This window comes from Streptococcus troglodytae (assembly GCF_002355215.1).
Classification (GTDB): Bacteria; Bacillota; Bacilli; order Lactobacillales; family Streptococcaceae; genus Streptococcus; species Streptococcus troglodytae.
Genome location: NZ_AP014612.1, coordinates 1,614,797 through 1,845,482, shown reverse-complemented (window position 1 = coordinate 1,845,482; position 230,686 = coordinate 1,614,797). Strand labels below are relative to the sequence as shown.

Here is a 230,686-nt window from a genome sequence, read left to right as displayed (position 1 = left end):
TATGTCGTCTATGGCAGCCAGAATGATCAGCTGATTATTGGAGATCCTGATCCTTCAGTTAAGGTGACTAAGATGAGTAAGGAACGCTTTCAATCAGAGTGGACAGGTCTTGCGATTTTTCTAGCTCCTCAGCCTAGTTATAAGCCTCATAAAGGTGAAAAAAATGGTTTGTCCGATTTCTTCCCGCTGATCTTTAAGCAGAAAGCTTTGATGACTTATATTATCATAGCTAGCTTGATTGTGACGCTCATTGATATTGTCGGATCATACTATCTCCAAGGAATATTGGACGAGTACATTCCTGATCAGCTGATTTCAACTTTAGGAATGATTACGATTGGTCTGATAATAACCTATATTATCCAGCAGATTATGGCTTTTGCAAAAGAATACCTCTTGGCCGTGCTCAGTTTGCGTTTAGTCATTGATGTTATCCTGTCTTATATTAAACATATTTTTACGCTTCCTATGTCTTTCTTTGCGACAAGGCGAACAGGGGAAATCACGTCTCGTTTTACAGATGCCAATCAGATTATTGATGCTGTAGCGTCAACCATCTTTTCAATCTTTTTAGATATGACTATGGTGATTTTGGTTGGCGGGGTTTTATTGGCGCAAAACAATAATCTTTTCTTTCTGACCTTGCTCTCCATTCCGATTTATGCCATCATTATTTTTGCTTTCTTGAAACCCTTTGAGAAAATGAATCACGAAGTGATGGAAAGCAATGCTGTGGTAAGTTCTTCTATCATTGAAGACATCAATGGGATGGAAACCATTAAATCACTTACAAGTGAGTCAGCTCGTTATCAAAACATTGATAGTGAATTTGTTGATTATTTGGAGAAAAACTTTAAGCTGCACAAGTATAGTGCTATTCAAACCGCATTAAAAAGCGGTGCTAAGCTTATTCTCAATGTCGTCATTCTCTGGTATGGCTCTCGCCTAGTGATGGATAATAAGATCTCAGTTGGTCAGCTTATCACTTTTAATGCTTTGCTGTCTTATTTCTCAAATCCGATTGAAAATATTATCAATCTGCAATCCAAACTGCAGTCAGCTCGCGTTGCCAATACACGTCTTAATGAGGTCTATCTAGTTGAATCTGAATTTGAAAAAGACGGCGATTTATCAGAAAATAGCTTTTTAGATGGTGATATTTCGTTTGAGAATCTTTCTTACAAATATGGATTTGGGCGAGATACCTTATCAGATATTAATTTATCAATCAAAAAAGGCTCCAAGGTCAGCCTAGTTGGAGCCAGTGGTTCTGGTAAGACGACTTTGGCTAAACTGATTGTCAATTTTTACGAGCCTAACAAAGGGATTGTTCGGATTAATGGCAATGATTTGAAAGTTATTGATAAGACAGCTTTGCGACGGCATATTAGCTATTTGCCGCAACAGGCCTATGTTTTTAGTGGTTCTATTATGGATAATCTCGTTTTAGGAGCTAAAGAAGGAACGAGTCAGGAAGACATTATTCGTGCCTGTGAAATTGCTGAAATCCGCTCGGACATTGAACAAATGCCTCAAGGTTATCAGACAGAGTTATCAGATGGTGCCGGCATTTCTGGCGGTCAAAAACAGCGGATTGCTTTAGCTAGAGCCTTATTAACACAGGCACCAGTTTTGATTCTGGATGAAGCCACCAGTAGTCTTGATATTCTGACAGAAAAGAAAATTATCAGCAATCTCTTACAGATGACGGAGAAAACGATAATTTTTGTTGCCCACCGCTTAAGCATTTCACAGCGTACTGACGAAGTCATTGTCATGGATCAAGGAAAAATTGTTGAACAAGGCACTCATAAGGAACTTTTAGCTAAGCAAGGTTTCTATTATAACCTGTTTAATTGAGAAAGGGGATAACATGGATCCTAAATTTTTACAAAGTGCAGAATTTTATAGGAGACGCTATCATAATTTTGCGACACTATTAATTGTTCCTTTAGTCTGCTTGATTATCTTCTTGATCATATTCCTTTGTTTTGCTAAAAAAGAAATTACAGTGATTTCTACTGGTGAAGTTGCACCAACAAAGGTTGTAGATGTTATCCAATCTTACAGTGACAGTTCAATCATTAAAAATAATTTAGATAATAATGCAACTGTTGAGAAGGGGGACGTTTTAGTTGAATATTCAGAAAATGCCAGTCCAAACCGTCAGACTGAACAAAAGAATATTATAAAAGAAAGACAAAAACGAGAAGAGAAGGAAAAGAAAAAACACCGAAAGAGCAAAAAAAGAAGAAGTCTAAGAGCAAAAAAGCTTCCAAAGATAAGAAAAAGAAATCGAAAAACAAGAAAGACAAGGAAAGCAGCTCTGGCGATGAAAATGAAACAAAGAAGGTTTCGATTTTTGCTTCAGAAGATGGTATCATTCATACCAATCCCAAATATGATGGTGCCAATGTTATTCCGAAGCAAACCGAGATTGCTCAAATTTATCCTGATATTCAAAAAACAAGAAAAGTGTTAATCACCTACTATGCTTCTTCTGATGATGTTGTTTCTATGAAAAAAGGACAGACCGCTCGTCTTTCCTTGGAAAAAAAGGGAAATGACAAGGTTGTTATTGAAGGAAAAATTAACAATGTTGCTTCATCAGCAACGACTACTAAAAAAGGAAATCTCTTTAAAGTTACTGCCAAAGTGAAGGTTTCTAAGAAAAATAGCAAACTCATCAAGTATGGTATGACAGGCAAGACAGTCACTGTTATTGATAAAAAGACTTATTTTGATTATTTCAAAGATAAATTACTGCATAAAATGGATAATTAGACTCTATGATATTGAAGAGTGGTCAACCTATGAAGTTTATATATTTGGAAATATCATGACTGCCTTAAGCAGCGAAAACCTTATTTTCCTAGGGAAAGCTTTTGTTGAGCGTGACAAGCTCTACCGTTCCATTCCGAGTCATAAAACAGTTATCATAACAGCTCCTTCAGAATCTTGCTCTTGATCATATGGAAAATGGAATAACAATACTGGAGGAATTAGAGCATTTCATAGACAAAGTAGTAGAGCTGGCGGATCCGCTCATCACTATGTTTTTAAGAGAAAATTTGAAACAATACTTACAATTACAAGAAAAATGAGCTACCAAGGCGGTAGCTCATTTTTCTATAGCAACAGCAACATAATTGGAATACAGAGATTGATAAATATAAATTTTTTCTTCATAACTTTATCCTCCTGCAGTTATTATATATCTAAATAATTCAAACGTAAGAAAGTTGAAAATATGAAAAAAAGAAAAATTAATTTCATATTTGCAAATATCAGGAAAACCTAGATTTTAATGGTAAACTGATGAAAAACTTTACTTAAAGTCTGATAAGGGAGATGTTATGGAAGCAAAGACTGATCATATTTTCGTTAAGTTAAGCGATAATCCAAATATTGAAATTAATTATAAAAGTTCTGATAAGCTCATTTTTAAAATCTATTACACTGATATTAGAAGTTAAACTATACCACTTAGATAATGTGAAAAGTCACCCAGTAACTGATAACATAGACAGAAAGGAACCATTATGCAAAAAATTTTACCGGAAGATACTCTTACTCCGATTTTAGCCTATATGCGTATTAAAGGCCAGCACAAGGTGATTTTAGAGTCCATCTCCCGAGAAAAGGGAAATGCACGCTTTTCAATTGTGGCCTATAATCCCGTTTTTGAACTGCGTTTTGAAGAGGGGCACTTACTGAAAAACGGAGAAGTGGTTGATGACGATCCGCTTGAGTATCTCAATGCCTTGACACTTAAATCTAATCGATCTGATCTTCCTTTTGGCGGTGGCGCCATCGGTTTTGTTGGCTATGATATGATGGGACTTTATGAAAATATTGGTCAGATTCCCCAAGATACTATCGGGACACCGGATATGCACTTCTTTATTTATGAATCCTATTTGATCTTTGATCACAAGAAGGAAAAGGTTTACGTGGTAGAGGACAATATTTACAGCGGCCGTGATAACGATGCTAGCCGTCAGGCACTGGGGCAGGTCGTTCAGGAACTGCAAACTCAAGCTCCGAATGAATTCAATCCTCAGAATCTGCACCGACTGAATTTTAAGAACCATCTGGAAAAGGGAGCTTTTGAAGCCATGGTCAACAAAGCTAAAAAGCTTATTCGCCAGGGAGATATGTTTCAGTGTGTGCTCAGCCAGCGCCTCTCAAGTGATTTCCAGGGGGATCCGCTTGATTATTATCGAAATTTGCGTGTGACCAGTCCTTCAAACTATCTCTACTTCTATGATTTTGGGTACTATCAGATTATCGGAGCCAGTCCTGAGAGTTTAGTCTCGGTCAAAGACGGTCAGGTCGTGACCAATCCGATCGCTGGTACGCGTCCCAGAGGTAAGGATGAAGCAGAGGATCAGGCTTTGGCGAAAGATTTGGCTGGTGATGTTAAAGAGACAGCGGAACATCGTATGCTGGTCGATCTAGGCCGCAATGATATCGGTAAGATTGCTGAGATTGGCAGCGTTAAGCTGACTAAGTACATGGAGGTAGAATACTTCCGCTATGTGATGCACCTGACCAGTGTTGTCAAAGGGGCTCTGCTGCCCCAGCTAACAGCTATAGATGCCCTAAAATCAACTCTGCCAGCAGGAACCGTATCGGGTGCTCCTAAAATTCGTGCCATGACGCGTATCTACCAGCTGGAAAAAGAAAAACGGGGAGTTTATGCTGGTGCTATCGGCTACCTATCTGCGACAGGTGATATGGATTTTGCCATTGCTATCCGTACCATGATTCTCAAAAATAACAAGGCCTACGTTCAGGCTGGAGCTGGCATTGTCTATGACAGTCAGCCCGAAAACGAGTTTTATGAAACAATCAATAAGGCCAAGGCCATGACAAAAATAGGAGAAGTCCAATGATTTTACTGATTGATAATTATGATTCTTTCACCTATAACTTAGCTCAGTACCTTGGGACTTTTGCAGATGTGAAAGTGCTGCGCAATGATGCTGAAAACCTATATCAGGAGGCACAAACAGCTGCTGCCCTAGTTTTTTCACCAGGTCCTGGCTGGCCGGCTGATGCTGGAAACATAGAAAAACTGATTAAGGACTTTGCCGGAGAAAAGCCTATACTGGGTATCTGTCTGGGCCATCAGGCTATTGCTGAGAGTTTTGGCGGTCGGCTGGGCCTGGCTAAAAATGTTAGGCATGGCAAACAGTCTCCTATTGAATTGCAGGCTCCTTTTCTTCTTTTTGAAGGGATTCCAGATGGCGTACCTATTATGCGTTATCACTCAATAGTCGTTGAAGAGGTACCGTATGATTTTGAGGTGACGGCTATCGCTAGCGATGATCACGAAATTATGGCTATTCAGCATAAGGAGCTACCTATATATGGTCTCCAATATCATCCGGAAAGTATTGGTTCACCGAATGGTTTGAAAATGATTAAAAATTTTGTCAAGCTTTCATACAAGGATTAAGAAGTTAGGCAGCAGCCGTATAAAATGTAAAAAGGGGGGAACAGCAGATGAAAGAGATTTTTACGAAATTAAGCCAGAAACAAGACTTAAAACAAGAAGAAGTTCAGAAACTTTTTGAAAATATTTTGCAAGGTCAAGTGTCAGAGGCACAAATCGCCGCTTTTTTGTTAGGCCTGAAAATCAAAGGGGAAACACCAGAAGAGATTACAGGCCTTGTCAAGGCTTTAAAAGACTGGGCAGTCCAACTTCCCCAAGCTTTTGATGATGCCATGTGTAACTGCGGAACTGGTGGTGACCAATCTTATAGTTTCAATATTTCGACAACAGCTTGCTTTATCTTAGCAGCTGGTGGTATTCGCATGGCTAAGGCAGGTAATCGTTCGGTCTCGTCTAAATCAGGTTCAGCCGATGTTTTGGAAGAGTTAGGCATTAATATTGCAGCAGAACCTGAAATCTTGTCCAAGGCCTTGGATGAGGTGGGATTAGCTTTTATCTTTGCGCAAACCATGCATCCGGCCATACGTTACATTGATCCAGCCAGACAGGCACTTGGGATCCCAACGCTTATGAATTTGGTAGGACCGCTGGCCAATCCGCTGGATCTAGAAACCCAGCTTATGGGACTCTATCGTGTGGAATTGCAGGACATAGTTTCTCAGTCACTGCAGCAGATGGGTCGCAAGCGTGCGCTGGTTATCACAGGGCCTGACAATATGGATGAGGCCGCCCTCTATGGTATCAATACCTATACCTTATTAGAAAATGGGAAGATAAGCCAACATACGTTTACCTATAAGGATTTGGAAATGGATAAGGTCAAATTAGCTGATATCACAGGCGGTGATGCTAAAGACAATGCTCAAATTTTACTTAGTGTCCTAGGCAATGATCCCAGTCCCTATCTAGAAACGACGGTATTGAATGCAGGTCTTGGCTTCTATGCCAATGGTAAAGCTGACAGTATCAAAGCCGGTATAACTTTAGCCCGCCAGCTCTTAGCTGACGGTTCAGCCTTGGCCAAACTTCGCCAGTTACAAGAGGTACAAGTATGAAACAAGGGTTTCTCCCCACCATCTTAAAGCAAAAAGAAAAGGAAGTAGCCCAGCTTGTCATGGAGGAGTTGCAGCCGCTCCGTCAAACTTATCGTCTTTATGATTTTCTTAAGGATCATCAAGATAAATTGCAAATTATTGCCGAAGTCAAAAAAGCCAGTCCCAGCCTAGGTGATATTAATATGGGTGTTGATATTGTGGCTCAAGCTAAGACCTATGAGCAAAACGGCGCTGCTATGATTTCTGTGCTGACAGACGAAATTTATTTCAAGGGGCATCTAGATTATCTGCATCAAATTTCCAAACAAGTGGCTATTCCGACTCTAGCTAAAGATTTTATCATCGATGAAAAGCAGATTATCCGCAGTCGCAATGCTGGAGCAACGGTGATTTTGCTGATTGCAGCCGCTCTGTCAGAGACACGCTTAAAAGAGCTGTGTGATTTTGCGGCTGGTCTGGATTTGGAAGTTTTAGTGGAAATACATAATTCACCAGAGCTTGAGATTGCCCACCGTATCGGTGCAAAGATTATTGGTGTCAATAATCGCAACCTAGTCACCTTTAAAACGGATATCAATACGAGTTTGCAGCTGTCCACCCATTTTAAAGAAGGACCAGTTTACATTTCTGAATCGGCCATCAGCACAGGGGAGGATGCGCAGACGGTTGCCCCTTACTTTAATGCTATCTTAGTCGGAACAGCTCTGATGACAACGACTCATGTTGCAGACAAGATAAAGGAGCTGAGAATTGACAAAAGTTAAATTTGCGGCCTATCCAGCCTAAAAGCAGTGCAAGGGTCGTTAACAGCGATGCGGAATATTGGTTTTGTTTTTGCGCCCAGTAAGCGTCAGGTGACCCTGAGCCAGTCCCACAATTTGGCAGCCTTCCGTCCTTGCGCCTTTGATGTTTCATTAGGAGTTGAAACCAACAGTAAGAAGGTTCTCCACAAGATTAAAGAATTTATAGAAAGTGTGAAACAATGACCTACAATCAACCAGATGCTAAAGGATTTTATGGTAATTTCGGCAGTCAATTTGTTCCCCGAAACACTGATGCACTAATGGTGTCTAAAATTAGATTTAAACTAAGTCTTAATTCTGTTAAATAATATTCTACTTTGGTAATCTAGTTGGATAAAACTTTTATCGTTGGAGGATTTGGAATTAGTTATTGGAAGAAAGCCAAATACTATATGAACCAAGAATTTAAGAGTTTCATTATTAGAATCGAGTTAGTAAAAAGACTTAACATATCAGAAATGAACTTTTAAAATTCGAAAAAAACAAAGAGCTCTAATAATTATGCAAAGGAAAAATTAGTAATGAAAGAATTAAAAATTTGGGAAGAAATTGAATTCCCGCATGATACCATAAAAAGTGACTATGTAGAGGTAGGCAAATACACCTATTACGCTGGTGCATACAATAAAGGCTCGTTTGCGGAGCAAAGTGTCAGGTATTTAACTGAAGAACCAAATAGAGATAAACTAATTATCGGTAATTTCTGCTCTATTGCCACAGGAGTTAATTTTAATCTAGGTGGTTCTGAAAGACATCTAAAAGAATGGATTTCTACATTTCCTTTTTACTATCTATTTCCAGATAGTGGCGCTCATGATGGGTATTTCCCAAAGGGAGACACTGTAATAGGAAATGATGTTTGGATTGGAACCGATGCTATCATAATGCCAGGTATTACAGTTGGTGATGGTGCTATTATAGGGGCTAGAAGTGTCGTAACAAAAGATGTCGAACCATACACTATAGTTGGAGGAATTCCAGCGAAAACTATTAAAAAACGTTTTTCTGACACAGAAATTGAAAAATTACTTGATATTTCTTGGTGGAATTTTGACATAGAAGATATAAAGAAACTACTACCCTATATCACAAGCCCAAATATTGAACTATTTATAGAAAAAGCTTCAAAAATTAAAACAATTAATGAGGAAAAACATGACTAATAGTAAAAATATTGAGTTTTGGATGGTAAGACACGGTGAAACAATTTTTAATACTAAAGGGATTGTTCAAGGGTGGTGTGATTCTCCACTTACTGAAAACGGAGTACTTATGTCTGGTTGTTTAGGTAAAGGTTTATCTGATAGTCGTATAAACTTTGAGTCAGTCTATAGCAGTGATCTAACACGATGTCTAGAAACAGCCAGATTAATATCTAAATTTTTAAATAATAAACTTAAGATTAAACCTAATAAAAATTTGCGAGAAATTAATACAGGTGACAGAGAAGGCGATCTCATTTCTGAATATTTAAAAGAGTATCCATTTTCTTTAAATTTTAAAAAACATACCGGAACTCCTCACGGGGAAACATGGCAAGACGTTTATGACCGATTAATTCCTGAATTATATAAAATATACAATAAACAACCTAATCGTTCAAAAGTGTTAATTGTGACACATAGTATGTTGATTGCAAGCATCATTGGTTACTTAGACCAATCTGTTGAGGAAGTTATATATGTACCTAATAATAGCGTTACAATATTTTCATTCATTGATGGGAAGTTATCTTTAAAATCCCTTCCTGACCAGAAATATATTGAATATGGTATTAAATATAAGGATGAAATTAAACATGAGTTAAATTTATTCTAACCAAAAAGTCTTTAATCAGTTTCTTTGTTATATGGTACTAAGTATTATAAAGATTCGTATTTGTAAAATGAATCTTTGGAAAGTATAATGTATGTAAGGAAATAGAAATTGATTTCCAAATATTAAAAAAGGAGAAAATAGCTATGAAAAATAATATAATTGAGGTGTTTAATACTTACACGGAGGCACTAGCGAAAAAAGATTTTGAGACAGTTTTTGAAACAATTTCTGATACAATCGTGTGGCATATGGGTGGTGAGGGCCCTCTTTCGGGAGTAGTGAAAGGAAAACAGGAACTGGGAGAACGTTTGGGAGAATTTTCGAAGAGGAGTAATGGAACGTTTAGAGTTATAACAAATTGGGTTGCAAGTAATGATTGTTTTGTTGCTGCAAGTGTTATTTCATTAGCAGAAAAAGGAGATGAGAAATTAAATAATCCGGGTATTGATTTATTTAAAATAGAGAATGGAAAAATACAAGAAGTTTGGACTTTTGCTCAATATCAAACAGTAGAAGACAAATTTTGGGAATAAATTAAATTTATCTTTGAAAGGCTCAAAAAAATGTATAAATCATAATGAATTTAAGTAAAATCTCTCAGCTGATTCAGTTGAGGAATTGATTTTTATAGTGATTTTCTTGACAGGCTAGGTCAGTTATTGCGGGAAGTAATTTTCAACAAACGAAACGTAGTCAATAATTTTTCTTGTAATCAACATACTATGTGTCACAATTAACACTTTTGATGGTTAGAATAGCTTTGTTTTCTATCTCCTTACGTGTGGCAAAATAGTAGTTGAATTGGGAGTGCGTTATCAGCAAAAATGAGATGTTCTACCCTGAAATCTTTGCTTTGGTCTCTTACATCGCTATTGGTGCTCGCTCGGCCGAAAACCAGCAGCACTGTTTTGTGTCTTCTCGTATCGATGTGCCAGCTGGAATGAAAAACACTTCTGGCAATCTAAATGTCCTGTTCAAAGGGATGTATGCAGCGTAGTCGTAGCAGAATTTATACAATGCACAAGAAGTTAATAATTCAGGCGACCTTCTGGCACATGCTATTTTACGTGGACCAGTGGATGAAAATGGTAAAAACTATCCTAACTACTTTTATGATGTTCTGCGCTAGATACCGGATACCATTGCTATTTATTAAATATGGGGAGCTTGAGAATCCATTTATCGCGGTCAATACCAATCATGACAACTCAGGAAAAAATTATTTGGAGCAAATTTGTATTATACGCCAAACGTTGTTCAACCGTGACTGGTTTTTATGATCGAGTCTTACTTAGAGGATGGTCGTCAGGATCGGCCAGAAACCTATAGTAAGTCTATCACCGATCCCTGTCTGGGCTGGATCAGGATCGAAAAATTGGTTCGTGAAATTCAAACATTAGGGAAGTAATTATGGGAATTCGTCAAAAAAGTAAAACAATCGATGTTGCAGAAGTCAAACAGCTTTCAAAGCTTGAGGGCGAAGCTTTAGCTAAGAAAGAAGCCCGCGATAAGGAACTGCAGGCCATCATTAGAGGGGAGGATAAGCGTACCCTCTTGGTTATTGGGCCATGCTCCTCTGACAACGAAGAAGCAGTCTTGGAATACGCTCGCCGTCTGTCTGCTCTTCAGGAAGAAGTTAAAGATCAGGTCTTTATGGTTATGCGCGTCTACACGGCAAAGCCTCGTACCAATGGTGATGGTTATAAGGGGCTGGTTCATCAGCCTGACACTAAGGGTGAACCAAATCTGATCAATGGCATCACAGCTGTTCGTAATCTTCACTATCGTGTGATTACCGAAACTGGTTTGATAACAGCCGATGAGATGCTCTATCCTGAAAATCTTGTCTTGGTTGATGATTTGGTTTCCTATCATGCTATCGGCGCCCGCTCAGTTGAGGATCAGGGACATCGCTTTGTCGCATCGGGAATTGATGTACCAGCAGGGATGAAGAATCCGACTTCTGGTAACCTCAATATCATGTTCAATGCGATCTATGCCGCCCAAAATGAGCAGAACTTTATCTATCAAAATGCAGAAGTAGATACCGATGGCAATCCCTTAGCACACGCTATCCTGCGCGGGGCAACCAATGAACACGGGAAAAATGAACCTAATTACTACTACGATGATCTGATCAAGACCATCGCCAAGTATGAAAAATGGGACTTGAGAATCCTTTTATTCTGATTGATACCAACCACGATAATTCAGGCAAGAACCACCTTGAGCAGTTCCGAATTGTGCGCCAGACTCTTATTAATCGTGATTGGAATGATAAGATAAATCAATACGCGCGTGGTTTTATGATTGAGTCTTATCTTGAGGACGGCCGTCAGGATCAGCCAGAGATCTTTGGTAAATCTATCACCGATCCATGTCTGGGCTGGGATAAGACCGAAGAGCTAATTCGTGAACTTCACGAGACTTTGAGAAATATTGGGACTAAAAACTAAATCTGCTCAAAGTGCTCGCTACAGATATACTTCCCTTATAGTGGACAGTGAAAAAATAAAAAGTCACTAGAATCTATAAGGGAGTTTTCGTATGTCAAAAAGAAGTCCAAAACCAGTAGAGGAAAAACTAGGAGTCGTTCATCTCTACTTAGACCAACATCAATCAGTGAGTAGCTTGGTACGACAATTGAATTAATAAAAGCAACCTGTGGTGCTAGTTAAAAAATCCTAGGTTATAGGCAACGGTGGCTTGCTCCCTAAAAACGTGCCCCTTATAGTTACGAGCTAGCAAACAAATGGGTAAGGGAAAACTATCAGTAATCACGATATCATTCTGATGGAATTGCTCCGTCATGCCTTGATAAATCAACTTCGGTAAGGGAACCAGATACCGAGCTCTTCGGTAAAACCGTGTTCGCTCTAAGCCAATTTTCATAAGTAGCCTCTGACAAAGTTGATAAATCAGCGTTGGGATTTGATGCCAAGTTCAGCTTGAAGCACAAGAAGAGGACAAGAATGGAGCAGTCACTAACCTTATAATAATTGATATTTCGAGGTTGCGTCAGTTCTTTAGGGGCCTAATGTCGGTAATAGTAAGAATATAGCTTTTTTAATTGTTCCATACTGTATTGTAAGTAGTGTTGTTTCGTGTTATGATTTAGGTGGTTCATTTAGATGACCTCTGTTCGTTTGCTCACTTACAGCATCATCAAAATGAACTTTTTGTGAACTAAAAGATTAACTAACACCACGGATGTTCTATATATCAGCAGCAATCTTTGTTCGGATAGTTTGAAAGCAGCTATAATGTAAAGACTTTTGAACTTTTAAGTTTAGTTTTTGTCAGCCCTAAGAGGTGACAAACAGCTAATCGCTAATGTCTGAGAAGACCAATGTGGTCTTCTTTTTTGCTAGCTACAGTTGTTAAGAGTTTCGTAATATAAAGCATCCACAATCAAAAGCAGATCATAGATTGCTTCTTGAATGCAAGTTTCTTGTGGTAAAAAATCGCTGTTCCTATTAAAGGAAATCATATAGGGGGCCAAATTTTTATCTGGATGATAAAGTAAGCCTCGCTTTAAAAGTGTGCTATAATGAAAATAATGAAATCAATGATAAGGGAGGAAAAAAAATGATTATCTTGGATAGAAATAGTTATGACCTTCTTTCTTATTTGATAAAGTTAGAAGAGCCTGAAACAGTGATGAGTATTTCTAAGCTTTTAAATCAATCCAGACGTAAAGTTTATTACCATCTTGATAAAATAAATGAAGCGCTGCCATCTGAGATTCCGAAAATCATTAGCTATCCTCGTATAGGTATCTTGCTTTCATCACAGCAAAAAGCAGCCTGCCGCACCTTGTTAGCGGATTTAGATGATTATTCTTATGTGATGAGTATACAGGAACGTATGCTGCTTAGCATAACTTATATTGCAATTGCTAAAGATCGTGTTACGATTGAAAAGTTGATGCAAATCAATGCGGTTTCCCGTAATACTATTCTCAATGATCTTAATGAATTGCGTCAGCGTCTTTCTTTTGAGCCATATAGTATTAAGCTTCAGGCAACCAAATCAAAAGGCTATTATTTGGACTGCCATCCCTTATCTAAAATTCAATATTTAAATAAGCTGCTCCATACTATTTATACAGATAGCAACCCTAATTTTATAGCTATGATGCGTGATAAGCTGAGAGATTTTGCCGATTTGTCTAGTTATTTTTCTGATGACATTTCAAGTTTTATAAGAGGAGAATTGCAGGTTTCCCAAGCATTACTCGGTAAAAAAATCAACAGTCAAGATATCCGTTTTATGGTTGCTACTTTACCTTATCAGCTGTTAAGTTATCAGAACCTAGGTTTATCAGAACGTGAACAAAGAGATTTATTAAGTGAATTTTCTCCTATCAAAGAGCGCAAAGAATATGAAATTGCGAGGCATTTAAATGAGAATCTAAAAAGAGAATTTCATATTGAATTAGATGAGATTGAAACCTCTTTAATTGCTGTCTTACTTTTGTCGTATCGAAAAGATCGCGATATGCATCTTGAAAGTCATGATTATGATGATATGCGGCGTGTTTTAAACTGTTTTATAGATGCTTTTGAGCTTGATTACCATATTTGTTTTAAACATAAACAACTCTTACTTAATCAGTTATTAACGCATTGTAAAGCCCTTCTTTTTAGGAAGGCTTATGGCATCGTTTCAAATAATCCACTGACAGACCAAATCAAAGATACCTATGCAGACTTATTTGCTATGACCAAGGTTTGTCTTTCTATTTTGGAAAATGCTTGGTCTATTAAAATGAATGACGATGATATTGCTTATATTACCATCCACATTGGCGGTGAATTGGTACATTCTGAGACGAAACCGACACCGCCTGCAGTTTTGACTCTAGTTTGTGATGAAGGCATTGGAGTGCAAAAACTCTTTATGCAGCAGTGCAAGCAATATCTACCTCATAGCAAGATCGAAGCTGTCTTAACATCTGAACAATTTTATAGTGTTGCTGATATTATGGCTGTTGATTTGGTTATTTCAACTAATGATAGTCTAGATACGCAGTTGCCAACTCTTTTTGTCCATTCTATTTTGAGAGATGATGATGCCATTAAATTAATTCGCTTTGCTAAGCAGCGTGGACAAACAAATCAGGATGATTTTGATAAAAAGTTAGAAACTTATATTCGTCATTATGTTAAGAATGACAGTGATTGTTACGTCCTCAAAACAAAAATTGAACGCTTAATCAATGAGGAATTGCTTTATGATAGTAACAAAAGATAGAAATATAGTATGGTGTCTGGGATAAAATGCCTTCCCAGACTTATTTTTTTGTGAATTTTAAAATTGAACTGCTATCACTCTTTGTTCACAATGCAAATAAAAAGGCTTAGAACTTGTATAGACGTCAAAAAGCCAACACTATTGTATATTGGTTACGTTTTGTACCCGAGACTGGTACAGAAAAAAAGTGTACTGGGAGTTTTTTCCTAGCTTTTGTTCCTTGCTCTGCAAACAATAGCTCCAACAGTTTCTCAAACTATTGGAGCTTATCTTATTAATAAAATAATTTCCGTGGATACAGGTTTTTAAGTCTGAAATGATTGGTAGACAATGTTAATGCTTTTTATCTATTAAAAATACAAATGTCCACTATGAACTGGACAATTAAAGGAGTTCATGACATACTAAAAGCGGTTACAATATCAAATATAAAGGGGAATAAAGATGGTTAAACAAAATTAAAATTTGAAAAACTCATTTCAATTTTGAAAAAAGTTCAGATTTTATGACAGCTAAAGCTCTCTCTATTCAATTACAGTCATCAGAGAAGACCGTTTATCGGCTGGTTAAAGAAATCAATCGTCTTTATTTTCCAAATGAAATTATTACGAAAAAGAAGGGAAGTGGTTTTAAGCTTAATAAAGTATTTTTGACAGAAGAACTGCCAAAAACTGAGGGTGATATGTTTACTCCAATCAAAAGGCAAGAGAAGATTCTAGAAAAGCTTTTGTTAAGATCACCTAAAGGTGTATTGATTTATGATTTGGGGCAGGAATTTTATGTGAGTAGCTCAGTCATTATGAAGGATAAGATTGAAATTCAAAGACAAATTGATGCTTTTAATCTAAAAATTTCGACGCGATCAGGAAATATTTTCATTCAAGGTTCTGAAACTGATATTCGGCGGGCCATAGCAGGTTTGGTTTCTGCTTTCAGTATAATTGATATTGATGATCTATCTTTATCAACACAATCGGCAATATTTGACAGTAATTTGGCACTTTTTATTCTTAAGGAAATTAAGAAGATTGAAGATCATTTGAATGCTGAATTGCCTTATCCTTATAATGTTAATATTTTTTCACACCTTTATATTATGGTTGAACGTCTTAGAAAAGGAAATCGTAAAATCAGTCAATCTCTTGTTCGTTTTAATGATAACAATAATGATGAGGTACTTTTAACTGAAAGTTGTAATGTGATTAAAGATATTAGTGATTATTTAGGCAGAAAGATTGATGATATTGAGATTGATTATCTTTATCAATATCTTTATTCTTCACGGTTTCAATTGAATTCTCAACAACAGAAAGTTCAATTTTCCAAACGTGCCGTTGCCATCACAAAATTTTATTTGACTGAGATGGAAATGACAAAGTGGCAAAAGATTGATGAACAATCTCCCGTGTTTATTGATTTGGCTAATCATATCAGCCCGTTGCTTCGGCGTCTTGACAGTAAAATTCGGATTAAAATAATATGTTAACTGAGATTTGTGAAAGGTATCAAGCGATTTATCAGCAGACTGATGTGGTTTCGCAAAAAATGATTCGAACGTTTGGTTTTCCCGCAATTAGCGCTGACGAAATTGGCTTTTTAACCCTATATTTTGTTCGTTTTAAGGAACTTAATCAAACCCCTATAAAAGCTATTATTATGTGCTCATCAGGCATTGGGATTTCAGAGCTTTTGAAGCTGAAAATTGAAGCTGAGTTTAGAAACTTGGATATTATCGAAGTGGTCTCCAGTCATAACGCTGATACTGTTCTAGCCAATCATCCAGATGTTAAACTACTCATTACAAGCGTCAAACTTTCAAGTAGTGTTGCGATTAAAACGGTCTTAGTAAGTGCATTGATGACATCAGAGGATAAAAAGAATATTGAGACGGCTATTGGGGAGCTTGTTTATGGAAACTAATTTTTTGGAGCTTTATCTAAATCAAGATTTTTCCAGTCAAGATGATGTGTATCACTTTTTAGCTGAGAAGTTAGCTAAGGAGAACCATTTGACGGTTTCAGAAATAGTGACAAAATTTATCAAGCGTGAAAAACTCGGTAATATCCAAATTTACGATAGGATAATCATGCCTCATTTTAATGAACAAGGGATTTCAAATAAAATTATTATACTTCGTACCAATCGGGTCATTTCGAAATGGTCGGAACAGCTTAAAAATGTACAGCTCATCATTGCTCTTATCATTGATTCAGATGTTAGCCCTCAGGAAAAGGAATATTTTCAAAAATTTATAAAAAATTAATGAATACTGACGTCATGGAAACTCTTCTAAAAGGGACTAAAAGTCAGATTGAAGGTCTTATAAAGTGAAAAAGAGAGGAAAAATATGCTTGGAGGTTTATTAACGAAAGAAGACATCCAATTTAGTTCTAAGGACATGAACTGGGAAGAAGCCATTCGTTTGGCAGCACGGCCATTGTTACAAAAACAGAAAATTGAGGAGCGTTATATTCAAGCGATGATTGATAAGGTTAAAGACAATGGCCCTTTTATCAATATAGGAGATCATCTGGCTCTTCCGCATGCTAGACCAGAGGAGGGAGTCCTTGAAAAAGGGCTATCTTTATTAAAATTAGATCGCCCTGTTAATCTGTTGGATGATCCGAAACATCCAATCTCAGTTTTCATTTGTTTAGCAGCGAGTGATAATAATGCCCATTTAGAAGCGCTCATGAGCCTAACTAAAATTCTATCTAAAAAGAAAATTTGCAACAATTAATTCACTCAACCAATGTTGACGAAATGAGTACATTACTAGAAGAAGGAGAAGAATCATGAAAATTTTTGCAATATGTCAAAGTGGTCTTGGAACAAGCTTTATGGTTCAAATGAATATTGAATCAGCACTTCAGAATGCAGGTGTTGACATGGAAAATTTCACCGTTGAACATACTGATTCAGGAAGTATCAACGCTGATATGGCGGATTATTTCTTTGCGGAAAAAACGTTGGTACCAGCTTTAACGAGTTTACCAGAGGAAAAAATTATCGCTTTGAATTCGATTATTGATGCAGAAGAAATTACAGAAAATGTTCTAAAAATCTTGGATGCTAATGGAATTGCTCATAACTAAGATAATAGGAGAATCTAAAAAAATGAAAAGTATTCTAAATTTATTTGTTTCGATTGTCACCCAACCCGCTATTTTAGTATCTTTGATTGCCTTGATAGGATTGGTCTTACAAAAAAAGAAATTTTCAGATGTTGTGTCAGGGACAATAAAAACAATGGTTGGCTTTTTGGTGCTGACAGGAGGAGCTGGTATCTTACAAAATGCTCTAGCACCATTTTCTGATATGTTTCAGACTGCCCTTCACACTCAAGGAGTTGTTCCGAGTAACGAAGCGGTCGTTGCATTGGCTTTGAAAGATTATGGCAGTCAAACAGCACTTATCATGTTTATTGGTATGATTGTTAATATTTTGTTAGCTCGATTTACTAGATTTAAATATCTTTTTTTAACAGGACAAGCTATGATGTACGTTTCTTGTATTACTGCCGTTATTTTAATGAGTGCAGGAATTAAAGGCGATGTCATAATTGTTTTATTAGGTGGTTTGTTTGAAGGAACCTTATTAACAGTAACTCCAGCTCTTTGTCAACCATTTATGAAAAAGATTACGGGTAATGACAAAGTTGCTATGGGGCATACGGGAAATATTGGATATGCAGCAGCAGGTTGGATTGGTAAATGGGTTGGTGATGGATCTAAATCAACAGAAGATTTAAATGTGCCAAAATCATTCAGTTTCTTACGTGATTCAACAATCTCAATCATGCTTTTAATGAGCATCGTCTATACTGTATTGGCTCTCGCAGCTGGGCCAAGCTATGTGGAAAAGCATTTGAGTGATGGGACTAGTGCCATTGTCTATGCACTTATTCAAGCAGGTACTTTCACAGCAGGATTTGTCGTTGTTCTTCAGGGTGTACGTACGGTCCTAGCAGAGATTGTGCCAGCCTTCCAAGGAGTAGCTAAAAAATGGGTACCCAATTCTAAGCCAGCTCTTGATGTTCCAATCATTTTCTCTTATGCCCCTAATGCCGTTTTGATTGGCTTCTTTACTAGCTTTATTGTCGGTACTCTTTCCATGTTTATGATGATTGCCTTGCATACAACAGTTATTATTCCTGGTGTTGTTGGTCATTTCTTCTGTGGTGCAGCAGCAGGTGTTTATGGTAATTCAACAGGGGGACGCAGAGGTGCTGTTATTGGTTCAGCTTTTAATAGTCTTTTGTTGAGTTGGTTGCCGCTTGCTATTTTGCCATTACTTGGTTCATTAAAAATGGCAGCTTCAACCTTTGCTGATACTGATTATTTAATTCCAGGTTTTATACTAGGGAAAGTCGGTCAGTTTGGTTCACTTACTTTGATTGTTGCAATTATTATTTTTACTCTCATTGTTATTGCAACAAGCATCATTCTTAATAAATGTTCAAATAAAGCAGCATAGAGGAATGAAATTTTTTAAAAGATATTCCAATATTCCATATTGAAATAGTTGCTATTTATATGAATTATTAATCCCGTTTTTAAATTAAAGTTCTGTTTCTTTTTATTTAAAGCTTACTGTTAAGATAGGAACAGTCCAAATGTGAACACAAGCTTGTGCTTTATTTGGTCTTTTGTAAAAGCTCTAGTAGCGGTATCATAAACATGTAGAAAAATAACTATCCAATGAATAGGAGGAAACAAAAATGACTAATGTTAAAGATATTACAAGAGAATCATGGATTTTAAGCACTTTCCCAGAATGGGGCACTTGGCTGAACGAAGAAATTGAAGAAGAAACTGTCCCTGCCAATAACTTTGCTATGTGGTGGCTGGGTAACTGTGGTGTTTGGATTAAAACCCCTGGTGGAGCCAATGTGGTTATGGACTTGTGGTCAAACCGCGGTAAATCAACTAAAAAAGTAAAAGACATGGTTTGGGGTCACCAAATGGCTAACATGGCAGGTGTGCGTAAATTACAACCAAATCTTCGTGTGCAGCCAATGGTTATTGATCCGTTTGCCATCAACGAGTTAGACTACTATCTTGTTTCCCACTTCCACAGTGATCATATTGATATTAATACAGCTGCAGCTATTGTTAATAATCCAAAATTAGATCATGTTAAGTTTGTTGGACCCTATGAATGTGGCGAAATCTGGAAAAAATGGGGAGTGCCAGAAGACCGCATTATCGTGATTAAACCGGGTGATTCTTTTGAATTCAAAGATATCAAAGTAACTGCTGTTGAATCCTTTGACCGTACTTGTCTGGTAACCTTGCCAGTTGAAGGTGCTAAGGAAAATAATGATGATCTGAAAGGGCTTGCTGTTACAGATGAGGAAATGGCTCGCAAGGCGGTTAACTATATCTTTGAAACTCCTGGTGGAACCATCTATCATGGTGCTGATTCTCACTTCTCAAATTACTTTGCTAAACATGGCAAAGACTTTGATATTGATGTTGCTATCAACAACTATGGTGACAACCCAGTTGGTATTCAAGATAAAATGACTTCAATCGATCTCCTTCGTATGGCTGAAAACCTTCGTGCCAAAGTCATTATCCCTGTTCACTATGATATCTGGTCTAATTTCATGGCTTCAACAGATGAAATTCTTGTCCTTTGGAAGATGCGTAAAGAACGTTTGCAATATCAATTCCATCCTTTCATTTGGGAAGTTGGTGGTAAATACACTTACCCACAAGATAAGGATAGAATTGAATATCATCACCCACGCGGTTTTGATGACTGCTTTGAGCATGATTCTAATATCCAGTTCAAGGCCCTCCTATAATTGTTTTTTGTCTTTCAATTGTTATCAATTTCACTTCGCTGAACTTCAGTTCTATCTTCGGTTCATTTCCTAGACTGAAAGGTAAAATCAATAATAGGTTATCATTCATTTCATCTGTCCCTCTTCGTCAACTTCGGCTTGCCTAACTCTAGTTATGCCTGCGTCTTGTTTCCTTAATTGAACAGTGAATCAATTACTGCTTGATTTATCGTAATAGTACATAAAATAATATTAACTATGTCTTTAAACTTTATATCCGCATGTCGCACGATATGCGGATATTTGAAAGAGCTTTAACTTATCTGGATATATGGAACAAGTAAGCGTTTTATGTTAAAATATCTATGACTACATTAAAAAGGAGAATATTATGTCAGATTTATCGGTTAATGCCATTCGCTTTTTAGGCGTAGATGCTATTGAAAAGTCTAAGTCAGGACACCCGGGTGTTGTCATGGGCGCTGCCCCAATGGCTTACAGTCTATATACTAAGCATTTACGTGTTAACCCAAGTCAGCCAAATTGGATTAACCGTGACCGTTTTGTTTTGTCAGCTGGTCATGGCTCAATGCTTTTATATGCTCTCTTGCACTTGTCGGGATTTGAAGATATTTCTATTGATGAAATTAAGCATTTCCGTCAGTGGGGCTCTAAAACACCGGGACACCCTGAGTATGGCCATACGGTAGGTGTTGATGTGACAACAGGCCCTCTTGGCCAAGGGATTTCAATGGCTGTTGGTTTGGCTCAAGCTGAACGTTTCTTAGCTGCTAAGTATAATCGTGAGGGCTACCCTATTTTTGACCACTATACTTATGTTATTGCCGGTGATGGTGATTTTATGGAAGGTGTTTCTGGCGAAGCCTCATCCTATGCTGGCAAACAAAATTTGGATAAACTGATTGTTCTTTATGATTCTAATGATATTTGTTTAGATGGTGAAACCAATGATGCTTTTACTGAAAGTGTTCGTGCACGATATGATGCTTATGGTTGGCATACAATCTTAGTTGAAGATGGCAATAATATTGAATCTATTGGACTTGCTATTGAAGAAGCCAAAGCCAGTGCGAAACCTTCTCTGATTGAAATTAAAACTGTGATTGGCTACGGTGCTCCAACTAAAGGCGGTACCAATGCTGTTCATGGTGCACCACTTGGAGCTGAAGAAGCAACTGCTGCTCGTAAGGCTCTTAACTGGGATTATGCGCCATTTGAAGTTCCTCAAGAGGTTTATGATGATTTCAAAGAAAATGTTGCGGATCGTGGTGAAGCTGCTTACGATGCTTGGTCAAATCTTATTGGTCAGTACCGACAAGCTTATCCTAAAGAGGCGCGTGAAGTGGATGCGATTATTGATGGAAAAGATCCTGTGGAAATCAAAGAAGCTGATTTCCCAGTCTACGAAAATGGCTTCTCTCAAGCAACGCGTAATTCTAGTCAAGATGCCATCAATGCTGCGGCAGACGTACTACCTAACTTTCTTGGAGGCTCTGCTGACCTTGCGCATTCTAACATGACTTACATTAAAGCAGATGGGCTTCAAGATGCTGATCATCCGCTTAACCGTAACATTCAGTTTGGTGTTCGTGAATTTGCTATGGGTACTGTCTTAAATGGTATGGCCCTTCATGGCGGACTGCGTGTTTATGGCGGAACCTTCTTTGTCTTTTCAGACTATCTCAAAGCAGCTGTCCGTTTGTCAGCCCTTCAAGGAGTACCAGTAACTTATGTCTTTACCCACGATTCGATTGCTGTTGGTGAAGATGGCCCTACTCATGAACCGATTGAACACTTGGCAGGTTTACGTGCTACTCCTAATTTGACTGTTTTCCGTCCAGCCGATGCACGCGAAACACAGGCAGCATGGCATTATGCTTTGACAAGTCAGAATACGCCAACAGTTCTTGTTTTAACACGCCAAAACCTTAATGTTGAAGCTGGTTCAAGCTTTACTTCAGTTGCTAAGGGCGCTTATGTTACTTATGAAACAGCTTCTGACTTTAATACTATTCTTTTGGCATCAGGTTCTGAAGTTAATTTAGCAGTCAAAGCAGCTAAGGAATTGGAAGCACAAGGCGAAAAAGTACGTGTGGTTTCTGTTCCTTCTACAGACCTCTTTGATGAGCAATCTGCTGATTACAAGGAAGCTGTTTTACCAAGTTCAGTTCGTCGTCGTGTAGCTATTGAAATGGCAGCCAGCCAACCTTGGTATAAATATGTCGGCCTTGACGGTGCTGTTATCGGTATTGATAAATTTGGAGCCTCAGCTCCAGCTGCTCAAGTCATTGAAAATTATGGCTTTACAGTAGATCATGTTGTTAAAGTTGTTAAGGGACTGAAATAATATTTTCCTAAATTTATCTGAGTAAGAAGTGACATTCTTCTCAAAATTAAAAAATGTAATGTTAAAAGCTCTTAAAAACAAGTTCTTAGAAATATTGATTTTGATTTGCATCCCAAAAGTTAGCCTGAAAATCTAACTTTTGGGGTGTTTTTCTATGAAATTGAGTTGTAAAGAATAACAGGTCAGAGACTAGATTAGAATCGCTAGTTTAGCGTGAATAACAGGTACTGTGAGTATTTTCCATGCCCCTTTGTAAGCGGTGAAAAATGAAAAGACTTAGTGAGAACCTAATTGTAAGTTGAGTGTTATATCTTAGCTTTCCAATCCTGCATCTTAGTTAATATGAGGATTTTGGCACCAATTGTTATTATGATGTCATTGATTGTCCTATGCAAAAGCCTCTTTTTTGCTTTATAATAATCTATAAAATAATTGTTGCAAGTTAGGGATGTCATCTAAATGGGCTGACTGGGAGTTGAAACATTTTCAAATAGAAGTTAGAAAGTGAACTGACGTATTGATGACTTGGCTGTTCAAATTTGACTGAGGGTAATTATTTTTAGACAATAAAATTATGAAACTGATGATTACGAAACAATTTCAGTCTTTCTTACAAGAATTGGGAATAGATATCGGGCTGATTTTACAAAAAGCACAGCTGCCTAATAGGCTGTGGCAAGAAGAGCTTACTTATAATGCTCAGGAGTACTATTGTTTTATAGCAACCTTGGATAAGCTGATTACAGATGAGGCGCTATTAGCTTTGAGCAGAATTGAAAACATTAAGAAGTTTGTACCGGCCTTTTTTGCTGCTTTAGCAAGTCCTGATGGTTTGACGGCTTTACAGCGATTTTCGAAATATAAAAGCTTAATTGGTCCAGTAAAAGTACAGATTGATGACAGCGGAGACAAAGTTGCTGTAAGTTATGCCTACTGTCCAGCACAGCTTCCGCTTCCTCGCATGTTATTGCTGCAGGAACAGCTGCTTCTCTTAAGTCTCTTACGGACGGGAACAGGGACTTGCATTCTTCCTTACGAAATCAGTTCTCCTTATGATTATGGAAAGCTCCTTGAAAAGGAAGCAGGGATTCTACCGAAAAAGTCAGATTATAATCGCTTAGTGTTATCTAAAGCAGATCTTGAGAAACCTTTTATCACTGAAAACAATGTCATGTGGTATCATTTGAAGTTAAGTCTTAATCAGCAGTTGTCCCAGCTTCATAGTGATGGCAATTTCACTCAGGCCATCCAGACAGAGTTGCTGTCTGCCATCCCCAGCGGACAATTTTCTCTTGTAACGATAGCTGACAGACTAGGCCTCAGTGCCCGTACTCTGCAGCGTAAATTGGCTGTTGAGAATACAACTTTTAAGGAAGAAGTTTTACACATGCAAAAATTGATGGCTTTTTCCTATCTCGGCTTATCTATGTCAGTTGATGAGATTGCTTATTTAGTCGGTTACTCAGAAAAGTCCAGCTTTCTTCGGGCTTTTAAAAAATGGACCGGCAAGACGTTAAAGCAGTATAAGGAAACCAATCTTTAATAAATCAAACACGGCTACGACACTGTGCAAAAAGATAAAGACTTTCTACATGTTAAAGCATTTTCGTCAGTTTTCCTATTTTGCTGTGTGCCGCTTACGCCTTTGTATCTTAAATAAATTGAACACGAGCTAAAATCCTAGTAAAAAAGATAAACGTCCTTATGTCTTGGTGACACGGCGTCCGTTTTCTATTTTTATACGGATTTTGTAACGCTCTTTGTATCTTAAGTAAATTGAACACGAGCTAAAATCCTAGTAAAAAAAGATAAACGTCCTTGTGTCTTGGCGACACGGCGTTCGTTTCCTATTTTTATACGGATTTTGTAACGCTCTTTGTATCTTAAGTAAATTGAACACGAGTTAAAATCCTAGTAAAAAGATAAACGTCCTTGTGTCTTGGCGACACGGCGTTCGTTTCCTATTTTTATACGGATTTCTAATGCTCTTTGGTATCTTGAATAAAGGAGAGAAATAATGACAGCAGCACTATTCGCTTTTATCGCTATAACGCTTTTTATGATACACGAATTTGAAGAAATAATTTTAGTCTGCCCATGGATTGCTAAGAACAAGAGCGATCCCAAGTTTGCCAATGAGATATTTATCTCAGGCAGAAAGCATTACCCTTCAGCAGAAAATATTGCAGTAGTTGTCTTAGAAGAGTTTGTTTTAGCTAGTCTGATTTTGCTTACAGGCATTCTTTTTAAAGTACCAGAGTTGGTATTAGCTATCACATTGGGACATACTTTCCATCTTTTTTCTCATATTTCTCAAGCCATTACTTATCGTACATGGGTGCCCGGCAGCATTACTGCAGCATTAACTCTCCCTTTACTGGTTATGGCTATCACGGGATTTTGTTTTGCTCAGTCACTTAGCTGGATGCTTTTATTGATGCTGACAGTCCTTATATTCCCTCTTCAGTTGGTTAATCTGCGCTTTCTTCATCGGCAGACAGACAAAGTCGAAAAATTCCTGCATTCGTAAATTAGATTGTATTTCAGTTATCTAATCCTGCAACTTGGTTGATGCAGGATTTTTTGTGGAAAAGCTGTGCTATAATGGGTACTATGAAATTACGAATTGAGCAAGATGATCAGTACAAGGAATTAGAAATTCACATCACATATGGTCAGAAAGATAAATTGATTGAGCGCATTCTCAGTTTTCTGGATACAGTAGACAGGCAGCTCAGCTGTTACCAGGAAGACAGAAACTATTTGGTCAATTTTTCAGATATTTACTATATCGAAAGTGTGGACAAAAAGACATTTGTTTATGTGGCGGATGCGGTTTACCAGACGGATTTGCGACTTTATCAGTTGTTAAATGATTTGCAAAGCAGCGGTTTTGTTCAAATCAGCAAGGCCTGTTTGCTCAATATCAATGTTTTGGAGAATATACGCCCACTTTTTAACAGCCGCATGGAAGCCACTTTATTGAATGGTGAAAAGGTCATTGTCAACCGTCGCTATTTGTCAGATGTTAAAGAAGCTTTGAAAGGAATTCGATAATGAGAAAAGTAGTCACAAATTTCTTTGCAACGACGGGAATTAGTTTAATTTTGTTATCTTTGTTTGCTCTTTATTTTCAAGCACACTGGCTCTTACTGGTTACCATTTTTCAAGTGTTTTTGGTTAATATTTTGATTCATTTGGCCTTGCTGACGAGGCAAAAATGGGAATTTCAACAAGAACTAGTCGGAAGCCTTCTTGACCTTGTCATTATTGAGGGAATTATCTGTAGTCTTAGTTTCCCTTTTCATTGGAATGCCAGTCTCTGGGTGCTTTTGTTTATCGGTCTGATTGTTTACCTGATGTCGCATCTCTTAGAGCTTTTTTATCTGGGACAAGAGGCCCAGGAAATCAACTCACTTATCAAAAAACGCCGTCAGTAAAGAAAGGAAATGTTACAATGAAAATTTTAGTAATAGGTTTAGGAACGATTGGTAGTATCTATGGTTATGTTTTTCAAAAGGCGGGTCATGAGGTCGAGCATTACCTGAGAAAAAGCAGTCCTAAAGCTGCTGTTAAGCAGCTCCAAGTAGACTTGCTGGATGGTCGAACTGAGAAAGATGGTATCCAGAGCAGTGATGTTTACCAAGTGAAGCACTGCTCAGGCAAAACCTATGACTTTATCTTTGTCAGTGTCCCATCAGGCGGCCTTGCTTCTGTGATTGACAGTCTGGCAGCAGATGGTATTTCTGGAACGTTGATTCTGGCTTGCGGGATTTGGGAAGATCGTGCCTATGTTGACCGGTTAGTGAAAGGATATCCTTATATTTTAGGTTATCCTGTGGCTGGCGGTAATATCAGGGACAATAGGCTGACTTGCTGCCTTTTTGATCACTTTATGCTAGAAAGAAAGGAAAAGGCAGCTATTTCTAACTATGAGAAGTTAGCGAAGCTTTTTGCTGACTGTCAGATTCAATTGGAACAGCCCTATGATATGCTGGAGTGGATTTGGCTGCATATGGGCATCAATGCAGGTGTTATTTCAGTCATGGGAAAATCTGGAGATGTTAAGGATACGACTGCAGCAGCAGAAAAGCTCATGGATTCTATACAGTACTTAAAAGAAGCTGTCAAGGCTATTCGTGAAACTTCTCAAATCGTAGCTAGTCGAGGAGTTAATTTAAAGCATTATAAGAACGAGCTCTTAGCCTATAAATTACCGACTGTTATTTCTGCACCTCTTATGAAACGCATGTTTGCCAAAAAAGTACTGACCCGTAAAATCATGACCTTGCATGGCAATACTCAAGATTTGTTGTTTGTCTGTAAATGTCTTTATGATAGTGGTAAGAAAAATCAAATAGCGGCTCCTAACTTTTATGCAAATTGTGAAGAAGCTATGGGGAAAATCACTTCCTTAATGGAGAAAAAGTAGAAGATTTTGATGTTGATGAAGGAAATCCAACGATTATTTGATAAAAGTGAGGCTTGAGGCAATAGTGTCTCATTTTTTTGTAGCTTGTTTACTTCTTTTTAACCTTATTGTCAGTGTTTAAAGAGAGTAAAGACTAGGATTTATGTTACAATAGACCTATGACAAACAAGAAAAAATTATTATTGATTGACGGTTCTTCCGTTGCTTATCGTGCTTTCTTTGCACTTTATAATCAAATTGACCGCTTTAAAAATCCTGCTGGTTTACACACCAATGCCATTTATGGCTTTCATTTAATGCTGGATCATATGATGAAAAGGGTGGAGCCGACGCATGTTTTAGTGGCTTTTGATGCTGGGAAAACGACTTTTCGAACAGAACTGTTTGCAGATTATAAGGCAGGCCGTGCTAAAACGCCAGAAGAATTTCGTGAGCAGCTGCCCTATATTAGAGAGATGCTAACAGCTTTAGGTGTTTCCTATTATGATTTGGAAAATTATGAAGCTGATGACATTATTGGAACCCTTGATAAATTAGCCGAAAATGAGGATGAATATGATGTTACTATTGTCAGCGGTGATAAGGACCTCATTCAGCTGACTGATAGTAATACGACTGTTGAGATTTCCAAAAGGGGCGTTGCTGAGTTTGAAGAATTTACACCAGCCTATCTCATGGAAAAAATGGGACTGACGCCTAAGCAATTTATTGATCTCAAGGCTCTCATGGGGGACAAGTCTGATAATATCCCAGGTGTCACCAAAATTGGTGAGAAGACAGGCTTGAGGCTGCTGCATGAGCATGGTAGTTTAGAAGCTATTTATGAGCATATTGATAGCTTTAAAAGCTCTAAGATGAAGGAAAATCTTATCAAGGATAAAGAAAAGGCCTTTCTTTCTAAGACGCTGGCAACCATTGATACGCAAGCGCCGATTACCATCACTTTAGACGATATTGATTACTCTGGTCCTCAGTTTGACGCACTGGCTAAGTTTTATGATGAAATGGACTTCAGACAATTTCGAACACAACTTGGCAGTTCACCTAAAGCCGAAAATTTTGAAGTGAGTTATACAGAAGTGACTGAACTCAAGCCCGATATGTTTGCGCCTGATCAATTCTTTTATTTTGAAATTTTGAATGATAATTATCATACCCAAGAGATGATCGGTTTGGCTTGGGGAGATGACCAAGCGATTTATGCGACAACTGATACCAGTTTGCTGACGCATGATTTGTTTAAAGAAGCCTTATCAAAACCTATTAAAACTTATGATTTTAAGCGCAGTAAGGTCTTGCTGAGTCATTTGGGCATTGATCTGCCGACAGCTAGTTTCGATAGTCGTTTGGCCAAATATTTGCTGTCAACTGTTGAAAATAATAACATTTCGACCATTGCCAGACTTTACACAGATTTACCTTTGGAAACAGACGATGATGTGTATGGCAAAGGAGCTAAACGTGCTATCCCAGAAAAAGATGTTCTGCTTAGCCATTTAGCTAAAAAAATCAGTGTCTTGCTTGCTAGTGAAGGACCGATGCGGCAGAAACTGTCTACTAATGACCAACTGAACTTGCTTTTTGATATGGAATTACCGCTGGCAAATGTGTTGGCTAAAATGGAAATTGCAGGTATTTCGGTTAGAAAAGAAACGCTGCAGGACATGGAGCGGGCCAATGAGATTGAACTGCAGGCTCTGACTCAGGAGATCTATGACTTAGCTGGTGAGGCGTTCAATATCAATTCTCCAAAACAATTGGGGGTTATCCTCTTTGAAAAATTGGGTCTACCTTTGTCAGCCACTAAAAAAACGAAAACAGGTTATTCAACAGCTGTTGATGTTTTGGAGCGTCTGGCTCATCGTTCACCAATCGTTGCTAAAATTTTAGAATATCGCCAAATTGCGAAATTACAATCCACCTATATCATTGGCTTGCAAGATTCCATTTCCTTTGATGGCAAGATTCACACCCGTTATTTGCAAGATTTAACGCAGACTGGTCGCTTATCCAGCGTTGATCCTAATTTACAAAATATTCCTGTGCGTTTGGAACAGGGACGTCTTATTCGCAAGGCCTTTGTGCCTGAATGGAAAGAGAGCGTCCTGCTCAGTTCAGATTATTCACAAATTGAATTGCGTGTGCTGGCTCATATTTCAGGCGATGAACATTTAATTGCTGCTTTTAAGGAAGGAGCAGACATTCACACCTCTACAGCCATGCGTGTCTTTGGTATTGAAAGACCAGAAGACGTCACTCCTAATGACCGTCGCAATGCCAAGGCTGTTAACTTTGGTGTGGTTTATGGCATTTCCGATTTTGGTCTGGCTAATAATTTGGGTATTAGTCGCAAAGCCGCTAAGAATTACATTGAAACCTATTTTGAACGTTATCCGGGAATTAAAAATTATATGGATAGAGTGGTACGTGAAGCGCGTGATAAGGGTTATGTTGAAACGCTCTTTCATCGCCGCCGTGAATTACCGGATATCAATTCACGCAATTTTAATATTCGGTCTTTTGCGGAGCGAACAGCTATTAACTCGCCTATTCAAGGGAGTGCCGCCGATATTCTCAAAGTGGCCATGATTCATCTCGACCAAGCCTTGAAAGAAGGAAATTATCAATCGCGGATGCTCCTGCAGGTGCATGACGAAATTGTCCTTGAGGTGCCAAATGCTGAACTTGAAGCGATCCAAAAGTTGGTCAAGAAAACCATGGAATCTGCTATTGAGCTTTCTGTACCGCTTGTGGCAGATGAAAATGCAGGGCAGACTTGGTATGAAGCAAAGTAAACAGGTTTATTTATTACTTTAATAGCAATTGTTAATTTCACTTACCGATTTAAAAGAGGAAATTCAAGCGAAAAAGTTAAGGAGGTCATTTTATGGCTTATCAATTTCAAAATCCTAGTCAAGATGTCATCTTTGATTATTTAAAAAAAGCTAAAACGATTGCAGTAGTTGGCTTATCGGAAAGACAAGAGACAGCAGCTTATGATGTTGCTCAGGTATTGCAAAGTGCTGGTTATAAAATTATTCCTGTTAATCCTAGGGCTGTTGGCGGTAAAATTTTGGGTGAAACGGTTTATGCTCGCCTGCAGGATATTCCTGAACATATTGATATTGTGGATGTTTTTCGACGCAGTGAGTTTTTAGCAGATGTTGCTAGGGATTTCATTGAAACAGATGCAGATGTTTTTTGGGCACAATTAGGATTGCAAAGCCAAGAAGCAGAAAAAATATTACGGTTTGCCGGTTGCGATCAGATTGTCATGGATAAATGTCTTAAGATTGAGTATCTCAAGTTAAACTCAGAGGATAATTTATCAAAAAACATTTAGCGTTTATGCTGGTCACTGTGTTTTAGCACTTAAAAGGATTATCATTTGTCTCAAACAGATTTGTTAGTTCATACTTATGCGATAACATCAAAAAAACACCTCATCTATTATAATAGATGAGGTGTTTGCCGTTCATATAACAATATGAACGATTATTTTAATGACTTAAGCGTAAGCGGCAAAACTTGCTGCACCTGAAGCCCAGCTATTTACCACAACGTCTGTCAGAGCTTGCGCCGGAGATTTTGTTACCTTATAACCCCAGTGACCTTGGGAATCGCGGTAAGCATAGCCGTTAGCACCATCAAAAAGACCGCCTCCGGTTACATGTGAAAGTGTCTCAGTATCCATAGTTTCAAATTGTTCCATCATTTTTGTATTCATGTGAATACCTCCCTTTTTTATTGTTAGTATATCTACTAACATCGTCATTATAACTGTTTTTAGCAGAGATGTGAACCTGAAACCGTTTCAAAAATCGGAACTTAACCGTTGTGTTAATTGAGTGCAAAAGACTTCATTGGATATTAATTTTCAATTGAAATTTAAAATGAAACTAAAAGTTCCTACGGTACTTAGTATGAGAAATTGCTAATATGCCTCATATTAAATTAGTGCAAAAGCAGTTAATAGCTATAGCGTTGGTGTTTTGGTGTACCTTCCTTACACCCTCAAAAAACTGTTAAAAAGTTCTAAATGCAGGTTCTAAGAAGTATGCTTAATGACATCTGCCAGCTTTTTTGATAAAATTTATAAGGTTAAACTGTCCAAGATACAGTCTTGAAAGCAAGGAGTAAAAATGACACATTCACCGATTCAATATCGTCTTATTAAGAAAGAAAAGCACACTGGAGCACGTCTGGGAGAAATTATCACACCACATGGAGTTTTTCCCACTCCTATGTTTATGCCAGTTGGAACACAGGCCACTGTTAAAACACAAGCCCCAGAAGAATTAAAAGAAATGAAAGCAGGAATCATTTTGGCTAATACCTATCATCTCTGGTTACGGCCGGGAGATGACTTAGTTACAAGAGCTGGAGGCCTGCACAAATTCATGAATTGGGATCAGCCGATTTTAACCGATTCTGGTGGTTTTCAAGTTTATTCATTGGCTGAAAAACGCAATATTACTGAAGAAGGAGTTACTTTTAAAAACCATCTGAATGGAGCTAAAATGTTTTTGACCCCAGAGAAGGCCATTTCTATTCAAAATAATCTAGGTTCAGACATCATGATGTCCTTTGATGAATGCCCGCAATTTTATCAGCCTTATGACTATGTCAAAGCTTCAATTGAACGAACCAGTCGTTGGGCAGAGCGAGGCCTCAAAGCTCACCGTCGGCCTCAGGAGCAGGGACTTTTTGGCATTGTTCAGGGGGCAGGCTTTGAAGATTTGCGGCGTCAGTCAGCAGCTGATCTGGTTTCAATGGATTTTCCGGGCTATTCCATCGGCGGTCTTGCTGTTGGGGAATCGCATAAAGAAATGAATGCCGTTCTTGACTTTACAACACCGTTATTACCTGAAAATAAACCGCGCTATCTCATGGGAGTTGGTGCACCGGACAGCCTGATTGATGGGGTTATCCGTGGCATTGATATGTTTGATTGTGTCTTGCCGACTCGGATTGCCCGAAATGGAACGTGTATGACCTCAAGGGGACGCTTGGTTGTCAAAAATGCTCAGTATGCAGAAGACTTTACGCCACTGGATCATGATTGTGATTGTTACACTTGTCAAAATTATACCCGCGCTTATATTCGCCACCTGATTAAAGCAGATGAGACCTTTGGACTTCGCTTGACCAGTTATCATAATCTTTATTTCTTACTAAATCTCATGAAGAAAATTCGTCAGGCTATCATGGATGACAATTTGCTTGAATTTCGTAAGGATTTTGTTGAAAAGTATGGCTATGGGCGCTCAGAGAGAAATTTTTAATGGATGAAGAGCAGTTAAAGATATTACTGCTGGCAAATGAACCGATTTCTCGTATTTTAACCATTATTCGAGAACTTAAACTTTCGGATGCCTGGTTATGTGCGGGAACGCTTCGCAATTTTATTTGGAATTATTTAAGTGGGAAACCAGCCTTTGATAAGGAGACAGATATCGATGTTGTCTTTTTTGATCAGACGATTTCTTATGAAAAGACTGTGAGAATTGAGAAAGAGTTACAAACAGCTTATCCTGCCTATCAATGGGAGCTCAAAAATCAAGTCTATATGCATGTTCATAGTCCAAATACAGAGCCCTATCGAAATTCTTGTGATGCGATTGCGAAATATCCAGAAAAATGCACGGCTTTGGCAGCAAAATTAGACAACAAAGGAAAATTGGAACTCTTTCTTCCCTATGGTTTAGACGATATCATCCAATTTAAAGTTCAACCAACGCCACATTTTTTAGCAGATAAGGAAAGAATGCAAGTCTACCAGAAGCGTCTTTTGAAAAAGAATTGGCAAAATAAATGGCCGCAATTACAGTTTTTAGATGGAGATTAAAACTTTTTATAAAGGTAAATGCCCCTGTCTATTAAAATTATTATCACTTGAAGACAAAGCTACTTTTTCTATATATGTTTTGAAGTTCTGCAATGCCAATTTAAATGGCATTGATTTGTGAGCAAAGCGAGCCCTAATTAAGCGCCATGATAAAAGTGGCAGAAACAGTGATATTTCTGCTATTTGGAAGATTTGAGACTTTAGAATCAAATCTTAAATAAGCATGGGCTGCGGATTGTGGCAAAAAGATGAGTTCTCCTAGAATCTTAAAGATTCCGCGTCGTACTCCCTATTTTGCCTTTATCCGCTTAACGCCCTTTGTATCTTGGTTTAACTGAACACGGGCTACGGACGGCGGCAAAAAGAAAACATATCCTAGACGCAAGAGTCGTCGGTTAGTTTCCTATTTTGCTCTTGTCCGTTTAACGCCCTTTGTATCTTGGTTTAACTGAACATGGGCTGCGGATTGTGGCAAAAAGATGAGTTCTCCTAGAATCTTAAAGATTCCGCATCGTACTCCCTATTTTGCCTTTATCCGCTTAACGCCCTTTGTATCTTGGTTTAGGTATGGAATTCTCAAAGGCTGAAATAGTCATAGAGCTATTTTAAGTTGAGATATAAGGAAACGAAAGTTGCCTCATCGCTACCGTCCGTATCACCCAAGGAAAGTCTCATAAAAGATTTTGTCTTCAGTCTGAATCATCTAGTTTTACTAGATAATTTTAGATTATGTCAATTGAAGAAAAAACTTTTTTGAGAACTTACAAAGGTGTAAGGTTCTAACTTGATTTTTGGAATAAAATAAAGATGGAAGAATTCTTCAGAAGTGACAAAAGACTAATAGCATTAGAAAAATTTTGCTATTTTTGAATTTTTTAAGTATTTTGTTTACAAAATGAAGAGAAATTTCAGAAGTGACAATCATGCTTAAAAATTTAAGTGTAATAAAAATAAGGAGATGTTATGTTAGCATTGCTTGCAGTTGTATTGTTTATTTTGTTAGTGGCATCTATTTATCATGAGGCACGGAGTTTACTCAATCCCATTCTTCTTATCGTTTTTTTGATGGTAAGTTATTTGGCTATCGTTGAATTTCTCTATAGCCATGGTTATTATATGGCTTATAGCATTTTCCTGCTTCTTTTAATTTCGACTCCTCTTCTAATATTTTTGGGTGGCCTCTTTTTAGTCTATAACGGGATCATTCTGTTACATAAAGAAGGTTTCTCGAAGATTAATTTCTTATCGCTCTTTGTAGGGATAATGATTACTGTCTTCTTTCTATTAATGATAATCAGGCCCAAGTATTCAACTCATTTGTTGCTCAATCGTTTTATTGCTTCTTTGTATGCCTTGTTAAGTTCTTCTTTTTTTATTTTTGGTGTTGCCTTCATAGCATTTATGCTGTATTCCATTCTTTATCTGATTATTCCTAAAAACAAGCATTATGATTATATTATTATTCATGGTGCAGGTCTTTTGCATGGCAATCAAGTAACCCCCTTATTAAAGCGCAGGATTGATAAGGCCTTAGAAGCTTTTAGACAATCGAAAAATCCACAGGTCAAATTGATTGCCAGTGGTGGTTTAGGTCCTAGGGAAGCCATTTCTGAGGCACAAGCTATTGCCAATTATATTAGAAAACAAGCAAGTGATATTCCACAGGATAGGCTTCTCTTGGAAGAACGATCGCATTCAACCTATGAAAATCTTCTCTTTTCCAAACAGTTAGCAGAAAAAGAAATGAAAAAACCGCGTTTTCTTTTTGTAACTAATGCTTATCATGTCTTTCGAACCAGTGTTTATGCCCGCCGATTGCATATGGCTGGAGATGGCTTGGGGTGTTCAACAGCCGCCTATTATATTCCCAGTGCTTTTATTCGAGAATTTATTGCTATTGTTGTTTATTTGAAGTGGTTATTCATTATTTTTTATGTCTGGTTCATTATCGCTTTAATCTATGCTTTTTTTAGATAACATAAGCTGGTTTCTATTAACCAAAGAACAGCTCATTTTGTTATAATAAAAACAGCTAGAAAAAAGAAGGTGTTTTTATGAAACTAACCACACTTGGTTGTTGGGGGGCCTATCCCTATAAAGATGAAGGAACAACCTCCTATCTCTTGACAGGAGAAGACGGTTTTCAGCTCTTAATTGATTGTGGCAGCCGTGCACTTAATGAACTCGAAAAAGAAATCAGTCCGCTAGACTTAGATGCGGTTATCATTAGCCACTATCATCCAGACCATGTCGCTGACTTGGGCGTTTTGCGCCATTATTTTCAGCTTTATCCTAAACATCTTTGGACGCCCAAAGTTTTACCGATTTACGGTCATGACCAAGATACTTATGAGTTTTCAAAGTTGACACTCGATGGTGTTTCTGAAGGCAGAACTTATAATGTCAATGGTCTTGAGCAAATCGGACCTTTTGATATGACTTTTATTAAGACAGTACATCCTGTTGTTTGCTATGCCATGCGTATTGTGGAGCGTGCCACTGGTCAAATTTTTGTTTTCACAGGTGATACAGGTTATTTCGATGGCTTGGATCAATTCGCCGCAGGCGCTGACCTCTTTTTAGCGGATGTCTATCTTTACGAAGGTAATGAAAATCACATCGCTCATTTGACTACTAAAGAAGCTGGGAAAATTGCTAGCGCGGCTAAAGTAAAGCGTCTAGTCTTGACCCACATGCCGCCTCTTCCGCCAGAAGGTATTGCTCCAGATGACCATTTGGAAATTCTGCGTGCCCAAACAGAAAAATACTCAAATGGGATTCCTGTGGAATTGGCTGTACCTCACAAATCATGGCAAATCGGTAACTGCTGATGGCAGATTTGACTCAGGCAGAAAAAGAGTTTTTTATGGGAGAAGCTCTCAAAGAAGCTCAGCTATCACTTCAAAAAGAAGAGATTCCTATTGGCTGTGTTATCGTTAAGGACGGTCAAATCATTGGGCGTGGTCATAATGCGCGTGAAGAGGAAAATCTTGCCATCATGCATGCCGAAATTATGGCTATCAATCAAGCAAATAGAATACAAGAAAGTTGGCGTCTGCTGGATTGTACGCTTTTTGTCACCATTGAGCCTTGCATTATGTGCAGCGGAGCCATTGGTTTAGCACGTATTCCGCAGGTCATTTACGGAGCTGCCAATCAAAAATTCGGCGGCGCCGGCAGCCTTTATAATATTTTGACTGATGAGCGGCTCAATCATCGTGTAGAAGTAGAGAGGGGAATTCTGGAAAAAGAATGTGCTCAAATGATGCAGCGTTTTTTTAGATACAGGAGAACAAAATGAAAACAATCACCAAGCCACAGGAATGGCTATTATCAGCTTTTTTGTTTGCTTTAACATTACTCTTTGTTGGTCTGCTAGTTTTGAATTTAGATTTTCAAGCTTGGGCTTTTGAACGTCATCAAAACCAATTAAGCTGGTATATTCGTCCTATTTTAATCCTTCCCATCTTGTTTTTTGCCTATCATAGACGAATCATAGGGGTAGCAGTTAGCATCTTGGCTCTTTTTACAAGCATGATTTGGTTTCCCGTGCCACAATCAATACCACCTTTAGTCAAGGAGTTTTTAACCTATGAAAAGGAATTTTTACAAGCAGGCTTGACAGCTAAGAATGTGCTCTTTGCCTTTTTGGTTATTAGTTTTTTTGTCGTCATTGTTAGGGCAACTTGGCTGCATAGTTGGAAGTTAGTTGGTTTAATTTTGATTATCACAGCCCTTTCAAAAATTATTTGGTCTTATATGGACAGTGGACAGGCGGGCTTGACTATTGTCGTCCCAGCCCTAGTTGGTTTGATGATTTGCCTCTTAGCTCTTGCTTTTTGGCAAAAGAGAAAGTCTTAAGTTGGCAGTTTTTTTACTTTATGCTATAATAGGTATCGGAGCAACAGCTTTGCGTGAAGCGGGTCAGGGGAGGAATCCAGCAGCCCTAAGCGATTGTAAGCTGTGTGCTCTATTTTTTGTGTAATAGCAAAGTAAATAGATAACAGTAATAATTCCATGAATTTGTGATAAATATAATATGAAATGTAGACTATGCTTGTATAGATGATAAAGATATTAGAGTCAATACCATATCGCCATCATATGTAAAAACTGATGCTAATAAGGATTTATTAGACTCTTATTTCGGACAGCGTCTGCGAACCAGAATTCCTTATCAAAAATTTGTTGATTTAGAAGACGTTAGCCACTCCATCCGATTTTTATTAAGTGATCAGAGTAAATCAATTAGAGGACAAAATCTTGTTTTAGATTATGGCTATACCATTGTATAGAAAAAGAGATATTGTTAACCAAATAGGGTAGTCAATTCTCAGTAACAAATAAAAGTGCTAAATTATTTGTATTAACCCCCAAAGGTTGGACAGAAAATCGAACGATTGGGGTGTTTTTTGATGATTTTAATGTTATTATTATTTATAACAGCTAAAAATCTTGGAGTTGCTTTATCATAGGGACAGTGATTCATTTCAAACAGATAAAGGAGAAACGATACATGTCAAAAGCTTTAATTGTCATTGATATTCAAGAAGGACTTATCAATCTAGAACCCTATGCAAGAAGGCAATTTATTGAAAATACACAGAAAGTCATCCAGCATTTTCGTCAACATCAAGATGAAGTCATCTTCTTTAGACATTCTGAAGGAGAGGGATTGCTGGCAACGGAAACTGCAAATTGGCAAATTTATCATGAATTACAGCCATATCCTGAGGAAAAAATAGTTAATAAGTTCTACAACAGCATCTTCAAAGAAACCGGCTTAAAAGAGTATCTTGACAGCAAAGGAATTGATAAGTTGACATTTGCTGGAATGCAGGCAGAATTTTGTATTGATGTTTCTACAAAAGTGGCTTTTGAACATGGCTATCAGCTTGAGTTAATTGGTGATGCGATTACGACATTTGATAACGACTATCTTTCTGCAGAACAGATTTTATCTTTCTACAAAGAATTCATATGGGATAATCGATTTGCTCAAGTCAAAAATACAGAAGATATTTTGAATTCATCGAATTAATGTATGTTACTAGGGTTTGATTAGTCTTGTCAATAATGTAATAAATTTGAAGTTGAAATGGGCGTTTCAACTTCGTTTTTAATAAGAAAGATATTTCTGTTCCTGTTCCAAGGCAACTTAATATAGAATACTAGATTTAACTATCTCATAAAATCTAAATTTTTAGGATGAAAATTTCGTAGAAATAACAGATTATATCAATCAATATGAAAGTTAGTGAACGAGAAAATGCAAAGTTACATGCAAACGATTGTTCTCTTGTCGCTGTGGGCGTTAAAAAACAAGAAAACAGAAATGAAAGCGTTTTATATATAAAAATTGCTTGATTAAATTTAGTGAAAGAGATATCATAGAAAAGAAGAAATTTTGGAGGATTCAAATGACACACATTAAATTCGATTATTCAAAAGTATTGGGGAAATTCCTTGCTTCACATGAATTGGATTATATTCAAATGCAAGTGACAGCAGCAGATGAGGCTTTGCGTAAAGGAACTGGACCGGGTGCTGAAATGACGGGCTGGCTGAATTTACCTCAGGACTATGATAAAGAAGAATTTGCTCGTATTAAAAAAGCTGCTGAAAAAATCAAATCTGATAGTGATGTTTTGGTTGTTATCGGTATTGGCGGTTCTTACCTAGGAGCACGTGCAGCGATTGATTTCTTGAACAGTTCTTTTGTCAATCTTGAAAAGAAGGAAGAACGCAAAGCACCACAAATTCTTTATGCCGGAAATTCGATTTCTGCAAATTACCTGGCGGATCTTGTTGATTATGTGGCTGATAAGGATTTTTCGGTTAATGTTATTTCTAAATCAGGAACAACTACTGAACCTGCCATAGCTTTTCGCGTTTTCAAAGATCTTCTAGTTAAAAAGTATGGTCAAAAAGAAGCTAATCAACGTATTTATGCGACAACTGATCGTGTCAAAGGAGCCGTTAAAGTAGAAGCAGATGCTAATGGTTGGGAAACTTTTGTTGTTCCGGATAGTGTTGGCGGACGTTTTACAGTTTTAACAGCTGTTGGTTTATTACCAATTGCAGCTTCAGGAGCAGATTTGGATCAGTTAATGGCTGGGGCAGAAGCAGCTCGTCAAGACTATTCGTCTGCTGAATTATCAGAAAATGAAGCTTATCAATATGCGGCCATTCGTAATATTCTTTACCGTAAGGGTTATGTGACAGAAGTTTTGGCTAACTATGAACCATCCCTTCAATACTTTAGTGAATGGTGGAAACAGTTAGCCGGTGAATCAGAAGGTAAAGACCAAAAGGGCATTTACCCAACATCAGCTAACTTTTCAACAGATTTGCATTCTCTTGGACAATTTATCCAAGAAGGCAATCGCAATTTATTTGAAACGGTTATCCGTGTTGAGAAAGCACGTAAGAATATTCTTGTGCCAGAAGCAGCGGAAGATCTTGATGGTCTTGCCTATCTTCAAGGTAAAGATGTTGACTTTGTTAATAAGAAGGCTACCGATGGCGTACTGCTAGCTCATACAGATGGGGGTATCCCAAATACCTTCTTGACCATTCCTGAGCAGGATGAATTTACATTAGGTTATGTGATTTACTTCTTTGAATTGGCTATTGGAATTTCTGGTTACCTAAATGGTGTTAATCCGTTTGACCAACCGGGTGTTGAAGCCTACAAGAAAAACATGTTTGCTCTTCTTGGCAAACCAGGATTCGAAGAACTTGGTGCTGAGTTAAACGCACGTCTTTAATAATAAAATAAGAAAACCAAGACCTTAGCCTTGGTTTCAGACTGAAGACAAACTTCCTTTTGAGGTTTGTCTTTTTTTGATGTTAGAAAGAGAAAGGAATGGAATGCTCCAAACTTTTTAATTTTTCTAATTAGTACACTAATTTTTTTAATAAATGAAAAAGAGTGTCTTAATTATTTTATGTAAGCGCTTTATAATAATTGTATAAATAAAAGAAATGAGGTGTAAACATGGCTGATTGGTTAAATATTGCTGGCAAAACAGTAATTGTGACAGGAGCCTCTTCAGGTATCGGAAAAGCTATTGTGGATGAATTGCTGGACTTGAAGGTCAAAGTCGCAAATTTTGATCTCACGGATAATGGAGAAAAGCATGAAAATCTCTTGTTCCAGAAAGTGGATGTGACATCACGTGAGCAAGTAGAAGCTGCTGTCGCAGCTGTTGTTAAAAATTTTGGGACAGTTGATGCTGTTGTTAATAATGCAGGCATCAATATTCCACGTCTCTTGGTTGATCCTAAGGATCCTTATGGACAATACGAGCTTGATGATGCGATTTTTGAAAAGATTACCATGATTAATCAGAAAGGCCTCTATTTGGTTAGTCAAGCTGTAGGGCGCTTTTTAGTGGCAAAGAAAAAAGGAGTTATTATCAATATGGCTTCGGAAGCTGGTTTAGAAGGTTCTGAAGGACAAAGTGCATATGCGGGAACCAAGGCTGCTGTTTATAGTTATACACGATCATGGGCAAAGGAACTTGGCAAATACGGTGTTCGAGTTGTTGGTATTGCTCCGGGAATCATGGAAGCAACAGGTCTGCGGACGTTTGCTTATGAAGAGGCACTTGGCTATACTAGAGACAAGACAGTTGAGGACATTCGTGCAGGTTACGCATCAACAACGACAACGCCATTGGGACGCAGTGGGAAATTAAGTGAAGTTGCAGATTTGGTAGCCTATTACATTTCGGACCGTTCAAGTTATATCACAGGTATCACAACCAATGTTGCCGGAGGTAAAACGCGCGGTTAAATCAATACAGAGGGTAAAAAAGTGGCATTAGTTAATCGCTGGTATCATATTTTAGAAATATTGGTTGCTCAGCATAGTGTTTCTTTAGAAACTATGCGTAAAGAACTTAATGTCAGTATGAAAACGTTGCTGACAAGTATAGAGCAATTTAATGCTATTTTGGATGATGATATTCAAATCAGACAAGAAGATAATCTTTTGCTGTTGGACGTCTATGATTACGCTAGATTGGAAACAATTTTAGCAGGAAGTTTGCGCAAAGAGAGCGATTTTAATTCTTCAAATAAGCGAGCTTCTTATCTCATTAAACGTTTGATTCAAGCCACATCACCCTTGCTTATTGATGATTTAGCTGAGGAAATCGGTGTTAGTCGAACGACCATTAATAAGGATTTGAAACATGTTAAGGATTTGGCAGTAGAATATCAATTGTGCATATCAGGTAAACCTAATCGTGGTTTGGAAATTATTGGGACGGAATTAAATCTACGGCTCTTGTATATTCATCAGGTCTATTCTTATTTTGATTCAGCTGCCTTAAAGAAAGAGACATATGGTTTTTTAGAAGAACTATATACAGCCTTTAAAATTCCTAGAAAAACGCAGGAGTTACTGACTAAAGCTATTTCGATAACAGTTGCTCGCATTCAGCGGAAAAAACTTTTGCTTACCCCTATTGATCATTATGTTAACGGATTAGCTCAGTCAGCTATTATGGAGCAATTGCTTTATCATATTGAAGTGACTTATCAGATATCGCTCAGTCAGTATGAACAAGACTTCTTGAGCTTTCCTCTCAATACGCAATATATTGACGCATTGACTTATCAATTGACTGATGTGCAGAGTTTGCAGAAGCTTTATCAAAGCTTTGTAAAGAAGGTCAAAGATACACTCTTGGTTAACTTTGATGAGCAACGTTTATTTGCTGAAATTCAAACACATTTAAAATTTCTTATCAATCGACTTATCTTTCATGTTCAGGCTAATGATATTTTCCATAGAGAAATTCAAAATAAGTATCCTCTGGCTTTTGAAATGGCAAAAGTCGCTGGTGATGAATTGAAAGATCATTTTAGCTGTCAGCTGGAATTATCTGAAATGAGCTACTTAGCTCTTTATTTCGAAATGATTTTACATGAAAATGGAACTATTTTCCAAAGCAAAAAACGCCGAGTTGCCGTTGTCTGTACGACGGGACGTGGAACAGCACATATGATAAAGCGTCAATTAAAGCGTGTACTTGGCCATGATATCGAAATCACTCAATATTCAGAAGAAAACTTTAATCCTGACACTAATGATAATTACTTTGCTGTCTTTACAACCATTCCTTTGAAGCTAGGGCAGATCAATTCACCAGTTATTCAAATTAGAAATCTTTTTGATGATCAGTGGCTGCGTGAGGAATGGCAACGCGTTAATCATTATCATAGAAAAAATCTCAAAACAATCATTTTGACCTTTTCGAGATTAGCCAAAGCTACTAGCTATCGAGATTATCTAATGAACATGACACAGTCACTAGAAGCATTAGGGCTAGTGGATGATCATTTTGAAAAACGTATTTTGGATAGAGAAAAAGAACAGTCTACTATATTTGGCAATGGTATTGCTTTTCCACATACTATTAATCAATCATTAGAAAAGACCGTTCTAATGGTGGGGGTTCTTGAGGAGCCCTACCATACAGATCATGAAAGTGTTGATCTTATCTTTTTGGTAGCCATTCCCAATAAAATTGCAACGCAAACAGAGGCAGAACTTTTAGAATTGTATGATGATATTTTTCGAACTGCTAGCGATAAAGAGCTCAAAGAAGCTTTAAAAAAAGTGGAAAACAAAGCAGACTTTATTACATTTACCAGAGAAAAAGGAGTATTCTGATGAATTTTATGATTGTTTTTGGTCTCTTTGCTTTAGCAGCCTATGCGATTCAAATCATGTTAGGCTTAAAGCAGATTAAACATTTTACTAGCATTTATGGGCAATTAAGGCGTTTAGGACGTGTAGCCATTGGACGTCGGTCTGGTAAGATCAGAGCTGGGACCATTGTCATGTTTGCCGTTGATAAAGATGGTAAGGTTCTTGATGCTAAAAAGATGCAGGGTATTACCATGGCTGCTCGTTTTAAAGATATGCCAGATTATATTGGACAGGACCTCCATTATTTTGACAGCTATAACCCCCTCATTCGTAAGGAAAATAAGTTACTGCGTATTGCTATTGAAGATGCGAGAGCTGTTTTTCTAAAAACAGAGGCAGGTATCTATAAAGAATTTCCCAAACAGACGCCATTACTTGATATTAGGTTACAGACAAAATTCTTACTATCACGTTTCAAATTAAAAAAACGGCATGAAACTAAAATTTGAATCAAGAGATGAGTTAAAGTGAAGAATTCACCTTAGACTAAATTTTCTTTGCTTCTTAATACAGATAAAGGAGGTTATTATGTCTTATATTACAAAATTTGCTGAAGGGTTTATGAAACTTTTCCAAGCTGGGGGTAACAATTTTGTAGGTTGGATGACCAGTATTGTTCCAGTAGTCCTGATGCTCTTAGTTGCAATGAATGCACTGATTGCTCTGCTTGGAGAAGAAAAAGTGAATAAATTAGCCCGAATATCTGCTAAAAATCCGCTTAGTCGCTATATGATTCTGCCTTTTATATCCGCCTTTATGCTTGGGAATCCAATGGCGATTAGTATGGGACGCTTTATGCCGGAGTATTACAAGCCAAGCTACATCGCTTCTCAAATGCAGTTCTGTCATACTTCAAACGGCGTCTTTCCACACATCAATCCTGGTGAGTTATTTGTATGGATGGGGATCGCATCAGGGATAAAAACACTGGGTTTAAGTCAGATGGATCTAGCTATTCGTTATCTGCTAGTAGGGCTTTTAATGAATTTTGTTTCTGGCTGGGTGACTGATTTTACAACCGCTTGGGTATGCAAACAACAAGGAATGACATTGAGCAAAACTCTTGACTAAGAATAATTTGCAAACAGTAATAAGCGTGATATGAGCATAAAAGTATCGCTGCTTATTTCGTCTTGCAAGCTAGATTAAAGGAGAAAAATCATGGCTTACAGAAGTATTAAAATTGTAAAAGGAAATGGTGGGTTCGGTGGCCCTTTGGTTATTACACCAACTGATGAAAAGCATAAATTCATCTATATCACAGGTGGTGGTGAAAAGCCTGAAATTGTTGATAAAATTGTTGAATTAACAGGAATGGAAGCCGTTAATGGTTTTAAAACCTCAATTCCGGATGAGGAAATCGCTCTGGCTATTGTTGACTGCGGCGGTACCCTGCGTTGTGGTATTTATCCTAAAAAGGGGATTCCTACGGTTAATATTGTTGCAACTGGTAAGAGCGGCCCCTTAGCCCAATATATCACCGAAGATATTTATGTTTCCGCTGTTGGTATGGAACAGATTACCTCAACTGAGGAATCAGCAGGCAGTATTGAAACGAAAGAAGCGAAAGCTGAGACTGCTCAATCTCAAACAGGCACCTATGACACCAGTAAAAAAATCACTGAGCAACGTGCACAACAGAGTGTTATTGCTCGTATTGGTATGGGAGCTGGTAAAGTGGTTGCTGTTTTTAATCAAGCAGCGCGTGATGCTATTCAAACATTATTAAATACCATCCTTCCTTTTATGGCTTTTGTATCACTTCTGATTGGTTTTATTCAAGGCTCAGGTGTAGGTAAATGGTTAGCTAAACTCATGGTGCCGCTGGCTGGTAATATTTGGGGACTTATCCTGATCGGATTCATCTGTTCACTCCCGTTCTTGTCACCTCTTCTTGGACCCGGTGCTGTTATTTCACAAATTATCGGCACCTTGATTGGGGTTGAAATTGGTAAGGGAACTATCCCGTCGCAAATGGCTCTCCCAGCTCTTTTTGCCATTAATACGCAAAATGGTTGTGATTTTATCCCTGTGGCGCTTGGTTTGTCTGAGTCAACTGCTGAAACAGTAGAAGTCGGGGTTCCATCTGTTCTTTATTCACGTTTTTTAAATGGTGTACCACGTGTCATTGTAGCATGGATTGCCAGTATTGGACTGTATCAGTAAAAAGCGTAAACTTAAATTGTTTATTAGAAAAAGGGGAATAAAATGACTAAAATTTTTGAAGCAAAAGTGCTGGCTGTTGGGCCAGAAGCTCTCAGCATGATTAAGGATGCCAATATGCTTATTCTCTTTGGAGAAGAGGCTCCTCAAGATCTGGCAGATTATTGTTATAAAATTGATAATAAAAATCTAAGTGGGCATATTAAAAAGGGCGGATATCTTGTTATTAATGGCAATGACTGTCAAATTACGGCTGTTGGCAGTGTTGTTGAAAAGAATTTAACAGAACTTGGCCATATCACTATCTCATTGGATGGTTCAAAAGAAAGTTCATTACCGGGCACACTTCATATACAATCAGAATTTCCTGTTCAGCTTGAAGCAGGTTCCCTTATTCAAATTTTTGATTAGGAAGTAGTTACGATGCAATTAACGATAGACACCACCAATTTGTAGAACATTCGTTTTTATAAGGATATTCTTTTTTTAGCTGGTATGACAACTATATTAAAATTCTCTGTTACACTTGTGGGTTTGCAGGTTATTAAGCAACTTAAAACGCAGGAAAGTCATGCAACAGCAATGCCTATTTATACTAAAATGTAGGCTTAGTTGGTTATTGCCAGACGGTATAGATTATCTCTCTCTTTATTATAATCGCATGCAAAATCTCAATATAGCTACCACCATCGCACTTATCGCAGGAGAAATTGTACAAGCAAGAGCCGCGGCCAAAGGTTCTTGGAGCCAGTTATAAAAAAGTTGAGCAGATAAATCGTATCTTGGAAGCTGGTGTATATCAGCTGTCACCGTTAATCGCAATTTACTGCATCAGGTCTTGACTATTTTTTGATAATTAGCCTTCGGTGGTCGGCACGCAAGCAACTGACTTTATGTTTCATTGCTAAAATTGGAGTTTGTAACCTCCAATTTTGCCAGTATCGTTAGTCATTAACATTAACGATACTGTGACCACAGCGGCGACTGACGCTATTCCCATTATTTTTAGGGAATAAAGTCGCCCTTGGTATTGCGATGTGGTAAAAGTAGAATGGAATTGCCTTGGATTTCTAAAATACTTCATGGACTATTTGATCTTCTGCCCCTCACTACTTAAGGAAAACAAAAGAATAGTTAGTTTCCGAGTAAGTTTATAAAATAAAGAAGAAACAATCTGAGACTGATGTCTTGGATTGTTTTATAATTACCAGTAATATAATTGACATTTAATAGATATAATAATATAATATTAACGTAAATATTCAGAAAAATAAGAGGTTTTTTTTTTATGAAAAAAAGAAAAGTTTTATCAGCTATTATTGTAACAATCGTTTTATTTACCAGTATTGCAATAGTTCTGATTCCCCATAATGTTTATGCTAAAGTATCAAAAAACGCTTCTTTAGTTTCCTCAACAAGTGTTGCGGCATCATCCCAATTTAATTTTCAATTAGTAGAAATAAAACATTCAAACTTATTGCTAAAGTCAAAGAAAGCGAAGTCTAAATTTGAACCTAAAGATAGTTTAGATTCAACAATTGAAAAGATTAAAACTTATGAAGACTATTTAACAATGTATCAATTTATTGTAAATGAATATATTACAAATTATGAAGCAGTTGTAACACAATATGGCTTGGGAGATGCTGAAAGTTACAAGTCAATAAGACAAGGAATAGTGGATAGTGTTAAAGAGCAAAAAAAGCAATATGGAATAATGAAAAAAGCTACTATTATTGGAAAAAGTGATTTAATACAATTTTTAAAAGATTATCGTGATAAATTGAAAGAGTTTATTAATCAAATGTCTCAAGGATTGCAATAAGAAAGTCTTGATGTTTATTTTTACTTTCTTTATCAGGAAAATATATAATAAAAACTCGTTTATCTAAATTGCAAGGATGTAGGTTAGAGAAGCGGTCAATTCTCACATGATAAAAGTTGACATTGAAGACTAATAAACTATTATTAAGGAGTATAAAGAAATGAGGTCACAGAAAGAAGAAAGAAAAGTTTTGCTGATTTTAGCTTTGGTTTTTGGAGTGATAGTATTGGCTACATCTTGGATGCCTTTTATCAATAATGCTTCAGGAGTATTAGCATTGGTTGCTTTCCTTTTAGGGATTATTGCTTTAATTGTAAATCGTAAAAATAAAAAAATGTTAACGTTAATTTCGGTAGCAATTTCTGTCATTTCTTTTGTTATCGTTTTGATATCGCAACCTATTTACGGTGCGGTTTTAAATGATGCTAGTGACTCCTATAAAGGTTCTACTGCTAAGGTAAGCAGCTCTAAAAAGAAAAAACTCACGAATCTCGAAACTTTAAATGCTTTGGCTAAAAAATCAAAATCTACAAATGAGCTTTATGTTACTGATAAAATTAAAGTCGGACAAGATGGTGATGTTATGCCTGGAATTTATGATTTGCAAATTACGGGGGGCAGCGGAAATATAACAGGAGAGCGTTCATCAACTTTTTCCGGTCTATACATTAATTGGCTAGGCTCTTCTCTGGATAGCGGTAACATTGAATACCCATCGACAATTAGAGTTGTTCTTTTTGAAGGCGATACTCTGGAATTTACTGATATCTCAAAGGTAAAATTTACAGCTGTTTCAAGTACTGTGAAAAACAATAATAAATTAGGAATTGGTAACTATGTAGTTGGACGTGATATTGAACCGGGGACCTATAAGTTAGACACTAATGCGACAATGGACCCTGAATTTGAAAATCTAGGGTGGGAAATTTCCATATATAATATAGATACAGATAATTCCAAAGAGCAGAATTATAATCCCGGTAACACAGATGTTGTTGTGAAACTTAAAGAAGGTGAGATTATTACGACTAACTTTTATAATACTCAGTATGATGCTTCTGGTGACACAGCTAAATTGATTTTTACTGAAGTTAAGCAGTAAGAATAAAAAAATATGACCTTGTGTAGCTGCTAGAGGTCATTTTTTCTTTCCCTCTAGCCAAACCACAATTTTTTGCTATAATAATAACTAACGACTTTTGAATGGGAGAATACATATATGACTGCACAAAAAATGTCTGCGCAAGAGATCATTGCTTTCATCGGCAATTCTGAAAAGAAGACTAATGTCAAAGTGACTTTTGAAGGAGCCTTAGCTGCGGCTCTTCCTGAAAATGTGGTGAAACTGGGCAATGTCCTCTTTGGTGACTGGAAGGACATTGAGCCGCTTTTAGCTAATTTGACAGAAAATAAAGACTATGTGGTAGAGCAAGATGGGCGTAATTCTGCTGTGCCCTTGCTAGATAAACGCAACATCAATGCTCGTATTGAGCCGGGTGCCATCATTCGTGACCAAGTGACCATTGAAGATAATGCTGTGGTCATGATGGGGGCTATTATCAATATCGGTGCTGAAATTGGTGAAGGAACCATGATTGATATGGGAGCTATCCTTGGTGGTCGTGCAACTGTTGGTAAGAACAGCCACATCGGTGCAGGTGCAGTACTTGCTGGTGTCATTGAGCCCGCTTCTGCAGAACCCGTTCGTATTGGAGACAATGTTCTGGTTGGTGCCAATGCGGTTATTATTGAAGGGGTTCAAGTGGGCAATGGTTCGGTTGTTGCAGCAGGGGCTATTGTGACTCAAGATGTCCCTGACAATGTCGTGGTAGCTGGTGTGCCTGCGCGTGTTATCAAAGAAATTGATGAAAAAACGCAGCAAAAGACAGCTTTAGAAGATGCTCTTCGTAACCTCTAAGCGTTAAGACAGGCTTTGTCGCAGCTCTGCCAAGGGACTAAATTTTTCATAGTTGGATGGCTTAGGAAATTTAGTCAACTAAGACTAGTGCGTCCATTTACTCTGAGACTTTGCTATTTTCGGATTGCCTAAGATCAGTTATACCTGTACCTTGGTTCTTAGTTTCAAAGCAAATATTCTGACTTAATACTGTTTTAACAGCTCTGCTGCGAGCGTAGCGATCATAAACGATGTGTCATACCACGGCGTGATACATCAAAAAAGTATCTAAAAGCTTGAGTAAGACTCAAGCTTTTACAAAGGGAAAATTCAAATGACTTTAGATTTAATCAAAATTCGTCGTGATTTGCACCAAATTCCAGAGATTGGTCTGGAAGAATTTAAAACGCAAACTTATCTCTTGAAACGTATTGCTGAAATCACCAATGGGAAAGACTTTGTTGAGCAGAAGACTTGGCGTACAGGGATTTTAGTCTTTTTAAAAGGTTCTCATCCTCAAAAAACAATCGGTTGGCGTACCGATATTGATGCGCTTCCTGTCGTTGAAGAAACAGGACTTGCTTTTGCCAGTCAGCATGAAGGGCGTATGCATGCCTGCGGTCATGATATGCATATGACCATTGCTCTTGGCTTACTTGATAGAATGGTACAAGTACAGCCTAAAAATAATTTACTCTTTCTTTTTCAGCCGGCAGAAGAAAATGAAGCAGGTGGTATGCTCATGTATGAAGATGGCGCCTTTGGTAATTGGCAGCCTGACGAATTCTATGGTTTGCATGTCCGCCCAGATTTTAAAGTTGGTGATATTGCAACGAATACATCTACCTTATTTGCTGGGACTTGTGAAGTTTTCATCACTTTCAAAGGTAAAGGCGGTCATGCTGCTTTTCCTCATAATGCCAATGATGCCCTTGTAGCTGCTTCTTACTTTATTACACAAGTTCAAACTATTGTCAGTCGTAATGTTGATCCCATTGAGGGCGGAGTTGTGACCTTTGGTTCTATGCATGCTGGGACAACCAATAATGTTATTGCTGAAACAGCTACCTTACATGGAACCATCCGCACCCTGACTCAGGACATGAGTCTTTTGATTCAAAAGCGGGTGCGGGAAATGGCTCGAGGAATTGCAACTTCTTTTGGTTTAGAAGTAGATGTTACACTCAAACAAGGTGGCTATTTGCCAGTTGAAAATGATTCTCAATTGGCTAAACAATTGATGACTTATTTTGAAAATGCGTCTGCTGTCAATTTGATAGACTGTTTACCGGCTATGACTGGTGAAGATTTTGGCTATCTGCTCAATAAAATCCCCGGTGTTATGTTCTGGCTGGGGGTTGACACACCTTATGCACTTCATCATCCTAAGATGAGTCCCAAGGAAGAAGCGCTGTCATTTGCAGTTGATAATATCAGTGGCTTCTTGAAGACTAGAACGAATTAAAAAGAGCCTGAAGAAAAGTTTAAAATAGAAAAGACTTAAGACAAACCTATTTTTTATAATAAAAAATTTTTAAGCTCTGCAAATTTCAATTTTAATTTTCTTATTTGCGAGCGAAGCGAGCTCTAAACGAGATTTTCCGCCGTGATAAAAGTGCCTGAAACTTTAAAGTTTCAGGCACTCGGAAGATTTGAGACCTTAGGCTCAATTTCTAACTGAACACGAGCTACGGACGGCTGCAAAAAGATAAACATACCCTAGACGCAAGCGTCGTCGGCTAGTTTCCTATTTTGCTCTTGTTCGCTTAACGCCCTTTGTATCTTGGTTTAGGTTGAGCCATAGGAAAACGAAAGTTTCCTCATCGCTACCGTCCGTATCATCCAAGGAAAGTCTCAAAAGAAGACTTTTTCTACATTCTCAGACTTAAAAGACCAAGTTATTAATAACTTGGTCTTAAGTCTTTTCTATTGTTTCTAGTCACTTAATTTTGACTAGAAACAGAGTTTTTGCTTTTGTTAAAAAACTAGAAAAATTTTTACACACTTAGCCTGCTTGTGAACAAGCATCTGCAGAACCATATGCTAATAAACCTCCAGCAGCACCACCAATTAGGGTAGCTCCAGCAATAGCAGCTCCTGCTCCCCAGCCAATTGGCCCACCAAGGGCAGCCACTGTACCAGCTGTTGCAAGGCCTGCTGTTAGACCTCCGCCAAGTGCACCACCTTCTGAAGCTGCTAAACAGCGTCCATAATCTTTGTACTCCCCACCATGAATTGTCGTAAGTTTTTTCGCATCCAAGTTTTCAAATTGTTCAAATGCTAAAGTATTCATTATAGCCTCCATTAAAAAATTTTTATATCCCTTAAATTAAGAAGTATTACTTAATTAGTTAGATACATTTTTTATTTTAAAAGATTTTAAATGAAATTCAAGAGGAGAAGTGCATTGTCGGAGAAGGTTAATTACTCTGTAAACAATTTGATAATTTTCTTGAATTTCATATATTTAAATTGATTTTTTATTTCAATGATAATTCTTATTTTCGATGGCTTATCGGCAATGAATATTATAAAACTTTTTAATTCACAGAGGCCTCTTGAAAATTATCTCTAGAATTTCTTTTTAAAAGGAAAAAGGGAAGGGCATCCAATTTTCATTGAATGCCCAGGAGATTTATGAAAAAGGGGAAATAAAATAGGGAAGTTTATCTCCCCAACCACTTGGGGAAGTGGTTGTTTTAGGATGATTAAAGTATATATGAGAAACCTTAAAGAAACCTTAAAGTAAAATATTTATTTTATTAGAATAAGAACCCTTTTGTTACAAGCTTTTTTAATGTTTTATGGCTTTTTGGCTGCTTATTTCCTTAAAAATTCTTTTTGTGTTTAAGCATAGGAAAAAAATCTTAATCGTGTTATGATAGTAACATGATGAAAAAGGACTATCGTACTCAAGTCATTGAAGATTTGAAAAAACAAGATAAAGCCAAAAAAGTGCTCAGAGATGAGCAACTTTTGGAGGAACTTATTCAATTAGAGGCTTATCAAAAAGCACATGTTATTGCAACTTATTTAGCGTTTGCATTTGAATTTGATACATCCTTATTGATTAAGCAAGCTCAAAGAGATAATAAAGGCATAGTTGTTCCTAAAACCTATCCTCAAGGAAAAATGATTTTTGTTGCCTATGATGAAGCAGATTTACAAATTACTAAATTTGGCCTCAAGGAACCAAGGAGTGAGCAAGCTCTTGAAAAATCAGCTATTGATCTCATCCATGTTCCGGGGCTTGCCTTTAACAATAAAGGCTACCGTATAGGTTTTGGTGCGGGATATTATGATCAATACTTGGCAGATTTTCAGGGTGATACAGTCAGCACAATTTATTCTTTTCAACAGTTCACTTTTGAGCCTAGTTCTTTTGACATTCCAGTAAAGGAGGTGTTGGTCAGTGGAGACCTTTAAAAAATATCCTGCAACTTCTTTTTTAGTCTTGCTAACGACTCTTGTTTTTTTAACAATGCAAGTTGTTTATTTTGGACAAGCGAATACCACCTTAGCTGTTTTTAATTTTGGTGGGATGTATGGTGACTTGGTTATTCACAATCCCAATCAGCTTTGGCGTTTGGTCACTCCAATTTTTGTTCATATCGGCTGGGAACATTTCTTATTTAATAGTTTAGCACTTTATTTTGTCGGTCAATTGGCAGAAAATATTTGGGGCTCGTGGCGATTTCTTCTCCTGTACCTTTTGTCAGGGATTATGGGGAATCTTTTTACGCTTTATTTGACTCCAAATGTAGTTGCAGCAGGTGCTTCAACTTCTTTGTTTGGGCTTTTTGCGGCGATTGTTGTCCTAGGTTATTTTGGGCATAACCCATATTTAAAACAGCTGGGACGCAGCTATCAAGCTTTAATTGTGGTTAATCTTATTTTTAATCTTTTTATGCCTGATATTAGTATTGCAGGGCATCTAGGAGGGATTATTGGTGGGATTTGCTCTGCTTTTATATTGCCTAGTTTTGCTGAAGGAAAGCTTTTCTCTCTTAGGCAACGCTTGCCCATTTTAATTTTGTATTTAGGCCTTGCTTTTGGGATCCTTTATCTAGCCTTTAATAAATAGTTGCCATAATAAAAACTCGGTTTAATCCGAGTTTTTTTGAGTCGATTTTTGGTCTAATTTTTTACCAAGTTCAATAATATAAGCTTTTAAATCTTCTTTAACTTGTGGATGTTTAAGTGCATAATCAATTGAAGTCTTCATGAAACCAAATTTATCACCAACATCATAACGTTTTCCTTTAAATTCACGTGCAAAAACACGTTGTGTTTTATTAAGAGTATCAATGGCATCTGTTAATTGAACTTCATTGCCAGCACCGGGTTCTTGTGTTTCAAGAATCGTAAAAATTTCCGGAGTCAATAAGTAACGACCAATGATAGCTAGATTGCTAGGCGCTTCTTTAGGAGCAGGTTTTTCAACAAAAGTATCAACACTGTAAAGGCCACTAACTCCTTCTCCTTGAGGAGCAATTACACCGTAGGCAGAAACATCTTCATGTGGAACCTCCATGACTGCAATTGTTGAGGCATGCGTTTCTTCGTAATCGTTCATAAGTTGACGTGTCAAAGGAACAGCCTTGTCATCTGTAATATCCATCAAATCATCACCGAGCATAACAACGAAAGGTTCATTACCTACAAAGGCTTTAGCCTGAAGAACAGCATCACCTAACCCGCGTGGATGGCTTTGACGGATAAAATGGAGATTAATTGCAGTAGTATCATTAACGAGCTTAAGTAAATCTGTTTTGCCTTTTTGTTCAAGATTGTACTCAAGTTCAAAATTTGAATCAAAATGATCTTCAATAGAACGTTTTGATTTACCTGTAACCACTAGGATGTCTTCAATTCCTGATTTTAAAGCTTCTTCAACGATAAATTGAATGGTTGGCTTATCAACAATTGGCAGCATTTCTTTGGCAAGAGCCTTGGTAGCAGGAAGAAAACGTGTTCCTAAACCTGCCGCAGGGATGACAGCTTTTCTGACTTTTTTACTTGGCATATTATTTACTCCATTCATTTTCCGCTCTAAACTCATTTGACATCATAGAAGTGATAGCTTCTTTAATATTTTTGCCTTCATAAATTGACTGATAAATAGCACAGGTAATTGGCATATAGACGTTGAGTTCTCGAGAAAGTTCGTAGGCGACCTTTGTTGTGGAAATTCCTTCAATAACCATTCCCATATTTCTTTCAATGTCTTCCAATTTTTCTCCGCGCCCCAGAGCATCTCCAGCCCGCCAGTTACGTGAATAGATAGAAGTTCCAGTAACAATCAAATCTCCGACACCAGACAGACCGCTGTAAGTAAGTGGATCAGCTCCAAGCTTGACGCCTAAACGTGTAATTTCGGCTAGACCCCGTGTGATAACAGCTGCTTTAGCATTATCACCATATCCCATTCCATGGAGCGCTCCTGCTCCAACAGCAATGATATTTTTCAGGGCACCAGCAGTTTCCACACCAATAACATCAGGATTGGTGTAAAGACGAAAATAGTTGTTGCTAAAGAGCTTTTGAACGTACTTGGCGGCTTCTAAATCTTTGGAAGCCGCTGTAATCAGGGTAATATCGCGCACGATGGTTTCCTCAGCATGGCTGGGTCCGGAAACAACAACGATGTCGCTGCGAAGCCGGCTTGGAATTTCTTCTTCAAGAATGACAGATAAGCGTTCGTGAGTGCCCGGTTCCAAGCCTTTAGAAGCGTGCATAACAACCGTTTTGTGATCAAGAATTTCTGCAACTTGCTTGGCCACCAAGCGTGTTACTTTAGTTGGAACAACAAAAAGGACAGCATCAATATCCTTGAGAGCATCCTCTAAATCGTGATAAGCTTTAATTTTTTCATCTAGGACGACATCCTTAAAATAACGCTTGTTGGTATGTTGTTCATTAATTTCATCAAGCTGTTCAGGAATATTTCCCCAGATACGTACTTCATGACCATTGTCGTTAAGAACTTGGGATAAGGCGGTTCCCCAAGAACCAGGACCTAATACGGCAATTTTTGTCTGATCATTTTTTTCTCCTGTTTGTTTATAAAAAGTTAATTTTATTATATCATAAAGGTAATTCATTGTCTGAAATTAATTAATAGAGGCGTCTTATTTTGAGAGATTGAGCCACTCTGTCTTGTCAGTAAAAAATCTAATTGAGAATTCTAATTTCTTTAATTATAAAGACAAAAAGCAAAAATGAACTTTTTGCTTTTGCTTTACGAATAATTTATAATAGAGAGGAAATGAACGGTTTTAGCTTAATTGGTTACGTTGCTGATACAATAGAACATTGTTCCAGAAAGATTTTTTAGATAAATTAAATGATAAAGGGAGCAAGTGATGAAAACACGTGGTTTTGAATTAATTACTGATTATACTGATGAAAATCTTTTGCCAAAGCGAGAGACAGCTCATGCAGCTGGTTATGATCTGAAAGTGGCAGAGCGGACGGAAATTCCTGCTGGATCTATTGTTCTTGTCCCAACAGGTGTCAAAGCTTATATGCAGGCTGGTGAAGTTCTCTATCTTTTTGATCGTTCGTCCAATCCTCGTAAAAAAGGCTTAGTATTGATTAATTCAGTTGGGGTTATTGATGGTGATTATTACAATAACCCTAATAATGAAGGTCATATTTTTGCTCAGATGAAAAATATGACAGACCAAACAGTTGTGCTTGAAGCTGGAGAACGTGTGGTTCAAGGTGTTTTTATGCCTTTTCTGTTAATAGATGGTGATAAAGCGACTGGCACACGTACAGGCGGTTTTGGATCAACTGGAGGATAAGGAAAGAAAATGGCAGACTATTTATTAGTTATAGATATGCAGTCAGACTACATTGCTGCGGGAAAAGCTTATGATAATGAAGCGCTGACTGCGGCTGTTAATGACAAAATTGCCAGCTATTCAAGAGACCATGTGATTTATATAGTCAATCGTTTTTTCTGGGAATTAACAAGGAAACCAAAGAATTTTGCGATTGGCCTTTCCTTGGTGTCTGATAAAGTCTTTGAAAAGCGTCAAGCATCTTGCTTTACGAACCAAAACTTAACAAGCTTTTTGGAGGAAAGCGGTGCAGAGAGTTTAGAATTTATTGGTGTTGATGGTAATGGCTGCGTCAATGCTTCAGTTCTAGCGGCGGTGCGTGAGGGCTATCAAGTGTCAGTTGATTTATCCTATCTTGGCGTTATCAATAAGAAAAAATTTCAAAAAACACTGCAACAATGGCAGATTGCTGGAATAGTAACGAAAGGAGAATTACCATAGCTAAGAAAAAAACAACTTTTGTCTGTCAAGAGTGCGGCTACAATTCGCCCAAGTATCTGGGACGTTGTCCTAATTGCTCGTCTTGGTCTTCTTTTGTTGAAGAGGTTGAAGTTGCTGAGGTCAAAAATGCCCGCGTTTCGCTGACAGGCGAGAAGACACGGCCAGTCAAGTTAAATCAGGTCACCTCCAGCCAAGTCACTAGAGTCAAGACCAATATGGAAGAATTCAACCGTGTTTTGGGCGGTGGTGTTGTACCAGGCAGTCTAGTTCTTATCGGCGGCGATCCCGGCATTGGGAAATCGACCCTACTTTTGCAAGTTTCAACGCAGTTAGCCAATAAAGGAACTGTTCTTTATGTTTCTGGTGAAGAATCAGCAGAGCAGATCAAGTTGCGTAGCGAGCGTCTCGGTGATATTGACAATGAGTTTTATCTCTATGCTGAAACTAATATGCAAAGCATTCGTGCTGAGATTGAAAAAATTCAGCCTGATTTTTTAATTATTGACTCTATTCAAACAGTGATGAGTCCTGAAATTTCTAGCGTTCAAGGTTCTGTTTCTCAGGTGAGAGAAGTGACAGCAGAATTAATGCAATTAGCTAAAACTAATAACATTGCGATCTTTATTGTTGGACATGTGACTAAAGAAGGAACCTTGGCTGGACCGCGAATGTTAGAACATATGGTGGATACTGTGCTCTACTTTGAAGGCGAGCGGCAGCATACTTTTCGTATCTTACGAGCCGTTAAAAATCGCTTTGGTTCAACCAATGAAATTGGTATTTTTGAAATGAGATCAGGTGGTTTGGTTGAAGTTTTGAATCCCAGCCAAGTCTTTTTAGAAGAGCGTTTAGATGGGGCTACAGGCTCAGCTATAGTTGTTACCATGGAAGGAACACGACCGATTCTAGCGGAGGTACAAGCCTTAGTGACACCGACTGTTTTTGGTAATGCTAAGCGGACAACAACAGGGCTGGATTTTAATCGTGTTAGTTTGATTATGGCGGTTTTGGAGAAGCGCTGCGGCCTTTTGTTGCAAAATCAAGATGCCTATCTCAAATCGGCTGGTGGTGTGCGTTTAGATGAGCCTGCTATTGATTTAGCGGTTGCGGTAGCCATTGCTTCCAGTTATAAGGAAAAGCCAACAAACCCTCAAGAATGTTATATTGGTGAAATTGGTTTAACAGGCGAAATTCGTCGTGTTAATCGTATTGAACAACGTCTCAATGAAGCTAGTAAGCTCGGTTTTACCAAGATTTTTGTGCCCAAAAATTCTCTGTCAGGTTTAACGATTCCACAGGGTATTCAGGTAATTGGTGTGACAACGGTCAGTGAAGTTTTAAAAAAGGTATTTAATTGATTTTAAGTTCTTGATTATGACAAAGTCTTTTAAAAATGGTATGATACAGCTCTAAGCGATTAACTTAAAATTTAGAATGAGGAATGATAATGTCTTATTTTGATAATTTTATAAAGGCAAATCAAGCATATGTTGATTTACATGGGACTGCTCACTTGCCACTTAAGCCCAAAACGCATGTTGCTATTGTTACTTGTATGGATTCCCGTTTACACGTAGCACCTGCTTTGGGGCTGGCTTTAGGAGATGCCCATATTTTACGCAATGCAGGCGGCCGTGTAACAGATGACGTTATTCGTTCTCTGGTTATTTCTGAGCAACAGTTAGGAACAAGTGAAATTGTGGTTTTGCATCATACGGATTGTGGGGCACAGACTTTTACAAATGCTGAGTTTACTGAGCAGTTAAAGCGGAATTTAGCTGTTGATGTCAGAGGTCAGGATTTTCTTCCGTTTACAGATATTGAAGAGAGTGTGCGAGAGGATGTTGCTCTTTTGAAAAATTCTCCTTTGATTCCTGAAGATATTATTATTTCTGGAGCTATTTATGATGTTGATACAGGACGAGTAAGAGAAGTCAAATAGTTTCCTAATCAATTTTTAAGCCAATTTATAATAAATGGTTCATTTCATGGACAAAATTTCATAACTATTATTAACTTAGACTTCATCATAAATCTGTTTTAAACTTTTTATTGACAGAAATCGGGAGAGATTTTGTAATGTGTTTGTACTAAAAAAATAATACAAATATGTACGTAGGAGGGTCTTCATATGCCAGATAATCGCATGAACTACAGTATTGATAGCAATATGCAGTTTCCCTTAGTAGAAATTGCTTTGGAGGCAGGAGAATTTGCTTATATTCAACGCGGCAGCATGGTCTATCACACACCCAGTGTCACTCTCAATACCAAAGTCAATGGACGTGGTTCAGGACTTGGCAAGCTAGTAGGAGCGATTGGTCGTTCTGTAACGTCTGGAGAAAGTTTTTTCATTACTCAGGCAGTATCAAATGCTAGCGATGGTAAATTGGCTTTGGCCCCTTCTATGCCGGGTCAAGTTATTGCTTTAGAATTGGGAGAAAAACAATATCGGCTCAATGATGGTGCTTTTCTTGCCTTAGATGGTTCTGCCCAATATCAAATGAAAGCTCAGAGTGTTGGACGTGCCCTCTTTGGCGGTCAAGGCGGTCTTTTTGTTATGACAACAGAAGGTCAAGGGACCTTGCTTGCTAATAGTTTTGGTTCTATCAAAAAAATAGAATTGCAGAATCAGGAAATCACAATTGACAATGCTCATGTTGTAGCTTGGAGTAGGGATTTGAACTATGACATTCATTTGGAGAATGGCTTTATGCAATCGATCGGAACTGGTGAAGGTATTGTCAATACTTTCCGAGGGACAGGTGAAATTTATGTGCAAAGTCTTAATCTGCAGCAATTTGCTGGCGTCCTACAGAGTTTCTTTACCAATACTAATCGTTAATTGAGGTTTTATAATATAACTCATATGACCATTATGAAGAGTCTATAAAAGTAGAAAAAAATATAGAAAGAATTAACAAAAATCACAAAATTAACTTGAAAAATGCATGTAACTAGAAATTAGGGATATGCATTTTTTCATGCGTACGTCGTGAAGTGAAAGGATTTTTTCGCCCAACCAGCAAGGTTATGCTATAATAGAAATAATTGAATTTTATGAAAAACAGACTAGAAAGGTCTCTTTTAGGCATTTCTAGGATTTGTTATATTGAAATGACAGGAGAATAAAATGACAAACAAAATTCGTGTGCGTTATGCACCAAGTCCAACAGGATTGTTACATATTGGAAATGCACGTACTGCGCTCTTTAATTATCTCTATGCGCGCCATCATGGTGGAGATTTTATTATTCGTATTGAAGATACGGACCGTAAGCGTCATGTTGAGGATGGTGAACGCTCCCAGCTTGAAAATCTGCGTTGGTTGGGAATGGATTGGGATGAAAGTCCTGAAACGCATGAGAATTACCGTCAATCAGAACGTTTAGCACTTTATAACAAATACATTGATCAACTTTTGGCTGAAGGAAAAGCCTATAAATCTTATGTAACGGAAGAAGAATTGGCTGCAGAACGTGAGCGTCAAGAAGCAGCTGGTGAAACACCTCGCTATATCAATGAATTTCTCGGCATGTCAGCAGATGAAAAGGCTGCCTACATCGCAGAACGGCAAGCAGCTGGTATTGTGCCAACGGTTCGTTTGAAAGTCAATGAAGCTGGTATTTATAAATGGCATGATATGGTTAAAGGTGACATTGAATTTGAAGGCGGCAATATTGGTGGTGACTGGGTTATCCAGAAGAAAGACGGTTACCCAACCTATAATTTCGCTGTTGTCATTGATGATCATGACATGCAGATTTCTCATGTTATTCGCGGTGATGATCATATTGCCAATACACCAAAACAACTTATGGTTTACGAAGCACTTGGCTGGGAAGCGCCAGAATTTGCTCACATGACTCTTATCATCAACTCGGAAACGGGAAAGAAACTATCCAAACGTGATACCAATACCCTGCAATTTATCGAAGATTATCGTCAGAAGGGTTATCTGCCAGAAGCTGTTTTCAATTTCATCGCTCTTCTTGGTTGGAATCCTGGTGGGGAAAACGAAATTTTTTCACGTCAAGAATTGATTGAACTCTTTGATGAAAATCGCCTTAGCAAGTCACCAGCCGCCTTTGACCAGAAGAAATTGGACTGGATGAATAATGAATACATCAAAAATGCCGATTTTGATACGATTTTTGCCTTGGCAAAACCTTATTTAGAATCAGCTGGTCGTTTGACAGACAAGGCTAAAAAATTGGTTGAGCTCTATCAACCACAGATGAAATCTATTGATGAAATTGTGCCTTTAACGGATCTTTTCTTTGAAGAGTTTCCAGAATTGACAGAAGAGGAAAAAGAATTCATGACTGGTGAAACAGTGCCAATTGTTCTCCAAACTTTCAAGGCAAAATTGGAAGCCATGTCAGATGAAGATTTCAAATCGGAAAATATTTTTCCACAAATTAAAGCCGTTCAAAAAGAAACGGGCATCAAGGGAAAGAATCTTTTCATGCCAATTCGTATTGCCGTTTCAGGTGAAATGCATGGGCCAGAATTACCAGATACAATCTTTTTACTAGGTAAGGAAAAATCCATTCAGCATCTTGAAGATATGCTTGAAAAATTGAAATAACAAGAGGGGAAGATGGGGCTATAACTGTAAGCTCTTGTCTCAACTTTTTCAACCTTCATTTGGATAAGTCAAAGTTATTTTGATTTAGGTAACTAATAAGTGAGGTGTACAGATATGAAAGCAAAGGAACGTCGTCAGGCTATTTTAGAAAGATTAGAAAAGGCACAAGTTCCAATTTCAGCTGGGTATTTGGCTGAGGAATTGGGAGTTAGTCGTCAGATTATTGTGGGGGATATTGCTCTATTACGAGCTGAAAATCATGATATTATGGCCACTCATCGAGGTTATCTTTTAGCTGAGCACCTGCAAGTACCAAAATCCTTCTACCGTGGTAAGCTTGTCTGTAAGCATGGGCTTAAGGAAGTCCGCTTAGAATTGGAGACCATTGTCAAAAACGGTGGTAAAATCTTAGATGTTGAAGTGGAGCACCCGATTTATGGTATGATTACTGCTCCTTTAAATATTGAGAGTCAAGATGAAATCAATTATTTCATGGATAAGCTCTCTTGTTATAAAGGCAGCTTATTAAGCAGTTTGACAGATGGGATTCATTTACACACGCTTTCTTGTCGTGATAAAGAAACTTTTGAGAAAATCACTGAAGCGCTTGATCAGGAGCATATCATCTTTAATAATTAAATGGGTATCTTGACAGATGTAAACGACAGATATAAACTAGATTTATCACTGATAAGGAGATTTCTTATGTCTAGTTCTGGTTCATCTGTCAGACGTAAACGTATCCAAAATTTGACATTATCAGCTGTTTTAACAGCTTTTAGCATTTTAATTCCGATGATTATGCCTGTTAAGGTGATTATTGGTCCGGCTTCCTTTACTTTAGCTAGTCATGTTCCTATTTTCATCGCTATGTTTCTTTCACCTGAAGTTGCTGTTATTGTTGCTTTGGGGACAAGTCTGGGCTTTTTTATAGCTGGTTTTCCTTTTGTTATTGTCATGCGTGCTTTGACCCATCTCATTTTTTCAGCTATTGGTGCTTATCTCATTCAAAAATACCCTAGCTTCTTAAAGAATTTAAAAAACTCTTTTCCTCTTGCCTTTGGACTCAATATTATTCATGGTCTGGGAGAATTTCTCGTTGTTTTACTATTGACAACTACTCGACTTCCTACTGGTTTACGTTGATTGTTTTAATTGGACTAGGTTCCATGATTCATGGGATGATAGATTTCTATTTAGCCTTTTATTGTTGGAAATTTTTGAAGAAAACCGGAAGCGTTTAAAGTCTATTTATAGAGAGAGTCAAGCAGATACTTAAGGATTGTTGCTTTGAGACTCTCTTTTCTTTTGCTTTAGGATAAGAGAAGGCATTGAAAAAAACGCTTGATTATAGTACTATAATTACAATAAAGTAAAAAATGAAGGAGATGTTATGACAGAAGATATCAATAACGAAAATGTTCCAGAGGAAAATACCCCTAAAAATCCAACTGAGAGCAATTCAGTGTCAGAGGAGCAAACTGAGCAAGCAACAGATGCCAATCCAACAGCTGCGCCAGTTCTAGAGCAGGCTGTTGAAGGAGAGAACGCCAATCAAGAAATTTCTCAGCAAGCGCCAGTGCCTCCAACGGAGCCAGTTGCTCCTCAAGGACAGCAAACAGCTTTTGAACAACAAGTTGCTTCACCATTTACCAATCCAGTTAATCCAACTGTACCAACTGTAGCAGCTCGCAAGGAACTTATTGTTCTTCCAATTATTTCTTTCGTTGTTTCAGTTATTACACTTATTTTAGCTTGGTTTGCCCCACTGCCAATTATCTATGTTATTATTGCCTTTCTTGGGCTTATCTATGCAATTGTGGGCTTAATTGTTAACATTCAACGTAAGAAAGTCTTATCAATTATTGCTCTAGTTTTGGCTTCTCTTGTTTTCTTAGTCAGCGGGCTTGCTGTTTTTGTTCGTCAGGCCCAAAATAATCCGGATCCGACAGAACAAACAGAATCAAAGAAATCTGATGAAAAAGATGATACCGATGTTGACGATGATGATTCAGAAGACAGTACAGATGTTAAGGATTATATTGCAGATAGTTCGGATTTTAAATTTAAATGGACAAAGTCTAAATTTACTGACTTAAAATTTTCTAGCTATTCTAGTAAAAATGGGGATAGCCTAAAATCAATTATTAAAAAGTTTGGTAAGGGATCTAATGCGTCTATTTCTGGTGAAAGTTTAAATTTGGAATACAGGAAAAGCGGTGACGACGATGAACGAGAAAGTGTGCGTCTCACTTTTAGAAAGCAATATAATGGTAAATTTATTCTTTCGGATGGTTATGCTTATTTTACTTCTAAAAATATCAAGACTGTTTCTGAAAAGTCTTATAAGTCTGACTGGACACAAGCAGATGTTGATGCCTTAACAGTTGGTGATTCTAGTACTGGAAAGGGTGGGGTTAATTTAAATGAAGTTCTTAAAAAGCATGGCAATCCAACTGAAGCTAGAGAATCAATTTCAAATTATGGTGATGGCTTTAAGACAAGCTTGAAAATTCTTTACAATTCTTATGATTCTAATGACAGTTCTAAGTTAGGTTATGTCTCCTTAGAATTTGCACAGCAATCTAATGATGATTATCTATTAACATATAAATATCCGAAGAAATAATTCATTTTTAAGCAATAATAAAAACTGCTATTTTTACTAACAAGTAAGAATAGCTTTTTTGATTTAAGGAACTCTTATTAAAAAATACATAAAAACAAATAAATTCAAAAATATACTTGACTTTTGAATAATTATGCAATATAATAACCTTATCCTTTGAATAATTATTAAAAATAGAAAAGAGTTATTTAATATGTCAAAAGAGAAAATTATTTTAGCTTATTCAGGCGGACTTGATACGTCAGTTGCCATTACGTGGTTAAAAAAAGATTATGATGTTGTTGCTGTTTGCATGGATGTTGGTGAAGGCAAAGATCTTGAGTTTATTCATGATAAAGCGCTGAAAGTTGGGGCAATTGAATCTTATGTCTTGGATATTAAAGATGAATTTGCTGAAGAATATGTCCTTCCTGCTCTGCAAGCTCATGCTTATTATGAGCAAAAATATCCATTAGTATCAGCCCTTAGCCGTCCAGTGATTTCTAAGAAATTGGTTGAACTTGCTCATAAGACAGGAGCAACCACCATTGCTCATGGCTGCACCGGTAAGGGAAATGATCAAGTTCGGTTTGAAGTAGCTATTGCAGCGCTTGATCCAAAATTAAAAGTCATTGCACCTGTTCGGGAATGGAAATGGTCACGGGAAGAAGAGATTAATTATGCCAAAGAAAATGGCGTACCGGTTCCGGCTGATCTGGATAATCCTTATTCTGTTGATCAAAATCTTTGGGGACGTGCCAATGAATGCGGTGTCCTTGAAAATCCTTGGAACCAAGCTCCAGAAGAGGCTTTTGGTATCACCAATTCGGTTGAAAAAGCTCCAGATAAAGCAGAATATGTTGATATTACATTTAAAGAAGGCAAACCTGTTGCTCTTGATGGACAGGAAATGAAGTTGGCTGATCTTATTCAAAAGCTTAATGTTCTTGCTGGTAAGCATGGTGTTGGTCGAATTGATCATGTTGAAAATCGTTTGGTTGGTATTAAATCACGTGAAATTTACGAATGTCCCGGAGCAGTTACTCTTTTAGCAGCTCATAAGGAAATTGAGGATCTAACCTTAGTGCGTGAGGTGTCACACTTCAAGCCGATTCTTGAAAATGAATTGTCAAATCTTATCTACAATGCTCTTTGGTTCAATCCAGCAACGCAAGCTATTCTTGCTTATATTACGGAAACACAAAAAGCAGTTAATGGAACAGCTAAAGTGAAATTGTACAAAGGCTCTGCAAGGGTTGTTGCTAGAAAGTCACCTCATTCACTTTATGATGAAAATTTAGCAACCTATACATCAGCTGACAGTTTTGATCAAGATGCAGCCATTGGTTTCATTAAACTTTGGGGATTACCAACGCAAGTTAACTCGCAGGTAAACAACAAATAAGGTTAGATAAGAGAGAACTGTTTGCTGGAAAAGATTCAAGGTTGTTAATAGAGATAGCAAGTAATTGACTTTTGCAATGTCAGAACCCATGGGGATTCTACATTAAAAATTTAAAAGAAAAGCTTATCAGATAATCACAGTCAGAGAGCTGGATCTGATACTCTTTTCTAATAAAAAAACCTGACACGGCATTCCTGTGAGGATGCTTCAGGCTCAGAAAAAATTTCTGAGAGACTTGCTCTTTTTGTGAGGAGCTTAAATAAGTCTGAGACGAGGGTCCCAGACTTATTGTTATATTAAGGAAATTGGATTTAAACTTTTAGCATTAGAAAAGAGAACGTTATGACAACAAAAAATCACAAATTATGGGGCGGCAGATTTGAAGCTGGTTTAGCACAATGGGTTGAGGAATTTGGAGCTTCCATTTCCTTTGATCAAAAATTGGCAGAATTTGATCTCAAAGGTTCTATTGCTCATGCTAGCATGTTAGGAAAAAAAGGAATTATTTCCCCAGAAGATGCCGCAACAATCAAAGCAGGTTTAGAAGACTTATTAGCAGAATATAAAGCTGGACAATTGAAATTTGATGTTTCTAATGAAGATATTCATATGAATATGGAAAGTCTTCTGACTGCTAAAATTGGTCCTGTAGCAGGCAAGCTTCATACGGCTCGTTCGAGAAATGATCAGGTAGCGACAGATATGCATCTTTACTTGAAGGCTAAGTTGGATGAGGTGATTGAAAAGTTAGCTAATTTGCGTGCTATCTTAGTTGATTTGGCAGATAAGCATGTTCATACTATTATGCCGGGCTACACCCATTTACAGCATGCTCAGCCTATTTCTTTTGGTCATCATCTTATGGCTTATTACAACATGTTTACCCGAGACAGTGAACGTTTTGTTTTTAATCTTAAGCATACGGACTTGTCTCCGCTGGGAGCAGCTGCTTTGGCAGGTACAACCTTTCCAATTGACCGTGAGATGACAGCACAGCTTATGGGATTTGCCGAACCTTACAGCAATTCACTAGATGCAGTATCTGATCGTGATTTTATCTTGGAATTTTTGGCAAATGCTTCTATTCTTATGATGCATATGAGCCGTATGTGTGAAGAAATCATTAGTTGGTGCTCTCATGAGTATCAATTTGTAACGCTTTCAGATACGTTTTCAACTGGTTCATCCATTATGCCGCAAAAGAAAAATCCTGATATGGCAGAGCTCATTCGGGGAAAGTCAGGACGTGTCTATGCTAATCTTTTTGGATTATTGACTGTGATGAAATCCTTGCCGCTAGCTTACAATAAAGACTTGCAAGAGGATAAAGAAGGTATGTTTGATACTGCTGAAACGATTACAGTTGCTCTTGACATCTTGACTGGCATGCTTTCCAGTATGACAGTCAATGCTACACATATGGCTGAATCAACCGAAAAAGATTTTTCTAATGCAACAGAATTAGCTGATTATTTAGCTAGTAAGGGACTGCCCTTCCGTCAGGCTCATGAAATTGTCGGTCAGCTGGTTCTGGAGTGCACCAAGAAAGGTATCTATCTTCAAGATGTGCCATTGACACGTTACCAAGAAATCTCAAACTTGATTGGCCAAGATATTTATGAAACGCTCAAATCACATACGGCCGTTGAGCGGCGTCGTTCTCTTGGCGGAACTGGTTTTGAACAGGTTAAATGGCAGATTGCAGAGGCTAAAAAAGCACTTTAATTTTAGCAAAATTGAGAAGTCAAAAATAATGAGATTTTTGGCTTTTTCTCATTTTATGATATAATAGTGATAATTTAGATATTGGAGTCATGTTTTGAAAAAAGCCTATCGCGTTAAAAGTGATAAAGATTTTCAGGCAATTTTTACTAAAGGACGAAGTGTTGCCAATCGGAAATTTGTTGTCTATAGTTTAAAAAAAGATCAAAGTCACTATCGTGTTGGACTTTCAGTTGGGAAAAGATTAGGAAATGCTGTCGTTAGAAATACGATTAAACGAAAATTGCGCCATGTCCTTATGGAACTTGATCCTTATTTAGGCACTCAAGATTTTGTTGTTATTGCTAGAAAAGGTGTTGAGGAACTTGATTATAGCACGATGAAAAAAAATCTGGTTCATGTTTTAAAACTGGCTAAACTGTATCAGGAAGGATCTATTCGTGAAAAAGAAATATAGAATTATTGGATTAGCTGTTGCAGCACTTTTGTTTTTATCGGCTTGTGGCCGTAGTCAAGTTACCAGTCATTCAAGCGATGCTTGGGAGAAGTTTGTTTATTTCTTTGCAGAAACCATCCGCTTTTTATCCATCAATGGCAGGATTGGTATCGGAATTATTCTTTTTACCCTTTTTATCAGAACCATTCTTTTACCGCTGTTTAACTTGCAATTGAAATCTGGACAAAAAATGCAGGAGCTTCAGCCTGAGCTGAAAGCTTTACAGGCTAAATATCCGGGTAAAGACAGGGAAAGTCGTATGCGTATGGCTGAGGAAAGTCAGGGGCTTTACAAAAAATATGGTGTTAATCCCTATGCCAGCTTTTTACCTCTTCTTATTCAGATGCCCGTTCTTTGGGCCCTCTATCAAGCTCTTACTCGAGTTGAATTTTTAAAAACAGGGTCTTTTCTTTGGATGGATATTGGCGACAAAGATCCTTACTTTATCTTACCTGCCTTAGCAGCTATTTTTACTTTCTTATCTTCTTGGTTGACTAATAAGGCTGCCAAGGAACGAAATGGCATGATGGTAACGATGAACTTTATCTTACCAATCTTTATCTTGCTTATTGGCTTTAATTTAGCCAGCGGGGTCGCCCTTTACTGGGTAGTCTCAAATGCTTATCAGGTCTTCCAGATTCTGTTGTTAAATAATCCTTTTAAAATTATTGCAGAACGCCAGCGTCTTGAAGATGAAGCACGTGAATTGGAAGCTAAGAAAAGACGTGCTAAAAAGAAAGCACGTAAAAAGAGAAAATAAGGAGAACAAATCATGGTATTATTCACAGGAAAAACTGTTGAAGAAGCTATTGAAAGTGGTTTGAAACAAATGGGTATTTCTCGTATGAAGGCTCATATTAGAGTAATTTCGCGGGAGAAAAAGGGCTTTCTGGGTTTTGGCAGAAAATTAGCTCGAGTCGAAATTGAAGGAATCAATGAAAAGACAGCCCATAAGGCTGATCAAAAGGCAGTACGTGGTGTACCGGACAGCATCAATAAGCAAAATGCTCCTGTTTCAAGCAGCGTTGAAGATACAGTGGCTTTAAATCAGCTGTCAAAAACTATTAAAGAATTAGAAAAAGAAGAATTAGATAAAGAGACCAAAGAACAAGCCTTAGAGCATAAGATTTCTGCACAAGAAATGTTAGAGCACAATGCTTTAACAACTAGACCATCGGCAGCCACTGTTTCTAGTGAAACTTTTAATCAAAAAGAAAAGCAAACTTTTGAGGACTTTGTTGCTGATGCCTTTGATGAAGTTGATAATGGTGTAGATATCGCTGTGGCTAGTAAAGAGGTTTCTCAATATGTCCAAAAAATTATTTATGAGATGGATCTAGAAACAAGCATTGAGACGACTCATAATCATCGCCAAATCAATCTTCAAATTGAAACGCCGGAGGCAGGACGTGTTATCGGCTATCATGGCAAGGTTTTAAAATCGTTGCAATTGTTAGCGCAAAACTTCTTGCATGATCATTATTCAAAACATTTTTCCGTCTCTTTAAATGTTCATGATTACATGGAACATCGGACAAAAACACTCATTGATTTTGCACATAAAATTGCTAAACGCGTCTTAGATTCCGGCAAGGCTTATCAGATGGATCCTATGAGTAATAGCGAGCGGAAGGTTGTTCATAAAACAATCACTGGCATTGAAGGAGTTGAGAGTTATTCTGAAGGGAATGATCCCAATCGTTATGTTGTTATTGCGTCAAAAAGCAATTAACGCTTAAATATAAAGAAAGAATTTGAGATAGGCTGCCCTCGCAGTCTTTCTTTATAAAAAATCTTTTTTGATTGTAGTTACCTGCTATACCTAATTTCTGATTTTTTTACTAACAAATGAATAATAAGTTAAGACCTACTTGTCAAAGTCAATGATTGAAGGAAGTTCTTATGCTGCCCACTATTTTTAGCATTTTAGCCATCTTATGCCTTGTTCTGTACTTTTATTGCATGGTAATCTTGCACCTGAAAAATAAAGGCGTCTATCATCCCATGACTCATGCGGTTAGTGATTATGGTATCGGACAGAATAAATCTTACTTTCAACTGGCAGGTTTAGCTAATACCCTTAGAAATCTTTTTTTGATTTTATCACTGATCTTTTGGAAGTATTCTTTTCTTTTAAAAAGGAAGCTATTTTATTGCTCATTTTGGCTATCATTGGTTATGTAGGAGTAGCGCTGTTCCCGACAGATACTGAAGGCAGCAAACGAACAGTCAAAGGGATTATTCATTTACTTTTTGCTATTTTACAATTTACAGCCTTGGCAATATTTATTTTTAATGTTACAGATGTTCTTAAACCTTTGAATACTACTTTATTTTTGATAGCATCTTATATCAAATTAGTTGTGGAAGTAGGACTGTATGGTTTGGTCATTGCTTTACTCTTACCCTTTGTTAAAAAATATTTTGGCTTTTTTGAACGTCTTTTCCTCTATTCAAGTAACCTTTATATCTTCTTGCTTTGTGTTATGATGATTAGATATTGAATAGTTCAATTTCACAAACTTGCTTGATATTATTCAATAGGAAAACTGTTCTGGCAAATGAGCATGGTATTTTCGGCTTTTTCAAAAACTGAGACACATACCAAGGAAAAATAAACCTTGACACTGCCCTTTCTTTATTATAAAATAATCTAGTATGTTTAGTAACTGATCACATAATAGCCGGCTAAACGAATACGAAAATCTATGAGGAGGTATTCAAAGTGAAACGTACTTTTCAACCAAGTAAAATCCGTCGTCAACGTAAACATGGATTTCGTCACCGTATGTCAACGAAAAATGGTCGTCGCGTCTTAGCTGCGCGTCGTCGTAAGGGACGTAAAGTCTTGTCAGCCTAATAGAAAGAACTTTTTTCTGTGTTAATGATAGGAGAGTTATCTACCCAAATCTATGGTGCATCTCATGATCTATTTTCATTGGAATAAGTTTTCAAAGTTTGACAAAATAAAGCAGAACCAGCAGGAACTCGAGCCTGTTGGCTTTTTATATATCTATGTCTCTCTTTAAGGTGTAAGGCTGATGTATAAGAGTGGACAGACAGCCATTATTTTTCAGTTTCAAAAAGGGTCTGTACTGAAACCAGCTCCATTATCTCACTCAGTAAACCATTTTATTTAGCGTATGTTATAATGATAGTATGATACAAATTTTTGATACACACACCCATCTTAATGTGGATAATTTTATAGGAAAAGAAGCGCAAGAAATTATCCTTGCGCATGATCTTGGCGTAACCAAGATGAATATTGTTGGTTTCGACCAAACAACCATTAAGCGTGCTCTTGAATTGGCTGAGCTCTACCCAGAACTCTATGCAACTATCGGTTGGCACCCGACAGAGGCTGGTTCCTATACGCAGGAAGTGGAGGATATGATTGTCAGCCACCTGCATGATCCTAAAGTGGTTGCCCTCGGCGAGATTGGCCTAGATTACCACTGGATGGAAGATCCTAAAGAAGTGCAGATTGAGGTTTTCAAGCGTCAGATTCAGTTATCCAAAGACCATGATCTGCCTTTTGTTGTTCACACCCGCGATGCTTTAGATGATACTTATGAGGTTATCAAAGAGTTGGGAGTTGGTCCGCGTGCTGGCATTATGCATTCTTATTCAGGCTCTTTGGAAATGGCTGAGCGTTTCATGGATTTGGGTATGATGATTTCATTTTCTGGCGTGGTCACTTTCAAGAAAGCTTTAGATGTGCAGGATGCAGCACAGCATTTACCTTTAGATAAGATTCTAGTGGAGACAGATGCACCTTATTTAGCTCCTGTGCCCAAACGCGGTCGTGAAAATCATACTGCTTACACTCGCTATGTTGTAGACAAAATCGCAGAGCTTCGCGGTCTCACAACCGAAGAAGTTGCCCAAGCCACTTACGACAATGCCATGCGAGTATTTGGATTGAAAGACTAGAGCGAGGTGAGCCCTCAAAGAACAAGGATACTGTGGTGAAAATCGTTTAGTGGAGCACCAGCGACCGAAGGTCGCTCGATAGGACAGTTGCCACCGTAGCAAAATCCTCTAACAACTGTTTGTTAGAGGACGATGGAAACTTCAAAACCTTAGACTTGAAGTTTAGCAGTGAAACCGAAGGTTTGCTTGCGTCCATGCTACCTTAGGCAAGCTGTCAAAAAAATAGAATTTATGACAGAAAAAATTAAAATACAAGAAGTTCTTGTCGTTGAAGGCAAAGACGACACCGTCAATCTACGTCGCTTTTATGATGTAGATACATACGAAACCAGAGGATCGGCTATCAATGATGAAGATTTAGAGCGCATCGAAAAACTCAATAATCTGCGCGGAGTTATCGTTTTTACTGATCCAGACTATAATGGCGAACGCATTCGCAAGAAGATTATGACAGCGGTTCCGACCGCTAAACATGCTTTTCTTAATCGCGGTGAAGCAATGCCCAAATCCAAGACAAAAGGCCGTTCGCTAGGTGTTGAACATGCTAGCTTTGATGATTTGCAAAAGGCTTTGTCTGGTGTTTTGGGTAACTATGATGATGAAAATCATTTTGATATTAGCAAGTCCGACCTTATGCGCTTTGGTCTTCTCATGGGAGCGGACAGCCGCAAACGTCGCGAATACCTAGGTGAAAAACTGCGTATTGGCTACAGCAATGGCAAACAGCTCCTCAAACGCTTGGAACTCTTTGGGATTACTAAGGCGGAAGTTGAAGAAGTGATGGAAGGGTATAAAATGAAAGAGGAGAAGGATAATGGAATATAATGTAACTGAAGAATTAACTAAAGCTGGAGTGGACTTAGCAACACTTGCAATCAAAGGAACTGCAACTAGGGTAACCAGTAAAATTCAATCAATAAAGGATGTAAAAGATTCAGCAACATGAGAGCCACTTATGATGATTTGATTAACGAATTATTAGCTGAACGAGAACAAGCTATTCGAATTGCACAGTCATGTAAAGAAGAATACGAGAAAAATTAATATAGATGATGAGGATATTGAATATCTATCCAATACTCTTGAGCAAGTAATCTCATTGTTATATAGTTTTTCTGGTTTAAATGAAGCACAAGAACAATCAATGAAACAATTGGTCAAATTATTGAACAAAGATACTTTAAAAACAATGCAGTTGATTGGTTTTAATTATAAATAAGCGATAGAAGAGCCATTGACTGAAGCTTGTGCAACGATTATAAAAAATAAGTTGATAATTCAAAATAGTAAGGGCAAAAGGAAGTAGTGGCATAATTTCAGTTATTGTAATATAAAGTATAAACAATATATTAAAGTAAGGAAAATCGATGAAATTTGAACCAGAAGTTGCTAGAGATATTTTGTTGGATGTTGAAGGACTACATCAATATCCAGATCCTTTTACATTTTCAACCCCTGAGAAATTCAACAGAGCGAAGAAATATGATATTGATACAATTGCATATCACTGCAATCTTCTTAAAGAAGCAGGATTTTTAAAATATGATCCTATATATGGAAATAATGAACTACAAATGGTGTTTATTAACGGTCTCACCTATGATGGTCACCAGTTCCTAGATTCTATAAGAAGCCCTAAGGTATGGAGAGAAACTAAAACTCGCGCTGAAAAATTAGGTGCATTTACTATAAATATCATATCGAACATAGCCTCAAGTGTTATTTCAGATATGATAAAACGATAATATTGGGAATAGAGGATTTTTATGAAAATCGCAGACAAAATCGTTACCCGCGCCATTTTAGAGCGTCATGGGTTTACGTTTAAGAAATCATTTGGTCAGAACTTTTTGACCGACACCAATATTTTACAGAAGATTGTTGACACGGCTGAGATTGACAAAACTGTCAATGTCATTGAGATTGGTCCTGGTATTGGCGCTCTGACCGAATTTTTGGCGGAGAATGCTGCTGAAGTCATGGCTTTTGAAATTGATGATCGTCTCGTTCCGATTTTGGCGGATACATTGGGCGATTTTGACAATGTCAAGATCGTCAATGAAGACATTCTCAAATCAGATTTGCAGACCCGTATCAAGGAATTTGCCAATCCTGACCTGCCTATCAAGGTGGTAGCCAATCTGCCTTACTATATCACGACGCCTATCCTCATGCACCTGATTGAAAGCAAAATTCCTTTTGCGGAGTTTGTGGTTATGATGCAAAAAGAGGTAGCAGATCGCATTTCAGCTGAACCAAATACCAAGGCTTATGGTTCTTTGTCAATAGCTGTGCAGTATTACATGACAGCTAAGGTAGCTTTCATCGTGCCGCGCACCGTCTTTGTACCAGCACCTAATGTGGACTCAGCCATTCTCAAGATGACCCGCCGTGAGCAACCGCTGGTGCAAGTTCAGAATGAAGACTTCTTCTTCCGCGTTAGCAAAGCTGCCTTTGTTCACCGCCGTAAAACCCTCTGGAACAACCTGATCAGCCACTTTGGGAAATCAGAAGAGGTTAAAGCTAAGCTGGAACAGGCATTGAAAATTGCAGACATCAGCCCATCTATTCGTGGTGAAGCCTTGTCCATGCCAGAATTTGCCAAGTTGGCAGATGCCCTGCAGGAGACTGAGTTGAAATGAAAGAAGGGTGCTTATGACTAAGCCCAAATTAATCGCTGTTTTCTGTGCTATTCTTTACTTTATCCAAGCTGTCCTGCATTTTTTAATTTTGCTGGGCTTTCCTTTGGGCGGTTTCTTTTTCGGAGGAGTTTACACGGTCTTTCCACTTTGGCTAAGACCAGCCAACCTCTTTTTTGCCTTGCTCTGGTCATTTTTTGCTTATTTTTACTTGACCTATGGACAAATCCTTCCAAGTCGTTGGAACAAAGCTAAGCTGAATCTCGTTATGATGACAATAACCGGCTTGTCTTTGCTAGCAACTGTTTTTAATTTCTTTATCAGCAGCAGTCCGCTTGAAAAGTATGGCACAGGCAGTATGACAGCTTTGACCTTCTTGCTAAGTTGCTGTTTGTTTCTTTTATCAAAACAATCCCGCTAATGTACTGATCCCCAAAAGTTGGACAACTAATGCTACCAAGTCCACCCAATTGTTAGATTTTGTGTTTAACTTTTGAGGTGCAGTTCATAATTATGCGGGATTGTTTGATTTTCTTTGAGTATTAACTTAATTTTTCAGGATATTCGACAAAAAATCGAACAACTGTTCCACAATTTTTGCAAATTTCTAGGCAGAGTGATTGACTTAGACTAGTAGCGCTGCCTGAACGTGAAATACCAGCATAGCCTTTATTTTGCTTAGCTGTGACAAATTGAGTTTCCCCACAGTAAGGGCAAGTTTGTGTTTTCATGATAAGTCCTCCATTTCAAAAAGGTAATGATTTGTTGTTCTTCTTGCTTTGTCAAATAACAAAGATGACCGTGATTTTCAAGCAAGTAGGTTTGACAATTGCTAAAAATGGCTTGTGCCCGAGGAAGTACCTTATGCGCGGGAAAAAGACAGTCATTTTCTGCAGCCATAATGAGAAGAGGCGCTTTGCATTTTTTGGCTAATTGTTCTGAAATATTTGAAGGCATCCCAGCCCTGACATGTACATGATCAAAGCTATCTGCCAAAGTTGGCAAAATATACTGGTCTAAATCTCTGCTGTCAGTGAAAGCTGCTAATTGCAGAGCTGTTTTTAAGAGATAGGACTTGTTCTTTGTCAGGCGGTATTGTAGCATTGACAAAGCTAAAGGCATAATGCTCAGAGATAAATTATTCTTAATGCCGGCTGGCATCAGCAAAACGGTCTTTTCAATTTTTTTAGGAGCAGTGGCTATGAGCTTTGTGATAATTCCTGCCCCATAGGAGCCGCCTAAGACTAGCATTTTTGAAAAATGAAGTTGTTCAATTACCTGCTTAGCCCATTTTCCATAATCAAGATTTTTGGGAGATAGGACAATTTCTGCACTTTTGCCAGGCTGTCCAATGCTATCAAGGGCATAGGTGTGAAAATCTTTTAGTAAAACTTAAATTGATGCAGATTGTAGGCTGAACTGGTATTACCTCCATGAAAAACCAAGAGAGGTTTTCCATCAGGTTTTCCTAATTCAATAAGATGCGTTTTACCAAAGCTAGTTTCAAGAAACATATCTTGATAAGGAAGCTCAAGTGCTTCTACTTGCTGGTCATAGAGTGAGTATGAAGCACTTTTCCCGTTTTTACTACGATAGACTTGTGACACCTGTATCACCTACTTTTCCTCTTTCTTATTCAGTTGAAAAATATCTTCCACAGGCAGCTGGAAAATTTCTGCGATTTTAAGAGCCATTTCAAGAGAAGGATTATAGCGATTATTTTCCAGATGAACAATAGTCTCGCGGCGAACACCGACTAATTGTGCCAGTTCCTGTTGGCTCATTTTTTTGCTCTACGCAGTTCCTTGAGCTTGGTTAGGATATTCGCCATATTAAGCACCTCTTTTCTCAAAGAGGAAGAAAGCAATATCAAAGGCCAAAATCATAGCTGCGCCGAAAATCAAAATCATGCCAGCTGTCAAGATAAATGGGAAAAAGAAGGTGATGACACTCAAAATCATCAAGCAGACCAAGACCAAAGTTAGCGTTAGACAAGCAGCCTTAGCTAAATCAGCATAAAAGCGTTCATCAGGTCTTTCGTCCACCTTTTTGAAAGCAAAGTAGAGGAAGAAAGCAATTAAAATCAACAAGCCCAAGCCTAAAAAGACATGCTTTATCCAGACAGGATTGGTGTCTGGGGTGATGGCCCAAATACCTTTTGTATAAATCCCCATAGCTGCGAAGATTGTCATGCTATAAAGTTTTTCAGTCAGTCCAAAATAGCGGTCTTCTGGAGCCTGAAAGGCTTCTTTGCGAAAGAGCCAAAGAATAACAGCTTGAAACAGTAAAACGATAATGAAAACAGTAAATTTTATCCAAGCAGGATGACTCTGCGGTGATAGAAACCACAACAGTAGCATTAAAGGAAGCCAGAAAATATAGAGCCATTTTTATTTTTCATTAGTAAGCAACCTTTTTAGCTTTCTTTGTGACGATTCATTAACCAAACAGTAATTGCGAAAACGAGTGCTATCAAGCTGAATGTTATTCCTAAAACAGCAAGCTTGAAGCTAACAGGATTTGAGCTAACTGCGACATTGGCAATCATAATTGGGATAACAGATAAGCTTGGTATCAAGTAGGTCCAGCGAAATTCTAGTTTTTGCTGAGGCGCTCTTTTTACGTCAGACTTGGCAGGTTTATCAGGAAATGTGGCTGTATTGACAATGATAAAGATAAGGAAAATCAAAGCCATTGTGATACCAAAGGTGACATGTTTAATCCACACAGGATGAGAGTCAGCTGATATCAGCCAAATGGCAAACAGTTGAGGAAGCGCAATAGCAAATGGAATCCGTTTGTAAGCAGGGTTTTTCATAAGTCAGACCTTCCTTCTATAGGATATAAATGTTAATTATTTATAACTCTTTCTGTTATAAATATATCACTAAATGAGAAGTCTGTCAAGCAAAAATGAATGATTATTACTATTTAAAATTTCATCATCATCTATTGATAAAACATAGAAATTCTTATTCTAAAATTTGAAAATGATATGAAAGATTAATCAAGATCACTAAATACTTTTGTTCTATTAAAAAATCCCACTAAATAAGTGAGATCTTTCTTATTATTTAAACTAAAGCAATCAATCATAATTTAAATTCATTTGATTAAATCATCTTACTGGAATATTTTCGCTTCTTTCAATGTTAAGGAAAGGACGGGATTTGAACCCGCGCATGAACAATGTCCACTTGCCGGATTTCGAGTCCGGTGCTGTACCAAGCTGAGCCACCTTTCCAAAATTTATAACGGGAAAGCACAATGAGACATAACTTGTGTTAGGCACACTGTGGTTAACACAAGTTTATAATATTGTTTTGAATGAACTAACTTGACGAGGCAGTGAAATAAAAGATAATACTGAAGAAGTTAAGATAAACTAATGTTGTCAAGACATTCAAAAATGCGGAGAAAGGGATTTGAACCCTCACGCTCATACGAGCACATGCGCCTGAAGCATGCGTGTCTGCCGTTCCACCATCTCCGCAAGTAATAATTATATTATACGCTTTTTTTAAATTTGCCAATAGCTACCAGCAAAAAGATTGTTTTTTTGATATAATGAAACTATTAAGTTTAGTAAGGAGAGCGTTTGCAAGGAAAAATTATTGAGTCTCTAGCTGGTTTTTATTATGTAGAGTCAGATGGCCAGATTTATCAGACACGAGCGCGTGGTAATTTTAGGAAAAAAGGTCAAAAACCTTATGTTGGTGATGAAGTAGATTTTTCAGTTAAAGAAAATTCTGAAGGGTATATACTGGCTATTCATGAACGAAAAAACAGTCTAGTGAGACCGCCAATTGTCAATATTGATCAGGCAGTAGTCATTATGTCTGCTAAAGAACCGGATTTTAATCATAATTTGTTAGACCGTTTTCTCATTCTTTTAGAACATAGGAAGATCAGTCCCATAGTTTACCTTTCTAAAACGGACTTACTAGAGGATTTAGATGATCTTAAAACGGTTCAAAAGCAGTACCAAAAGATTGGTTATTATTTTACTTATTATTTAGAAGATTTAATTCCTTTTTTAAAAGATAAAATAACTGTTTTTATGGGACAAACAGGTGTTGGGAAAACGACCTTGCTCAATACACTTGCCCCTGATTTGGCACTAAAGACTAATGAGATATCAGATAGTTTAGGACGAGGACGTCACACGACACGCGCAGTCACTCTATATAACATTTATGGCGGGAAAGTTGCAGATACTCCCGGATTTTCTTCGCTGGATTACGAAATAACAAGTAGTGAGGAATTGAATGCTGCCTTTCCTGAACTTCTGAAGTTAAGTGCTGCTTGTAAGTTTCGTTCCTGCACTCATACGCATGAACCGGGGTGTGCTGTGAAATCGGCTCTGACACAGAGAAAAATATGGGAAAAACGCTATCAAACTTATTTGCAAATCCTTAGTGAAATTGAAAATCGCCGAGAGACTTATAAAAAAGTATTAAAAAGAAAGTAGGTCTGTTATGTTGCTCAATCAAATTGCCCCTTCTATTTTAGCTGCAGATTATGCTAACTTTGAAAGTGAATTGAAGCGCATTGAAGAAACTGGTGTGAAGTATGTTCATATTGATATTATGGATGGACAGTTTGTTCCAAGTATTAGTTTTGGTGCCGGTGTTGTTGCTAGTATGCGTAAACACAGTAAACTCGTCTTTGATTGTCATCTTATGGTAATTAATCCAGAGCGCTATGTTGATGATTTTTCTCAAGCTGGTGCTGATATTATGACAGTACACGCGGAAGCCACCCATCATATTCACGGTGCCCTTCAAAAAAATCAAGGCTGCTGGTATGAAGGCAGGGATTGTCATCAATCCTGGAACACCAGTTGCTGATTTAGAATCCGTCTTGTCTTTAGCAGATCAGGTGCTTATTATGACAGTTAATCCCGGTTTTGGTGGTCAGGCTTTTATTCCAGAAATGTTGGAAAAAATAAGGACTGTTGCTAAGCTTCGTGAAGAAAAGGGCTTATCATTTGATATTGAAGTTGATGGCGGCATTGACAATGAAACCATTAAGTTGGCAAAGCAAGCCGGTGCCAATGTCTTTGTAGCAGGTTCTTACCTTTTCAAAGAAGATCTAGCTGCTCAAGTTGAAACTTTGAAAGCGGCTTTAAATGACTAAGGTGGCTCTGTTTTCTGGAGGCGATCTTACTTATTTCACGAGAGATTTTGACTATTTTGTAGGTATTGATAAAGGAAGTTCTTTTTGTTGAAAAATCAGTTACCGTTAGACTTAGCTATTGGGGATTTTGATTCTGTCTCAGCAGAGGAATTTAAGGAGATCAAAGCCAAGGCTAAAAAGCTGGTAATGGCTCCTGCAGAAAAAAATGATACGGATACAGAGTTGGCTTTAAAAACAATTTTTGACTGTTTTGGCAAGGTTGAAATAATTGTTTTTTGGTGCTTTTGGCGGTCGGATAGACCATATGCTGTCCAATATTTTTTTACCTAGCGATCCTGATTTAGCTCCTTTTATGCGTTGTTTTAAATTACGTGATAAACAAAATTTAGTAGAATTTTTCCCAGCAGGACAACATCAAATTGAACAGGCAACTGATATGGTTTATATTTCCTTTATGGCAGCAAACGGCGCTCATCTGTCTATTCAAGATGCTAAATACGAATTAACAGAAAGAAACTATTTTCAAAAGAAAATTTACAGCAGCAATGAATTCAAGGGCAAACCGATTTGTTTTTCAGTCGCTTCAGGTTATGTTGTTGTCATTCAAACAAAAGATAGGACCTAATAATAAATGGATATTCTTACTCTCTTACTGGCTCTAACAGCATGTTTTATCAGCTCTGCTATTTTTCTAAAACTAGATAAAAATCAATCGGGACTTGAAAAAAAGTTAGATGACAATGCGGATAACCTTTCTGATCAAGTTTCCTATCAGTTGGAAGTTGCTAATAAAAATCAATTGCTTGCAATTAATCAGCAGTTGACACGTTTACAAAATGATCTCTCTCAACAATTAACTGACTTAAGAGAGGTATTGCATCAAAATCTAAATGACAGTCGGGATCGATCGGATAAGCGTTTAGAGCAAATCAATTTACAATTAAATCAGTCGGTCAAAGAAATGCAAACTTCCAATGAAAAACGCTTGGAAGAGATGCGGCAAACCGTTGCAGAAAAATTAGACCAAACCTTACATACGCGTCTGAAAACTTCTTTCGAAACTGTTTCTAAGCAGTTGGAAAATGTTAACCAAGGTTTGGGTGAAATGAAGAACATGGCACGTGATGTTGGCACCTTGAATAAGGTTCTCTCCAATACTAAAACACGGGGAATTCTGGGCGAATTACAATTAAGCCAAATTATTGAAGATATTATGACCGAATCTCAATATGAACGTGAATTTGCAACTGTGAAGGACTCAAAAGAACGTGTGGAATATGCTGTTAAATTGCCGGGGAATCAGCAAGGAACCTATGTTTACCTGCCTATTGATTCTAAGTTTCCACTGGAAAATTATTATCGTTTGGAAGATGCCTATGAGCTTGGTAATAAGGAGCAAATTGATCTTTATCGAAAAAAACTGCTAAGCAGTATCAAGACTTTTGCCAAAGATATTCAAAAGAAATATCTCAATCCACCAGAAACAACCAATTTTGGGATTATGTTTTTGCCAACAGAAGGGCTTTATTCGGAAGTTGTTAGAAATGCTAGTTTCTTTGATGCTTTGCGGCGTGATGAACATATTGTTGTAGCAGGTCCGTCAACTTTATCAGCCCTATTGAATTCTTTGTCTGTTGGTTTTAAAACATTGAATATTCAAAAAAATGCTGATGATATCAGTAAAATTTTAGGAAATGTCAAGACAGAATTTGCTAAGTTTGGAGGTCTTTTACAGACAACCAAAAACAACTCAATCAAGCTAGCAACAATATTGATAAACTTTTAATAACGCGCACCAACGCCATTGGACGAGCACTTAGAAATATTGAATTATATGAAGATGAAAACACTAAGTCGGTTTTAGACCTTTCGCCGCTAGAAGATGAGGGATCAAATGAAAATTAATCAAATGAAAAAGGATGAACCTTTTGAAGGGTTTTATCTGATCAAGTCAGCAGAACTCAGAAAAACAAGAGCAGGAAAAGATTACCTTGCCTTTACCTTTCAAGATGATAGTGGAGAGATTTCTGGTAATCTTTGGGATGCTCAGCCTTATAATGTTGAAGAATTTACTGCTGGGGAAGTTGTCTTTATGAGGGGACGCCGTGAAGTTTATAACGGGACACCGCAGGTCAATCAAATCAGCTTACGGCATCCTAAGGATGGAGAGCCTAGTGATCCTAGAGACTTTAAGGAAAAACCACCTGTTGATGTTGAAGAGGTCAAAGAATATCTTGAACAGATGCTTTTCAAAATCGAAAATGCTACTTGGCAGCGGATTGTCCGCGCCCTTTATCGCAAGTATAGTAAAGCATTTTTCAGTTTTCCAGCAGCAAAAACCAATCACCATGCCTTTGAGGTCGGTCTTGCCTACCATACAGCAACTATGGTTCGTTTGGCTGATAGCATCGGGAATATTTATGAAACACTGGATAAAAGCCTTCTGTTTGCGGGGATTATGCTGCATGATTTAGCCAAAGTTCTTGAACTTTCTGGTCCTGATAATACCGAATATACTATTCGTGGCAATCTTATTGGTCACATTGCTTTGATCGATGAAGAAATTACTAAAGTTTTATCAGAATTGGCTATTGACGATACTAAGGAAGATGTTATTGTCTTGCGTCATGTTATTCTCAGCCATCATGGTCTCTTAGAATATGGCAGTCCCGTTAGACCTAAAATTATGGAAGCAGAAATCATTCATATGATTGATAATATTGATGCTGAAATGATGATGATGACGACTGCTCTATCTCGTGTATCAGAAGGAGAGATGACTGGTCGTATTTTTGCTATGGACAATCGTTCTTTCTATAAACCCAAAGCAAACCATCAAAACACGAAAAAAGATGACTATTAGAGCTCTAATGTTCGTCTTTTCTTTTTAATATGGTATAATAAAAGTAAAAAATGAATGGTGATTTTATGAAATTGCGACGTAGCGAACGAATGGTTGTTATTTCAAATTATTTAATTAACAACCCCTATCAACTAACCAGCCTCAATACTTTTGCTCAAAAGTATGAAGCGGCAAAGTCTTCGATTTCCGAAGATATTGCAATTATTAAGAAAGCTTTTGCTCAAGCTGATATTGGTCATATTAAGACGGTAACTGGTGCCAATGGTGGTGTTATTTTTACACCGACTATTTCAAATGATGAAGCGAGAGCGATTGCCCAAGAACTGTGTCAGCGACTGGCAGAAAGCAACCGTATTTTGCCGGGAGGCTATATTTATTTGTCTGACCTGCTATCAACACCAAGTATTCTAAAAAATATTGGTCGCATTATTGCCAATGCTTTTAAAGATGAAAAAATTGATGCTGTTATGACAGTGGCAACCAAAGGTGTTCCGCTGGCTAATGCCGTTGCTAATATTCTTAATGTACCTTTTGTCATTGTGCGTCGAGATTTGAAGATTACAGAAGGTTCAACAGTATCTGTTAATTATGCTTCTGGCTCAAGCGATCGTATCGAGAAGATGTTTTTATCCAAACGCAGTTTAAATCCCAACAGCCGCGTTTTAATCGTTGATGATTTTCTTAAAGGCGGCGGTACAATTAGCGGCATGGTTAGCCTTTTAAGTGAATTTGACAGTCAGTTGGTTGGAGTGGCAGTTTTTGCCGATAATGCTCAGGAAAAACGTGAGGGCATCAGCTATAAATCTCTTTTAACAGTAACCAATATTGATGTTAAAGAAAGCAAGGTAGATGTTAAGTTGGGAAATATTTTTAGTAAATAAAATATAGCGTATAGTGAAATTGAAAATAGTATAGAGAAAGTTCATATAAGGTCAATTTAAAAATAGCTAGAAGATATAAATCAAGGAAAAAGTGTTTGACAAAGCAGTTCTGCTGTGTTACCATGATAAATGGTACTTTTTACTTTTGGTCTCTCAAAAGTGTACAGAGACGTGCTGACAAATGTTGCAAAGTACACACGGATTGGGACTGTCACCGAGTGCCCAATCACCCCAAAAATAAAAATACAGGAGAATGTAGATGCCTACAATTAACCAGTTGGTTCGTAAGCCACGTAAGTCTAAAGTAGAAAAATCCGACTCACCAGCATTGAATATTGGCTATAATAGCCATAAAAAAGTTCATACTAAACTTGCTGCACCTCAAAAACGAGGTGTCGCAACACGTGTTGGAACAATGACCCCTAAGAAACCTAACTCTGCTCTTCGTAAATTTGCTCGTGTTCGTTTGAGTAACCTTATTGAAGTCACTGCTTATATTCCAGGTATTGGCCACAACCTGCAAGAACACAGTGTTGTACTTATTCGTGGTGGACGTGTAAAAGACCTTCCAGGGGTACGTTACCATATTGTTCGTGGTGCACTTGATACTGCCGGTGTTACTGATCGTAAACAAGGTCGTTCTAAATATGGTACTAAGAAACCAAAAGCATAAGGAAGGGAGATTAAGAAATGAGTCGTAAAAACCGTGCGCCTAAGCGCGAAGTATTGCCAGATCCATTATACAATTCAAAACTTGTAACACGCCTTATCAACCGTATTATGCTTGATGGTAAACGTGGTACAGCTGCTTCTATCGTTTATGGAGCTTTTGAACAAATTAAGGAAGCAACAGGAAATGATGCACTTGAAGTCTTTGAACAAGCTATGGAAAATATCATGCCTGTACTTGAAGTACGTGCACGTCGTGTTGGAGGTTCTAACTATCAAGTCCCAGTTGAAGTTCGTCCTGAACGTCGTACAACATTAGGTCTTCGTTGGTTGGTGACTGCATCACGTACTCGTGGTGAGCACACAATGAAAGATCGTCTTGCAAAAGAAATCTTAGATGCGTCAAATAATACAGGTGCCTCAGTTAAAAAACGTGAAGATACACATCGTATGGCTGAAGCTAACCGTGCTTTTGCACACTTCCGTTGGTAGGATAAAACCCGCTTTGACACTTGTCAACAAGGGGAAATTAGACAAGCGCTTTTTGAGAGCTTGATCTTCTTGTTCAATTGACATGAAGCAAAACATAAAGCGGGTAGGTTATGCCTATCCGTTTTTAGTAACAAAGTAATAAAATTAAAAATAGGAGAAATAAACCTCATGGCTCGCGAATTTTCACTTGAAAAAACTCGTAATATTGGTATCATGGCTCACGTTGATGCTGGTAAAACAACTACAACAGAGCGTATTCTTTACTATACTGGTAAAATTCATAAAATTGGTGAAACACACGAAGGTGCTTCACAAATGGACTGGATGGAACAAGAGCAAGAACGTGGTATCACAATCACTTCAGCTGCAACGACTGCTCAATGGAAAGACCATCGTGTCAATATTATTGACACACCGGGGCACGTGGACTTTACTATCGAAGTGCAACGTTCTCTTCGTGTTCTAGATGGTGCTGTTACTGTTCTTGATGCTCAGTCAGGTGTTGAACCTCAAACAGAAACGGTTTGGCGTCAAGCAACTGAGTATGGTGTTCCTCGTATCGTATTTGCTAATAAGATGGATAAAATCGGTGCTGACTTCCTTTATTCAGTAAGTACTCTTCATGATCGTCTTCAAGCAAATGCACACCCAATTCAATTACCAATCGGAGCAGAAGATGACTTTGAAGGTATTATTGATTTGGTAACAATGAAAGCCGAAATCTATACGAATGACCTCGGTACAGATATTTTGATTGAAGATATTCCTGCTGACTACCTTGATCAAGCTAAAGAATACCGTGAAAAATTGATTGAGGCAGTTGCTGAAACTGATGAAGATCTGATGATGAAATATCTTGAAGGTGAAGAAATTACTGAAACAGAATTGAAGGCAGCTATTCGTAAAGCAACTATTAATGTTGAATTCTTCCCGGTTCTTGCGGGTTCAGCTTTCAAGAATAAAGGCGTCCAAATGATGCTTGATGCGGTTGTTGATTATCTTCCAAGTCCGCTTGATATTCCTCCTATTAAGGGTGTCAATCCAGATACCGATGAAGAAGAAGAGCGCCCAGCATCTGATGACGAACCATTTGCTGCTCTTGCCTTCAAGATTATGACTGACCCATTCGTGGGACGTTTGACTTTCTTCCGTGTTTATTCTGGTATTCTAAACAGTGGTTCTTATGTGTTGAATACTTCTAAAGGAAAGCGTGAACGTATCGGACGTATCCTTCAAATGCATGCCAACAGCCGTCAAGAAATTGAAACCGTTTATGCCGGTGATATTGCAGCTGCAGTTGGTTTGAAAGAGACAACAACTGGAGATTCATTAACTGATGAAAAGGCAAAAGTGATTCTTGAATCAATTGAAGTTCCAGAGCCTGTTATTCAGTTGATGGTTGAACCAAAATCGAAAGCCGATCAAGATAAAATGGGAATTGCTCTTCAAAAGCTTGCTGAGGAAGATCCAACTTTCCGTGTGGAAACAAATGTTGAAACAGGTGAAACCGTTATTTCTGGTATGGGTGAGCTTCACTTGGATGTCCTTGTTGACCGTATGAAACGTGAATTCAAGGTTGAAGCTAACGTTGGTGCTCCTCAGGTATCATATCGTGAAACTTTCCGTCAAGCTACGCAAGCACGTGGTTTCTTTAAACGTCAATCCGGTGGTAAAGGTCAATTTGGTGATGTTTGGATTGAATTTACTCCAAATGAAGAAGGTAAAGGGTTCGAGTTTGAAAATGCCATTGTGGGTGGTGTTGTTCCACGTGAATTTGTTCCGGCCGTAGAAAAAGGTTTGATTGAATCTATGGCTAATGGTGTTCTTGCTGGTTACCCAATTGTTGATGTTAAGGCCAAACTTTATGATGGTTCTTACCATGATGTTGACTCATCTGAAACAGCCTTCAAGATTGCTGCGTCACTTGCTCTCAAGGAAGCTGCTAAAACTGCGAAACCTGTTATTCTTGAACCAATGATGTTAGTCACTATCACTGTTCCTGAAGAAAACCTTGGTGATGTTATGGGACATGTCACTGCCCGTCGTGGACGTGTTGATGGCATGGAAGCACATGGTAATAGTCAAATTGTTCGTGCTTTTGTTCCGCTTGCTGAAATGTTCGGTTATGCAACTGTTCTTCGTTCAGCATCTCAAGGTCGTGGAACCTTCATGATGGTATTTGATCACTATGAAGATGTTCCAAAATCTGTTCAAGAAGAAATCATTAAGAAAAACGCTGGAGAAGCTTAATTTCTTTAGTGAACATGCTAATTAATTCTTTATAAAAAGAATAATAATTTTATAGCATTTCAATAGTGATTATTAAGAGAAAATAAGAAGTTTAAAGTGATAAATCTTGACTTTCTTATTCTCTCTTTTTTCTTGCTAGAATAGGGAAAATCGTTTGCAATTTTCTTAAAATAATTATATAATAATTTTGTTGAAAGGTTGGTTTATATTTGTGTAAGTTAATCTTTTCACAACCGTCTAAAAGGCAATGCCTTTTAAAATAAATTTTTTTGATTTTCATAAGGAGGAAATCACTAATGGTAGTTAAAGTTGGTATTAACGGTTTTGGTCGTATTGGACGTCTTGCTTTCCGTCGCATCCAAAACGTCGAAGGTGTTGAAGTTACACGTATCAATGACCTTACAGACCCAAACATGCTTGCACACTTGTTGAAATATGATTCAACTCAAGGTCGTTTTGACGGTAATGTTGAAGTTAAAGAAGGCGGATTTGAAGTTAATGGTAAATTCGTTAAGGTTTCAGCTGAACGTGATCCAGAACAGATTGACTGGGCTGCTGATGGTGTAGAAATCGTTCTTGAAGCAACTGGCTTCTTTGCAAGTAAAGCAGCTGCTGAAAAACACTTACATGCTAATGGTGGAGCTAAAAAAGTTGTTATCACTGCACCAGGCGGTAACGATATTAAGACAATCGTCTTTAACACTAACCACGATGTTCTTGATGGTACTGAAACAGTTATTTCAGGTGCTTCATGTACTACAAACTGTCTTGCGCCAATGGCGAAAGCTTTACATGATAACTTTGGTATCAAAGAAGGTTTGATGACAACGATCCATGCATATACTGGTGACCAAATGGTTCTTGATGGACCACACCGTAAAGGTGACCTTCGTCGTGCACGTGCTGCTGCAGCAAACATCGTTCCTAACTCAACTGGTGCTGCTAAAGCTATCGGTCTTGTTATTCCTGAATTGAATGGTAAACTTGACGGTGCTGCGCAACGTGTTCCAGTTCCAACAGGATCAGTTACTGAATTAGTTGCTGTACTTGATAAAAACGTAACGGTTGATGAAGTGAATGCTGCTATGAAAGCTGCTGCAAATGAATCTTACGGATATACTGAAGATCCAATCGTATCATCAGATATTGTAGGTATGTCTTTTGGTTCATTGTTTGACGCAACTCAAACAAAAGTTCTTGATGTTGATGGTAAACAATTGGTTAAAGTTGTTTCATGGTATGATAACGAAATGTCATATACTTCACAACTTGTACGTACTCTTGAGTACTTTGCAAAAATCGCTAAATAATATTTATTATTTTGTAAAAGGGGACCTTTGGTCCTCTTTTTCTTGTAAAGGTTAAGGACTTGAGAAAAGCGATACTGTGTATTGGTTAAAATTATTGCTATAAAACCATGATTTACTTTTGCTCTTTTTAATTTATGAAGGAAATATCTGCTGGGTATTCTCTTTTGATTCATTACCTAGCTGCAGTAAAATTTTATAGCAAAACTATTTTAATCTGATTACCTAAATAAGGTTATTTTTCAAGGAATAACAAATCTCCTACCCCTCCTTGCAGCAATTGAAACAAGGACTTTACTTAATAAAGGGCTATCGTCGCCCGTTTATTAAAATGATATAAATAAAATTACTTTGCTACTTTTATTGATTTTGTGATATAATTATCATGTATAAAAAAATTTAAGGAGTCTATATTCATGGCAAAATTGACTGTTAAAGATGTTGATTTGAAAGGGAAGAAAGTTCTCGTTCGTGTTGACTTTAATGTCCCTGTAAAAGATGGCGTTATTACAAATGATAACCGCATTACTGCAGCTCTTCCAACAATTAAATACATCATTGAACATGGTGGACGTGCTGTTCTTTTCTCTCACCTTGGACGTGTCAAAGAGGAAGCAGATAAAGAAGGGAAATCTCTTGCTCCTGTAGCTGCTGATTTGGCTAAAAAGCTTGGGCAAGAAGTTGTTTTTCCAGGTGTAACACGTGGTGAACAATTAGAAGCAGCTATTAATGCTCTTAAAAATGGTGAAGTTCTTTTGGTTGAAAACACTCGTTTTGAAGATGTTGATGGCAAAAAAGAATCTAAAAATGATCCTGAGCTTGGTAAATATTGGGCAAGTCTTGGCGATGGCATTTTTGTAAATGATGCATTTGGTACTGCTCACCGTGCTCACGCTTCTAATGTTGGTATTTCAGCTAATGTGGACAAAGCAGTTGCTGGCTTTCTTCTTGAAAACGAAATTGCTTACATTCAAGAAGCTGTTGACAATCCTGTTCGCCCATTTATCGCTATCCTTGGTGGTTCAAAAGTTTCAGATAAGATTGGTGTTATTGAAAATCTTCTTAAAAAAGCTGATAAAGTCCTTATTGGTGGTGGTATGACTTATACTTTCCTCAAGGCACAAGGCATCGAAATTGGTGATTCACTTGTTGAAGAAGACAAACTTGACATTGCTAAAGATCTTTTGGCTAAAGCAAATGGAAAGTTAATCTTGCCAGTTGACTCAAAAGAGGCTAATGCTTTTGCTGACTACACTGAAGTTAAAGATACTGAAGGTGCAGCTGTTGATCCAGGTTTCCTTGGTCTTGATATCGGTCCAAAATCAATTGCTAAATTTGATGAAGAATTAACAGGTGCTAAGACAGTTGTTTGGAATGGTCCTATGGGTGTCTTTGAAAATCCTGATTTCCAAGCTGGGACGATCGGTGTGATGGATGCTATCGTCAAACAACCAGGTGTTAAATCAATCATCGGTGGTGGTGACTCAGCTGCTGCAGCCATCAACCTTGGCCGCGCAGATAAATTCTCATGGATTAGTACGGGTGGAGGTGCAAGCATGGAGTTGCTTGAAGGAAAGGTACTCCCAGGTCTCGCTGCACTCACGGAAAAATAAGATTTACGCCCGTAAGTTTCAATCCTGATTTTGTAAAAAAGAGCGAAATTGTAATGATAGCAAAGGGGTGGATTTGTCCACCTTTTTGTGAGAATGAAGATATTGTGACGAAAAGAGTTGTGGACGCAACTCTTTTCTTTTCTAGTGCATACAGTAGATAATAGATTCTCTGCGAAATAAGGTGAGCTTAGAAAATCGGTGGAGGCAAAGGAAAGATACTTTCAGGTTTGGCTGCATTGATTGATAATAATCCTCTTTATTGAGAAGGTTGGAAAAAGGCGTTATAATGCGTCTTTTTTGTGCATGAGATCAGCATCAATGAAATCAAATAAGACTGAGACATTATAAGGTAGTTTTCAAGTAGCTTCTTTTTTCCAAATCATGTTACAATAAAAGTATGAAGAAATATCATTTTGATCCCCAAAAATTTACATTAGGTATGCGGACTTTCAAATCGGGTCTAGCTGTTTTTTTAGTGCTTTTGCTTTTTGGTATACTTGGCTGGAAGGGCCTTCAAATTGGTGCTTTAACGGCTGTTTTTAGTTTACGTGAGGATTTTGATAAAAGCGTCCATTTTGGGACGTCACGTATAGTTGGTAACAGTATTGGCGGGGTTTATTCACTGCTATTTTTTCTCATCAATAATCTATTTCATTTTCAGTATTGGGTTACAGTTGTTTTTGTTCCAATATTTACCATGTTAACCATTATGACTAATGTTGCCATGAATAATAAGACTGGGATTATCGGTGGTGTTGCAGCTTTGCTTATTATTACCCTTTCTATTCCCAAAGATGAGACAATTCTTTATGTTTGTGCTAGAGTTTTTGAAACTTTTGTAGGGGTTTTTATTGCCATTTCTGTTAATTCAGATATTGATAGAGTGCGAAAATTTTTTATAAAAAGAAAAGTTTAGAGTTTATGTCAGGAAATATAACATATAGACTTGACAGCTATAAATTTTCAGAATATAATAGACAATGAAAGGAGGAAAGTCATGAAAGAAAAAGAGCTTCGACGGTCAATGGCAGTTTTTCCTATTGGAACTGTAATGAAATTGACGGATTTAACAGCTCGTCAAATTCGTTATTATGAAGATCAAGGTTTACTGACACCAGATCGTAGTTCTGGAAATCGACGTCTTTACTCGCTGAATGATATGGATGTTTTACTGGAAATTAAGGATTTCTTAGATGAAGGATTAAATATCGCAGCTATCAAGAGAGAGTATGCTGATCGTAAAGATCGTGCTCTGAAAAAGCAGAAAGCTTTGACAGATGCGGATGTTCGACGTATCTTACATGACGAACTCCGAAATCAGGGCCGCTTTTCGAGCCCAACGCAACATCTTGGTGGTTTACGTATGTAAATACGTAACGTGGCATTTAATTTTTAAAAGGAGGCCGTTATGGCAATCACAGCAGCAGACATCCGTCGCGAAGTTAAAGAAAAGAATGTTACTTTCCTTCGTTTGATGTTTACGGATATCTTGGGAACCATGAAAAATGTTGAAATCCCAGCTACTGACGAACAATTAGACAAAGTACTTTCAAACAAAGCGATGTTTGATGGCTCTTCAATTGAAGGTTTTGTACGTATTAATGAATCAGACATGTATCTTTATCCTGATCTTAATACTTGGACTGTTTTTCCTTGGGGAGATGAAAACGGAGCCGTTGCTGGATTAATTTGTGATATTTATACAGCAGAAGGGGAACCATTTGCTGGTGACCCACGTGGCAACTTGAAAAAAGCGCTGCGTCATATGGAAAGTCTAGGATATAAATCATTTAACCTTGGTCCAGAACCTGAGTTTTTCCTTTTCAAAATGGATGAATTTGGCAATCCGACAACTGAAGTAAATGATAAAGGCGGTTACTTTGATTTAGCACCAACTGACCTTGCTGATAATACCCGCCGTGAGATTGTCAATGTCTTAACAAAAATGGGATTTGAAGTTGAAGCAAGTCATCACGAGGTAGCTATTGGTCAACATGAAATTGATTTTAAATATGCTGATGTTTTAACTGCCTGTGATAAAATTCAACTTTTCAAATTAGTTGTTAAAACCATTGCCCGCAAACATGGTCTGTATGCAACCTTTATGGCCAAACCTAAATTTGGTATTAATGGTTCAGGAATGCACTGTAATATGTCCCTGTTTGGCAGTGATGGTAAGAACGCTTTCTTTGATTCACAAGATCCTAAAGGGATGCAGCTATCTGAAGTTGCTTATCAATTCTTAGGTGGTTTGGTAAAACATGCTTATAGTTATACTGCTATCATGAATCCAACTGTTAATTCATATAAACGTTTGGTTCCTGGTTATGAAGCTCCAGTCTATATTGCTTGGGCGGGACGCAATCGTTCACCATTGATTCGTGTTCCAGCTTCACGTGGTGTTAGTACACGTCTGGAATTGCGTTCGGTTGATCCTACAGCTAATCCTTATTTAGCTTTGGCTGTTCTTTTAGAATCTGGACTTGATGGCATTGAAAATAAAATTGAAGCACCGGCACCCGTAGAATCAAATATTTATGTTATGACTGTTGAAGAACGCAAAGAAGCAGGTATTGCAGATCTTCCTTCAACTCTTCATAATGCTCTGAAAGCATTACAAGAAGATGAAGTGGTTAAAGCAGCCTTAGGTAACCATATTTATACAAGTTTTCTTGAGGCAAAACGTATTGAATGGTCAAGCTATGCTGCTTTTGTATCACAATGGGAAGTTGACAACTATTTGGATCTTTATTAAGGTTAAAAAACAGCCGATAACTGGCTGTTTTTTAATTGATCTAAATAATTGAATTTTCAGAATTTTTTGAGAAAATCTGTTTTTCCTCATTAATATATGATATAATTTAGGCGTCTATTCGAAAATTTAGCAATAATTACATTTGGTTAGGAGAAGTGTATGAGAGAGGTTATTAAAAAAGCTAAGCAGACGACTTTGTGGGAGCCATCTTTTGAGACAGATGCTTGTGGGATGGGCTTTGTTGCTCAGATTGATGGTATTGCCAGTCATCAGTTAGTGGATTATGCCTTAACGATGTTAGAGAGAATGAACCACCGTGGCGGTACAGGTGCAGAGCCTGATACAGGAGATGGAGCTGGTATGCTGTTGGCCATGCCAGATGAATTTTTTAGATTGAAGGCTAAAGAAGAAGAGATTGATTTACCGCCATTGGGAGATTATGCTGTTGCTCAATTGTTTCTTCCTCAAGATAAAGTGGCAAAAACAATTTTAGAAGACAGTCTGATTAGTGAAATCAAAAGATTAGGCTTTCATGTATTGCTGTCGCGTGATGTTCCTTTCAATTATGACAACTGTGGTCCAGCTGCTCAGGAAATCATGCCAAGTTTTGTGCAGCTTTTTATTGAAAAACCCACTGAAACAAATAGTGGGCGTGCTTTTGAAGATAGTCTTTTCCGTCTGCGCCGCAAGTTGGAAAAAACGTTTGCTGCAGATGAACTCTTTATTTGTTCCTTGTCAAGCAAGACGATTGTTTATAAGGGAATGCTGCATGCCTTTCAGGTTCGCCTGTTTTATCCTGACTTGTCAGATGAAATGTTCAAATCACACATTGCTTTAACACATTCTCGTTTTTCAACAAATACGTTTCCGTCTTGGGATCGTGCTCAGCCTTTCCGCTTCTTAGCGCATAATGGAGAAATCAACACGCTTCGCGGTGCTGAAAATTGGATGCATAGTCATCAAATTGAAGTCTACAATGAAGAAAATTCAGACTCTGCTAAATTAGAAAACTGTCTAGAATATCTCTACCGTCATGGTCGTGATATTCCGCAAAGCTTATTGATGATGGTACCTGAAGCTTGGGGAAAAGATGCAGGACTTTCTAAAGAATTAACAGCTTTTTACGAATATGCTTCCAGTTTTGTCGCTCCTTGGGACGGTCCAGCCGCTCTCGTTTTCACTGATGGTGAGATGGTCGGTGCTCGTTTGGATCGTAATGGTCTTCGTCCTAGCCGCTATTCTCGCACCAAAGATAATTTTTTAATTTGCTCTAGCGAATCAGGTGTCGTTGACATAGCACCTAGTCAGGTTGTTGAAAAAGGGGTTCTTGGCCCCGGCAATATGATGTTAATTGATACCAAAAAAGGCTTGGTATTAAAGAATGATGAGGTTAAAGAGCATTATTCTAAACAACACCCTTATCCACAGTGGGTGCAAGAAAATGTTACTCTTTTGGATGATTTTGCTGTTCAAGAGGAAATTGTCAATGATTATGATATGAACCAAATGTGGAAAATTTTTGGTTATACAGATGAGACCATTCGAACAGTTATTCTCCCCATGTCAGAAAAAGGAGAGGAACCTGTTATTTCAATGGGCTTTGACAGTCCATTAGCAGTATTATCGAGAAAACCGCAGTCTCTCTTTACTTACTTTAAGCAACAATTTGCTCAGGTAACCAATCCTCCTATTGATGCCATTCGTGAGCAATTAGTGGTGTCAACCACAGTCTTTTTAGGTGGCGATGGCGATATTCGTCAAGATAGTGCTGATAATTGTGTCAAGGTTCGGGTTGACAGTCCCGTCCTTTCTAGTCAAGATTTTGCAAAATTAGCCAATTTAACAGATGAACGTTACAAGACGACGACTTTATCCACTGTTTATGACTTAGGAGATTCTGACAATAATCGCCTGCAATATGCTTTGGAAGATCTTTTCAAAAAAGCTGACGAAGCAGTCAATCAGGGCAGTAAGATTATCATCTTGTCAGACCGAGGTGTCACTAAAGGTCGTATAGCTATTCCTATTTTGTTGGCAGTTTCCGGTTTGAATAATTACATGGTTGTCAAAGGAAGAGCGAGTCAATTTTCAATTGTTGTTGATACGGCAGAAGCTTTTGAAGTTCATCATTTTGCAACCTTGGTTGGTTTTGGCGCAACAGCTATTCATCCTTATGGGGCTTATGCAACTCTAAAAGCCCTTGAGAAGACCAGTGACTCTTTTGAAAAATACCGTAAGGCTGCCGAAAAAGGCATTGTTAAAGTCATGAGTCGTATGGGAATTTCAACGGTACTCGGTTATAAAGGTGCTCAGCTTTTTGAGGCAATCGGCCTTTCTGCTGATGTTGTTAACCAATACTTTAGAGGAACAGCTACGCGTATTGAAGGTTTGAGTCTGAATCAAATCGAAAAAGAATACCTAGAACGCGTTGATTTCGCCTTTGGACCAAGAGCCAACGATTTCTTGCCTTCTGGTGGTTCTTATCAGTATAAGACAGATGGAGAGTATCATCTCTTTAATCCACGTTCTATCTACAATTTTCAGCAGGCTATTCGGCGCGGTGATTATGGTCTTTTTAAACAATATTCAACTGAACTAGATAACGAAGCCTTAAAACAGCCGACAACACTGCGTTCTCTCTGGGAATTTCATTCTAAACGACCAAAAGTTGATTTAGCAGAAGTTGAGCCAGCTAAGGAAATTGTTAAGCGTTTTAAGGTTGGTGCCATGAGTTTTGGCTCTCTTTCTAAGGAGGCACATGAAACCATTGCTCAAGCTATGAATGCTATCGGAGCTAAATCAAATTCTGGTGAAGGCGGTGAAAATCGTAGACGCTTCAAACCGCAAACTGATGGTCGCAATATTAATTCTACAATTAAACAAGTTGCTTCTGGACGGTTTGGTGTTAATGCAGAATATCTCATGTCTGCAGAAGAACTGCAGATCAAATTAGCGCAAGGAGCTAAGCCTGGCGAAGGCGGACAGCTTCCCGGTCAAAAAGTCTTTCCTTGGATTGCTGAAATTCGTGGAGCAACTCCAGGTGTGCGCTTGATTTCACCACCGCCTCATCATGATATTTATTCCATTGAAGATTTGGCACAATTAATTTATGATTTGAAGGCCATCAATCCTTATGCTAAAATCAATGTCAAATTAGTGTCAAGTACAGGTGTCGGTACTATTGCTACTGGCTGTGTGAAAGCTGGTGCGGATAAGGTGGTTATTTCAGGTTATGATGGTGGTACAGGTGCCTCTCCTCGTAATTCTGTTCGTGATGCGGGACTTCCATGGGAAATGGGCTTGGCTGAAGCTCACCAAACTTTATCCATGAATCGTCTTCGTCAACGTATGACTTTAGAAACAGATGGAAAATTAATGACGGGTCGCGATATTGCTATTGCTACTTTATTGGGTGCAGAAGAATATTCATTTGCCAGTCTAGCCTTGATTTCGGTTGGATGCGTTATGATGCGTGTTTGTTCACTCAATACTTGTCCTGTCGGCGTCGCAACACAAAATCCTGAATTACGCAAAAACTTCTCAGGCAAGCCAGAACATGTGATTAATATGATGACTTTCTTAGCAGAAGAGTTGCGTGAATACATGGCTGAATTAGGTTTTCGCTCTGTTGATGAGATGGTTGGTCATGCAGAAGTCTTGCAATCGAGATTTGTTGCACAAGGTAAAGCAAAGGCTCTTGATTTTTCAAGAGTTATTGGGAATAGTTTCCCAATTGATCGGAAAAATGAAGATCCTTTTACTGAAGAACGTCAATGGAAAGAACTGGATGGTTTTGCAGCAGCAGCTATTGAAAAAGGCATTAGTGTTACTATTGAAAATACCATCAATAATGTGGACCGTTCAGTAGGAAGCCGCATGGCTGGTTGGATGGCAGAACGTTATGGCAATGACACTGTTAAAGAAGGCTTGATTAAATATCATTATACTGGCATTGCAGGACAAAGTTTTGCGAGCTACCTTACACAAGGCTTAGAGTATACCTTGGTTGGTGAGGCTAATGACTATATTGCCAAATCTATGTCAGGTGGACGTTTAATTGTCAAACCACCGCACGACGCAGCTTACGACGTTGAAAATTCACCAATTGTTGGTAATGTCTCTCTCTTTGGTGCTGTCAAAGGTGAAGCTTATTTTGCAGGTCGTGCTGGTGAGCGTTTCTGTGTTCGTAATTCAGGAGCAAAAGTCGTTGTTGAAGGTGTTGGTGCCCACGGGTGTGAGTATATGACTGGTGGTGTAGCTGTCATTCTTGGAACGACAGGACGCAACTTTGCTGCTGGTATGAGTGGCGGTGTGGCCTATGTTTACGATGTTCATGGTGATTTTGCTCAAAAAGTCAATATGGAGATGGTAGATCTTTATCAGATTGGTGAAACGCGTGGTGATGACATCTTAAAAGACATGATTGAAAAGCACTATGAATATACAGGAAGTGTTAAGGCCAAACGTCTTTTGGCTAATTGGGATGAAGAGGTGAAAAGATTCATCAAAGTTTATCCAAGTGATTTCCATGAAATTAATAATATTGAATATGCTCTTAGTCAAAAAGGCATGAGTGGTGATGAACTCGAATTACATACATTTGAAGTAGCAACTGGCGGCGATGCCACAGCGCAAGAGCGGCAAGCTTTGTTGGCTAGTGTAACAGGAGGGAAATGAGATGGCAGATCCGTTTGGATTTTTAAAGTATGAACGCAAGGATAATCCTTATCGTTCTGTTAGTGAGCGTATCAAAGATTTTGAAGAATTGCAGACAACTTTATCAGTTGAGGAACGTCAAAAGCAAGCTGCTCGCTGTATGAATTGTGGGATCCCTTTCTGTCATGAGGGAACATTTTATGGTGGCGGTCGCGCTGTTTCAGGTTGTCCCAATGACAATTTAATTCCTGAATGGAATGATTTGATTTATAAAGGTGATTTCAGACGTGCTTTTGAGCGCTTGGTACGGACCAACCCTTTACCAGAAATGACAGGTCGTGTTTGCCCAGCACCTTGTGAAAAGGCCTGTACAGAAGGTCTAAATGGTTCAGGTGTTACCATTCATGATAATGAACGTTTTATTATTGATAATGCATTTGAAGAAGGTTGGGTAGCTGATTCTGGTCGCCCGATTGAGCGTACAGGTTTTAAAGTGGCTGTCGTAGGTTCAGGTCCTGCTGGTCTATCAGCTGCTTGGCGTCTTAACCAGTTGGGTCATAGTGTGACTGTGTTTGAGCGTTCTGATCGCTTTGGTGGTTTGCTCATGTATGGTATTCCCAATATGAAATTGGATAAGAAAATTGTGCAACGCCGTATTGATACGATGGCTTCCATTGGTATTAATTTTGTTGCCAATACAGAAATTGGTCGTGATATCACAGCAGAAGAATTATTAGAAAAGTTTGACCGTGTAATCTTAGCAACTGGTGCCAGTGTCCCTCGTGACTTGGATGTTTCAGGACGTGACTTAAAAGGCATTCGATTTGCTGTTGATTTCTTAACAGAAACGACTAAAAATCTTTTGGACAGTGATACACATGAATTACCGCATTCGCTTGAAGGAAAACATGTCTTAGTTATTGGCGGTGGCGATACTGGAAATGACTGTATCGGTACGGCTGTTCGTTTGGGAGCTGCTAGTGTTAAACAATTAGAAATTACGCCACAACTGCCTGAAAAGCGCCTGCCAACAAATCCATGGCCACAATATCCCATGATCAATCGTACAGGCTATGGGCAGGAAGAAGCCAATTTTGTTCAACAGATTGATTTGACGGACTATATCACGTCAACAGTAGAATTTCTTGGTGAAAATGGTCAAGTGACTGCAGCAAAGACAATTAAGGTTGGACCTGGTTTCAAAGCCATTGAAGGAACAGAAGAGATAATTAAGGCAGATCTTGTTCTTCTTGCTATGGGCTTCACAGGTGCTGAAAAAGCTCTCTTTGACCAATTCCAAGTAGAATGTGTCTATGATGATTATTCAACCCGCAACGAAAAGGTTTTTGTTGCAGGTGATGCACGCCGTGGTCCTAGTCTCGTTATTTGGGGAATTCGAGAAGGACGCAAAACAGCAGAAAAAATTGATCAAAACCTCAGAATGATGGTTACAGAGTGAGAGTAGAACAAAAGAGGCAGGACTTTCGTCCCAGCCTCTTCTTTGTTATCAATTAGTAATAGAAAAACTTCTTTTTCTTAAAAAAGTTGAAATAATAATTCGGTATGATGTTACTATTACTAAAAGGAGAAGTTAAGAATAATCGTTATGAAAAAACAATTTTTGGAAAAAGCTGCGTTTACTGTTGCGGCTACGGCAGCAACAGTTGTTTTAGGAAATAAGATGGCTGATGCAGACACTTATACCCTTCAAGAAGGAGATTCTTTTTTCAGTGTTGCTCAACGATATCATATGGATGCTTATGAATTAGCTTCTATGAATGGAAAAGATATTACGAGTCTGATTTTGCCGGGTCAGACTTTGACTGTTAATGGTTCGGCAGCACCTGATGATAGTCAGGCAGCAGCATCAGCTGACACTGCGCAGGCTACCACCGAAACGAACGATGCAAATGCCAATAATTACCCTGTTGGTCAATGTACTTGGGGGGTTAAAGCTGTTGCAACTTGGGCAGGCGACTGGTGGGGCAATGGCGGCGATTGGGCCTCTAGTGCTTCTGCACAAGGTTACACTGTCGGTAACACTCCGGCAGTAGGGTCTATTATGTGCTGGACAGATGGTGGTTATGGACATGTTGCCTATGTCACAGCTGTTGGTGAAGATGGTAAAGTTCAAGTGCTGGAATCCAATTATAAAGATCAACAATGGGTTGATAACTATCGTGGCTGGTTTGATCCAAATAATAGTGGAACGCCAGGCAGTGTCAGTTATATATATCCTAACTAAAATAAAAAAATTAGAGAAGACTTTCTCTTATCAGATTGATGACAAGCTTTTTGAGGCTTGTCTTTTTTGTTTTAGACAAAATCAAAAGCCAGTGTCTATAGGCACTGGCTAAGGATTGGACAAAGAGTAGTTTTTGTTAGACAAGCTTTTCAATAATAGTTGTTTGCAATTATGATTTAAGACTTATCTGGTGTTAATATCATAGGAATGATAATGGGTTCGCGTTCTGTTTTTTCATATAAAAATGGACGTAGTGCATTGACAATAGCGCCATTGACCGATTGAATGCTGGCTTCTTTATTTTTTAGAGCAATACGAATCGCATTGAAAAGAATGCGTTGACTGCTGCGAATGAGATCACCAGATTCACGCATATAAATGAAACCGCGGCTGAGAATATCTGGGCCAGCTAAAATCATTTTGGTTTTAAAATCAACAGTAGCTACTGCTAAGACAACACCATCTTCGGAAAGATCATGTCGGTCGCGCAGAACTGCTGTACCAATATCACCAATACCATTACCGTCAACATAAATATCTTGCGCATTGAAATGTCCGGCACGTCTCGCAGAATCTTTGGTTAGAGCTAGGACATCACCATTTTCCATGATGAAGATATTGTCTTTAGGGATACCGGTATCAATAGCTAAGCTGGCATGAACCTTTTGCATGCGGTATTCCCCATGAACAGGCATGAAGAATTTAGGTTTTATAAGGCGCAGCATCAATTTTTGTTCTTGTTGTCCGCCGTGTCCTGATGTGTGAATATTATTGACCTTACCGTGGATGACTTCTACACCCGCTTCTTGAATGGTATTGATCAGCTTATTAACACTGGTTGTATTACCAGGAATTGGGCTAGATGAGAAAATGACAGTATCACCGGGCTGCAACTGAACTTGTCTGTGAGTTCCATTGGCAATTCGTGAAAGAGCCGCCATAGACTCTCCTTGACTGCCTGTACACATTATCATGATTTCACTGGCATGATATTCTTTGATTTCATTTGGCTCTATAAAAGTGCCCTTGGGTACTTTTATATAACCCAGTTCAATACCGTTAACAATAGCTTTTTCCATTGAACGTCCAAAGACGGCAATTTTACGGCCTGTTTTGACAGCAGCTTCTGCAGCCTGTTGTAAACGAAAAATATTTGAAGCAAAGGATGCAAATATAATACGTCCATGAATACCTTCGATGATATTCATAATGGACTGGCCAACAACTTTTTCAGAATTGGTAAAGGTTGGGACTTCGGCATTGGTTGAATCAGATAAGAGACAAAGAACGCCATCTTCACCCAATGCGGCCATGCGGTGGATGTCTGCTGGCTCACCAACAGGTGTCCAGTCAAATTTAAAGTCACCTGTGCAGACAACTTTACCTTGAGGAGTATGAATGACAATTCCTAGAGGCTCTGGAATTGAGTGAGTTGTTCGGAAAAAAGTGACGCTAAGATTTTTAAAGGTTAACTCAGTATTATGATTAATTTCATACATCTTAGCATCACGCAAGAGACCATGCTCTTCCAATTTACCGCGGATTAGGGCTAGAGCCAGAGGTCCTGCATAAATAGGAATATTAGCTTGCTTTAAGAGAAATGGAATCCCACCAATGTGATCTTCGTGTCCATGTGTAATGATGAGAGCTTTTATACGATCCACATTGTCAACAATATAAGAATAATCAGGAATAACATAGTCAATACCGAGCAGATCGTCTTCAGGGAATTTGATCCCTGCATCAACAATGATAATCTCATCTTGGTATTCAATGCCGTAAGTATTTTTCCCAATCTCACCTAGACCGCCGATAGCATAAACGCCAACTTCTTCGGGTTTTAAATTAATATTTGCCATTTTAGAACTCCGTTAATTGAAAGGCACCTGTTTCTTTTTCATACTCCAAGTGTTTATCTGAAAGAAGTTCTATTAATTCAATATTATAAGCCGTTTTTTCTTCAACTAATTGACGAGCTTGAATACGTCCGTCCAGTTCGGTTTGAGCATCAATATCGAGGTATAAAGTTTTGGTTTGTTCGCGGCGTGGACTGCTGTCTTTAGTTTCTTGATAGAAAACTTTGTAAATCATAGTGTTCCTTTCTGTCATGTCATGATTAATCCAAACTACAAAAAATCAGTCAAATATAACTACATTTGACAAAAACTTATAAAATTTTTACGAGTAATAGATTTAATCTTGATTGTTACGATTACCCAAATTATACCATAATTTAAGGAGTTAGTAAAAGCATTAAAGGAAAATTATTATACTGGGATCTGTAGCCTTACAATAGATGTGAGACCTAGCTCCCAAAAAAGAAGAAACCTTGATATGATAAGAGTACCACCCACTCATCAAAAAGGAATCTTCTCATGACTAGTATACCACAACCCCTTCGTTATTTGCCACACACCCTTGATACTCGCTACCATGCTGTCAAAACCTATCGTGGTGGCGCTTCTGTTGCTTTCATCTGCCGACGCTATAAGGTCTCTAAAGCTTCCCTTATGAGGTGGAACAAACGATTTGACGGAACCAAAGCCTCTCTTCAAGACAAATCTCACAGACCTCTGACACCCCATCCCAAGGCTCATACAGAACAAGAAATAGCCTGGATAAAAAACTGTATTCGAAGAAACCCCCATGCCACTCTCATTGAAATCTTCTACAAGCTCAAATTAAATAAGGGCTATGACAGGCATCCCTGCTCACTCTTTCGGATCTTGAGAAAACTAGACTTCTTCAAACCTGCTAAAGCAAAGACCAAACCCTATATTCCAAAGCCTTACGATACACCAACAAAACTCGGTATCAAGTGGCAGATGGCTGTCAAATACGTGCCAAAAGACTGCTATACTGGGGCAATGCCTGATAAATTCTACCAATACACCATCATTGACGAGGCCAGTCGAGAACGCTTCATCTTCCCTTTCAAGGAACAATCTTCTCATTCCACCATCCAATTTGTCAAAATGGCCATCCGACACTTTGGCTACAAGCCGAAAATCATACAAACGGACAATGGCTTCGAGTTTACCCATTTCAAGGAAAATAAACACGTTCACCCTCTGGATATTCTCTGTCGTGAACTAAGCATTGAACACAAACTCATCCGACCTAGAACTCCCAGACACAACGGTAAGGTTGAACGAAGCCACAGAAACGACAATAGACGATTCTACCAGCACTTACAATTTTATTCTTATGACGACCTCATCAAACAGATGAAACGCTACCTCTACACTTCAAACAGACTACCCATGCAGACTCTGGGCTGGAAATCTCCTATCGACATGCGAAAAGTCCTATCAGGAGCTAGCTCCTGATAGGATAGCAAAAAGCTAGTCAGGTTTTATCTTTTTGGTCTCACATCATTGACAAATGTTCATAAAGGAAAATTATTATACTGGGATCTATCTTTGTTAGTAATGTGAAACCTATATTATCAACTAAAAATGACGATATCTTTTATTAGATTTTAATTTAGCTCCATTTTTACAGCACCTTTTTGGTGCTTCAGACTTTAACAAGTTTTGTTGTTTCTTTAATGAAAAGATTCATCAGAGAATTGAAACACTATCTATAAATTTTCTATAGTGACATTAATGTCGTCTGACATTGATGTCACTTTCTTTTGTTTTTTTATCCTTTATAATAATGCCATACCGTTAAGAAAGGAAACTATATGAATACTCCAGTTATTGTTACCAAAGATATCAGAAAAATTTTTAACAAGACTGTTGCACTTGATGCTATTAGTTTTTCGATTGAAAAGGGTCAAATCTTTGGATTTCTTGGACCTTCGGGTTCAGGAAAAACGACAACAATCAATATTTTAACCGGACAGTTAATGGCAGACAACGGTCAATCCTCTATTTTAGGACAAGACTCCCGCAAATTAACGAGTCAAGAATTAGGAAAAATTGGTTTGGTCGGTGATACCAGCGGTTTTTATGAAAAAATGTCTCTTTATAATAACCTGCTTTTTTATAGTAAATATTATGGGATAGATAAAACGACTGTTGACAATCTCCTCAAGCGAGTCGGTCTCTATGACAGTCGAAAAACAGTAGCCGAAAAGCTCTCGACAGGTATGAAGCAGCGGATGCTTCTAGCTCGTGCATTAATTAATAAGCCTCGCGTTCTATTTCTTGATGAGCCGACCTCAGGTCTTGATCCGGCTACTTCTCAGACTATTCATTCTTTAATTTTAGAACTAAAAGCGGCAGGGACTGCCATTTTTCTAACTACCCATGATATGAATGAGGCTACTCTGCTTTGTGATAAACTGGCTTTGCTTAATGAAGGCCGGCTGGTTGAACAAGGCAGCCCGAAAGATTTAATTCAGAAATATAATAAGGACAAGCGGGTTAAACTGAGCTACCGGGATGGTTCGGAAAGAATTTTAGATTTTACTGAACTGGGTCAAGCGATGGCTAGTGATAGTGAAAAAATAATTGCAATTCATTCTTGCGAACCAACATTAGAAGACATCTTTATTCAATTGACAGGAGGTAAACTCAATGTTTAGACAATTTATGGCCCTGCTTTGGCTGCGCTGTCAGATTATTCTTTCTAATAAGAGTGTTCTCTTGCAAGTACTTATGCCTGCAGCTTTGATTTATCTTTATCGTTTTATGATAGACAGTCAGTCTGGTCCAAAAGCCCAAATGGCTCTTGCTTATCTGATGATCTGTATTCCTTTTGCCATTGTTCTGGCTGTGGGCAGTCCGATTTTGACTATTTTGGCAGATGAAAAAGAAAAGAAAACACTAAAAACTCTGCTGCTTAGCGGTGTTAATACTAGTGAGTACCTCTTATCAACATTAGTTGCCCCAATTGTCTTAACAGTAATCTATCTGACGCTTACTCCGCTTATTTTGGATGTGCCGATTGATAATGCAGCGAATTACTGTATTATCGGCAGTGCTACAGCTTTAGCGATCATGCTTCTCTACTTATTGCTAGGCTTACTTGTCAAATCACAGGTTATGGCTCAGGTCGTTACGGTTCCGACAATGCTGATTTCGGCTTTCTTACCGATGCTCTCCAGTATGGATAAGACAGTCGCCAAAGTGACAGACTACAGCTTTATGGGACTTTTTACCAAGTTTTTCACCAAATGGGAGGACTTTTCTTGGGACCATGCCATCTTACAAACATCAAGCTTACTTATCTGGCTTTTGGCACTTTTAATACTGATTGTCCTAGTGGTCAGACAGCAAAAGAAAAGCTAGTTATTCATAAACAAATTAGTCTTCCTTATTACAAGGAAGTTAAAATGGAGGAGAATATGATTGGATTAAATTTTGTCTTTGAAAAAGATGAATTGCTGTATTCACTGAAATTATCAACTCAAATTGATCAAAACTATAGCTTGGATTATTTTGATTTTGATAATCAAAGTTTTGAAGATTTTATTGATTACTTAGAATTCTTAGAATTTGATCAATATATCTTTATTAAGCTTGAAGAAAATAATAGATTAAAACATCTTGTTAGCTATTTAAAAGCCCAACTTGATATGAAAATTGAAGTAATGGCTATTGAGAATCTTGATAGTTTACTTGAAGAGTCTAAAATACAGGAAATTAAAACTGAATTAGAAAATCATGATTTATATCACAAACTAAGCTCTCTTAAAACAGAGAAAATCTTTCAAAATGGCTTCAAAGCTTTTAAAACTGCTACTTATCCAAATTTGCCTAAAGGTTTGTTGAAACACGCTTTTGTTGATGATTTGGGGAAATTTATTTCAGAAAATCATAATTTACTAAATCATTTCGCAATCAACAGTGCTGTCTATACACATAACAAAGTTGCTAAAGAAGAGTGGCCAGTTATTATTAAACCTGTGGCAGATTTTCAAAAACTGAACTTTAAGATTTTGAATCAGGAGTCTTTGAAGACTCTCTTTAGACAGTTTATAGATTTTGGCCGAGTAAGCTTGACAAATTATATTGCAGATTATGGTGTGTTGACAGGAATTGCTAATTTAAATTCCTTATACTTCATGGAGGGGCAGTTTTATTTAGATTCTCAAGCGAAAATGAGACTTGGAAATTCAGGAGACAGCTACCAGAAACTCCATAATCAAGCTAGTTTGCAATTATCGGAAATTGATAATTTATTAATAAAAGAGAATGTAAAATATTTGTTGACAGTCCTATTAGACATTACCCATGTTTACGGAGAAATGGATTTTATTACTCCGTACAACAACTACCAAATTAAAGCAGTGGATGTACCACTTAACCAGTTGGAGTGGATTGCCTTTAAAAATGATAGTGCACATTTTGCTTTTAATATTAAAACTGGGCGTTTATTTAAAGTGAATGGTTTAGTTACCCAATATTTAGAATGCATCATTAAGGATAAGACCGGTAACATTGACAATAAGAAAATAATGAGTCAAGTGAAGGAGATGCTGCAAGTTTATGGATAAATCATTAATTTTTAGTAAGCTTCAAAAAAGAGCAGAAGAGTTAAAGCTCATTGAGAATCTTTATGAGGATGATATCTTTGCGAACTACTACCAATCAATTGTTAATCAAGATGAATTGTTAGAGGATGATATTGACAGCTATAAACAATTTTTTGATAAGTCAATGCCCATTTTAGAAATTGGTAGTGGGACAGGTAGAATTTTTAACCCTTTATTTGAAGATGGCTATAATATTTTTGGTTTAGAGCCTGCAAAAGAAATGGCAAAGTATATTACCGATGAAGGCCGAGATAGGATTTATTCTCTTACCCTACAAGAAATTGGGAATCTTCCGCAGAAAAACATCGAGGTCATTATTATTCCGGCGACGACAGTTTCGCTTTTCAGTCATGGAGATTTCTATGGTTTTTTGAAAAAGATTAAAGAAACTCAGCCCCATATTAAGAGAATTGTATTTGACTTCTTAAAAGAAAGCTTTTTTGAATCAACGGCTGGTCTTATACAATCTAGCCAAATAAATGGTGAAAAATTTTACAATGTTAACTTTTTTGATCAATCTGAAGAACGGATTATCTACAATTTGGTAAGTCCTCAGAAAATAGGTATCTCTATTAAATATTCTTATTCGTATGAAGTATTAGAAGGCATGTTTAGAAAATTAGGACTTAGTTTGAAACTTGTGAAGGATTTAGACAGTTATGCCATGGTAGAAGGAGTTTTTCATGGGGAAGAATAATTTGCTTTTAATTGGTTCAGAAAGTCATATTTGTCAGGGCTTTTTGAAAAATTATTCCGAGGATTTTGACCAAATCGTTGGAATTGATTTTCCCAAAAAATCTAGCAGTTTAACAACTTACCTTTCTGTTGATTTTCGACAAGATGATTCTTTCCACAAGATGGAAACCTTTTTAAAAGAATTAGACCTAAACTTTTCCAGCGTTGTGTTTACTTCTGGTATTAATTATATGAATGATGCATTTGGAGTGACCCTTAAGGATTGGGAAAACACATTTGATATTAATGTAAAGGCAGCTCTCTTTTCTATGAAGGCAATTTATAGCTATCTGTCTGACAAAGCTTCTATCGTTTTTATAGCTTCGCAAAATGGTGTTGTTGCTCACGAACAAAGAATAGATTATGGACCTGCCAAAAGTGCCTTAATCCAATTGGCGAAAAATCTATCAGTTGATTACGCTAAAATAGAAGATAAGGATATCAGGGTCAATACAATCTCGCCTTCATATATCATTAATGATAGTAATAAGGAACTGTTATCTTCGGGCTTTGGGAAACGCTTACTAGCAAAGATTCCTTATAGGAAGTTTGTGACGGTTGAAGATGTTAGTCAGACACTATTTTTCCTTCTAAGTGAGAACAGCAGAGCTATGCGTGGACAAAATCTCATTTTAGATTATGGTTATACTATCATTTAGGAGGTAGATAATGTATCAAACAATAGAAGAATATAAGGATATTCAGTACCAAATTAACGATAATAGAAGATGGCTATATAATGTCCGAAACGATCGTATGATTACGTCCAACCATCATTTGGAAAAGTATTTGGAAGCTATTGAAGAACCTGATAACCCTCTGCACGATTTTTATACCTCTCCTTATAGGAGAGGGAAATGGACCAACTTTCACCTGATTAGACTAATTTTAGATAGTTCTAAGATTAATGCTTTCTATAAAATTTCTTTATTTTTAAATAGATGGTATTTAACACTTTTGATGTTAATAAGCAGTTTTATCTTGCTACCTATTGTAGCAACAGCAACCTCTGTTGATTTGACTCATTTTTCACTGGAACACTTTTCAGCTTGGGATATAGCAGCTATTTATTTTGTGACTACTGTGATAATTCTCCCATTGCATGAATATGCTCACTTTTCAGTTTATTATAAGTATTTGAAACCATCTAAAGTTACTTTTGGATTCTCTTTGAGATATTTTTCTATGCCTGTCTTCTTTATCAAGGTTCCTTTTTATAAAATTTTAAAAGGAAGAAAGAAGAATGAGTTGGTTTTAGCTGGTGTAAAATTTCAAGTTGCCATTTGGTTTTTCTTAACCTTAATAGCTTTGATATATCCATCTAATTTCCTATTTGGATTAATTATTGTTAATCTAGGACTTATTATTACCAATTTATTGCCGTTTTTAAAATTAGATGGTTATTGGTATCTTAGCAACTTGCTTAAGGTAGAGGACTACATGGCTTATTTCAAGGATATGTTTTCAAAGAATAAAAAGTTCAGATTAGATATCTTTTTGTTAGGTATCGTAAATTTTCTTATGATCATTCTTTCCATTATTAGTTTTATTCATAGTTTACTTGGCCATTTTATTTAGAAGGTGAGGAGAAAAATGAAAAATTATGCTTTGCTAAACGGTGCTTATGATAATAAAACCATGTATGATTTCAAGCCCGTCAGGGCAGATAACACTTATTTATATGATAGTCAAAATAGGAAGTATCTTGATTTAAGAAGTGGTTTATGGAATACTTCACTTGGTTATATTGATTCTCTCTACCAACGGGTTTCCAAGCGATTTGATCAAGTATTAAATAAAAAACTCCCCTATCTTGATATTCATTCTTTTCAACATGATATTTACGATGAAGTGGCCCAAAAAGTCTTAGAGCTAACAGGGCAAGCTTTTAAGCGAGTTCTTTATACGAATTCTGGTTCAGAAAATACAGAATTAGCTTTAAAAATCGCTGATTATACCAATAAGAAGGGGGAAAATAATCGTATTCTAGCCTTTAAAGATTCTTATCATGGAACCTTCTTTGGCGGTGTTTCAGTGAGTGGTATTGATCAAGAAATCAATAGTTCTTTCTATCCGAAATATGGAGAAGTAACGTTTATAGACTACCCTAAATCTGCAGAACAAGAAAAAAATGTCCTAGATTATATTGCCAATGTAGCTTCTTTCTATGATGTCATGATGATTGAACCGATTTTGGCTTCGGCAGGTATCTACTTTGCCAGTATAGATTTTTTCAATGCACTTTTAAAACTACTGAGAAAAAATCAAGTCTTGATTGTCTTTGATGAGGTAGCTACTGGATTTTTTAAAACAGGGAAGCCGTTTTATTTCCAACAGTTATCTGAAAAACCGGATATTTTATGCCTCAGTAAAGCTATTAATAACGGCATTACATCTTTTGGCTGCGTCTGTGTTAATGAAGAAGTTGACGCAAAATTACAGAAAAATCCCAAAACGATGGAGCACTTCTCAACTCAAAATGGGAATCTTTTAGGATTAGAGTCGGCTAATATTGTTCTGGATTACTATCTTAAGTCTAGAGACGTTATAGAAGGCAAAGTCAAAGATATTTCTGATAGTATTTCAAATGTCTTAGATTCACAAAATGTGTTCTACCGTAATCAGGGAATTATGACAGCGATTAGGACAGAAAGCAACCAATCGTTACAGCTAATGAAGTCGTTAGAAAAACTTGGGATACTTACTTATCTTTACGTTAATGAAGAAGAAGAGGGACTGTCTATTATGCCACCGATTAATATTAATCTAAATGTTTTAGAAAAAGCTCTCAAATTGATTTCTAAAAAAATTGAAAGTCAAAATTCCTTTTAAGCTCAGTTTTTAGAGATAAAAACTTTGAAAGGGGGTGATGAAATGGAAGAAAAGAAGCAAATGTCTAATGTGAACCTTTATCAAGAAATTGAAGTTGACGAATTAAACACTAACTTTGGAAAGTTAATTTGGCAAGCATTATTACAGCCAGTCATTTTATAGCTTAATCAAATTTCTAATATAATTTTGAAGGGAGGTGATAGAATGAAAGGACAAAATAAAAATGAGACAAAGCTGCCTGTTTTAGAATTTGATGAAATTACTTCAGAAGAATTAAATGGATGGGGGTCTTATGCTTTAGGGGTAGCAGTAGGCGCAGGAGGAAGTTTAGCTGTTGCTGTTGCTATCACTTAATATAGAGAGGAGTTGCTGTGAAAATATTACTTTCAAGAAAGCTATTCTATTTTGAAGTTTTCATAACATTAATATTAGTATATTTAGGTTCAAGTTTTTTAAAGAATCATGAGGTACTAACGAATTTTCAAATTTTGTTAATTAGTATGCTGTCGATTCTTGCTGTTTTTACAGCAGGAGTTGCAGTTGCAAATTTTAAAACAAATCAAAAAATTAAAAGAAGGAGAAAAAATGATGGAAAAAGAGTTGATGTTTGAAGAGGTCACAGTTGAAGAATTGAATGGAGTTAATCTTAATGACTTTAATAATGGGGTTCTGGCAGGAGTGGGAGTTGTTGCAGCAGGAGCTGGACTTGCCGCTGTTCTGACATAGACAGATAGAATTCTTTAAGATGGGGACAAACTTCTTTTTGGAGGTTTGTCTTTTTGTTTATTTATTTGAATAAGTTACAGTAAAAAGTGTTCTGTGCTGATCTAATAAATCAAAAAAGAAAAGCCCTGTAATACCCTTAGCAAGCGAATATACCTGCCATAGATATTACAGAGCTAGTTAGTATACTATTGGGAATTGTCAAGCCGGCTCACCCCAGATGAATCATTCCTAACAATATTAATTATTAGTATATTACCATTCCTAAAAGAACAAGGGTAGTTAAGACTTCCAATACTTTTTTCAAGTTCATTTGATAAAAACTTCCTTTCATTTGATGAGTCCATTCTACCCCAGATTCCTCAAAGCAACAACGACATTGGTGTCACCTCTTGTAAAAAGAATGTTTTTTTAAAGAGAGTAATCCTTTGTGTACTGGTGATTTCACTCCTTGCTTTAAAAGTATAGACGCTAAAGTTATAAACTTAACAACGTCCCCCCTGCTAGTCTATCCCATCATTTGCCATCTCTATTTTAACATCTGCAATGATAATAGGATCACCGAGAATTTCGCCCATAACCAAGGCTTGCTGGTAGAGTTCCTTGGCTTTTTCCTTATCCTTGACAACATTTATATAGTACTTGGCTTCAAGCTCCAAAAGTGCTGGTTTGTAGGTGGGGAGCTGAGCCTTATCGATAATTAGCTGAGCCTTCTCTAGTAAAGGAAGAAGGTTCTGGTAATCATCATGAAGGACATGAACAGAAGCAGCCTCAATAACAGCAATCAAAAATTCAATGTTATAAAGTTCCTCTGCTGTCAGCTCTTGCTTGAGCAATTTTTGTTCAAGCAGCTTAAAGGTTGCGTGATCATAGACCGCTGTTTTTCCGCACTTCTGTAAAAAATAGCTCATGTAAAGATAGTCATTAAAGGCAAAAGTCTCCTTTTTGAGGACTTGCTCAAGGGCATCGTCGTAAATCTCCTCAATGTTAGGAATGTCCTTTTGATGGGAACTCTCTAGGATATTCTCTGACAGATCCAAAAAGAGCAGTTCATCCTCGGGCAGGATGTCAAAGTATTTGTCATAGATTTCTTCGATCAGCTCCTGCTTCTGCTGGAGCCTTTCCTTATCGGCATAGGTAGGGAATTTCACGATTTGTCCCTTTAACTCCCAGTAATGGTCTGGTATCTGGATGTCCTCACCTTCTAGCAAATTAGCGATTTTCACTCCTAAACGCTCAGCAATGAATTCTAATTTTTCTAAAGTCGGCAAAGACTGCCCGCCCTCAATCCGCTGAAGCTGACGAATGGTCAGCTTTGCTTCGTCTCCGCACAAAAGGCTCTGTGTGAGTTGCTTGCGATTCCTTTCTGCTTTAATCCGCCGTCCTAAATCTTCTTTTATTGTCATGATGGTTCAATTCCTCCAATATGCCGATTATATCATTATCTCCTATGACTGTACAGTATCAAGAATGGTTTTCTGTTATTCTGGATTCTGAAATGCTCGGTTTAGATTTTACACTTGTTGTTATGTCTATCTTTAAGTTTAGTTATCAGCTATGGTGTAGTCCATAAAACTTAAAAAAACCGGCTCTATCATATCTGTAGTAGCAAGTTCACGTTTTTGTAGAAGATTGATCAAGGGTTGAGTTTTTTAAGATTGCGATTGTTTAGTCTATTGTTAACAGTTTGTGTAATTGTCTTAGCAGAACGCAAAAGCGGGAACCATCTATCGGCAAGATAGATAGCTTCCATCAGATGGACTTCTTTTTCTAGCCGTTTGAGGGTATTGACGATAAATTTTTCTGAGTTTCCATGTCTCTAATATTCAGCGGTATCAAGCCAATTAGTCTTTCCTTACAAAGAGACTTAAATGATATCATAAACCGAATGACTGGTAAGAGGTTTCCACAATTTTTACCCTGATTGCTGAATTGCTAACTTCCCAGTCCGATAGGAGAAGATTTGACGATCTCAAAGGTCTTAAGCTTTCCATAGAAAAGCTCCTTTTGACTATTAGTTCAGATAACTGTGATTGCGATACCAGCGGATAGTGTCTAACAAGGTTTCCTCAAAAGGTCGGAATTGCCCGCCAAGTTCCTGCTCAGTTTTTTTATGGCTAAAATATGTCCGAAGATATTCTTCAGCTGTGATGTCTGCAATTTCTTTACTGACCAGAACAGGCTTGCCAGTAATCTTATGATAAAGCTCATTCCACTGAGCTAATGCCTGAACAAGAAAAATAGGAATATGGCGTTTTGGAGCAGGAATGCCTGTTATTTCTTCCAAGGTTTTGAAGATACTTTCCATAGTCATATGACGTCCTGCGGCCAAATAGCGTTCATTTCTGCGCCCGTATTTTAGAGCTAAAATATGAATGTTTGCAACATCTCTGGCATCAACGACACTGTAGCTAGCTTTGGTGATGATCCCGGGTAGTTTTTGCTGCATGTAATCCAAGATTAGTTGTCCCGTAGCAGTTGGTCCCATATCTCCCGGACCATACATAGAACCTGGTAAAACATAGCAAAGAAATAAATCTGGATACTCCTTAAGAAAATAGCTCACAGCATTTTCGCTTAAGATTTTACTACGATAATAATCTAATTTGGTATTGGGATCTCGTGACATGGTCTCATCAATGAGTTGATTGCGTCTCCCTCTAAGCACGGCAATAGAAGACGTATGAACCATTTGACGAATACCTTCTTCATAGGCTGCTTTTAATAAATGAGTGGTTCCTGTAACATTAGTATCGTAGAGTTCTTGCCAATGTTTTCCGCCTTTATGACTATCGCGAAAAAAAGCAGCTGTATGAAAAAGAGTGTCGCAATCAGTAAAAGCAGATCGAAAAGCTTCGGGGTTAAGGATGTCTCCTTTAACATATTGGATAGGTAAATCACCAAATTGTAACCTAGCTTTTTCCATGGAACGTACGAGAGCAGTGACTTTTATCCCCTGCTTAAGTAAAGCACGAACAAGATTGTTGCCTAAAAGACCGGTGGCACCAGTTACAAAAGCATGTTTGATAGTTCTTGGACTTCTTGTGTTATGAGACTTCATTTCAATTGTCCTTTCTTAGTGGCTAGTCAATTAATAAAGAATTTAATCCAAAAATAGATGACATGTCATCTATTTTTGGATTATTTTATATTTTTTAACTTAAATTGTCAACAATTTGGTGAATCTAGTGTAAAATAATAAAGAAGCGAATTATATTTTTAGAAGGAAAGTGCACAATGTCATTGAAAGGGTCTCAATTTAGGTATTTATTTAAAAGTGCTGAAAAACTGGCTATGAAAGAATTAAGTAAATTATTAGAACCTTTGGGAATAACTCCTAATCAAGGAGAAGTCCTTGTCATATTAGGAAGCTGTGCTCCGCTATCTTTAAAAGAATTAGGAAATCTACTCATCTGTGAAGAAAAAAGTCCTAGCAGATTGGTGCAGTCACTTATTAAAAAGGGATTACTCTCTAAGGAAAAATCGAGCAATGATGGCCGCAGTTTTCTTCTTTCTTTAACGCCTGCAGGTCAGGAATTGCTTCCAAAAATTAAAGAGCAGGAAAACATATTTGATCAAAATCTAGAAAAAGCGTATCCAGAAATTGAACACTTCAGTCAAGCTTTAAGAGAGTATACGAAAGGTAGTTTTTACGAGGAGAAACTCAAACGTCGTTTCCTCTGGAATGAAGAATGAAAGGAAATTCATGAAAATTTTAGCATTTGATACCTCTAGCACAGCGCTCTCTGTTGCTATTTTAGAAGATGATCGGTTATTAGCTGACACAAGTCTCACTGTTAAAAAGAATCATAGCATTAGTTTGATGCCAACTATTGATTTCTTGATGGAGTCAGTTAATTTAAATCCTCAAGATTTGGATAGGATTGTAGTTGCTGAAGGCCCAGGTTCTTACACAGGTCTGCGCGTGGCTGTAGCGACAGCGAAGACCTTGGCTTATACGCTTACTATTGATTTGGTTGGCGTGTCCAGTTTGGCAGCGCTTGCGCTTAACAGTCATCATGAAGGGCTCATTGTACCTATCATGGATGCCAGACGGCATCATGTTTATGTTGGCTTTTATGAAAATGGCAGAGCAGCGAAGGCTGATCGATATGCTTCTTTGAGTGCTGTTTTGGAACAGTTAAAAGGAAGAAAACAAGTCACCTTTGTAGGAGAAGTGACAGCATTTCGCCAAGAAATTAATCAGACCTTTCCTGAGGCAAAAGTCTTGGAAGTTCTGCCATCCGCTTTTAAAATCGGTCAGGTCGGACAAAAACTTACTCCAGTTGATATTCATGCTTTTGTTCCCAAATACCTTAAAAAAGTGGAAGCAGAAGAGAATTGGCTCAAAACGCATGAAGATTCTGGTCTTTCTTATGTCAAACGGGTGTAATGATGAAAGATGAGAAAAACCAAGAAATAGCTGCTATTCTCTTTGCCATCCTAGAGGATGTTTATCAGGTCTCTCCTTGGAGTCAAAAACAGATTTTGACTGATATGAATCGTCTAGATGTGGATTATTTTTTTGTTTATGATGATAAGGAAATTGTGGGCTTTTTATCTATTCAGCATTTAGTAGGGGAGTTAGAATTGACAAATATAGCTATTAAGAAAGCCTATCAAGGACAGGGGCTAGGTAGTCAACTCTTAGCAATGTTAACAAAGGATGAACTGCCCATCTTTTTAGAAGTGCGAGCTTCCAATCAAGCAGCACAGGCCCTTTATCAAAAATTTGGCTTTCGGTCTCTTACTACAAGAAAGGATTATTATCATAATCCTAAAGAAGATGCCATTTTGATGAAACGTGAAGGTTTAGTAGATTATTAAGATAAGAAGGACATATGATAGATAGATACATTTTAGCCATCGAATCATCTTGTGATGAAACCAGTGTGGCCATTTTAAAAAATGAAGATCAACTTTTAAGCAATATTATTGCCAGTCAGGTAGAAAGTCATAAGCGTTTTGGTGGTGTGGTACCAGAAGTTGCCAGTCGTCATCATGTCGAAGTTATTACACTGTGCATTCAGGATGCTTTACAGGAAGCTGGAATTACTGCAGGCGATTTATCTGCTGTCGCAGTGACTTATGGTCCAGGTCTTGTTGGAGCTCTTTTGGTAGGAATGGCAGCAGCTAAAGCTTTTGCTTGGGCCAATCATTTGCCCTTAATTCCAGTTAATCATATGGCAGGTCATTTAATGGCGGCGCAAAGTATTGTCGATTTGCAGTATCCGCTTTTAGCGCTCTTGGTGTCAGGGGGGCATACAGAACTTGTCTATGTAGCTGCTCCCGGTGATTATCGTATTGTTGGGGAGACTCGAGACGATGCTGTTGGTGAGGCATATGACAAAGTTGGACGCGTCATGGGCCTTACTTATCCTGCAGGCAAAGAAATTGATCAACTAGCTCATCAAGGACAAGATATTTATGATTTTCCGCGTGCTATGATGAAGGAAGATAATCTTGAATTTTCCTTTTCAGGCCTTAAATCAGCTTTTATTAATCTTCATCATAATGCCCAACAAAAAGGAGAGCAACTCCGCTTAGAAGATTTATGTGCCTCTTTCCAAGCAGCTGTTTTGGATATCTTGATGGTGAAAACAAAAAAGGCTTTGGCAGCTTATCCTGTAAAAACTTTGGTTGTTGCTGGAGGTGTTGCAGCTAACCAAGGTCTTCGTGAACGCTTAAAAGAAGGCATAAAAGATATTAATGTTGTCATTCCCCCACTACGCCTTTGTGGTGATAATGCTGGAATGATTGCTTATGCTGCGGCTGTTGAATATGAAAAAGGCCATTTTGCAGAACTTGACTTAAATGCTAAACCAAGTTTGGCTTTTGAAGGGTTAGAATAAAAATAAATACTCTGAACCTCATGTTCAAGAGTATTTTTCTGTGTTATAATAAAGGCATTATCTTTTGTGGAGAAATTATATGCAAGAAAAAGGCTTCAAGGAAGGAGTTCAGGCTTCTCTGCCGACCGCTTTAGGATATGTTAGTATTGGACTGGCCTGTGGGGTTGTAGGAGCAAATTCAGGTTTAACGCCTTTTCAGATGGGCTTAATGAGTCTGTTAGTCTATGCTGGCAGCGCTCAATTTGTCATGTGTGCCATGTTTGCAGCTGGTGCAGATTTGTTTTCAATCGTCATGACTGTTTTTTTAATTAATCTTCGAAATTTCTTGATGAGTTTGCATGCGACAACGATCTTTACTAAATCCAGCCTTTGGCAAACTATCTGTATCGGAACACTCATTACAGATGAGAGTTATGGTGTTCTCTTGAATGAACATGTTCATCATAAAAATATGAGTACAGCTTGGATGCATGGCAATAATATTACGGGGTATATTGCTTGGTTATTTGCAGTTGTTTTGGGCACTGCCTTGGGTTCTGTTATTCCTAATCCTGAGATGCTTGGTTTGGATTTTGCGCTTGTTGCTATGTTTGTTTCTATCTTTGAATCTCAATTAGCCGCTATGATGCAGTTCGTAAAGCTTAAAAAGATCGGTCTCATTTTATTGGCTGTCACTTTATCTTATTTTTTATTAGTCATTATGATATCTGAATCTTTGGCTGTTTTACTTTCAACATTAATAGGTTGTTTTGTGGGGGTGCTTCTTGATGTCAAATAATTTTATTTTACTTGCCATAGGACTTAGTGCCTTAGTAACATGGATTCCACGGATTGCTCCCTTTATTTTAACCAAATATAAAGACTTGCCGAATTTTATGATTCGTTTTCTCAATTATTTGCCAATTACGATTATCTTTGCTTTAACATTATCTAGCGTTGTCATTGAAAGAACAGGGCATTTACCAAGTATCAAATGGTTGGAATTGTTGGCGGTTTTGCCGACTTTCTGGGTGGCTGCCAAGACAAAGAATATTCTCTTAGCAGTGGTAGCAGGAGTTCTTATAATGGCTTTTCTAAGATTTGTTTTTTGAAGATAGAGCACTTTGGTCCTTATTCCTGCCAAGGAAGGTAAATGTTTTTACTATCTTTCTGTGATAATAAAATTAAAAAAAGCAAGAACAACTCAGTGTCCTTGCTTTTTTTGATGACGCTTTTTCTGCTTAAGTTGATATTTGTACTGTTTTAGAGCCTGACGTTTTTCTTTGCTTTGAGATTTTTTCTCTTGTTTGAGAGCTTCATGAAGCTTTTGCATTTCTGCCTGAGCCTTAGTCGAAACTGCCTCTTGTTTCTTTGATTTGTTGAGAACCCTTTGCATACGCTTGGGATTCATTTTCTTAGGCTGCGGTATATCATTAACATGAGAATCAGTTTTGATACGATCGTATTTCTTAATCAAGCTGGGCAGCTTTTTAGCAATAAAGTTCCAAATATCAAAATCTTTAGGCTCTTTACCAAAGGGATAACGAAAGGCTTTATATTGTCCTTTACGGTTGACATGTTCAACCAAAGCGAACCAAAATGTACCATCAAAATAGACTGTCAATTTCATGATAGTCCCCTCCCAAAGAAAATTTGATAAAGGACGACCTGGAGGGAAGGTTACTGACATCATCACGATGCTTGCAGACTACCAACTGCAATGTGTTTTTATATCATAGATATTATAGCACGATGAGTGACGCAGGTAAAGCTTGTTTCTTAGTCATTGAATTGTTGCGCAGGCAAAGTTTAAAGTAATATTATAATTATTGGTAGTGCAAACTGCCAGCAACCCAGCCAGTACAAAGGGCTGCTGTGATATTGAATCCGCCAGTATGAGCATTAATATCAAGCACTTCACCAGCAAAATGTAGACCAGAAACCGTTTTGCTTTCCAAGGTTTTAGGATTGATTTCCTTTAAATCAATACCACCCTTGGTCACAAAAGACTTAGCTAGAGACATTTTACCAGTAATTGGAATCGGTAAAGCTTTGATTTTCTGGAGAATTTTTTCCAAATCTTTTTTGGAAAGCTGTTTGACTTTGTGGTCATAACCTTCTGATAGAAATGCTGCTAGACGTTCAGGCAAGAATGTCTTCAAGGCATTTTTCAACGATTTTTCCCGATTTGTTTCAATTTTTTCCTGCAATGCTTCTTTGGTAAGCTGTGGTAATAAGTCTAAATAGGCTGTTTCTCCTCCCTGAATAAAAGTGGATAAGCGCAGTGCTGCAGGACCAGATAGACCAAAATGCGTAAAAAGCAGATCATGATTAATCTGATGTTTACCACATGTCAATGTCACATCATCAAGTGAAATCCCCTGTAGCGCTTTGTGGGGAAAATCAGTCAGTAGAGGACTCTCAGCGGCTTCGAGATGGGTCACTGTCAATTTGAAATGGTTAGCAATGGCATAGCCAAAGCCAGTTGAACCGGTGGAAGGATAAGATTTTCCGCCAGTTGTAATAATCAACTGCTGGCAGGTGAAAGCTTCATCAGCTGATTTAACAATAAACTGTCCATCCTCTTTTTTGACGGAAACAATTTCGCACTGTGTCTTAATTAAACCACCAAGTTCTTTGATTTTTCTTTCCAGACAGTCAATAATAGTGCGTGATTTGTTTGTTTTGGGAAAGACTCTGCCGTGATCTTCGACTTTTAAAGCGACTCCGTTTTCTTCAAAAAAAGACATAATATCATGATTATCAAATTGAGAAAAGACACTATGGAGAAAACGTCCATTGCCGGGAATACCGGCTAGTAAATCCGCCAAAGTGCCGTTGTTGGTGACATTACAACGTCCTCCGCCAGTGCCAGCTAACTTTTTACCCAGCCGTTTGTTCTTTTCTAGAAGGAGGGCTTTCTTACCATGAAAACTAGCGGAAATGCAGGCCATCATACCTGCAGGTCCGCCGCCGATAACGATTGTATCAAAATGTGTCATGATTTTATTCTAGCATAAATGATGCTCCTTTAATAGGAAAAGAAACAGGTTGTTTTCCTATCATAAATTGACAGATTAAGGGCGATATGATACTATCTTCATAGTATTAATTCTGTAAAAATGAGGATATTATGGCAATTGAAAAGACAGTCAGCGAATTGGCTGAGATTTTAGGAGTGAGCCGACAAGCGGTTAATAATCGTGTCAAATCTTTTCCTGAAGAATATGTTGAAAAGAATGATAAAGGTGTTACTGTTGTTAATCGTGCTGGTCTGATCAAATTAGAAGAAATTTATAAGAAAACTATTTTTGAAGATGAACCTGTCAGTGAAGAAGCAAAACAACGTGAATTTCTAGAAATTTTGATTGATGAGAAGAATACAGAAATCACCCGTCTTTATGATCAGCTCAAAGCAAAAGACAGTCAGCTAGAATCTAAAGATGAACAGCTGCGTATCAAAGATGTTCAAATCGCTGAAAAAGATAAGCAAATTGATCAACAACAGCAATTAACATTAACGGCTATGCAAGACAAAGAACAATTGAAGCTGGAACTTGATGAAGCCAAAGCAGAAGTTGAAGAAATTCAAAGCCAGCAAGAAGGCATTAAAAAAGGCTTTTTTGCGCGATTGTTTGGTGGAAAATAAAGGGCTTCTGTATGTAAGGGATTTTTTAGGCAGTTATCAGGAAAATAGCCATTAGCATGTTTTTAAAAAGAAAACTGGCTCATTCTCTTTGAAGAGAATGGCCAGTTTTTTGTTGTAAGGATTAGAATGGTAATTTACCTGCAAATGCTCCCATCGTTTTTTGCGTAGCATCTTCAATTTGCTTAAGTGCATCATTAACAGCCTGAACAGTCATATCTTGCAAAGTCTCAGTATCATCTGGGTCAACAACTGCTTTGTTAAAATCAATAGAAACCAGTTTCTTATCTCCCGTAAAGGTTGCTGTAACAAGATCTTGTGCAGATTTACCAATAAAAGTCATGCTAGCCAATTCAGATTGCTTTTTTTCCATTTGCTTTTGCAATTTTTGCGCTTGTTTCATCATATTTTGCATATTCATCATAATATTTTTAAGATTCCTTTCCTGACAAGGGTTTGAGCCTTGTTTGAATTTGTTTGTGGACTAAAATCGTCTTATTGAAAAGTAAGAACTGAGTTGTCAGTCTGTTTTTTATTATATCATTTTTAACTGGCTAGGGGAAGAAGTTTTACATTGATAGTGTTAGAGGTTTTTAATGTTATATTAAGACAGATCTTAGGAGGAAGATCGAGCTTTCTTTCTTAAGAGCGAAAATTTTTTACGCTTTTTACATGTATTGGCCTTAAGCAATGGGAATTTCGATAGTTGATTTTGCTAAATCAACTACCAAAATATAATTGCTGTTATCACGAATGGTTTGTTCAAAGTCTGTAGTATAGAGAACAATTCTGAGACTGTCTCCTTTTTGTAGCTGATAAAGACTTGCTTGGAGATTAAAAGTAATGGTCATCCATTTGTTGGGAAAGATATCTTCAATCGTTAAGAGGTCTGTGCGATTTTGTAAATTAAGGACGCCTTTTGTGATGATGCGATAAGGCGCTTTTTTAAAAGGTAGTTCTCGTAAAGCTTCACGGGAGAAATTTTGCCCATTGTCAATGCTATTGTGTTCAAGGATTGTTGGTAAGTCAGAGAAACGTTTTTTTTGACCATAATCAAGAACTTGGGCAGAGAGCAGTCCTTTATTACTGCTGGATTTAAGTGTGAGATTGAGTTTGATTTGTCCATTAACTAGCATATCTTCTTGGATGGGTAAATCAATGGCAATTTCGTTAGCTTTCTTGAGAAAAAGGTCGTGTTTAAAAGCATGATAGTCATCACTGTAGCGCTTAAAATCAGAAGAAGGATAGTGATTATCAATGATTTTTTTCTTTTGCCCAAGAGAAAATTGACGTATCTGATGAGAGCCAAAATTGTTAAGATTTTTCCAAGTTTGTACTTGTGAATTATCCTGCCAAATAATAGTTGGTAATTGAAAATGATTCTGTAGACCTAATAGTTCTTCGCTTAAAAGGGCGTTCATACTCTCACGAAAATCAATGGATTGCCAGTTATGCATATAGACATGTTGCCCTTGATGAAGAAAAATATGTTTTTGAATCTGCTCTGGCAGAGCATTAAAAATGTAATAGACTTGGTTTGGTTTGACATTCCAGTCTTGCAGGCCATGAGTGTAGACAACATGTGCTTTGATCTTATGAGCATGAGGAAGATAATTGCGATCCTGCCAAAATTGATTGTAATCGCCACTGGTGCGATCACTTTGTTTAACTTGTTCTGCTAGCATTTTTTGATATTGCGCATTATTTCTTAGATAATCGCCAGCTGCTAAATTTCGAGAATAGGTCAATTCCGTCAGAACATCTATATCCTCTCCCGGATAGCCACCGGGACTGCACACCAGACCATTTTCACGATAATAATCATACCAAGAAGAAATAGCAGATTCCGAAATAATGACCTTAAGTTCTTTAATACCAGTCGTTGCTAGCCCTGTTGACATGGTTCCTAAGTAGGATTTTCCTGTTGTGGCTACCAAACCATTAGTCCAGTCAGCCATAACCCTTTTATCACGCTTATGACTCGTATAGGCAGTAGCTCTGCCATTCAACCAGTCAATAACAGCCTTAAAGGATTCGATTTGAGCATAATCACCGCTTGTCATAAAGCCATCGGAATCTTTGGTGCCAACACCTGATACATAAATGTTAGCAAAACCGCGAGCTAGAAAGTAATCATTGAGGGTATAGCTGTCAATGTAAGAAAAACTTTCTTGTGCAGGACTAATTGGCAAATTGGAAGAGGGAGCTTGCAGAGCCTGAAAATGGGTATCAGTGACAGTGATAGTAGCAGCTTTTTTAACAGTCAATTCACCTTTCATTTGATGCAATTTTTTATCGGCTCCTTTATCATTTGTTCCTTGATGATAGGGACTGGCTGTCATGACGACTGGTAGTTTTGCCTTTGTTTGGGGGCGAATAATATTGACCTTAATGAGATCCAGTTGTCCATCTTTATCGGTATCAAGGGGAGCTTCGACATAAACAATTTCACGGATGAGGGCATTCGTATCAAAGGTTGCTAAACTCTTGCCATTAAAATAACGATAATGGTTATCGGCTGGCAAAAAGCCTTGACTGACCAACTTATCAATCAAAGTCATTCCATTTTTAGTACGCGTCCCCAGCAATTGATAAAGATTCAGTAAGAACTGCTTTGGTTGAAAGACAATAGGAAAATGATTGTGTTTAATAAAGGTCTTGACTTCGTCAAAATCAATATAAGGCGTGAATTCCAAGAGTTGCAAGGCTATAGTATAGAAAATTTCCTCTGTTAGTTTTCGATCAGATTGCAAAAAAGTTGCTAAATCAGTTTGACTATCAGCAATTATACTTTTGAAAACATCACCTTTATCGGGATTGTGGATGTAAACTTGACTAACAAAGGTCGTTAAGTTTGCTTTATTGGTTTTTTGACTGTTGATTTGAAAACCAAGTTCTTTTAGCTCTTTTTCAGCCTGTGAGACTGAAGTGCCGATATAACTGTATTGATTATATTTCATAGGGACCTTTCATAAAGTAAACGTTTTAATTTTCTAAGAGTCTTTACATTATCTATTATACTTGATAAAATGATACATGTCTAAAAAATTAAAATGCGGAGGAATAATAGACAAATGGATGTTACATGGACTGTGAAATATATCACAGAATTTATTGGTACTGCTCTACTCGTTATTTTGGGGAATGGTGCCGTTGCAAATGTAGAATTGAAAGGAACAAAGGGTTATAAGAGTGGCTGGGTTATCATCACCTTAGGTTATGGTTTTGGTGTGATGCTGCCTGCTTTGATGTTTGGTAATGTATCTGGTAACCATATTAATCCTGCTTTCACGCTTGGTCTTGCAATATCGGATCTTTTCCCTTGGAAACAAGTACTTCCTTATATTCTTGCACAAATGCTGGGAGCTATCTTTGGTCAGTTGATTGTTGTGGCAACCCATGCTCCTTATTACAAGCAAACTGAAAGTTCTGATGGTATTTTGGGAACATTCTCTACTATCTCAGCTGTAGATGATGGTACGGATGCAAGCAAGAAAGCTTCACTTATCAATGGTTTCTTAAATGAGTTTGCTGGTTCATTTGTGCTTTTCTTTGGTGCACTTGCTCTTACGAAAAACTACTTTGGTGGTGAAATTGTTCAGCAATTAAATACCATGGGAACCGATGTAACATCTTCTACTTTTAAATTCTCTCAAGTTGGTCTGACAGTGGGTGCTAATGTTAATTCTGGTTTGGCGATAGCTCACCTTGGTTTAGGTTTCCTTGTTATGGCATTGGTAGCATCTTTAGGAGGTCCTACTGGACCTGCCCTTAATCCTGCCCGTGACTTAGGTCCGCGTCTTCTTCACCATTTCTTGCCAGAATCCGTACTTGGTAAATCTAAAGGTAGCTCAAAGTGGTGGTATTCTTGGGTTCCAGTCATTGCACCAATCCTTGCTGGAATAGCAGGCGTTGCCTTGTTCAAATATTTATATATGAAGTAATCAATTAGATTAACAAAAAGCTGAGTTATTTGCTCAGCTTTTGTTTTTTTTACTTTCGTCTTTCGGTTATTTTTAATTTTATGTTAAAAAAGTATTAAAGGAAGCATACAATTTCTTGTCAAATCTTCATATTTTGTCTAAAATAGAACTACTAAGGGAGGATTGGACAAGATGACAGTATTTGAACAGATGGAGTTTTACTCACCCGTTTTACGGATTAATAATCGTGAAGAAAATATTGATTTCTATCAGAATACTTTAGGTTTCAAAGTGCTTTCTGAAGAAAATTCTTTGGTCATTTTTGGGGATTGGGCTCAAGCAGGCAGTCTCTTTTTGATTGAAGAGTCACCAGATATTCGTACAAGAGCAGTAAAAGGGACAAAAAAACTCAATAAAATAATTATCAAAGCTAGTAAGACTGAAGAAATTGCTGCTTTACTAGCTAATGGAGCTCAGGCAGATAAGGTTTTTAAAGGAGCTAATGGCTATGCTTTTGAGGCCATTTCTCCTGAAAAGGATCGCTTTCTTATTCATGCTGAAGATGATTTAACGACTCTTCAAGAGACTAAACAAGCGGATTATCAGTCTTTACCTGATTTTAAAGGGCTGTCAGCTTTCAAAGTGGAAAGTATGTGTTTAAATGTTCCTGATAAGGTAAAATCGCAGGATTTTTATCACGATCTCTTTCAAAATCAATTTCCAATTTTGTTAGATTTTGTTGAGACTTCTGGAGAGGACCTAACCATAAAACCTCATATTGCCTGGGATCTGGAAATTTTAGAAATTCGAGTTGCCAAAGATTATGATCTTGCTGCTTTAAAAGATTATCTTGAAGAAAAAGGACAGAACATTTACTTAGATAAGAAAGAAAGGGTTTTGGTTCTTTCAGATCCAAGCCAGATTGAAATTTGGTTTCGTAAAGTAAAATGAACTATCAGAAAATTATTGATAAGATTAATCAACAGATTAATCAACACGTTTATTTAGGAGCAAGTTTAGCACTTTATGATGGTCAATGGCAGGAATTTTATTTAGGAGAAACAATTCCTCATCATAAGACAAAAGCAGGTCTAGTCTATGATCTTGCTAGTGTTTCTAAGGTAGTCGGTGTTGGGACAGTTCTTATCTTTTTGCTTCAGGCTAATCATTTAAAGCTTGATGATCCTCTCCAGGTTTATTATCCTAATTTTCATGACTCCTCAGTAACCATCAGGCAGCTTTTAACGCATACAAGTGGTATTAATCCCTTCATTCCCAACCGAAATAAGTTGGACTTTGCAGCTCTCAAACAAGCAATCAATCACATTGAAGTTACTAAAACTAAATCTTTTCATTATACAGATCTTAATTTTATTTTGTTAGGTTTTTTGTTGGAAGCATTCTATGATCAGCCTTTAGATAAGATCATAAAAGAACATGTTTTTAAGCCTTTTGGGATGGAAAAGACAAGTTTTGGACCTGTTAAAAGAGCAGTACCAACGGACAAAACAATCCCTATTGGAAGGGTGCATGATCCAAAGGCTAAAGTTTTGGGCATTCACACAGGTTCAGCAGGACTTTTTTCAAATTTAGAAGATTTAAAGTGCTTTGTTAACCATTATTTAAACGATGACTTTGCTAAGCCGCTGACTCAAGATTTTGCTTATGCCGACAAGACACGTAGTCTTGCTTGGGACTTAGCTGGTGATTGGCTGCTTCATACAGGCTATACCGGTACCTTTATTTTACTTAACATTAAAAAACAGAGTGCAGCTATTTTTCTTAGTAATCGTACCTATGAAAAAGATGAGCGTTCCCAGTGGATTTTAGATCGCAATGATTTAATTGAAGTGATTAAAGCTGGTTTAAAAAAAGATTCAGATAGCAATTGTGACTGATTTTCTAAGCTATAGATGAAGTGAGAGTTGAAACTACTGTACAATAAAAGGGTTGGGAAAAGGTGTCCCAACCCTTTTTGATAGTTAGTGGATTATGATGGTTGTACGAAGACAGTCATCATATAAAAATGTTTATGATAAAGCTTTTATCATAGTAATATGTTTAATACCAGCTTCCTCAAATTCTTGTCCTAAAGATTCAAACTGCATTCTTTGGTAAAAACCTTTGGCGCTTAATTGAGCATGTAAAGTCATTTGCTGATAGCCCTGCTTTTTGGCGAAGTCTATTGCAGCATTTAGAATGAGCTTTCCATAATTTTTGCCGCGATTGCCAGATAAAACAGCCATGCGCTGCAAGGTCACTGCGATTCCATTCTCGGCAGGCAAAAGACGACAGGTTGCAACAGCCTTATTTGTGTCATCATAAAGCACAAAATGAATGCAATGCGCTTCGTTCTTATCAACTTCAATAGCTAATGGGACACCTTGTCCTTGAACGAAAACGATATTTCTAATTTTAACTGCATCAAGATAAGTTGAGGACAGTGTGTCACGAGTGTAATTGATTTTCATAATATTATTGTAGACGAAAGTTTTTCAAATCACAAGAGCAGCTTTCTGAATTTATGAACTTTTAGAATATAAGAGTTTTACCGTTATTGATATACTGGAAACACAGCAAAGACCTCACTCATTAAAAGTGAGGTCTTTTAAACTGTTTAACACTTATTTGTTGTCAACCAATTCTGTAGCTGCATCATCCATTGAAAGAACTTCATGGAAAACACGTTGCGTCAATTCAGTCTTTTGTTCTTTAGTGAGGTATTTAGTGTTAACACAGTAACCTGAGATACGAACGATAACATCTTCACCATTCATGATCTTGTCATAAACATCTTTAAGATCCATAACGTTCAAGTTAACGTGTTGACCGCCACCTTCAAAGTAACCATCAAGAATTGTGACCAAGTTAGCAACTTGTTCATCGAATGTCTTACCAAGAGCTTTTGGTGAAACTTGAGTTGTCAATGAGATACCATCATTTGCGTGAGCAAAGTCAAGTTTCTTCAATGAGTTCAAGTTTTGCAACCAGCCACCGGAAGCTTTATTTGATGGATTAGCACCTGGTGAGAAGAATTCTACTTTAGATAGGTTCACAGAACCATCTTCATTGAGATAGACACCCTTGTGAACTGGAGAATTACCAGTTTGTTTAGAATAAGCAACATTAGAAGTGATTGTAAGCAATGATACAGTAGCTTCGGAATCTTTGTACAGTTTATGGCGTGCAAGACGAGTATGGAAAGCTTCAAGCAACCATTCAGCGATTGAGTCTACACGGTCATCATCTTCTCCGTAACGAGGGAAGTCTCCAACAGTTTCATAGTCGTAGATGTAACCATCTTCATCACGGATAGGTTTAACAGTAGCATATTTAATAGCTGACAATGAATCAACTGTATTAGAGAATCCGCAAATACCAAATCCCATATTGGCTTTAACACGTGTTGGCAAGAAAGCCATTTGAACAGCTTCGTAGTTATATTTATCAGTCATATAGTGAATGATATTCATTGCATCCACGTAAGTATCAGTCAACCAATCAAGCGCTTTTTCAAAATTAGCTTTAACTGTTTCAAAATCAAGGACTTCATCACGGATAGGTTCTACATCAAATACTTTGTAGTCTTTGTGAACATCGTCGTAACCGCCGTTAAGTCCTGTAAGAAGCGCTTTAAGAACGTTAACACGAGCACCAAAGTACTGCAGATTGTGGCGACGATCTTCGTTTTCAGGATCAAGCGGAGATACACAGCATGAGATACATGACATTTCACCATAACCTTCTTTAGCCATAGTTGTGACACCTTCATATTGAATTGAAGAATGCTTGTGGCTCATAGACATACAATAATGACGGAAAGCGTAAGGCAATTTACTTGACCAAAGACGGTTAAATTAGGTTCTGGAGCATTGCCAATATTATCAAGTGTATTTAGGAAACGGTAGTCCATCTTAGTAACACGGTGACGTCCATCAGCTCCCATACCAGCCATAGAAGTCGTAATAAATGTTGGGTCACCTGAGTAAAGTTCATCATAAGCTTTAGTACGCGCAAATTTGACTGTACGAAGTTTCATAACGAAGTCATCAACGAATTCTTGGATTTCTGATTCAGTGAAAGTGCCACGAGCAAGGTCACGTTCTGCAAAGATATCAAGAACGATTGGGACACGTCCAAGAGAAGTTGCAGCACCATTGATAACGCGGCAGACAGCCATAAAGGCGATATTAACCCATTGGATAGCTTCCTTAACATTCATAGCAGGTTTGCGAACATCAAGACCGTAAAGATCACCTAGTCGCACCACTTCACCAAGTGCTTGATATTGAAGGTTTACTTCTTCACGAAGACGGATTGATTCTTCGTCAATTTCAGCAATTGAGTTCCAGTCGTTCACTTTTTCTTGCATCAAGTAGTCAGCACCATAGAGAGCAAGACGGGCATAAACTCCAATAATACGTCCGCGAGAGTATGCATCTGGGAGACCAGTTACAGTGTGGGCATGACGTGCACGACGAATGTTTGAAGTGTAAGCGCGAAAGATACCATCATTAACAGTTGTTGCATATTTGGTAAAGATTTCATGAACGGCAGGGTCTGGTTCATAACCATGTTCTTTCAAAGCTGTTTCAGCCATGCGAATACCGCCTTTTGGCATGAAGTTCAGTTTAAAAAGTTCGTCGTTTTGGATACCAAAAATCAATTCGTTTTCCTTGTCAATATAACCTGCTGGGATATCAGCAATAGATGTAATACGTGTATCCATTGGAAAACGCGTTTCTTCGTAATGCGCTTTAGTTTCTTCTACGACTTTTTTGATGTGAAGTGAACGTTCAGTAGGGCCGGCAAGAAAACTTTCGTCTCCGTCATATGGAGTGTAGTTGTCTTGAACAAAGCGAGAAATGCTTGCTCTGTCTTTCCAGTCAGTTCCTTTAAAGCCTTCCCAGGCTTTTTCAAAAACGTCAGTGTTAGTTTTGACAGTTGCCATAATTGAGTTCCCCTCTATTCTAGTAACAGTTAATCTGTTACAATTTACGATTATATTCTATCATACAGTAACCGGTTACACAAGCGAAAGAACTTGCTTGTAAGCGATTTCTTTTATAATACAGTTTATTAAAAGAAGCTTAACTGTATTATAAATACAAAAAGTGGCGGAAAGTACAGAAAGATTATATAATGGATACAACAAATCATAAAAGAGGTTACGATGCTTATTTTTCCGCTGATTAATGATACGTCACGAAAAATTATTCATATTGATATGGATGCCTTTTTTGCTGCAGTAGAAGAACGTGATAATCCTAAATTGAAAGGTAAACCGCTTGTAATTGGTGCTGACCCCCGTCAAACAGGCGGCCGTGGTGTTGTTTCGACAGCTAATTATTTGGCCAGAGAATTTGGCATACACTCAGCCATGAGTTCAAAAGAAGCTTACGAACGTTGTCCGCAAGCTATTTTTATCAGAGGCAATCATACTAAATACCGTCAAATTGGATTACAAGTCAGAGAAATTTTTAGACGTTATACAGATTTGGTAGAACCCATGAGTATTGATGAAGCCTATTTAGATGTTACTGAAAATAAATTGAACATAAAATCAGCAGTGAAGATTGCTAAACTTATTCAACGCGATATTTGGGAAGAATTTCATTTAACTTGTTCTGCTGGTGTCTCCTACAATAAATTTTTAGCTAAGTTGGCTAGCGATTATGATAAGCCGCATGGTTTAACAGTCATTTTGCCACAGGATGCAGAAGGCTTCTTAGCAACCTTACCTATTGAAAAGTTTTATGGTGTGGGGAAAAAATCTGTTGAGAAACTGCATGCTCTTCATATCTTTACGGGTAAGGATTTGCAACAGGTGCCGGAAATGACCTTGATTGATCTTTTTGGGCGTTTTGGCTTTGATCTGTATCGAAAAGCACGTGGTATCAGTAATTCTCCTGTCAAAAACGACCGCATTCGTAAATCTATTGGCAGTGAGAGGACCTATGGGAAATTGCTTTATAATGATGAAGATATTAAACTGGAACTATCAAAGACTGCCAGACGAGTAGCTGACAGTTTAAAAAAGCATGGGCGCAAAGGAAAGATTGTCGTTATTAAAGTTCGTTATTCGGATTTTTCAACACTGACCAAGCGAAAAACCTTAGATGTACCCACTCAGGATTTTGAAGTTATTGAACGTTCAGCTCATCGCATTTTTGATCATCTGACAGAAAATAATTCTGGTGTCCGTCTTTTAGGTGTAACAGTAACTGCTCTAGAAGATAGTGCCAGAGAGGAGCTTTCCTTAACAACAGACGAATTTTAAGCTTAATTGAGCTAAAAAGTAACTAAAACGATACCAACAGCACCAAGTCCTGCTAGAAAAAGGGTAAGGATAGCCCATCTCTTACGTTTTGAACTCTCTGCCTGCTTTTTGGGTGGAAAGTTTTTGATAGGATAATCTTCCCGATGTTTAAAATAGAGAATAAGACCGATAATATTTCCTCTGCCAGCAGCAGAAAGTCCCCAAAGTTCGGGATTATTCAGCCCTCTAGCTCGTGCATCAAGTTCAACAATTTTAAAAATTTGATAGCTGGTTAAAATAGCACCTATCAAAAAGAGAAAAAGACTGATTATTAACATTATTTGTTGGATCATCACTGCAATCACCTTCTAAATTCTTTTTATGATTTGATAAAACAAAATAAGTACACCTAAAATCATGATAATACTTAAAAACAATAAGAAATAGTAACTTTTTAGAAAGAATAATGACAAAAGCAGCAGACAGGTTATCATCGCCAGATAGCTTAATAAAAAAGTTTGCAGTTTTTGATTGCTTTTAACAGCATTAGTTGTCTTATCTAGATGTTCGATCATTTTTCCATCGTCTTTTAACAGTGTGTCTAAACTAATCTGATAAAGGTCACTAAGTTTTATCAAATTGACAATGTCTGGGTAAGATTTTTCATTTTCCCAATTAGAGATGGTTTGTCTGGAAACTAAGATTAAGTCAGCGACAGCTTCTTGAGTTAGATGGGATTGTTGGCGTGCTGTTTTGAGTTTTTCTCCAATGTTCATAGGTTACCTCGTTTATCTTCATCTTACTCTCTTTTAGGAAAAACATCTATCAAAAATCCTTTGCATAATGGTCAAAAAAAGCTTGTTCAAAATATTTTGACAAACCTTTTTTATTCTATAGAAATAATTTTTTTAGTTCTTTAGCCACGCCATCGTGATCATTGTCAAATTGTGTCATTTTATCAGCATAAGGTAATAGTACTTCACTGGCATTTTTCATGGCATAGCCGACAGAAGCAAAGGCTAACATTTGCCGATCGTTATGTTCATCACCAAAGGCTATTAAATCATCTCGAGAAAGATTGAGCGTTTTGAGCAGATTTTTTAGTGCATAAGCTTTGTGAACTCCTTTGGGTGAAAATTCAAGGATATTCATAGGGCCACCCCAGCTGCTGATTTCCATTTCATGATTGAAATGGCGACGCATATCATTAGCTAGAGCATATTTATCAGCAACTCGGGTCTGCATAAGAAGGGCATGGGGATCCCGTGTAATCTTTTCAGGTTTAAGCTGCATCTTATTTGTCAATTCTTTAACACCAAAGATCTCTGGTTTAATGGCATGACGGTGATCAAGTGTCAAGTAAAATTTTTTGCGGTATTCACTGGCAATAAAGTCTGCTTCAAAGGCCTTTTCATTCTTTAAAACGTCAAAAAGATACCTTCGGTCAATCCGAACCTTGTGTTCACCAGCCCATTTTTTCTCAGGAATGTGAATCAAAGAACCATTGAAATTAATCATTGGTGTTTTTAATCCTAGAATTTTATAAAATTCCAAAGCCATACGGTAGGGCCGGCCAGTCGTAATGATAACCAAGTGTCCTTGCTCTTGAATTTTTTTAATAATAGCGACAGTGTAATCGGAAAGTGTTCCGTCACTTTTGAGAAGCGTACCATCTAAATCAATGGCAATCATTTTTTTAATCATAGCAAAATTATAGCAGAAAAGAAGAAAATTAAGCAAGTGAAGGGGTGATTAATGTGCTTTTTAAGCGAAATATTTCAATGATCAATTGAGGCTGCTCTTGCTTAAACCAGACTGTTTTTTACCACTGCAAAGGAAAAACCAATAGTAGAGCGGTGATTATCAAACTTTATTTCATTAAAAAATTAAAAAGGGTTGCTAGGATAGAATAGTAAAATTGAAGTTTTAAGGGCTTTTTGATAGTAAACTCTAAATAGAAAATATCATTTTTGAGAATATGATATAATTTTATTTTACAAGTGGAGGTGTTTTATGAAAAATAAGTTGCTTATCAGCCATCTTTTTTTCTTTATGATTTCTGGAGCTATTGTTTATTTTCAAATAAAAGAAACGTATTTAATTTGGAATATGTTTCTCGCACTTTTGGCTTTGGATTTCAGTTTTTGTCTTAATCGTTTTAAAAATCTTTCATTAACCTTTATTCTTACGCTATTTTGGCTTTTCTTCTATCCCAATACTTTTTATATGTTGACGGATTTGGTGCATATGGATTTTATTGGCAGTAGTTTTAGCAATGTTCAGAGTCTAATTCACTATTTTTGTTTTGGCTAGTATTCTCTTTGGTTTCTTGTGCGGTGTTGAGAGTGTCAATCAGGTATTGAAACGTTTTGTGATTAAAGAATATTATTTTAAGCTGTTTGTTCTAATATTGCTGTCTGTGATTTCTAGTTTTGCCATCCATCTAGGACGCTATGCCAGACTTAATTCTTGGGATCTTGTCTTGCGTCCAACAGTGGTTATTACTGAATTGAGCAAACTCTTATCAACAGATATTCTGCCTTTTATTGTGGGATTTAGCTTCATTCAAATCATGGTTTTTGTTTTTTTCTTGATAAGGAAAGCAGCAAATAGGCTCTTGAATACCATTTCATCTTTAGCTATAATATGACTTAGCGTTCATAAAAAGGAGAACTATTTTTAATGGAAAAGTTTTTTAAACTAAAAGAGAACAAAACAACTGTTCGGACAGAAGTGTTGGCCGGGCTCACAACCTTCTTTGCCATGTCCTACATTTTATTTGTTAACCCTTCTATTTTGAGTCAGACAGGTATGCCATCACAAGGTGTTTTTCTAGCAACTATTATTGGCTCTATCGCGGGAACCTTGATGATGGGACTTTATGCTAATATTCCTTATGCTATGGCACCGGGAATGGGCCTCAATGCTTTCTTTACCTATACAGTGGTTTTTTCACTTGGTTATACTTGGCAAGAAGCTTTAGCCATGGTTTTTATCTGTGGGATCATTTCAATTATTATTACCTTAACCAGAGTTCGTCGTATGATTATTGATGAAATTCCAGATAGTCTTAAAAAAGCTATCAGTGCTGGTATTGGTATCTTTTTGACATACATTGGTCTTAAGAATGCTGGTTTGTTGAGTTTTGCTATTGATCCAGGAACTTATAGCGTCTCTGGTAAAGGTGCAGCAAAAGGCCTGGCCTCTATTACAGCTAACTCTTCTGCAACACCATCGCTGGTTAATTTTAACAATCCGGCAGTTCTGGTTGCTGTTATTGGTATTATTATCACAGCTTTCTTTATCATTAAAAATATCAAAGGCGGAGTCATCCTTTCTATTATTGTAACAACTGTTATTGCTATTTTAGCGGGTGTTGTTAATCTGTCAAAAATTGATTTTTCTGCCAATAATCCAGCGGCTGCTGTTAAGGATTTGGGAACAATTTTTGGAGCAGCTCTTGGCAATAAAGGTTTGGGAGCTCTGTTTTCAGATGCCGGTCGTATTCCTGAGGTTTTAATGACTATCTTGGCTTTTGCCTTGACTGATATTTTTGATAATGTTGGAACTCTCATTGGTACAGGAGCTAAAGCTGGTATTTTTGATGTAACTAGTGAATCAACATCATCTGGTCTGCAAAATAAGATGGATAAGGCCCTGTTTTCAGACATGGTGGGAACAACGGTTGGAGCAGTTGCGGGTACTTCAAATGTGACGACTTTTGTTGAATCCGCCGCTGGTATTGGTGCCGGAGGCCGTACGGGTCTGACAGCGGTTGTCGTTGCTCTTCTTTTTGCTGTATCAAGTTTTTTCAGTCCTCTTCTTGCTATTGTTCCAACGCAGGCGACAGCAGCAGTACTTTTGATTGTCGGTATTATGATGCTATCAAGTCTCAAAGACATTGAGTGGTCTGATATGAGCCAAGCCATTCCAGCCTTTTTTGCGACTGTTTTTATGGGACTTGCTTACAGTATTACACAAGGAATTGCAACTGGTTTTCTCTTTTATACCTTCTCTAAAGTGATTAAGAAAGAAGTCAAAGATATTCATCCTATTATTTGGGTGCTTGATGTTCTTTTCATCTTGAACTTTATCAGTTTAGCTGTTTTGTAATTAAAAATTTTATTTGCATATATAGGAGCTCAGATAAGGCTGAGCTCTATTTTTACTGTCCAAAGCGAAATCTTTTCATTTTTTGAAAATAGTTGGAAGTAATAAAAGATTTTGATATAATACTTTTATGTTTTATAGCCAAAATGAAAATCAGCTAATGGCCCTTGGACAGAAAATTGGTCAAAAACTGCAAGCTCAAGATGTTCTTGTTCTGACAGGCGATTTAGGATCTGGAAAAACCACTCTGACAAAAGGAATTGCCAAAGGGTTGGGGATTAAGCAGATGATTAAGAGTCCAACCTATACGATTGTTCGTGAATATGAGGGACGGCTGCCGCTTTATCATTTGGATGTCTATCGAATTGGTGATGATCCTGACTCTATTGATCTGGATGATTTTCTTTTTGGAGATGGTGTAACAGTGATTGAGTGGGGAGAACTCTTAGATGACAGCCTTTTGAGCGATTATTTGACAGTCCGTTTAGATAAAACAGAAGATGGCAGACAAATTACCTTATTATCTCATGGTCTGCGCTCTCAGCAATTGGTTGAAGAACTTGAGCATGGCTGAGCAGGAAGTTCTTATCTGCCAAGTCAGTTTTAAAGGTACAGAAAAAAAGTTTATCAGAAATTTTGGAAAAATCGATTAAAGAGATTGATTTTTATTCGAGATGAAGACAGTCCTCATATGACTGCTCAAGAAATGGCTGCTTCTATTGAAAAAAGCTCAATCAGTCAATGAAATTTGTGTGGTTGCCAAGCTAGCCGGCCAAGTGATAGAACTTGTGATGATTTTAGCACATAGCGAAATGACACGCTGTTTGGAATGAACGGCTCAAAAACAAAAGATGGAGTATTTCTTGATGTTTACCTTATGGGAAACGGATAGATTAGAAAAACAAATGAAGATTGGTAAAAAAATTCTAATTATGCTGGTTACAATATTTCTCACAAGCGTGGTCGCTTTGGGAGTTTATGCAACGAGTATTTATAACTTTTCTTTAGGAGAATTTTCAAAAACTTTTAAAGATTATGGCACAGGTTCAGGTAAAGACGTTATTGCTGATGAAAAACCTTTTAGTATCCTCTTAATGGGAGTTGACACGGGCTCTTCCGAGAGGACTTCCAAATGGGAAGGTAACAGTGACTCCATGATTTTAGTAACTGTTAATCCCAAAACTAAAAAGACAACCATGACCAGTTTAGAACGGGATATCTTGGTTAAATTATCTGGATCTAAAACTAATGAACAGACTGGTTATGATGCCAAACTTAATGCAGCCTATGCTGCTGGAGGTGCTAAGATGGCTATTATGACGGTTCAGGATATGCTTGATATTAAGATTGATAAATATGTTCAAATTAATATGGAAGGGCTGGTTCAGTTAGTTGATGCTGTAGGTGGTATTACGGTAACCAATCATTTTGATTTTCCAATTTCAATTGAAGAACATGAGCCTGAATTCACAGCATCAGTTGAGCCCGGGACTCACAAGATCAATGGGGAGCAGGCCCTCGTTTATTCGCGAATGCGTTATGATGATCCAGATGGAGACTATGGACGTCAAAAGCGTCAACGTGAAGTCATCAGCAAGGTCTTAAAGAAAATTTTAGCTTTAGACAGTGTCAGCAAGTATCGTAAAATTTTATCAGCTGTCAGCAAGAATATGCAGACCAATATTGAAATTTCCAGCAGTACTATTCCTAAACTCTTGGGGTACAGCGATGCTCTCAAGAGTATTAAGACCTATCAGCTCAAGGGAGAAGGAACGACTATTGACGGCGGTTCTTATCAGCTAGTAACCAGCAAGGAATTGCTGAAAGCCCAAAATCGTATTAAAGGACAATTAGGACTGAAAAAATCAACTGCTGAAAATCTGAAAACAACGGCTAGCCTTTATGAGAATTTTTATGGAGGCGATACGAGTATTTATGACAGTAGCTCCAGTGCCTCAGATTATAATAGCAGCGGTAATTATTCTGGCTCAAGTTCAGATTATGGTTCTGGTTCTTCTTATGGCTCGGGTTCAAATTCTACTTATGGTTCCAATTCGAGTTCTGGTTCTTCCAGTGACTATTCTGGACAAAATAGTTATAATCAAGGGAATTACCAACAACCTGCTGCAGGAACGGGAATTGGTAATTAAAATAAAACTAAGGTGGAAGGATATGGCTTTTCAGTTATACCCTTCCACCTTAGTTCATAAAGTTGATATTAAACGTTACAAAAAATGAGATTAAAATCTTACTTTAACCCCATTTTTTATATAATAATGATATCTTTCCAAGTTTCTCTAAGGCTCTCCTTTTCAGTCTAGTCTTCTTGGTGATATTTAGCAACTATTTTTTGAATTTCGTCCATGTGAGACTGACTTTCTTTTTGAAAGACACGGATTTTATAAGTTAAATCTTGATTGATAGCTTGTATCTTTTCTTTTTGCTGCTTTATTATCGCTAAATTTTCTTTAATGCTATTAAGATCTAATTTAGCTTTGTCATAATGTGTTTTGCTTTCCTTGAAAGAAGTCTTGATATCTTCGCGTTTGTAATACATCTGGTAAAGACCGGCTCCAAGAAGGCTTGAAAGAATGAACGTTTTAAGTTTCATGCTTCAATCTCCTTTTGAATATCTTTAGCTAATTGTCCAAGACGGATAAAGTCAGGTTCATGTTGGACAAAATGAATGTCAAATTCATCAGAATCGGCAAAGCGAGGGACCAAATGCACATGGGCATGAAAGACGGTTTGACCGGCGGTTTCTTCGTTATTATTGATGATATTGAGGCCATTGGCCTTGGTTGCCTTTTGCAAGGCGCGTGCGATTTTTGGAATGCGTGCAAAGAGATTGGCCGCTTGTGTTTGAGTCATCTCAAGGGCATTTCTAACATGCTCTTTGGGAATAACAAGAGTGTGCCCCTTGGTAGCTTGAGAAATATCAAGAAAGGCTAGGACATCCTCATCCTCATAAACTTTTGATGAGGGAATGTCACCAGCTACAATTTTACAAAAAAGACAATCGTTCATAAAAAAATCACCTACTTAGCTTGTTTTTGTTATAATATAGTATATCAAAGTTAGAAAGAAACGTCATGTTAAAAATAGAAAATTTGACCGGCGGTTACGTCAACATTCCTGTCTTGAAAAATATCAGTTTTGAGGTTGCTGATGGTGAATTGGTCGGTCTTATCGGTCTCAATGGTGCAGGAAAATCAACAACTATCAATGAAATTATTGGACTTTTGCAACCTTATGAAGGCAAAATCAGTATTGATGGGTTGACGCTTGCTGATCAAGAGATGGCTTATCGAAAGAAAATTGGGTTTATTCCAGAAACACCTAGTCTTTATGAGGAATTAACCTTAAAAGAGCACTTGGAAATGATAGCCATGGCTTATGATATTAAAGTGGAAGCAGCTTTGGCGCGTGCGCAAAAACTGCTGGAACTTTTTAGATTAGAAGATAAACTGGATTGGTTTCCCATTCATTTTTCAAAGGGAATGAAGCAAAAGGTCATGATTATCTGTGCATTTCTCATTGATCCCAGTCTTTTTATTGTTGATGAACCTTTTTTGGGATTGGATCCTGTTGCCATTTCAGATCTGACTCAGCTTTTGGCAGCAGAAAAAGCTAAAGGAAAATCCATTTTGATGTCAACGCATGTTCTCGATTCTGCTGAAAAGATGTGTGATCGCTTTGTTATTTTACATCATGGACAAATCCGAGCTCAAGGAAGTCTCGCTGATTTACGAATGACTTTTGGAAATGCACAAGCCAACCTTAACGATATCTATATGACTTTGACTAAAGAGGATTGATTATGAAAGCAATTTTTACGAAAAGACGGTTCCATTTTCTCAATCAATGCAGTCGATACCTTCGCTATGTTTTTAATGATCATTTTGTTTTAGTATTGATTTTTTTACTAGGGTTTCTTATGGTACAGTATAGTCAGCTGTTAAAACATTTTCCGGCTAACCATTGGCCCATCATTCTTGTATTAGCTCTAGTGGTTTTAGCCTTGCTATTTTGGGGAAATATCGCGACTTATTTGGAACCAGCGGATCAGCAATTTCTTTTGGTAAGGGAAAAGGATATTGTTGTTTTAATCCAAAAGGCTAAAAGACGCACTCTTTTCTTTTGGGGAATTTGGCAGACACTCTTGCTTCTTATTTTGGCACCTCTTTTTTTACGTTTGGGACTGACACTTTTTTCTTTTCTTTTTTTGCTCCTTTTTTTGCTCTTTTTAAAGGGATTGATCATTGAGAAAAAAGTAAGACCATTTTAAAAGCAAAAGGGATTAAACTGGGATCAGGCTCTTAATCAAGAGAAAAAGCGGCAGCAGGCGATTTTAAAATTCTTTTCACTTTTTACCAATGTTAAAGGAATTTCTATCAGCGTTAAGCGACGGGCTTATTTGGATTTTTGGACAAAACTTTTACCGAAAAATTCGCATAAGACATGGACTAATCTTTATTTACGAGCTTTTTTACGCAGTGGCGATTATTTAGGACTGGCCTTGCGTTTGGGCCTTTTGGGTTTGTTAAGCCTTCTTTTTATTGCTAATCCTTTAATGTCAGCAGGTTTAGCGCTTCTTTTTAATTACCTCTTGCTTTTTCAATTGTTAGCTCTTTATAAACATTATGATTATCAATATTTAACAGCCCTTTTTCCCATTTCAAAAGCGAAGAAGAAGACTAATTTGAAACAGTTATTGCGTGTTATTCTATATTTTCTAACGGCTGTTGAATTTTGTTTTAGCTTTTCATGGCAAAAGACAATTATTTTACTTTTGGCTATGCTTTGTCTCAATGAAGTTTACCTGCCTTACAAAATAAAGAAGATGATTGACTAAGCTGTTTAAAACAGTAAAATAAGACTAGTGATTTGAGATGAAAAGGAGGGAGAAAGTTTGGCACAATCAGATAAAGATTTAACCTTAACGCCTTTAAAGGGCAAAAGTGGTCAAGCTTATATCGGAACTTATCCAAATGGTGATAAGATTTTTGTTAAGATCAATACCACTCCCATCTTAGCTGCCTTGGCTAAGGAGCAGATTGCCCCTCAGCTTTTATGGGCAAAACGCTTAGGTAATGGCGATATGATGAGTGCTCAGGAATGGCTGGATGGCAGGCTTTTAACCAGAGCCGATATGAATAGTAAGCAAATTATACAGGTTTTGTTGCAAATGCATAAGTCGAAACCTTTGGTTAATCAATTGCTTCAATTAAATTATAAAGTTGAAGCTCCTTTAGATTTGCTTTTAGCGTGGGAACGCAGCGCGCCTTACCAAATTTCAGAAAATGCCTATTTGCAATCAGTTGTTGCTGAAATGAAGCGCAATTTACCTGATTTCAAAAAGGACTATGCAACTATTGTTCATGGAGATGTCAGACACAGCAACTGGGTGATTACAACCAGTGGTTTGGTTTATTTAGTAGATTGGGATTCTGTTCGAGTGACAGATCGCATGTATGATGTAGCTCATATTTTAAGCCATTATATTCCGCATACGCGCTGGGCAGAATGGCTGAGCTATTATGGTTATAAGCAAAATACTAAGGTTTTTCAAAAGATAAAATGGTACGGGCAACTGTCTTATTTATCACAGATTTTAAAATATTATGAAAATCGAGACATGGAAAATGTCAATCAGGAAATCTATGAATTACGCAAATTTAGAGAATCCTTTTAGAAGGGGAGTATGAGAGTTAGAAGACGCAAAGGCGCTAAAGAGCATCTGGAAAGCAATCCTCAATATGTTATTTTAAAACCAGAAGAAGTCAAGGGGCATTGGCAGGAAGTTTTTGGCAACGATCATCCTATTCATATTGAAGTTGGCAGTGGCAAGGGTCGTTTTATTACAGGAATGGCTGCAAAAAATCCTCAGATTAATTACATAGGGATTGATATTCAGGTTTCTGTTCTTAGCCATGCTTTGGATAAAGTTCTAGACAGTCAGCTTCCCAATGTCAAATTAATGTTGGCGGATGGTTCTAGTTTGACGCATTATTTTGCAGATAGTGAGGTTGAACGCCTTTATTTAAATTTCAGTGATCCTTGGCCTAAAAGACGGCATGAAAAACGCCGCTTGACTTATAAAAGTTTTCTTGATACTTATAAGAAAATTTTGCCAGAAAAGGGTGAAATTCATTTTAAAACAGATAATCGTGGACTTTTTGAATACAGCTTGGCAAGTTTCTCACAATATGGTATGATTTTAGAGCAGGTCTGGTTAGACTTGCATGCTAGCGATTATGAAAATAACGTTATGACAGAATATGAAGAAAAATTTTCTCAAAAAGGTCAAGTTATCTATCGTGTTGAAGCACGATTTTAAGAGATAAAAAATTTTTTGGGGAATAGGAGATATCTGTTCACAGTTACCAATATAACTGAACACTTGTTCAGTTTATATGGAGAGGTCGCATAGTGGCCGAGTGCGCACGCTTGGAAAGCGTGTAGTCCTTAACGGGGCTCGGGGGTTCGAATCCCCTCCTCTCCTTTGATAATTAGCATAAATTAACGCTTAGCCTTGCTTTTTTCCTTATTTATGCTATAATAAGAAAAATAATACAGAAAGGAGCGAAGTTGTGACTTCGCTCCTTATGTGTGTAAGGAGGGAAAACACTATCGCAACGCTTGTTGATATTGTCAGGCCAGTAGTCGCACCTGCCATTCCAAAACCTTTTGAATTGATTGATATTGAGTATGAAAAATTAGGTGGAAACTATGTACTCAGTATTTTAATTGATAAACCCGAAGGGATTACGATTGAAGATACAGCTGATTTGACGGATATTATCAGTCCTTTGCTTGATACTATAAAGCCTGATCCATTTCCAGAACAATACATGTTGGAAATTTCAAGTCCTGGTCTAGAACGCCCTTTAAAAACTGCCCAGAGTTTAAAGGATGCTGTTGGTCATTACATCAATGTCAGTCTTTATCAAGCTATTGATAAGGTCAAAGTTTTTGAAGGTGATTTGATTTCCTTTGATGGTGAAACACTAACAATGACTTATTTAGACAAGACACACCAGAAAACTGTTACTATCCCCTATAAGATGGTTGCCAAAGCCCGTCTTGCTGTAAAACTTTAGAAAGGAAGATCTTTGCAAGGCAAAGAAAAACAACTATGAGCCAAGAAATGCTAGAAGCTTTCCGTATTTTGGAAGAGGAAAAACACATTAACAAAGATGATATTATTGATGCGGTTAAGGAATCATTAAAGTCAGCTTATAAACGTCGCTATGGACAGGCGGAAAGTGCTGAGATTGAATTTGACGAAAAGTCAGGAGACTTTCAAGTTTTTACTGTTCGTGAAGTTGTTGAAGAAGTTTTTGACAGCCGCCTTGAAATCAGCTTGAAGGATGCTCTTGCGATCAGCACAGCCTATGAACTTGGAGACAAAATTCGTTTTGAAGAGTCTCCGAAAGAATTTGGTCGTGTGGCTGCCCAGTCAGCTAAACAAACGATCATGGAAAAAATGCGCCGTCAAATGCGTGAAGTCACTTTTAATGAGTACAAAGAGCATGAAAGAGAAATCATGACAGGAACTGTTGAGCGTTTTGATAATCGCTTTATCTATGTTAATTTAGGAACGATAGAAGCGCAGCTGTCACGTCAGGATCAAGTTCCGGGTGAAACGTTTGCTTCTCATGATCGCATTGAAGTTTATGTTTATAAAGTAGAAAACAATCCTAAGGGCGTCAATGTCTTCGTTAGTCGCAGTCATCCTGAATTTATCAAGCGTATTATGGAACAAGAAATTCCTGAAGTTTTTGATGGCACTGTTGAAATTATGAGCGTGGCACGTGAAGCTGGTGATCGAACGAAGGTTGCGGTTCGCAGTCATAATCCTAATGTTGATGCTATTGGAACTATAGTTGGCCGCAAAGGTGCCAACATTAAGAAAGTGACCAGTAAATTCCATCCTAAACGCTTTAATCAAAAAACTGGACTTTGGGTTCCAATGGAAGAGAATATTGATGTTATTGAGTGGGTTGATGATCCAGCAGAATTCATTTATAATGCTGTTGCTCCTGCTGAGGTTGATCAAGTTCTCTTTGATGAAGAAGATGACAAACATGCAACAGTTGTTGTACCAGACAATAAGCTGTCACTTGCTATTGGCCGCCGTGGTCAAAATGTCCGTTTAGCCGCTCATTTGACTGGCTATCGTATTGATATTAAGTCTGCTAGTGAATTTGAAGAAATGGAAGCTGAGTGGGCAGCACAAGATGAAGCCCAAGAGGCTGCTTATGAAGAAGCTCCTGCTGAGGAAGTTTCTGAACGCTCTCAAGAATTTGCAGCAGAAGATGCAAAATAGAAAGTCAGAGGTGTTTGATGGCAAAGACAAGAAAAATACCTTTAAGAAAATCTCTTGTTTCAGGTGAAATTATTGATAAACGTGATTTGCTTCGGATTGTTAAAACCAAGGAGGGTGAAGTTTTTATTGATCCTACTGGTAAGAAAAATGGGCGAGGAGCTTACATTAAACTTGCTAACGAAGAAGCTTTGGAAGCTAAAAAAAGAAGGGTCTTTAATCGCAGTTTTTCTATGGAAATTCCTGAAAGCTTTTATGATGAATTAATTGCTTTTGTTGATCATAAGGTTAAAAGAAGAGAGTTAGGTCTTGAATAATTTTAAAAAGTTATCAAACTTATTAGGTTTGGCCCAGAGAGCAGGACGTGTTATTTCAGGTGAAGAATTAGTTGTTAAAGCTATTCAAACTGGACAGGCACAACTCATCTTTTTAGCCAAGGATGCTGGATCTAATCTGACTAAAAAAGTAACGGATAAAAGTAACTATTATAATATAGAAGTCTCCACAGTGTTTTCAGCACTGGAATTAAGTACCGCTATTGGCAGAAACAGAAAAGTTCTTGCTATTGCGGATACTGGATTTTCAAAGAAAATGAGGACCTTTATGGAATAAAAAGAATAGGAGGACAAGATTTGTCGAAGAAAAGATTATACGAAATTGCCAAGGAAATTGGCAAAGAAAGTAAAGAAATTGTTGAAAAGGCAAAATCATTGGGCCTAGAAGTTAAAAGCCATGCTTCAAGTGTGGAAGAAAGTGATGCTAAACGTATAGTAGAAAGTTTTACTGCCTCTGTGGAACCTAAAGCTGTTACTCCAACTTCTAAAGTTGAGAAAGAAGCTAAAGCACAAGAAGGATCTGTTGCAGCAGATCCTAAAGCAGCTACAAAGCCTGCGGGGCGTCCAAGACCGCAAAATCGTAATTTTAAAGCAGAACGAGAAGCGCGCGCCAAAGCAGAGGCTGAACGTCGTCAAAATAATAGTGATCGTCGAAACCAAAATAAAGGGCAGGACAATCGCCAAAAAGACAATCGTAATCATGGATCTCAAGATCGTCGTAATGATAACCGCAATAATCGCAATCGTCAAAAAGACAATCGTCGCGATAATCGTAATCATTTTCAAAATCGACAAGAAGCGTCAAAATCCCAGCCGACAGGCCCGCGTTTTGATTTCAAAGCACGTGCTGCAGCCTTAAAAGCAGAACAAAATGCGGAATATTCGCGTCAGAGTGAAACACGTTTTCATGAAGCTCAAGAAGCGAAACGTCAAGCCGCTCAAGCTAAAGAAAAAGCTAAGAAGCTAAATCAGAAAGAGCAGCAGCCGGTTGAAGCTGCAGTAACTGCGGCGCCACAAGCTCAGCCTCAGACAGTTGAACAAGTGACACGTCCGGCAGCTGTAGATACACGTCGCAAAAAACAGGCTCGCCCAGATAAATCACGTGATTTTTCACATGAGAATGAAGACGGACCAAAACAAAGTAAACATAAGAAAAATCGGAATAAACAAAATCAAGTGAGAAATCAAAAAAATAGTAATTGGAATAAGAAAAATAAAAAATCTAAAAATAACCGTAATCATAATGCCAGTCCGAAACCTGTAACTGAACGCAAATTCCATGAACTACCAAAAGAATTTGAGTATACGGAAGGTATGACGGTTGCTGAAATTGCGAAACGAATTAAGCGTGAGCCTGCTGAAATTGTAAAAAAACTCTTTATGATGGGAGTTATGGCAACTCAAAACCAATCTTTGGATGCTGATACGATTGAACTCCTCATGGTTGATTATGGCATTGAAGCACATCAAAAAGTGGAAGTTGATACAGCTGATATTGAACGTTTCTTCGTTGAAGATGATTATCTTAATCCGGAAAATATGGTTGAACGTGCACCCGTTGTAACGATTATGGGGCATGTGGACCATGGTAAGACAACATTGCTTGATACATTGCGCAACTCCCGTATAGCGACAGGTGAAGCTGGAGGAATTACTCAACATATTGGGGCCTATCAAATTGAAGAAGCTGGTAAGAAAATTACTTTCCTTGATACACCCGGACATGCAGCCTTCACAAGTATGCGGGCACGCGGCGCTTCGGTAACTGATATTACCATTCTTATTGTAGCTGCTGATGATGGTGTTATGCCACAAACGATTGAAGCTATTAACCACTCCAAAGCTGCTGATGTTCCAATTATTGTTGCTATTAATAAAATTGATAAGCCGGGCGCCAATCCAGAACGTGTCATCGGTGAGTTAGCTGAGTATGGCGTTATTTCAACTGCTTGGGGTGGCGATTCTGAATTTGTTGAAATTTCAGCTAAATTCGGTCAAAATATTGAAGAACTTTTAGAAACTGTTCTTCTAGTAGCAGAAATCCAAGAACTGAAAGCTGACCCAACTGTTCGTGCTATTGGTACGGTTATTGAAGCTCGCCTTGATAAAGGAAAAGGTGCAGTAGCGACGCTTTTAGTACAACAGGGAACGCTGCATGTTCAAGATCCAATCGTTGTTGGGAACACCTTTGGACGTGTGCGTGCTATGACTAATGACCTTGGACGTCGTGTTAAGGTTGCTGCTCCATCAACGCCAGTCTCTATCACTGGTTTGAATGAAGCCCCAATGGCAGGTGACCATTTCGCCGTTTATGAAGATGAAAAGGCCGCGCGCGCTGCTGGAGAAGAAAGAGCTAAACGTGCTCTGCTGAAACAACGTCAATTGACTCATCGTGTCAGTCTTGACAATCTCTTTGATACGCTCAAAGCCGGTGAAGTTAAATCTGTTAATGTTATTATCAAAGCAGATGTGCAAGGTTCCGTTGAAGCTCTTGGGGCCTCTCTTTTGAAGATTGACGTTGAAGGTGTAAAGGTTAATGTGGTCCACTCAGCTGTTGGTGCCATCAATGAATCAGACATCACCTTGGCAGAAGCTTCTAATGCTGTTATCATTGGTTTCAATGTTCGTCCAACCCCACAGGCCCGTCAGCAAGCCGAAGCAGATGAAGTTGAAATTCGTTTGCATTCTATTATTTATAAGGTAATTGAAGAAGTAGAAGATGCCATGAAGGGTATGCTTGATCCAGAATTTGAAGAACAAATTATTGGTGAAGCGCTTATTCGTGAGACCTTCAAAGTTTCTAAAGTGGGAACTATTGGCGGCTTCATGGTAACAAATGGTAAAATTACGCGTGATTCAAGTGCTCGTGTTATTCGTGATGGTGTGGTTGTCTTTGACGGTAAGCTCGCTAGTCTGAAACATTATAAAGATGATGTTAAAGAGGTTGGTAATGGTCAAGAAGGCGGTCTCATGATTGAAAATTATAATGACATCAAAGTTGATGATACTATTGAAGCTTACATCATGGAAGAAATTAAGAGATAATAATATTTAGTTACTCCTTTGTTAACACTTCTAGGTATACGCAAGTACAATAGTTGTCGTGTTGCCTTGGATTAACGTCATATGATTTCTTTTGAAATTCAAACAGAAACAATAAAGCTAGGTCATCTGGCCTAGCTTTTTTCAAAAGATGAGCGAACCAAGTGAGCCTTTATAAGATATTTTTTGTTGTGGTGAAAAAAGAAAATTGTAAAACTAAAAGAAAAGAAAGGAAAAGATAATGCCTAATCATCGTATTGATCGTGTTGGTATGGAAATTAAGCGCGAAGTTAATGAGATCTTGCAAAAGAAGGTACGTGACCCACGTGTTCAAGGTGTCACTATTACTGATGTTCAAATGTTGGGTGATTTATCTCTGGCAAAGGTTTACTATACTATCATGAGTGACCTTGCTTCTGATAATCAGAAAGTTCAAATAGGTCTTGAAAAGGCTAAGGGGACTATCAAACGTGAACTTGGAAAAAATTTGACCATGTATAAAATTCCCGATTTAACTTTTATCAAAGATGAATCTATTGAGTATGGTAATAAGATTGACCAAATGCTGCGGGATTTAGAAAAAAGAAATTAAGTAAACAAAAAAGTTTCTTCTGTTTGCTTGTTAGTCGCTGCAAAAGTACGAAAATAGGTATCAAGCCTTCGTTAGGATTATAAGTCCAATGAAGGCTTTTTTCCATCAACCAAACAACTATTATTTTCGAAGTAGGCCTGTTCTGTATTCTTTAAAAACCAGAATAATAGGTTATTGTGCTGACGATATCAGCTTATCTGCGTCCATCTCCATTTTAGAAGGACTCCCAAGCCTTTTGACTTTTTTGATCTTGTCGTGATCTAGTATGTTTGTAGGCAGTTGCGATGTGAGGAGGTGAAATCTATTTTTGATTTTTATTGACTATTATTACAGGCATTATAACGTCATTTTTAACCGTTTAGGACAAAATAGCTACCGTTTAGGATATTTCACCCCATTTTGAAAAATAAATTGTTATACTAAAGATGCCGGTTGCGCAGCCAGACAAAAAACTAAAAATGGAAAAGGGGTATTTATCCTATGAATACACAAGCATTTGAACAATTTAACGTAATGGATAATGAAGCACTTTCAACTGTTGAAGGTGGCGGTATGATTAGATGTGCACTTGACACAGCTGGTTCTGCAGGTTTAGGTTTTGTAGGAGGTATGGGAGCTGGTACAGTTACTCTCCCAGTCGTTGGTACAGTATCTGGAACGGCTTTAGGAAACTGGTCTGGAGCAGCTGTAGGTGCTGCTACTTTTTGTTGAACATGAAAAATAGAAGATCCTTATTGATCGGAAGCCTGCCTTTATTATTCTTATTATTTATGGCAGTAAAAAATCTTTTTAAGGGGCTCTCGCCAATCATTTATAGCATTAATTTACTAGGTCTGTTAGGTTTGTTGGTTTTATGGTTTAAAATTAACAAGAATAATAAGAGCTAATGAGGACGGCACATTTTGAAAGAGTATTATGAAAGACTGCTCATTGTTTGAGTGAAGAGGCAGAAACTAAGGTTTCTCGCCTCTTTTTTTGCTCTTTTAAAAAGCTGATAAGTAGAGTTATATTTTGTCAAAAAATTAAAAATCAGTTTTCATTGACAAATGTAGACAAAGGGCTTACAATATATCTACAAATGTCAACGAAAGGAGCTCAAATGACAACTATTTCAAATGCGGAATGGGAAGTAATGCGTGTTGTCTGGGCTAAGCAGATAACCAGCAGCAGTGAAATTATTACTATCTTAAGTCGGACTTATCGCTGGTCCGCTTCAACGATTAAAACCTTAATTACGCGTTTATCAGAAAAAGGCTACTTGACCAGTCAGCGTCAAGGAAGAAAATACATTTATTCTAGTTTGATTTCAGAAAGAAAGGCACTAGAGCAGCAAGTGTCGGAAGTTTTCTCTCGCATTTGTGTCACGAAGCATCAAGCTTTGATTAGACATTTAATTGAAGAAACACCAATGACTTTGTCTGATATTGAAAAATTGGAAGCTCTGCTATTGTCCAAAAAAGCAAATGCTGTGCCTGAAGTTAAGTGTAATTGTATTGTCGGGCAATGTTCTTGCCATGAACATTTGGAGGTGATATCAAAATGAGTGAAGAAGTATTTTTGATAGATGGCATGACCTGTGCTTCTTGTGCCATCAATGTTGAAAATGCTGTCAAAAAATTAGACGGGATTGAAAATGCAGTAGTCAATTTGACAACTGAAAAAATGACGATAGATTACGATTCCGCTAAGGTTAGTGAAGCAGATGTTACTAAGGCAGTTGCTGATGCAGGCTATGGCGCTAAAGTTTATGACCCAACGACGGCTGAAAGTCAGGGGGATCGTGAAGAACATAAGTTAGCGGGTATTAAAAAACGTCTTTTGTGGACTTCTATTTTTACCATTCCCCTCTTTTATATTGCTATGGGAAGTATGGTTAGTCTGCCTTTACCTAACTTTTTAGCACCAAGTAGTGCTCCACTCACTTATGCGACGGTTTTGTTTCTTTTGACAATTCCGGTTATCGTGTTAAGTTGGAGCTTCTATGATAATGGCTTTAGATCGCTTTTTAAGGGTCATCCTAATATGGACTCATTAGTGGCTTTAGCAACAACAGCCGCCTTTCTTTACAGTCTTTATGGCACTTACCATGTTTACTTGGGACATGCACATCATGCTCACCATCTCTATTATGAGTCGGTAGCTGTTATTTTGACTCTCATTACTTTAGGGAAATACTTTGAAACCCTATCGAAAGGTCGAACCTCAGATGCGATTAAAAAATTAATGCATTTGTCAGCCAAAGAGGCTACTCTGATACGTGATGGCGAGGAAATTAAGGTTCCTATTGAGCAAGTGCAAATTGGAGATCAAATTTTAGTCAAGCCCGGTGAAAAAATTCCTGTGGATGGTCGAGTCCTGTCAGGGCATTCTGCTATTGATGAATCAATGTTAACAGGGGAATCTATTCCTATTGAAAAAAAGACGGATAGCCCTGTTTATGCTGGGTCAATTAATGGTCAGGGAAGTCTGACTTTTGAGGCTGAAAAAGTTGGCAATGAAACCTTGCTTTCACAAATTATTAAATTAGTTGAGGACGCTCAGCAAACCAAGGCACCCATTGCCAAGATTGCTGATAAGGTATCTGCTGTCTTTGTACCTGTTATTATAACGATTGCCATTTTGACTGGTTTCTTCTGGTATTTTGTCATGGGACAAGATTTTACCTTTTCAATGACAATCAGTGTCGCTGTTCTTGTCATTGCCTGCCCTTGTGCTTTGGGTCTTGCAACGCCAACGGCTATTATGGTTGGTACAGGCCGTGCTGCTGAAAATGGTATCCTTTATAAACGTGGTGATGTCTTGGAATTGGCACATCAGATTAATACGGTTGTTTTCGATAAAACAGGCACCATTACTCAAGGTAAACCAGAAGTTGTTCATCAATTTTCTTATCATGATCGAACTGATTTAGTACAAGTGACAGCTTCCTTAGAAGCATTATCTGAACATCCCCTTAGTCAGGCCATTGTTGATTATGCTAAAAAAGAAGGGACTCATTTACTTGCAGTGGAAGACTTTACTTCTCTAACAGGATTAGGGCTGAAGGGCCGCCTTGCTGATGAAACCGTGCTTGTTGGGAATGAAAAATTGATGCGTCAAGAAAATATCTCTCTAGAACAGGCTAAAACAGATTTTAAGGCAGCAACAGCTAAAGGACAAACCCCCATTTTTGTTGCCAGTGATGGTCAACTGTTAGGACTGATTACGATTGCGGATAAGGTCAAGAATGATAGTGCCGCAACAGTTAAAGCCTTGCAGGATATGGGGATTGAAGTGGTCATGCTGACGGGTGATAATGAAGAAACGGCGCAGGCTATTGCCAAAGAAGTGGGGATTGTTTCTGTTATCAGTCAAGTTTTGCCGCAGGAAAAAACGCAGGCCATTCTTGATTTGCAGGCGGAAAGCAAGAAAGTTGCCATGGTTGGAGACGGTATTAATGACGCTCCGGCACTTGCGACAGCAGATATTGGCATTTCCATGGGCTCTGGAACAGATATTGCCATGGAGTCCGCGGATATTGTCTTGATGAAACCTGCAATGCTTGATATTATTAAGGCGCTGAAAATTAGTCGTGCTACTATTATTAATATTAAAGAAAATCTTTTCTGGGCATTTATTTATAATGTTCTGTCAGTTCCTATTGCTATGGGAGTACTTTATCTCTTTGGCGGACCTTTGCTGGATCCAATGATTGCTGGTTTAGCCATGAGCTTTAGCTCTGTTTCTGTTGTTCTAAATGCTCTGCGTCTTAAAGTTGTAAAATTATAAAGGAGAAATTATCATGGAAAAAATATATCATATCGATGGTTTAAAATGCCAAGGCTGCGCTGACAATGTCACCAAACGCTTTTCAGAATTAAAGAAAGTCGATGATGTCAAAGTTGACCTTGATAAAAAAGAAGTCACGATTACAGGAAATCCAAGCAAGTGGTCTCTTAAACGAGCACTGAAGGGAACCAATTATGAATTGGGAGCAGAAATTTAAGTAGGCTCCATACACCTTAAAAACTGTAAAGTCACAGTTATTTCATTGCATCTTATCAGATGCTAGATGCTCATAAAGAGGGAAAAGACTGGGAAATCAGCTTTTTTCTGCTGTAAAATGAATTTATAGCATTGTCATCGTTACCTGTTTCAATTATTGTAGAATATACAGAATTACAATAACTTGCTGTGCCAGTTTCCTTGATTTGTGATACACTAGATAGTGGAATGTTTTAGAAAAGGTTATATGATTATGGTTAAACTGATTGCTATTGATATGGATGGCACGCTTTTGAATAGTCAAAAAGAAATCCCGCAAGAAAATATTGCTGTGATTCAAGAAGCAGCTCGTTTTGGCTATAAAATTGTGCTTTGCACAGGCCGTATGCAGACTGGTGTCGAGCCTTACTTTGAACAATTAGGTTTGGCTGCTGAACAAGAATATGCGATTTTAAATAATGGCTGCTCTCTTCACACCATTAATGGAGATTGGCAGTTGCTGACTTATCATGATTTAAACTTTAATGGCGTCTCTTATTTGTATGATTTGCTTGAGGGTTATCCTGAAATCGATTTAACATTGACTGCTGATAGGGATTATCTGGTTTTGGCTGATCAAGTATCAGAATTAGTAGCTTATGATGCGAGTCTGGTCTTTACGCGAGCTCAGGCTGTGGGCTTAAATGATATAAAGTATGCTGCTAAACCAATCTTTCAGGCTATGTATTTAGGTGAGAGCGATCGCTTAGATGCTTTTCAGCAAAAGTTTGAGGGCAAATTAGCAGGAAAATTTGCTACTGTCAGAAGTCAACCTTACATTTTTGAAGTGATGCCCCAAGGCATTACAAAAGCTACTGGTTTGAAAGAATTAGCCCAAAAATTGAATATTGCAAGAACAGATATCATGGCAATAGGAGATGCACTTAATGATCTTGAAATGCTTAAAGCAGCAGGCTTTAGTGTGGCTATGGGAAATGCCAGCCCAGAAGTTAAGGCTGCAGCAGACCTTGTGACTGGTTCTAATGATGATGCTGGTGTCGCTCAAGCTATTGCCAAGTATGTCTTAAATAAGTGACAAATGATGAAAAATGAAAGTTTATCTCAGCTTCTTACTTATTGGGGAGAAATAAATTCTCAATCTATCTGACACACAGGGAAACGCATCTATTTAAAAATGAAAGCTAATGGTCTTATCCCTAAAGGTAAGAAAGCTTAAAATCTGCAAAAGTTTCCGGATTGATTGTATCAAAAATGAAAAGTAGGACAAGGTCAACTCACAAGGAATGTCCTGCTTTTTTTTGATGCCTATAGAGAGCCAGCAGTGTTGAGAGAATGATAAAAATATCCATGCAAACAGCAGGGTAGGCTTTGATAGTTAGGTCATAAATGAACCAGAGAGACATGTTTTCAATAATCAACCAGCGCAAAAATTGCAATTTGGATGTTAAAAAGGTCGTCAAAGTGTAAGAGACAGAAGAAATAATGGGCAAGTAACCGACTAAGCCCAAGTTGTTCACATAAGTACCTAAAGCAATCTGAATGAGAACTAAACAGATGGTAATAACTTTTGTATTCTTTTTCTTAAGAATCAGTGCATTTCTGACGATGGAAACACTAATGGTTAGGGCGCCTGTATAGCCACCCAGTAAAAGATTAGCAATAATCGTAAAAATATAGTCGCTGATTTGCCAAAGTAGCATGTGCTGTTTATCTTTGGTAAAAGAAGAATAAGCGAGGCAAAAAGCACCGAGGGCTGAAAAAAGCATTGCAATTGGAAGAATTCATTAAATTTACCATTTCTGATTGTAAAAAATGAAAAAGCGAAGGAAGTCGCTAGCAATCTTATTATAATAGAAAGCAGAGGGAAAGCCAAGCTTAGCAAGATTTGCCAAAAAGAATCAAAGTAGAGAGTATTTCGTTTTCCTGATAGAACGTCTTATCTAGTCATTTTGACCTCTTATCTAAAAAGTCGAGATTTCTATTTGGGCTTTTGATAGACTAGGGTCAGATAACTTAAGAAAGGAAATTTATGATGATACTAAAAACACAAGGTCTGACTAAAACTTATGGTCAACATATTGCTGTCAACCATATTAACTTAGAAATTGCAAAAGGAAGTTTTACGGCTATCCTTGGTCCTAACGGTGCTGGTAAATCCTCTACCATTCAAATGCTGATTGGGTTATTACAGCCTGATTCAGGGAGTGTTCATTATGCTCAAGAAATTAAAATCGGTGTTGTTTTCCAAAACAGTGTCTTAGATGAAATGTTAACGGTTAAGGAAAATTTACAAATTCGTGCCCGTCAGTATAAAGAAGTTGCTCCCGAGAAAGTTGAAGAGCTGATTGAACAATTGGGTCTGACCAATTTTAGTCATCAACAGTATGGCAGTTTGTCAGGAGGACAAAAACGGCGTGTTGATATCGCGCGTGCTCTGCTAAATAATCCAGACATTCTCTTTTTGGATGAGCCGACAACAGGTCTTGATATTCAAACGAGAGAAGCTATTTGGGACTTGCTGAATTTGCTTCAAGAAAAACAAAAAATGACGGTTGTTCTGACAACACATTATCTGGATGAAGCAGACAGTGCTGATCAGGTTTATATTGTTGATCACGGTCACATTATTGCTGAGGGAACAGCTGATCACATCAAGAAAAAATATGCTAAAAATATTCTCAAGCTACAAGCAGGAAATGTTGATCCTTTGCTTGATTATCTAAGAGATGATTCCTTGATTGAAAAGGTCAATGAAGGAGAAATCATTTTAAAACCTGAAACAGCTCAATCGGCTTTAGATATTATTAATGATTGTCGTGATTTGATTGATAATTTTGAATTTCGCTCTGGCACAATGGATGATGCTTTTATAGCCTTAACTGGACGGGAGGTACGTTAAATGTTAGCTTTGGTTAAACGCAATTGTTTGCTCTATTTCCGTAATCGCAGTGGTGTTATTTTCTCACTACTGGGTGCTCTGATTTCTTTTATTCTTTATTTAGTATTTCTAAAGGATAATATTGAATCTTCTTGGTCTCAAATTGACAATACCAATCAACTCTTAGATACATGGCTTATTGGTGGAACCTTGGCTATTACGGGGATTACAACAACCTTATCCAGTCTTTCACAGTGGACAAAAGACAAAGAAAGTCATGTCCGTCAAGACTTATTAATTACAGACTTGGGTTATTGGCCTCTTTCTTTAAGTTATATTATCAGCGCTGCTCTTGTTGGTTTTATCATGCAGGCTATTATGTTGACGATTATGGGAACTTATTTCTATTTTTCGGACAAGGTGTCTCTGTCTTGGACCATTTTGCCTCAGCTTATCTTCATTATGATTTTAAATACACTGATTTCAACCATCATTAATGCTCTGATCGTGAATCGTATTCAATCCGTTGATAATCTTGGAAAATTGGCAACTATTTTTGGCGCTGCTTCTGGTTTCCTTGTAGGTACCTACGTTCCGATCGGTGCTTTGCCAGATACCGCTCAGACCATTATGAAATGGACACCGGGTGCCTATATTGCCTCTTTATTTAGACAAACCTTAATGTCAGATGCTCTGAAAGATAATTTTAGTCAGACAAGTGCTAGAGAGCATTTTGAAAAAATGATGGGCATCCGCTTGAATTGGCAAGGTTTATTGACAAATACAACTACTTACTATATAGTGATAGGTATCTTAGTGGCTGGTGTTCTCATCTTTTGTTTGCAGAATGCTTTGCGAAAATACCGAGCCCCTGTTTAGAGAGGAAGATTAGGTGGTAAAAAGTCAATTTGAAGAGGATTCACAAATCTCAACTGATACTCCCCTTGTTTTGGTCAAGGCAGCAGAAAAAACGCCTGCCATTCAACATTTGTTGGATTATATTGACAATTATCAAATGGTATCCAGTAATGCCATTCCCATCAAAAGTATGGATAAGATTGTGATGCTGAAGTTAGATGACATTGTTTTAGCTGATGTAAATCAGACGACACTTAAAATTTATACTTTAACTGGGGTGTTTACCACGACTGAAACCTTGGTTCATTTTTCAAATCGTTTAAGCAAGACGAATTTCATTCAAATTTCCAAACATGCCCTGATTAATCTTGATCATCTGGAATCTCTGTCAGACAGTTTTTCGGGTAACATGATGGCAAAGTTGAGCAACAATATCAAATCAAGCGTCAGTCGCAAATATGTTAAGGATTTAATGACTCAGCTGGGTATTTAGAAAGGAAAGAAAGATGAAAACAATTGTTAGTAGCATACTTTCAGGAATCCGTACAGGCGGCTTAGTCTACTTGCTTGTTCTGCTCTTTAATGTTCAAAAGTCACCCGTTTCTAAAAGCAATATTGTCAGTATTCTTATCATGAGTGCTTGTATTGGTGTTATTAGTCTGATTTTTGAAAGTGAACGCTTCTCTTTTTTAAAGCTTCTAATCATTCATTTTTGGGTGACTCTTGGTCTGGTGTCTGCCATGATGATTTATAATGGCTGGAGTGATATTTTGATTTCACCTAGATTTTGGATTGATTTCATCCTTATTTATATCATTATTTGGGGATTTGTCCGATTGGATATTTATTTAAAGACACAAAAAATTAATCAGGCCTTATCTGAGCGCCATAAAAATCAAGAGTAATTTCTCTTGCTTCAGACTGAAGACAAATCTATTTTTCAGCGTAAAAAATTTTTAAGCTCTGCAAATTTCAATTTCAATTTTAATTTTCCTTATTTGCGAGCGAAGCGAGCTCTAAACGAAATTTTCCGCCGTGATAAAAGTGCCTGAAACTTTAACGTTTCAGGCACTCGGAAGATTTGAGACCATGGTATCAAATTCTAACTGAACACGGGCTGCGGATTGTGGCAAAAAGATGAGTCCTCCTAGAATTTTAATGATTCCGCGTCGTACGCCCTATTTTGCCTTTATCCGCTTAACGCCCTTTGTATCTTGATTTAACTGAACACGGGCTGCGGACGGCTGCAAAAAGATAAACATATCCTAGACGCAAGCGTCGTCGGTTAGTTTCCTATTTTGCTCTTGTCCGCTTAACGCCCTTTGTATCTTAGTTTAGGTTGGGACATAAGGAAACGAAAGTTTCCTCATCACTACCGTCCGTATCACTAAGGAAAGTCTCAAAAGAAAACTTTTTCTACATTCTCAATCAAGAGTAACTTCTCTTGATTTTTTTATTGTTGATTATGAGAAGCTAGACAGCATCAAAAGAAACTAAGGATTTTAAAATGGAATTTTTAGCCTTATTTAATCATGAGAAGGATCATATTGATTAGCAGGTGTAATGGACAGCACATCTTATCGTTTTAAATTATTGCTGGAAAGCTATATTATACAGGTATTAATATGCCTATGATAATCGACTTCTTCAATAGTTTTTTGAAGAGAGCAGAAATTAATTTGCTTGGTATGAAGCTTTGCTGATGGCCTAAAAAAGAAATTTGGTATATACCATTTACAACTGTTATTAATAAGAGTATAATGAAAGTAACAATATGGAGGTGTAAAGTGACGATATACATTAAAGCAGATAAGTTTTATTATCCTTATGAAACAAAATTGGGTGGTTATTTGGAACTAGTTGATGATTCTTTTGGAAAATGGCTGAGCACTGTTCCAGAAGGTGCTCAAGTGCTTGATTATTCAGGATATGAAATTGCGCCTGGACTTGTTGACACACATATTCATGGTTTTGCAGGAGCCGATGTGATGGACAATAGAGAAGAATCCTTAGCGACAATGAGTCGAGAATTGCTCTCAGCTGGTGTGACCAGCTTTTTCCCAACAGGATTAACAGCTTCCTTTGAAACGCTTAATGAAGTTTGTCAAACGACAGCCAATTTTGCAGGTAAGGAAACGGGTGCTCGCATTCAAGGCCTTTTCTTTGAAGGTCCTTATTTCACTAAAAAGTACAAAGGGGCGCAAAATCCTTCTTATATGCGAAATCCCTCAACGAGTGAATTGGATCAGTGGTTAGCAAGTTCCAAGGGACTCTTAAAGAAGATTGCCCTTGCACCTGAGCGTGAAGGAACAGCTGAATTTATCTCTTATGCATGCAAGCGAGGGGTTGTTGTGGCTTTAGGCCATTCTGATGCGACCTATGAGGAAGCTGTTGAGGCAGTTGAAGCTGGTGCCTCTGTTTGGGTGCATGCCTATAATGGTATGAGAGGGCTCAATCATCGTGAACCGGGCATGGTCGGAGCCGTTTATGACATTCCTAATACTTATGCCGAATTGATTTGTGATGGTTACCATGTGCATCCTCGTGCTTGTGACATTCTTCTACATCAAAAGCGACCTGATCATGTGGTTTTGATTACAGATTGTATGGCAGCTGGCGGTCAGCCTGATGGGGACTACATGTTGGGAGAATATCCTGTTACTGTTGAAAATGGCACTGCCCGATTGAAATCAAATGATGCCTTAGCGGGGTCTATTTTGCAATTGAAAGATGGTGTCAAAAATGTTGTTGATTGGGGTCTTGTCTCTAAAGATAAGGCTATCATGATGGCAAGTCTTATTCCAGCTATATCTGTTGGTATAGATGATGTTTGCGGCCAAATAAAAGAAGAGTATCTGGCAGATTTTATCGTGTTGGATAAAGAGATGAACTTACGAGCAACTTATTTAGCAGGTACAAAAGTTTATGAAGGTCAATAGAGGTAAGTAAAAAAGACAACTAGAAAAGAAAAGGCTTGAAAGTCGTTTTGTGAACGATATTCTAGCCTTTTTTAATGGTTGATAAAAACCTTAGGACAAAAACAGCTTGTCATTTAAACTTATTTGTAAACTAAGCATTGATTTTGGCCTTTTGTATTTTCTTAGCAGTTGTCATCATAAGACGAATACGGTTAAGTTGATTGACTTCTGAAGAACCTGGATCGTAGTCAATAGGAGCGATATTAGCCCCTTTATACTGCCTGCGAAGTTCTTTTACCATTCCTTTACCAACGATATGGTTGGGCAAACAGCCAAATGGTTGCAGACAGACGATGTTTTTAACATCATTATTAAGCAGTTCAATCATTTCACCAGTCAGGAACCAACCCTCACCTGTATGATTACCAATAGAGATAATCTTGGAAGCACCATCAGCAATGTTATAAATAGACTCAATGCCTTCAAAACGCTTCGATTTTTCAAGTGCTTTATTCATTGGCTTTTCAAGGAGGTTAATGGCATCAATACCTAGTTTAGCCAAGCGTTTCGTTTTTTGGCTCATATTGAGTTCATCAGCTTTCCAGATTTGATTAAACAGTGAATAATTCATAAAACCAATCAAATCTGGAACGACAGCTTCGCCCCCCTCTCTTTCAATGATACCAACGATGTCATTGTTGGCTGTTGGAGCATACTTAACCAAGATTTCACCAACAACTCCAACACGTGGTTTTTGTCCAAAGTCAAGCGTTTCTAGTTTATCAAAGTCACGAATAATACGTTTCATATTGCGATTAAATTCAAAGTAAGACCCTGATTTGACATTTTTACGAGCACTTTCTAGCCATTTGTCATAAAGAGCATTAGCTGAGCCTTTAATAGCCTCGTAAGGACGCACGCGGTAAAGTAGGCGTTCGAAAAGATCGCCGTAAAGCACACTGATGAGCAGACGTTTGACAAAAGAATAGTTAAGCTTCCAGCCCGGAGTCTCTTCAGTTCCTTGATTTCCCATAGAAATAGAGACGACAGGAATTTGTGGAAAACCAGCGTCCTTAAGAGCTTTGCGTAAAAGCGGAATATAATTGGTTGCTCGACAACCGCCGCCAGTTTGCGTCATCATAACACTGGTATTGTTGAGATCATATTGACCGCTTTGTAGGGCTTCAACTAATTGACCAATAGTGATAATAGCAGGATAGCAGGCATCATTGTGGACAAATTTTAATCCCACGTCAACCGCCTTGCGATCCATGGCTGGCAATATGACAACATTGTAACCTGATTGCTTAAAGGCTTCTTCAATGAGACCATTTTGATGAATAGGCGATAGCATTGGCATGAGCAGGGTATGGGTCTTTTTCATGTCCTTGGTGAAGATAGGTCTTTGTTTGCCTTCTTCATTTTCTAGCTCCTGTGGAAATTGTGGTGCTTGATTGAAAATGTGATCAAGCTTAGCCTTTTTGACTTTTTGGTCACGTTCTTTTACAGCTGCCTTAAGCGAGCGCAGACGGATACGAATAGCACCCATATTGCTGCCTTCGTCAATCTTAAGAACGGTGTAGAGTTTGTTATGACCGCGCATGATTTCTGCAACTTGATCTGTTGTGACAGCATCAAGACCACAGCCAAAACTATTAAGCTGAACCAGTTCCAAATTAGGATTTTTAGAAACGACCTTGGCAGCGGCGTAAAGTCGAGAATGGTAGACCCATTGATTGACAACACGCAAACCATCAACTTCTTCAAGACCCGATACCATATCCTCAGTCAGCACATGGAAACCTTCCTGAGTAATGATATTAGCGATACCATGATTGATTTCTGGATCAAGATGATAAGGTCGACCTGACAATACAATAGCTTTTTCATTGTTCATTGCCAAGTGTGTTAAGAGTTCATCTGCTTTGGTTTGTAAGTCAGTTTTGAAATCTGTTAAAGCTTGATAGCCATGTTCAACGGCTTTGTGAATCTGCTCGTTCGTTATATCATTATAATCTGCAAAGGTTTTGGCAAGTGCTTGGACAACACTTTCGTGATCAGCTAAATTAACAAAGGGATGGAAATATTTGACTTCTTTATTACGGATTGGATCCATGTTTTTTTCAATCAGTTCTGGATAACCTTGGACAATAGGGCAGTTATAATGATTAGGTGCTTGCTTATTTTCCACTTGTTCGTAAATGATACTTGGATAGAAAATGGCATCTACCTTTTATCAATAAGAGCCTGAATATGACCGTGTACCATTTTAGCAGGGTAACAAACAGTATCACTTGGAATGGTTTCGATCCCTTTTTGATAGAGTTTTTTATCAGATTTTGGTGAAATTTGAACACGAAATCCTAGGTCAGTCAAAATAGTGTGCCAAAGAGGATAATTTTCATATAGATTGAGAACGCGAGGAATTCCCATCACACCGTGTTTGGCATCGCGTTTAGATAAGGCCTTGAATTTGAAAAGCTTCTTGTATTTATAATCAACTAGATTTTCTTTTTGCTTGCTTCGGTCAAATTTAATTTTGGTGACTTTTTCGGCACCGCGTTCACAGCGATTACCCGTCACAAATTTAGAGCCATCGTTAAAGATAGTAACGGTCAAAGCACAATTATTTTCACAAAGACCGCATCGTGTGAATTCTTTTTCTGATTTGAAATCTGTTAATTCTTCCAATTGCATGAGTTTGGATGGCTGAGCATGATCTTCATACTTTTCTTGGGCAATAAGGGCACAGCCGTAAGCTCCCATAAGTCCAGCAATATTGGGACGAACGACTTCACGACCTGAGACCAATTCAAAGGCTCGAAGAACAGCTTCATTGTAAAAAGTACCGCCTTGAACGACAATTTTTTGACCCAAATCTTCTGGCCGTTTAACCTTGATAACCTTGTAAAGGGCGTTTTTGATAACAGAATAAGAAAGTCCTGCTGAGATGTCAGCGACAGTGGCTCCTTCTTTTTGTACCTGTTTGACCTTGGAATTCATGAAAACCGTGCATTTTGACCCCAGATCCACAGGATGTTTTGCTAGGAGAGCCACTTTAGCGAAATCTTTAACATCATATTTGAGAGATTTAGCAAAGGTTTCAATAAAAGATCCGCAGCCAGACGAGCAGGCCTCATTGAGCTGGATGCTAGAGAGCGCCCCATCTTGAACAGACATGGCTTTCATATCCTGACCACCAATATCTAAGATAAAATCAACACCCGGATTAAAATAATTGGCAGCCTTAAAGTGAGCAACAGTTTCAACTTCGCCATTATCAACTCGTAAAGCAGCCTTGATAAGGTGTTCTCCGTAACCAGTGACACAAGAATTGGCTATGAAAGCAGTACTTGGCAATTCTTGGTAAACTTGCTTGAGGATAGCAATGATATTTTCTAAAGGCTGTCCTAAATTATTGCCATAGTGTTTAAATAAGATATTGCCATTAGGATCTGTCAAAATCACTTTTGAAGTGGTGGAACCAGCATCAATTCCTAAAAAGACTGGACCGGAAGCGGTAGAGATGTCCTTATACTGAGCACTAGCTTCATTGTGGCGTTGGCGCCAAGTATCTAACTCATCTTGGTCCTTAAAGAGAACATCTAAAGTGCTTTTAGGTACAAGAGAATCAGAACTATTGTTATTTAGGTTATCAATAATTTGTGATAATTTTAACTGGCTTTGATTTTCATCAAGGGCTGCTCCCATAGCAACAAATAGTTGAGGATTTTCTGGGAAAATAACATTCTCAGACTTGATATCAAGCGTTTCAATGAAGCGTTGGCGCAATTCACTCATGAAAAAGAGCGGTCCGCCTAAAAAAGCAATATTACCTGTAATCTTACGACCAGAAGCTAGTCCAGCAATGGTTTGATTGACGACCGCCTGAAGGATGGAAGCTGCAATGTCTTCCTTACGGGCTCCTTCATTAATCAGCGGTTGGACATCTGTTTTGGCAAAAACACCGCAGCGGCTGGCAATCGGATAGATGGTTTCATACTCTTTAGCCAATTCATTAACACCGTTAGCATCTGTTTTTAGCAACTCTGCCATTTGGTCAATGAAAGCTCCTGTACCGCCAGCACAAGTTCCGTTCATGCGTTGTTCGAGGGCATCCCCAAAGAAGGTCATTTTGGCATCTTCACCGCCCAATTCAATAACTACATCTGTTTGCGGAATGAATTTTTCCACAGTGGTAGTTGCTGCGATAACTTCTTGGACAAAAGGAATTTCAGCCGCATCTGACAGTCCCATTCCTCCAGAACCAGTGATGGCAATGGAGACCTCCTGATTGCCGATTTCAGATATGGCTTCTTGAATTACCTTGATAGTTGCCGCTTTTACGTCTGAAAAATGGCGTTCATAACGTGAAAAGATTAAATGATAATCTTGGTCAAAGACAACGACCTTAACTGTTGTTGAACCGACATCAATACCAGCTTTATACATATAAAAATACCTAGTTTGACTGTAAATCTTAGAATTTTAAACTGATTTGTAAAGAAAGGAGCTTCTTACATAATTCTAATTTCAGCCTGCAGTTTTCCCTTCTAGTCACATTTTTATCAACGGAATGACAGTGGCAATACAACAGATTGTTGCCTATCAAACAGTCCGTTTGTTATAATGATATTATAAATCTTCAAATATCAAATTCAATCGTTAATTTTTGTGATTGTGTTGTTTAGGCAACGGTAATTGACGTTTTGTTGTTTATCTAAGGAGGATAATGTCATGAAATTTACTGATATTCGTTATTTGCGGACGGAAAAATTAATTTTTGATGCCTTTGTTAAATTACTGAGTAACAAACCTTATGAAAAAATTACTATTCAAGATATTGCTGATGAGGCTATGATTAATCGGGCAACCTTTTATTCTCATTATGCCGATAAGGATACCTTACAGCAAGGCATTCAAAAACAAATGATTGAGCAGCTGTCCGATATGATTGATGCAGCACAAGTTACCACTGAAGATACGGTCAAGGTCAAAAAAGCAGAGAGTCTGTTAAGTCATTATTATCACAGTTTAGAAAAAAATCCCTCTATTGCTAAAATTGTTTTAAAAAATATTTCTCAAGAAATTCTTCAAAACGATTTCAGTCAATTATTGCATCAAAAATATGATCATCTCTTAACAAAACTGAATGTCACAGAATCTGGAGAACCCGTACCAACAGATTTTATTGTTGCTTATTTGACCAGCATTTTTGTTGGGACTTTGATGTGGTGGATCCAGTCTGATTTCGATATGCCTGCAAAAGAATTGGCTCGTTTGGTCATTAAACTCATTAGCAATGGTCACCTGACTGTTATGGGAGTTAATATCAATCGTGAGGATTGATTGGTAAAAAACTTATTAGACATCTTCTTATTTTTCTGTTATAATACTAGCCAGAAAGAAAGTATTATGGCATTTCTTAAGCGAGTCCGAGATAGTGGAAGTCGGGTGAGATAAAGTAATGAACTGGCGCTTTCTCTTGGCTAATAGCCAAGCTAACAATCAGATAAATGAAGTAATAAATTAGGGTGGAACCGCGTTTCAAACGCCCCTATGTCAGTTGGCATGGGAGTGATTGAGCGTGGCTCTTTTGATTTCTCAGCGTCAGCTATTTTACAAAAAAGAGAGACGAAATGTCTAAAAACAAACCTTTCACCTAACCAAAGTTGCTAATAACCCTAAAGGTTTAAGCACCTAATGATAATTGCTATGTACCTAGTCTATGCACTTGTTTTCTTTTCAAAAGAATATCGCTTTTAAAAGGAAATGTCGCAAGATATAATTATTAAGAAAGAGAGTAAATTATGTCAAAAAAACTAACCTTTCAGGAGATTATTCTCACGTTACAGCAATACTGGAATGATCAGGGTTGTATGTTGATGCAGGCTTATGATAATGAAAAAGGTGCAGGTACCATGAGTCCCTACACTTTCTTGCGTGCTATTGGACCTGAGCCTTGGAATGCGGCTTATGTTGAGCCTTCCCGTCGTCCTGCCGATGGTCGTTACGGTGAAAATCCTAATCGTCTGTATCAGCACCATCAATTCCAAGTGGTTATGAAGCCATCACCAAGCAACATTCAAGAACTTTATTTGCAATCACTTGAATTACTTGGTATTAATGCCTTGGAACATGATATTCGTTTTGTTGAGGATAATTGGGAGAATCCTTCAACTGGTTCAGCCGGACTTGGTTGGGAAGTTTGGCTTGACGGTATGGAAATTACCCAGTTCACTTATTTCCAACAAGTAGGAGGATTAGCAACACAACCTGTAACCGCTGAGGTAACCTATGGTTTAGAACGTCTAGCTTCCTATATTCAAGAAGTTGATTCTGTCTATGATATTGAATGGGCACCTGGCGTTAAATATGGTGAAATTTTTAAACAGCCAGAATATGAGCATTCTAAATATTCTTTTGAAATTTCCAACCAAGAGATGCTGTTGGAGAATTTTGAAAAATTTGAAGCAGAGGCCAAACGCTGCTTGGAGGAAAATCTGGTGCATCCAGCCTATGATTATGTCCTTAAATGTTCACATACATTCAATCTGCTTGATGCCCGTGGAGCTGTTTCGGTGACAGAACGTGCTGGTTACATTGCACGGATTCGCAATTTAGCGCGTGTGGCTGCCAAGACCTTTGTAGCCGAACGTAGACGTCTTGGTTATCCACTATTAGATGAAATGACACGAGAAAAACTTTTGGCAGAGGAGGAAGCATAATCATGACAAAGAATTTATTAGTAGAACTTGGTCTTGAAGAAATGCCGGCTTACGTTGTAAAGCCGAGCATTAAACAGTTACGTCAAAAAATGGGACAGTTTTTGGATACTAATCGTCTTTCTTTTGAAAAAATAGAAATGTTTTCAACTCCTCGTCGTTTGGCCATTCGTGTTGTGAATTTGGCTGATCAGCAAAGTGATTACTCCGAAGACTTTAAGGGGCCGGCTAAGAAAATTGCTCTGGATGCTGATGGTCATTTTACTAAAGCGGCCCAAGGATTTGTTCGCGGTAAAGGATTGACAACAGATGCCATTGAATTTCGTGAGGTCAAGGGCGAAGAATATGTTTATGTCACTAAAAATGAAGCAGGCAAACCAGCTAAAGAAGTTTTAGATGGTCTTATTGATGTTTTGCAGTCTCTGACTTTCCCTGTTAATATGCATTGGGCTAATCATACTTTTGAATATATTCGTCCTGTTCATACACTTGTTGTTCTTTTGGATGATGAAGCCCTTGATCTTAATTTTCTTGATATTAAATCTGGGCGTATCAGCAGAGGCCATCGTTTTCTTGGTCAGGAAACACAAATTGCTAGTGCTGCCTCTTATGAAACTGATTTGCAAGCAGAATTTGTCATTGCTAATGCTAAAGAACGTGAAGACATGATTATTGAGCAAATTAGAGAAATTGAAAAAATCTATAATGTTTCTGTTGAAATTGATGAAACATTGCTCAGCGAAGTGCTGAATTTAGTTGAATATCCAACAGCCTTTATGGGGAGTTTTGATGAGAAATATTTGGAATTGCCAGAAGAAGTTTTGGTAACGTCAATGAAAACGCACCAACGTTATTTTGTGGTTCGTGATCAAACTGGTAAATTATTGCCTAATTTCATTTCAGTCCGTAACGGTAATGACCAATTCATTGAAAATGTCGTTAAAGGAAATGAAAAAGTTTTATTAGCACGCTTAGAAGATGGAGAATTTTTCTGGCGTGAAGACCAAAAATTGCAGATTGCGGATCTTGTTGAAAAATTAAAATTGGTTACTTTCCATGAAAAAATTGGTTCTTTATATGAGCATATGATGCGAACCAAGCAGATTGCGGCTTATCTAGCAGAACAGGCAGATTTGACAGAACAAGAAAAAGCAGAAATAGAGCGTGCAGCTAGTATCTATAAGTTTGACCTTTTGACTAGTATGGTAGGCGAATTTGATGAATTACAAGGTATCATGGGAGAAAAATATGCTACTTTAGCAGGTGAAAGTCAGGCGGTTGCAACCGCTATTCGTGAACACTATTTGCCAATCAGCAGTGACGGTCAGCTGCCTGACAGCAAGGTAGGCGCCATTTTAGCTGTTGCCGACAAACTTGATACCTTGTTGTCCTTCTTCTCAGTCGGTCTTATTCCAAGTGGTTCCAACGATCCCTATGCTCTTCGCCGTGCGACCCAAGGGATTGTTCGTATTTTAGATAAATTCGGTTGGGAAATCCCTTTGGATCGTTTAGTTGCCAAACTTTATCAATTTGACTTTGATAGCTTAACTTATCAAAATCAGGCAGATGTTCTGGCATTTATTCGTGGCCGTGTTGAAAAAATGATTGATAAGTCTGTACCAAAAGATATTAGAGAAGCAGTGCTTGACAGTTCAACACATATTGTTCGTCTGGAGGTTGAAGCAGCAGCAGCCTTGGCTGAGAAAGCTGACGAGGGTCATTTTAAAGCTTCTATTGAAAGTTTATCGCGAGTTTTTAATTTAGCAGAGAAGTCTAATCATAATGAAATGGTAGACACCAGTATTTTTGAAAATGAATATGAACAAGAGCTCTTCGATGCTGTTGAAGAATTGCATTTTACAGAAGATATGACTGACAATGTTGACCGCCTTTTTGCCTTGAGTCCGATTATTGATGCTTTCTTTGATAATACGATGGTTATGGTGGATGATGAGGCTGTGAAAAAGAATCGTTTAAACTTACTGGCTCATCTGGCACAGAAAGCTAATACTATCGCAGCTTTTAATGAAATTAGGACAAAGTAAGTTCAGATGTGATATGTCATAAGGCTTGATGTCTCATATCCTAATCTCTTAATTAAGGCGTTGACTTATTCTTATTAAATAAGAAATAAATGGAAGGAGTTTTTATGGAACAAACAAAAATTGACCGTATTAATGAATTAGCACGAAAAAGAAGACAGAAGGATTAACTGGTGCTGAAAAAATAGAACAGGCAAGGCTTCGAGAAGAGTACATTGAAGGCTATCGCCGCAGCATTCGCCATCACATTGAAGGACTCAAAATCGTTGATGAAGAGGGCAATGATATTACGCCTGCAAAGTTAAAGGAAATTCAGCGTCAAAAGGGTATTCATGGTAGGAAGCCGGGAGATAATAGTTAAAAATAGATACCTCATCATGCTTCTTTTTACAATAATTCTGCTTTTCCTATTGACTAGTAACCTTAAAGTAGGTTACAATCAAAGAAAAAGGTGGTGTGTGCTATGAAAAAAAGATTGTTAGCGCTTTTATTAGCGATGTCTATAATCCCGCTCTTGATGGCCTGTGATAAAGATAACATCAATGATGACAATCAACTAGCTCAGACGAAGACTGACCAAACAACAAAGAAAAGTGACAAGGAAACAAGCCATTCTGATATCACCGAAACTAAAATTTCTAAAGAGCAGGCTAAGCGCATTGCTCTTAAGGATGCAGGTTTTGCTGAAAAGGAAGTCACATTGCTAACCATTGAACAGGATATTGACGATGGGGTGACGGAATTTGAAGTTGAATTCACTAAAGATACAACAGAATATAATTATACAATCAATGCTGATACGGGGAAAATTATTTCTAAGGAGTCAGAAGATGTAAATGATTAGACAGTTATTTTTACGCTAATAAAAGGGTTGGAACAATGCTTCGACCCTTTTATTGTGCAGTAGTTTTAGGTTTACGCAGTAGCTGATTGGAAGTTTCATATCTTGGTTTTTAGGCTCAAAAACGTTTAACAGCCCGCTAGAGTGTTACAGTATCTCTTGCCAAATGATAGCGAGTGAGAAAAATCGGTAAATTGCGATTTTATCATCCTAACCCCTTTTTAAAATTAACTGTTTGCTTATTTATACAAGTGTTGTGTTAAGATTTATCCTCATTCATAAAAGTATTTTACTTGTTTTGAAAATATTTCATTTTTTAAAGTCAAAAGGAGTTCTATTAAAGGTATTTTCTACTATTGGGGCGTTTAAAGAGCAGTAAAAGTGTGTTATAATGAATCATATGAAACGAAACTTTGAACATGTCAAGCGAATTGTTATAAAAATCGGAACCAGTTCGCTTGTTTTACCAAGTGGAAAGATTGATTTGAATAAAATAGATCAGCTGGCTTTTGTTATTTCAAACTTGATGAATAGAGAACTTGATGTTATTTTAGTTTCATCTGGTGCAATGGGATTTGGACTGGATATCTTGAAAATGGATAAGCGTCCAGCTGAGGTTGCTCGCCAGCAGGCTGTTTCCAGCGTCGGTCAAGTAGCTATGATGAGCCTTTATTCTCAAATCTTTTCGCACTATCAAACCAATGTTTCTCAGATTCTTTTAACAAGAGATGTTGTTGAATTTCCTGAAAGTCTTGAAAATGTGACCAATACTTTTGAGACCCTTTTATCTATGAGAATTGTGCCTATTGTTAATGAAAATGATGCCATCAGTGTGGATGAGATGGATCATACAACTAAGTTTGGCGACAATGATCGCTTGTCAGCTCTAGTTGCAAATATCACAAATAGTGACCTTTTAATTATGTTATCTGATATTGATGGTCTTTTTGATAAAAATCCAACTATTTATGATAATGCAGTTTTAAGAGAAAATGTAACTGAAATTACCGAGGAAATTCTTAAATCAGCAGGTGGTGCAGGTAGTAAGTTTGGAACAGGCGGTATGTTGAGCAAAATCAAAAGTGCTCAGATGATTTTTGACTGTGACCGTCAAATGATTCTGATGAACGGTGCCAATCCCCGTGATATTTTACGGGCTCTTGATGGAAAAATGATAGGAACCTTATTTGCAAAGGAGTAGCTTATGGTAACTATTGATAATTTAGGACAAAATGCAAAAAAGGCTAGTTTTTACTTGCTCAATTAGGTACGGAAGCGAAAAATACTGCTTTGCTTAAAGTAGCGGAAGCTTTGTTGGCAGAATTGCCTTATATTTTAGAAGAAAATGCTAAAGATGTCGCTTTGGCTCAAGAACATGGTATTAGCGCTATCATGGTAGATCGTTTACGTTTGGATGAGAAACGTCTGCAAGACATTGCCTCAGGTGTTCGTGATGTGGCTGCTTTAGGAGATCCCATTGGACAGGTTGTTCGTGGTTATACGAATATGGATGGACTGAAAATCATTCAAAAACGTGTGCCTTTAGGTGTCATTGCTATGATTTTTGAAAGCCGTCCCAATGTATCTGTTGATGCTTTCAGCTTAGCCTTTAAGACAGGAAATGCTATTATTTTACGTGGAGGCCGTGATGCTATTTTCTCCAATACGGCTCTGGTCAATGTGATTCGTCGGACACTCACTGGCTTTGGACTTGATGAAAATGCAGTTCAATTAGTTGAAGATACCAGCCATGAAGTTGCCAAAGAGTTGATGGCTGCAGTGGACTATGTAGATGTTCTCATACCGCGTGGCGGTGCCCGTCTGATTCAGACCGTAAAAAAGGAAGCCAAAGTGCCCGTTATTGAAACAGGTGTTGGCAATGTCCATATCTATGTTGATGAGTTTGCTGACCTTGACATGGCTAGCGAGATTGTTGTTAATGCTAAAACGCAGCGACCTAGTGTCTGTAATGCAGCTGAGGGGTTACTTGTCCATGAAAAAGTTGCTCAGGATTTCTTACCAAAATTAGAAGCGGCTATTAATCAAATACATCCAGTTGAATTCCGAGCTGATGATAGGGCACAAAAGATTTTAAAAAATGCTAAACCTGCCAGTCAGGAGGATTACGCGACAGAATTTTTAGATTATATTATGTCTGTTAAGATTGTTAATAGTCTTGATGAAGCGATTGACTGGATCAATGCCTATACCAGCCATCATTCAGAATCCATTATAACGAGAGATATTCAGACAGCTGAACGCTTTCAAGATGAAGTGGATGCGGCAGCAGTGTATGTGAATGCCTCCACGCGTTTTACAGATGGTTTTGTTTTTGGTTTGGGAGCCGAAATCGGTATATCAACTCAGAAATTACATGCTCGTGGACCAATGGGGTTAGAAGCTCTAACCAGTACCAAATTTTACATTAATGGTAAAGGACAGATTAGAGAATAAACGATTATTAGAAATGAAGTTCATAAGAGGAATGCCAGACAAAATTTTGAATAGAGACTATAAATAAAACGTCACTTTTTTATTGTGGAATAAAGGAGTGCTTGAGATAAAGCGGGTATGAAAATGAGAGCAAGGACAGTTGGTATTCATTTATAAACTGATTTTAGTCCTGCTTTTTTATGTGTTACAAAAAGCTGTTTAATTTAAAGAAGGGTTGCTTTTAAAAACTGCTCTTGCTTTCATCTTAGAAATAATAAGATAGCTTTTTTTTAGTTTATTATAGAGTAAAAGTGTGGTAAAATAAAAGCTATGACTAATGATTTTCATCATATCACTGTACTCTTGCATGAAACGATTGATATGCTTGACATCAAGCCAAATGGTATCTATGTTGATGCAACGCTTGGTGGTGCAGGACATAGTGACTATTTGCTTTCAAAACTTGGTAAAGAAGGTCATCTTTATTGTTTTGATCAGGATCAAAAAGCCATTGATAATGCTAAAATACGTTTGCAACAATATGTTAAGACTGGTCAAGTCAGCTTTATCAAAGATAATTTTCGATATCTAAAAAACCGCTTGGCTGATGAGGGAATCTACGAAATTGATGGTATTTGTTACGACTTAGGCGTATCAAGTCCTCAATTAGATGAACGCGAACGCGGCTTTTCTTATAAGAAGGATGCACCGCTTGATATGCGGATGAATCAAGAAGCACAGTTGACAGCTTTTGATGTGGTCAATACTTATGATTATCATGATTTAGTACGCCTTTTCTTTAAGTATGGCGAGGATAAATTCTCCAAGCAAATTGCAAGAAAGATCGAAAGTGCCAGAAAAGAGAAACCGATTGAAACAACGGCAGAGTTAGCTGAGATTATTAAATCTGCTAAGCCTGCTAAAGAACTCAAGAAGAAGGGTCACCCAGCCAAGCAAATTTTTCAGGCTATTCGAATTGAAGTTAATGATGAATTAGGTGCAGCAGAGGAATCTTTAACGCAAGCCCTAGATTTGCTGGCTTTAAACGGACGAATAGCTGTCATTACTTTTCATTCCTTAGAAGACCGTCTCACGAAACAGCTGTTTAAAGAAGTGACCACTCTTGATGTTCCTAAAGGCCTCCCTTTTGTTCCAAAGGACTTACAACCGAAATTCTCTTTGGTAAATCGCAAACCCATCTTACCCCAAGCTAGAGAACTATCAGAAAATAATCGGGCACATTCGGCTAAATTACGGGTCATTCAAAAAATTCGAAATTAGAGAAATAATATGACAAATGAAAAACGGAGCGAAGCTCTCTCTCAAGCTTTACAAAAAAGAATCAAAACCTTTACCAGATTGGAAAAGGCTTTTTATGGTGCGATTATTATTACTGCTATCACACTGGCTGTTAGTATTATTTATTTGCAAAGCCGCAGCCTGCAAATTCAGCAGGAAATCAGCCATTTAAACAGTCAAATCAATGACAGAGAGACTGAATATAATAATGCTAAACAGGAAGTTAATGAACTGAGCCGTTATGATCGTATTGCGGAAATTGCTCAAAAAGCAGGCCTTACTGTGCAAAAAGATAATATTAAGAAGGTGGACTAGTCTATGAAAAATTTTAAAAAGAAATTTTTGGACTATGTTGTGGGTGACCGCAGAGTACCTAGAGAGAACCGTGAACGTGTCGGACAAAATTTAATGATTTTGTCTGTCTTTATCTTTTGTGTTTTCATTGTTAACTTTATTATTATTATTGGAACAGATCGGAAATTTGGAGTTAATTTATCTAAAGGGGCATCCTCTGTTTATCAAACTGTTCAAAAAGTTCAGGCTAAACGAGGAACGATTTATGATCGTAATGGGAATCCCATCGCAGAAGATTCAACCACTTATAATATTTATGCTGTTATTGATAAATCTTATGTATCAACTTCCGGTGAAAAATTATATGTTCAGCCTTCACAATATGACAAAGTAGCTGATATTCTTAACCAGCATTTAGGCATGGAAAAGGACTATGTTACTGCTCAGTTAAAACAAAAGAAGCTAACGCAAGTATCTTTTGGATCTAAAGGTTCAAATATTACTTATGGAACAATGACAGATGTCACCAAAGCACTTAAAGATGCAAAAATTAAAGGGGTTGCTTTTACAACAAGTCCCGGCCGTATGTATCCTAATGGAACCTTTGCTTCACAGTTTATTGGTCTAGCTCAGGTTAAAGAAAATAAAGATGGTAGTAAGAGCTTAGTAGGTGCAACAGGCATGGAGGCTTCTCTTGATAAAATTTTATCTGGAAAAGACGGACAAGTAACCTACCAAAAAGATAAAAATGGAAACACACTTCTAGGTGCTGCTACAACTGTAAAAAAAGCTCAAGATGGCAAGGATGTTTATACAACATTGTCTGCTCCCATTCAGACTTATTTGGAAACGCAGATGGATGTCTTCCAAAGTAAGGCTAAGGGTGCTCAGGCCAGTGCCACTCTGGTCAATGCCAAAACAGGCGAAATATTGGCAACCTCACAAAGACCAAGCTTTAATTCCGATACAAAGGAAGGTTTGGATTCCAAGGATTTTTCTTGGCAAAATGCTCTTTATCAAACCAATTATGAACCGGGTTCAACAATGAAGGTCATGCTGCTCGCTGCTGCTATTGATGAAGGGGTATTCAATCCTAACGAAACTTATAATAATGCCAGTCTGTCTATTGCTGATGCTACCATCAAAGATTGGTCAGTTAATGAAGGTATTTCGCAAGGAGGCTATCTTTCTTTCGCTCAAGGATTTGCTTATTCTAGTAATGTAGGAATGACGCTGCTAGAACAAAAAATGGGTAATGATAACTGGCTTAATTATCTCAGTAAATATCGTTTTGGCTTACCAACACGTTTTGGAATGGGCAATGAAGCTTCAGGGCTCCTTCCATCTGATAATATGGTAACGATTGCTATGAGCGCCTTTGGTCAAGGTATTGGAGTGACACAGACACAAATGCTCAGAGCCTTTACTTCTGTCTCTAATGATGGTGTTATGTTAGAACCGCAATTTATCACCAAAATTTATGACCCTAAAACGGGAAGCAGCCGTACGGCGAAAAAAGAAGAGTCAGGAAATCCTGTTTCAGCAGATGCAGCGAAGCAAACACGGCAGTATATGGTAACAGTAGGAACAGATCCTAATTATGGGACTCTCTATTCAGCCAGTTTGGGTGGTCCAGTCATTAAAGTAGGTAATCAGTCTGTTGCAGTCAAGTCAGGGACAGCCCAAATTGCTTCTGGCGATGGTTCGGGTTACTTATCTGGAAGCAATGATTATATCTATTCAGTTGTTGCTATGGTACCATCTGATAATCCTGATTTTTTGATGTATGTGACATTACAACAACCAGAATCATTTAGTGTGTCTTTCTGGCAAGATGTTGTTAATCCTGTTTTAGAAGAGGCAACATTAATGAAAGATACGCTATTGGCACCAATTGAAACACCTGAAGATCAACAAACTAAGTATTATTTACCAAAAGTTATTGGAAAAAATCCAGGTAACACAGCTGATGACTTACGTCAAAATCTTGTTCACCCAATTGTGCTTGGTACAGGAAATAAAATCATTAAAACGTCCGTAAGTGTTGGTTCAAATTTGAAGGAAAATCAACAGGTTTTACTATTAACCAGCCATTTTGATACTATGCCTGATATGTATGGCTGGAGCAAGAAAAACGTTAAGAAGTTTGAAGATTGGACTGGTATCAAGGTAACTTTCAAAGGGAAAAATCTGGAAAAGTTACCGAACAAAGTGTTAAAGTTGGCAGCAAACTTAAAAATTTGAAAAAATAAGAATAACCCTAGGAGAATAACATGTTAACCACTACAATCATCGCAGGAATTGTTTCTTTTATCTTAACCATTCTTGCCATGCCCTTTTTCATCCGGTTCTATCAGTTGAAAAAAATCAATGGACAACAAATGCACGAAGATGTGAAGCAACATTTAGCTAAGGCCGGAACTCCAACTATGGGAGGGACAGTGTTTCTTCTTGTAGCAGCTTTAGTTACCTTTATCTGGGCACTAGTTCTTCATATTACTGGAGGGCCTGCTTTTGGGGCTACCTTGGCTATTCTTTTTATTGTCTTAATTTATGGGACTATTGGCTTTTTGGATGATTTCTTAAAGATTTTTAAAAAAATTAACCAAGGTCTAACAGCTTGGCAAAAAATGGCCTTGCAGCTGGTTGGTGGTCTTGTTTTCTACCTTGTTCATGTTAAACCAAGCGGTACAGATTCTTTGAATCTTTTTGGTTTTCCTTTGCATTTGGGCGTGTTTTACATTATTTTTATTCTGTTTTGGGTTGTTGGTTTTTCAAATGCCGTCAATTTGACAGATGGTATTGATGGCTTGGCTTCCATTTCAGTGGTTATCAGTCTGCTAACTTATAGTGTTATTGCATATATGCAAAAACAATTTGATGTTCTCTTGATTATCATTTCCATGGTTGGTGCTTTACTAGGCTTTTTTGTCTATAATCACAAACCAGCTAAGGTTTTCATGGGAGATGTTGGTAGTTTAGCCTTAGGAGCAATGCTGGCAGCCATTTCAATTACACTTCGTCAGGAATGGACCTTACTGATTATTGGTATTGTCTATGTGCTTGAAACGGCTTCTGTAATGCTTCAAGTATCTTATTTTAAATGGACCAAAAAACGCAAAGGAGAGGGGCAGCGTATTTTTAGAATGACACCTTTTCATCACCATCTTGAACTTGGAGGCTTACGTCTAAGAGAATCTGGTAGAAAGTGGTCTGAGTGGCAGGTTGATTTTTTTCTTTGGTCAGTAGGTCTTCTCGGGAGTTTACTTATTTTAGCGATTTTATATTTATAGGAGAAGTTAGTGAAAATTCAAACAGTATGCTCCTTGGTTTTAGCCGTTATTTTAACAGCTTTTGCTTTAGTAATGCCAGTTAAGTCGGGAGATTTGCCTTATCGCATTGGCGTTCTTATTGGAAGATTTATCCTCCTACTTTTTTTCTATTATTGGGCGTTTAGAAAGAAAAAAGCATAATGATTTGCGACACCCTGAAAGTTAACTGCTATCAGCTAACTTTCAGGGTGTTTTTTGCTGTTAGAAAAGATAATGATGTGTTTCGAGAAAGTAATACTGTTAGTATGGCGTTGGAATAGAAGACTTTTTTTAAGCATGTTGAATTGACATTTTGCTTTCTTGGGCTTTTTAATGCTATAATTAAGTAGAACAATGAAGAGGTTAACATGTTATTTACGGATTTTAAATTTAAAAATTATATTAACAATGCTTTGACAAACTTACATTTTGAAGTACCGACGCAGGTTCAAGAACGCCTGATTCCACTTATTTTGTCTGGAAAAGATTTGGTTGGTGAATCAAAAACAGGGTCAGGAAAGACCCATACGTTTTTGCTGCCTATTTTTGAAAAATTAGAAGAAGATTCTTTAGATGTTCAGGCTGTTATTACTGCACCAAGTCGTGAATTGGCTAGACAAATTTATGAAGCTGCTAAGCAAATTGCTGATTTTTCAAAGCAAGATATTCGGCTTGCTAATTATGTTGGCGGAACGGATAAACTTCGTCAAATTGAAAAACTAAAAGCAAGTCAGCCACAGATTGTGATTGGGACACCGGGTCGTATTTATGATCTGGTTAAATCTGGACATCTTGATATCCATAAAGCTCATACTTTTGTTGTGGATGAAGCAGATATGACTCTTGATATGGGCTTCTTAGATACAGTTGATAAGATTGCTACAAGTTTGCCCAAGGACATACAGATCCTTGTTTTTTCAGCAACCATTCCTCAAAAACTACAGCCTTTTTTGAAAAAATATCTAAATCATCCTATTATAGAAAAAATCAAGACCAGTACAGTCATTGCAGATACCATTAGCAATTGGCTGATTTCAACTAAGGGACGTGATAAAAATCAGCAAATATTAGAGATTGTAAAGAGTTTGAATCCTTATTTGGCTATTATTTTTGCCAATACCAAAGAACGTGCCGATGAGCTGCATGCTTTCTTGTCTGTAAATGGTCTTAAGATTGCAAAAATTCATGGGGGAATTCCGCCGCGTGAACGTAAGCGGATTATGAATCAAGTTAAGCAACTGGATTTTGAATACATTGTAGCGACAGATTTAGCTGCACGTGGCTTAGATATTGAAGGTGTTAGTCATGTGATTAATGATGCGATTCCTCAAGATTTATCTTTCTTTGTTCACCGTGTTGGCCGAACAGGCCGCAATGGTCTTTCTGGTACAGCTATCACGTTATATCAGCCCAGTGATGATTCTGAGGTCAGAGAACTTGAGAAGTTAGGGATAGTCTTTATTCCTAAAGTCTTAAAAAATGGGGAGTTTCAGGATACTTATGATCGTGATCGGCGCCTCAATCGTGAGAAAACGCAGGAAAAACTGGATCTGGAAATGATTGGTCTGGTCAAAAAGAAAAAGAAGAAAATCAAACCAGGATACAAGAAGAAAATTCAGTGGAAAGTTAATGAAAAACGTCGTAAGGAACGCCGTTTTGTTAAACGTGCTACAAATCGTGCTGATCGTAAAGCTAAAAAACAACGTTTTTGATATATATAGAAAAGTTGGGATTGAGTGTCCCAATTTTTAAGTTTCGAATGCTTTAGTCCTATTTGGTAAGAACGATCTATTTTGACTAGATGGATATTATTTTTATACTTGAGGATTCTAGTGTTTAAGCTGTGGAGTGATAGGAAAATATTATCACGGTGATAAGAAAAAACTATTATACAGAGCTTGTGTATCGTGATAGACTGAGATATAAAACTATTTTAGGAGAAATGATGATATGAAAGCTATCAAAAGGTTAATGGTAGGACTTCTTTTAGCTAGCTTAGCCTTGGTTGTTTTTACCTTACCAGTGAAAGCTGCTTCACAGGAAACAATCACTGTAGCAACAGACTCAGACACAGCTCCTTTTACTTATAAAAAGGATAAAAAGTTTGATGGATATGATATTGCTTTGGTTAAGGCTATTTTCAAGGGGTCTAAAAAATATAAAGTTAAATTTGAAACAGTATCCTTTTCTTCTATTTTGACGGGGATAGACTCAGGACGTTATCAGTTATCGGCCAATAATTTTAATTACAGCAAAGAACGGGCAGAAAAGTATCTTTTTTCAAATCCTATTTCAAAATCCAACTATGCCATTGCTAGTAAAAAAGGCAAATATAAGTCTTTAGATGATTTATCAGGCAAATCGGTAGAGGTTTATGCGGGTTCTAACTATGCTGCTATTCTTGAGAATTGGAATAAAAATCATGCGGAGAAAACCGCTATTAAAATTCACTATGTTGCTAATACCGTTACCCTAACCCAACGTCTTCAAAATGTAGAAGCAGAGAAAATCGACTTTTTATTTTACGATGTTATTTCTCTTCAAACTGTTATTAAAGATCAAGCTATCAATTTGAAAGTTACCAATGTCAAGGGCAAGATTGGCGGTGAAAAAGACGGGTTGGAGTATCTCTTATTTGCTAAAGATAAAACAGGAGAAAAGTTACAGGCTTTTGTTAATAAACGCTTAAAAGAACTAAAAAAAGCAGGGACTCTAAAGAAATTAAGTCAACGATATTTAGCGGGTGATCGCGTTTCTCATTTACCTTATTAAAAGCGTTTAGAAAAGGAAAATTATGTTTAATCTATTATTAACGACGAGTTGGTATGACAAATTTATTTCCAGTTTACCTAATGGTAAATTATTCAGTTGGCGGGCAGTCTTTGATGCCATTCCATCTATTTTAGAAAAGCTGCCAACAACTTTAATTTTGACTTTAGGTGGGTCCATTTTTGGTCTTATTTTGGCGCTTTTATTTGCCATTGTTAAACTTAATCGTGTTAAAATTCTCTATCCCATCCAAGCTTTCTTTGTTTCTTTCTTAAGGGGAACGCCTATCTTGGTTCAGTTGATGTTAACCTACTATGGTATCCCTTTACTGCTAAAAGCGCTCAATCAAAAGATAGGGACTGACTTTAATATTAATGCTATTCCAGCATCCGTTTTTGCGATTACAGCTTTTGCCTTTAATGAAGCTGCCTACACCAGTGAAACCATTCGTGCAGCTATTCAATCTGTCAATTCTGGAGAAATTGAAGCGGCTAAGAGTTTGGGGATGACAACTGCTCAGGTTTATCGGCGTGTTATCATTCCTAATGCCGCTGTGGTGGCAACTCCAACCTTGATTAATACGTTAATTGGCTTGACCAAGGGAACATCTCTTGCCTTTAATGCAGGAATCGTAGAAATGTTTGCTCAGGCTCAAATTCTCGGTGGCAGTGATTATCGTTACTTTGAACGCTTTATTTCCGTAGCTATTATTTATTGGGGTGTTAGCATTATTATTGAACAAGTTGGTCGTCTTATCGAAAAGAAAATGGAGATTGCTTCTCCTGATCATATTGTTAAGGATCAAGCTGTGCAAGGAGGTGTGCGTTAATGATTCGCATTTCCAATTTAACTAAAGAATTTTCTGGACAAAAAGTCTTAGATGGTCTGAATCTGGATATTGAAAAGGGAGAAGTTGTGGCCCTTGTTGGTGCTTCTGGTGCGGGGAAATCAACTTTTTTACGCAGTATGAATTATCTAGAACAGCCTGATTCAGGCAGCATTGAAATTGATGATTTTAAGGTTAATTTCGATACTATTAGCAAAGAAGAGATTTTAACCTTGCGTCGTAAATTAGCCATGGTTTTCCAACAGTTTAATCTTTTTGAGCGTCGAACAGCGCTTGATAATGTTAAAGAAGGCCTTAAGATTGTTAAGAAATTACCAGATGATGAAGCAACTAAAATTGCCAAAGAAGAATTGGCCAAGGTTGGACTTTCTGACCGGGAAAATCATTATCCGCGCCATCTTTCAGGTGGTCAAAAGCAACGTGTTGCTTTGGCGCGTGCTCTGGCTATGAAACCAGATGTTCTTTTGCTTGATGAACCAACCTCAGCGCTTGATCCAGAACTTGTCGGTGAAGTCGAAAAGTCAATTGCTGATGCTGCCAAATCAGGTCAAACCATGGTATTGGTTAGTCATGACATGAGCTTTGTTCGTCAGGTAGCGGATAAAGTTCTATTTCTTGAAAAGGGACATATTCTTGAGCAGGGAACGCCGGATCAACTTTTTAATCATCCTCAAGAAAAACGCACAGAAGAATTTTTTGCTAGTTACAAAAAAACCTTTATTTGATATAATAAGAATGCTCTTAGTCAGAGTATTTTTATTTATGGTGGTAATATGTTAGTAGAGATTTTTAACTTGTATATCCAAGGTCTTCTTATGTCTGCTTTGGCAGTTATTTTAGTTAGTGCGGGCTGGATTCTTTATCGTGCTATTAGAAAAAAAGATAAGACTTCTAAAGAGCGTTTAACAATTTTATATGAAGCTTTATTGATAGATTTGGTCACCATTCCTATCTTGTCTTTTGCTTTTATGGCTATTATTCTAATGTTCAAAGCATAAAATTGGTAAATTTTATAAAATTGATTTAGAATGAAAGAACAAAAAAAGAAGGAAAGTAAGATATGTACGATACAATTATTATTGGCTCAGGTCCCGCTGGTATGACAGCTGCCCTCTATGCTGCTAGAAGCAATCTCAAAGTTGCTCTAATAGAGCAAGGTGCGCCCGGCGGTCAAATGAATAATACCTCTGATATTGAAAATTATCCCGGTTATGATTTGATTTCTGGACCAGAACTATCAATGAAAATGCATGAACCACTTGAAAAATTTGGTGTTGAAAATCTCTATGGTATTGTGACCGCTGTTGAAGATCAGGGTAATTTCAAGAAGGTTCTTACGGATGACAATAGCTATGAAACCAAAACTGTTATCATTGCTACAGGTGCTAAGCACCGCCCTCTTGCTGTCGCTGGTGAAGAAACCTATAATAGTCGCGGTGTTTCTTACTGTGCTGTTTGTGATGGTGCTTTTTTCCGCGGTCAGGACTTGTTAGTTGTTGGCGGTGGTGATTCAGCCGTTGAGGAAGCTCTTTTCTTGACCAGATTTGCCAACAAAGTCACTATTGTTCATCGCCGTGATGAACTGCGTGCGCAAAAGGTTTTGCAAGAACGTGCCTTTGCTAATGATAAAGTAGACTTCATCTGGGATTCTGTTGTTAAAGAAATCAAAGGGAATGATCTTAAGGTAACCAATGTTGATATTGAAAATGTCAAAACAGGTCAAGTAAGCAATCATGCCTTTGGTGGTGTCTTTATCTATGTTGGCTTAGATCCTGTCTCAAGCATGGTTAAGGAATTAGATATCACAGATGAAGCTGGTTGGATTCCAACAGATGATCATATGAAGACGAAAGTAGCAGGCGTTTTTGCTATCGGTGATGTTCGCCAAAAAGATCTTCGTCAAATTACGACAGCTGTTGGCGATGGTGCCGTAGCAGCTCAAGAAGCCTATCAATATATTGTCAATAACTATTAAGGATTTGAAAATAAGTCAAACAATGTAAAAGGTTAGGACAGTAAAGTGTGTCTCAAAAGTTAGATAACTACTCTAACATGCCACTTTATCCTAACCTTTTTTGCTTGTAAATAGGAAAATAAGCTAAGTTTAAACTTAAGTTTCATTAAATTTGATTTCACTTCCTTTTAATTGTCTAATCGTCTTAGCGTTTTTGTGTTATAATAATAACAATAAGCATAATTGAACACGAGCTGTGAGCTGTGTCAAAATAGTTTCTCCTAGAGTTTTGAAATTCTTCGCGAACCTTCTGTTTTGCTTTTGCTCACAACGCTCTTTGTATCTTAATAATTGAACACGGGCTAAAAGCGTCGAGAAAAAGACAGCCTGCCTTATGCGCAAGCGCATGATATCAGCCTCCTATTTTCTTCTCGCTTTCTTGACGCCCTTTGTATCTTAATAATTGAACACGGGCTAAAAGCGTCGAGAAAAAGACAGCCTGCCTTATGCGCAATCGCATGGTATCAGCCTCCTATTTTCTTCTCGCTTTCTTGACGCCCTTTGTATCTTAATAATTGAACACGGGCTAAAAGCGTCGAGAAAAAGACAGCCTGCCTTATGCGCAAGCGCATGATATCAGCCTCCTATTTTCTTCTCGCTTTCTTAACGCCCTTTGTATCTTAATATAAGGAGATAATGTATGTATAAGGATGATAGTTTAACCTTACATACAGATTTGTATCAAATTAATATGATGCAGGTCTATTTCAACCAAGGGATTTATAACAAAAGAGCAGTTTTTGAAGTCTTCTTTCGTAAGGAACCTTTTGCAAATGGTTATGCTGTTTTTGCAGGTTTAGAGCGAATGATTGCTTATTTGCAAGAACTGCGTTTTTCGGAAACAGACATTGCTTACTTAGAGAAATTAGGTTATCCTGCAGATTTTATTGCCTATCTAAAAGAGTTTAAATTAGAATTGAGTGTTAAATCTGCTAAGGAAGGAGATTTAGTCTTTGCCAATGAGCCAATTGTTCAAATTGAAGGACCGCTTGCACAGTGTCAATTAGTTGAAACAGCCATTTTAAATATTGTTAATTTTCAAACTCTTATTGCGACGAAAGCTGCTCGTATTCGCTCTGTTATCGAAGATGAGCCGCTTTTGGAATTTGGTACGCGCCGTGCCCAAGAGATGGATGCAGCTATTTGGGGAACACGCGCAGCAGTTATTGGTGGTGCTAACGCTACCAGCAATGTTCGTGCAGGAAAGCTGTTTAGCATTCCCGTTTCGGGTACGCATGCGCATGCCCTTGTCCAAGCTTATGGTAATGACTATGATGCCTTTATGGCCTATGCTGGAACGCATAAAGACTGTGTCTTTTTAGTAGATACTTATGATACGCTGCGTTTAGGAGTGCCTGCGGCTATTCGTGTGGCTAATGAATTAGGGGATAAGATTAATTTCTTAGGAGTACGCATTGATTCAGGAGACATGGCTTATCTTTCTAAAAAAGTTCGTAAATTGCTAGATGAAGCTGGCTATCCCCATGCTAAAATTTATGCTTCTAATGATCTCGATGAGAATACCATTCTCAATCTGAAAATGCAAAAGGCTAAAATTGATATTTGGGGTGTAGGAACGAAACTGATTACGGCCTATGATCAGCCAGCTCTGGGGGCTGTTTATAAGATTGTTTCCATTGAAGATGACAATGGTGTGATGCGAGATACCATTAAGCTCTCTAACAATGCAGAAAAAGTATCAACGCCTGGTAAAAAACAAGTTTGGCGCATCACCAGTCGTGCTAAAGGAAAATCAGAAGGCGACTACATTACCTTCACAGATACAGATGTCAATACTTTGGATGAAATTGATATGTTCCATCCGACATATACTTACATTAATAAAAAAGTTCGCGATTTTGATGCTGTACCGCTTTTAGTTGATATTTTTGATCAAGGGAAATTAGTCTACACTCAACCAAGTCTATCAGATATTCAGGATTATGCGCGTAGAGAATTTGATAAACTTTGGGATGAATACAAACGTGTTCTCAATCCACAAGATTATCCAGTTGATTTGGCGCGTGATGTTTGGCAAAATAAGATGGATCTGATTGATCGTATTCGTAAGGAAGCCTATGAGAAAGGTGACGTTAAATGAGTTTACAAGAAGAGATTATTGTTCAGCTGGGTGTTAAGCCTAAAATTGATGCTCAGGAAGAAATTCGTAAATCCATTGATTTTCTTAAAGCTTACATGAAGAAACATAGCTTTTTGAAATCTTATGTTTTGGGGATTTCAGGTGGTCAAGATTCCAGTCTTGCTGGTCGCCTAGCGCAACTTGCTATTGAGGAATTACGTCATGAAACGGGTGATAATGGTTATAAATTTATAGCGCTTCGTCTTCCTTATGGGTTACAAGCCGACGAAGCTGATGCCCAGCGAGCTCTTGACTTTATTCAGCCTGATGTCAGCCTTGCTGTCAATATCAAGTCAGCTGTTGATGGACAGGTTGCTGCTTTAGCAGAGGCTGGAGTTCAAGTTTCTGACTTTAATAAAGGAAATATCAAAGCACGTCAGCGGATGATTAGTCAGTATGCTGTTGCTGGTGAAAATAGCGGAGCTGTCATTGGAACGGATCATGCTGCGGAAAATATTACTGGTTTCTTTACTAAATTTGGCGATGGCGGAGCTGATATTTTACCTTTATATCGTCTCAATAAACGTCAAGGTAAGCAGTTGTTAGCAGAATTAGGAGCTGATAAGGTTCTCTATGACAAAACTCCAACTGCAGACCTTGAAGAAAATAAACCCGGCCTTGCTGATGAAGTTGCTCTTGGCGTGACCTATAATGATATTGACGATTATTTGGAGGGCAAGCAAGTCTCCCCAGCAGCCCAGAAAATAATTGAAAATTGGTGGCACAAAACAGAACATAAACGTCATTTACCGATTTCTATCTTTGATGATTTTTGGAAGTAATTGAAGCGAGAATAGAAATTCTCGCTTTTCAAGAGAAAATAAAAACATGATCATCAGCTAGGAATATTCTTGATAGTGGTTTTATTTTTGAAAGTCAGACAATTTTATTCAAACAAGGAGGATCCTATGTCTCAATTAACACAAACATTTACAGATAAATTATTTGCTGATTACGAAGCAAATGCTAAATTTCATGCTGTCGAAAATGCTGTAACCCATAACGGTTTATTAAAATCGCTTGAAACACGCCAAAGTCAAGTAGAAAACAATCATGTTTTTTCCATTGATTTGACCAAAGATGAGGTTTCTAACCAAAAAGCTTCTGGACGTTGCTGGATGTTTGCAGCGCTCAACACTTTTCGTCACAAGCTTATTTCAGATTTCAAGTTGGAAAACTTTGAATTGTCACAAGCCCACACCTTCTTCTGGGATAAATATGAAAAATCGAACTGGTTCTTAGAACAAGTTATTGCGACAGCAGATGAAGAACTTGCTAGTCGCAAAGTGAAATTCTTGCTTGATACGCCCCAACAAGATGGTGGACAATGGGATATGGTTGTCGCTCTTTTTGAAAAATATGGTGTTGTGCCCAAATCGGTCTATCCAGAATCTATCTCATCAAGTGCCAGCCGTGAATTAAACCAATATCTTAATAAATTGTTGCGCCAAGACGCCCAAATTTTACGCCAAGCTCTTGCAGCAGGAGCAGACAGTACTGCCGTTCAAGCTAAGAAGGAAGAACTCTTGCAAGAAGTCTTTAATTTTCTTGCGATGAATCTTGGTTTGCCACCACGCCGCTTTGATTTTGCCTATCGCGATAAAGATGATCATTACCAGTCTGAAAAAAAGATTACACCACAAGCCTTTTATAAAAAATATGTTGGTCTTAATCTAGCAGACTATGTTTCAATTATCAATGCCCCAACGGCGGACAAGCCTTATGGGAAATCTTATACAGTTGACATGTTAGGTAATGTTGTAGGCAGTCCTGCTGTACGTTATCTTAATCTTGATATGGAGCGTTTTAAAGAGTTGGCTATTGCTCAGATGCAAGCTGGGGAAACAGTCTGGTTTGGCTCTGATGTGGGTCAGGTATCCGACCGTCAAAAGGGAATCTTGGCTACTAATACCTATGATTTTAAGGCTGCTATGGATATTGATCTGACACAAGACAAGGCTGGTCGTTTGGACTATAGTGAAAGCCTCATGACCCATGCTATGGTTTTAACTGGTGTTGATTTAGATGAAAATGGCAAAGCAATTAAATGGAAAGTCGAAAATTCATGGGGGAATAAGGTTGGTCAAAAAGGCTACTTTGTTGCTTCAGATGTTTGGATGGATGAATACACTTATCAAATCGTTGTTCGTAAGGAATTTCTTACTGCTGAGGAACTAGCGGCTTATGAAGAGACACCAAAAGTTCTGGCCCCTTGGGATCCAATGGGGGCTCTCGCAAAATAAGAATTTACTAGCTCATATAGTTTTGATTTTTGAAAAAGATGGCAATGACATATGATATACTTAGATTGGATATTTAAAGGCACACTCTAATACCAAGAGTGTGCCTTTAAAATAGTTATTTATGGATTAGAAGATGTCGTAGCATCAGAACTTGATGAAGATGAGTCACTAGACGCTTCTGTAGTTTGATTATTATTTTGATCGTTATTGTTGGAATCAGAAGAAGAGGATGATGATGACGATGAAGTTGCAGGAGCTGCACCATACCTACTATTTGATCCACTTGAACCATTTAAGTAAAGATAACCACCGCTGCGATAGAGACCGTCAGGCATGGTCCAATCAGAATTACCTGAGCTAGAAAGATAAGCCATCATAGTACGATAGACTTGCGCAGCAATTTTCATACTGTCTCCGTAAACAGGCATTAAGCGATTTTTATATCCTGTCCAAACAGCCATTGAATACTGAGGTGTATAACCAACAAAGTTTTCATCTGGAGCAATAGTACCAAGTCCATAAGGATTAATACCAAGTTTTTCAGACATTTCTACCAATTCATTGTCATCATAGTTGGATGTTCCTGTTTTACCTGCTTGATAAAGACCAGGAATAGCAGCCTCAGTACCAGTACCATATGTTAATACTGTTTTTAACATATCTGTCATCATATAGGCTGTCGTTTCTTTCATCGCACGGTTGCCTTTAGCGTCATAGGTTTCCGATGTTCCATCTTTAAATTCTATTTTATTGACGTATTGTGGTTCATAATAAGTTCCACCATTAGAAAAGGCGGCATAAGCGGCGGCCATTTTTTCACTGCTAGCACCATACTTTTGTTCTGAACTACTTGTATTACTTGAAATGGCGTTTGAATAACGCATCTCAGGATAATCAATACCAAGACCGCTTAAGAAACCTTTTGCAGTGTCTAATCCAGCAGCATCAATAGCTCTGACAGCAGGGACATTACGAGACTGTTGGATAGCTGTTTGGATAGTCATCCAACCATTGTAACGATGATCCCAGTCATAGACTTGTGTTGTTGTGCCTGGATAATAATAGACAGAGTCATTGAGCATCTGTGCAGTTGTCGTAAAAGCTTCGCTTTCAAGAGCAGGGCCATATGCTGAAATAGGTTTCATGGTTGATCCCCAGTCACGATCAGTTAAGACAGCCTGATTGGTACCAAAAGAAACATTAGTATCTTGATGGCGTCCGCCAAGCTGTGCAATAACTTTACCATTAGTAACATCCATAACAGTAGAAGCAACTTGGAAATTATCATCAGGATAAGCAATATATTCATCTGTATTATAAATGTTCCAGAGATATTGCTGTGCGTCGGCATTAACATTTGTATAAACCTTCATGCCTGCTGAAAAGATATCTTGACCAGTACGTTTTTTCACCTCTGAAATAACCTGTTTTAGATAATTATCCATATATTTTGGATAACTAGAGGAGAGTTTCAGTTCTTGCAGGCCATCAGAAATTGGTGTTGCTACTGCAGCATCATATTCTCGTTTTGTAATTTTTTTATGTTTATACATCTGTGACAAAACGGTATTACGTCTGCTTGTAGCTGCCTTGGGCTGAGCGTAAGGATCATATTGTGTCGGTGCTTGCGGAATACCTGCAAGTGTCGCTAGCTGGGCAATTGATAAGTCTTTAAGATCTTTGCCATAATAAGACTTTGCAGCAGTGCGCATTCCGTAATTTCCGTTGCCCATGTAAACCTTATTGATATAAAAAGTTAGAATCTCTTCTTTCGTGTACTTTTTCTCCATTTGTAGAGACAGCCAAACTTCTTGAGCCTTGCGTTTTAAGGTCTGATCAGACTCTTTAGTAGAGAAATAGGCAAGCTTGATAAGCTGCTGATCAAGAGTGGATCCTCCTTGAGTTGATTTATGAAGTAAATTATTCCAAGCTGCACCAATAATACGATAGATGTCGACACCACGATGTTTAAAGAAACGGTGATCTTCAATAGAGGTAACGGCATTTACTAACTTCATTGGAATGTTGTCTGAAGAAATACTTTCGCGCTTTTCAGCACCTAAATCAGCAATCAGATTATTATTGCTATCATAAACCAAACTAGAATTAGTGGCTTTAAGTTTGGCTTCTGACAGCTTAGGAGTACTGCTGACATAATAGGTAAACAGAAGACCTCCAATTATAATAACTAAAATAATAGCGCTTAAGAGAATACCTAGTCCATATTTTAGAACTGTCATTCCAAAATTTTTGTCAAATTTAAACTCTTTAAAATTTGGTTTTTTAAAGTTAAGGTTTTTAATTTGGATTTGTCAAATTTAAACTTGTTGAATTTGATTTTAATCACCGCCTAAAATGTTTTTATCAATAATATCTAAGTAAGGAACCTGAGGAAAAGCTGACACATTCACCTGATAACCATTTTTTTTGATATAATCAAGTGGCATGGACTTCCCGCCATTATCAATCCGATAAAAATGGATTAGATGGGAGGCTGGAAGCAGATAGGTCTCCCTAAGTGTGGAAAAATGCAGTAAAACAAAGCAAATACCTTTTTGGTCTAAAACCTGTGACATATGTTTGATCTGATGTGCATGAAAGTTTTTCATGGGAATAGATGTCTTATGTCTGGTCTCTTTTGCTTCAAAATCAATGTAATATCCTTTATAGACTCCTGAGTAGTCGGTTGTTGAAGCCTGCCTAAAATAAGCCTCAACAATTTTAGCACGACTTCGTCTAGGGTAATCAACCCTTACAATTTGAATAGGAGTTGGTTTTTTATGAATAACAGCTATTTTTTGTGATAAATAGTAGTTATTTGTCGCATTTATAGCTGCCTCAAAGGACATCCCGCGATTGGCAAAATTGATTGTTTTAGATACTTGACTGAGTTTGCTTTGTTTACGAATGAAATGATGAGGATAGTTGACCATAGCTCTCCTAACTCTCCCATAAGTATTCATAATATAAAACACCACTATTATATCATAAAATTGAAAAGGACAACAGTTTATGACGACAATTCTTGTAACGGGTTATAAAAATTTTGAATTGGGAATTTTTCAGGATAAGGATCCTAAAATAACAATTATTAAGAAAGCTATTGAACGAGATTTCATTCATTTTCTTGAAGAAGGAGTAGATTGGTTTGTTTTTATGGGTAATTTGGGCTTTGAGTATTGGGCTTTAGAGGTTGCTTTAAGCCTCCAAACAGAATATGATATGCAACTGGCTACTATCTTTCCCTTTGAAAATCATGGAGAACACTGGAATGAAGCTAATCAGGAAAAGCTTTTTAAATTTAAACAGGCAGACTTTGTAAGAAGTAGCTATAAACGTTATCAAAATCCATATCAGTTTAAAAAATATAATCAATTTTTATTGGATAATACGGATGGAGCTTATCTATTTTATGATAAAAATAAGGAAACTAACTTAAAATATCTTTATCAAATGATGACAACTAAGGATAACTATCCTGTGAGACTGCTTACTTTTGAAGATTTAGATGACATCGTTCAGGACTTTGATTAGAATTGTAATATAAAAGACTTGATTTTTGAAATAATTTTCTGTATGATTAAAAATGATAGAACGGCTGTAAGCTAGTATCACAGAGAAATGATATGTTTGGAGAGATAAAAGTATGGCAAGTATTATGTACACCCCTAAAGATATTTTTGAACAAGAATTTAAATCTAGCATGCGTGGCTATGACAAAAAAGAAGTTGACGAATTTCTGGACGATATTATTAAGGATTATGAAACCTATATTTCCACAATCGAAGAATTACGTCAAGAAAATACGCGCTTAAAAGAAGAAGTAAAACAAGCTAAAAAACGTCAAGAGGCCGCTCAAACAACAGTATCTCCAGCAGCTTCTGTAGGTTCTAGTCGTGTGGCGACTACTGCTACAAATTTTGATATTTTAAAACGTATCAGTCGTTTAGAAAAAGAAGTTTTTGGTAAACAAATTACCGAATAAATTAAGTAAACGATGCAATTTTTGGATAATCGCGTGGTAAATTGGTAAATCTTGCAATCTTATCATGAGGAAAGTCCATGCTAGCACTGGCTGTGACGCCAGTAGTGTTTGTGCTAGACAAAAAATAAGTCTAGGGATGTGCTTTGCGCATTACGGCGGATAAAATGGCTAAGTCTTTGATAGGCCGGAGTAATTCTGAAAGTGCCACAGTGACGTAGCTTTTATGGAAACATAAAAGGTGGAACGCGGTAAACCCCTCAAGCTAGCAACCCAAACTTTGGTAGGGGCATGGAAAAGCTGGAAAAAGAACGGTCTTTTCTGACTGCATAAGCAGTAGACAGATGATTATCAAAGAAGGTGGTACCTAGTCACCTTTGGAACAAAACATGGCTTATAGAAAATTGCATAATAGGTGAGCTAGCTTTGGCTAGCTTTTATTGTCTTTAGTGAGGAATCATGAAAAAAACTTTCAATTTAGTAGCAACTGCAGCAGCGGGTATTGAAGCTGTTGTCGGTAAAGAATTAAGAAATTTGGGCCTTGATTGTCAAGTAGAAAACGGCAGGGTTCTTTTTAAAGGAACTATTGAGACTATTGCTAAAACCAATCTCTGGCTGCGTTCAGCAGATCGAATCAAAATTGTAGTGGGAGAATTTCCTGCCAGAACATTTGAAGAACTGTTTCAGGGAGTCTATGCTCTTGATTGGGGAAATTATTTGTCTTTGGGCTGCCAATTTCCTGTTGCTAAGGCTAAATCTGTCAAGTCAAAGTTACATAATGAGCCGAGCATACAAGGCATTACGAAAAAAGCCATTGTCAAGAAATTACAACATTATTTTCATAGACCTGCCAGTGTACCTCTGCCAGAAAATGGACCTGAGTTTAAAATAGAGATCTCTCTCCTTAAAGATCAGGCTAGAGTTATGATCGATACAACAGGACCAAGTCTATTCAAACGTGGCTACCGTACTGAAAAAGGTGGAGCTCCTATCAAAGAAAATATGGCGGCGGCTATTATTCTCTTAAGTAACTGGTTCCCTGATAAACCTTTTGTTGATCCAACTTGTGGTTCAGGAACCTTTTGTATTGAGGCTGCTATGATTGGTATGAATATTGCCCCTGGATTTAATCGTGATTTTGCTTTTGAAAAATGGCCTTGGGTGGATGAGGCACTCGTCACCCGAGTTCGTAATGAGGCAGATGAACAAGCAGACTATGATATGCAACTTGATATTTCAGGTTTTGATCTTGATGGCCGTATGGTAGAAATTGCTCGGCAAAATGCTAGAGAAGTTGGTCTTGAAGATGTTGTCAAATTGAAACAAATGCGCCTTCAAGACTTTAAAACCAATAAAACAATGGTGTTCTTATTTCAAATCCACCTTATGGGGAAAGATTGCTTGATGACAAAGCAGTTGACATTTTGTATAATGAGATGGGTGAAACATTCGCTCCTTTAAAAACATGGAGTCAGTTTATTTTGACTAATGATGCTGATTTTGAACAAAAATTTGGTAGAAAAGCAGATAAAAAGCGTAAGCTTTATAATGGAAGCTTAAAAGTTGATTTATATCAATTTTATGGTCAACGTGTCAAACGTGTGCTTAGATAGAAAGGCGGGAAGTGCGTGTCAGAAAAGGAAAAAAATCCAGTAGAAAACAATGAGAGCAAAGACAGTCTTGATTTTCAAGATGCCAAGGAAATGACAGTTGGTGAAGCCGTTCGTAAGGATTCCGAAATTAAGGCTGGTGTAACTGAAGAAGATAGTGTTCTAGACCGTTATATTAAGCAACATCGTGATGAAGTAACCGCACGGAAATTTGATACTAGCAGTGATGATTTTGAAAGTATTGATACTAGCACACTTGATAATTTTATTAAGCAACAGCGTCAGGAATTAGTTGACACAGGTTTAATTGATCCCATTGAGGAGCCAGAAGAAGAAATACTTTCTGAATCAGCGATTTCTACTGACACTGCTAAAGAGCAGAGCCTAGAAGATACCATTGTGGCACCAGCTATCAATCCCAATCAGGAGATCTGGAAGAAAGACGAATTTGATGATGTTCCTTTGTCAGATACGCAAGAGACTGCCAAATTAGATACTGAGGAGAAGTCTAGCTTTTTGACTGCTCCAACCTCTGCTTTAGATAAGGATGATGTTGGGAATTCTGAAGATTTTGATGAAGATGATGAGACAAAACCGCCTTTTTATAAGCGTAAAAAAGTGATTATGACATCACTTATCGTTTTACTTTTGCTGGCTGCTGGTGCTACATACAGTGTTTATCAATTGAGCCATCACACAGTAAAAACTAAGAGAACAACAAAATCAACGTCAACAAAGGAATCGACAGATTTTACAGCAGCTTCTAAAAGGTTTGAAAAATCCTATACGGCTTTCTTTGCGGATGCAAAGAGAACGAAGTTAAAAAACAATCAATTTGCTAACTTGCCTAAATTAGAAAAACATTTGAAAAAACTTAAGAACAGCAAATATTATGACGAGGCTAAAAAGAAGTATGAAAGCTTGAAGCGTCAAATTTCAGCGATTAATGCTGTAAATGGGAAATTTAAAACGACTGCCATTCTTAATGGCGAACAAAAAGCAGCCGCTGTTAAAGATAATGCAAATTTTGATGATATTTCAGAAAAGAGCTTAAATACAGGAAATGCTACATTAGATGCCCTTTTGAAATCTGTCATTGCTGATGGACGTAAACAATTAGAAGCTAAGAATAAGAAATCAGGAAGTTCAGCTGCTTCATCAAATGCCGGCAGCGGTACATCATCAAATACTGAAGGCAGTAATCAAAATGCTCAAGCGCCAGCTGCTGATTCCAATACACCAGCTAATGGCTCATCTGGATCTAATAATGCATCTGGTAACACATCACCAAGTACCCCTGCTGCTCCAAATAATGGGACATCAAATGCAGGTGCTTCTGGTTATGGTATTTCTAACTATGATGTTTCTAAGCTGCAGCGTGATCGTAGTCGAGTTCCTTATGACCAATCTAAGATTGCTGATAGTAACAATTCAGCTTGGGCCTTTAATGCAGGTATTTTAGAAAAAATAGTAGCTATTTCACAACAACGTGGTTATATTACAGGTAATGACTATATTCTTGAGAAAGTTAATATTATCAATGGTAATGGTTATTACAATATGTTTAAGCCAGATGGAACTTATCTTTTCTCAATTAATTGTAAAACAGGTTATTTTGTGGGAAATGCCGCCGGTCATTCGGATAAATTAGATTATTAAAAAAGAATGAGATGTCTAAAAGTGTTAGAGAGATACTTTGGATTATTTTCTTAAGAAAGACAAACATTGTTATCTTTTCATATTTCAAGATCAAATATTAAAATAGGATGAATATCCCTTGACTGCTCAGTAGCAGTTAGGGTATCCATCCTGTTTTTATTTACACTAGATGCCGCTCAAAAGGATCATCTGAAATGCCTTGTTTTAAAATCAGCTTTGCCCATTCTTTAGCTGAAAAAAGGCTATGATCTTTGTAATTCCCACAGGACTCAATAGTTGTTCCAGGGACATCTTCCCATGAGATTGTATTAGCAATTTCTTCTAAACTTGCTTTGATGACTGTGGCAATTTGGGTTGTTGTATGCTTGCCCCACATGATGAGATGAAAACCAGTACGACAGCCAAAAGGGGAACAGTCAATCATCCCGTCAATACGCTGACGAATCAGCTTAGCCAGTAAGTGTTCAATAGTATGAAGGCCTGCAGTCGGAATAGAGTCTTCATTAGGCTGTACTAAGCGAATATCAAAGTTGGTAATAAGATCACCTTTAGGTCCAAACTCTTCTGAAATAAGACGGACATAAGGGGCTTTTACAGCAGTGTGATCAAGTTCAAAGCTTTCAACAGTAACTTCTTTTGTCATAGTAAACTCCTTTTAGTTTTATGATAATCATATCATAATTTAAAAAATGTTGCTGATAATTTTAGATTGTAGAAAATGGTATTTTATGATAAACTATAATTTGGATTTTCTAATCGAAATCCAATAATATTTTGAGGTAAAAGCATGTTAAATATTCTTTTAACTCTTGTTTTCTCCCTCATTGGTTTGGTTATTGGTTATGCAGTTATTTCGGCTCGTTTAAAGAAAGCTAAAGAAACCGCAGAACTGACTCTTTTAAATGCAGAACAAGATGCTGTTAATGCTCGCAGTAAAGCTGAAATGGATGCTGAGCATATCAAAAAAACAGCAGAACGTGAAAGTAAGGCCTATAAAAAGGAACTGCTTATAGAAGCAAAAGAAGAGGCTAGAAAATATCGCGAAGAGATTGAAAAAGAATTTAAGTCTGAAAGACAAGAGCTCAAACAAATGGATGCGCGTTTGACAGAGCGTGCAGCATCTCTTGATCGTAAAGATGAAAATCTAAGCAGCAAAGAACAATTGCTTGATAATAAAGAGCAAAGTCTATCCGATAAATCTAGGCATATTGATGAGCGTGAACTACAAGTTAAACAATTAGAAGTTAAAAAGGCTGAGGAACTTGAGAAAATAGCATCCTTAAGTCAAGAACAAGCACGCGGCATTATTCTTTCGGAAACAGAGAAAAATTTAGCGCATGATATTGCGAATCGTATTAAAGAAGCAGAGCGCGAAATCAAAGATAGGACGGATAAAACAGCTAAAGATTTGTTAGCTCAGGCTATGCAACGTCTAGCAGGAGATTATGTAGCTGAACAGACCATTACGACAGTTCATCTCCCTGATGATAGCATGAAAGGTCGTATTATCGGCCGCGAAGGGCGTAATATCCGAACGCTTGAGAGCTTAACAGGGATTGATATTATTATTGACGACACACCAGAGGTGGTTGTTTTATCAGGCTTTGATCCTATTCGTCGAGAAATTGCTCGTATGACTTTAGAAGCGCTTATCCAAGATGGCCGTATTCATCCTGCTCGAATTGAAGAATTAGTTGAAAAAAATCGACTGGAGATGGATAATCGGATTCGTGAATATGGTGAAGCTGCTGCCTTTGAAATTGGCGCTCCTAATCTTCATCCCGACTTGATTAAATTGATGGGACGTTTGCAATTTAGAACGTCTTATGGTCAAAATGTTCTTCGCCATTCTGTTGAAGTTGGTAAATTAGCTGGACTTTTGGCCAGTGAATTAGGTGAAAATGTTGATTTAGCTCGCCGCGCTGGTTTTCTACACGATATTGGAAAAGCTATCGACCGTGAGGTTGAAGGCAGCCATGTTGAAATTGGAACAGAATTTGCTCGTAAATACAAGGAAAATCCTGTTGTGATTAACACTATTGCCAGTCACCATGGTGATGTGGAAGCGCAATCGGTCATTGCTGTTTTAGTTGCTGCTGCTGATGCACTCAGTTCAGCTCGTCCGGGTGCTCGCAATGAGTCTATGGAAAATTACATCAAGCGTCTGCGTGATTTGGAAGAAATAGCAACAAGCTTTGATGGTGTTCAAAATAGCTATGCCTTGCAAGCAGGCCGTGAAATTCGTATTATGGTTCAGCCAGAAAAACTTTCTGATGATGATGTCACCATTTTAGCTCACAAGGTTCGTGAAAAAATTGAAAATAATTTGGATTATCCAGGTAATATTAAGGTTACAGTCATTCGTGAACTTCGTGCGATTGATTATGCTAAATAAGAAAAGCAGGGCTGGGACAAAATTGTTCCGCCCTTTTATTGTGCAGTGGTTTCCGTTTAACGCAGCGGTTGGTCGGAAGTCCCTTTCTAAATTCCATGAAGGAAAGTTTGTGTCAATACCTAATTAACTTTGTGAAAAGTGAGACGATAAAATCAAAATTAGGAAGTGCGTGGTTCTGTATTTTAATCGGATTATGTCAAGGAATTTAGGCATACTTTTGTTCGCTCCAAAAATTTAAAAAGCCATAAACGGACTTTGTACGGTATGAGCGCTTAAGCTGGCTATGTAGTCGTAACGCAATACTTTGTAATGGTTAATAAGGCAGTCTTATTTAGTGAGGAGTGTCCGTCATTAGCTACTGGAAGAAAGAGATAAAGTTAGGAAAAATTTCTTGATAATCCCTTGGCTTTTTGTTAAACTAGAAACAGAAACTTTAAGGAGCAAGAAATGTCTGAACGTGGTTTATTAATCGTTTTTTCAGGACCTTCTGGTGTTGGTAAGGGAACGGTTAGGCAGGAAATTTTTTCAACACCTGACCATCAATTTGAATATTCTGTTTCCATGACAACGCGTCCGCAAAGGTTGGGTGAAATTGATGGTGTTGATTACTTCTTTCGGACACGTGAGGAGTTTGAAGAACTCATTAAACAAGGCCAAATGTTAGAGTATGCTGAGTATGTTGGTAATTATTATGGCACACCTTTAACATATGTAAATGAAACGTTAGATAAGGGAATTGATGTTTTTCTTGAAATCGAGGTACAAGGCGCTCTTCAAGTTAAACAAAAGGTTCCAGACGGTGTTTTTATTTTCTTAACGCCGCCAGATTTGGCAGAATTAAAGGATCGATTAATTGGACGTGGAACAGACAGTCAGGAAGTAATTGCTCAACGCATTGAACGTGCTAAGGAAGAAATTGCTTTAATGCGCGAGTATGATTATGCTGTTGTCAATGATGAAGTAAAACTGGCAGCAGAACGGGTCAAGCATATTATTGAGACGGAGCATTTCCGTGTTGAACGTGTTATTGGCCGTTATCATAAAATGATTAATGAAGAATTGCCTTTACCCTTTAGATAAATTAGAAAAGAGATAAAACTTTTATGATGTTAAAACCATCAATTGATACCTTGTTGGATAAGGTACCATCAAAATATTCACTGGTTATTTTACAAGCTAAACGTGCACATGAACTTGAATCTGGAGCAACCCCAACTCAAGCCTTCACATCAGTTAAGTCAACCCTTCAAGCACTTGAAGAGATTGAAACAGGTAATGTCGTTATTCACCCTGATCCAGAAGCCAAACGTGCAGCTGTGAGAGCTAGAGCTGAAGCTGAACGTATTGCGAAAGAAGAGGAAGAACGTAAAATCAAAGAACAAATTGCTAAAGAGAAAGAAGAAGAAGGTGAGAAAATCTAAGGTTGACATCAATCTTAGATTTTTTCATATTGAGGTAAGTTATGACAAAAATTGCAAAGGTCATTGTAGATGTGCCCTTAATGCAAACGGATAAACCCTTTTCTTATAAAATTCCAGAGGCGTTGTTACCAGTGATTACAGCAGGTTCACGTGTTCATGTTCCCTTTGGTAAAGGAAATCGATTACTACAAGGATTTGTAGTGAGTGTGGATAGCGGATCAGCTCAGCATTTAAAAACAATTATTGACGTTTTAGATGTGGAACCGGTGCTTAATCAGGAGCAGTTGGAATTAGCAGATCAAATGCGTAAAACGGTTTTTTCTTATAAGATTTCTATTTTGAAATCAATGATTCCAAACCTCTTGAATTCTAATTATGATCGTTTGCTGAAACCTAAAAAAGGGCTGTCTCAGGAAGAAAAGGCCTTAATTTTTGCTGGTAAAAAACAGATAAATTTTTCGCAACTGAATCAAGAAATACAGACTAAAAGTTTAAGTCTGATACAGGCTGGTAAAATTGATATAGAATATATAGCCAAGGATAGAAAGACAATTAAAACGCAAAAATGTTATGATGTTGATCTTGAAAAGTTATCTCATCTTCTTATCAATAAACGAGCTAAAAAGCGGCAAGAACTGAAAGATTATCTTGCTAATCATCCGCAGTCCGGTCCTCTTTCGGATCTGTATCGCCTTTTTTCAAGAGAGGTTGTTCATTATTTTATAAAAGAAGCTGTTCTCAACATTTCGCAAGTAGAAGTGAATCGTACTCAAAGCTATTTTGAAAATATTATTCAATCTGATTTTCTTGATTTAAACCAAGAACAGCAAACAGCAGTAGAGCAAATAACAGCTGCTATTGGTTCTTCTAATAAGCCTTATCTGCTTGAAGGGATTACAGGCAGTGGAAAAACAGAGGTCTATCTCCATGTCATTGATCAGACTTTGAAATTAGGCAAAACAGCCATTGTTCTAGTTCCTGAGATTTCGTTAACCCCTCAGATGACTAGTCGCTTTATTTCTCGCTTTGGCAGTCAAGTTGCTATCATGCATTCGGGCTTGTCTGATGGTGAAAAATTCGATGAGTGGCGTAAAATGAAATCCAATCAAGCCAAAGTTGTTGTTGGGGCGCGCTCTGCTATTTTCTCTCCTTTAAAAAATATTGGTGCGATCATTATTGATGAAGAGCACGAGGCGACTTATAAACAAGAGTCTAGTCCACGCTATCATGCGCGGGAGGTAGCACTACTACGCGCCCAATATCATCAGGCAGTTTTAGTCTTAGGCAGTGCGACGCCATCTATCGAGAGCCGAGCGCGGGCCAGTCGTGGTGTTTATAACTTTCTGCAGCTCAGTCAAAGAGCCAATCCTCAAGCGCACATTCCCAAGGTAGAAATTGTAGATTTTCGTGATTATATCGGTCAGCAAAAAGTGAGTAATTTGACACCTGTTCTGCTAGATAAAATTAAAGATCGTCTAACAAAAAAAGAACAGGTCGTTCTTATGCTTAATCGTCGCGGGTATTCTAGTTTTATTATGTGCCGTGACTGTGGTTATGTTGATAACTGTCCCAATTGTGATATTTCCTTAACTTTACACATGGATACCAAAACCATGAATTGTCACTATTGTGGCTTTTCAAAAGGAATCCCTTATGTCTGTCCTAATTGTCAAAGTCGGACAATTCGTTATTATGGAACAGGAACGCAAAAAGCTTATGATGAATTAAAACAAGTTCTACCAGAAGCACGCATTTTACGGATGGATGTTGATACAACCCAAAAAAAGGGGGCGCATGAGAAAATTCTGAAGACATTTGGTCGTCATGAAGCCGATATTCTTTTAGGAACGCAAATGATTGCCAAAGGACTTGATTTTCCTAATGTTACTTTGGTTGGTGTCTTAAATGCAGATACCTCACTTAACTTGCCAGATTTTCGCTCGAGTGAGCGTACTTTTCAACTTTTAACACAGGTGGCAGGCCGTGCAGGCCGTGCAGATAAACCGGGTGAGGTTTTGATTCAGACCTATAATCCTAATCATTATGCTATTCAATTGGCAAAGGATCAGGACTATGAAGCTTTTTATCGCTACGAAATGAGAATTCGTAAGGCACTTTCCTACCCACCTTACTATTTCACAATTGGTTTGACTCTATCGCATAAAGACGAGCAAGAGGTTATCAAAAAATCTTATGAGATAGTGACGTTGATCAAGGAAGGACTGACAGATAAGATTAAAATATTGGGTCCAACACCCAAACCTGTCGCTAGGACGCACAATCTTTATCACTATCAAATTATCATTAAATATCGTTTTGAAGAGCAATTGGAGATTGTTTTAAATCACATTTTAGATTTAACTCAAGCTAAAGAAAATAAAAGTTACGTTTGATTATTGATCATGAGCCACAAAGTTTTATGTAAAACACTTTAAACTTGCTAAGTGCTTATGGCAGATTAATGACACACTAAATGAGGTTATAAATGACAAAATTAATTTTTATGGGGACACCTGATTTTTCAGCAACTGTTCTTAAAGGTTTGCTAGAGGACAGTCATTACCATGTCTTAGCAGTTGTTACACAACCAGATCGTGCTGTTGGTCGTAAAAAAGAAATTAAGATGACGCCTGTTAAACAACTTGCTTTAGAACATGGTTTAAAGGTTTATCAGCCTGAGAAGTTATCAGGTTCATCGGAAATGGTAGAATTAATGAATTTGGGTGCTGATGGTATTGTGACAGCTGCCTTTGGTCAATTTTTACCAATGACATTAATTGATTCTGTTGATTTTGCTGTCAATGTTCACGCATCTTTGCTGCCTAAATACCGCGGTGGGGCACCTATTCATTATGCTATTATCAATGGAGATAAGGAGACTGGTGTAACCATCATGAAAATGGTCAAAGAGATGGACGCTGGGGATATGATTGCAAAGGCGTCAACACCAATTACAGATGCGGATGATGTTGGCAGTATGTTTGAAAAGTTAGCTATCATTGGGCGTGACTTGCTTTTGCAGACGCTTCCAGACTATCTGTCTGGTAAAATTAAGCCGCAGGCTCAGGATGATAGTCAGGCAACTTTTTCTCCTAATATCAGCTCTCAAGAAGAAAAAATTGATTGGAGCAAATCTGCCCGAGATATTTTCAATCAAGTCCGTGGTATGAATCCTTGGCCAGCTGCTCACACTCTGCTTGATGGTAAACGTTTTAAGATTTATGCTGTTGAAATCGTCAATGGAGTTGGAAATCCGGGGGAAATCATTGAAAAAACAAAGAAATCTCTGATTGTAGCTGCAAACCAAGATGCTTTATCATTAAAATTGGTTCAGCCTGCTGGAAAACCTAAAATGTCTATCACTGATTTTTTAAACGGCCTAGGTCAAAAACTTAAAGTGGGTGATTATTTTGAAAAGTAAGCAACCAACTGCACGTAGTGGTGCCCTTTTTGTCTTAACCGAAATTTTTGATAAGACTGCCTACAGCAATATCGCTTTAAGGCACTATTTAAGCAAGCACGAACTTTCTCAGGCTGATAGAGCCTTATTGACTGAGCTCGTTTATGGGACCTTGACCCGTAAGATTACCTTGGAATGGTATCTTGCTCATTATATTGAAGATCGCAATAAATTAGAAACTTGGATCTATTATTTGCTTATGCTTAGCCTTTATCAAATTCTTTATTTAGATAAAATTCCTCAGCATGCTATTGTTAATGAAGCTGTTGATCTGGCAAAAAGCAGAAATAGAGGTGCTGAAAAGTTAGTCAATGCTGTGTTAAGGCAGTTTTTACGCCAAAAAAGACCCGACATAACTGCCATTAAGCGAAAAAATAAACGGCATTCCATCACCTATTCTGTGCCTGTTTGGTTAGTAAAAAAAATGATTGAGCAATTCGGTGAAGATAGGGCAATCAGCATTTTGAAAAGTCTTTTAACTCGAAGTAAGGCTAGTATTCGTGTGGTTAATCCTGATCAAGTGGAAGTGATAGCAAAAGCAACAGGAGCTCAAAAATCGGTTTTATCACCTTGCGGTCTGGTCAAAGCATCAGGCCAGTTTTTTGATAGTGATTTATTTAAACAGGGAAAGATCACCATTCAAGATGAGAGCAGTCAATTAGTAGCACCCACTTTAGCTATTAAAGGAAATGAGACTATTCTAGATGCGTGTAGTGCTCCTGGAGGAAAAGCTGTCCATATAGCTTCTTATTTGACGACGGGTCAGATTATAGCACTTGACTTGTATGATCATAAACTAAAATTAATCAAAGATAATGCAGACCGTCTAAAAATTGCCGATTATATAAAGACGCAAAAATTAGATGCTAGAAAAGTCCATAAATACTTTGCTAAGGATACATTTGATAAAATTTTAGTTGATGCCCCTTGTTCAGGAATTGGCTTGATTAGGCGTAAACCAGATATTAAGTATAATAAGGATAGTAAAGATTTTACCAGCTTACAAAAAATTCAGTTAGAGATTTTAGATAGTGTTTGCCAAACTATAAAAAAAGGTGGTATAATAACATACAGCACATGTACTATTTTTGCTGAAGAGAATCAAATGGTACTCAAACAATTTTTGGAACAGCATCCAAATTTTGAACAGGTAAAATTAAATCATAAAAAGAAAGATATTGTCGTTGATGGTTGTCTTCTTATTACACCTGAACAATATCTAACAGACGGCTTTTTTATCAGCCAAGTTAAGCGTATTTCGTAAGATTTAGGAGGAGGCTGACCTTGTCAGACAACGAGCATATGAAAATTTCCCTTTTTACAGATATTGGACAGAAGCGTTCTAATAATCAGGATTTTATCAATAAATTTGATAATCGTGCGGGGCATACACTGATTGTATTGGCAGATGGTATGGGTGGTCATCGTGCCGGAAATATAGCCAGTGAGATGACCGTTACTGATTTGGGACGCGAATGGATTAATACAGACTTAACGGACTTAGGACAAATCCGTGATTGGCTGGTTAATAATATCGAAAAAGTTAATCGCCGGATTTATGAATTAGGTCAAACAGATGATTTTCAAGGTATGGGGACAACTATTGAAGCCTTAGTTATCGTTGAAAATAATGTTCTTTTTGCTCATATTGGTGATTCACGGATCAGTTTAGTTCACGATGGGGTTTATACGCAATTGACTAGTGATCACTCTCTAGTTAATGAATTAGTTAAGGCTGGTCAAATAACAGAAGAAGAGGCTGCTAGCCACCCTCAAAAAAATATTATCACACAGTCTATTGGACAAGCTAGTCCAGTTGAACCAGATCTTGGTATTCAAACTTTAGGAGCAAATGATTATCTTTTAGTTAATAGTGATGGTTTGACGAATATGATTTCGAATGAAGCTATTGTTGCTGTTCTAACTGATGAAACAAAGAACTTAGATGAAAAAGCCAAGCACTTGATTCAATTAGCTAATGAAGCAGGTGGGCTTGACAATATTACTGTAGCCTTAATTCATGCCGAAAGTGAGGGAGATCAATGATTCAGATTGGCAAATTATTTGCTGGTCGTTATCGGATTCTCCAGTCTATCGGACGAGGTGGGATGGCAGATGTTTATTTAGCTAATGACTTGATTTTAGATAATGAGGAAGTGGCCATTAAGGTCCTACGTACAAATTATCAGACAGATCAGGTTGCTGTGACACGTTTTCAGCGGGAAGCACGTGCCATGGCAGAACTTAATCATCCTAATATTGTAGCCATTCGTGACATTGGAGAAGAAGACGGTCAGCAATTCCTTGCGATGGAATATGTTGATGGTGCCGACTTGAAGAAATATATTCAAGACCACGCCCCTTTATCAAATGCTGAAGTTATTAGAATTATGAAAGAGGTTCTTTCTGCTATGACTCTTGCCCACCAAAAGGGCATTATTCATCGGGATTTAAAACCTCAAAATGTTTTACTGACCAAAGATGGAACGGCTAAAGTAACAGACTTTGGTATTGCTGTGGCTTTTGCTGAAACGAGTTTGACACAAACTAATTCAATGCTGGGTTCAGTACATTACTTATCTCCTGAACAGGCGCGTGGTTCTAAGGCTACTGTTCAAAGTGATATCTATGCAATGGGGATTATGCTTTTTGAAATGCTGACAGGCCATATTCCCTATGATGGCGATAGTGCTGTTACAATTGCTTTGCAGCATTTTCAAAAGCCTTTACCATCTATTATTGCTGAAAATAAAAATGTCCCTCAAGCTCTTGAAAATGTTGTTATTAAAGCAACAGCTAAACGATTAACAGACCGCTATCATTCAACGCAGGAGATGTTGCAGGATTTAAGAACGTCTCTGCAGCCAAATCGTAGCCGTGAAAGAAAGCTTGTTTTCAGTGACGCTTCAGATACAAAACCACTGCCAAAACTGGAACAGGCAGCAGCAAACTCTTTAGCTGCTCAGTCTTTAAAAACAAAACTTCCAATCAGGATAAAGTAGATCATAAATCTAAGCCTAAAGCCAAACCACAACCTAAGCCTAAGAAAAAAGGACATTTTTTAGCTCGTTTCTTTAAAATCTTCTTTATATTAGTTGCCATTGGTATTGCTGTTTTGACCTACCTGGTTCTGACAAAACCGAGTACTATTTCAGTTCCTGATGTTTCAGGAGATAAATTATCAACAGCCAAGATGATTATTAGAAAATCGGGTCTTAAGGTGGGTGACGTTCAAAAAATTGAGGATGATAACGTTGGTGCTGGAAAGGTCGTAAGAACTAATCCAAGTGCAGGCAGTAAAAAACGTGAAGGTTCTAGTGTTGATATTTTTGTAGCTAGTGCTAAGGGATTTAAGATGGAGGATTATACCGGTCAAGATTACAAGGATGCTATTGATAATCTGACTAATAACTATGGTGTTTCTAGGGACAGTATTGTTCTTAAGGAAGTTTCATCTGATGACTACAGTGGTGGAACTGTTATCGGTCAATCACCAAAACCCGGAAAGACCTATCATCCTAGCAGTGATAAAAAAATAACTCTCAAGGTCGTCAAAGTCACTATGCCAAATCTTAAAAATTCTACTTATGAAGAGGCTGTCAGTACTTTAACAGCTATGGGGATTTCTTCAAGCCGTATAAAAGCTTATGATGCCAGCGATTACTCATCGGAGATTTCATCACCGTCATCTTCGTCACTCGTTGTCGGTCAAAGTCCTTATTATGGTAATACTGTTAGTTTGTCATCTAACGATGATATTATCTTGTATGTTTCAACATCAGGAGGATCTCATTCTGGTTCGTCATCGTCTGAATCTTCAAGCAGTGAAGGAACAACATCAAGCGAAGCTTCGACAGACTCTAGTTCAAGTGCGACGACAACTTCACACTAAATAAAGAAATAGCTAAAACAAGGACTGAGAAGAATCTATTCTCAATCCTTGTTTTGATATATCATGGTTCAAACTGTTGAATGATATAAGCGGTTAATTATATGAAGTCATTAGGTTATCTTGTCTAATTCAAGTTATGGTTATGATCTGTTGCTGATAAAGTTATCATTTAATGCAGATGCATCTATCTGTTATAGTTATTATATTTATAAGGATAAGGTTCTTGCCTTAGTCTCCTTGTTTGAAGAGGTAATTTTTTGCCATCAAACTTGTATCTGCCTAAGATTAAGGCTGTATAAGATTAATGCGTGATAACTAAGCGATGACGTCTCTGGCATTTAAAAAATTTTCTTTATCTTTAGCGTTATCTGGTCTAGATCAAGAAGTGAAATTTATCCTAAATTTTGATACAATGACTAATAATTGTAGAACTGAAGGAAGCCTTATGCGAAAATTCCAATTTTTTTGGTTGTTGAAACCATCTTAATTGCTTTAGCTTTTATGACTATTTTAGCGAGTAATCTCTCAAGTTTTATCTTGATTGTGGTTATTACTCTTTTAGCCTTGAGATTTTATCGTTTAGGCAGTCGAAATGACTTTTTATTGACAGCAAGTTTACTTTTACTCTTTCTTATTTTTATGCTCAATCCTTATACAATTGCTGCGGTACTTGTTGGGATTCTTTATGTCATGATTAATCATTTTGCTCAAGTCAAAAAGAAGAATCGCTACGCTTTGCTAACCCTGCAAGAAGAAGGCTTAGATGTGACTAAAAAACCACATCAGTGGATTGGTAATGATGAACATGTAGAAACAGATTCCTATGCTTTTGATGATATCAATGTCATTCGTCTCAGTGGAAGTGATGTGATTAATCTCAGTCAGGTCATTGTAAGTGAACAAAATAATGTGGTCATGATTCGTAAAGTTTACGGACCTACCAAGATTTTAGTTCCTGTTGATGTCTCAGTCAGTTTGGATGTTAGCAGCATCTATGGCTATGTTCGCTTTTTTGATGCACCAGAATATGATTTGCGCAATGAGGAAATTAGACTGTCTGATCATAAAGATGGAAGAACCAAATCTGTAAAAATTATCATCAATGTCATTGCGGGCTTGGTGGAGGTGGAACGTATATGAAAAAAAAGACTATCTTAATGATTTTTTTATACGCGGCAGTTACCATCATTTCCATTGTTTTTGTCATTATTAACAGCCTTAATCTTGATTTGAAAAGTTTGTTAGCTGATTGGCTTGTTCTTGAGCAATTTATTTTATCGCTTCTTGCTGCCTTTATTTCCTTGACTTTTCTTTTACTGTTGGTATGGATGATTTTAGATGATAATAGCAAACGCCATCTCAATCAGAATTTGAAACGCATTCTGCTTAATCAGGCCATTACACAGGAAGATGATACCGAATTAGGGAAAAACGTTAATCGCCTTTCTCATAAAATGCAGCAGTTAACTAATAATTTGCAAAAGACGGAAAATGCTTATATTGCTAGCAGTCAGGAAATTGTCAAAAAGGAAAGAAAACGCATTGCTCGAGATTTACATGACACAGTGAGTCAAGAACTATTTGCTTCTTCTATGATTTTGTCAGGTGTTTCTCATAATCTTGATCAGTTGGAAAAAAAACAACTGCAGACACAATTATTAGCCATTGAAGATATGCTCAACAATGCTCAGAATGACTTGCGAGTCCTTTTACTGCATTTGCGTCCCACAGAATTAGAAGGAAAGACACTTTCAGAAGGACTTGCTATGATTCTTAGAGAATTAACTGATAAGAGTAATATTGAGGTTGTTTATAAGGAAGATATTGGGAAACTTCCTAAAACGATTGAAAGCAATTTTTTCCGAATTGCCCAAGAATTTATCAGCAATACCCTTAAACATGCCAAGGCTAGTCATCTAGAAGTTTATTTGTATCAAACTTCTTCAGAAGTTCAGCTGAAGATGGTTGATGATGGTATTGGTTTTGATATGGATGTCGTTCGAGATTTGAGTTATGGTCTGAAAAATATTGAAGATCGCGTTAATGATTTAGCTGGGACAGTGAAGTTTTTAAGCGCTGAAAATAAGGGTGTTGTGATGGATATTCATGTACCAATAATGAAAGGAGATGCTGATGAGTAAAACAAAAGTTATATTGGTTGATGATCATGAAATGGTTCGATTGGGTTTGAAAAGTTTTCTTAATTTACAAGATAATGTAGAAGTTGTCGGTGAAGCTAGTAATGGCCGTCAGGGGATTGATTTGGCTTTAAAATTAAAACCAGATGTCGTTGTCATGGATTTGGTTATGCCGGAGATGGATGGCGTAGAAGCCACTCTTGAACTCCTAAAAGATTGGAAAGAAGCCAAAATTCTAGTTTTAACCAGTTATTTAGATAACGAGAAAATTTATCCCGTCATTGAAGCAGGTGCTAAAGGTTATATGTTGAAAACTTCCAGCGCAGCTGAAATTTTGAATGCTATTCAAAAAGTAGCTAAGGGAGATTTAGCGATTGAAACAGAAGTTGATAAGAAAATCAAGGATCATCATAATAATCCTGATTTGCATGAAGATTTAACAGCGCGTGAACGAGATATTTTGGCTTTACTTGCTAAAGGTTATGATAACCAAACGATTGCTGATGAGCTTTTCATTTCTTTGAAGACTGTCAAAACACATGTTTCTAATATCTTATCGAAATTACAAGTTGATGATCGGACCCAAGCCGTTGTCTATGCTTTTCAGCATCATTTAGTGCCACAGGACGAAAATTAGACTCTGTGTTATAATAAAATAGGCCGTTCACAAAAGGAGAACAATGGATCTTAGAACAAAATACAAAGCCAAAAAATAAAAGCTGTCTTTTTTGATATTGATGATACCTTACGCATCAAAGATACAGGTTATATGCCTGATTCAATCAAAAAGGTTTTTAAAAGCTTGCAAGAAAAGGATATTTTAACTGGTATTGCTTCAGGGAGGGCACCTTACGGTGTTGTTCCAGAAATTCGTCAATTAAATCCAGATTTTTTTGTCACCATTAATGGTTCCTATGTGATTAATCATAAAGGTGAAGAATTATCTAATGATCCAATTCCTAAAGATATTATTGAAAAATATGTTGCTTGGTGCCAAGAAATTGGTATTGAGTATGGTTTTGCTGGTAAAGACAAAGCTGTTGTTTCAAAACGAACCGAGTTGGTTGATAAGGCTCTAGTCCCTGTTTATGGTTTTTGTCCTGTTGAACCCGATTTTTATAAAAATCATGAAGTTTATCATATGTGGACTTTCGAAGATATTGGTGATAGCCTACAACTTTCAGATGAATTGAAAGAACATGTTCGTTTGGTACGTTGGCATGAAAACTCTTCAGATGTTATTAAGAATGGTATTTCCAAAGCGTCAGGACTTGCTCATGTTCTAAAAAAAGTCCATTTAAAACCAGAAAATGTTCTTTTCTTTGGTGATGGACCAAATGATATGGAAATATTTGATTATGTTGGCCTCAAAGTTGCTATGGGCAATGGTCATGGTGATTTAAAAGAAAAAGCTGATTTTATTACAAAAAATGTAGAAGAAGATGGCATTTTGTATGCCTTGGAGGAATTAGGTTTGGTAGAAAAAAAATTACAATTTCCACAATTAGATGTGACTAATAATGATGCCCCTGTGGCTCTTATCAAAACGAATCATGGTGATTTAAAGGTGAAATTATTCCCTAAACAGGCACCAAAAACAGTAGCCAACTTTGTTGCTTTAGCTAAGGATGGCTACTATGATGATGTGATTTTCCACCGTGTTATTAAAGATTTCATGATTCAAGGTGGCGATCCAACTGGTACTGGTATGGGTGGCGAATCCATATATGGTGAGCGTTTTGAAGATGAATTTTCAGAGGAACTTTACAATCTTCGAGGTGCACTTTCTATGGCCAATGCCGGTCCAAATACCAATGGCAGTCAATTTTTCATTGTTCAAAATCAGAATCTTCCATACAGTGCCGAAGAATTAGAACGTGGCGGTTGGCCTAAAGAAATTGCAGCAGCTTATGCCGAAAACGGAGGGACACCGCATCTTGACCGCCGTCATACCGTTTTTGGTCAACTAATTGATCAAGCTTCTTATGAGACTTTAGATGATATTGCTAAAGTTGATACAGGAGCTGCTGACAAACCGATAGGTGATGTTGTGATTGAGAGCATCGAGGTGATTGATGATGAAAATAGGGGATAAGCTAAAAGGAAAAATCTCAGGAATCAAGCCTTACGGTGCCTTTGTCCAATTAGAGAATAACTCAATTGGTCTCATTCATATCTCAGAAATCAAAACGGGTTATATTGACAACATTTATCAGACATTATCGGTTGGTCAAGAAGTGCTCGTTCAAGTCGTTGATTATGATGAATACAGTCAAAAAGCTAGCCTTTCTTTGCGAACTTTGGAAGAAGAAAAGCATCATTACCAACATCGCCATCGTTTTTCCAATAATCGTTTAAATATTGGCTTTAAACCTTTAGAAGAACATTTACCAACCTGGGTTGAAGAAAATCTTGATTATTTGAAAAGGGATCAAGATGAGAGTGATAATCAAACTAAAGATTAAGTGTTCGTTAAAAGAGTAATAAAAGAAACTGCCTTCTTAAGTTTTGGATTCTTCTGTCCAACTTAAAATTGCAGTTTTTTATTTTATGTTTTTTAAAAATAACAGTCAATGCCATGTTCTAGAAAAACAGATTGGTAATCATAGAGGTCTTCCGGGTGAAGAGCTGTATAGCCAGACATTTCATATTTCCGATTGAGGAGCTTGTATTTATTTTCTCCAAATTGATGAAAAGGAAGCAATTGGACTTTATCTACCTGAATAGCATTAAAAAGTTTTGCAAAGTGTTCAGCATCATCCAAGGAATTATTAAAATCAGGTATGACAGGGATTCTTAAAACGATTGTTTTTTGTGCGTAAAGGCATAATGAATGTTTTGGATAATAAGATTATTATTGACACCAGTTACTTTGCGATGTTGAATGGTATTGTAATGTTTCAAATCGGTGTAAATAAAATCAACATATTGAATCAAATCGATAAATTTTTCATGATCGACAAAAGCTGTTGTTTCAATGGTTGTGTGGAGTCCTTCTTCTTTGGCACATTTGAGAATGGCCTTGGCAAATTCAAATTGGGCAAAAATTTCACCACCAGACAGCGTGAGACCGCCTCCGGATTCTTCATAGAAATCAATATCCTTTTTAACTTCTGATATGATTTCCTCCACTGTTTTTTCTTCCCCCATAATCATTGGTAATTTCGTTTCGGCATCCAGCATTTGTTCGGGTTGATATTTTTGAGATTCAGGATTAGAGCACCAAGGGCAGTGTAGAGGACAACCCTTTAAAAAAACAGTTGTGCGAATACCGGGGCCATCATGGATGGAAAAATGTTGAATATTGAAAATAATTCCTTTCTCACTCGTCATATTTTTGCCTTTCTTTTCTCAATTTATAATCAGCTTATCACAAAAACGAAATAATATCAATTACGAATGTAACTTTATTTTTAATACTTTATCTGTTAAAATGAATTCAGAGGTGATTGTTATGAAGCGTTTAGATGAGATTATTAACTTAGTTTCTCAAGAAAAAAAAATAGATGTTAATACCTTATCTCAAAAATTAGGTGTATCAAAAGTTACGATTCGTAAAGATTTAGATAAATTGGAAAGCAAAGGATTGCTGCATCGCGAGCACGGTTATGCAGTGTTAAATAGCGGTGATGACTTAAATGTCAGGCTTTCTTATAACTATAATATCAAAAAGCGTATTGCTGCAAAGGCAGTTGAAATGGTGCGTGACAATGAAACCATTATGATTGAATCAGGTTCAACCTGTGCTTTATTAGCGGAAGCTATTTGTCAAAATAGACGCAATGTCAAAATTATTACCAATTCTTGCTTCATTGCAACTTACATTCGAAAGTATGATTCTTGTCAAGTGATTTTGCTTGGAGGTAATTACCAACCTAATTCCGAAGTAACTGTTGGCCCCTTGCTAAAAGAAATGATTAAGTTGTTTCATGTTGAAAAGCTGTTTGTAGGGACAGACGGCTTTGATGATAAGTTAGGGTTTATGGGAAAAGACATGATGCGATGTGAAGTTGTTCAATATATGACTGAATCGGCTGATGAACTAATTGTTTTAACGGATTCAAGCAAATTTGCTAAGCGTAGTTTGGTCAATCAATTTACTTTGAATCAAGTTTCTCAAGTCATAACAGATTCTGCCATCTCAGAAGCAAGACAAGAGCATTTAATAGCTAATCATATTAATCTAAAATTGGTCAATTAAAGCATGATATGAGACGGCTGAGAATAACAAGAAAAAACGTTTATTCGTAAGGTGACATGTCTTTATGATATTGACTGTAAATTCTTAATAAAAGGTAAAATTGGATCAGTATTTTTGTACTGACCCCAAAAAGTTAGACAAAAAATTTAAGTAAAGGATTTCGTTCTGTACTGTACAGGACTAAGTCCTTTTAGTTTTACCTTAATACGTTTGTTGTTGTAATAATCAATATAGTCTACAATAGCTTGTTCCAATTGCTTAAGTGACTTAAATGTCTTCTCATAACCGTAAAACATTTCGGATTTCAAAATGCCAAAAAAAGATTCCATCATGCCATTATCTGGGCTGTTTCCTTTACGTGACATGAACGGCTGAATCCCCTTGTTCTCTAAAAATTGATGATAAAATTCATGCTGGTATTGCCAGCCCTGGTCACTATGAAGAATAGTATTTGTGTAATGTTTCTCTGTGAAAGCCTGTTCTATCATAGCTTTCACTTGTATCAAGTTCGGTGACGTAGAAAGGTTATAAGCAATAATTTCACTGTTGAAACCATCTAAAACTGGTGACAAATAGAGCTTTTGACCGCTTGCTGGAATGGCAAATTCTGTCACATCTGTGTAGCACTTTTCCATTGGTTTTGATGCTTCAAACTGGCGTTGAATAAGGTTGTCTGCTTTTTTGCCCACCTCTCCTTGGTAGGAAGAATACTTCCGTTTGCGACGAATACGAGCCTCCAAACCAAGAACTTTCATTAGACGTTGAACCTTTTTATGATTTACCAAGAAGCCACGATTTCTCAATTCAAGAGTCATTCGACGATAACCATAATTTCCTTTGTGCTCAGTAAAAATAGCTTGAATTTCAGCTTTAATAGCATGATCTTTATTGCTTTTATCTAGCTGCTTTAAGTGGTAATAATAGGTTGAACGAGCGAGCTTAATAATCTTTAGAAGAATGTCTAAAGAAAACTCCGTTACCAATCCTCGGACAATTTCCGTTTTTCTTCTTGCTCTTTTTCTTCCCTCAATCGGAGTTCTCTCAACTTTTTTAGAACAGCATTCTCCGCTCTCAGATATTCTAATTCTTTCTGAAGTCGCTCTAGCTCTGTCATTTCTTCCGATTTCTTCTTTGGCTTACGTCCCATTTTAGGTGGTCTCCCTCTTGTTTTATCAACAATAGTATACCTATTTTTCTTGTATTGTGCTATCCAATTAGGCAACATTCCATGACTTGGAAGAGCATAATCTAGAGATACCCTTATTTGTGAACGACCTTCAAGAAGAACTTTATCAATGATTTCTTGTTTTAGTTCAGGAGAATAGTAACGATTCTTTCTTTTTTTGACGATCTCTATTCCGTAATGATCAATCAATTTAATCATGTAGCTAAGATTAGAAATTTTTATCCCAAATTTATTTGAAAGCTGCTCTAAGCTATACCCTTGGTTTCTCAGTTCATAGATGAGAACTTTATCCTCATAAGTCAATTTCATAATAAAAACACCCCAAAAGTTAGATTTTTTCTGTCTAACTTTTGGAGTGCAGTTCATTTTGTTTGTAAAAACTGGTCTTTTTCTTTAAATACAGGCTACTTTTTATGAAAAATGGTTGCATTTTATTAAGATTGGTGTTACTATGGTTTCGAAAGAAAAAAAATAAATTACGAACATAAAAGGAGAAGGAAAATGGTGATTCAGCTTTTAACTCAAAAGTACACAAATGATGTCCAAAAGAGTTCTCAAAAACACTTTGGTTATTTGACGGAACGCATGTACACTTATCGTGATAAGGTACTTGAAAAAAAGCCTTATATTGATGCCGAACGTGCCATACTTGCTACAGAAGCCTATAAAGAACATCAAGAAAAACCAAATGTTCTTAAGCGGGCTTACATGCTTAAAAACATTTTAGAAAAAATGTCACTCTATATTGATGATGAAACCATGATTGTTGGGAATCAAGCGTCTAGTGATAAAGATGCGCCAATTTTTCCGGAATACACACTCGAATTTGTTTTGAATGAATTAGATCTCTTTGAAAAGCGTGACGGTGATGTTTTCTACATCACAGAAGAAACCAAAAAGCAAATTCGTGACATTGCCCCTTTCTGGGAAAATAATAACTTGCGTGCTCGCGCAGGTGCCATGCTTCCAGATGAAGTACAGGTCTATATGGAAACAGGATTCTTTGGTATGGAAGGCAAGATGAATTCTGGTGATGCTCATTTAGCAGTCAATTATCAAAAGTTGCTGGAATTAGGACTTGTTGGTTTTGAAGAACGGACACATAAAGCTAAGGCTGATCTTGACTTAACAGACCCAGCCAGTATTGATAAATATCATTTTTATGACTCTATTTTAGTGACAATTGACGCAGTCAAAACTTATGCTCAACGTTTTGTAGTTTTAGCTAAAGAGATGGCAGAAACTGCAACTGCCAAGCGTCGGAAAGAATTATTGGAGATTGCAGCCATCTGTGAACGGGTACCTTATTATCCAGCACGCACCTTTGCAGAAGCTGTACAATCGGTTTGGTTTATTCAATGTATTCTGCAAATTGAATCAAACGGTCATTCCCTTTCTTACGGCCGTTTTGATCAGTACATGTATCCATATGTAAAAACGGATTTAGAAGTAGGTCGTGAAACAGAAGATTCCATTGTTGAGCGTCTGACTAATTTATGGATTAAGACGCTTACCATCAACAAAGTTCGCAGTCAAGCGCATACTTTTTCATCTGCTGGCTCACCGCTTTATCAAAATGTCACTGTTGGAGGTCAGACGCGCAATAAGAAAGATGCGGTTAATCCTTTGTCTTTCCTTGTTTTGAAATCTGTTGCGCAGGCACATTTACCACAGCCAAACTTGACGGTTCGCTATCATGCTGGTCTCAACCCTGATTTTATGAATGAAGCGATTGAAGTCATGAAACTTGGTTTTGGGATGCCGGCCTTTAACAATGATGAAATTATTATTCCATCATTCATCGCTAAGGGGGTGGCAGAAGAAGACGCTTACGATTACTCAGCAATCGGCTGTGTTGAAACAGCTGTTCCCGGCAAATGGGGCTATCGTTGTACGGGTATGAGTTATATGAATTTTCCTAAAGTATTGCTCATTACCATGAACAACGGTATTGACCCAGCCTCTGGCAAACGCTTTGCTCCTGAATTTGGGCATTTTGTTGACATGACATCTTACGAAGACCTCAAGTCTGCATGGGATAAGACGCTACGCTATTTGACGCGTATGAGTGTTATTGTCGAAAATGCTATTGACCTCAGTTTGGAACGGGAAGTTCCAGATATTCTTTGTTCTGCCTTGACGGATGATTGTATTGGTCGTGGCAAACATTTAAAAGAAGGCGGTGCAGTTTACGACTACATTTCTGGACTTCAGGTTGGGATTGCTAACCTTTCAGATTCTCTTGCGGCTGTCAAGAAATTAGTTTTTGAAGAAAAACGCTTAACAACCGCTGAACTTTGGGAAGCTCTGCAATCGGACTATGCCGGTGAACGTGGCGAGGAAATTCGCCAGATGCTGATTAATGACGCTCCTAAGTACGGCAATGACAATGATTATGCTGACCAATTGGTACGTGATTGTTATGATGTTTATGTTGATGAAATTGCTAAATATCCAAATACACGCTATGGTCGTGGTCCAATCGGTGGTATTCGTTATTCAGGAACGTCCTCCATTTCAGCTAATGTCGGTCAGGGACGTGGAACACTAGCAACTCCAGATGGTCGTCATGCAGGAACACCGCTTGCAGAAGGTTGTTCACCATCTCATAATATGGATAAAAACGGTCCAACTTCGGTACTCAAATCAGTATCTAAATTACCGACTGCTGAAATTGTTGGAGGTGTCCTTCTCAATCAAAAAGTAAATCCCCAAACCTTATCAAAAGAAGAAGATAAGCAAAAACTGATTGCCCTCCTTCGAGCTTTCTTCAATCGTCTTCATGGCTATCATATCCAATACAATGTTGTCTCTCGTGAAACTCTGATTGATGCTCAAAAGCACCCTGAGAAACATCGTGATTTAATTGTTCGTGTTGCGGGCTACTCAGCCTTCTTCAATGTTCTTTCTAAGGCAACTCAAAACGATATTATCGCTCGTACAGAACACGCACTTTAAGAAAAAGAGGAAAAGAAAATGGAATTTATGCTTGACACACTCAATTTAGCAGACATTGAAAAATGGGCAGCCATCCTACCATTAGCTGGGGTAACTTCTAACCCATCAATTGCTAAAAAAGAAGGGGAAATTGATTTTTTTGAGCAAGTGAAGAAGGTTCGTGCCATTATTGGTGAAGAACCAAGTATTCATGCACAGGTGGTTGCAGCAGATGTGGAAGGGATTATCAAAGATGCCCGTAAACTTCGAGTTGAACTTGGCGGCAATCTCTATGTTAAAGTACCTGTCTCTCCAGCTGGTTTGACAGCGATGAAGCAACTAAAAAAAGAAGGCTTTCAAATCACTGCTACAGCTATCTATACAGTCTTTCAAGGTCTTTTAGCCATTGAAGCTGGTGCTGATTATCTTGCTCCTTACTATAATCGTATGGAAAATCTTAATACAGACCCAGTTGAGGTGATTGATCAGCTTGCTCAGGCTATTGAGCATCAACAAGCTTCTACAAAAATTTTGGCAGCAAGCTTTAAAAATGTTACTCAGGTTACTAAGGCTTTAGCAGCAGGTGCCCAAGCTGTCACGGTTGGTGCAGATATTTTTGCTGCTGGTTTTGCTAATTCATCCATCCAAAAAGCAGTAGCTGATTTTGCAGCAGATTGGGAAAGCACACAAGGGCGTCCTTATATTTAAAAAATAGAAGAACTTTACTTTAGAAGGAGGTTTCATGATGAAAATTTTTGCCAGCCCATCACGTTATATTCAGGGTGAAAAAGCTTTATTTGAAAATGCAAAAGCTATTATTAATTTAGGCTCTCATCCTATCCTTTTAACAGACAATGTCGTTTATGATATTGTTGGTAAACGTTTCGAAACTTATCTTAACCAAGAAGGATTGATAGTAGATCGTATAGCCTTTAATGGTGAAGCTTCAATAAACGAAATTGATCGCGTTGTTGCTATAGCTAAAGAAAAAGGAAATGATTTAATTATTGGTCTTGGTGGGGGAAAGACGATTGACAGTGCCAAAGCCATTGCTGATTTATTAGAGATACCTGTTATTATTGCTCCTACAGTTGCTTCGACAGATGCTCCCACATCAGCCTTATCCGTTATCTATACTGACCAAGGTACTTTTGAAAAATACATTTTCTATTCAAAAAATCCAGATCTTGTTTTAGTAGATACTGAAGTCATCAGTAAATCTCCAGCCATTCTATTGGCTTCGGGAATTGCAGATGGACTTGCTACTTGGGTAGAAGCAAGAGCTGTGCTTCAAAAAAATGGGCAAACAATGACTGGTGCAGGGCAAACTTTAGCTAGCCTTGCTATTGCTAAAGCCTGTGAGCGTACTTTATTTGCAGATGGCCTACAAGCATTAGCAGCTTGTGAAGCAAAAGTAGTGACAAAAGCACTTGAAAATGTTGTAGAGGCCAATACTTTATTGAGCGGTTTGGGGTTTGAAAGTGCAGGTTTAGCTGCAGCTCATGCTATTCATAATGGTTTTACAGCTTTAGAAGGAGCTATTCATCATCTGACACATGGTCAAAAAGTTACTTATGGAACCTTAGCGCAACTCTTTCTTGAAAATCGTCCAAAAGAAGAAATTGACAAGTATATTCATTTTTATAGAGCGATTGGCATGCCAACGACTTTAGAAGAAATGCATTTGGGAGATGCTGACTATTGTGAACTTCTAAAGGTTGGTCAACAGGCTACAATTGAAGGTGAGACGATTCATCAAATGCCGTTTACAATTAAGGCAAGCGATGTTGCCAATGCACTCTTAGCAGTAGATCAGTACACTAGATCATTAAAATAATAAACGAAATATTTACCAATCAATGGCACTGGCACTGAAGACGAAAAAGAAAAGATTAAATGAAATAACTTTCTGACAAGCAGATAGTGATATAATAAAAGTTTGAGAGAATAACCTGATTTCTAAATGCAAGAGGAGTCAGGTTATTTTTATGTTGGAAAACATTTGAGGTAGACTAATTTCGAGTTTTTGGATATAAGAAAGCTCCCTTTCTTGTGTTTTAACGAAGTTTTGTTCTTCGCTGTTCACAGTAAAGGGAGTTGATAAATGACACTCTTTTGTGTTGCTTTTCTTTCTGTTCAACTTTGAAAGTCAATACGACATAAATGTTATAGGCTTCTTAGTCAAATTCATAAAGTGCGGTTGAAAGATAACGTTCACCATTATCCGGTGCAATAGCCAAGACTTTTTACCTTTGCCGAGTTTTTAGCGACTTCAAGCGCAGCCCACACTGCAGCAGAAGCGGAAATACCAAGTAGGAATCCTTCCTTACCGCCGAAGTAGCGACCAGTAGCCAAAGCATCATCAGATTTAACACGGATCACTTCGTCATAAGAATGAGTATCTAATGCAGCTGGGATAAAACCTGTTGAGATACCTTGGATTTTATGGGGCCCCGGTTTGTCGCCTGACAAAACAGCAGATTCATCAGCTTCCAATCCATAGATTTTAATATCAGGATTGTCTTTTTTTAGGACATGTGAAATCCCAGTAATCGTACCACCAGTGCCAATACCAGCAACGACAGCATCAAGTCCATGTGAACCAAATGCTTCCAAAATTTCAGGGCCTGTTGTCAATTCGTGAATTTTGGGATTGGCTGGATTGTCAAATTGAAGAGGCACCCAACCACCAACTTCTTTAGCGATCTCGTGAGCTTTATCAATGGCACCCTTAGTACCAGCACTTCCTGGTGTCAAGACAAGTTTAGCACCATAAGCTTGTATAATTTTACGACGTTCAACGCTCATTGTTTCAGGCATTGTAATGATGACATTGTAGCCTTTGGCAGCACCGACCCATGAAAGTCCAATACCCGTATTACCACTCGTTGGTTCGACAATAGTATCTCCAGGTTTGATGAGACCACGTTTTTCAGCGTCTTCAATCATGCTTAAAGCAATACGATCTTTAACGGATGAACCAGGGTTGAAAGCCTCAAGTTTAACATAAACATCAGCTGCATCTTCGGGAACAACATTATTAAGTTTTACAATAGGCGTATTGCCAATCAATTCAGTAATGTTGTTATAAATTTTTACCATGATGATACCTCACAAATTAAATATATCTCCAGTATAAGCTGAAAAATGGGCTTTGTAAAATATAAATTCTTTATCGCCGTGATAAAAAAATCATATCACAGGAACTTCAATGATCTGGCTGCCAACGACATGACTTTTAAATTTTCCTTGATAAAACTCAGTGAGCTGGTCAAGGGTGGTTTCAATATCTTTCTTATCCACATAAATAGTGGTGCTGACATTCACTGAAAAATCGAGATCATGTTCTTGCAGTTGATGTTCTTTCAAGAAATTAGCAAAGGTCTGATATTGTGGATAGGTTAATTCCAACCGCAAACCTGTCTGCTTTTTGACTTCGACGATTCCTAAAGCTTTGAGTGTATTGGCAACTCCGCCCGAATAAGCTCGAATCAGTCCGCCTGTTCCTAATTTGATACCACCAAAATAACGTGTCACAACAAGGACAAGGTTTGTCAATTGATTTTTTTCGAGGACACTTAGCATAGGGATGCCTGCAGTTCCACTGGGCTCACCATCGTCACTGGAGCGTTTGATATAGCTGTTTTCACCAATAATCATAGCTGAGCATGAATGGCGAGCCTTGTAATGCTCTTTTTTGATTTGAGTAATAAAAGCACGTCCTTCTGCTTCATTAGTGATTCTTTTTGCCTGACAAATAAATCGTGATTTTTTAATGGTTTCTTCAGTACTGCCGTTTTTGGCGATTGTTCGATAGGTCATAGGAAAAGTGTACACATTTTTTTGAAAAGCTGCAAGTTAATTCTTCTTATTTGTTTACGAATAATAAAGGTGATGGAGAATTTAGAAAACTATTATGGTCGCCTCTTGACCGAAAATCAAATGAACAGCGATTTGAAAAAGCAAGCTAAAACTTTACCAGCTATGATAAAAAAGCCGTATTACTTTATCTGTAATCGTTGTGGCAGCCAGAACAATCTTGACAATACTCTACCGGATGGTTCTATCTATTGTCGAGCTTGTCTTGTTTTTGGACGTCTTACTAGTAGGGACAGCCTTTATTATTTTGAGCAAAAGCCTTTTCTAAAGGGTCAGGTCTTAAGGTGGCAAGGGGAATTAACCCCTTTTCAGAAGGAAGTTTCTGATGGTCTAAAGAAAGGTGTTTGCCATAAGGAAAATATGCTTATTCATGCCGTAACAGGTGCAGGCAAAACGGAGATGATTTATGAAACTCTGGCTAGTATTCTCAATCAAGGAGGTGTGGTTGCACTTGCTAGTCCCCGCATTGATGTCTGCATCGAATTGTATAAACGTTTAAGTCGTGACTTTTCTTGTCCTATCAGTCTTTTACATGGGGAATCAGAAGCTTATGAACGCAGTCCATTAGTGATTGCAACCACACATCAACTTCTGAAATTTTACCAAGCTTTTGATTTGTTAATTATTGATGAAGTAGATGCCTTTCCCTTTGTTGACAATAAGGTGCTCTATTATGCTGTAGATCATTGTCTGAAATCAGATGGTGTCAAAGTATTTTTGACCGCAACTTCAACTGACCAATTAGATAAACAGGTCAAACAAGGGCGACTTAAAAAACTGCACTTAGTCAGACGATTTCATGCCAATCCCTTAGTTATTCCCCAGCCTATTTGGTTAAATTTATCTCTTGAAAAATTACAAAAAGGCAAATTACCACGCTCTTTTTTGCAGCAAATAACAATTCAAAGACAGAGTCAATTCCCTCTTCTAATCTTTTTTCCAAATATTGAAGATGGTTTAACCTTTGCTAAGTCACTGCAAACTTATTTTCCAAATGAGAAAATTGATTTTGTTTCCAGCTTGACAATAGATCGTTTAGAAAAAGTCGAAAATTTTAGAAAAGGAAAAACACAAATTTTGGTTTCAACAACGATTTTGGAGAGAGGAGTAACCTTTCCTTGTGTAGATGTTTTTGTCATGGTGAGTAATCACTATCTGTTTACCAAAAGTTCTCTGGTACAGATTGCTGGTCGTGTAGGTCGCTCTGCCGATAGACCAGATGGGAAATTACTTTTCTTTCATAATGGGATGAATAGAGCCATGAAAAAAGCTATTATGGAAATCAAGGCTATGAACAAAAAAGGAGGTTTTACATGAATTGTCTCATTTGTCACTTGCCTTTTGAGAGTAAGTCTTATTTTTATTCTATTTTCTTCTTGAAAGCTTCAGGAGATTCTATTTGCCAACCTTGCTTTTCGAAATTTCAATTCATATCTGAAAAGCATTGCCCAAATTGTTATAAGGAGGGAGAAGGAGATATCTGTCAAGATTGCCACAAATGGCAAAATCTCAAAAAGGAGGTTCATCACAAGGCTCTCTTTTGTTACAATCAAGCTATGAAGGATTATTTCAGTGCCTACAAATTTCAAGGGGATTATCTTTTAAGAAAGGTCTTTATAAAACCTATTAAAGAAGCCTTAAGAGAGTATACTAATTATACTCTGGTTCCCATTCCACTTAGCTCTTCAAGTTTAGAAAATCGTGGTTTTAATCAAGTGCAAGCTTTTTTAGATGAGGCAAAATTGCCTTATCATGATTTATTAGGCAAAGAAGATGGTAGTGTAAAACAATCAAGCAAAACACGTCAAGAACGCCTAAAGACTCAACAAAACTTTTATTTAAGGAAACATAAAGAATTACCTGATAAAGTGATGCTAGTTGATGATATCTATACAACGGGTATGACAATTCAATTGGCCAGTCAATTATTGCGTGAAAATGGTGTGAAAACAATAGAGTCCTTTTCTTTAGCAAGGTAATAAAAAACTTGCAAATTTTCATGAAAGCGATATAATAGTAATGAAGAAAGCGCTTAAGCGCGAGAAAAGAGGTATCTTATGATTAAATATAGTATTCGTGGTGAAAACATCGAGGTAACAGATGCAATCCGTAACTATGTTGAGTCTAAACTCAAGAAGATTGAAAAGTATTTCAATGCTGAACAAGAGTTGGATGCACGTATCAATCTGAAAGTATATCGTGAGAAAACAGCCAAAGTTGAAGTTACTATTCCTCTTGCTCCCGTTACTCTTCGTGCAGAGGATGTTTCACAAGATATGTATGGCTCTATTGATTTAGTTGTTGATAAGATTGAACGTCAGATCCGTAAAAATAAAACTAAAATTGCTAAGAAACATCGTGAAAAGAAACCAGCGGCACATGTCTTTACGGCTGAATTTGAAGCAGAAGAGATGGAAGAGGCTCCAGCTATAAAGGTTGTCAGAACCAAAAACATCACTTTAAAACCTATGGACATCGAAGAAGCTCGTTTACAAATGGATCTTTTAGGTCACGATTTCTTCATCTACACAGATGCTAACGATAATACAACAAATGTTCTCTATCGTCGTGAAGATGGTAATTTGGGTCTTATTGAAGCAAAATAATAGAATTAATACTAATAAGTCAATCCATTAAGTGGGTTGGCTTTTTTAATAGCCTTGTCAGAGTAAGGTTCCCATGCTATAATTTATTTTGTAATATTTTTAATATTCAAAGAAGGAGATTGAAATGAATAAAGAGGATTGGTTGGATTATTTTGAAGCCATTAATGGTCGTGAGCCATCTGCTAAAGAGATTGCAGAGGCTTTAGCCACAGGAGAATTTCAAGATGGCGCTACTACAGACGTTTCTTTTGAAGAAAGCAGTAGTGACGACACAGTTGCTGAAGTTGTAGAAGAAAAAGAAGCTTCATCAGTTGAGACTGAGCCGATTGCTTATCCTAAAGAACAAACGCCCCTTGCTCATTCAAATAACACTGCTAACTCTAAGCAGCAGGTAGAACAGTTAAAAGAAAAGGGAAAAAATTATTTAAGTTGGTTTTTGGAAGGTTTGAAGCAACCTGTTGCTGAGTCTTCAAATAGTCAATTTATTTATGGTTTAATCACACTCTTTCTTGCTGCCGTTCTTTTGGCAGCTGGTCTGGTTAATTATGTCAATAGAATCTTTACTTCTATTATTAATATGACAGTCAGTGGTGAGAGTCTAAAGCTCAAAGAACCAGAGACTTTTTCTATGATTGAAGATGCCATTCGTACCAATTTTGGTTTTAGTAAAGTCATTGTTGTGACTCTCATTATTTTCCTAGCTTATGCCATTTTGGCTGTTTTGCCAGCATTCATTAACAAATTTGCTTCAAAATCTCAAGAGAATGTGACAGAATTGTTAGGAAAATATGTTGCTTATACACCATTGTTAGCAGTCATTAATTTTCTAATTTTGGTTGTCAGTTTTTTCACATCAGATAAATTAGTGGTTTCAAGTAAATATGCCTATCAAATTGCATCTTCATTTGAAACGGTTGCTTCTAGTCCCTCTGAAGGTTTGTCTTCTGTTTCTCGTTTAATCAAAGAAGTTCCAGCCATTCATTCTATTCAAACAGTATGTGTTTATTTAACGATTTTAAGTATTATTAGTTTAGCTATTTTATTGGTAGCTTTCTTAAAAAATATAAAGGTTTCTATTGGAGCTTTAAATAATTTCTATGTTACATTGATATCACTTCTTGTTTTTATCTTAATTATTTTCTTTATGGATAAATTGCTGCTATCAAATCTTTTACATGGATTAGATAGCCTCAAAGACTCTCTAGCAAAATTATTTTAGAACTGATTAGGATGAAATTATGGCAAGTAAAGAAAAATGGACAGAATTATTTGAAAAAGTTATTGGACGCAAACCAACTCCGCAAGAATTTCTTGAAGGAAAGAAGGGTTCCTTTGATTTAAAAGAAATTAAAAAAATTGCAGGAGTTGATAAAGCAGATGATTTGCAAGAATCATCTGCAGATGTTAAACAAGCAGTTTCAGGTAATTCTGCTACAGCAGCAAAGCAAGAGAATGACTCTTCAAAAGAGGAAATAAAATCTGCAGATAAGCCAGTTTCTACTAAAGTAGGTGATAAATCACCTAAGCAATTATGGGTAGAAGCCTTTGAAAAAACTGTTGGACGTCAGCCAACTCCCGAAGAATTTATAAGTGGTAGAAATCAAGATTTTGATTTAGCTAAAATAAGTCAATTGGTTGAAAAAGAGTCAGTTAGTAAAACATCAAATTTAGCTAAAGCACCTTTCACAAAAGGTAAAAAAATCCTCATCACACTTGGTCTGGTTTGCTTGTTAGCACTTGTTGTCGGTTATAGTTATGGAAATCAATATTTTTCTCGTGAAGCAGTTGCGCAGAGATATTTGAAAGTTGCTAATAGTAATTTTGATAAAGCTTTAGAATTTGAAGTGTGGAGCGATACGGAAAAGCCAATCAAAAAATCGGAATTAACCTATAGAGATTCTAAAGAAACCAGAACAGTTACAATGGATAAGCTTACCTCTGATGCTAGTCAGATGAAAAAAGTAGGCAATAAGTTTCTCATTTTCCCTGACTGGCGTGTAGCTATCAAACCAGCCTCAGCAAAGATTTCAATTAATACAAAAGGTCTTGATTTATTTATTAATGATAAAAGGGTCACAAAAACGGATAGTAATTCTTTTAGTCAAACAATATCTCGCTTATATCCTGGAACCTATAATTTTGTTGCTAAGGGAAATGTATCTGGACAAAAGGTTGAAGTTTCATCAGAAGAAAAACTAACCAATCATTCAACGGTTAACTTAAATGTTAAATATCTTAGTTTCAAAGTAAATAGCAATCTAACAGACGGTGATTTATATGTAGGTAGTCGCAAAATTGGAACCTTGAAAGATGGCAAATACAATGTGTCTAAGCTTGCTGTTACAGATACTTCAAAAATTTACGTTCAAAAGTCGTTTTCTGGCAAAGCATCATTAAAATCTGAAGTGCAATCGATAGAAGATGTCTATGATGGTGATACTATTACCTTGGATGCTAAGGGGGTTCTTGACCGTGATACTGCAGATTCATTGATTACACAAGCCTATTACAAATTGGATTCCTATGCTTCTTCTCATACAACACCTGATGATTTAGATGACATTTTTACAGGTGGTAATCATAACAATTTCTATTTAGATGTAAAAAATACTATAGATACTAATACGACCAATGCTAAAAATCGTAGTGCGGATTCAATTAACTTTAGTGATGTAGATGTTACTAAGGTAACACAGACAAGTCCGACAACTTATGCTGTTGAATTTACGGTTGTCTATGATTTCTATTATTCTTATAGTTCTGAACATAAATCATCAGGAAGCATTATTCAAAAACTCTCTTGGTCTGCGCTTGTTGAATATGTTGGTGATAATAAGAAAAATAGTAGTGGTAGTTACTCCTATAACTCTTATGAAGATTATCGCATAAGTTCTGACAATGGTAAATCAAGTGTTCTTAGTACAAAAAACACAGTTGACTAAAAATACTTTAATGGATTTTTCCATGAATCCATTAAAGTATTTTATTTTCTCTTAACAGTAAATTGTTCGTTTTTCTTTATTGCTTGTTTAATGACACTGGATAGGGATTGGGATGTGAATAATCAATTTCACCATCTACAGGACCGGTAAACATAATAGGTGTTAATTGTCCCCCTCTTAGGATGAAACCAGGCTGCATCTTTCCAAGCCCTCCTATACCTGTAACACCTGGTAAAAGAGCAGCTGAACTACCAGAGACAAATTCCCAAATATAGGTATCTGTATCGACTTTTCTAATACCACTAACAGTGGCGGTAACGTCATTTATATCAGAAGCAGGCTCAAAATTGGCTTGAGCACGCAATTGACCATTGGAAGAAACGGTAAAAGTTATTTCAGATGCTTGTGGACTTGACCCCTTGTAGGTGCCGACTAATTCTTGCGGAATGGGGAGGATCACACTAGGGTTACTTTGTTCTGCTTGTGATTGAGTTTGGTTTTGAGTCTGAGACTGTGCTTGGCTTGTTTGCTCAGTAGCTTTTCGACTACTTGTCATAACAGAAGAAGTGCTTGTTTGTGACTTTTTAGCATTTGTTTTACTTACCTTTACCCCTTCTTGCGGACTGTTTTCTTTTGCTGAATGAAGGTTAAACAAGAATAAAAACAAAGCGAGCATCAAAAGGATGAGAACTGTTAGAGCTATTTTTAATTTTTTAGGTGTCATAGTAATAGAAGTCTCCTTTTCTTTTTCTGTAACAATTATATTACGAATATTACGTATCGTCAAGATTTTATGAAATAATTTAATATTACAGAAATGTAAATCTTATCTTTCTTTCTATTTAATTATTTTTATAATAAAATCTAATCTGGAAATTTTTGTAGGAAAAATTAAGGAGTTAAGCTTATAATATTACATTTAGCAGATATCCTTATTGATCTTTCATAAGCTTTTCAGTATAATCAAGTGAAACTAACCTAAGGAGTATGCTAAAGTGAATTTGCTAATGGATACAGAAATTGCTGAGAATTATAGAAGTAATTCTCAGAAGATTAGAGTTATAACTGAAAATTGGGTATTACATAATTCTTATTGTCTAAATTGTGGAAATGACTATTTATCAGAATTTGAAAATAATCGACCAGTTGCCGATTTTTATTGTCAAACTTGTCGAGAAGAATTTGAATTGAAAAGTAAAAAGCCAAATTTTCTAACATCATTAATGATGGAGCTTACGATACAATGATAAATCGTCTAGAAGCTGAGAATAATCCTAATTTTTTCTTTCTTAATTATTCTAATGAAATGAAAGTGAATAATTTTATTATTATTCCTAAACACTTTTTTGCACCTAATATTATTATCAAAAGAAACCATTAGCATCTACTGCTAGAAGAGCTGGATGGGTTGGTTGTAACATTGATATCTCTACTGTTCCAAATGCTGGAAAAATTTACTTAGTAAGAAAAGGTGAAATTCTAGATAAGGAACAAATTCAATCCAATTTTAAAAAGACTTTATTTTTGAGAGATAAATCTAAGGATAATCGTGGATGGATCCTAGATGTTTTAAGTTGTGTGGATAGGTTACCAACAAAGGATTTTTCTTTAAAAGAAATGTATAACTTTGAAAACTATTTTAAGAATTTGCATCCAGATAATCATAATATTCAAGCTAAAATTAGACAGCAATTACAAATTTTAAGGGACAAAGGTCTAATTGAATTTATTGGCAGGGGAAGATATAGAAAAATACCAATTCAAGAAGTTTAATATTGCTATTAACAAGGTAAATTAAGTTTATCATTCTAACTAAGTAAGATTTTAAGAATAATATAAATTCTTGAAGCTGGATCATTACGTCTGGCTTTTTTAGTATATTTAAGAAGAAAAAGAACTTGTCAGTTCTATTTGTTAAGGAAGTTTTTGATTATAGAGTCTTTAAATAGTATTGAAATCTAAGGTTTTGTCAGTCTTTTTAAGATTTTTGTGCATAAAATACTTAAAAATACTTGTAATTGCTTAAAAAATATGTTACCATTAATTTATGAAAAGAGGCATGTTATGTATCAAGAACAAAGGTTGCAAAAAATTTTAGAATTGCTTGATAGGCAAGGACAACTATCTTCGAAAGAGGCTATTGAGTTGTTAGCTGTTTCGCGCGATACGATTCGTCGTGATTTTGCTCTTTTGACAGAGAGAAAGCAGGTTTTGCGGACACATGGTGGTATTTTACCTTTGCAGAAATCGCAAACGATTCTTTCCTTTGAAGAACGTCTTAATAACTTGATGAAAGAGAAAAATGAGATTGCTCAGAAGGCTTACCAATTGATTGCTGAAGGGCAGTTATATTTTTTTGATGTTTCAACATCTGTTCTCAAGCTGGCTCAGCTTATTGATAGGGACATTACGGTTTATTCGCATTCTTTAGATAATGCTTTGGTCTTGGCTCAGCATGAAACCGTTGACTTTCATTTGCTAGGCGGTCAGTTTCATCGTAAAAATCGTTTCTATTATGCTTTAAATGAAGCGGAATTGTTGAAAGATATTCATTTTGATGTGGCTATTATTGGTGCTGCCGGTCTTAAAGGAGGACAGGTTTCTTTTGAAGATGAGGCTGATACTTATTTAAAGAAACTAGTGCTAAAAAATGCTAAGATTAAAGTGCTGTTGGCTGAACAAGACAAGTTTGATAAGCAGTCTAATTATGTCTTGGCTGATATTAATGCCTTTGATTATTTTATTACAGATAAGAAACCCAGTAAGAGGATACAGGCAAGCTTGTCTGATAGTATCGAAATTATTTTTTAAAGGAGTTTGTTATGGCAAAGACAATTAAACTGGTTTTGAGTGATATTGATGGTACGATTTTAGATAATAACCATCAGGTAGACTCCCATTTGCGTGATACGATTACTGAGTTAAAAAAAGAATCTATTCCATTTGTTTTGGCTTCGGCTCGGTCGCCTCAAGGGATGTTTCCTATTGCGCAAGAACTTGATTTAGGAGCCAATCCCATCGCTTGTTACAATGGAGCTCTGATTGTTGAGGGAAATAAAGAACATTATCACACCTTAATTGAACACGGTCTCAGTAAAGCTGATGTTAAAAAAATAGTAGCTTTAATCAAGAAGCAGTTTCCGCATATTTCTATTAATTTTTATTCTGGTGGTGACTGGATTGTTGAAGAGATGGATCAATGGGTGCAGATTGAGGCTGATATTACTAAAGAGAGTCCTGATATTAGGAATTTAGATACCCTGCTAACAGATGACTCTATTCCTATTCACAAACTTCTCTTAATTGCCAATGCACAGGCTATTCAAGAATTCTTTACTTACCTTAAACAAGTGAATTTTGAGGATGCTTCTTTTTACCTTTCGAAAGACAATTATTTAGAAGTCACTTCCCGGTCCGTATCAAAGGAAAATGCCCTGCTTGAAATTGCAAAATATTATGATATTTCCTTATCCCAAACGATGACTATCGGGGATAATTACAATGATATTCCTATGCTGAAATTAGCAGGTTTGGGGGTGGCTATGGCCAATGCACCGCAGGCTGTTAAGAATGAAGCAGATATTGAAACGGTATCGAACAATGACAACGGTGTTTCCAAGGTAATTGAAGATCATGTTTTAATTTAAAACAGAAATCAAGTGGTTTTTGCTGCTTGATTTTTTGCTATAATAGGAGCTATAAGAAAGGAGCTTCTATGTCTTTTGAATCTGACTTTTTTAAGAAAAAACGCGTTCGTTTTGAGACCTTACTAGCCTTTGGTTTTGTTAAAATGGGGCAGGACTATATCTATAAGGAAAGTTTTATGGCAGGTGATTTTGAAGCTCAAGTTAAGATTTCTGAGTCTGGACAGGTGTCTGGTCGAGTACTGGATAGGGATACAGATGATGATTATCTTGCTTTGCGTGTCGAAAGACAAGTGGGAACTTTTGTTGGTCAGGTTCGACAAGCTTATACAGAAATTTTAAGTCGAATTGCAGAGGCTTGTTTTATCGATTGGCCATTTGTCAAAAATCAAACCAACCGTTTGGCCCAATATATTGCAGATAAATATGACGATGTTTATGATCACCCTTTTAGCAAATATCCAACTATTTCTTCCTATCGTCATCCGGTTAATCATAAGTGGTATGCACTGATTATGGCTATCGCGCGTGGTAAGTTGGACTTAGGAAAGGAAGAGTGGGAGAAAAAAGAATTGGAACAGCAGGTAGAAATCATCAATCTCAAAGTAAATCCTGCTGATATGACTAAATTACTCAGCATTTCTGGTATTTATCCTTCTTATCATATGAACAAGAAATCTTGGATTTCTCTTGTTTTAGATGAGCAGGTTCCTGATAATTTTCTTTTTTCTTTGGTGGACAATAGCAGAGCTCTGACTGCTGGAAGAGCTTTAGGAAATCCTGATGGGCCTGATTACTGGATTATTCCAGCTAATCTTAAATATTATGACATTGATGCCGAATTTGCAGACCACCAAATAGTTGATTGGTCTCAAAAAGCCAGCATTAAAACAGGTGATTATCTCTTTATTTACATTACAGCACCGACACGTGCCCTGCGCTATGCTTGTCGGGTAGTAGAAGCAGGTACAAAAGGATGGCATTCAGATAGAAAAAAGATGAGTCTAGAATTATTGAAAAAATATGAGGATGAGACATTTTCCCATCGAGCGTCTCAAAAAATATGGTGTCACCAATATTCGCGGTCCACGTCGCATGACTAAGGAACTCATTAATCAAATAAAGAAAAATTTATAAAAGCTTACAAAAATAGAAGTCTAGTATTGTTTACTCAGACTTCTATTAGAATACATTTTTATTTACAGACAGTTAAGGTTCTGTTAAAGAATGTCGTTTTCCTGCGGCTCTAGCCTCAGATTCTTTCATTTCAATAATGTTATTCCTATTGGTATTCCAAGGCATATGCTCTGTGCTGTACCAATAAACAGGTGATTTTCCGCCGCCGGTAACATAAACAGTCCGATCTTCTTGAGAAGATGCTGCACTTTCAGTCGTTTGCGCTTCTTTGGCAGCAATAGCATTTTCGACAAGATTAATTCTATTGATTAAATTCGCTTTAGTTCCTTCATCTGTAACGAGGTCAGTTTCATTTTTAGCATCTGCTATATTATCTCTGGATTGATGATCTTCTAAATACTTAACAGCTGTTTGTGCTTCTTTAATCGTAATCGCTTGCTTAACTAAATTAACCCGATGCTGAAGTTTTTCTTTTTTATTTGCATCTGATACCGTGTCAACTTTTTGCTGAGCCTTTGTTAAATTTTGTCTAGTCTGGTGATCTTCTAAGTTCTTAACAGCTTTTTCTGCTTTGTTAGTATCTGTAGTTGCTGCAGAAGCTACTGTGAGATTGAAAAGATGATTATCAGAATAAGATAATTGCGAATGCTGGCAACCTAAAGTTACAATAACTGCAATAATTAGCAATATTAATTTGTTCTTTTTCATGTTCCGATTAGAACCTCCTAAAAATAGATGTCATTATTATAACATAAATGTAAAGATATTGTAAATATCCCAAAAATTCTATTTACCATTAAAGAACAAGTCTATACCGTTATCTTTATGGACAATAAGCGGCGGCAGGAACTTCATCCCATCTAGGGAGCCGTCTTTAATAGCTTCAATCAAGAGCATATTGGCTTCCTTATTGGCCTTAGGGTAGACAAACTGAACTCGCTTTGGAGCCAGCTTGTACGTTTTCATTGTATCAAGGATTTCTAAAAAACGTTCTGGCCCATGCCCATATTAGCCAGCCGTTCTTGGAGTTCAATTTATAGGATATTAGCTTTAGTCTGAGTGGAGGCAAAGAGGCCGACTGTGCCGTTGCCGCTGCAGAGCTCAACAATCAGTCCTTTAGATGGAAACTTGGGAAAACGCGACAGTAAGACACTATCGACAGAGTAGCTGAAAACTTCCTTATTTGGATAATTTTTACATCGGTAGAAAAGAGCTGGTCAATGCGCTTTCCCTTAATCAGATTTTTCTTCGTCATGGAAATTATTATAGCATGATTAGATAGTGAAGAGAAGGTGAAGAAAAAGATAATAATTATCAGAAATTTTAGATTTTTTTCAAAAGGTTGCTATTCACATTAAATATTTCAAATCTCCTTGCATAAGCAAATTTTAAGCATTATAATGACCGCATAATTTTAAAAGAAGGAGAACCTTATGAACACGTTAACTTTAGATTCAATGGCTATGATATACAGATTGATTTAAAGGAGTTATTATGAAAAATCCCAGTAATGCTATCGTGATGTGTGGTTTGTATGCGAGTACTATAGTTATTATATTTTTTCTACGCAAAACAATAACAAATGAGAAGATAAAAATTTTTATTTCCCTTATTGGGCTAGTTTTCACCTTGTATATGTTGTTAAGGTATGGTAAAGATGCTCGTATAATGCTACAATACTTATTCACAAAAAAATAATTTTAATAGGGCTTAATTAGTACAATTGAAGAGATTTATAATAAATACACTAACATTAGATTCAATGGCATTTGACAATTTTGAAATTGCTAACAATGAATATCTTGCTACTACCGAAGGAGAAGGTTTAGGTTCGGCTCTCTGGGGTGGGACTGTTGAAGGACTTGATAAAGACTTTACTTGGGGAGCAGCAGGCGCCGAAATAGGTGGTGCGATTGGAGGAACTGTAGGCCTTGCACCATCAATACCTACTGGTGGTCTAAGTGTTGGAGCATGTGCAACTATTGGTGGAGGAATTGGTGCAGTGACAGGAGTTACTCTTGGTACAACTGTTGGCTTTATTGATGGATTTATCAAAAATTACTAGTATATTTTAAGGAGTTATGCTGAGCGGAATAGTTGAAGGAATGGTAGTAGGGACTGCCTGTGCGATCTCTGGTTCACAGCTTTAATTATTATTATGAAAAATTTTTTAAAAGGAAATTTTTTGATCCATTTAATCATTTTATTAGTCCTTGTTGCTGTTTGTTCACCAAACAAGCCTTTTCCTTTTGGTCAATCTGTGTTTATCTTACTGGCTTTAACGGTTTTAAGTATAATAATCATTTATTCACTCAAGTTTTTAACTTTTAGAAAAAAGTAGTCCATACTTAAATTTCCCCGTCTCCATCTTGGTGTCTGGGTCTTTTTGATAATGAGTCAAGACTGTTAGGGGTGGAGCGTTTGGATGTGATGTGACAGTGTGTACTTTTGCAGCAGCTGCCTTAGCAATAGGAGTTATTGCTATCAATGTGGGGCTTGCGGCAGGATATTGCTATAATAATAATGATGTCTTCGGAGACCAAAAATAGTAAGGGGAAATCGTTTTTAATTTATTGCAAGTGATGACGTTTAGCGGTATAATTAAGTCGTTCATTTGGATATCTCCTGTTCGTTTGATCACTAACAGCATAGTCCAATGGACTTTTTTGTGAACTACAAAATAAACTAGCACCACGGGTTAAAAATAATGTATTGAATTGAGGTTAGTTAATTCATGTCACAAACAACTAAAAAAGCTTTAGAGGACTCTCTCAAACATTTGTTGTTACAAAAGCCCTTGCCTAAGATTACAATTCGGGACATAACAGATGATTGCGGCATTAGCCGCATGACTTTTTATTATCATTTTAAGGATATTTATGACTTGATTGAATGGGTTTGTATTGAGAATGCTAGCCAAGCTTTAGGAGAGAATAAAGATTATGAGACATGGGAGGAAGGCTTGTTGCGAATTTTTAATGCCGTGATAGCCAATAAACCCTTTATCATGAATGTCTATCATTCAGTTAGCAGGGAGCAGATTGAAACTTACCTTTATACTTTAACCTATGATTTAATGATCAATGTTGTTAATGAAAAAGCTAAGGGACTGAAAGTCAATGATGAAGAAAAGGATTTTATTGCGGACTTTTATAAATTTGCTCTTGTCGGTTTGATGTTGGATTGGATTAGAAAGGATATGAAAGAAGATCCTCGTATCATCGTGAAACACTTGGATTCTTTAGTGCATGGCAATATTGTAACAGCGCTTCATCACTATGATAAGACTAATGACCAATAATGAAAAATATTTGAACAAAAAGCTAGTTTTGATAAATTTTTAATCAACTTGCTTTTTTGTTTATTGTTTTTGAGATGAAGGTTTTCTACAATAAAGGTAAGTTTTATGGAGGTATCAGAATGTATTATTCAAGTGGAAATTATGAAGCTTTTGCTCGCCCTAGAAAACCTGCAGGTGTTGAACACAAATCGGCTTATATTATTGGTTCTGGTTTGGCCGCTCTGTCTGCTGCCTGTTTTCTAGTTCGCGATGGACAAATGCCCGGTAAACAAGTGCATATTTTGGAAAAAGATTCCATTCCTGGCGGTGCTTGTGATGGTTATCAATACAGTGATATTGGTTATGTGATGCGTGGCGGTCGTGAGATGGACAATCATTTTGAATGTATGTGGGACTTATTTCGTTCAATTCCGTCTATTGAAACGGAAGGCGTAAGTGTTCTTGATGAATATTACTGGCTCAATAAAGCAGACCCCAACTATTCACTTTGCCGTGCAACGAAAAAGCAAGGACAAGATGCCCATACTGATAAAAGATTTACCTTGTCCGATAAAGGGGCCAAAGAGATTATGCATTTATTCTTCACACCAGATGAAGACTTATATAATAAACGTATTAACGAAGTTTTTGATGGTGAAGTCTTTGATTCTAATTTCTGGCTTTATTGGCGGACGATGTTTGCTTTTGAAAATTGGCATTCTGCCCTAGAAATGAAACTTTATCTGAAGCGCTTCATTCATCATATTAGCGGCTTGCCTGATTTTACGGCTTTACGCTTCACAAAGTACAATCAATACGAATCGATGATTTTGCCAATGATCAAATATCTTGAGTCATTTGGGGTTGTATTTCACTACAATACTAAGGTGGTTAATATTACATTTGATATTCAAAAAGATAAAAAAGCAGCTAAAAGTATCGCAGTGATTCGTGATGGCCAAGGCGAAAAAATTGACTTGACAGAAAATGATCTAGTTTTTATTACAAATGGCGGCTGTGTAGAAAATTCAAGCTATGGCAGTCAGGATAAAGCGGCAGTCTTTAATTGTGAGATTCGTGAAGGCGGTGGCTGGGATATGTGGCGTCAAATTGCTAAGCAAGCCCCTTCTTTTGGGCATCCTGATAAATTCTGCTACGATCCTGAGCGGACAAATTGGATGAGCGCAACCGTGACAACTTTGGATGATAAGATTCCGCCGTACATTCAGGAAATTTGTAAACGGAATCCATTCTCAGGAAAGATCGTGACAGGCGGTATTGTCACTGTTCGTGATTCTAACTGGTTAATGAGCTGGACCATCAATCGTCAGCCGCAATTCCGTAACCAACCTAAAGATCAGCTGGTTGTTTGGGTTTATGCGCTCTTTTCTGATAAAGAAGGAGATTATATTAAAAAACCAATGAGGGATTGTACGGGAAAAGAAATATGCGCAGAATGGCTCTATCATTTAGGTGTTCCTCTATCAGAAATTGATGAAATGGCTAAAAAAAGTGCTAAGACTGTTCCTTGTATGATGCCCTATATTACAGCTTTCTTTATGCCAAGAGAAAAGGGAGATCGTCCAGATGTAGTTCCACAAGGTGCTGTTAATTTTGCCTTTTTAGGACAATTTGCAGAAACGCAAAGAGATACAATTTTTACAACGGAATATTCTATTCGGACAGGGATGGAAGCTGTTTATACTTTGTTGAATGTGGATCGCGGTGTTCCAGAAGTTTGGGGAAGCACTTATGATATCCGTGATCTTTTGCATGCAGCAGTTGCCCTTCGTGATGGCAAAAAGATTACAGATATGAAATTGAGTTTATCTGAAAAGATTGCACTAAAAGAATTATTGAAAAAGACTAAGGGGACA

196 protein-coding genes, 3 tRNA genes, 2 other RNA genes and 34 pseudogenes (2 of these 235 cut by a window edge) are annotated in these 230,686 nt (G+C 37.5%); 195 read left to right on the top strand and 40 right to left on the bottom strand.

The window, feature by feature from the left end; translation table 11 throughout:
- The 13 genes and pseudogenes from SRT_RS08965 to SRT_RS08910 all read left to right on the top strand — a co-directional run.
- Positions 1-1,860, top strand: the 3' portion of a protein-coding gene (locus SRT_RS08965) for a peptide cleavage/export ABC transporter (RefSeq protein WP_128833841.1). Its footprint begins 420 nt before the window's first position; only the last 1,860 of its 2,280 coding nucleotides appear in the window; the start codon falls outside the window, past its left edge; the stop codon is at positions 1,858-1,860.
- Between the two features lie 13 nt (positions 1,861-1,873).
- Positions 1,874-2,784 (top strand): annotated as a pseudogene (locus tag SRT_RS08960) (HlyD family efflux transporter periplasmic adaptor subunit).
- Positions 2,708-2,926, top strand: a pseudogene (locus tag SRT_RS11395) (Rgg family transcriptional regulator); the annotation flags it as partial. The pseudogenes SRT_RS08960 and SRT_RS11395, both read left to right, overlap by 77 nt.
- A gap of 46 nt (positions 2,927-2,972) precedes the next feature.
- Positions 2,973-3,104: a hypothetical protein gene (locus SRT_RS11175; protein WP_256376012.1), complete on the top strand. Its 132-nt coding sequence runs from the start codon at positions 2,973-2,975 to the stop codon at positions 3,102-3,104.
- A 438-nt stretch (positions 3,105-3,542) separates the two neighbouring features.
- Positions 3,543-4,898, top strand: coding sequence for an anthranilate synthase component I (trpE, locus tag SRT_RS08950; protein WP_128833840.1), 1,356 nt, complete (start codon positions 3,543-3,545; stop codon positions 4,896-4,898).
- Positions 4,895-5,464 carry an aminodeoxychorismate/anthranilate synthase component II gene (locus tag SRT_RS08945; RefSeq protein ID WP_128833839.1) on the top strand — a complete coding sequence of 190 codons (570 nt, stop codon included), beginning with the start codon at positions 4,895-4,897 and terminating at the stop codon, positions 5,462-5,464. Before trpE ends, SRT_RS08945 begins: the two co-directional genes overlap by 4 nt.
- Positions 5,465-5,511: 47 nt before the next feature.
- Complete coding sequence (gene trpD, locus SRT_RS08940; protein ID WP_128833838.1) at positions 5,512-6,516, top strand: anthranilate phosphoribosyltransferase; 1,005 nt, start codon at positions 5,512-5,514, stop codon at positions 6,514-6,516.
- The gene (gene trpC / locus SRT_RS08935; RefSeq protein WP_128833837.1) at positions 6,513-7,280 is read left to right on the top strand and encodes an indole-3-glycerol phosphate synthase TrpC; all 768 of its coding nucleotides are present in this window, start codon (positions 6,513-6,515) and stop codon (positions 7,278-7,280) included. The genes trpD and trpC overlap by 4 nt, the downstream gene beginning before the upstream one ends.
- A gap of 560 nt (positions 7,281-7,840) precedes the next feature.
- Entirely contained in the window at positions 7,841-8,482 is a 642-nt protein-coding gene (locus tag SRT_RS08930; protein ID WP_128833836.1) for a CatB-related O-acetyltransferase, read from the top strand.
- A complete protein-coding gene (locus SRT_RS08925; RefSeq protein ID WP_161940052.1) occupies positions 8,475-9,137 on the top strand; it encodes a histidine phosphatase family protein in 663 nt (220 codons plus the stop codon). The genes SRT_RS08930 and SRT_RS08925 overlap by 8 nt, the downstream gene beginning before the upstream one ends.
- Before the next feature lie 143 nt (positions 9,138-9,280).
- Positions 9,281-9,670 (top strand): nuclear transport factor 2 family protein, encoded by a 390-nt coding sequence (locus tag SRT_RS08920; protein ID WP_128833834.1) that lies wholly within the window; start codon positions 9,281-9,283, stop codon positions 9,668-9,670.
- 290 nt (positions 9,671-9,960) lie between these two features.
- Positions 9,961-10,545: pseudogene (locus SRT_RS10920) on the top strand (DAHP synthetase I family protein); the annotation flags it as partial.
- 2 nt (positions 10,546-10,547) lie between these two features.
- Positions 10,548-11,593 (top strand): annotated as a pseudogene (locus SRT_RS08910) (3-deoxy-7-phosphoheptulonate synthase).
- Positions 11,594-11,825: 232 nt separating this feature from the next.
- Here the strand turns inward: SRT_RS08910 and SRT_RS10915 are convergent.
- A pseudogene (locus tag SRT_RS10915) lies at positions 11,826-12,264 on the bottom strand (transposase family protein); the annotation flags it as partial.
- Positions 12,265-12,725: 461 nt separating this feature from the next.
- Here SRT_RS10915 and SRT_RS08900 point away from each other — a divergent pair.
- The 16 genes from SRT_RS08900 to SRT_RS08830 all read left to right on the top strand — a co-directional run bounded on the left by SRT_RS08900 (position 12,726) and on the right by SRT_RS08830 (position 30,327).
- Positions 12,726-14,393 (top strand): BglG family transcription antiterminator, encoded by a 1,668-nt coding sequence (locus SRT_RS08900; RefSeq protein WP_128833832.1) that lies wholly within the window; start codon positions 12,726-12,728, stop codon positions 14,391-14,393.
- A 505-nt stretch (positions 14,394-14,898) separates the two neighbouring features.
- Positions 14,899-15,879, top strand: a complete 981-nt coding sequence (locus SRT_RS08895; RefSeq protein WP_223213944.1) for a BglG family transcription antiterminator — start codon at positions 14,899-14,901, stop codon at positions 15,877-15,879.
- Positions 15,873-16,313 (top strand): BglG family transcription antiterminator, encoded by a 441-nt coding sequence (locus SRT_RS10910; RefSeq protein WP_223213943.1) that lies wholly within the window; start codon positions 15,873-15,875, stop codon positions 16,311-16,313. The genes SRT_RS08895 and SRT_RS10910 overlap by 7 nt, the downstream gene beginning before the upstream one ends.
- Positions 16,303-16,656 (top strand): PTS sugar transporter subunit IIA, encoded by a 354-nt coding sequence (locus tag SRT_RS08890; protein ID WP_223213942.1) that lies wholly within the window; start codon positions 16,303-16,305, stop codon positions 16,654-16,656. Before SRT_RS10910 ends, SRT_RS08890 begins: the two co-directional genes overlap by 11 nt.
- A gap of 84 nt (positions 16,657-16,740) precedes the next feature.
- Positions 16,741-17,133, top strand: a complete 393-nt coding sequence (locus SRT_RS08885) for a PTS sugar transporter subunit IIA (protein WP_223213941.1) — start codon at positions 16,741-16,743, stop codon at positions 17,131-17,133.
- A 55-nt stretch (positions 17,134-17,188) separates the two neighbouring features.
- Positions 17,189-17,488 carry a PTS sugar transporter subunit IIB gene (locus SRT_RS08880; protein ID WP_128833831.1) on the top strand — a complete coding sequence of 100 codons (300 nt, stop codon included), beginning with the start codon at positions 17,189-17,191 and terminating at the stop codon, positions 17,486-17,488.
- A gap of 22 nt (positions 17,489-17,510) precedes the next feature.
- A complete protein-coding gene (ulaA, locus tag SRT_RS08875; RefSeq protein WP_128833830.1) occupies positions 17,511-18,869 on the top strand; it encodes a PTS ascorbate transporter subunit IIC in 1,359 nt (452 codons plus the stop codon).
- A 244-nt stretch (positions 18,870-19,113) separates the two neighbouring features.
- Positions 19,114-20,205 (top strand): L-ascorbate 6-phosphate lactonase, encoded by a 1,092-nt coding sequence (gene ulaG, locus SRT_RS08870; protein ID WP_128833829.1) that lies wholly within the window; start codon positions 19,114-19,116, stop codon positions 20,203-20,205.
- 370 nt (positions 20,206-20,575) lie between these two features.
- The gene (tkt, locus tag SRT_RS08865) at positions 20,576-22,552 is read left to right on the top strand and encodes a transketolase (protein WP_128833828.1); all 1,977 of its coding nucleotides are present in this window, start codon (positions 20,576-20,578) and stop codon (positions 22,550-22,552) included.
- Positions 22,553-23,126: 574 nt separating this feature from the next.
- Positions 23,127-24,095: a helix-turn-helix domain-containing protein gene (locus SRT_RS08860; RefSeq protein ID WP_128833827.1), complete on the top strand. Its 969-nt coding sequence runs from the start codon at positions 23,127-23,129 to the stop codon at positions 24,093-24,095.
- A 474-nt stretch (positions 24,096-24,569) separates the two neighbouring features.
- On the top strand, positions 24,570-25,082 hold the full coding sequence (locus SRT_RS08855) for an HXXEE domain-containing protein (protein ID WP_128833826.1): 513 nt from the start codon (positions 24,570-24,572) through the stop codon (positions 25,080-25,082).
- 74 nt (positions 25,083-25,156) lie between these two features.
- A complete protein-coding gene (locus tag SRT_RS08850) occupies positions 25,157-25,609 on the top strand; it encodes a LytTR family DNA-binding domain-containing protein (RefSeq protein ID WP_193432417.1) in 453 nt (150 codons plus the stop codon).
- Complete coding sequence (locus tag SRT_RS08845; RefSeq protein WP_128833824.1) at positions 25,609-25,992, top strand: hypothetical protein; 384 nt, start codon at positions 25,609-25,611, stop codon at positions 25,990-25,992. Before SRT_RS08850 ends, SRT_RS08845 begins: the two co-directional genes overlap by 1 nt.
- A gap of 17 nt (positions 25,993-26,009) precedes the next feature.
- Positions 26,010-26,984: a ketopantoate reductase family protein gene (locus tag SRT_RS08840; RefSeq protein ID WP_128833823.1), complete on the top strand. Its 975-nt coding sequence runs from the start codon at positions 26,010-26,012 to the stop codon at positions 26,982-26,984.
- A gap of 158 nt (positions 26,985-27,142) precedes the next feature.
- The gene (gene polA / locus SRT_RS08835; protein WP_128833822.1) at positions 27,143-29,779 is read left to right on the top strand and encodes a DNA polymerase I; all 2,637 of its coding nucleotides are present in this window, start codon (positions 27,143-27,145) and stop codon (positions 29,777-29,779) included.
- Positions 29,780-29,871: 92 nt separating this feature from the next.
- Entirely contained in the window at positions 29,872-30,327 is a 456-nt protein-coding gene (locus tag SRT_RS08830; RefSeq protein ID WP_128833821.1) for a CoA-binding protein, read from the top strand.
- 165 nt (positions 30,328-30,492) lie between these two features.
- On the opposite strand, the gene SRT_RS08825 is transcribed toward SRT_RS08830, so the two are convergent.
- A complete protein-coding gene (locus SRT_RS08825) occupies positions 30,493-30,711 on the bottom strand; it encodes a garvicin Q family class II bacteriocin (RefSeq protein WP_128833820.1) in 219 nt (72 codons plus the stop codon).
- 415 nt (positions 30,712-31,126) lie between these two features.
- On the opposite strand from SRT_RS08825, the gene tgt reads away from it, so the two are divergent.
- From tgt to SRT_RS08715, 21 genes and pseudogenes are all read left to right on the top strand, one after another.
- Positions 31,127-32,269 (top strand): tRNA guanosine(34) transglycosylase Tgt, encoded by a 1,143-nt coding sequence (gene tgt, locus SRT_RS08820; RefSeq protein WP_128833819.1) that lies wholly within the window; start codon positions 31,127-31,129, stop codon positions 32,267-32,269.
- The gene (locus tag SRT_RS08815; protein WP_128833818.1) at positions 32,269-32,832 is read left to right on the top strand and encodes a nucleotidyltransferase family protein; all 564 of its coding nucleotides are present in this window, start codon (positions 32,269-32,271) and stop codon (positions 32,830-32,832) included. The genes tgt and SRT_RS08815 overlap by 1 nt, the downstream gene beginning before the upstream one ends.
- 963 nt (positions 32,833-33,795) lie before the next feature.
- On the top strand, positions 33,796-34,809 hold the full coding sequence (locus SRT_RS08810) for a YdcF family protein (RefSeq protein ID WP_128833817.1): 1,014 nt from the start codon (positions 33,796-33,798) through the stop codon (positions 34,807-34,809).
- 77 nt (positions 34,810-34,886) lie between these two features.
- A complete protein-coding gene (locus SRT_RS08805; protein ID WP_128833816.1) occupies positions 34,887-35,663 on the top strand; it encodes an MBL fold metallo-hydrolase in 777 nt (258 codons plus the stop codon).
- Positions 35,663-36,133: a tRNA adenosine(34) deaminase TadA gene (gene tadA / locus SRT_RS08800; RefSeq protein ID WP_128833815.1), complete on the top strand. Its 471-nt coding sequence runs from the start codon at positions 35,663-35,665 to the stop codon at positions 36,131-36,133. The genes SRT_RS08805 and tadA overlap by 1 nt, the downstream gene beginning before the upstream one ends.
- A complete protein-coding gene (locus tag SRT_RS08795; RefSeq protein ID WP_128833814.1) occupies positions 36,130-36,693 on the top strand; it encodes a hypothetical protein in 564 nt (187 codons plus the stop codon). The genes tadA and SRT_RS08795 overlap by 4 nt, the downstream gene beginning before the upstream one ends.
- A gap of 27 nt (positions 36,694-36,720) precedes the next feature.
- An RNA gene (ffs, locus tag SRT_RS08790) (signal recognition particle sRNA small type) lies at positions 36,721-36,819 on the top strand.
- Between the two features lie 56 nt (positions 36,820-36,875).
- Positions 36,876-37,127, top strand: a pseudogene (locus SRT_RS08785) (SDR family oxidoreductase); the annotation flags it as partial.
- A gap of 221 nt (positions 37,128-37,348) precedes the next feature.
- On the top strand, positions 37,349-37,873 hold the full coding sequence (locus SRT_RS08780; protein ID WP_128833813.1) for a cysteine hydrolase family protein: 525 nt from the start codon (positions 37,349-37,351) through the stop codon (positions 37,871-37,873).
- A gap of 379 nt (positions 37,874-38,252) precedes the next feature.
- Positions 38,253-39,602, top strand: a complete 1,350-nt coding sequence (locus SRT_RS08770; RefSeq protein ID WP_128833811.1) for a glucose-6-phosphate isomerase — start codon at positions 38,253-38,255, stop codon at positions 39,600-39,602.
- Positions 39,603-39,832: 230 nt separating this feature from the next.
- Positions 39,833-40,633 carry an SDR family oxidoreductase gene (locus SRT_RS08765; protein WP_128833810.1) on the top strand — a complete coding sequence of 267 codons (801 nt, stop codon included), beginning with the start codon at positions 39,833-39,835 and terminating at the stop codon, positions 40,631-40,633.
- Positions 40,634-40,654: 21 nt separating this feature from the next.
- A complete protein-coding gene (locus SRT_RS08760) occupies positions 40,655-42,520 on the top strand; it encodes a BglG family transcription antiterminator (RefSeq protein ID WP_128833809.1) in 1,866 nt (621 codons plus the stop codon).
- Positions 42,520-43,008, top strand: a complete 489-nt coding sequence (locus SRT_RS08755) for a transcriptional regulator GutM (protein WP_128833808.1) — start codon at positions 42,520-42,522, stop codon at positions 43,006-43,008. Before SRT_RS08760 ends, SRT_RS08755 begins: the two co-directional genes overlap by 1 nt.
- Before the next feature lie 79 nt (positions 43,009-43,087).
- Positions 43,088-43,630 (top strand): PTS glucitol/sorbitol transporter subunit IIC, encoded by a 543-nt coding sequence (gene srlA, locus SRT_RS08750; RefSeq protein WP_128833807.1) that lies wholly within the window; start codon positions 43,088-43,090, stop codon positions 43,628-43,630.
- A 90-nt stretch (positions 43,631-43,720) separates the two neighbouring features.
- Entirely contained in the window at positions 43,721-44,725 is a 1,005-nt protein-coding gene (srlE, locus tag SRT_RS08745) for a PTS glucitol/sorbitol transporter subunit IIB (RefSeq protein ID WP_128833806.1), read from the top strand.
- Positions 44,726-44,767: 42 nt separating this feature from the next.
- Positions 44,768-45,133: a PTS glucitol/sorbitol transporter subunit IIA gene (locus SRT_RS08740; RefSeq protein ID WP_128833805.1), complete on the top strand. Its 366-nt coding sequence runs from the start codon at positions 44,768-44,770 to the stop codon at positions 45,131-45,133.
- A 250-nt stretch (positions 45,134-45,383) separates the two neighbouring features.
- Positions 45,384-45,575 (top strand): annotated as a pseudogene (locus SRT_RS08735) (hypothetical protein).
- Positions 45,576-46,010: 435 nt separating this feature from the next.
- Complete coding sequence (locus tag SRT_RS08730) at positions 46,011-46,547, top strand: hypothetical protein (protein WP_128833804.1); 537 nt, start codon at positions 46,011-46,013, stop codon at positions 46,545-46,547.
- A gap of 160 nt (positions 46,548-46,707) precedes the next feature.
- Positions 46,708-47,649 (top strand): hypothetical protein, encoded by a 942-nt coding sequence (locus SRT_RS08725; RefSeq protein ID WP_128833803.1) that lies wholly within the window; start codon positions 46,708-46,710, stop codon positions 47,647-47,649.
- A gap of 117 nt (positions 47,650-47,766) precedes the next feature.
- Positions 47,767-48,465, top strand: a complete 699-nt coding sequence (gene dapD, locus SRT_RS08720) for a 2,3,4,5-tetrahydropyridine-2,6-dicarboxylate N-acetyltransferase (RefSeq protein ID WP_128833802.1) — start codon at positions 47,767-47,769, stop codon at positions 48,463-48,465.
- A 313-nt stretch (positions 48,466-48,778) separates the two neighbouring features.
- Positions 48,779-49,909 carry an N-acetyldiaminopimelate deacetylase gene (locus SRT_RS08715; protein ID WP_128833801.1) on the top strand — a complete coding sequence of 377 codons (1,131 nt, stop codon included), beginning with the start codon at positions 48,779-48,781 and terminating at the stop codon, positions 49,907-49,909.
- 540 nt (positions 49,910-50,449) lie between these two features.
- Here SRT_RS08715 and SRT_RS08710 read toward each other — a convergent pair.
- Positions 50,450-50,737: a hypothetical protein gene (locus SRT_RS08710; protein ID WP_002281438.1), complete on the bottom strand. Its 288-nt coding sequence runs from the start codon at positions 50,735-50,737 to the stop codon at positions 50,450-50,452.
- A 596-nt stretch (positions 50,738-51,333) separates the two neighbouring features.
- Here SRT_RS08710 and SRT_RS08705 point away from each other — a divergent pair.
- Entirely contained in the window at positions 51,334-51,870 is a 537-nt protein-coding gene (locus SRT_RS08705) for a 5-formyltetrahydrofolate cyclo-ligase (RefSeq protein WP_128833800.1), read from the top strand.
- Positions 51,857-52,528, top strand: coding sequence for a rhomboid family intramembrane serine protease (locus tag SRT_RS08700; RefSeq protein ID WP_128833799.1), 672 nt, complete (start codon positions 51,857-51,859; stop codon positions 52,526-52,528). Before SRT_RS08705 ends, SRT_RS08700 begins: the two co-directional genes overlap by 14 nt.
- A 21-nt stretch (positions 52,529-52,549) precedes the next feature.
- On the opposite strand, the gene galU is transcribed toward SRT_RS08700, so the two are convergent.
- Both galU and SRT_RS08690 read right to left on the bottom strand, forming a co-directional pair.
- Positions 52,550-53,470: a UTP--glucose-1-phosphate uridylyltransferase GalU gene (gene galU, locus SRT_RS08695; protein WP_128833798.1), complete on the bottom strand. Its 921-nt coding sequence runs from the start codon at positions 53,468-53,470 to the stop codon at positions 52,550-52,552.
- Between the two features lies 1 nt (position 53,471).
- Positions 53,472-54,548, bottom strand: coding sequence for an NAD(P)H-dependent glycerol-3-phosphate dehydrogenase (locus SRT_RS08690; RefSeq protein WP_223213940.1), 1,077 nt, complete (start codon positions 54,546-54,548; stop codon positions 53,472-53,474).
- A gap of 261 nt (positions 54,549-54,809) precedes the next feature.
- Here SRT_RS08690 and SRT_RS08685 point away from each other — a divergent pair, with 261 nt between their 5' ends.
- The 22 genes and pseudogenes from SRT_RS08685 (at position 54,810) to SRT_RS08580 (ending at position 73,551) form a co-directional block, all read left to right on the top strand.
- A complete protein-coding gene (locus tag SRT_RS08685; protein WP_161940050.1) occupies positions 54,810-55,253 on the top strand; it encodes a dUTP diphosphatase in 444 nt (147 codons plus the stop codon).
- Between the two features lie 9 nt (positions 55,254-55,262).
- On the top strand, positions 55,263-55,733 hold the full coding sequence (locus SRT_RS08680) for a cysteine hydrolase family protein (protein ID WP_128833796.1): 471 nt from the start codon (positions 55,263-55,265) through the stop codon (positions 55,731-55,733).
- Positions 55,691-57,091 (top strand): DNA repair protein RadA, encoded by a 1,401-nt coding sequence (gene radA / locus SRT_RS08675; RefSeq protein ID WP_128833795.1) that lies wholly within the window; start codon positions 55,691-55,693, stop codon positions 57,089-57,091. Before SRT_RS08680 ends, radA begins: the two co-directional genes overlap by 43 nt.
- Before the next feature lie 89 nt (positions 57,092-57,180).
- Complete coding sequence (locus SRT_RS08670; protein WP_161940049.1) at positions 57,181-57,675, top strand: beta-class carbonic anhydrase; 495 nt, start codon at positions 57,181-57,183, stop codon at positions 57,673-57,675.
- 189 nt (positions 57,676-57,864) lie between these two features.
- Positions 57,865-58,578 (top strand): TIGR00266 family protein, encoded by a 714-nt coding sequence (locus SRT_RS08665; RefSeq protein WP_128833793.1) that lies wholly within the window; start codon positions 57,865-57,867, stop codon positions 58,576-58,578.
- A 288-nt stretch (positions 58,579-58,866) separates the two neighbouring features.
- Positions 58,867-60,324: a glutamate--tRNA ligase gene (gene gltX, locus SRT_RS08660; RefSeq protein WP_128833792.1), complete on the top strand. Its 1,458-nt coding sequence runs from the start codon at positions 58,867-58,869 to the stop codon at positions 60,322-60,324.
- 114 nt (positions 60,325-60,438) lie between these two features.
- Positions 60,439-60,963 (top strand): transcription repressor NadR, encoded by a 525-nt coding sequence (locus SRT_RS08655; RefSeq protein WP_128833791.1) that lies wholly within the window; start codon positions 60,439-60,441, stop codon positions 60,961-60,963.
- 66 nt (positions 60,964-61,029) lie between these two features.
- A pseudogene (locus SRT_RS08650) lies at positions 61,030-61,568 on the top strand (hypothetical protein).
- A 149-nt stretch (positions 61,569-61,717) separates the two neighbouring features.
- The gene (locus tag SRT_RS08645; RefSeq protein ID WP_128833790.1) at positions 61,718-62,953 is read left to right on the top strand and encodes a YybS family protein; all 1,236 of its coding nucleotides are present in this window, start codon (positions 61,718-61,720) and stop codon (positions 62,951-62,953) included.
- Positions 62,954-63,146: 193 nt separating this feature from the next.
- The gene (locus tag SRT_RS08640; protein ID WP_128833789.1) at positions 63,147-64,337 is read left to right on the top strand and encodes an argininosuccinate synthase; all 1,191 of its coding nucleotides are present in this window, start codon (positions 63,147-63,149) and stop codon (positions 64,335-64,337) included.
- A 342-nt stretch (positions 64,338-64,679) separates the two neighbouring features.
- Positions 64,680-66,062 (top strand): argininosuccinate lyase, encoded by a 1,383-nt coding sequence (gene argH, locus SRT_RS08635; protein ID WP_128833788.1) that lies wholly within the window; start codon positions 64,680-64,682, stop codon positions 66,060-66,062.
- A gap of 94 nt (positions 66,063-66,156) precedes the next feature.
- On the top strand, positions 66,157-66,516 hold the full coding sequence (rnpA, locus tag SRT_RS08630; RefSeq protein ID WP_128833787.1) for a ribonuclease P protein component: 360 nt from the start codon (positions 66,157-66,159) through the stop codon (positions 66,514-66,516).
- Entirely contained in the window at positions 66,500-67,315 is an 816-nt protein-coding gene (gene yidC1 / locus SRT_RS08625; protein ID WP_128833786.1) for a membrane protein insertase YidC1, read from the top strand. The genes rnpA and yidC1 overlap by 17 nt, the downstream gene beginning before the upstream one ends.
- A 12-nt stretch (positions 67,316-67,327) precedes the next feature.
- On the top strand, positions 67,328-68,287 hold the full coding sequence (jag, locus tag SRT_RS08620) for an RNA-binding cell elongation regulator Jag/EloR (protein ID WP_128833785.1): 960 nt from the start codon (positions 67,328-67,330) through the stop codon (positions 68,285-68,287).
- A 170-nt stretch (positions 68,288-68,457) separates the two neighbouring features.
- Positions 68,458-69,059: pseudogene (locus tag SRT_RS08615) on the top strand (DUF998 domain-containing protein).
- Positions 69,060-69,280: 221 nt separating this feature from the next.
- Positions 69,281-69,415, top strand: coding sequence for a 50S ribosomal protein L34 (rpmH, locus tag SRT_RS08610; protein ID WP_002262507.1), 135 nt, complete (start codon positions 69,281-69,283; stop codon positions 69,413-69,415).
- A 299-nt stretch (positions 69,416-69,714) separates the two neighbouring features.
- Positions 69,715-70,491 (top strand): TatD family hydrolase, encoded by a 777-nt coding sequence (locus SRT_RS08605; RefSeq protein ID WP_128833784.1) that lies wholly within the window; start codon positions 69,715-69,717, stop codon positions 70,489-70,491.
- Positions 70,492-70,722: 231 nt separating this feature from the next.
- Positions 70,723-71,316 carry a ribonuclease M5 gene (gene rnmV / locus SRT_RS08600; protein ID WP_161940048.1) on the top strand — a complete coding sequence of 198 codons (594 nt, stop codon included), beginning with the start codon at positions 70,723-70,725 and terminating at the stop codon, positions 71,314-71,316.
- Positions 71,306-71,797: pseudogene (locus tag SRT_RS10905) on the top strand (hypothetical protein). The gene rnmV and the pseudogene SRT_RS10905 overlap by 11 nt, the downstream one beginning before the upstream one ends.
- 61 nt (positions 71,798-71,858) lie before the next feature.
- Positions 71,859-72,236 carry a DUF2513 domain-containing protein gene (locus tag SRT_RS08590; protein ID WP_128833782.1) on the top strand — a complete coding sequence of 126 codons (378 nt, stop codon included), beginning with the start codon at positions 71,859-71,861 and terminating at the stop codon, positions 72,234-72,236.
- A 21-nt stretch (positions 72,237-72,257) separates the two neighbouring features.
- The gene (gene rsmA / locus SRT_RS08585) at positions 72,258-73,133 is read left to right on the top strand and encodes a 16S rRNA (adenine(1518)-N(6)/adenine(1519)-N(6))-dimethyltransferase RsmA (RefSeq protein ID WP_128833781.1); all 876 of its coding nucleotides are present in this window, start codon (positions 72,258-72,260) and stop codon (positions 73,131-73,133) included.
- A gap of 13 nt (positions 73,134-73,146) precedes the next feature.
- On the top strand, positions 73,147-73,551 hold the full coding sequence (locus tag SRT_RS08580) for a hypothetical protein (RefSeq protein WP_128833780.1): 405 nt from the start codon (positions 73,147-73,149) through the stop codon (positions 73,549-73,551).
- 257 nt (positions 73,552-73,808) lie between these two features.
- On the opposite strand, the pseudogene SRT_RS10490 reads toward SRT_RS08580, so the two are convergent.
- The 7 genes and pseudogenes from SRT_RS10490 to SRT_RS08540 form a co-directional block, all read right to left on the bottom strand.
- A pseudogene (locus SRT_RS10490) lies at positions 73,809-74,498 on the bottom strand (alpha/beta fold hydrolase); the annotation flags it as partial.
- A gap of 14 nt (positions 74,499-74,512) precedes the next feature.
- Positions 74,513-74,737, bottom strand: a complete 225-nt coding sequence (locus SRT_RS08565) for a hypothetical protein (protein ID WP_128833778.1) — start codon at positions 74,735-74,737, stop codon at positions 74,513-74,515.
- 9 nt (positions 74,738-74,746) lie between these two features.
- Positions 74,747-74,961 (bottom strand): annotated as a pseudogene (locus SRT_RS08560) (helix-turn-helix transcriptional regulator).
- 1 nt (position 74,962) lies between these two features.
- Positions 74,963-75,490, bottom strand: coding sequence for a DUF3796 domain-containing protein (locus tag SRT_RS08555; protein ID WP_128833777.1), 528 nt, complete (start codon positions 75,488-75,490; stop codon positions 74,963-74,965).
- A gap of 56 nt (positions 75,491-75,546) precedes the next feature.
- On the bottom strand, positions 75,547-75,948 hold the full coding sequence (locus SRT_RS08550) for a hypothetical protein (RefSeq protein WP_128833776.1): 402 nt from the start codon (positions 75,946-75,948) through the stop codon (positions 75,547-75,549).
- A gap of 337 nt (positions 75,949-76,285) precedes the next feature.
- Positions 76,286-76,374 (bottom strand) — tRNA-Ser (locus SRT_RS08545).
- 166 nt (positions 76,375-76,540) lie between these two features.
- Positions 76,541-76,623, bottom strand: a tRNA-Leu gene (locus SRT_RS08540).
- Positions 76,624-76,728: 105 nt separating this feature from the next.
- Between SRT_RS08540 and rsgA the strand changes: the two genes are divergently transcribed.
- From rsgA to SRT_RS08450, 17 genes and pseudogenes are all read left to right on the top strand, one after another.
- The gene (rsgA, locus tag SRT_RS08535) at positions 76,729-77,601 is read left to right on the top strand and encodes a ribosome small subunit-dependent GTPase A (RefSeq protein WP_128833775.1); all 873 of its coding nucleotides are present in this window, start codon (positions 76,729-76,731) and stop codon (positions 77,599-77,601) included.
- Between the two features lie 7 nt (positions 77,602-77,608).
- Positions 77,609-78,269, top strand: a pseudogene (gene rpe / locus SRT_RS08530) (ribulose-phosphate 3-epimerase).
- Positions 78,262-78,894, top strand: a pseudogene (locus SRT_RS08525) (thiamine diphosphokinase). The pseudogenes rpe and SRT_RS08525 overlap by 8 nt, the downstream one beginning before the upstream one ends.
- A 6-nt stretch (positions 78,895-78,900) precedes the next feature.
- Positions 78,901-80,174: pseudogene (locus tag SRT_RS08520) on the top strand (DNA recombination protein RmuC).
- Complete coding sequence (locus SRT_RS08515; protein WP_128833774.1) at positions 80,164-81,132, top strand: 3'-5' exoribonuclease YhaM family protein; 969 nt, start codon at positions 80,164-80,166, stop codon at positions 81,130-81,132. The pseudogene SRT_RS08520 and the gene SRT_RS08515 overlap by 11 nt, the downstream one beginning before the upstream one ends.
- 65 nt (positions 81,133-81,197) lie before the next feature.
- Entirely contained in the window at positions 81,198-82,013 is an 816-nt protein-coding gene (gene purR / locus SRT_RS08510; RefSeq protein WP_128833773.1) for a pur operon repressor, read from the top strand.
- A 259-nt stretch (positions 82,014-82,272) separates the two neighbouring features.
- Positions 82,273-82,686: a 30S ribosomal protein S12 gene (gene rpsL / locus SRT_RS08500; protein ID WP_002262492.1), complete on the top strand. Its 414-nt coding sequence runs from the start codon at positions 82,273-82,275 to the stop codon at positions 82,684-82,686.
- A 17-nt stretch (positions 82,687-82,703) separates the two neighbouring features.
- Positions 82,704-83,174: a 30S ribosomal protein S7 gene (rpsG, locus tag SRT_RS08495; protein ID WP_002262491.1), complete on the top strand. Its 471-nt coding sequence runs from the start codon at positions 82,704-82,706 to the stop codon at positions 83,172-83,174.
- Between the two features lie 168 nt (positions 83,175-83,342).
- Positions 83,343-85,424: an elongation factor G gene (gene fusA, locus SRT_RS08490; protein ID WP_002262490.1), complete on the top strand. Its 2,082-nt coding sequence runs from the start codon at positions 83,343-83,345 to the stop codon at positions 85,422-85,424.
- A 296-nt stretch (positions 85,425-85,720) separates the two neighbouring features.
- A complete protein-coding gene (gene gap, locus SRT_RS08485) occupies positions 85,721-86,734 on the top strand; it encodes a type I glyceraldehyde-3-phosphate dehydrogenase (protein ID WP_128833772.1) in 1,014 nt (337 codons plus the stop codon).
- Between the two features lie 413 nt (positions 86,735-87,147).
- Positions 87,148-88,344, top strand: a complete 1,197-nt coding sequence (locus SRT_RS08480; RefSeq protein WP_128833771.1) for a phosphoglycerate kinase — start codon at positions 87,148-87,150, stop codon at positions 88,342-88,344.
- A 397-nt stretch (positions 88,345-88,741) separates the two neighbouring features.
- Positions 88,742-89,260 (top strand): FUSC family protein, encoded by a 519-nt coding sequence (locus SRT_RS08475; RefSeq protein ID WP_128833770.1) that lies wholly within the window; start codon positions 88,742-88,744, stop codon positions 89,258-89,260.
- Positions 89,261-89,341: 81 nt separating this feature from the next.
- Positions 89,342-89,713 carry a MerR family transcriptional regulator gene (locus SRT_RS08470; RefSeq protein WP_002262486.1) on the top strand — a complete coding sequence of 124 codons (372 nt, stop codon included), beginning with the start codon at positions 89,342-89,344 and terminating at the stop codon, positions 89,711-89,713.
- Between the two features lie 39 nt (positions 89,714-89,752).
- Positions 89,753-91,099: a type I glutamate--ammonia ligase gene (gene glnA / locus SRT_RS08465; protein WP_128833769.1), complete on the top strand. Its 1,347-nt coding sequence runs from the start codon at positions 89,753-89,755 to the stop codon at positions 91,097-91,099.
- Between the two features lie 159 nt (positions 91,100-91,258).
- On the top strand, positions 91,259-95,776 hold the full coding sequence (gltB, locus tag SRT_RS08460; protein WP_128833768.1) for a glutamate synthase large subunit: 4,518 nt from the start codon (positions 91,259-91,261) through the stop codon (positions 95,774-95,776).
- 1 nt (position 95,777) lies between these two features.
- Complete coding sequence (locus SRT_RS08455) at positions 95,778-97,214, top strand: glutamate synthase subunit beta (protein ID WP_128833767.1); 1,437 nt, start codon at positions 95,778-95,780, stop codon at positions 97,212-97,214.
- A 147-nt stretch (positions 97,215-97,361) separates the two neighbouring features.
- Positions 97,362-98,000: a COG3942 and LysM peptidoglycan-binding domain-containing protein gene (locus SRT_RS08450; RefSeq protein ID WP_128833766.1), complete on the top strand. Its 639-nt coding sequence runs from the start codon at positions 97,362-97,364 to the stop codon at positions 97,998-98,000.
- A gap of 176 nt (positions 98,001-98,176) precedes the next feature.
- On the opposite strand, the gene rnjA is transcribed toward SRT_RS08450, so the two are convergent.
- Both rnjA and SRT_RS08440 read right to left on the bottom strand, forming a co-directional pair.
- Positions 98,177-99,859: a ribonuclease J1 gene (gene rnjA / locus SRT_RS08445; protein ID WP_128833765.1), complete on the bottom strand. Its 1,683-nt coding sequence runs from the start codon at positions 99,857-99,859 to the stop codon at positions 98,177-98,179.
- A 1-nt stretch (position 99,860) separates the two neighbouring features.
- Positions 99,861-100,091, bottom strand: coding sequence for a DNA-dependent RNA polymerase subunit epsilon (locus SRT_RS08440; RefSeq protein WP_002262480.1), 231 nt, complete (start codon positions 100,089-100,091; stop codon positions 99,861-99,863).
- Between the two features lie 284 nt (positions 100,092-100,375).
- On the opposite strand from SRT_RS08440, the gene SRT_RS08435 reads away from it, so the two are divergent.
- The 11 genes from SRT_RS08435 (at position 100,376) to SRT_RS10360 (ending at position 108,780) form a co-directional block, all read left to right on the top strand.
- Entirely contained in the window at positions 100,376-101,329 is a 954-nt protein-coding gene (locus tag SRT_RS08435; RefSeq protein ID WP_128832720.1) for a DDE-type integrase/transposase/recombinase, read from the top strand.
- 359 nt (positions 101,330-101,688) lie between these two features.
- Positions 101,689-102,534, top strand: a complete 846-nt coding sequence (locus tag SRT_RS08430) for an ABC transporter ATP-binding protein (protein ID WP_128833764.1) — start codon at positions 101,689-101,691, stop codon at positions 102,532-102,534.
- Entirely contained in the window at positions 102,527-103,240 is a 714-nt protein-coding gene (locus SRT_RS08425) for an ABC transporter permease (RefSeq protein ID WP_128833763.1), read from the top strand. The genes SRT_RS08430 and SRT_RS08425 overlap by 8 nt, the downstream gene beginning before the upstream one ends.
- 44 nt (positions 103,241-103,284) lie before the next feature.
- Positions 103,285-104,448 carry a hypothetical protein gene (locus tag SRT_RS08420; protein WP_128833762.1) on the top strand — a complete coding sequence of 388 codons (1,164 nt, stop codon included), beginning with the start codon at positions 103,285-103,287 and terminating at the stop codon, positions 104,446-104,448.
- The gene (locus SRT_RS08415; protein ID WP_128833761.1) at positions 104,441-105,184 is read left to right on the top strand and encodes a methyltransferase domain-containing protein; all 744 of its coding nucleotides are present in this window, start codon (positions 104,441-104,443) and stop codon (positions 105,182-105,184) included. The genes SRT_RS08420 and SRT_RS08415 overlap by 8 nt, the downstream gene beginning before the upstream one ends.
- Positions 105,171-105,881 (top strand): SDR family NAD(P)-dependent oxidoreductase, encoded by a 711-nt coding sequence (locus SRT_RS08410; RefSeq protein WP_128833760.1) that lies wholly within the window; start codon positions 105,171-105,173, stop codon positions 105,879-105,881. Before SRT_RS08415 ends, SRT_RS08410 begins: the two co-directional genes overlap by 14 nt.
- A 10-nt stretch (positions 105,882-105,891) precedes the next feature.
- Positions 105,892-106,800 (top strand): hypothetical protein, encoded by a 909-nt coding sequence (locus tag SRT_RS08405; protein WP_128833759.1) that lies wholly within the window; start codon positions 105,892-105,894, stop codon positions 106,798-106,800.
- A gap of 15 nt (positions 106,801-106,815) precedes the next feature.
- Positions 106,816-108,054 carry an aminotransferase class III-fold pyridoxal phosphate-dependent enzyme gene (locus tag SRT_RS08400; protein WP_128833758.1) on the top strand — a complete coding sequence of 413 codons (1,239 nt, stop codon included), beginning with the start codon at positions 106,816-106,818 and terminating at the stop codon, positions 108,052-108,054.
- 204 nt (positions 108,055-108,258) lie between these two features.
- Positions 108,259-108,408 (top strand): hypothetical protein, encoded by a 150-nt coding sequence (locus SRT_RS10445; RefSeq protein WP_167373730.1) that lies wholly within the window; start codon positions 108,259-108,261, stop codon positions 108,406-108,408.
- A 17-nt stretch (positions 108,409-108,425) separates the two neighbouring features.
- The gene (locus SRT_RS08395; protein WP_128833757.1) at positions 108,426-108,665 is read left to right on the top strand and encodes a hypothetical protein; all 240 of its coding nucleotides are present in this window, start codon (positions 108,426-108,428) and stop codon (positions 108,663-108,665) included.
- A complete protein-coding gene (locus SRT_RS10360) occupies positions 108,595-108,780 on the top strand; it encodes a hypothetical protein (protein WP_162604150.1) in 186 nt (61 codons plus the stop codon). The genes SRT_RS08395 and SRT_RS10360 overlap by 71 nt, the downstream gene beginning before the upstream one ends.
- A gap of 500 nt (positions 108,781-109,280) precedes the next feature.
- Here SRT_RS10360 and SRT_RS08385 read toward each other — a convergent pair whose 3' ends face one another.
- From SRT_RS08385 to SRT_RS08375, 3 genes and pseudogenes are all read right to left on the bottom strand, one after another.
- Positions 109,281-110,183, bottom strand: a complete 903-nt coding sequence (locus SRT_RS08385) for a helix-turn-helix domain-containing protein (RefSeq protein ID WP_128833756.1) — start codon at positions 110,181-110,183, stop codon at positions 109,281-109,283.
- 257 nt (positions 110,184-110,440) lie between these two features.
- Positions 110,441-110,771: pseudogene (locus tag SRT_RS10895) on the bottom strand (aldo/keto reductase); the annotation flags it as partial.
- Between the two features lie 20 nt (positions 110,772-110,791).
- Positions 110,792-111,838 carry an SDR family oxidoreductase gene (locus tag SRT_RS08375; protein WP_128833755.1) on the bottom strand — a complete coding sequence of 349 codons (1,047 nt, stop codon included), beginning with the start codon at positions 111,836-111,838 and terminating at the stop codon, positions 110,792-110,794.
- Positions 111,839-112,014: 176 nt separating this feature from the next.
- Here SRT_RS08375 and SRT_RS08370 point away from each other — a divergent pair, with 176 nt between their 5' ends.
- The 6 genes from SRT_RS08370 to SRT_RS08345 all read left to right on the top strand — a co-directional run bounded on the left by SRT_RS08370 (position 112,015) and on the right by SRT_RS08345 (position 115,720).
- Entirely contained in the window at positions 112,015-112,473 is a 459-nt protein-coding gene (locus SRT_RS08370; RefSeq protein WP_128833754.1) for a MarR family winged helix-turn-helix transcriptional regulator, read from the top strand.
- A 10-nt stretch (positions 112,474-112,483) separates the two neighbouring features.
- Positions 112,484-113,170 carry a tRNA (adenosine(37)-N6)-threonylcarbamoyltransferase complex dimerization subunit type 1 TsaB gene (gene tsaB, locus SRT_RS08365; RefSeq protein ID WP_128833753.1) on the top strand — a complete coding sequence of 229 codons (687 nt, stop codon included), beginning with the start codon at positions 112,484-112,486 and terminating at the stop codon, positions 113,168-113,170.
- Positions 113,170-113,604 (top strand): ribosomal protein S18-alanine N-acetyltransferase, encoded by a 435-nt coding sequence (gene rimI / locus SRT_RS08360; protein WP_002267466.1) that lies wholly within the window; start codon positions 113,170-113,172, stop codon positions 113,602-113,604. Before tsaB ends, rimI begins: the two co-directional genes overlap by 1 nt.
- 14 nt (positions 113,605-113,618) lie before the next feature.
- On the top strand, positions 113,619-114,629 hold the full coding sequence (gene tsaD / locus SRT_RS08355; RefSeq protein WP_128833752.1) for a tRNA (adenosine(37)-N6)-threonylcarbamoyltransferase complex transferase subunit TsaD: 1,011 nt from the start codon (positions 113,619-113,621) through the stop codon (positions 114,627-114,629).
- Between the two features lie 79 nt (positions 114,630-114,708).
- Complete coding sequence (locus SRT_RS08350) at positions 114,709-115,407, top strand: AzlC family ABC transporter permease (protein ID WP_128833751.1); 699 nt, start codon at positions 114,709-114,711, stop codon at positions 115,405-115,407.
- Positions 115,397-115,720, top strand: a complete 324-nt coding sequence (locus SRT_RS08345) for a branched-chain amino acid transport AzlD family protein (RefSeq protein WP_128833750.1) — start codon at positions 115,397-115,399, stop codon at positions 115,718-115,720. Before SRT_RS08350 ends, SRT_RS08345 begins: the two co-directional genes overlap by 11 nt.
- A 92-nt stretch (positions 115,721-115,812) precedes the next feature.
- On the opposite strand, the gene SRT_RS08340 is transcribed toward SRT_RS08345, so the two are convergent.
- Both SRT_RS08340 and aao read right to left on the bottom strand, forming a co-directional pair.
- Positions 115,813-116,238: a YjdF family protein gene (locus SRT_RS08340; protein WP_161940047.1), complete on the bottom strand. Its 426-nt coding sequence runs from the start codon at positions 116,236-116,238 to the stop codon at positions 115,813-115,815.
- A gap of 196 nt (positions 116,239-116,434) precedes the next feature.
- Complete coding sequence (gene aao, locus SRT_RS08335) at positions 116,435-117,610, bottom strand: aminoacetone oxidase (protein ID WP_128833748.1); 1,176 nt, start codon at positions 117,608-117,610, stop codon at positions 116,435-116,437.
- Positions 117,611-117,741: 131 nt separating this feature from the next.
- Here aao and SRT_RS08330 point away from each other — a divergent pair, with 131 nt between their 5' ends.
- Positions 117,742-118,257, top strand: coding sequence for a DUF536 domain-containing protein (locus SRT_RS08330; RefSeq protein ID WP_002262626.1), 516 nt, complete (start codon positions 117,742-117,744; stop codon positions 118,255-118,257).
- A gap of 121 nt (positions 118,258-118,378) precedes the next feature.
- Here the strand turns inward: SRT_RS08330 and SRT_RS08325 are convergent, their stop codons facing one another.
- Complete coding sequence (locus SRT_RS08325) at positions 118,379-118,678, bottom strand: YbaB/EbfC family nucleoid-associated protein (protein WP_128833747.1); 300 nt, start codon at positions 118,676-118,678, stop codon at positions 118,379-118,381.
- A 259-nt stretch (positions 118,679-118,937) separates the two neighbouring features.
- Positions 118,938-121,214, bottom strand: a complete 2,277-nt coding sequence (locus SRT_RS08320; protein ID WP_128833746.1) for a Xaa-Pro dipeptidyl-peptidase — start codon at positions 121,212-121,214, stop codon at positions 118,938-118,940.
- Positions 121,215-121,328: 114 nt separating this feature from the next.
- Here SRT_RS08320 and gla point away from each other — a divergent pair, with 114 nt between their 5' ends.
- The 3 genes from gla (at position 121,329) to SRT_RS08305 (ending at position 124,075) form a co-directional block, all read left to right on the top strand.
- On the top strand, positions 121,329-122,198 hold the full coding sequence (gla, locus tag SRT_RS08315) for an aquaglyceroporin Gla (protein ID WP_128833745.1): 870 nt from the start codon (positions 121,329-121,331) through the stop codon (positions 122,196-122,198).
- Between the two features lie 171 nt (positions 122,199-122,369).
- Positions 122,370-123,128, top strand: a complete 759-nt coding sequence (locus SRT_RS08310; protein WP_128833744.1) for a CppA family protein — start codon at positions 122,370-122,372, stop codon at positions 123,126-123,128.
- Positions 123,125-124,075, top strand: coding sequence for a serine hydrolase domain-containing protein (locus SRT_RS08305; RefSeq protein WP_128833743.1), 951 nt, complete (start codon positions 123,125-123,127; stop codon positions 124,073-124,075). Before SRT_RS08310 ends, SRT_RS08305 begins: the two co-directional genes overlap by 4 nt.
- Positions 124,076-124,207: 132 nt before the next feature.
- Here SRT_RS08305 and SRT_RS08300 read toward each other — a convergent pair whose 3' ends face one another.
- Positions 124,208-124,648, bottom strand: a complete 441-nt coding sequence (locus SRT_RS08300; protein ID WP_128833742.1) for a GNAT family N-acetyltransferase — start codon at positions 124,646-124,648, stop codon at positions 124,208-124,210.
- Positions 124,649-124,801: 153 nt separating this feature from the next.
- A pseudogene (pflB, locus tag SRT_RS08295) lies at positions 124,802-127,128 on the bottom strand (formate C-acetyltransferase).
- A 222-nt stretch (positions 127,129-127,350) separates the two neighbouring features.
- Here pflB and dinB point away from each other — a divergent pair.
- The gene (gene dinB / locus SRT_RS08290) at positions 127,351-128,457 is read left to right on the top strand and encodes a DNA polymerase IV (RefSeq protein ID WP_128833741.1); all 1,107 of its coding nucleotides are present in this window, start codon (positions 127,351-127,353) and stop codon (positions 128,455-128,457) included.
- 11 nt (positions 128,458-128,468) lie between these two features.
- On the opposite strand, the gene SRT_RS08285 is transcribed toward dinB, so the two are convergent.
- From SRT_RS08285 to SRT_RS08275, 3 genes are all read right to left on the bottom strand, one after another.
- Positions 128,469-128,792, bottom strand: a complete 324-nt coding sequence (locus tag SRT_RS08285; protein ID WP_128833740.1) for a hypothetical protein — start codon at positions 128,790-128,792, stop codon at positions 128,469-128,471.
- 12 nt (positions 128,793-128,804) lie between these two features.
- Positions 128,805-129,212 (bottom strand): helix-turn-helix domain-containing protein, encoded by a 408-nt coding sequence (locus SRT_RS08280; RefSeq protein WP_002262616.1) that lies wholly within the window; start codon positions 129,210-129,212, stop codon positions 128,805-128,807.
- Between the two features lie 115 nt (positions 129,213-129,327).
- Positions 129,328-130,140 carry a Cof-type HAD-IIB family hydrolase gene (locus SRT_RS08275; protein WP_002262615.1) on the bottom strand — a complete coding sequence of 271 codons (813 nt, stop codon included), beginning with the start codon at positions 130,138-130,140 and terminating at the stop codon, positions 129,328-129,330.
- A gap of 309 nt (positions 130,141-130,449) precedes the next feature.
- On the opposite strand from SRT_RS08275, the pseudogene SRT_RS08270 reads away from it, so the two are divergent.
- From SRT_RS08270 to lytR, 4 genes and pseudogenes are all read left to right on the top strand, one after another.
- Positions 130,450-131,049: pseudogene (locus SRT_RS08270) on the top strand (DUF1361 domain-containing protein).
- A gap of 69 nt (positions 131,050-131,118) precedes the next feature.
- The gene (locus SRT_RS08265) at positions 131,119-132,549 is read left to right on the top strand and encodes an NCS2 family permease (protein WP_128833739.1); all 1,431 of its coding nucleotides are present in this window, start codon (positions 131,119-131,121) and stop codon (positions 132,547-132,549) included.
- Between the two features lie 127 nt (positions 132,550-132,676).
- Complete coding sequence (gene tsaE / locus SRT_RS08260) at positions 132,677-133,120, top strand: tRNA (adenosine(37)-N6)-threonylcarbamoyltransferase complex ATPase subunit type 1 TsaE (RefSeq protein ID WP_128833738.1); 444 nt, start codon at positions 132,677-132,679, stop codon at positions 133,118-133,120.
- Between the two features lie 331 nt (positions 133,121-133,451).
- On the top strand, positions 133,452-134,696 hold the full coding sequence (lytR, locus tag SRT_RS08255; protein WP_128834065.1) for a glycopolymer--peptidoglycan transferase LytR: 1,245 nt from the start codon (positions 133,452-133,454) through the stop codon (positions 134,694-134,696).
- A 167-nt stretch (positions 134,697-134,863) separates the two neighbouring features.
- Here the strand turns inward: lytR and SRT_RS08250 are convergent, their stop codons facing one another.
- Together SRT_RS08250 and SRT_RS08245 are read right to left on the bottom strand one after the other, a co-directional pair.
- Positions 134,864-135,157 carry a hypothetical protein gene (locus SRT_RS08250; RefSeq protein ID WP_128833737.1) on the bottom strand — a complete coding sequence of 98 codons (294 nt, stop codon included), beginning with the start codon at positions 135,155-135,157 and terminating at the stop codon, positions 134,864-134,866.
- Positions 135,154-135,573: an HIT family protein gene (locus SRT_RS08245; RefSeq protein WP_128833736.1), complete on the bottom strand. Its 420-nt coding sequence runs from the start codon at positions 135,571-135,573 to the stop codon at positions 135,154-135,156. Before SRT_RS08245 ends, SRT_RS08250 begins: the two co-directional genes overlap by 4 nt.
- Before the next feature lie 65 nt (positions 135,574-135,638).
- Here SRT_RS08245 and SRT_RS08240 point away from each other — a divergent pair, with 65 nt between their 5' ends.
- The 16 genes and pseudogenes from SRT_RS08240 to SRT_RS08165 all read left to right on the top strand — a co-directional run bounded on the left by SRT_RS08240 (position 135,639) and on the right by SRT_RS08165 (position 149,903).
- Entirely contained in the window at positions 135,639-136,364 is a 726-nt protein-coding gene (locus SRT_RS08240; RefSeq protein WP_128833735.1) for an ABC transporter ATP-binding protein, read from the top strand.
- Positions 136,365-136,366: 2 nt separating this feature from the next.
- Positions 136,367-137,401 (top strand): annotated as a pseudogene (locus SRT_RS08235) (ABC transporter permease).
- A 57-nt stretch (positions 137,402-137,458) separates the two neighbouring features.
- A complete protein-coding gene (gene ccrZ, locus SRT_RS08230) occupies positions 137,459-138,241 on the top strand; it encodes a cell cycle regulator CcrZ (RefSeq protein ID WP_128833734.1) in 783 nt (260 codons plus the stop codon).
- 9 nt (positions 138,242-138,250) lie between these two features.
- Complete coding sequence (gene trmB / locus SRT_RS08225) at positions 138,251-138,886, top strand: tRNA (guanosine(46)-N7)-methyltransferase TrmB (RefSeq protein WP_128833733.1); 636 nt, start codon at positions 138,251-138,253, stop codon at positions 138,884-138,886.
- A gap of 78 nt (positions 138,887-138,964) precedes the next feature.
- Positions 138,965-139,051, top strand: a tRNA-Ser gene (locus SRT_RS08220).
- Between the two features lie 103 nt (positions 139,052-139,154).
- Positions 139,155-139,649, top strand: coding sequence for a ribosome maturation factor RimP (gene rimP / locus SRT_RS08215; RefSeq protein ID WP_128834064.1), 495 nt, complete (start codon positions 139,155-139,157; stop codon positions 139,647-139,649).
- Between the two features lie 35 nt (positions 139,650-139,684).
- Positions 139,685-140,878, top strand: coding sequence for a transcription termination factor NusA (nusA, locus tag SRT_RS08210; protein WP_128833732.1), 1,194 nt, complete (start codon positions 139,685-139,687; stop codon positions 140,876-140,878).
- A 17-nt stretch (positions 140,879-140,895) separates the two neighbouring features.
- The gene (rnpM, locus tag SRT_RS08205; protein ID WP_128833731.1) at positions 140,896-141,192 is read left to right on the top strand and encodes an RNase P modulator RnpM; all 297 of its coding nucleotides are present in this window, start codon (positions 140,896-140,898) and stop codon (positions 141,190-141,192) included.
- Complete coding sequence (locus tag SRT_RS08200) at positions 141,185-141,487, top strand: YlxQ-related RNA-binding protein (RefSeq protein WP_128833730.1); 303 nt, start codon at positions 141,185-141,187, stop codon at positions 141,485-141,487. Before rnpM ends, SRT_RS08200 begins: the two co-directional genes overlap by 8 nt.
- 20 nt (positions 141,488-141,507) lie before the next feature.
- Positions 141,508-144,255, top strand: a complete 2,748-nt coding sequence (gene infB, locus SRT_RS08195; RefSeq protein ID WP_128833729.1) for a translation initiation factor IF-2 — start codon at positions 141,508-141,510, stop codon at positions 144,253-144,255.
- A 238-nt stretch (positions 144,256-144,493) separates the two neighbouring features.
- Complete coding sequence (gene rbfA / locus SRT_RS08190) at positions 144,494-144,844, top strand: 30S ribosome-binding factor RbfA (RefSeq protein ID WP_128833728.1); 351 nt, start codon at positions 144,494-144,496, stop codon at positions 144,842-144,844.
- 480 nt (positions 144,845-145,324) lie between these two features.
- Positions 145,325-145,555: a bacteriocin class II family protein gene (locus SRT_RS08185; protein WP_128833727.1), complete on the top strand. Its 231-nt coding sequence runs from the start codon at positions 145,325-145,327 to the stop codon at positions 145,553-145,555.
- A gap of 388 nt (positions 145,556-145,943) precedes the next feature.
- Positions 145,944-146,387, top strand: coding sequence for a CopY/TcrY family copper transport repressor (locus SRT_RS08180; protein WP_128833726.1), 444 nt, complete (start codon positions 145,944-145,946; stop codon positions 146,385-146,387).
- Positions 146,384-148,612: a heavy metal translocating P-type ATPase gene (locus tag SRT_RS08175; RefSeq protein WP_128833725.1), complete on the top strand. Its 2,229-nt coding sequence runs from the start codon at positions 146,384-146,386 to the stop codon at positions 148,610-148,612. The genes SRT_RS08180 and SRT_RS08175 overlap by 4 nt, the downstream gene beginning before the upstream one ends.
- A gap of 13 nt (positions 148,613-148,625) precedes the next feature.
- On the top strand, positions 148,626-148,829 hold the full coding sequence (copZ, locus tag SRT_RS08170) for a copper chaperone CopZ (RefSeq protein WP_128833724.1): 204 nt from the start codon (positions 148,626-148,628) through the stop codon (positions 148,827-148,829).
- Positions 148,830-149,081: 252 nt separating this feature from the next.
- Entirely contained in the window at positions 149,082-149,903 is an 822-nt protein-coding gene (locus SRT_RS08165; RefSeq protein ID WP_285891475.1) for a Cof-type HAD-IIB family hydrolase, read from the top strand.
- A gap of 199 nt (positions 149,904-150,102) precedes the next feature.
- Here the strand turns inward: SRT_RS08165 and SRT_RS08160 are convergent, their stop codons facing one another.
- Positions 150,103-150,594, bottom strand: a complete 492-nt coding sequence (locus SRT_RS08160; RefSeq protein WP_128833723.1) for a YgjV family protein — start codon at positions 150,592-150,594, stop codon at positions 150,103-150,105.
- A gap of 266 nt (positions 150,595-150,860) precedes the next feature.
- Between SRT_RS08160 and SRT_RS08155 the strand changes: the two genes are divergently transcribed.
- The 5 genes from SRT_RS08155 (at position 150,861) to nagA (ending at position 155,503) form a co-directional block, all read left to right on the top strand.
- Positions 150,861-151,727, top strand: coding sequence for an ABC transporter ATP-binding protein (locus SRT_RS08155; protein ID WP_161940074.1), 867 nt, complete (start codon positions 150,861-150,863; stop codon positions 151,725-151,727).
- On the top strand, positions 151,728-152,585 hold the full coding sequence (locus tag SRT_RS08150; protein WP_128833721.1) for an ABC transporter permease: 858 nt from the start codon (positions 151,728-151,730) through the stop codon (positions 152,583-152,585).
- A 13-nt stretch (positions 152,586-152,598) separates the two neighbouring features.
- Positions 152,599-153,057, top strand: coding sequence for a LytTR family DNA-binding domain-containing protein (locus SRT_RS08145; RefSeq protein WP_128833720.1), 459 nt, complete (start codon positions 152,599-152,601; stop codon positions 153,055-153,057).
- A 13-nt stretch (positions 153,058-153,070) separates the two neighbouring features.
- On the top strand, positions 153,071-153,469 hold the full coding sequence (locus SRT_RS08140) for a DUF3021 domain-containing protein (RefSeq protein ID WP_128833719.1): 399 nt from the start codon (positions 153,071-153,073) through the stop codon (positions 153,467-153,469).
- Between the two features lie 882 nt (positions 153,470-154,351).
- Entirely contained in the window at positions 154,352-155,503 is a 1,152-nt protein-coding gene (nagA, locus tag SRT_RS08130; RefSeq protein WP_285891474.1) for an N-acetylglucosamine-6-phosphate deacetylase, read from the top strand.
- A 130-nt stretch (positions 155,504-155,633) separates the two neighbouring features.
- On the opposite strand, the pseudogene SRT_RS08125 reads toward nagA, so the two are convergent.
- Positions 155,634-159,934, bottom strand: a pseudogene (locus tag SRT_RS08125) (acyl-CoA dehydratase activase-related protein).
- A gap of 285 nt (positions 159,935-160,219) precedes the next feature.
- On the opposite strand from SRT_RS08125, the gene SRT_RS08120 reads away from it, so the two are divergent.
- From SRT_RS08120 to pepC, 21 genes and pseudogenes are all read left to right on the top strand, one after another.
- The gene (locus SRT_RS08120) at positions 160,220-160,831 is read left to right on the top strand and encodes a TetR/AcrR family transcriptional regulator (protein WP_128833717.1); all 612 of its coding nucleotides are present in this window, start codon (positions 160,220-160,222) and stop codon (positions 160,829-160,831) included.
- Between the two features lie 461 nt (positions 160,832-161,292).
- Positions 161,293-162,210, top strand: coding sequence for a glycine--tRNA ligase subunit alpha (glyQ, locus tag SRT_RS08110; RefSeq protein WP_128833716.1), 918 nt, complete (start codon positions 161,293-161,295; stop codon positions 162,208-162,210).
- Between the two features lie 2 nt (positions 162,211-162,212).
- Positions 162,213-164,252, top strand: a complete 2,040-nt coding sequence (gene glyS, locus SRT_RS08105; protein WP_128833715.1) for a glycine--tRNA ligase subunit beta — start codon at positions 162,213-162,215, stop codon at positions 164,250-164,252.
- A gap of 104 nt (positions 164,253-164,356) precedes the next feature.
- Positions 164,357-164,610 (top strand): annotated as a pseudogene (locus SRT_RS08100) (DUF896 family protein).
- A 102-nt stretch (positions 164,611-164,712) separates the two neighbouring features.
- Positions 164,713-165,093: a PepSY domain-containing protein gene (locus SRT_RS08095; protein WP_128833714.1), complete on the top strand. Its 381-nt coding sequence runs from the start codon at positions 164,713-164,715 to the stop codon at positions 165,091-165,093.
- 397 nt (positions 165,094-165,490) lie between these two features.
- Positions 165,491-166,291: a glutamate 5-kinase gene (proB, locus tag SRT_RS08090; RefSeq protein WP_161940046.1), complete on the top strand. Its 801-nt coding sequence runs from the start codon at positions 165,491-165,493 to the stop codon at positions 166,289-166,291.
- Positions 166,292-166,294: 3 nt separating this feature from the next.
- Positions 166,295-167,544 (top strand): annotated as a pseudogene (locus tag SRT_RS08085) (glutamate-5-semialdehyde dehydrogenase).
- A gap of 309 nt (positions 167,545-167,853) precedes the next feature.
- Positions 167,854-168,804 (top strand): 16S rRNA (cytosine(1402)-N(4))-methyltransferase RsmH, encoded by a 951-nt coding sequence (rsmH, locus tag SRT_RS08075; protein ID WP_128833712.1) that lies wholly within the window; start codon positions 167,854-167,856, stop codon positions 168,802-168,804.
- Between the two features lie 9 nt (positions 168,805-168,813).
- On the top strand, positions 168,814-169,137 hold the full coding sequence (gene ftsL, locus SRT_RS08070; RefSeq protein ID WP_002262088.1) for a cell division protein FtsL: 324 nt from the start codon (positions 168,814-168,816) through the stop codon (positions 169,135-169,137).
- Positions 169,138-169,140: 3 nt separating this feature from the next.
- A pseudogene (pbp2x, locus tag SRT_RS08065) lies at positions 169,141-171,388 on the top strand (penicillin-binding protein PBP2X).
- Between the two features lies 1 nt (position 171,389).
- A complete protein-coding gene (gene mraY / locus SRT_RS08060) occupies positions 171,390-172,409 on the top strand; it encodes a phospho-N-acetylmuramoyl-pentapeptide-transferase (protein WP_128833711.1) in 1,020 nt (339 codons plus the stop codon).
- 9 nt (positions 172,410-172,418) lie between these two features.
- Positions 172,419-172,589 carry a hypothetical protein gene (locus SRT_RS10890; protein WP_154662703.1) on the top strand — a complete coding sequence of 57 codons (171 nt, stop codon included), beginning with the start codon at positions 172,419-172,421 and terminating at the stop codon, positions 172,587-172,589.
- A gap of 206 nt (positions 172,590-172,795) precedes the next feature.
- Positions 172,796-174,139 carry a DEAD/DEAH box helicase gene (locus SRT_RS08055; protein WP_128833710.1) on the top strand — a complete coding sequence of 448 codons (1,344 nt, stop codon included), beginning with the start codon at positions 172,796-172,798 and terminating at the stop codon, positions 174,137-174,139.
- A 238-nt stretch (positions 174,140-174,377) separates the two neighbouring features.
- Entirely contained in the window at positions 174,378-175,199 is an 822-nt protein-coding gene (locus tag SRT_RS08050) for a transporter substrate-binding domain-containing protein (RefSeq protein ID WP_128833709.1), read from the top strand.
- 22 nt (positions 175,200-175,221) lie between these two features.
- On the top strand, positions 175,222-176,025 hold the full coding sequence (locus tag SRT_RS08045) for an amino acid ABC transporter permease (RefSeq protein ID WP_128833708.1): 804 nt from the start codon (positions 175,222-175,224) through the stop codon (positions 176,023-176,025).
- A complete protein-coding gene (locus SRT_RS08040) occupies positions 176,025-176,768 on the top strand; it encodes an amino acid ABC transporter ATP-binding protein (RefSeq protein WP_002267023.1) in 744 nt (247 codons plus the stop codon). The genes SRT_RS08045 and SRT_RS08040 overlap by 1 nt, the downstream gene beginning before the upstream one ends.
- Positions 176,769-176,816: 48 nt before the next feature.
- Positions 176,817-177,041, top strand: coding sequence for a DUF4059 family protein (locus tag SRT_RS08035; RefSeq protein ID WP_002262095.1), 225 nt, complete (start codon positions 176,817-176,819; stop codon positions 177,039-177,041).
- Between the two features lie 62 nt (positions 177,042-177,103).
- Positions 177,104-178,018, top strand: coding sequence for a thioredoxin-disulfide reductase (gene trxB / locus SRT_RS08030; RefSeq protein ID WP_128833707.1), 915 nt, complete (start codon positions 177,104-177,106; stop codon positions 178,016-178,018).
- A gap of 679 nt (positions 178,019-178,697) precedes the next feature.
- A complete protein-coding gene (locus tag SRT_RS08025) occupies positions 178,698-180,158 on the top strand; it encodes a nicotinate phosphoribosyltransferase (RefSeq protein WP_128833706.1) in 1,461 nt (486 codons plus the stop codon).
- Positions 180,155-180,979, top strand: a complete 825-nt coding sequence (gene nadE, locus SRT_RS08020) for an NAD(+) synthase (RefSeq protein ID WP_128833705.1) — start codon at positions 180,155-180,157, stop codon at positions 180,977-180,979. Before SRT_RS08025 ends, nadE begins: the two co-directional genes overlap by 4 nt.
- Positions 180,980-181,105: 126 nt before the next feature.
- Positions 181,106-182,440, top strand: coding sequence for an aminopeptidase C (gene pepC, locus SRT_RS08015; protein WP_128833704.1), 1,335 nt, complete (start codon positions 181,106-181,108; stop codon positions 182,438-182,440).
- 119 nt (positions 182,441-182,559) lie between these two features.
- Here pepC and pbp1a read toward each other — a convergent pair whose 3' ends face one another.
- Together pbp1a and recU are read right to left on the bottom strand one after the other, a co-directional pair.
- Positions 182,560-184,680: a penicillin-binding protein PBP1A gene (gene pbp1a, locus SRT_RS08010; RefSeq protein WP_128833703.1), complete on the bottom strand. Its 2,121-nt coding sequence runs from the start codon at positions 184,678-184,680 to the stop codon at positions 182,560-182,562.
- Between the two features lie 99 nt (positions 184,681-184,779).
- Entirely contained in the window at positions 184,780-185,373 is a 594-nt protein-coding gene (recU, locus tag SRT_RS08005) for a Holliday junction resolvase RecU (protein WP_128833702.1), read from the bottom strand.
- Positions 185,374-185,452: 79 nt separating this feature from the next.
- On the opposite strand from recU, the gene SRT_RS08000 reads away from it, so the two are divergent.
- The 5 genes and pseudogenes from SRT_RS08000 (at position 185,453) to SRT_RS07980 (ending at position 189,691) form a co-directional block, all read left to right on the top strand.
- Positions 185,453-185,974 (top strand): SLOG family protein, encoded by a 522-nt coding sequence (locus SRT_RS08000; protein ID WP_128833701.1) that lies wholly within the window; start codon positions 185,453-185,455, stop codon positions 185,972-185,974.
- A gap of 112 nt (positions 185,975-186,086) precedes the next feature.
- The gene (gene gpsB, locus SRT_RS07995) at positions 186,087-186,425 is read left to right on the top strand and encodes a cell division regulator GpsB (protein WP_128833700.1); all 339 of its coding nucleotides are present in this window, start codon (positions 186,087-186,089) and stop codon (positions 186,423-186,425) included.
- 17 nt (positions 186,426-186,442) lie between these two features.
- Positions 186,443-186,824: RNase P RNA component class B (rnpB, locus tag SRT_RS07990), an RNA gene on the top strand.
- A gap of 57 nt (positions 186,825-186,881) precedes the next feature.
- Positions 186,882-188,035: pseudogene (locus SRT_RS07985) on the top strand (THUMP domain-containing class I SAM-dependent RNA methyltransferase).
- 15 nt (positions 188,036-188,050) lie between these two features.
- Positions 188,051-189,691 (top strand): cell division site-positioning protein MapZ family protein, encoded by a 1,641-nt coding sequence (locus tag SRT_RS07980; protein WP_161940045.1) that lies wholly within the window; start codon positions 188,051-188,053, stop codon positions 189,689-189,691.
- Positions 189,692-189,851: 160 nt separating this feature from the next.
- Here the strand turns inward: SRT_RS07980 and SRT_RS07975 are convergent, their stop codons facing one another.
- Positions 189,852-190,334 carry an S-ribosylhomocysteine lyase gene (locus tag SRT_RS07975; RefSeq protein ID WP_128833699.1) on the bottom strand — a complete coding sequence of 161 codons (483 nt, stop codon included), beginning with the start codon at positions 190,332-190,334 and terminating at the stop codon, positions 189,852-189,854.
- Between the two features lie 144 nt (positions 190,335-190,478).
- Here SRT_RS07975 and SRT_RS07970 point away from each other — a divergent pair, with 144 nt between their 5' ends.
- From SRT_RS07970 to SRT_RS07910, 13 genes and pseudogenes are all read left to right on the top strand, one after another.
- Positions 190,479-192,086 carry a ribonuclease Y gene (locus SRT_RS07970; RefSeq protein WP_128833698.1) on the top strand — a complete coding sequence of 536 codons (1,608 nt, stop codon included), beginning with the start codon at positions 190,479-190,481 and terminating at the stop codon, positions 192,084-192,086.
- Between the two features lie 447 nt (positions 192,087-192,533).
- Positions 192,534-193,166, top strand: coding sequence for a guanylate kinase (gene gmk, locus SRT_RS07965; protein ID WP_128833697.1), 633 nt, complete (start codon positions 192,534-192,536; stop codon positions 193,164-193,166).
- Positions 193,167-193,189: 23 nt separating this feature from the next.
- Positions 193,190-193,507: a DNA-directed RNA polymerase subunit omega gene (gene rpoZ / locus SRT_RS07960; RefSeq protein ID WP_128833696.1), complete on the top strand. Its 318-nt coding sequence runs from the start codon at positions 193,190-193,192 to the stop codon at positions 193,505-193,507.
- Positions 193,508-193,548: 41 nt separating this feature from the next.
- Positions 193,549-195,900, top strand: coding sequence for a primosomal protein N' (locus SRT_RS07955; protein WP_373276252.1), 2,352 nt, complete (start codon positions 193,549-193,551; stop codon positions 195,898-195,900).
- A 92-nt stretch (positions 195,901-195,992) separates the two neighbouring features.
- Complete coding sequence (gene fmt, locus SRT_RS07950) at positions 195,993-196,928, top strand: methionyl-tRNA formyltransferase (protein ID WP_128833695.1); 936 nt, start codon at positions 195,993-195,995, stop codon at positions 196,926-196,928.
- Positions 196,909-198,231, top strand: coding sequence for a 16S rRNA (cytosine(967)-C(5))-methyltransferase RsmB (gene rsmB / locus SRT_RS07945; protein WP_193432414.1), 1,323 nt, complete (start codon positions 196,909-196,911; stop codon positions 198,229-198,231). Before fmt ends, rsmB begins: the two co-directional genes overlap by 20 nt.
- Positions 198,232-198,269: 38 nt before the next feature.
- Positions 198,270-199,013 (top strand): Stp1/IreP family PP2C-type Ser/Thr phosphatase, encoded by a 744-nt coding sequence (locus SRT_RS07940; RefSeq protein ID WP_128834061.1) that lies wholly within the window; start codon positions 198,270-198,272, stop codon positions 199,011-199,013.
- Positions 199,010-200,859: pseudogene (gene pknB / locus SRT_RS11200) on the top strand (Stk1 family PASTA domain-containing Ser/Thr kinase). Before SRT_RS07940 ends, pknB begins: the two are co-directional and overlap by 4 nt.
- A 445-nt stretch (positions 200,860-201,304) precedes the next feature.
- Positions 201,305-201,999, top strand: a pseudogene (liaF, locus tag SRT_RS07930) (cell wall-active antibiotics response protein LiaF).
- Positions 201,996-203,000: an envelope stress sensor histidine kinase LiaS gene (gene liaS / locus SRT_RS07925; RefSeq protein WP_128833693.1), complete on the top strand. Its 1,005-nt coding sequence runs from the start codon at positions 201,996-201,998 to the stop codon at positions 202,998-203,000. Before liaF ends, liaS begins: the two are co-directional and overlap by 4 nt.
- Positions 202,993-203,634: a response regulator transcription factor gene (locus SRT_RS07920; protein ID WP_161940044.1), complete on the top strand. Its 642-nt coding sequence runs from the start codon at positions 202,993-202,995 to the stop codon at positions 203,632-203,634. Before liaS ends, SRT_RS07920 begins: the two co-directional genes overlap by 8 nt.
- Before the next feature lie 43 nt (positions 203,635-203,677).
- Positions 203,678-205,092: pseudogene (locus SRT_RS11195) on the top strand (Cof-type HAD-IIB family hydrolase).
- Entirely contained in the window at positions 205,076-205,462 is a 387-nt protein-coding gene (locus SRT_RS07910; protein ID WP_161940072.1) for a S1 RNA-binding domain-containing protein, read from the top strand. The pseudogene SRT_RS11195 and the gene SRT_RS07910 overlap by 17 nt, the downstream one beginning before the upstream one ends.
- A 92-nt stretch (positions 205,463-205,554) precedes the next feature.
- Here SRT_RS07910 and SRT_RS07905 read toward each other — a convergent pair.
- A pseudogene (locus SRT_RS07905) lies at positions 205,555-206,330 on the bottom strand (glycyl-radical enzyme activating protein).
- A 121-nt stretch (positions 206,331-206,451) separates the two neighbouring features.
- Here SRT_RS07905 and SRT_RS07900 point away from each other — a divergent pair.
- On the top strand, positions 206,452-207,198 hold the full coding sequence (locus SRT_RS07900; protein ID WP_128833690.1) for a DeoR/GlpR family DNA-binding transcription regulator: 747 nt from the start codon (positions 206,452-206,454) through the stop codon (positions 207,196-207,198).
- 146 nt (positions 207,199-207,344) lie between these two features.
- Here the strand turns inward: SRT_RS07900 and SRT_RS07895 are convergent.
- A protein-coding gene (locus SRT_RS07895; RefSeq protein ID WP_128834060.1) for an IS3-like element ISSmu1 family transposase occupies positions 207,345-208,693 on the bottom strand; the annotation gives its coding sequence in 2 pieces (ribosomal slippage) (positions 207,345-208,252 and positions 208,252-208,693; 1,350 coding nt in all).
- Between the two features lie 192 nt (positions 208,694-208,885).
- On the opposite strand from SRT_RS07895, the gene SRT_RS07890 reads away from it, so the two are divergent.
- The 3 genes from SRT_RS07890 to SRT_RS07880 are packed head-to-tail and all read left to right on the top strand — an operon-like array spanning position 208,886 to position 213,158.
- Positions 208,886-211,342 carry a glycyl radical protein gene (locus SRT_RS07890; protein WP_128833689.1) on the top strand — a complete coding sequence of 819 codons (2,457 nt, stop codon included), beginning with the start codon at positions 208,886-208,888 and terminating at the stop codon, positions 211,340-211,342.
- Positions 211,343-211,360: 18 nt separating this feature from the next.
- Entirely contained in the window at positions 211,361-212,029 is a 669-nt protein-coding gene (locus SRT_RS07885; RefSeq protein ID WP_128833688.1) for a fructose-6-phosphate aldolase, read from the top strand.
- A 37-nt stretch (positions 212,030-212,066) separates the two neighbouring features.
- Complete coding sequence (locus SRT_RS07880; protein WP_161940071.1) at positions 212,067-213,158, top strand: glycerol dehydrogenase; 1,092 nt, start codon at positions 212,067-212,069, stop codon at positions 213,156-213,158.
- 340 nt (positions 213,159-213,498) lie between these two features.
- Here the strand turns inward: SRT_RS07880 and cysK are convergent.
- Positions 213,499-214,423: pseudogene (cysK, locus tag SRT_RS07875) on the bottom strand (cysteine synthase A).
- A gap of 90 nt (positions 214,424-214,513) precedes the next feature.
- On the bottom strand, positions 214,514-215,143 hold the full coding sequence (locus tag SRT_RS07870) for a YigZ family protein (protein ID WP_128833686.1): 630 nt from the start codon (positions 215,141-215,143) through the stop codon (positions 214,514-214,516).
- A gap of 72 nt (positions 215,144-215,215) precedes the next feature.
- Between SRT_RS07870 and SRT_RS07865 the strand changes: the two genes are divergently transcribed.
- The 5 genes from SRT_RS07865 (at position 215,216) to SRT_RS07845 (ending at position 220,748) form a co-directional block, all read left to right on the top strand.
- Positions 215,216-216,517: an ATP-dependent helicase ComFA gene (locus SRT_RS07865; protein WP_128833685.1), complete on the top strand. Its 1,302-nt coding sequence runs from the start codon at positions 215,216-215,218 to the stop codon at positions 216,515-216,517.
- Positions 216,514-217,179, top strand: a complete 666-nt coding sequence (locus SRT_RS07860; protein WP_128833684.1) for a ComFC family protein — start codon at positions 216,514-216,516, stop codon at positions 217,177-217,179. The genes SRT_RS07865 and SRT_RS07860 overlap by 4 nt, the downstream gene beginning before the upstream one ends.
- 78 nt (positions 217,180-217,257) lie before the next feature.
- Positions 217,258-217,806, top strand: a complete 549-nt coding sequence (hpf, locus tag SRT_RS07855; RefSeq protein ID WP_002263024.1) for a ribosome hibernation-promoting factor, HPF/YfiA family — start codon at positions 217,258-217,260, stop codon at positions 217,804-217,806.
- Positions 217,807-217,930: 124 nt separating this feature from the next.
- Positions 217,931-219,025 (top strand): hypothetical protein, encoded by a 1,095-nt coding sequence (locus SRT_RS07850; RefSeq protein WP_128833683.1) that lies wholly within the window; start codon positions 217,931-217,933, stop codon positions 219,023-219,025.
- A 19-nt stretch (positions 219,026-219,044) separates the two neighbouring features.
- On the top strand, positions 219,045-220,748 hold the full coding sequence (locus tag SRT_RS07845) for a zinc ribbon domain-containing protein (RefSeq protein WP_128833682.1): 1,704 nt from the start codon (positions 219,045-219,047) through the stop codon (positions 220,746-220,748).
- Between the two features lie 76 nt (positions 220,749-220,824).
- Here the strand turns inward: SRT_RS07845 and SRT_RS07840 are convergent, their stop codons facing one another.
- Complete coding sequence (locus SRT_RS07840; RefSeq protein WP_128833681.1) at positions 220,825-221,472, bottom strand: hypothetical protein; 648 nt, start codon at positions 221,470-221,472, stop codon at positions 220,825-220,827.
- A gap of 271 nt (positions 221,473-221,743) precedes the next feature.
- Here SRT_RS07840 and SRT_RS07835 point away from each other — a divergent pair.
- From SRT_RS07835 to SRT_RS07820, 4 genes and pseudogenes are all read left to right on the top strand, one after another.
- Positions 221,744-222,521 (top strand): annotated as a pseudogene (locus SRT_RS07835) (DpnI domain-containing protein).
- Positions 222,522-222,812: 291 nt separating this feature from the next.
- Positions 222,813-223,559 carry a sugar-phosphate phosphatase transcriptional regulator SppR gene (gene sppR, locus SRT_RS07830; protein ID WP_128833680.1) on the top strand — a complete coding sequence of 249 codons (747 nt, stop codon included), beginning with the start codon at positions 222,813-222,815 and terminating at the stop codon, positions 223,557-223,559.
- An 11-nt stretch (positions 223,560-223,570) separates the two neighbouring features.
- A complete protein-coding gene (gene sppA / locus SRT_RS07825; RefSeq protein WP_128833679.1) occupies positions 223,571-224,395 on the top strand; it encodes a fructose-phosphate phosphohydrolase SppA in 825 nt (274 codons plus the stop codon).
- 68 nt (positions 224,396-224,463) lie between these two features.
- Positions 224,464-225,529 (top strand): annotated as a pseudogene (locus SRT_RS07820) (MmcQ/YjbR family DNA-binding protein).
- Between the two features lie 72 nt (positions 225,530-225,601).
- Here the strand turns inward: SRT_RS07820 and SRT_RS07815 are convergent.
- Both SRT_RS07815 and SRT_RS07810 read right to left on the bottom strand, forming a co-directional pair.
- Positions 225,602-226,237: a hypothetical protein gene (locus tag SRT_RS07815; RefSeq protein ID WP_128833678.1), complete on the bottom strand. Its 636-nt coding sequence runs from the start codon at positions 226,235-226,237 to the stop codon at positions 225,602-225,604.
- 105 nt (positions 226,238-226,342) lie between these two features.
- Positions 226,343-226,784: pseudogene (locus SRT_RS07810) on the bottom strand (hypothetical protein); the annotation flags it as partial.
- A 239-nt stretch (positions 226,785-227,023) separates the two neighbouring features.
- Between SRT_RS07810 and SRT_RS07805 the strand changes: the two are divergent.
- The 5 genes and pseudogenes from SRT_RS07805 to SRT_RS07785 form a co-directional block, all read left to right on the top strand.
- Positions 227,024-227,227: a hypothetical protein gene (locus SRT_RS07805; RefSeq protein ID WP_128833677.1), complete on the top strand. Its 204-nt coding sequence runs from the start codon at positions 227,024-227,026 to the stop codon at positions 227,225-227,227.
- Positions 227,228-227,267: 40 nt separating this feature from the next.
- Positions 227,268-227,465: pseudogene (locus tag SRT_RS11390) on the top strand (hypothetical protein); the annotation flags it as partial.
- A 511-nt stretch (positions 227,466-227,976) separates the two neighbouring features.
- Positions 227,977-228,078 (top strand): annotated as a pseudogene (locus SRT_RS11420) (bacteriocin-type signal sequence); the annotation flags it as partial.
- 185 nt (positions 228,079-228,263) lie between these two features.
- The gene (locus SRT_RS07790) at positions 228,264-228,830 is read left to right on the top strand and encodes a TetR/AcrR family transcriptional regulator (RefSeq protein WP_128833676.1); all 567 of its coding nucleotides are present in this window, start codon (positions 228,264-228,266) and stop codon (positions 228,828-228,830) included.
- A gap of 119 nt (positions 228,831-228,949) precedes the next feature.
- A protein-coding gene (locus SRT_RS07785; RefSeq protein ID WP_128833675.1) for an oleate hydratase crosses the window boundary here: on the top strand, positions 228,950-230,686 show its 5' portion. It continues 39 nt past the right edge of the window; only the first 1,737 of its 1,776 coding nucleotides appear in the window; the start codon lies at positions 228,950-228,952; its stop codon lies off the right edge, out of view.

What these genes read in the sequence shown, in the direction of transcription:
- SRT_RS11175 (WP_256376012.1), top strand. Translation starts at nt 2,973, where the DNA reads ATGGAAAATGGAATAACAATACTGGAGGAATTAGAGCATTTCATAGAC.
- trpE (WP_128833840.1), top strand. Translation starts at nt 3,543, where the DNA reads ATGCAAAAAATTTTACCGGAAGATACTCTTACTCCGATTTTAGCCTAT.
- SRT_RS08945 (WP_128833839.1), top strand. Translation starts at nt 4,895, where the DNA reads ATGATTTTACTGATTGATAATTATGATTCTTTCACCTATAACTTAGCT.
- trpD (WP_128833838.1), top strand. Translation starts at nt 5,512, where the DNA reads ATGAAAGAGATTTTTACGAAATTAAGCCAGAAACAAGACTTAAAACAA.
- trpC (WP_128833837.1), top strand. Translation starts at nt 6,513, where the DNA reads ATGAAACAAGGGTTTCTCCCCACCATCTTAAAGCAAAAAGAAAAGGAA.
- SRT_RS08930 (WP_128833836.1), top strand. Translation starts at nt 7,841, where the DNA reads ATGAAAGAATTAAAAATTTGGGAAGAAATTGAATTCCCGCATGATACC.
- SRT_RS08925 (WP_161940052.1), top strand. Translation starts at nt 8,475, where the DNA reads ATGACTAATAGTAAAAATATTGAGTTTTGGATGGTAAGACACGGTGAA.
- SRT_RS08920 (WP_128833834.1), top strand. Translation starts at nt 9,281, where the DNA reads ATGAAAAATAATATAATTGAGGTGTTTAATACTTACACGGAGGCACTA.
- SRT_RS08900 (WP_128833832.1), top strand. Translation starts at nt 12,726, where the DNA reads ATGATTATCTTGGATAGAAATAGTTATGACCTTCTTTCTTATTTGATA.
- SRT_RS08895 (WP_223213944.1), top strand. Translation starts at nt 14,899, where the DNA reads ATGACAGCTAAAGCTCTCTCTATTCAATTACAGTCATCAGAGAAGACC.
- SRT_RS10910 (WP_223213943.1), top strand. Translation starts at nt 15,873, where the DNA reads ATGTTAACTGAGATTTGTGAAAGGTATCAAGCGATTTATCAGCAGACT.
- SRT_RS08890 (WP_223213942.1), top strand. Translation starts at nt 16,303, where the DNA reads ATGGAAACTAATTTTTTGGAGCTTTATCTAAATCAAGATTTTTCCAGT.
- SRT_RS08885 (WP_223213941.1), top strand. Translation starts at nt 16,741, where the DNA reads ATGCTTGGAGGTTTATTAACGAAAGAAGACATCCAATTTAGTTCTAAG.
- SRT_RS08880 (WP_128833831.1), top strand. Translation starts at nt 17,189, where the DNA reads ATGAAAATTTTTGCAATATGTCAAAGTGGTCTTGGAACAAGCTTTATG.
- ulaA (WP_128833830.1), top strand. Translation starts at nt 17,511, where the DNA reads ATGAAAAGTATTCTAAATTTATTTGTTTCGATTGTCACCCAACCCGCT.
- ulaG (WP_128833829.1), top strand. Translation starts at nt 19,114, where the DNA reads ATGACTAATGTTAAAGATATTACAAGAGAATCATGGATTTTAAGCACT.
- tkt (WP_128833828.1), top strand. Translation starts at nt 20,576, where the DNA reads ATGTCAGATTTATCGGTTAATGCCATTCGCTTTTTAGGCGTAGATGCT.
- SRT_RS08860 (WP_128833827.1), top strand. Translation starts at nt 23,127, where the DNA reads ATGAAACTGATGATTACGAAACAATTTCAGTCTTTCTTACAAGAATTG.
- SRT_RS08855 (WP_128833826.1), top strand. Translation starts at nt 24,570, where the DNA reads ATGACAGCAGCACTATTCGCTTTTATCGCTATAACGCTTTTTATGATA.
- SRT_RS08850 (WP_193432417.1), top strand. Translation starts at nt 25,157, where the DNA reads ATGGGTACTATGAAATTACGAATTGAGCAAGATGATCAGTACAAGGAA.
- SRT_RS08845 (WP_128833824.1), top strand. Translation starts at nt 25,609, where the DNA reads ATGAGAAAAGTAGTCACAAATTTCTTTGCAACGACGGGAATTAGTTTA.
- SRT_RS08840 (WP_128833823.1), top strand. Translation starts at nt 26,010, where the DNA reads ATGAAAATTTTAGTAATAGGTTTAGGAACGATTGGTAGTATCTATGGT.
- polA (WP_128833822.1), top strand. Translation starts at nt 27,143, where the DNA reads ATGACAAACAAGAAAAAATTATTATTGATTGACGGTTCTTCCGTTGCT.
- SRT_RS08830 (WP_128833821.1), top strand. Translation starts at nt 29,872, where the DNA reads ATGGCTTATCAATTTCAAAATCCTAGTCAAGATGTCATCTTTGATTAT.
- SRT_RS08825 (WP_128833820.1), bottom strand. Translation starts at nt 30,711, where the DNA reads ATGAATACAAAAATGATGGAACAATTTGAAACTATGGATACTGAGACA.
- tgt (WP_128833819.1), top strand. Translation starts at nt 31,127, where the DNA reads ATGACACATTCACCGATTCAATATCGTCTTATTAAGAAAGAAAAGCAC.
- SRT_RS08815 (WP_128833818.1), top strand. Translation starts at nt 32,269, where the DNA reads ATGGATGAAGAGCAGTTAAAGATATTACTGCTGGCAAATGAACCGATT.
- SRT_RS08810 (WP_128833817.1), top strand. Translation starts at nt 33,796, where the DNA reads ATGTTAGCATTGCTTGCAGTTGTATTGTTTATTTTGTTAGTGGCATCT.
- SRT_RS08805 (WP_128833816.1), top strand. Translation starts at nt 34,887, where the DNA reads ATGAAACTAACCACACTTGGTTGTTGGGGGGCCTATCCCTATAAAGAT.
- tadA (WP_128833815.1), top strand. Translation starts at nt 35,663, where the DNA reads ATGGCAGATTTGACTCAGGCAGAAAAAGAGTTTTTTATGGGAGAAGCT.
- SRT_RS08795 (WP_128833814.1), top strand. Translation starts at nt 36,130, where the DNA reads ATGAAAACAATCACCAAGCCACAGGAATGGCTATTATCAGCTTTTTTG.
- SRT_RS08780 (WP_128833813.1), top strand. Translation starts at nt 37,349, where the DNA reads ATGTCAAAAGCTTTAATTGTCATTGATATTCAAGAAGGACTTATCAAT.
- SRT_RS08770 (WP_128833811.1), top strand. Translation starts at nt 38,253, where the DNA reads ATGACACACATTAAATTCGATTATTCAAAAGTATTGGGGAAATTCCTT.
- SRT_RS08765 (WP_128833810.1), top strand. Translation starts at nt 39,833, where the DNA reads ATGGCTGATTGGTTAAATATTGCTGGCAAAACAGTAATTGTGACAGGA.
- SRT_RS08755 (WP_128833808.1), top strand. Translation starts at nt 42,520, where the DNA reads ATGAATTTTATGATTGTTTTTGGTCTCTTTGCTTTAGCAGCCTATGCG.
- srlA (WP_128833807.1), top strand. Translation starts at nt 43,088, where the DNA reads ATGTCTTATATTACAAAATTTGCTGAAGGGTTTATGAAACTTTTCCAA.
- srlE (WP_128833806.1), top strand. Translation starts at nt 43,721, where the DNA reads ATGGCTTACAGAAGTATTAAAATTGTAAAAGGAAATGGTGGGTTCGGT.
- SRT_RS08740 (WP_128833805.1), top strand. Translation starts at nt 44,768, where the DNA reads ATGACTAAAATTTTTGAAGCAAAAGTGCTGGCTGTTGGGCCAGAAGCT.
- SRT_RS08730 (WP_128833804.1), top strand. Translation starts at nt 46,011, where the DNA reads ATGAAAAAAAGAAAAGTTTTATCAGCTATTATTGTAACAATCGTTTTA.
- SRT_RS08725 (WP_128833803.1), top strand. Translation starts at nt 46,708, where the DNA reads ATGAGGTCACAGAAAGAAGAAAGAAAAGTTTTGCTGATTTTAGCTTTG.
- dapD (WP_128833802.1), top strand. Translation starts at nt 47,767, where the DNA reads ATGACTGCACAAAAAATGTCTGCGCAAGAGATCATTGCTTTCATCGGC.
- SRT_RS08715 (WP_128833801.1), top strand. Translation starts at nt 48,779, where the DNA reads ATGACTTTAGATTTAATCAAAATTCGTCGTGATTTGCACCAAATTCCA.
- SRT_RS08710 (WP_002281438.1), bottom strand. Translation starts at nt 50,737, where the DNA reads ATGAATACTTTAGCATTTGAACAATTTGAAAACTTGGATGCGAAAAAA.
- SRT_RS08705 (WP_128833800.1), top strand. Translation starts at nt 51,334, where the DNA reads ATGATGAAAAAGGACTATCGTACTCAAGTCATTGAAGATTTGAAAAAA.
- galU (WP_128833798.1), bottom strand. Translation starts at nt 53,470, where the DNA reads ATGCCAAGTAAAAAAGTCAGAAAAGCTGTCATCCCTGCGGCAGGTTTA.
- SRT_RS08690 (WP_223213940.1), bottom strand. Translation starts at nt 54,548, where the DNA reads ATGAATTACCTTTATGATATAATAAAATTAACTTTTTATAAACAAACA.
- SRT_RS08685 (WP_161940050.1), top strand. Translation starts at nt 54,810, where the DNA reads ATGAAAACACGTGGTTTTGAATTAATTACTGATTATACTGATGAAAAT.
- SRT_RS08680 (WP_128833796.1), top strand. Translation starts at nt 55,263, where the DNA reads ATGGCAGACTATTTATTAGTTATAGATATGCAGTCAGACTACATTGCT.
- radA (WP_128833795.1), top strand. Translation starts at nt 55,691, where the DNA reads ATGGCAGATTGCTGGAATAGTAACGAAAGGAGAATTACCATAGCTAAG.
- SRT_RS08670 (WP_161940049.1), top strand. Translation starts at nt 57,181, where the DNA reads ATGTCTTATTTTGATAATTTTATAAAGGCAAATCAAGCATATGTTGAT.
- SRT_RS08665 (WP_128833793.1), top strand. Translation starts at nt 57,865, where the DNA reads ATGCCAGATAATCGCATGAACTACAGTATTGATAGCAATATGCAGTTT.
- gltX (WP_128833792.1), top strand. Translation starts at nt 58,867, where the DNA reads ATGACAAACAAAATTCGTGTGCGTTATGCACCAAGTCCAACAGGATTG.
- SRT_RS08655 (WP_128833791.1), top strand. Translation starts at nt 60,439, where the DNA reads ATGAAAGCAAAGGAACGTCGTCAGGCTATTTTAGAAAGATTAGAAAAG.
- SRT_RS08645 (WP_128833790.1), top strand. Translation starts at nt 61,718, where the DNA reads ATGACAGAAGATATCAATAACGAAAATGTTCCAGAGGAAAATACCCCT.
- SRT_RS08640 (WP_128833789.1), top strand. Translation starts at nt 63,147, where the DNA reads ATGTCAAAAGAGAAAATTATTTTAGCTTATTCAGGCGGACTTGATACG.
- argH (WP_128833788.1), top strand. Translation starts at nt 64,680, where the DNA reads ATGACAACAAAAAATCACAAATTATGGGGCGGCAGATTTGAAGCTGGT.
- jag (WP_128833785.1), top strand. Translation starts at nt 67,328, where the DNA reads ATGGTATTATTCACAGGAAAAACTGTTGAAGAAGCTATTGAAAGTGGT.
- SRT_RS08605 (WP_128833784.1), top strand. Translation starts at nt 69,715, where the DNA reads ATGATACAAATTTTTGATACACACACCCATCTTAATGTGGATAATTTT.
- rnmV (WP_161940048.1), top strand. Translation starts at nt 70,723, where the DNA reads ATGACAGAAAAAATTAAAATACAAGAAGTTCTTGTCGTTGAAGGCAAA.
- SRT_RS08590 (WP_128833782.1), top strand. Translation starts at nt 71,859, where the DNA reads ATGAAATTTGAACCAGAAGTTGCTAGAGATATTTTGTTGGATGTTGAA.
- rsmA (WP_128833781.1), top strand. Translation starts at nt 72,258, where the DNA reads ATGAAAATCGCAGACAAAATCGTTACCCGCGCCATTTTAGAGCGTCAT.
- SRT_RS08580 (WP_128833780.1), top strand. Translation starts at nt 73,147, where the DNA reads ATGACTAAGCCCAAATTAATCGCTGTTTTCTGTGCTATTCTTTACTTT.
- SRT_RS08555 (WP_128833777.1), bottom strand. Translation starts at nt 75,490, where the DNA reads ATGCTACTGTTGTGGTTTCTATCACCGCAGAGTCATCCTGCTTGGATA.
- SRT_RS08550 (WP_128833776.1), bottom strand. Translation starts at nt 75,948, where the DNA reads ATGAAAAACCCTGCTTACAAACGGATTCCATTTGCTATTGCGCTTCCT.
- SRT_RS08515 (WP_128833774.1), top strand. Translation starts at nt 80,164, where the DNA reads ATGAAAATTAATCAAATGAAAAAGGATGAACCTTTTGAAGGGTTTTAT.
- purR (WP_128833773.1), top strand. Translation starts at nt 81,198, where the DNA reads ATGAAATTGCGACGTAGCGAACGAATGGTTGTTATTTCAAATTATTTA.
- rpsL (WP_002262492.1), top strand. Translation starts at nt 82,273, where the DNA reads ATGCCTACAATTAACCAGTTGGTTCGTAAGCCACGTAAGTCTAAAGTA.
- rpsG (WP_002262491.1), top strand. Translation starts at nt 82,704, where the DNA reads ATGAGTCGTAAAAACCGTGCGCCTAAGCGCGAAGTATTGCCAGATCCA.
- fusA (WP_002262490.1), top strand. Translation starts at nt 83,343, where the DNA reads ATGGCTCGCGAATTTTCACTTGAAAAAACTCGTAATATTGGTATCATG.
- gap (WP_128833772.1), top strand. Translation starts at nt 85,721, where the DNA reads ATGGTAGTTAAAGTTGGTATTAACGGTTTTGGTCGTATTGGACGTCTT.
- SRT_RS08480 (WP_128833771.1), top strand. Translation starts at nt 87,148, where the DNA reads ATGGCAAAATTGACTGTTAAAGATGTTGATTTGAAAGGGAAGAAAGTT.
- SRT_RS08475 (WP_128833770.1), top strand. Translation starts at nt 88,742, where the DNA reads ATGAAGAAATATCATTTTGATCCCCAAAAATTTACATTAGGTATGCGG.
- SRT_RS08470 (WP_002262486.1), top strand. Translation starts at nt 89,342, where the DNA reads ATGAAAGAAAAAGAGCTTCGACGGTCAATGGCAGTTTTTCCTATTGGA.
- glnA (WP_128833769.1), top strand. Translation starts at nt 89,753, where the DNA reads ATGGCAATCACAGCAGCAGACATCCGTCGCGAAGTTAAAGAAAAGAAT.
- gltB (WP_128833768.1), top strand. Translation starts at nt 91,259, where the DNA reads ATGAGAGAGGTTATTAAAAAAGCTAAGCAGACGACTTTGTGGGAGCCA.
- SRT_RS08455 (WP_128833767.1), top strand. Translation starts at nt 95,778, where the DNA reads ATGGCAGATCCGTTTGGATTTTTAAAGTATGAACGCAAGGATAATCCT.
- SRT_RS08450 (WP_128833766.1), top strand. Translation starts at nt 97,362, where the DNA reads ATGAAAAAACAATTTTTGGAAAAAGCTGCGTTTACTGTTGCGGCTACG.
- rnjA (WP_128833765.1), bottom strand. Translation starts at nt 99,859, where the DNA reads ATGGCAAATATTAATTTAAAACCCGAAGAAGTTGGCGTTTATGCTATC.
- SRT_RS08440 (WP_002262480.1), bottom strand. Translation starts at nt 100,091, where the DNA reads ATGATTTACAAAGTTTTCTATCAAGAAACTAAAGACAGCAGTCCACGC.
- SRT_RS08435 (WP_128832720.1), top strand. Translation starts at nt 100,376, where the DNA reads ATGACTAGTATACCACAACCCCTTCGTTATTTGCCACACACCCTTGAT.
- SRT_RS08430 (WP_128833764.1), top strand. Translation starts at nt 101,689, where the DNA reads ATGAATACTCCAGTTATTGTTACCAAAGATATCAGAAAAATTTTTAAC.
- SRT_RS08425 (WP_128833763.1), top strand. Translation starts at nt 102,527, where the DNA reads ATGTTTAGACAATTTATGGCCCTGCTTTGGCTGCGCTGTCAGATTATT.
- SRT_RS08420 (WP_128833762.1), top strand. Translation starts at nt 103,285, where the DNA reads ATGGAGGAGAATATGATTGGATTAAATTTTGTCTTTGAAAAAGATGAA.
- SRT_RS08415 (WP_128833761.1), top strand. Translation starts at nt 104,441, where the DNA reads ATGGATAAATCATTAATTTTTAGTAAGCTTCAAAAAAGAGCAGAAGAG.
- SRT_RS08410 (WP_128833760.1), top strand. Translation starts at nt 105,171, where the DNA reads ATGGGGAAGAATAATTTGCTTTTAATTGGTTCAGAAAGTCATATTTGT.
- SRT_RS08405 (WP_128833759.1), top strand. Translation starts at nt 105,892, where the DNA reads ATGTATCAAACAATAGAAGAATATAAGGATATTCAGTACCAAATTAAC.
- SRT_RS08400 (WP_128833758.1), top strand. Translation starts at nt 106,816, where the DNA reads ATGAAAAATTATGCTTTGCTAAACGGTGCTTATGATAATAAAACCATG.
- SRT_RS10445 (WP_167373730.1), top strand. Translation starts at nt 108,259, where the DNA reads ATGAAAGGACAAAATAAAAATGAGACAAAGCTGCCTGTTTTAGAATTT.
- SRT_RS08385 (WP_128833756.1), bottom strand. Translation starts at nt 110,183, where the DNA reads ATGACAATAAAAGAAGATTTAGGACGGCGGATTAAAGCAGAAAGGAAT.
- SRT_RS08375 (WP_128833755.1), bottom strand. Translation starts at nt 111,838, where the DNA reads ATGAAGTCTCATAACACAAGAAGTCCAAGAACTATCAAACATGCTTTT.
- SRT_RS08370 (WP_128833754.1), top strand. Translation starts at nt 112,015, where the DNA reads ATGTCATTGAAAGGGTCTCAATTTAGGTATTTATTTAAAAGTGCTGAA.
- tsaB (WP_128833753.1), top strand. Translation starts at nt 112,484, where the DNA reads ATGAAAATTTTAGCATTTGATACCTCTAGCACAGCGCTCTCTGTTGCT.
- rimI (WP_002267466.1), top strand. Translation starts at nt 113,170, where the DNA reads ATGATGAAAGATGAGAAAAACCAAGAAATAGCTGCTATTCTCTTTGCC.
- tsaD (WP_128833752.1), top strand. Translation starts at nt 113,619, where the DNA reads ATGATAGATAGATACATTTTAGCCATCGAATCATCTTGTGATGAAACC.
- SRT_RS08350 (WP_128833751.1), top strand. Translation starts at nt 114,709, where the DNA reads ATGCAAGAAAAAGGCTTCAAGGAAGGAGTTCAGGCTTCTCTGCCGACC.
- SRT_RS08345 (WP_128833750.1), top strand. Translation starts at nt 115,397, where the DNA reads ATGTCAAATAATTTTATTTTACTTGCCATAGGACTTAGTGCCTTAGTA.
- SRT_RS08340 (WP_161940047.1), bottom strand. Translation starts at nt 116,238, where the DNA reads ATGAAATTGACAGTCTATTTTGATGGTACATTTTGGTTCGCTTTGGTT.
- aao (WP_128833748.1), bottom strand. Translation starts at nt 117,610, where the DNA reads ATGACACATTTTGATACAATCGTTATCGGCGGCGGACCTGCAGGTATG.
- SRT_RS08330 (WP_002262626.1), top strand. Translation starts at nt 117,742, where the DNA reads ATGGCAATTGAAAAGACAGTCAGCGAATTGGCTGAGATTTTAGGAGTG.
- SRT_RS08325 (WP_128833747.1), bottom strand. Translation starts at nt 118,678, where the DNA reads ATGATGAATATGCAAAATATGATGAAACAAGCGCAAAAATTGCAAAAG.
- SRT_RS08320 (WP_128833746.1), bottom strand. Translation starts at nt 121,214, where the DNA reads ATGAAATATAATCAATACAGTTATATCGGCACTTCAGTCTCACAGGCT.
- gla (WP_128833745.1), top strand. Translation starts at nt 121,329, where the DNA reads ATGGATGTTACATGGACTGTGAAATATATCACAGAATTTATTGGTACT.
- SRT_RS08310 (WP_128833744.1), top strand. Translation starts at nt 122,370, where the DNA reads ATGACAGTATTTGAACAGATGGAGTTTTACTCACCCGTTTTACGGATT.
- SRT_RS08305 (WP_128833743.1), top strand. Translation starts at nt 123,125, where the DNA reads ATGAACTATCAGAAAATTATTGATAAGATTAATCAACAGATTAATCAA.
- SRT_RS08300 (WP_128833742.1), bottom strand. Translation starts at nt 124,648, where the DNA reads ATGAAAATCAATTACACTCGTGACACACTGTCCTCAACTTATCTTGAT.
- dinB (WP_128833741.1), top strand. Translation starts at nt 127,351, where the DNA reads ATGCTTATTTTTCCGCTGATTAATGATACGTCACGAAAAATTATTCAT.
- SRT_RS08280 (WP_002262616.1), bottom strand. Translation starts at nt 129,212, where the DNA reads ATGAACATTGGAGAAAAACTCAAAACAGCACGCCAACAATCCCATCTA.
- SRT_RS08275 (WP_002262615.1), bottom strand. Translation starts at nt 130,140, where the DNA reads ATGATTAAAAAAATGATTGCCATTGATTTAGATGGTACGCTTCTCAAA.
- SRT_RS08265 (WP_128833739.1), top strand. Translation starts at nt 131,119, where the DNA reads ATGGAAAAGTTTTTTAAACTAAAAGAGAACAAAACAACTGTTCGGACA.
- tsaE (WP_128833738.1), top strand. Translation starts at nt 132,677, where the DNA reads ATGTTTTATAGCCAAAATGAAAATCAGCTAATGGCCCTTGGACAGAAA.
- lytR (WP_128834065.1), top strand. Translation starts at nt 133,452, where the DNA reads ATGAAGATTGGTAAAAAAATTCTAATTATGCTGGTTACAATATTTCTC.
- SRT_RS08250 (WP_128833737.1), bottom strand. Translation starts at nt 135,157, where the DNA reads ATGAAACTTAAAACGTTCATTCTTTCAAGCCTTCTTGGAGCCGGTCTT.
- SRT_RS08245 (WP_128833736.1), bottom strand. Translation starts at nt 135,573, where the DNA reads ATGAACGATTGTCTTTTTTGTAAAATTGTAGCTGGTGACATTCCCTCA.
- SRT_RS08240 (WP_128833735.1), top strand. Translation starts at nt 135,639, where the DNA reads ATGTTAAAAATAGAAAATTTGACCGGCGGTTACGTCAACATTCCTGTC.
- trmB (WP_128833733.1), top strand. Translation starts at nt 138,251, where the DNA reads ATGAGAGTTAGAAGACGCAAAGGCGCTAAAGAGCATCTGGAAAGCAAT.
- rimP (WP_128834064.1), top strand. Translation starts at nt 139,155, where the DNA reads ATGTGTGTAAGGAGGGAAAACACTATCGCAACGCTTGTTGATATTGTC.
- nusA (WP_128833732.1), top strand. Translation starts at nt 139,685, where the DNA reads ATGAGCCAAGAAATGCTAGAAGCTTTCCGTATTTTGGAAGAGGAAAAA.
- rnpM (WP_128833731.1), top strand. Translation starts at nt 140,896, where the DNA reads ATGGCAAAGACAAGAAAAATACCTTTAAGAAAATCTCTTGTTTCAGGT.
- rbfA (WP_128833728.1), top strand. Translation starts at nt 144,494, where the DNA reads ATGCCTAATCATCGTATTGATCGTGTTGGTATGGAAATTAAGCGCGAA.
- SRT_RS08185 (WP_128833727.1), top strand. Translation starts at nt 145,325, where the DNA reads ATGAATACACAAGCATTTGAACAATTTAACGTAATGGATAATGAAGCA.
- SRT_RS08180 (WP_128833726.1), top strand. Translation starts at nt 145,944, where the DNA reads ATGACAACTATTTCAAATGCGGAATGGGAAGTAATGCGTGTTGTCTGG.
- SRT_RS08175 (WP_128833725.1), top strand. Translation starts at nt 146,384, where the DNA reads ATGAGTGAAGAAGTATTTTTGATAGATGGCATGACCTGTGCTTCTTGT.
- copZ (WP_128833724.1), top strand. Translation starts at nt 148,626, where the DNA reads ATGGAAAAAATATATCATATCGATGGTTTAAAATGCCAAGGCTGCGCT.
- SRT_RS08165 (WP_285891475.1), top strand. Translation starts at nt 149,082, where the DNA reads ATGGTTAAACTGATTGCTATTGATATGGATGGCACGCTTTTGAATAGT.
- SRT_RS08160 (WP_128833723.1), bottom strand. Translation starts at nt 150,594, where the DNA reads ATGCTTTTTTCAGCCCTCGGTGCTTTTTGCCTCGCTTATTCTTCTTTT.
- SRT_RS08155 (WP_161940074.1), top strand. Translation starts at nt 150,861, where the DNA reads ATGATACTAAAAACACAAGGTCTGACTAAAACTTATGGTCAACATATT.
- SRT_RS08150 (WP_128833721.1), top strand. Translation starts at nt 151,728, where the DNA reads ATGTTAGCTTTGGTTAAACGCAATTGTTTGCTCTATTTCCGTAATCGC.
- SRT_RS08140 (WP_128833719.1), top strand. Translation starts at nt 153,071, where the DNA reads ATGAAAACAATTGTTAGTAGCATACTTTCAGGAATCCGTACAGGCGGC.
- SRT_RS08120 (WP_128833717.1), top strand. Translation starts at nt 160,220, where the DNA reads ATGAAATTTACTGATATTCGTTATTTGCGGACGGAAAAATTAATTTTT.
- glyQ (WP_128833716.1), top strand. Translation starts at nt 161,293, where the DNA reads ATGTCAAAAAAACTAACCTTTCAGGAGATTATTCTCACGTTACAGCAA.
- glyS (WP_128833715.1), top strand. Translation starts at nt 162,213, where the DNA reads ATGACAAAGAATTTATTAGTAGAACTTGGTCTTGAAGAAATGCCGGCT.
- SRT_RS08095 (WP_128833714.1), top strand. Translation starts at nt 164,713, where the DNA reads ATGAAAAAAAGATTGTTAGCGCTTTTATTAGCGATGTCTATAATCCCG.
- proB (WP_161940046.1), top strand. Translation starts at nt 165,491, where the DNA reads ATGAAACGAAACTTTGAACATGTCAAGCGAATTGTTATAAAAATCGGA.
- rsmH (WP_128833712.1), top strand. Translation starts at nt 167,854, where the DNA reads ATGACTAATGATTTTCATCATATCACTGTACTCTTGCATGAAACGATT.
- ftsL (WP_002262088.1), top strand. Translation starts at nt 168,814, where the DNA reads ATGACAAATGAAAAACGGAGCGAAGCTCTCTCTCAAGCTTTACAAAAA.
- mraY (WP_128833711.1), top strand. Translation starts at nt 171,390, where the DNA reads ATGTTAACCACTACAATCATCGCAGGAATTGTTTCTTTTATCTTAACC.
- SRT_RS08055 (WP_128833710.1), top strand. Translation starts at nt 172,796, where the DNA reads ATGTTATTTACGGATTTTAAATTTAAAAATTATATTAACAATGCTTTG.
- SRT_RS08050 (WP_128833709.1), top strand. Translation starts at nt 174,378, where the DNA reads ATGAAAGCTATCAAAAGGTTAATGGTAGGACTTCTTTTAGCTAGCTTA.
- SRT_RS08045 (WP_128833708.1), top strand. Translation starts at nt 175,222, where the DNA reads ATGTTTAATCTATTATTAACGACGAGTTGGTATGACAAATTTATTTCC.
- SRT_RS08040 (WP_002267023.1), top strand. Translation starts at nt 176,025, where the DNA reads ATGATTCGCATTTCCAATTTAACTAAAGAATTTTCTGGACAAAAAGTC.
- SRT_RS08035 (WP_002262095.1), top strand. Translation starts at nt 176,817, where the DNA reads ATGTTAGTAGAGATTTTTAACTTGTATATCCAAGGTCTTCTTATGTCT.
- trxB (WP_128833707.1), top strand. Translation starts at nt 177,104, where the DNA reads ATGTACGATACAATTATTATTGGCTCAGGTCCCGCTGGTATGACAGCT.
- SRT_RS08025 (WP_128833706.1), top strand. Translation starts at nt 178,698, where the DNA reads ATGTATAAGGATGATAGTTTAACCTTACATACAGATTTGTATCAAATT.
- nadE (WP_128833705.1), top strand. Translation starts at nt 180,155, where the DNA reads ATGAGTTTACAAGAAGAGATTATTGTTCAGCTGGGTGTTAAGCCTAAA.
- pepC (WP_128833704.1), top strand. Translation starts at nt 181,106, where the DNA reads ATGTCTCAATTAACACAAACATTTACAGATAAATTATTTGCTGATTAC.
- pbp1a (WP_128833703.1), bottom strand. Translation starts at nt 184,680, where the DNA reads ATGACAGTTCTAAAATATGGACTAGGTATTCTCTTAAGCGCTATTATT.
- recU (WP_128833702.1), bottom strand. Translation starts at nt 185,373, where the DNA reads ATGGTCAACTATCCTCATCATTTCATTCGTAAACAAAGCAAACTCAGT.
- SRT_RS08000 (WP_128833701.1), top strand. Translation starts at nt 185,453, where the DNA reads ATGACGACAATTCTTGTAACGGGTTATAAAAATTTTGAATTGGGAATT.
- gpsB (WP_128833700.1), top strand. Translation starts at nt 186,087, where the DNA reads ATGGCAAGTATTATGTACACCCCTAAAGATATTTTTGAACAAGAATTT.
- SRT_RS07975 (WP_128833699.1), bottom strand. Translation starts at nt 190,334, where the DNA reads ATGACAAAAGAAGTTACTGTTGAAAGCTTTGAACTTGATCACACTGCT.
- SRT_RS07970 (WP_128833698.1), top strand. Translation starts at nt 190,479, where the DNA reads ATGTTAAATATTCTTTTAACTCTTGTTTTCTCCCTCATTGGTTTGGTT.
- gmk (WP_128833697.1), top strand. Translation starts at nt 192,534, where the DNA reads ATGTCTGAACGTGGTTTATTAATCGTTTTTTCAGGACCTTCTGGTGTT.
- rpoZ (WP_128833696.1), top strand. Translation starts at nt 193,190, where the DNA reads ATGATGTTAAAACCATCAATTGATACCTTGTTGGATAAGGTACCATCA.
- SRT_RS07955 (WP_373276252.1), top strand. Translation starts at nt 193,549, where the DNA reads ATGACAAAAATTGCAAAGGTCATTGTAGATGTGCCCTTAATGCAAACG.
- fmt (WP_128833695.1), top strand. Translation starts at nt 195,993, where the DNA reads ATGACAAAATTAATTTTTATGGGGACACCTGATTTTTCAGCAACTGTT.
- SRT_RS07940 (WP_128834061.1), top strand. Translation starts at nt 198,270, where the DNA reads ATGAAAATTTCCCTTTTTACAGATATTGGACAGAAGCGTTCTAATAAT.
- liaS (WP_128833693.1), top strand. Translation starts at nt 201,996, where the DNA reads ATGAAAAAAAAGACTATCTTAATGATTTTTTTATACGCGGCAGTTACC.
- SRT_RS07920 (WP_161940044.1), top strand. Translation starts at nt 202,993, where the DNA reads ATGAGTAAAACAAAAGTTATATTGGTTGATGATCATGAAATGGTTCGA.
- SRT_RS07910 (WP_161940072.1), top strand. Translation starts at nt 205,076, where the DNA reads ATGAAAATAGGGGATAAGCTAAAAGGAAAAATCTCAGGAATCAAGCCT.
- SRT_RS07900 (WP_128833690.1), top strand. Translation starts at nt 206,452, where the DNA reads ATGAAGCGTTTAGATGAGATTATTAACTTAGTTTCTCAAGAAAAAAAA.
- SRT_RS07890 (WP_128833689.1), top strand. Translation starts at nt 208,886, where the DNA reads ATGGTGATTCAGCTTTTAACTCAAAAGTACACAAATGATGTCCAAAAG.
- SRT_RS07885 (WP_128833688.1), top strand. Translation starts at nt 211,361, where the DNA reads ATGGAATTTATGCTTGACACACTCAATTTAGCAGACATTGAAAAATGG.
- SRT_RS07880 (WP_161940071.1), top strand. Translation starts at nt 212,067, where the DNA reads ATGAAAATTTTTGCCAGCCCATCACGTTATATTCAGGGTGAAAAAGCT.
- SRT_RS07870 (WP_128833686.1), bottom strand. Translation starts at nt 215,143, where the DNA reads ATGACCTATCGAACAATCGCCAAAAACGGCAGTACTGAAGAAACCATT.
- SRT_RS07865 (WP_128833685.1), top strand. Translation starts at nt 215,216, where the DNA reads ATGGAGAATTTAGAAAACTATTATGGTCGCCTCTTGACCGAAAATCAA.
- SRT_RS07860 (WP_128833684.1), top strand. Translation starts at nt 216,514, where the DNA reads ATGAATTGTCTCATTTGTCACTTGCCTTTTGAGAGTAAGTCTTATTTT.
- hpf (WP_002263024.1), top strand. Translation starts at nt 217,258, where the DNA reads ATGATTAAATATAGTATTCGTGGTGAAAACATCGAGGTAACAGATGCA.
- SRT_RS07850 (WP_128833683.1), top strand. Translation starts at nt 217,931, where the DNA reads ATGAATAAAGAGGATTGGTTGGATTATTTTGAAGCCATTAATGGTCGT.
- SRT_RS07845 (WP_128833682.1), top strand. Translation starts at nt 219,045, where the DNA reads ATGGCAAGTAAAGAAAAATGGACAGAATTATTTGAAAAAGTTATTGGA.
- SRT_RS07840 (WP_128833681.1), bottom strand. Translation starts at nt 221,472, where the DNA reads ATGACACCTAAAAAATTAAAAATAGCTCTAACAGTTCTCATCCTTTTG.
- sppR (WP_128833680.1), top strand. Translation starts at nt 222,813, where the DNA reads ATGTATCAAGAACAAAGGTTGCAAAAAATTTTAGAATTGCTTGATAGG.
- sppA (WP_128833679.1), top strand. Translation starts at nt 223,571, where the DNA reads ATGGCAAAGACAATTAAACTGGTTTTGAGTGATATTGATGGTACGATT.
- SRT_RS07815 (WP_128833678.1), bottom strand. Translation starts at nt 226,237, where the DNA reads ATGAAAAAGAACAAATTAATATTGCTAATTATTGCAGTTATTGTAACT.
- SRT_RS07805 (WP_128833677.1), top strand. Translation starts at nt 227,024, where the DNA reads ATGAAAAATCCCAGTAATGCTATCGTGATGTGTGGTTTGTATGCGAGT.
- SRT_RS07790 (WP_128833676.1), top strand. Translation starts at nt 228,264, where the DNA reads ATGTCACAAACAACTAAAAAAGCTTTAGAGGACTCTCTCAAACATTTG.